Source organism: Serratia sp. BW106, from assembly GCF_002607755.1.
Classification (GTDB): domain Bacteria; phylum Pseudomonadota; class Gammaproteobacteria; order Enterobacterales; family Enterobacteriaceae; genus Serratia; species Serratia proteamaculans.
Genome location: NZ_MCGS01000011.1, coordinates 1 through 230,686, shown reverse-complemented (window position 1 = coordinate 230,686; position 230,686 = coordinate 1). Strand labels below are relative to the sequence as shown.

At 56.5% G+C, this 230,686-nt stretch carries 200 protein-coding genes, 3 tRNA genes, 2 pseudogenes, 1 riboswitch and 1 other annotated feature (1 of these 207 cut by a window edge); of the genes and pseudogenes, 129 read left to right on the top strand and 76 right to left on the bottom strand.

Translation table 11 applies throughout. The features are described 5' to 3' along the window. The 4 genes in view from BEI65_RS10105 to BEI65_RS10090 are tightly spaced (at most 48 nt apart) and all read left to right on the top strand, a layout consistent with a single transcriptional unit that may run on beyond the window. Nucleotides 1-572 carry the 3' portion of an energy transducer TonB gene (locus tag BEI65_RS10105; RefSeq protein ID WP_099063202.1) on the top strand. It extends 175 nt beyond the left edge of the window, so 572 of the gene's 747 nt are visible here — the last part of the coding sequence; its start codon lies off the left edge, out of view; the stop codon is at nucleotides 570-572. Nucleotides 573-611: 39 nt separating this feature from the next. Further along, nucleotides 612-2,855, top strand: a complete 2,244-nt coding sequence (locus tag BEI65_RS10100) for a TonB-dependent receptor (protein ID WP_099063201.1) — start codon at nucleotides 612-614, stop codon at nucleotides 2,853-2,855. Nucleotides 2,856-2,903: 48 nt separating this feature from the next. Beyond that, nucleotides 2,904-3,554: a MotA/TolQ/ExbB proton channel family protein gene (locus BEI65_RS10095; RefSeq protein WP_099063249.1), complete on the top strand. Its 651-nt coding sequence runs from the start codon at nucleotides 2,904-2,906 to the stop codon at nucleotides 3,552-3,554. Beyond that, nucleotides 3,547-4,797, top strand: a complete 1,251-nt coding sequence (locus BEI65_RS10090) for a phospholipase D-like domain-containing protein (protein WP_099063200.1) — start codon at nucleotides 3,547-3,549, stop codon at nucleotides 4,795-4,797. Before BEI65_RS10095 ends, BEI65_RS10090 begins: the two co-directional genes overlap by 8 nt. 29 nt (nucleotides 4,798-4,826) lie before the next feature. Here BEI65_RS10090 and BEI65_RS10085 read toward each other — a convergent pair whose 3' ends face one another. From BEI65_RS10085 to BEI65_RS10070, 4 genes are read right to left on the bottom strand one after another with little or no spacing between them, the layout of a single operon-like run. Next, entirely contained in the window at nucleotides 4,827-5,936 is a 1,110-nt protein-coding gene (locus BEI65_RS10085) for a P1 family peptidase (protein ID WP_099063199.1), read from the bottom strand. 2 nt (nucleotides 5,937-5,938) lie between these two features. Further along, the gene (locus BEI65_RS10080; protein ID WP_099063198.1) at nucleotides 5,939-7,303 is read right to left on the bottom strand and encodes an APC family permease; all 1,365 of its coding nucleotides are present in this window, start codon (nucleotides 7,301-7,303) and stop codon (nucleotides 5,939-5,941) included. 3 nt (nucleotides 7,304-7,306) lie between these two features. Next, a complete protein-coding gene (locus BEI65_RS10075; RefSeq protein ID WP_099063197.1) occupies nucleotides 7,307-8,815 on the bottom strand; it encodes a CoA-acylating methylmalonate-semialdehyde dehydrogenase in 1,509 nt (502 codons plus the stop codon). Between the two features lie 14 nt (nucleotides 8,816-8,829). Further along, nucleotides 8,830-10,170, bottom strand: a complete 1,341-nt coding sequence (locus BEI65_RS10070) for an aspartate aminotransferase family protein (RefSeq protein WP_099063196.1) — start codon at nucleotides 10,168-10,170, stop codon at nucleotides 8,830-8,832. Between the two features lie 260 nt (nucleotides 10,171-10,430). Here BEI65_RS10070 and BEI65_RS10060 point away from each other — a divergent pair, with 260 nt between their 5' ends. Further along, nucleotides 10,431-11,360 carry a LysR family transcriptional regulator gene (locus BEI65_RS10060; RefSeq protein ID WP_099063195.1) on the top strand — a complete coding sequence of 310 codons (930 nt, stop codon included), beginning with the start codon at nucleotides 10,431-10,433 and terminating at the stop codon, nucleotides 11,358-11,360. Between the two features lie 134 nt (nucleotides 11,361-11,494). Here BEI65_RS10060 and BEI65_RS10055 read toward each other — a convergent pair whose 3' ends face one another. Then, complete coding sequence (locus BEI65_RS10055; protein WP_099063194.1) at nucleotides 11,495-12,622, bottom strand: iron-containing alcohol dehydrogenase; 1,128 nt, start codon at nucleotides 12,620-12,622, stop codon at nucleotides 11,495-11,497. Nucleotides 12,623-12,887: 265 nt separating this feature from the next. On the opposite strand from BEI65_RS10055, the gene BEI65_RS10050 reads away from it, so the two are divergent. From BEI65_RS10050 to BEI65_RS10040, 3 genes are all read left to right on the top strand, one after another. After that, nucleotides 12,888-13,646: a response regulator transcription factor gene (locus BEI65_RS10050; RefSeq protein WP_099063193.1), complete on the top strand. Its 759-nt coding sequence runs from the start codon at nucleotides 12,888-12,890 to the stop codon at nucleotides 13,644-13,646. 101 nt (nucleotides 13,647-13,747) lie between these two features. After that, nucleotides 13,748-15,049 carry an FAD-binding oxidoreductase gene (locus BEI65_RS10045; RefSeq protein WP_099063192.1) on the top strand — a complete coding sequence of 434 codons (1,302 nt, stop codon included), beginning with the start codon at nucleotides 13,748-13,750 and terminating at the stop codon, nucleotides 15,047-15,049. Nucleotides 15,050-15,070: 21 nt separating this feature from the next. Beyond that, nucleotides 15,071-15,436 carry a cupin domain-containing protein gene (locus BEI65_RS10040; RefSeq protein ID WP_099063191.1) on the top strand — a complete coding sequence of 122 codons (366 nt, stop codon included), beginning with the start codon at nucleotides 15,071-15,073 and terminating at the stop codon, nucleotides 15,434-15,436. A gap of 41 nt (nucleotides 15,437-15,477) precedes the next feature. Here BEI65_RS10040 and BEI65_RS10035 read toward each other — a convergent pair whose 3' ends face one another. The 4 genes from BEI65_RS10035 to BEI65_RS10020 all read right to left on the bottom strand — a co-directional run bounded on the left by BEI65_RS10035 (nucleotide 15,478) and on the right by BEI65_RS10020 (nucleotide 19,470). Next, nucleotides 15,478-16,284 carry an alpha/beta hydrolase gene (locus tag BEI65_RS10035; protein ID WP_099063190.1) on the bottom strand — a complete coding sequence of 269 codons (807 nt, stop codon included), beginning with the start codon at nucleotides 16,282-16,284 and terminating at the stop codon, nucleotides 15,478-15,480. Nucleotides 16,285-16,380: 96 nt separating this feature from the next. Next, the gene (locus tag BEI65_RS10030; protein ID WP_099063189.1) at nucleotides 16,381-17,493 is read right to left on the bottom strand and encodes a class II histone deacetylase; all 1,113 of its coding nucleotides are present in this window, start codon (nucleotides 17,491-17,493) and stop codon (nucleotides 16,381-16,383) included. Between the two features lie 13 nt (nucleotides 17,494-17,506). Then, complete coding sequence (locus tag BEI65_RS10025; protein ID WP_099063248.1) at nucleotides 17,507-18,679, bottom strand: MFS transporter; 1,173 nt, start codon at nucleotides 18,677-18,679, stop codon at nucleotides 17,507-17,509. Between the two features lie 140 nt (nucleotides 18,680-18,819). Further along, entirely contained in the window at nucleotides 18,820-19,470 is a 651-nt protein-coding gene (locus BEI65_RS10020) for a LuxR C-terminal-related transcriptional regulator (RefSeq protein WP_099063188.1), read from the bottom strand. A 735-nt stretch (nucleotides 19,471-20,205) separates the two neighbouring features. On the opposite strand from BEI65_RS10020, the pseudogene BEI65_RS10015 reads away from it, so the two are divergent. The 5 genes and pseudogenes from BEI65_RS10015 (at nucleotide 20,206) to BEI65_RS09995 (ending at nucleotide 24,631) form a co-directional block, all read left to right on the top strand. Beyond that, a pseudogene (locus BEI65_RS10015) lies at nucleotides 20,206-21,699 on the top strand (APC family permease). Further along, on the top strand, nucleotides 21,674-22,261 hold the full coding sequence (locus tag BEI65_RS10010; RefSeq protein ID WP_099063187.1) for a DUF3156 family protein: 588 nt from the start codon (nucleotides 21,674-21,676) through the stop codon (nucleotides 22,259-22,261). The pseudogene BEI65_RS10015 and the gene BEI65_RS10010 overlap by 26 nt, the downstream one beginning before the upstream one ends. Next, nucleotides 22,254-23,036: an SDR family NAD(P)-dependent oxidoreductase gene (locus BEI65_RS10005; protein WP_099063186.1), complete on the top strand. Its 783-nt coding sequence runs from the start codon at nucleotides 22,254-22,256 to the stop codon at nucleotides 23,034-23,036. Before BEI65_RS10010 ends, BEI65_RS10005 begins: the two co-directional genes overlap by 8 nt. A gap of 10 nt (nucleotides 23,037-23,046) precedes the next feature. Continuing rightward, nucleotides 23,047-23,844, top strand: a complete 798-nt coding sequence (locus BEI65_RS10000; protein WP_099063185.1) for a molybdenum cofactor biosynthesis F family protein — start codon at nucleotides 23,047-23,049, stop codon at nucleotides 23,842-23,844. A 4-nt stretch (nucleotides 23,845-23,848) separates the two neighbouring features. Next, nucleotides 23,849-24,631 (top strand): SDR family oxidoreductase, encoded by a 783-nt coding sequence (locus tag BEI65_RS09995; protein ID WP_099063184.1) that lies wholly within the window; start codon nucleotides 23,849-23,851, stop codon nucleotides 24,629-24,631. Between the two features lie 49 nt (nucleotides 24,632-24,680). Here BEI65_RS09995 and hpaR read toward each other — a convergent pair whose 3' ends face one another. Further along, entirely contained in the window at nucleotides 24,681-25,136 is a 456-nt protein-coding gene (gene hpaR / locus BEI65_RS09990) for a homoprotocatechuate degradation operon regulator HpaR (RefSeq protein ID WP_099063183.1), read from the bottom strand. 324 nt (nucleotides 25,137-25,460) lie between these two features. Here hpaR and BEI65_RS09985 point away from each other — a divergent pair, with 324 nt between their 5' ends. The 11 genes from BEI65_RS09985 to hpaC all read left to right on the top strand — a co-directional run bounded on the left by BEI65_RS09985 (nucleotide 25,461) and on the right by hpaC (nucleotide 36,007). Further along, nucleotides 25,461-26,093 (top strand): fumarylacetoacetate hydrolase family protein, encoded by a 633-nt coding sequence (locus BEI65_RS09985; RefSeq protein WP_099063182.1) that lies wholly within the window; start codon nucleotides 25,461-25,463, stop codon nucleotides 26,091-26,093. Then, entirely contained in the window at nucleotides 26,090-26,854 is a 765-nt protein-coding gene (locus BEI65_RS09980) for a fumarylacetoacetate hydrolase family protein (protein WP_099063181.1), read from the top strand. Before BEI65_RS09985 ends, BEI65_RS09980 begins: the two co-directional genes overlap by 4 nt. Then, the gene (gene hpaE / locus BEI65_RS09975) at nucleotides 26,851-28,305 is read left to right on the top strand and encodes a 5-carboxymethyl-2-hydroxymuconate semialdehyde dehydrogenase (RefSeq protein WP_099063180.1); all 1,455 of its coding nucleotides are present in this window, start codon (nucleotides 26,851-26,853) and stop codon (nucleotides 28,303-28,305) included. The genes BEI65_RS09980 and hpaE overlap by 4 nt, the downstream gene beginning before the upstream one ends. Nucleotides 28,306-28,472: 167 nt before the next feature. Continuing rightward, complete coding sequence (hpaD, locus tag BEI65_RS09970) at nucleotides 28,473-29,330, top strand: 3,4-dihydroxyphenylacetate 2,3-dioxygenase (protein WP_099063179.1); 858 nt, start codon at nucleotides 28,473-28,475, stop codon at nucleotides 29,328-29,330. A gap of 9 nt (nucleotides 29,331-29,339) precedes the next feature. After that, on the top strand, nucleotides 29,340-29,726 hold the full coding sequence (locus BEI65_RS09965; RefSeq protein ID WP_099063178.1) for a 5-carboxymethyl-2-hydroxymuconate Delta-isomerase: 387 nt from the start codon (nucleotides 29,340-29,342) through the stop codon (nucleotides 29,724-29,726). 10 nt (nucleotides 29,727-29,736) lie between these two features. After that, nucleotides 29,737-30,540, top strand: a complete 804-nt coding sequence (hpaH, locus tag BEI65_RS09960) for a 2-oxo-hept-4-ene-1,7-dioate hydratase (protein WP_085119594.1) — start codon at nucleotides 29,737-29,739, stop codon at nucleotides 30,538-30,540. A 40-nt stretch (nucleotides 30,541-30,580) separates the two neighbouring features. Further along, nucleotides 30,581-31,375, top strand: coding sequence for a 4-hydroxy-2-oxoheptanedioate aldolase (gene hpaI, locus BEI65_RS09955; RefSeq protein ID WP_099063177.1), 795 nt, complete (start codon nucleotides 30,581-30,583; stop codon nucleotides 31,373-31,375). A 30-nt stretch (nucleotides 31,376-31,405) separates the two neighbouring features. Continuing rightward, nucleotides 31,406-32,776, top strand: coding sequence for a 4-hydroxyphenylacetate permease (hpaX, locus tag BEI65_RS09950; protein ID WP_099063176.1), 1,371 nt, complete (start codon nucleotides 31,406-31,408; stop codon nucleotides 32,774-32,776). A gap of 59 nt (nucleotides 32,777-32,835) precedes the next feature. Continuing rightward, the gene (gene hpaA, locus BEI65_RS09945; RefSeq protein WP_099063175.1) at nucleotides 32,836-33,732 is read left to right on the top strand and encodes a 4-hydroxyphenylacetate catabolism regulatory protein HpaA; all 897 of its coding nucleotides are present in this window, start codon (nucleotides 32,836-32,838) and stop codon (nucleotides 33,730-33,732) included. Between the two features lie 179 nt (nucleotides 33,733-33,911). After that, nucleotides 33,912-35,474: a 4-hydroxyphenylacetate 3-monooxygenase, oxygenase component gene (gene hpaB, locus BEI65_RS09940; protein WP_085119598.1), complete on the top strand. Its 1,563-nt coding sequence runs from the start codon at nucleotides 33,912-33,914 to the stop codon at nucleotides 35,472-35,474. Nucleotides 35,475-35,491: 17 nt separating this feature from the next. Next, a complete protein-coding gene (gene hpaC, locus BEI65_RS09935; RefSeq protein ID WP_085119599.1) occupies nucleotides 35,492-36,007 on the top strand; it encodes a 4-hydroxyphenylacetate 3-monooxygenase, reductase component in 516 nt (171 codons plus the stop codon). 38 nt (nucleotides 36,008-36,045) lie between these two features. On the opposite strand, the gene ampH is transcribed toward hpaC, so the two are convergent. After that, the gene (gene ampH, locus BEI65_RS09930) at nucleotides 36,046-37,188 is read right to left on the bottom strand and encodes a D-alanyl-D-alanine-carboxypeptidase/endopeptidase AmpH (protein WP_099063174.1); all 1,143 of its coding nucleotides are present in this window, start codon (nucleotides 37,186-37,188) and stop codon (nucleotides 36,046-36,048) included. Between the two features lie 161 nt (nucleotides 37,189-37,349). Next, nucleotides 37,350-38,108, bottom strand: coding sequence for a FadR/GntR family transcriptional regulator (locus tag BEI65_RS09925; protein ID WP_099063173.1), 759 nt, complete (start codon nucleotides 38,106-38,108; stop codon nucleotides 37,350-37,352). A 235-nt stretch (nucleotides 38,109-38,343) separates the two neighbouring features. On the opposite strand from BEI65_RS09925, the gene BEI65_RS09920 reads away from it, so the two are divergent. From BEI65_RS09920 to fucP, 7 genes are read left to right on the top strand one after another with little or no spacing between them, the layout of a single operon-like run. Further along, nucleotides 38,344-39,084, top strand: a complete 741-nt coding sequence (locus tag BEI65_RS09920; protein WP_099063172.1) for an SDR family oxidoreductase — start codon at nucleotides 38,344-38,346, stop codon at nucleotides 39,082-39,084. A gap of 54 nt (nucleotides 39,085-39,138) precedes the next feature. Continuing rightward, nucleotides 39,139-39,984 (top strand): fumarylacetoacetate hydrolase family protein, encoded by an 846-nt coding sequence (locus tag BEI65_RS09915; RefSeq protein ID WP_099063171.1) that lies wholly within the window; start codon nucleotides 39,139-39,141, stop codon nucleotides 39,982-39,984. Nucleotides 39,985-39,998: 14 nt separating this feature from the next. After that, on the top strand, nucleotides 39,999-41,276 hold the full coding sequence (locus BEI65_RS09910) for an L-fuconate dehydratase (RefSeq protein ID WP_099063170.1): 1,278 nt from the start codon (nucleotides 39,999-40,001) through the stop codon (nucleotides 41,274-41,276). 14 nt (nucleotides 41,277-41,290) lie between these two features. Next, entirely contained in the window at nucleotides 41,291-42,154 is an 864-nt protein-coding gene (locus BEI65_RS09905; protein WP_099063247.1) for an amidohydrolase, read from the top strand. Beyond that, nucleotides 42,132-42,908 (top strand): SDR family oxidoreductase, encoded by a 777-nt coding sequence (locus BEI65_RS09900; RefSeq protein WP_099063169.1) that lies wholly within the window; start codon nucleotides 42,132-42,134, stop codon nucleotides 42,906-42,908. Before BEI65_RS09905 ends, BEI65_RS09900 begins: the two co-directional genes overlap by 23 nt. Beyond that, a complete protein-coding gene (locus BEI65_RS09895) occupies nucleotides 42,905-43,264 on the top strand; it encodes an L-rhamnose mutarotase (RefSeq protein ID WP_099063168.1) in 360 nt (119 codons plus the stop codon). The genes BEI65_RS09900 and BEI65_RS09895 overlap by 4 nt, the downstream gene beginning before the upstream one ends. Nucleotides 43,265-43,297: 33 nt before the next feature. Then, nucleotides 43,298-44,527 (top strand): L-fucose:H+ symporter permease, encoded by a 1,230-nt coding sequence (gene fucP / locus BEI65_RS09890; protein ID WP_099063167.1) that lies wholly within the window; start codon nucleotides 43,298-43,300, stop codon nucleotides 44,525-44,527. Nucleotides 44,528-44,544: 17 nt separating this feature from the next. Here the strand turns inward: fucP and BEI65_RS09885 are convergent, their stop codons facing one another. Then, nucleotides 44,545-45,618, bottom strand: coding sequence for a diguanylate cyclase (locus BEI65_RS09885; protein ID WP_099063166.1), 1,074 nt, complete (start codon nucleotides 45,616-45,618; stop codon nucleotides 44,545-44,547). 263 nt (nucleotides 45,619-45,881) lie between these two features. On the opposite strand from BEI65_RS09885, the gene BEI65_RS09880 reads away from it, so the two are divergent. After that, entirely contained in the window at nucleotides 45,882-46,166 is a 285-nt protein-coding gene (locus BEI65_RS09880) for a DUF1435 domain-containing protein (RefSeq protein ID WP_037424165.1), read from the top strand. Between the two features lie 83 nt (nucleotides 46,167-46,249). Here BEI65_RS09880 and BEI65_RS09875 read toward each other — a convergent pair. The 4 genes from BEI65_RS09875 to BEI65_RS09860 all read right to left on the bottom strand — a co-directional run bounded on the left by BEI65_RS09875 (nucleotide 46,250) and on the right by BEI65_RS09860 (nucleotide 47,605). Then, a tRNA-Leu gene (locus tag BEI65_RS09875) sits at nucleotides 46,250-46,336 on the bottom strand. Nucleotides 46,337-46,379: 43 nt separating this feature from the next. Beyond that, nucleotides 46,380-46,466 (bottom strand) — tRNA-Leu (locus BEI65_RS09870). 34 nt (nucleotides 46,467-46,500) lie between these two features. Continuing rightward, nucleotides 46,501-46,587: transfer RNA gene (locus BEI65_RS09865), tRNA-Leu, on the bottom strand. 73 nt (nucleotides 46,588-46,660) lie between these two features. After that, entirely contained in the window at nucleotides 46,661-47,605 is a 945-nt protein-coding gene (locus BEI65_RS09860; RefSeq protein WP_099063165.1) for a LysR family transcriptional regulator, read from the bottom strand. A 130-nt stretch (nucleotides 47,606-47,735) separates the two neighbouring features. On the opposite strand from BEI65_RS09860, the gene BEI65_RS09855 reads away from it, so the two are divergent. Beyond that, nucleotides 47,736-48,728, top strand: a complete 993-nt coding sequence (locus BEI65_RS09855) for an aldo/keto reductase (protein ID WP_099063164.1) — start codon at nucleotides 47,736-47,738, stop codon at nucleotides 48,726-48,728. A 62-nt stretch (nucleotides 48,729-48,790) separates the two neighbouring features. Here the strand turns inward: BEI65_RS09855 and rsmC are convergent, their stop codons facing one another. Further along, nucleotides 48,791-49,834 carry a 16S rRNA (guanine(1207)-N(2))-methyltransferase RsmC gene (gene rsmC, locus BEI65_RS09850; RefSeq protein ID WP_099063163.1) on the bottom strand — a complete coding sequence of 348 codons (1,044 nt, stop codon included), beginning with the start codon at nucleotides 49,832-49,834 and terminating at the stop codon, nucleotides 48,791-48,793. Between the two features lie 156 nt (nucleotides 49,835-49,990). Here rsmC and BEI65_RS09845 point away from each other — a divergent pair, with 156 nt between their 5' ends. The 15 genes from BEI65_RS09845 (at nucleotide 49,991) to deoD (ending at nucleotide 64,219) form a co-directional block, all read left to right on the top strand. Continuing rightward, nucleotides 49,991-50,428: a DNA polymerase III subunit psi gene (locus tag BEI65_RS09845; protein ID WP_085119608.1), complete on the top strand. Its 438-nt coding sequence runs from the start codon at nucleotides 49,991-49,993 to the stop codon at nucleotides 50,426-50,428. Then, on the top strand, nucleotides 50,373-50,816 hold the full coding sequence (gene rimI / locus BEI65_RS09840) for a ribosomal protein S18-alanine N-acetyltransferase (RefSeq protein ID WP_099063162.1): 444 nt from the start codon (nucleotides 50,373-50,375) through the stop codon (nucleotides 50,814-50,816). Before BEI65_RS09845 ends, rimI begins: the two co-directional genes overlap by 56 nt. A gap of 160 nt (nucleotides 50,817-50,976) precedes the next feature. Continuing rightward, on the top strand, nucleotides 50,977-51,282 hold the full coding sequence (locus tag BEI65_RS09835) for a helix-turn-helix domain-containing protein (RefSeq protein ID WP_099063161.1): 306 nt from the start codon (nucleotides 50,977-50,979) through the stop codon (nucleotides 51,280-51,282). A gap of 3 nt (nucleotides 51,283-51,285) precedes the next feature. Then, nucleotides 51,286-52,551, top strand: a complete 1,266-nt coding sequence (locus BEI65_RS09830) for a type II toxin-antitoxin system HipA family toxin (protein ID WP_099063160.1) — start codon at nucleotides 51,286-51,288, stop codon at nucleotides 52,549-52,551. Nucleotides 52,552-52,708: 157 nt separating this feature from the next. Beyond that, the gene (gene prfC, locus BEI65_RS09825; RefSeq protein ID WP_099063159.1) at nucleotides 52,709-54,298 is read left to right on the top strand and encodes a peptide chain release factor 3; all 1,590 of its coding nucleotides are present in this window, start codon (nucleotides 52,709-52,711) and stop codon (nucleotides 54,296-54,298) included. A 529-nt stretch (nucleotides 54,299-54,827) separates the two neighbouring features. Next, nucleotides 54,828-55,442 carry a molecular chaperone OsmY gene (osmY, locus tag BEI65_RS09820; protein WP_099063158.1) on the top strand — a complete coding sequence of 205 codons (615 nt, stop codon included), beginning with the start codon at nucleotides 54,828-54,830 and terminating at the stop codon, nucleotides 55,440-55,442. A 157-nt stretch (nucleotides 55,443-55,599) separates the two neighbouring features. Next, the gene (locus tag BEI65_RS09815) at nucleotides 55,600-55,761 is read left to right on the top strand and encodes a DUF1328 domain-containing protein (RefSeq protein WP_004955572.1); all 162 of its coding nucleotides are present in this window, start codon (nucleotides 55,600-55,602) and stop codon (nucleotides 55,759-55,761) included. Nucleotides 55,762-55,819: 58 nt separating this feature from the next. After that, entirely contained in the window at nucleotides 55,820-56,005 is a 186-nt protein-coding gene (locus BEI65_RS09810; RefSeq protein WP_099063157.1) for a stress-response protein, read from the top strand. A 10-nt stretch (nucleotides 56,006-56,015) separates the two neighbouring features. Next, a complete protein-coding gene (locus BEI65_RS09805) occupies nucleotides 56,016-57,137 on the top strand; it encodes a patatin family protein (protein ID WP_099063156.1) in 1,122 nt (373 codons plus the stop codon). After that, a complete protein-coding gene (locus tag BEI65_RS09800) occupies nucleotides 57,134-57,916 on the top strand; it encodes a TatD family hydrolase (protein WP_198404425.1) in 783 nt (260 codons plus the stop codon). Before BEI65_RS09805 ends, BEI65_RS09800 begins: the two co-directional genes overlap by 4 nt. A gap of 190 nt (nucleotides 57,917-58,106) precedes the next feature. Next, a complete protein-coding gene (locus BEI65_RS09795) occupies nucleotides 58,107-59,384 on the top strand; it encodes a NupC/NupG family nucleoside CNT transporter (RefSeq protein WP_099063154.1) in 1,278 nt (425 codons plus the stop codon). Between the two features lie 373 nt (nucleotides 59,385-59,757). Further along, complete coding sequence (deoC, locus tag BEI65_RS09790) at nucleotides 59,758-60,537, top strand: deoxyribose-phosphate aldolase (RefSeq protein WP_099063153.1); 780 nt, start codon at nucleotides 59,758-59,760, stop codon at nucleotides 60,535-60,537. A 69-nt stretch (nucleotides 60,538-60,606) separates the two neighbouring features. Further along, nucleotides 60,607-61,929, top strand: coding sequence for a thymidine phosphorylase (gene deoA, locus BEI65_RS09785; protein WP_099063152.1), 1,323 nt, complete (start codon nucleotides 60,607-60,609; stop codon nucleotides 61,927-61,929). 159 nt (nucleotides 61,930-62,088) lie between these two features. Beyond that, nucleotides 62,089-63,312, top strand: a complete 1,224-nt coding sequence (gene deoB / locus BEI65_RS09780) for a phosphopentomutase (RefSeq protein ID WP_099063151.1) — start codon at nucleotides 62,089-62,091, stop codon at nucleotides 63,310-63,312. A 175-nt stretch (nucleotides 63,313-63,487) separates the two neighbouring features. Continuing rightward, on the top strand, nucleotides 63,488-64,219 hold the full coding sequence (gene deoD, locus BEI65_RS09775) for a purine-nucleoside phosphorylase (RefSeq protein WP_012005116.1): 732 nt from the start codon (nucleotides 63,488-63,490) through the stop codon (nucleotides 64,217-64,219). A 151-nt stretch (nucleotides 64,220-64,370) separates the two neighbouring features. Here deoD and BEI65_RS09770 read toward each other — a convergent pair whose 3' ends face one another. Continuing rightward, on the bottom strand, nucleotides 64,371-65,063 hold the full coding sequence (locus tag BEI65_RS09770; protein ID WP_099063150.1) for a YtjB family periplasmic protein: 693 nt from the start codon (nucleotides 65,061-65,063) through the stop codon (nucleotides 64,371-64,373). 104 nt (nucleotides 65,064-65,167) lie between these two features. Between BEI65_RS09770 and serB the strand changes: the two genes are divergently transcribed. From serB to nadR, 3 genes are all read left to right on the top strand, one after another. Then, nucleotides 65,168-66,145 carry a phosphoserine phosphatase gene (serB, locus tag BEI65_RS09765; RefSeq protein WP_085120140.1) on the top strand — a complete coding sequence of 326 codons (978 nt, stop codon included), beginning with the start codon at nucleotides 65,168-65,170 and terminating at the stop codon, nucleotides 66,143-66,145. A gap of 145 nt (nucleotides 66,146-66,290) precedes the next feature. Beyond that, complete coding sequence (gene radA / locus BEI65_RS09760; protein ID WP_012005120.1) at nucleotides 66,291-67,676, top strand: DNA repair protein RadA; 1,386 nt, start codon at nucleotides 66,291-66,293, stop codon at nucleotides 67,674-67,676. 56 nt (nucleotides 67,677-67,732) lie between these two features. Next, nucleotides 67,733-68,992 carry a multifunctional transcriptional regulator/nicotinamide-nucleotide adenylyltransferase/ribosylnicotinamide kinase NadR gene (gene nadR / locus BEI65_RS09755; RefSeq protein ID WP_085120142.1) on the top strand — a complete coding sequence of 420 codons (1,260 nt, stop codon included), beginning with the start codon at nucleotides 67,733-67,735 and terminating at the stop codon, nucleotides 68,990-68,992. A 39-nt stretch (nucleotides 68,993-69,031) separates the two neighbouring features. Here nadR and BEI65_RS09750 read toward each other — a convergent pair whose 3' ends face one another. Continuing rightward, nucleotides 69,032-70,033 (bottom strand): zinc-binding alcohol dehydrogenase family protein, encoded by a 1,002-nt coding sequence (locus BEI65_RS09750; RefSeq protein ID WP_099063149.1) that lies wholly within the window; start codon nucleotides 70,031-70,033, stop codon nucleotides 69,032-69,034. Nucleotides 70,034-70,131: 98 nt separating this feature from the next. Between BEI65_RS09750 and BEI65_RS09745 the strand changes: the two genes are divergently transcribed. Continuing rightward, a complete protein-coding gene (locus tag BEI65_RS09745; protein WP_099063148.1) occupies nucleotides 70,132-71,043 on the top strand; it encodes a LysR family transcriptional regulator in 912 nt (303 codons plus the stop codon). Between the two features lie 29 nt (nucleotides 71,044-71,072). On the opposite strand, the gene ettA is transcribed toward BEI65_RS09745, so the two are convergent. The 4 genes from ettA to BEI65_RS09725 all read right to left on the bottom strand — a co-directional run bounded on the left by ettA (nucleotide 71,073) and on the right by BEI65_RS09725 (nucleotide 75,396). Then, nucleotides 71,073-72,740, bottom strand: coding sequence for an energy-dependent translational throttle protein EttA (ettA, locus tag BEI65_RS09740; RefSeq protein ID WP_099063147.1), 1,668 nt, complete (start codon nucleotides 72,738-72,740; stop codon nucleotides 71,073-71,075). A 264-nt stretch (nucleotides 72,741-73,004) separates the two neighbouring features. Beyond that, complete coding sequence (locus BEI65_RS09735; RefSeq protein ID WP_099063146.1) at nucleotides 73,005-73,502, bottom strand: OmpA family protein; 498 nt, start codon at nucleotides 73,500-73,502, stop codon at nucleotides 73,005-73,007. Nucleotides 73,503-73,537: 35 nt separating this feature from the next. Next, nucleotides 73,538-74,785, bottom strand: coding sequence for a diguanylate cyclase domain-containing protein (locus BEI65_RS09730; protein ID WP_099063145.1), 1,248 nt, complete (start codon nucleotides 74,783-74,785; stop codon nucleotides 73,538-73,540). Then, a complete protein-coding gene (locus BEI65_RS09725) occupies nucleotides 74,782-75,396 on the bottom strand; it encodes a YfiR family protein (protein ID WP_099063144.1) in 615 nt (204 codons plus the stop codon). The genes BEI65_RS09730 and BEI65_RS09725 overlap by 4 nt, the downstream gene beginning before the upstream one ends. 743 nt (nucleotides 75,397-76,139) lie before the next feature. Between BEI65_RS09725 and sltY the strand changes: the two genes are divergently transcribed. Together sltY and trpR are read left to right on the top strand one after the other, a co-directional pair. Beyond that, nucleotides 76,140-78,068, top strand: coding sequence for a murein transglycosylase (gene sltY, locus BEI65_RS09720; RefSeq protein ID WP_099063143.1), 1,929 nt, complete (start codon nucleotides 76,140-76,142; stop codon nucleotides 78,066-78,068). Between the two features lie 55 nt (nucleotides 78,069-78,123). After that, nucleotides 78,124-78,453, top strand: coding sequence for a trp operon repressor (gene trpR, locus BEI65_RS09715; protein ID WP_012005129.1), 330 nt, complete (start codon nucleotides 78,124-78,126; stop codon nucleotides 78,451-78,453). 18 nt (nucleotides 78,454-78,471) lie between these two features. Here the strand turns inward: trpR and yjjX are convergent, their stop codons facing one another. Continuing rightward, nucleotides 78,472-79,011: an inosine/xanthosine triphosphatase gene (gene yjjX / locus BEI65_RS09710; protein WP_099063142.1), complete on the bottom strand. Its 540-nt coding sequence runs from the start codon at nucleotides 79,009-79,011 to the stop codon at nucleotides 78,472-78,474. A gap of 111 nt (nucleotides 79,012-79,122) precedes the next feature. On the opposite strand from yjjX, the gene gpmB reads away from it, so the two are divergent. Next, on the top strand, nucleotides 79,123-79,770 hold the full coding sequence (gpmB, locus tag BEI65_RS09705; RefSeq protein WP_099063141.1) for a 2,3-diphosphoglycerate-dependent phosphoglycerate mutase GpmB: 648 nt from the start codon (nucleotides 79,123-79,125) through the stop codon (nucleotides 79,768-79,770). Here gpmB and robA read toward each other — a convergent pair. Beyond that, nucleotides 79,767-80,636, bottom strand: coding sequence for an MDR efflux pump AcrAB transcriptional activator RobA (robA, locus tag BEI65_RS09700; protein WP_099063140.1), 870 nt, complete (start codon nucleotides 80,634-80,636; stop codon nucleotides 79,767-79,769). The two genes, gpmB and robA, sit on opposite strands and share 4 nt — an antisense overlap. 342 nt (nucleotides 80,637-80,978) lie before the next feature. Between robA and creA the strand changes: the two genes are divergently transcribed. Then, on the top strand, nucleotides 80,979-81,458 hold the full coding sequence (gene creA, locus BEI65_RS09695; RefSeq protein ID WP_099063139.1) for a protein CreA: 480 nt from the start codon (nucleotides 80,979-80,981) through the stop codon (nucleotides 81,456-81,458). Between the two features lie 44 nt (nucleotides 81,459-81,502). Here creA and arcA read toward each other — a convergent pair whose 3' ends face one another. Further along, the gene (gene arcA / locus BEI65_RS09690; protein ID WP_064798650.1) at nucleotides 81,503-82,219 is read right to left on the bottom strand and encodes a two-component system response regulator ArcA; all 717 of its coding nucleotides are present in this window, start codon (nucleotides 82,217-82,219) and stop codon (nucleotides 81,503-81,505) included. A gap of 633 nt (nucleotides 82,220-82,852) precedes the next feature. Between arcA and BEI65_RS09685 the strand changes: the two genes are divergently transcribed. The 5 genes from BEI65_RS09685 (at nucleotide 82,853) to thrC (ending at nucleotide 88,586) form a co-directional block, all read left to right on the top strand. Continuing rightward, on the top strand, nucleotides 82,853-83,539 hold the full coding sequence (locus BEI65_RS09685; RefSeq protein WP_099063138.1) for a tRNA/rRNA methyltransferase: 687 nt from the start codon (nucleotides 82,853-82,855) through the stop codon (nucleotides 83,537-83,539). Nucleotides 83,540-83,733: 194 nt separating this feature from the next. Then, complete coding sequence (gene thrL / locus BEI65_RS09680) at nucleotides 83,734-83,820, top strand: thr operon leader peptide (RefSeq protein WP_071592991.1); 87 nt, start codon at nucleotides 83,734-83,736, stop codon at nucleotides 83,818-83,820. Beyond that, nucleotides 83,759-83,877: a sequence feature (Thr leader region), on the top strand. It overlaps the preceding gene by 62 nt. A gap of 25 nt (nucleotides 83,878-83,902) precedes the next feature. Beyond that, nucleotides 83,903-86,362 (top strand): bifunctional aspartate kinase/homoserine dehydrogenase I, encoded by a 2,460-nt coding sequence (gene thrA, locus BEI65_RS09675; protein ID WP_099063137.1) that lies wholly within the window; start codon nucleotides 83,903-83,905, stop codon nucleotides 86,360-86,362. Between the two features lies 1 nt (nucleotide 86,363). After that, nucleotides 86,364-87,293 (top strand): homoserine kinase, encoded by a 930-nt coding sequence (gene thrB, locus BEI65_RS09670; protein ID WP_099063136.1) that lies wholly within the window; start codon nucleotides 86,364-86,366, stop codon nucleotides 87,291-87,293. 3 nt (nucleotides 87,294-87,296) lie between these two features. After that, a complete protein-coding gene (thrC, locus tag BEI65_RS09665) occupies nucleotides 87,297-88,586 on the top strand; it encodes a threonine synthase (RefSeq protein WP_099063135.1) in 1,290 nt (429 codons plus the stop codon). A gap of 72 nt (nucleotides 88,587-88,658) precedes the next feature. Here thrC and yaaA read toward each other — a convergent pair whose 3' ends face one another. Both yaaA and BEI65_RS09655 read right to left on the bottom strand, forming a co-directional pair. Then, nucleotides 88,659-89,432, bottom strand: a complete 774-nt coding sequence (gene yaaA / locus BEI65_RS09660; protein ID WP_099063134.1) for a peroxide stress protein YaaA — start codon at nucleotides 89,430-89,432, stop codon at nucleotides 88,659-88,661. 104 nt (nucleotides 89,433-89,536) lie between these two features. Further along, nucleotides 89,537-90,961: a sodium:alanine symporter family protein gene (locus BEI65_RS09655; protein WP_099063133.1), complete on the bottom strand. Its 1,425-nt coding sequence runs from the start codon at nucleotides 90,959-90,961 to the stop codon at nucleotides 89,537-89,539. Nucleotides 90,962-91,342: 381 nt separating this feature from the next. Between BEI65_RS09655 and tal the strand changes: the two genes are divergently transcribed. The 3 genes from tal to BEI65_RS09640 all read left to right on the top strand — a co-directional run bounded on the left by tal (nucleotide 91,343) and on the right by BEI65_RS09640 (nucleotide 94,599). Beyond that, a complete protein-coding gene (gene tal, locus BEI65_RS09650; RefSeq protein WP_085120165.1) occupies nucleotides 91,343-92,296 on the top strand; it encodes a transaldolase in 954 nt (317 codons plus the stop codon). A gap of 150 nt (nucleotides 92,297-92,446) precedes the next feature. Next, a complete protein-coding gene (gene mog / locus BEI65_RS09645; RefSeq protein WP_085120166.1) occupies nucleotides 92,447-93,034 on the top strand; it encodes a molybdopterin adenylyltransferase in 588 nt (195 codons plus the stop codon). A 257-nt stretch (nucleotides 93,035-93,291) separates the two neighbouring features. Further along, nucleotides 93,292-94,599, top strand: coding sequence for an MFS transporter (locus tag BEI65_RS09640; protein ID WP_099063132.1), 1,308 nt, complete (start codon nucleotides 93,292-93,294; stop codon nucleotides 94,597-94,599). A gap of 47 nt (nucleotides 94,600-94,646) precedes the next feature. On the opposite strand, the gene satP is transcribed toward BEI65_RS09640, so the two are convergent. Then, a complete protein-coding gene (satP, locus tag BEI65_RS09635; RefSeq protein ID WP_099063246.1) occupies nucleotides 94,647-95,246 on the bottom strand; it encodes an acetate uptake transporter in 600 nt (199 codons plus the stop codon). A gap of 324 nt (nucleotides 95,247-95,570) precedes the next feature. On the opposite strand from satP, the gene dnaK reads away from it, so the two are divergent. The 4 genes from dnaK to nhaR all read left to right on the top strand — a co-directional run bounded on the left by dnaK (nucleotide 95,571) and on the right by nhaR (nucleotide 101,218). Beyond that, nucleotides 95,571-97,484 (top strand): molecular chaperone DnaK, encoded by a 1,914-nt coding sequence (gene dnaK / locus BEI65_RS09630; RefSeq protein WP_085120168.1) that lies wholly within the window; start codon nucleotides 95,571-95,573, stop codon nucleotides 97,482-97,484. Nucleotides 97,485-97,590: 106 nt separating this feature from the next. Then, nucleotides 97,591-98,721 (top strand): molecular chaperone DnaJ, encoded by a 1,131-nt coding sequence (gene dnaJ / locus BEI65_RS09625; RefSeq protein WP_099063131.1) that lies wholly within the window; start codon nucleotides 97,591-97,593, stop codon nucleotides 98,719-98,721. 237 nt (nucleotides 98,722-98,958) lie between these two features. Continuing rightward, nucleotides 98,959-100,125, top strand: a complete 1,167-nt coding sequence (nhaA, locus tag BEI65_RS09620; protein ID WP_099063130.1) for a Na+/H+ antiporter NhaA — start codon at nucleotides 98,959-98,961, stop codon at nucleotides 100,123-100,125. 193 nt (nucleotides 100,126-100,318) lie between these two features. Then, complete coding sequence (nhaR, locus tag BEI65_RS09615; protein WP_004950031.1) at nucleotides 100,319-101,218, top strand: transcriptional activator NhaR; 900 nt, start codon at nucleotides 100,319-100,321, stop codon at nucleotides 101,216-101,218. A gap of 67 nt (nucleotides 101,219-101,285) precedes the next feature. On the opposite strand, the gene rpsT is transcribed toward nhaR, so the two are convergent. Then, nucleotides 101,286-101,549 (bottom strand): 30S ribosomal protein S20, encoded by a 264-nt coding sequence (gene rpsT / locus BEI65_RS09610; RefSeq protein WP_099063129.1) that lies wholly within the window; start codon nucleotides 101,547-101,549, stop codon nucleotides 101,286-101,288. A gap of 390 nt (nucleotides 101,550-101,939) precedes the next feature. On the opposite strand from rpsT, the gene ribF reads away from it, so the two are divergent. From ribF to ispH, 5 genes are read left to right on the top strand one after another with little or no spacing between them, the layout of a single operon-like run. Continuing rightward, nucleotides 101,940-102,878: a bifunctional riboflavin kinase/FAD synthetase gene (gene ribF, locus BEI65_RS09605; protein WP_099063128.1), complete on the top strand. Its 939-nt coding sequence runs from the start codon at nucleotides 101,940-101,942 to the stop codon at nucleotides 102,876-102,878. 32 nt (nucleotides 102,879-102,910) lie between these two features. After that, complete coding sequence (gene ileS, locus BEI65_RS09600) at nucleotides 102,911-105,727, top strand: isoleucine--tRNA ligase (protein WP_099063127.1); 2,817 nt, start codon at nucleotides 102,911-102,913, stop codon at nucleotides 105,725-105,727. Further along, nucleotides 105,727-106,236: a signal peptidase II gene (gene lspA / locus BEI65_RS09595; protein WP_099063126.1), complete on the top strand. Its 510-nt coding sequence runs from the start codon at nucleotides 105,727-105,729 to the stop codon at nucleotides 106,234-106,236. The genes ileS and lspA overlap by 1 nt, the downstream gene beginning before the upstream one ends. Before the next feature lies 1 nt (nucleotide 106,237). Next, nucleotides 106,238-106,708 carry an FKBP-type peptidyl-prolyl cis-trans isomerase gene (gene fkpB / locus BEI65_RS09590; RefSeq protein WP_085120175.1) on the top strand — a complete coding sequence of 157 codons (471 nt, stop codon included), beginning with the start codon at nucleotides 106,238-106,240 and terminating at the stop codon, nucleotides 106,706-106,708. Continuing rightward, nucleotides 106,689-107,642: a 4-hydroxy-3-methylbut-2-enyl diphosphate reductase gene (ispH, locus tag BEI65_RS09585; protein ID WP_099063125.1), complete on the top strand. Its 954-nt coding sequence runs from the start codon at nucleotides 106,689-106,691 to the stop codon at nucleotides 107,640-107,642. Before fkpB ends, ispH begins: the two co-directional genes overlap by 20 nt. Before the next feature lie 304 nt (nucleotides 107,643-107,946). On the opposite strand, the gene BEI65_RS09580 is transcribed toward ispH, so the two are convergent. Then, nucleotides 107,947-108,849, bottom strand: a complete 903-nt coding sequence (locus tag BEI65_RS09580; protein WP_255408996.1) for a LysR family transcriptional regulator — start codon at nucleotides 108,847-108,849, stop codon at nucleotides 107,947-107,949. 212 nt (nucleotides 108,850-109,061) lie between these two features. On the opposite strand from BEI65_RS09580, the gene pvcA reads away from it, so the two are divergent. The 3 genes from pvcA (at nucleotide 109,062) to BEI65_RS09565 (ending at nucleotide 112,259) form a co-directional block, all read left to right on the top strand. Then, nucleotides 109,062-110,027, top strand: coding sequence for an L-tyrosine isonitrile synthase (gene pvcA / locus BEI65_RS09575; RefSeq protein ID WP_099063123.1), 966 nt, complete (start codon nucleotides 109,062-109,064; stop codon nucleotides 110,025-110,027). Nucleotides 110,028-110,117: 90 nt separating this feature from the next. Then, nucleotides 110,118-110,981 carry a TauD/TfdA family dioxygenase gene (locus BEI65_RS09570; RefSeq protein ID WP_099063122.1) on the top strand — a complete coding sequence of 288 codons (864 nt, stop codon included), beginning with the start codon at nucleotides 110,118-110,120 and terminating at the stop codon, nucleotides 110,979-110,981. A 21-nt stretch (nucleotides 110,982-111,002) separates the two neighbouring features. Next, nucleotides 111,003-112,259: a glycosyltransferase gene (locus tag BEI65_RS09565; RefSeq protein ID WP_099063245.1), complete on the top strand. Its 1,257-nt coding sequence runs from the start codon at nucleotides 111,003-111,005 to the stop codon at nucleotides 112,257-112,259. 53 nt (nucleotides 112,260-112,312) lie between these two features. Here BEI65_RS09565 and BEI65_RS09560 read toward each other — a convergent pair whose 3' ends face one another. The 6 genes from BEI65_RS09560 to BEI65_RS09535 all read right to left on the bottom strand — a co-directional run bounded on the left by BEI65_RS09560 (nucleotide 112,313) and on the right by BEI65_RS09535 (nucleotide 119,522). Continuing rightward, nucleotides 112,313-113,095, bottom strand: a complete 783-nt coding sequence (locus BEI65_RS09560; protein ID WP_099063121.1) for an SDR family NAD(P)-dependent oxidoreductase — start codon at nucleotides 113,093-113,095, stop codon at nucleotides 112,313-112,315. Between the two features lie 25 nt (nucleotides 113,096-113,120). Beyond that, nucleotides 113,121-114,023: a dihydrodipicolinate synthase family protein gene (locus BEI65_RS09555; RefSeq protein ID WP_099063120.1), complete on the bottom strand. Its 903-nt coding sequence runs from the start codon at nucleotides 114,021-114,023 to the stop codon at nucleotides 113,121-113,123. Next, nucleotides 114,023-115,735 carry a dihydroxy-acid dehydratase gene (ilvD, locus tag BEI65_RS09550; protein ID WP_099063119.1) on the bottom strand — a complete coding sequence of 571 codons (1,713 nt, stop codon included), beginning with the start codon at nucleotides 115,733-115,735 and terminating at the stop codon, nucleotides 114,023-114,025. Before ilvD ends, BEI65_RS09555 begins: the two co-directional genes overlap by 1 nt. Before the next feature lie 2 nt (nucleotides 115,736-115,737). Beyond that, the gene (locus BEI65_RS09545; protein WP_099063118.1) at nucleotides 115,738-117,126 is read right to left on the bottom strand and encodes an MFS transporter; all 1,389 of its coding nucleotides are present in this window, start codon (nucleotides 117,124-117,126) and stop codon (nucleotides 115,738-115,740) included. A gap of 28 nt (nucleotides 117,127-117,154) precedes the next feature. Further along, on the bottom strand, nucleotides 117,155-118,585 hold the full coding sequence (locus BEI65_RS09540) for a sugar porter family MFS transporter (protein WP_099063117.1): 1,431 nt from the start codon (nucleotides 118,583-118,585) through the stop codon (nucleotides 117,155-117,157). Between the two features lie 205 nt (nucleotides 118,586-118,790). Beyond that, the gene (locus tag BEI65_RS09535; RefSeq protein ID WP_099063116.1) at nucleotides 118,791-119,522 is read right to left on the bottom strand and encodes a FadR/GntR family transcriptional regulator; all 732 of its coding nucleotides are present in this window, start codon (nucleotides 119,520-119,522) and stop codon (nucleotides 118,791-118,793) included. A 321-nt stretch (nucleotides 119,523-119,843) separates the two neighbouring features. Here BEI65_RS09535 and dapB point away from each other — a divergent pair, with 321 nt between their 5' ends. The 5 genes from dapB to kefC all read left to right on the top strand — a co-directional run bounded on the left by dapB (nucleotide 119,844) and on the right by kefC (nucleotide 128,107). After that, nucleotides 119,844-120,665 carry a 4-hydroxy-tetrahydrodipicolinate reductase gene (gene dapB / locus BEI65_RS09530; protein WP_099063115.1) on the top strand — a complete coding sequence of 274 codons (822 nt, stop codon included), beginning with the start codon at nucleotides 119,844-119,846 and terminating at the stop codon, nucleotides 120,663-120,665. Nucleotides 120,666-121,134: 469 nt separating this feature from the next. After that, nucleotides 121,135-122,283, top strand: coding sequence for a glutamine-hydrolyzing carbamoyl-phosphate synthase small subunit (carA, locus tag BEI65_RS09525; RefSeq protein ID WP_099063244.1), 1,149 nt, complete (start codon nucleotides 121,135-121,137; stop codon nucleotides 122,281-122,283). A 15-nt stretch (nucleotides 122,284-122,298) separates the two neighbouring features. Beyond that, a complete protein-coding gene (gene carB, locus BEI65_RS09520; RefSeq protein ID WP_099063114.1) occupies nucleotides 122,299-125,523 on the top strand; it encodes a carbamoyl-phosphate synthase large subunit in 3,225 nt (1,074 codons plus the stop codon). A 180-nt stretch (nucleotides 125,524-125,703) separates the two neighbouring features. Further along, nucleotides 125,704-126,261 carry a glutathione-regulated potassium-efflux system oxidoreductase KefF gene (gene kefF / locus BEI65_RS09515; protein WP_099063113.1) on the top strand — a complete coding sequence of 186 codons (558 nt, stop codon included), beginning with the start codon at nucleotides 125,704-125,706 and terminating at the stop codon, nucleotides 126,259-126,261. Continuing rightward, nucleotides 126,254-128,107: a glutathione-regulated potassium-efflux system protein KefC gene (gene kefC, locus BEI65_RS09510; RefSeq protein WP_099063112.1), complete on the top strand. Its 1,854-nt coding sequence runs from the start codon at nucleotides 126,254-126,256 to the stop codon at nucleotides 128,105-128,107. Before kefF ends, kefC begins: the two co-directional genes overlap by 8 nt. A gap of 43 nt (nucleotides 128,108-128,150) precedes the next feature. Here kefC and BEI65_RS09505 read toward each other — a convergent pair whose 3' ends face one another. Beyond that, nucleotides 128,151-128,765, bottom strand: a complete 615-nt coding sequence (locus tag BEI65_RS09505; protein WP_099063111.1) for a LysE family translocator — start codon at nucleotides 128,763-128,765, stop codon at nucleotides 128,151-128,153. A gap of 129 nt (nucleotides 128,766-128,894) precedes the next feature. On the opposite strand from BEI65_RS09505, the gene BEI65_RS09500 reads away from it, so the two are divergent. The 4 genes from BEI65_RS09500 (at nucleotide 128,895) to BEI65_RS09485 (ending at nucleotide 132,863) form a co-directional block, all read left to right on the top strand. Continuing rightward, on the top strand, nucleotides 128,895-129,695 hold the full coding sequence (locus BEI65_RS09500; RefSeq protein WP_099063110.1) for a threonine/serine exporter ThrE family protein: 801 nt from the start codon (nucleotides 128,895-128,897) through the stop codon (nucleotides 129,693-129,695). Continuing rightward, entirely contained in the window at nucleotides 129,692-130,156 is a 465-nt protein-coding gene (locus tag BEI65_RS09495) for a threonine/serine exporter (protein WP_165366336.1), read from the top strand. The genes BEI65_RS09500 and BEI65_RS09495 overlap by 4 nt, the downstream gene beginning before the upstream one ends. A 141-nt stretch (nucleotides 130,157-130,297) precedes the next feature. Further along, entirely contained in the window at nucleotides 130,298-130,780 is a 483-nt protein-coding gene (gene folA / locus BEI65_RS09490; protein WP_099063108.1) for a type 3 dihydrofolate reductase, read from the top strand. Between the two features lie 193 nt (nucleotides 130,781-130,973). Then, nucleotides 130,974-132,863 carry a PhoX family phosphatase gene (locus BEI65_RS09485; protein ID WP_099063107.1) on the top strand — a complete coding sequence of 630 codons (1,890 nt, stop codon included), beginning with the start codon at nucleotides 130,974-130,976 and terminating at the stop codon, nucleotides 132,861-132,863. A gap of 39 nt (nucleotides 132,864-132,902) precedes the next feature. Here the strand turns inward: BEI65_RS09485 and apaH are convergent, their stop codons facing one another. The 6 genes from apaH to lptD all read right to left on the bottom strand — a co-directional run bounded on the left by apaH (nucleotide 132,903) and on the right by lptD (nucleotide 139,664). Continuing rightward, the gene (gene apaH, locus BEI65_RS09480) at nucleotides 132,903-133,754 is read right to left on the bottom strand and encodes a bis(5'-nucleosyl)-tetraphosphatase (symmetrical) ApaH (RefSeq protein WP_099063106.1); all 852 of its coding nucleotides are present in this window, start codon (nucleotides 133,752-133,754) and stop codon (nucleotides 132,903-132,905) included. Nucleotides 133,755-133,756: 2 nt separating this feature from the next. Next, nucleotides 133,757-134,134: a Co2+/Mg2+ efflux protein ApaG gene (apaG, locus tag BEI65_RS09475; protein ID WP_012005174.1), complete on the bottom strand. Its 378-nt coding sequence runs from the start codon at nucleotides 134,132-134,134 to the stop codon at nucleotides 133,757-133,759. 12 nt (nucleotides 134,135-134,146) lie between these two features. Next, complete coding sequence (gene rsmA, locus BEI65_RS09470; protein ID WP_085120197.1) at nucleotides 134,147-134,965, bottom strand: 16S rRNA (adenine(1518)-N(6)/adenine(1519)-N(6))-dimethyltransferase RsmA; 819 nt, start codon at nucleotides 134,963-134,965, stop codon at nucleotides 134,147-134,149. Continuing rightward, nucleotides 134,958-135,950, bottom strand: a complete 993-nt coding sequence (gene pdxA / locus BEI65_RS09465) for a 4-hydroxythreonine-4-phosphate dehydrogenase PdxA (RefSeq protein WP_099063105.1) — start codon at nucleotides 135,948-135,950, stop codon at nucleotides 134,958-134,960. Before pdxA ends, rsmA begins: the two co-directional genes overlap by 8 nt. Then, nucleotides 135,937-137,235 (bottom strand): peptidylprolyl isomerase SurA, encoded by a 1,299-nt coding sequence (gene surA / locus BEI65_RS09460; protein ID WP_099063104.1) that lies wholly within the window; start codon nucleotides 137,233-137,235, stop codon nucleotides 135,937-135,939. Before surA ends, pdxA begins: the two co-directional genes overlap by 14 nt. A 65-nt stretch (nucleotides 137,236-137,300) precedes the next feature. After that, nucleotides 137,301-139,664, bottom strand: coding sequence for an LPS assembly protein LptD (lptD, locus tag BEI65_RS09455; RefSeq protein WP_099063103.1), 2,364 nt, complete (start codon nucleotides 139,662-139,664; stop codon nucleotides 137,301-137,303). A 228-nt stretch (nucleotides 139,665-139,892) separates the two neighbouring features. On the opposite strand from lptD, the gene djlA reads away from it, so the two are divergent. Next, entirely contained in the window at nucleotides 139,893-140,714 is an 822-nt protein-coding gene (gene djlA, locus BEI65_RS09450; protein WP_085120201.1) for a co-chaperone DjlA, read from the top strand. Nucleotides 140,715-140,774: 60 nt separating this feature from the next. Here the strand turns inward: djlA and rluA are convergent, their stop codons facing one another. The 3 genes from rluA to BEI65_RS09435 form a co-directional block, all read right to left on the bottom strand. After that, nucleotides 140,775-141,425 (bottom strand): bifunctional tRNA pseudouridine(32) synthase/23S rRNA pseudouridine(746) synthase RluA, encoded by a 651-nt coding sequence (gene rluA / locus BEI65_RS09445; RefSeq protein WP_099063102.1) that lies wholly within the window; start codon nucleotides 141,423-141,425, stop codon nucleotides 140,775-140,777. 57 nt (nucleotides 141,426-141,482) lie between these two features. Then, nucleotides 141,483-144,389: an RNA polymerase-associated protein RapA gene (rapA, locus tag BEI65_RS09440; protein WP_099063101.1), complete on the bottom strand. Its 2,907-nt coding sequence runs from the start codon at nucleotides 144,387-144,389 to the stop codon at nucleotides 141,483-141,485. A gap of 265 nt (nucleotides 144,390-144,654) precedes the next feature. Further along, a complete protein-coding gene (locus BEI65_RS09435; RefSeq protein ID WP_198404424.1) occupies nucleotides 144,655-147,018 on the bottom strand; it encodes a DNA polymerase II in 2,364 nt (787 codons plus the stop codon). 184 nt (nucleotides 147,019-147,202) lie between these two features. Here BEI65_RS09435 and BEI65_RS09430 point away from each other — a divergent pair, with 184 nt between their 5' ends. Next, nucleotides 147,203-147,973 carry a DedA family protein gene (locus tag BEI65_RS09430; RefSeq protein ID WP_099063099.1) on the top strand — a complete coding sequence of 257 codons (771 nt, stop codon included), beginning with the start codon at nucleotides 147,203-147,205 and terminating at the stop codon, nucleotides 147,971-147,973. Nucleotides 147,974-148,208: 235 nt separating this feature from the next. On the opposite strand, the gene ilvN (BEI65_RS09425) is transcribed toward BEI65_RS09430, so the two are convergent. The 7 genes from ilvN (BEI65_RS09425) to sgrR all read right to left on the bottom strand — a co-directional run bounded on the left by ilvN (BEI65_RS09425) (nucleotide 148,209) and on the right by sgrR (nucleotide 155,640). Further along, on the bottom strand, nucleotides 148,209-148,502 hold the full coding sequence (gene ilvN, locus BEI65_RS09425; protein ID WP_099063098.1) for an acetolactate synthase small subunit: 294 nt from the start codon (nucleotides 148,500-148,502) through the stop codon (nucleotides 148,209-148,211). 3 nt (nucleotides 148,503-148,505) lie between these two features. Next, on the bottom strand, nucleotides 148,506-150,200 hold the full coding sequence (gene ilvB, locus BEI65_RS09420) for an acetolactate synthase large subunit (protein ID WP_099063097.1): 1,695 nt from the start codon (nucleotides 150,198-150,200) through the stop codon (nucleotides 148,506-148,508). 110 nt (nucleotides 150,201-150,310) lie between these two features. After that, nucleotides 150,311-150,427, bottom strand: coding sequence for an ilvB operon leader peptide IvbL (gene ivbL / locus BEI65_RS26775; protein WP_208295193.1), 117 nt, complete (start codon nucleotides 150,425-150,427; stop codon nucleotides 150,311-150,313). An 88-nt stretch (nucleotides 150,428-150,515) separates the two neighbouring features. After that, a complete protein-coding gene (gene thiQ, locus BEI65_RS09415; RefSeq protein WP_099063096.1) occupies nucleotides 150,516-151,220 on the bottom strand; it encodes a thiamine ABC transporter ATP-binding protein ThiQ in 705 nt (234 codons plus the stop codon). Next, nucleotides 151,207-152,814: a thiamine/thiamine pyrophosphate ABC transporter permease ThiP gene (gene thiP / locus BEI65_RS09410; RefSeq protein WP_099063095.1), complete on the bottom strand. Its 1,608-nt coding sequence runs from the start codon at nucleotides 152,812-152,814 to the stop codon at nucleotides 151,207-151,209. The genes thiQ and thiP overlap by 14 nt, the downstream gene beginning before the upstream one ends. After that, nucleotides 152,790-153,776: a thiamine ABC transporter substrate binding subunit gene (thiB, locus tag BEI65_RS09405; protein WP_099063094.1), complete on the bottom strand. Its 987-nt coding sequence runs from the start codon at nucleotides 153,774-153,776 to the stop codon at nucleotides 152,790-152,792. Before thiB ends, thiP begins: the two co-directional genes overlap by 25 nt. Before the next feature lie 58 nt (nucleotides 153,777-153,834). Next, nucleotides 153,835-153,941, bottom strand: a riboswitch (TPP riboswitch). Nucleotides 153,942-153,978: 37 nt separating this feature from the next. Continuing rightward, nucleotides 153,979-155,640 (bottom strand): HTH-type transcriptional regulator SgrR, encoded by a 1,662-nt coding sequence (gene sgrR, locus BEI65_RS09400; RefSeq protein WP_099063093.1) that lies wholly within the window; start codon nucleotides 155,638-155,640, stop codon nucleotides 153,979-153,981. A gap of 90 nt (nucleotides 155,641-155,730) precedes the next feature. Between sgrR and sgrT the strand changes: the two genes are divergently transcribed. From sgrT to BEI65_RS09385, 3 genes are all read left to right on the top strand, one after another. Further along, the gene (gene sgrT / locus BEI65_RS09395) at nucleotides 155,731-155,904 is read left to right on the top strand and encodes a glucose uptake inhibitor SgrT (protein WP_099063092.1); all 174 of its coding nucleotides are present in this window, start codon (nucleotides 155,731-155,733) and stop codon (nucleotides 155,902-155,904) included. A 156-nt stretch (nucleotides 155,905-156,060) separates the two neighbouring features. Next, the gene (locus tag BEI65_RS09390; protein ID WP_099063091.1) at nucleotides 156,061-157,266 is read left to right on the top strand and encodes a sugar efflux transporter; all 1,206 of its coding nucleotides are present in this window, start codon (nucleotides 156,061-156,063) and stop codon (nucleotides 157,264-157,266) included. Between the two features lie 141 nt (nucleotides 157,267-157,407). Then, nucleotides 157,408-158,880 (top strand): DASS family sodium-coupled anion symporter, encoded by a 1,473-nt coding sequence (locus BEI65_RS09385; protein WP_099063090.1) that lies wholly within the window; start codon nucleotides 157,408-157,410, stop codon nucleotides 158,878-158,880. A gap of 134 nt (nucleotides 158,881-159,014) precedes the next feature. Here BEI65_RS09385 and leuD read toward each other — a convergent pair whose 3' ends face one another. From leuD to leuA, 4 genes are read right to left on the bottom strand one after another with little or no spacing between them, the layout of a single operon-like run. Continuing rightward, the gene (gene leuD, locus BEI65_RS09380; RefSeq protein WP_099063089.1) at nucleotides 159,015-159,617 is read right to left on the bottom strand and encodes a 3-isopropylmalate dehydratase small subunit; all 603 of its coding nucleotides are present in this window, start codon (nucleotides 159,615-159,617) and stop codon (nucleotides 159,015-159,017) included. A gap of 11 nt (nucleotides 159,618-159,628) precedes the next feature. After that, entirely contained in the window at nucleotides 159,629-161,029 is a 1,401-nt protein-coding gene (gene leuC / locus BEI65_RS09375; RefSeq protein ID WP_099063088.1) for a 3-isopropylmalate dehydratase large subunit, read from the bottom strand. A gap of 1 nt (nucleotide 161,030) precedes the next feature. Then, complete coding sequence (gene leuB, locus BEI65_RS09370; protein WP_099063087.1) at nucleotides 161,031-162,122, bottom strand: 3-isopropylmalate dehydrogenase; 1,092 nt, start codon at nucleotides 162,120-162,122, stop codon at nucleotides 161,031-161,033. 2 nt (nucleotides 162,123-162,124) lie between these two features. After that, a complete protein-coding gene (gene leuA / locus BEI65_RS09365) occupies nucleotides 162,125-163,699 on the bottom strand; it encodes a 2-isopropylmalate synthase (protein WP_017891594.1) in 1,575 nt (524 codons plus the stop codon). 891 nt (nucleotides 163,700-164,590) lie between these two features. Between leuA and leuO the strand changes: the two genes are divergently transcribed. The 5 genes from leuO to cra all read left to right on the top strand — a co-directional run bounded on the left by leuO (nucleotide 164,591) and on the right by cra (nucleotide 171,560). Then, nucleotides 164,591-165,538 carry a transcriptional regulator LeuO gene (gene leuO / locus BEI65_RS09360; protein ID WP_099063086.1) on the top strand — a complete coding sequence of 316 codons (948 nt, stop codon included), beginning with the start codon at nucleotides 164,591-164,593 and terminating at the stop codon, nucleotides 165,536-165,538. 463 nt (nucleotides 165,539-166,001) lie between these two features. Next, the gene (locus BEI65_RS09355) at nucleotides 166,002-167,810 is read left to right on the top strand and encodes a long-chain fatty acid--CoA ligase (RefSeq protein WP_099063085.1); all 1,809 of its coding nucleotides are present in this window, start codon (nucleotides 166,002-166,004) and stop codon (nucleotides 167,808-167,810) included. Nucleotides 167,811-168,126: 316 nt separating this feature from the next. After that, nucleotides 168,127-169,845 carry an acetolactate synthase 3 large subunit gene (ilvI, locus tag BEI65_RS09350; RefSeq protein ID WP_099063084.1) on the top strand — a complete coding sequence of 573 codons (1,719 nt, stop codon included), beginning with the start codon at nucleotides 168,127-168,129 and terminating at the stop codon, nucleotides 169,843-169,845. A gap of 2 nt (nucleotides 169,846-169,847) precedes the next feature. After that, a complete protein-coding gene (ilvN, locus tag BEI65_RS09345; protein WP_004932806.1) occupies nucleotides 169,848-170,339 on the top strand; it encodes an acetolactate synthase small subunit in 492 nt (163 codons plus the stop codon). A 216-nt stretch (nucleotides 170,340-170,555) separates the two neighbouring features. Continuing rightward, nucleotides 170,556-171,560 (top strand): catabolite repressor/activator, encoded by a 1,005-nt coding sequence (gene cra, locus BEI65_RS09340; protein ID WP_085120221.1) that lies wholly within the window; start codon nucleotides 170,556-170,558, stop codon nucleotides 171,558-171,560. A gap of 40 nt (nucleotides 171,561-171,600) precedes the next feature. On the opposite strand, the gene BEI65_RS09335 is transcribed toward cra, so the two are convergent. Further along, nucleotides 171,601-172,041: an L-alanine exporter AlaE gene (locus BEI65_RS09335; RefSeq protein ID WP_085120222.1), complete on the bottom strand. Its 441-nt coding sequence runs from the start codon at nucleotides 172,039-172,041 to the stop codon at nucleotides 171,601-171,603. Between the two features lie 871 nt (nucleotides 172,042-172,912). Here BEI65_RS09335 and mraZ point away from each other — a divergent pair. From mraZ to lpxC, 16 genes are all read left to right on the top strand, one after another. Then, nucleotides 172,913-173,371 carry a division/cell wall cluster transcriptional repressor MraZ gene (gene mraZ, locus BEI65_RS09330; RefSeq protein WP_085120223.1) on the top strand — a complete coding sequence of 153 codons (459 nt, stop codon included), beginning with the start codon at nucleotides 172,913-172,915 and terminating at the stop codon, nucleotides 173,369-173,371. A gap of 2 nt (nucleotides 173,372-173,373) precedes the next feature. Continuing rightward, nucleotides 173,374-174,315: a 16S rRNA (cytosine(1402)-N(4))-methyltransferase RsmH gene (gene rsmH, locus BEI65_RS09325; protein WP_085120224.1), complete on the top strand. Its 942-nt coding sequence runs from the start codon at nucleotides 173,374-173,376 to the stop codon at nucleotides 174,313-174,315. Continuing rightward, entirely contained in the window at nucleotides 174,312-174,632 is a 321-nt protein-coding gene (gene ftsL, locus BEI65_RS09320) for a cell division protein FtsL (protein ID WP_012005204.1), read from the top strand. Before rsmH ends, ftsL begins: the two co-directional genes overlap by 4 nt. Before the next feature lie 42 nt (nucleotides 174,633-174,674). Beyond that, nucleotides 174,675-176,438, top strand: a complete 1,764-nt coding sequence (locus BEI65_RS09315; protein WP_099063083.1) for a peptidoglycan glycosyltransferase FtsI — start codon at nucleotides 174,675-174,677, stop codon at nucleotides 176,436-176,438. Beyond that, nucleotides 176,425-177,912 (top strand): UDP-N-acetylmuramoyl-L-alanyl-D-glutamate--2,6-diaminopimelate ligase, encoded by a 1,488-nt coding sequence (gene murE, locus BEI65_RS09310; protein WP_099063082.1) that lies wholly within the window; start codon nucleotides 176,425-176,427, stop codon nucleotides 177,910-177,912. Before BEI65_RS09315 ends, murE begins: the two co-directional genes overlap by 14 nt. After that, complete coding sequence (murF, locus tag BEI65_RS09305; protein WP_099063081.1) at nucleotides 177,909-179,270, top strand: UDP-N-acetylmuramoyl-tripeptide--D-alanyl-D-alanine ligase; 1,362 nt, start codon at nucleotides 177,909-177,911, stop codon at nucleotides 179,268-179,270. The genes murE and murF overlap by 4 nt, the downstream gene beginning before the upstream one ends. Continuing rightward, entirely contained in the window at nucleotides 179,264-180,346 is a 1,083-nt protein-coding gene (gene mraY / locus BEI65_RS09300) for a phospho-N-acetylmuramoyl-pentapeptide-transferase (protein ID WP_012005208.1), read from the top strand. The genes murF and mraY overlap by 7 nt, the downstream gene beginning before the upstream one ends. A gap of 2 nt (nucleotides 180,347-180,348) precedes the next feature. Next, a complete protein-coding gene (gene murD / locus BEI65_RS09295) occupies nucleotides 180,349-181,668 on the top strand; it encodes a UDP-N-acetylmuramoyl-L-alanine--D-glutamate ligase (RefSeq protein WP_099063080.1) in 1,320 nt (439 codons plus the stop codon). Next, nucleotides 181,665-182,867, top strand: coding sequence for a cell division protein FtsW (gene ftsW, locus BEI65_RS09290; protein WP_085120229.1), 1,203 nt, complete (start codon nucleotides 181,665-181,667; stop codon nucleotides 182,865-182,867). The genes murD and ftsW overlap by 4 nt, the downstream gene beginning before the upstream one ends. 3 nt (nucleotides 182,868-182,870) lie before the next feature. Continuing rightward, nucleotides 182,871-183,935: an undecaprenyldiphospho-muramoylpentapeptide beta-N-acetylglucosaminyltransferase gene (gene murG / locus BEI65_RS09285; protein ID WP_099063079.1), complete on the top strand. Its 1,065-nt coding sequence runs from the start codon at nucleotides 182,871-182,873 to the stop codon at nucleotides 183,933-183,935. 83 nt (nucleotides 183,936-184,018) lie between these two features. Then, entirely contained in the window at nucleotides 184,019-185,497 is a 1,479-nt protein-coding gene (gene murC / locus BEI65_RS09280) for a UDP-N-acetylmuramate--L-alanine ligase (protein WP_085120231.1), read from the top strand. Then, on the top strand, nucleotides 185,487-186,407 hold the full coding sequence (locus BEI65_RS09275) for a D-alanine--D-alanine ligase (RefSeq protein ID WP_085120232.1): 921 nt from the start codon (nucleotides 185,487-185,489) through the stop codon (nucleotides 186,405-186,407). The genes murC and BEI65_RS09275 overlap by 11 nt, the downstream gene beginning before the upstream one ends. A 1-nt stretch (nucleotide 186,408) precedes the next feature. Then, on the top strand, nucleotides 186,409-187,260 hold the full coding sequence (ftsQ, locus tag BEI65_RS09270) for a cell division protein FtsQ (RefSeq protein WP_099063078.1): 852 nt from the start codon (nucleotides 186,409-186,411) through the stop codon (nucleotides 187,258-187,260). After that, a complete protein-coding gene (ftsA, locus tag BEI65_RS09265) occupies nucleotides 187,257-188,513 on the top strand; it encodes a cell division protein FtsA (protein WP_004950148.1) in 1,257 nt (418 codons plus the stop codon). The genes ftsQ and ftsA overlap by 4 nt, the downstream gene beginning before the upstream one ends. A gap of 74 nt (nucleotides 188,514-188,587) precedes the next feature. Next, nucleotides 188,588-189,742, top strand: a complete 1,155-nt coding sequence (ftsZ, locus tag BEI65_RS09260) for a cell division protein FtsZ (RefSeq protein WP_004950150.1) — start codon at nucleotides 188,588-188,590, stop codon at nucleotides 189,740-189,742. Nucleotides 189,743-189,845: 103 nt separating this feature from the next. Further along, nucleotides 189,846-190,763: a UDP-3-O-acyl-N-acetylglucosamine deacetylase gene (gene lpxC, locus BEI65_RS09255; protein WP_017891607.1), complete on the top strand. Its 918-nt coding sequence runs from the start codon at nucleotides 189,846-189,848 to the stop codon at nucleotides 190,761-190,763. A gap of 14 nt (nucleotides 190,764-190,777) precedes the next feature. Here the strand turns inward: lpxC and BEI65_RS09250 are convergent, their stop codons facing one another. Next, complete coding sequence (locus BEI65_RS09250; RefSeq protein ID WP_099063077.1) at nucleotides 190,778-191,302, bottom strand: DUF721 domain-containing protein; 525 nt, start codon at nucleotides 191,300-191,302, stop codon at nucleotides 190,778-190,780. 26 nt (nucleotides 191,303-191,328) lie between these two features. Here BEI65_RS09250 and secM point away from each other — a divergent pair, with 26 nt between their 5' ends. The 3 genes from secM (at nucleotide 191,329) to mutT (ending at nucleotide 195,167) form a co-directional block, all read left to right on the top strand. After that, on the top strand, nucleotides 191,329-191,862 hold the full coding sequence (secM, locus tag BEI65_RS09245) for a secA translation cis-regulator SecM (RefSeq protein WP_099063076.1): 534 nt from the start codon (nucleotides 191,329-191,331) through the stop codon (nucleotides 191,860-191,862). Between the two features lie 88 nt (nucleotides 191,863-191,950). Beyond that, the gene (gene secA, locus BEI65_RS09240; protein WP_099063075.1) at nucleotides 191,951-194,662 is read left to right on the top strand and encodes a preprotein translocase subunit SecA; all 2,712 of its coding nucleotides are present in this window, start codon (nucleotides 191,951-191,953) and stop codon (nucleotides 194,660-194,662) included. Between the two features lie 100 nt (nucleotides 194,663-194,762). Then, complete coding sequence (mutT, locus tag BEI65_RS09235) at nucleotides 194,763-195,167, top strand: 8-oxo-dGTP diphosphatase MutT (RefSeq protein WP_085120238.1); 405 nt, start codon at nucleotides 194,763-194,765, stop codon at nucleotides 195,165-195,167. A 43-nt stretch (nucleotides 195,168-195,210) separates the two neighbouring features. On the opposite strand, the gene yacG is transcribed toward mutT, so the two are convergent. Genes yacG through coaE form a run of 3 tightly spaced genes read right to left on the bottom strand, consistent with a single transcriptional unit; the run spans nucleotide 195,211 to nucleotide 196,825 of the window. Continuing rightward, nucleotides 195,211-195,402: a DNA gyrase inhibitor YacG gene (gene yacG / locus BEI65_RS09230; RefSeq protein WP_099063074.1), complete on the bottom strand. Its 192-nt coding sequence runs from the start codon at nucleotides 195,400-195,402 to the stop codon at nucleotides 195,211-195,213. A 50-nt stretch (nucleotides 195,403-195,452) separates the two neighbouring features. After that, nucleotides 195,453-196,205 (bottom strand): cell division protein ZapD, encoded by a 753-nt coding sequence (gene zapD, locus BEI65_RS09225; protein ID WP_085120239.1) that lies wholly within the window; start codon nucleotides 196,203-196,205, stop codon nucleotides 195,453-195,455. Between the two features lie 5 nt (nucleotides 196,206-196,210). Then, nucleotides 196,211-196,825 (bottom strand): dephospho-CoA kinase, encoded by a 615-nt coding sequence (gene coaE, locus BEI65_RS09220; protein WP_099063073.1) that lies wholly within the window; start codon nucleotides 196,823-196,825, stop codon nucleotides 196,211-196,213. Between the two features lie 444 nt (nucleotides 196,826-197,269). Here coaE and BEI65_RS09215 point away from each other — a divergent pair, with 444 nt between their 5' ends. After that, on the top strand, nucleotides 197,270-198,313 hold the full coding sequence (locus BEI65_RS09215; RefSeq protein ID WP_099063072.1) for a GMP reductase: 1,044 nt from the start codon (nucleotides 197,270-197,272) through the stop codon (nucleotides 198,311-198,313). 57 nt (nucleotides 198,314-198,370) lie between these two features. Here the strand turns inward: BEI65_RS09215 and hofC are convergent, their stop codons facing one another. The 4 genes from hofC to nadC all read right to left on the bottom strand — a co-directional run bounded on the left by hofC (nucleotide 198,371) and on the right by nadC (nucleotide 202,548). Then, a complete protein-coding gene (hofC, locus tag BEI65_RS09210) occupies nucleotides 198,371-199,570 on the bottom strand; it encodes a protein transport protein HofC (protein WP_099063071.1) in 1,200 nt (399 codons plus the stop codon). Next, nucleotides 199,567-201,012 (bottom strand): type II secretion system protein GspE, encoded by a 1,446-nt coding sequence (gene gspE, locus BEI65_RS09205; protein ID WP_099063070.1) that lies wholly within the window; start codon nucleotides 201,010-201,012, stop codon nucleotides 199,567-199,569. Before gspE ends, hofC begins: the two co-directional genes overlap by 4 nt. Then, complete coding sequence (gene ppdD / locus BEI65_RS09200) at nucleotides 201,009-201,458, bottom strand: prepilin peptidase-dependent pilin (RefSeq protein WP_099063069.1); 450 nt, start codon at nucleotides 201,456-201,458, stop codon at nucleotides 201,009-201,011. Before ppdD ends, gspE begins: the two co-directional genes overlap by 4 nt. A 199-nt stretch (nucleotides 201,459-201,657) precedes the next feature. Further along, entirely contained in the window at nucleotides 201,658-202,548 is an 891-nt protein-coding gene (gene nadC / locus BEI65_RS09195; RefSeq protein WP_099063068.1) for a carboxylating nicotinate-nucleotide diphosphorylase, read from the bottom strand. A 75-nt stretch (nucleotides 202,549-202,623) separates the two neighbouring features. On the opposite strand from nadC, the pseudogene BEI65_RS27135 reads away from it, so the two are divergent. Then, a pseudogene (locus BEI65_RS27135) lies at nucleotides 202,624-202,819 on the top strand (1,6-anhydro-N-acetylmuramyl-L-alanine amidase AmpD); the annotation flags it as partial. Then, nucleotides 202,819-203,673 carry a beta-lactamase regulator AmpE gene (gene ampE, locus BEI65_RS09185; protein ID WP_085120245.1) on the top strand — a complete coding sequence of 285 codons (855 nt, stop codon included), beginning with the start codon at nucleotides 202,819-202,821 and terminating at the stop codon, nucleotides 203,671-203,673. The pseudogene BEI65_RS27135 and the gene ampE, both read left to right, overlap by 1 nt. 60 nt (nucleotides 203,674-203,733) lie before the next feature. On the opposite strand, the gene hemL is transcribed toward ampE, so the two are convergent. After that, nucleotides 203,734-205,023: a glutamate-1-semialdehyde 2,1-aminomutase gene (gene hemL / locus BEI65_RS09180; RefSeq protein WP_099063067.1), complete on the bottom strand. Its 1,290-nt coding sequence runs from the start codon at nucleotides 205,021-205,023 to the stop codon at nucleotides 203,734-203,736. Nucleotides 205,024-205,202: 179 nt separating this feature from the next. Here hemL and clcA point away from each other — a divergent pair, with 179 nt between their 5' ends. Continuing rightward, nucleotides 205,203-206,642, top strand: a complete 1,440-nt coding sequence (gene clcA, locus BEI65_RS09175) for a H(+)/Cl(-) exchange transporter ClcA (protein WP_099063066.1) — start codon at nucleotides 205,203-205,205, stop codon at nucleotides 206,640-206,642. Between the two features lie 89 nt (nucleotides 206,643-206,731). Further along, nucleotides 206,732-207,076, top strand: coding sequence for an iron-sulfur cluster insertion protein ErpA (erpA, locus tag BEI65_RS09170; protein ID WP_062791309.1), 345 nt, complete (start codon nucleotides 206,732-206,734; stop codon nucleotides 207,074-207,076). Between the two features lie 98 nt (nucleotides 207,077-207,174). Here the strand turns inward: erpA and BEI65_RS09165 are convergent, their stop codons facing one another. Genes BEI65_RS09165 through mtnN form a run of 3 tightly spaced genes read right to left on the bottom strand, consistent with a single transcriptional unit; the run spans nucleotide 207,175 to nucleotide 209,298 of the window. Then, nucleotides 207,175-207,789 carry a TRIC cation channel family protein gene (locus BEI65_RS09165; RefSeq protein ID WP_099063065.1) on the bottom strand — a complete coding sequence of 205 codons (615 nt, stop codon included), beginning with the start codon at nucleotides 207,787-207,789 and terminating at the stop codon, nucleotides 207,175-207,177. Next, nucleotides 207,789-208,550, bottom strand: coding sequence for a vitamin B12 ABC transporter substrate-binding protein BtuF (gene btuF, locus BEI65_RS09160; protein WP_369804756.1), 762 nt, complete (start codon nucleotides 208,548-208,550; stop codon nucleotides 207,789-207,791). The genes BEI65_RS09165 and btuF overlap by 1 nt, the downstream gene beginning before the upstream one ends. 46 nt (nucleotides 208,551-208,596) lie before the next feature. After that, nucleotides 208,597-209,298 (bottom strand): 5'-methylthioadenosine/S-adenosylhomocysteine nucleosidase, encoded by a 702-nt coding sequence (mtnN, locus tag BEI65_RS09155; RefSeq protein ID WP_099063063.1) that lies wholly within the window; start codon nucleotides 209,296-209,298, stop codon nucleotides 208,597-208,599. Between the two features lie 128 nt (nucleotides 209,299-209,426). Between mtnN and dgt the strand changes: the two genes are divergently transcribed. Both dgt and degP read left to right on the top strand, forming a co-directional pair. Next, complete coding sequence (gene dgt / locus BEI65_RS09150) at nucleotides 209,427-210,944, top strand: dGTPase (RefSeq protein WP_099063062.1); 1,518 nt, start codon at nucleotides 209,427-209,429, stop codon at nucleotides 210,942-210,944. A gap of 191 nt (nucleotides 210,945-211,135) precedes the next feature. Next, the gene (gene degP, locus BEI65_RS09145; protein WP_099063061.1) at nucleotides 211,136-212,566 is read left to right on the top strand and encodes a serine endoprotease DegP; all 1,431 of its coding nucleotides are present in this window, start codon (nucleotides 211,136-211,138) and stop codon (nucleotides 212,564-212,566) included. A 59-nt stretch (nucleotides 212,567-212,625) separates the two neighbouring features. Here the strand turns inward: degP and barA are convergent, their stop codons facing one another. After that, entirely contained in the window at nucleotides 212,626-215,346 is a 2,721-nt protein-coding gene (gene barA, locus BEI65_RS09140) for a two-component sensor histidine kinase BarA (RefSeq protein ID WP_099063060.1), read from the bottom strand. 116 nt (nucleotides 215,347-215,462) lie between these two features. On the opposite strand from barA, the gene BEI65_RS09135 reads away from it, so the two are divergent. From BEI65_RS09135 to BEI65_RS09100, 8 genes are all read left to right on the top strand, one after another. Continuing rightward, nucleotides 215,463-215,810 (top strand): hypothetical protein, encoded by a 348-nt coding sequence (locus BEI65_RS09135; RefSeq protein ID WP_369804755.1) that lies wholly within the window; start codon nucleotides 215,463-215,465, stop codon nucleotides 215,808-215,810. A gap of 60 nt (nucleotides 215,811-215,870) precedes the next feature. Next, nucleotides 215,871-218,102 carry a GTP diphosphokinase gene (gene relA, locus BEI65_RS09130; RefSeq protein WP_099063059.1) on the top strand — a complete coding sequence of 744 codons (2,232 nt, stop codon included), beginning with the start codon at nucleotides 215,871-215,873 and terminating at the stop codon, nucleotides 218,100-218,102. Nucleotides 218,103-218,159: 57 nt separating this feature from the next. Next, nucleotides 218,160-218,954 (top strand): nucleoside triphosphate pyrophosphohydrolase, encoded by a 795-nt coding sequence (gene mazG / locus BEI65_RS09125; RefSeq protein WP_085120255.1) that lies wholly within the window; start codon nucleotides 218,160-218,162, stop codon nucleotides 218,952-218,954. 367 nt (nucleotides 218,955-219,321) lie between these two features. Further along, on the top strand, nucleotides 219,322-220,959 hold the full coding sequence (pyrG, locus tag BEI65_RS09120) for a glutamine hydrolyzing CTP synthase (RefSeq protein WP_099063058.1): 1,638 nt from the start codon (nucleotides 219,322-219,324) through the stop codon (nucleotides 220,957-220,959). An 81-nt stretch (nucleotides 220,960-221,040) separates the two neighbouring features. Then, on the top strand, nucleotides 221,041-222,336 hold the full coding sequence (gene eno / locus BEI65_RS09115; protein WP_099063057.1) for a phosphopyruvate hydratase: 1,296 nt from the start codon (nucleotides 221,041-221,043) through the stop codon (nucleotides 222,334-222,336). Between the two features lie 312 nt (nucleotides 222,337-222,648). After that, on the top strand, nucleotides 222,649-223,839 hold the full coding sequence (locus BEI65_RS09110; RefSeq protein ID WP_099063056.1) for an FAD/NAD(P)-binding oxidoreductase: 1,191 nt from the start codon (nucleotides 222,649-222,651) through the stop codon (nucleotides 223,837-223,839). Between the two features lie 10 nt (nucleotides 223,840-223,849). Continuing rightward, nucleotides 223,850-224,221, top strand: coding sequence for a hypothetical protein (locus tag BEI65_RS09105; RefSeq protein WP_085120259.1), 372 nt, complete (start codon nucleotides 223,850-223,852; stop codon nucleotides 224,219-224,221). Nucleotides 224,222-224,267: 46 nt separating this feature from the next. Next, entirely contained in the window at nucleotides 224,268-225,458 is a 1,191-nt protein-coding gene (locus BEI65_RS09100; RefSeq protein WP_099063055.1) for a methionine gamma-lyase, read from the top strand. 129 nt (nucleotides 225,459-225,587) lie between these two features. Here the strand turns inward: BEI65_RS09100 and BEI65_RS09095 are convergent, their stop codons facing one another. From BEI65_RS09095 to hutU, 3 genes are all read right to left on the bottom strand, one after another. After that, the gene (locus BEI65_RS09095; protein ID WP_099063054.1) at nucleotides 225,588-226,979 is read right to left on the bottom strand and encodes an amino acid permease; all 1,392 of its coding nucleotides are present in this window, start codon (nucleotides 226,977-226,979) and stop codon (nucleotides 225,588-225,590) included. A gap of 101 nt (nucleotides 226,980-227,080) precedes the next feature. Continuing rightward, nucleotides 227,081-228,616, bottom strand: coding sequence for a histidine ammonia-lyase (hutH, locus tag BEI65_RS09090; RefSeq protein ID WP_099063053.1), 1,536 nt, complete (start codon nucleotides 228,614-228,616; stop codon nucleotides 227,081-227,083). Continuing rightward, nucleotides 228,613-230,304: a urocanate hydratase gene (gene hutU / locus BEI65_RS09085; protein ID WP_099063052.1), complete on the bottom strand. Its 1,692-nt coding sequence runs from the start codon at nucleotides 230,302-230,304 to the stop codon at nucleotides 228,613-228,615. The genes hutH and hutU overlap by 4 nt, the downstream gene beginning before the upstream one ends. Between the last annotated feature and the right edge of the window lie 382 nt (nucleotides 230,305-230,686).

The window sequence follows — 230,686 nt, the reverse complement described above, 5'->3', positions numbered from 1 at the left end:
CGGTGGAAACCCCGCCACAACCCGAACCCCCGCCGCCGGAGCCGGAAGCTATTCCTGAGCCGGTCGTACCGGCCCCAGAGCCGATTATCGAAGCCAAGCCGGTGCCCAAACCGCAGCCGAAACCCAAGCCCAAACCGGTGAAAGAGAAAGCCAGGCCGGTGGAAAAGGCCAAACCTGTCGCGGCCACTGCAGCGCCCAGGGCATTGGTCAGCAAGCCGGCGGTACAACCTACTCCGGCAGCCCCGGTGGCGCCGAAAGTGAATACGCAGGCGATCGAAAACGGGTATCTGCAGGCGTTACGCCACGAACTGGAACAGCGTAAGCGCTACCCCAGTGGTCGGCAGGCATCGCTTGAACGGCCCCAGGGCAACGTCGAAGTCTGGCTGGAGGTCGATCGCAGTGGTCGGGTGCTCTCGTCCGGCATCGCCAATAAGGCCACCAGCATGCTGCTTAACCGCGCGGCGCTGAGCAGTCTGCAAAGCATCAGCCAGGTGAAGCCGTTCCCAAGCGAGGCTTTCAACGGGCAAACAACAAAACGATTTTCAGCCACGTTCAATTATCAGGCTCCTTGATGCCTGGCATTACAGTTTGATTTTTATGGGATGGAAACAATGAAATCTTTCAATCGATCTGGGATTTACCTGGCAGTGATGTCGGCGATATTGCCGGGTACGGCGCTGGCGGCGGACTCGACCGACGTCGGCACCATCAATGTCAAAGGGCAATCGCTCGGCGGCGGCATGATGGTGCAGGATGACAGCGCCAAGTCGCGCTCTACCATCACCAAAGAGGCGATGGATAAAATGCCAGCGGCGGCCAATGCCATCGACAAACTGAAATACACTCCGGGCCTGAACGTCAACAGTAACGACGCCAGCGGCCTGAGCGGCGTTGATTACACCATGCGCGGCATGAACTCCGATCAAATCGGTCTGTCGATGGACGGTATCCCGATCAACGACTCCGGCAACTATGCGGTGTACCCGAACCTGCTGGGCGATTCGGAGAACCTGGAAGAGATATTCGTTACCCAGGGTTCCTCTGAGGTGGATGGCCCGCATATCGGTTCCAGCGGCGGCAACATCGGGATGGTGACGCGCCGTCCCGCAAAAGATTTCGGCGGCTTCGTCAAACAGACGCTGGGCAGCAACAACCTGAGCAAAACCTTTGCGCGTCTGGAGACCGGTGAGTACAACGGTTTCAGCAACTGGATCTCCTACTCACACACCGAGGCGAAAAAGTGGCGCGGGGAAGGGCGTGAGTACTCCAACAAGTTCGAAATGAACTCGTTGTATGAGGACGGTAACGGCAACAGCAGCAACCTGATCATGAAGTACAACCAACAGAATAACGTCAACTACAACACCCTGAGCAAGGCGCAGTTTGAAAATGATGGCCGCTATGCCAACGACTACTCTGCTACGCCGGAATACAACAGCAAGGGCCAGTTGAACAAGTATTACAAACTTAACCGTAACCCGTTTGACACCTTCACCCTGTCGTTCACCCAGAAGCTGCAACTGCGCGACAACCTGGCGTTGACCCTGCAGCCGTATTACTACTGGGGTAACGGTGGCAGCTATACGGGGCAAACGGCTTCGGTGTTGTCCAATACTTCGGATAAGGCCGGTCAGTACGATCTCAGTAATTTGAAGTCCAATACCTATTACCGCCCATCCTGGACCCAGACCTGGCGGCCGGGTATCACCACCAAGCTGAAGTGGGATATCAACGATCAGCACAGCCTGGATATTGGTTATTGGTATGAACGCGCGCGTCAGTCGCAGACCCAGCCGTTTATCGGCATCAAGGACGACGGTAACCCTGAACAACTCTCGGGCAAACCGGGCGGTTCCGATCAGGTGAAGGACGCCAATGGCAACACCGTGCAGGGGCGTAATCAGTACACCATCACCCCGGCGCAAAAAGTGTGGCTGCAGGATACCTGGTTTGCCACGCCGGACTGGACCTTCGTCGGCGGATTGGCCTATCAGTACGTTGAACGAAAAGGGGATAACAAGGGCAGCCTGTATAACGTGCCGGAAAAGCGTGATGCCAAATACCATGAATTCCTGCCGAACTTCAGCGCCAGCTACAAGCTGAACCCGGAAAACCAGGTGTTCTACAACCTGACGCGTAACATGCGTACCCCGCCAAACTACGTGCTGTACAACGTGGGCGACTCGATCAGCACCAAACCGGAGCTGAGCTGGAACCATGAACTGGGCTGGCGTTTCCAGCAGGAAGACATGCTGATGAGCGCCACGCTGTTCTACATGCGCTACAGCGATCGTCAAATCTCCACCACCAACCCGGCCGGTGACTACGAGATGATGAACATCGGCAACGTCGAGAACAAAGGGCTGGAGCTGGAGTGGAGCGGTCAGTTGCCGCATAACTTCAACTACTACACCTCGTATACCTACACCCAATCCAAACAGAAGAGCGACATTGTCAGCAATGGCCTGCCGTTACCGAGTAGCGGTAAAGAGGTGCCGAACGTCCCGAAAAACCTGCTCAACATGACGCTGGGTTATGACGACAGCCGTTACTACGGCAGCGTCAGCGGTAAATACGTCAGTTCGTTCTACGGTGACCTGACCAACGACGAGAAGATCGGCGGCCGCACGGTGGTCGATCTGGCGGCGGGGGTGTATTTGCCGGTGGACAAGAAGATCGTCAAGAGTGCGGCATTGCGCTTTGGCATCAGCAATCTGTTCGACAAGGAGTACCTGACTTCGGTGCGTACCACCACCTTCAACGCAGTGCCTTATGACGGTGTGAAGGCCAGTACGCCGTACTACAACGTCGGGGAAGAACGTACCTTCAGCGTGTCGCTGGAAGCCACCTTTTAACTATTTATACCCTGCGGCCTGAAAGCCGCAGGGTTGGAGGACTGAATGATGAATGCCAATCTGTTGCACGACATTATTTTCTACGTGATGTACGCCGCGCTGGCGATAGCGCTGGTGATTATTATCGAACGCGCGCTGTATTTCGCTTATACCCAACGTCAGGCTCGCAAACTGGAGCAGGCGCTGACGCTGGACGTGCGTCGTACCGCCGATCTGCCGGATGAGCTGACCCAGCGCAACAGCCTGCCGCTGGCGGTGATCTCACCGGTGTTGGAGCAAAAACACCGCGCCGGTAACCGCGAAGCGATCGGCGATCTGATCGACGCCCAGTACCTGCTGAGCAAACCGCTGATGGCGCGTGGCCTGTGGCTGCTGGAAACCATCGTTACCGCTGCACCACTGTTGGGGCTGCTGGGTACGGTGATGGGGATTATCGAAACCTTTAAGGCGCTGGCCGCTTCCGGGGTCTCCGAGCCGAGCCTGGTCTCTGCCGGCATGGGTACCGCGTTGTACGCTACCGGGCTGGGTATCGCCATTGCATTGCTGTGTCTGGTGGGCAACAACTATCTGCAAAGCCGCATGGAGCGGATTAACGAACTGCTGAAGGTGCTGCTGATCCGTGCCGGTGCGCCAGCCAGCCGTCCGGAAAACGGCAACCGCGAGCAATGGGTTGACAGTGAGGCGCCGCGCTATGCCTAATGGCCGTCAACCACGGCGGCCGCTGGGCCGCCTTTACACTGCATTATGGGGTAGCTGTCTGTTGATGTTGAGCCAGAGTGCGACGGCGCGTTTTGATATTCCCGGCTATGAATTGGTGTATACCGCGCCGGTGGAAACCGCATTGCAGGCGGATGACCTGCGCAACACCGCCGAAGTGTGGCAGCAAATGTTTGATGCGGCGAAAACCCGCATCGATCTGGGCCAGTTCTACGTGGCGAACCAACAGGGTTCGCTGCTGGACGGCGTGCTGCAACACCTGAAGGCGGCGGGCGAGCGCGGGGTGAAAATCCGTTTTCTGATGGAAGAGAAGGGCATCCGCATCTCTACCCCTGAGACGCTGGAACAGCTAAAAGCGATCCCCAATCTGGAACTGCGCATTATTCCTTACCAGCGGCTGAGCGGCGGGATTTTGCATGCCAAATATCTGCTGGTGGACGGTGAGCAAGCGTTTGTCGGCAGCCAGAACTTTGACTGGCGTGCGTTGGCGCATATCCATGAAACCGGGCTGCGCATCAGCGATGCCGGGGTGGTCGGGCAGATCCAGGCGATCTTCGAGCAGGACTGGCAAGCGCAGGCGTTGCTGGTGGCGGATAAGCCGGTGCCGCAGCTGCCTTATCAGCCAAAGGCCGAAACGCCGCAGGGTAATTATTTGGTCGCCAGTCCACGCGCCTATAATCCGGCGGGGGTGATTGACTCGCAGGTGGAGTTGCCGCGCCTGTTGGCAACCGCCAAACAACGCGTGCGGGTGCAGGTGATGGACTACGCGCCGTTGTCTTATGGCCCGGAACACAGCCGACCTTACTACGCGGTGATCGACAACGCCCTGCGCAGCGCCGCCGCACGCGGCGTGAAGATCGAGCTGATGGTGGCCAACTGGAACACCAAAAAGCCGGATATCGCCTGGCTGAAAAGCCTGGCGGTGGTGCCGAACGTGCAGATAAAAATCGTCACTGTCCCTCCGGCCAGCAGCGGTTTTATCCCGTTCGCCCGGGTGATCCACAGCAAAATGATGACCATCGACGGCGAAACGGCGTGGATTGGCACCAGCAACTGGACCGGCGGTTATCTGGATAACTCGCGCAATCTGGAACTGGTACTGCACAGCCCGGCGATGAGCCAGCGGGTGGATAAGCTCTACAGCCAGCTGTGGGACAGCGTGTATGCCGAACCGATCAAGCTGGATTACGACTACCCGGCACCCAAACCGGGCGGCGAATCCTGATTAACTCGGGGCGCGAGATGCCCCGACCCTTAAGCTCGCCAGCCGGCTTGTTCCAGCGCGGTCAGCAACTGATCCGCGCTTAACCCTTCTGCCAGATGGCCGTTGCCGGAAACGGTATTGGCCGCCAGCAGGGCATTGATAATCGCCTCTTCCACCGCCTCGGCCGCCGCCGCAAACAGCTCGGAGATGTAGTCGTTATTCACCATCTGTAACGGGGTGGTGAAGGCCCCTTTGTTGGCGTAATCGGCAGGCGGCAGCCCGTCGTTGCCGGTGGCGAAGGCGATAAAAATATCGCCACTCGAGTCTTCGGTGCCGCCGCCGGTGCGCGCGATACCGATGCTGGCGCGTTGGGCCAGGCGGGTACATTGGTGCGGCAATAGCGGTGCGTCGGTGGCCAGAGTGACGACAATCGACCCCATGCCCGGATGCGGCAGTTGCGGGGTGAATGGCGAATGAATATGCCCCAAATGACGGCCCACCGGGTAGCCACCGACCAGCAGCGAGGCACGTTTGCCGTGGTTGGCCTGCACGATGGCGCCGACCGTCCAACCGCCGCGATCGGCTGGCAGGCGGCGGGAAGCGGTGCCGCTGCCCCCCTTGAATTCATGGCAGATCATGCCGCTGCCCCCGCCGACCGCGCCTTCCTGTGGCAAGCCGTTATGCGCCGCCTGCAACGCCTGTCGTACATGCTCTGGCTTGACGTGAAAGCCGTTGATATCGTTGAGCAGGCCGTCGAAGGTTTCCATCACCACCGGCATGTTCCAATACAGCGCCTTATCGTCGGCGGGCAGCGCTTCGCGTTCCAGGGCGATCAAAGCGTCGCGCACCACGCCGACGCTGTGGGTGTTGGTAAAGGCAATGGGGCTGGTGAGCAGGCCGGCTTCGCGGATCCACTCCAACCCGGTGGCGTCGCCGTTGCCGTTAAGCACGTGCACCCCGGCAAAACAGGGAGACTGCCGGGCCTGACCGGCACGCGGTTCGATCACCGTGACGCCGGTACGTACGCTGCGGCCATCGGCCAGATCGGCATGGATACTGGCATGACCCACCCGGACGCCGGGCACGTCGGTGATGGCGTTCAGCGGGCCGGCAATGCCGTGGCCGATTTTAATGCCCAAATCCTGAGCGCGCTGCGACATGGTTATTCTCCTTCAATTGAGGGTTCAACGAGCGGGATGGCCTGCCGGTTGCGCAGGTAGCTCAGCACCAGACCAAAACAGAAGATGCCGGCAATGATAATAAAGTCTTTCAGGCTGCTGGCGATCAAAATTGTCCACAACACGTACAGACAGCCGATCAGTGCGATCGCCACCGGCAACGGCCACAATGGCATCAGATACGGGTGGTGGAAGTGCACACGGCGGCGACTGATCAACGCGGCGATGGCCATGATGATGTACACCAGTAACAGCAGGATCACGGTAAAAGAGGTCAGGTCGCCAAGGTTGGAACAGAAGGCCAGCAGCGCCGAAGGAATGCCGAACAGCAGGGTGGCGATCCACGGCGTGCCGAAGCGCGGGTGGATTTTTTTCAGCGCGCGGTTCACCTGTGGCAGCCAGAAACCGTCACGTCCGCTGGAGAACATCATCCGGCTGAACTGCGCCACGATGGCGATAATGGCGTTGAATACCGACAGGTAAATCGCACCGCTGACCACCCGTGCCAGCGTCGGCCCGCCCAGTTGGCTGACCACGTAACCGACCGGGTCGGCCTGTTTGGCCATTTCAACCAAAGATGGCGCACCAATCAGCAGCGCGGTGAAGGGCAACAGCTCGACCAGCACCACAATCACCAGCGTCAGCATGATGGCGGTGGCCATGGGTTTACCCTGCTCACGCATGTCTTCCGCCATATACACCGCCGCGCCGTAGCCGTTATAGGAAAACAGCGCCACGCCGACCATGGCAACAATCAAAGGGACGGAAACCGGGGCCAGCAGCCCTTCGGGGTTGAGCATCATCGGTGAGGTGAGTATCTCCACGCTCTGGTGCGGGTTGCTGAACCCCAGCCAGGCGATGAGGCCCAACACCGCGACCTCGACCACCAAGAAGGTGCCGGTCAACAGCGCGTTAGCCTTGATGTTGAAGATTGCGCAGGCACCGCCGATCAAAATGGTGACCATACCGGCGGTGGAGGCGTCGAAGTGAGTGCCCAGCGCAGTATTTAAGTAGGGCACCGCACCGGTGGCTAATACTGCCGGCACAAACAGCGCGGCGCTGAGGATAAACAGGTAGGTCTGCAACCCGCATAGGGTGCCGAACAGCCGTTTGATAATACTGTATTCACCCCCGGCGCTGGGGTGCGCGGCCCCCAATTCGGCGTAGCATAAAGCGATGGTGGCGGCGATAAAGGCGGCGATCAGAAACGAGATAAAGGCGCCACTGCCGGCGCTGGCGATGGCCAGCGGGGCAATGACGAAGATCGAACTGGCCGGCGTGACGCCGGAGGCGGTAATCATCACCACGTCGAGGACGCTGAGATTGCCTTTGAATTTGTGTTCTGTCATGGCTTAACCCTGCCCGGATGGGAAACTGAAGCTGGCATATTGGGCATCGCTGGATGAGGGCCAGCGCTGGGTGATGGTTTTACGTTTGGTGTAAAACCGGACGGCATCCGGGCCGTAGGCGTGCAGATCGCCAAACAGCGAGCGCTTCCAGCCGCCAAAGGAGTGGTAGGCCACCGGGACCGGCAGGGCGACGTTAATCCCCACCATGCCGACCTGAATATGGCTGGAAAAGTAGCGTGCCGCCTCGCCGTCGCGGGTGAACAGGCAGGTGCCGTTGCCGTATTCATGGGCATCAATCATCGCCATCGCGTCTTTCAACGAGCCGACCCGCACCACACCCAACACCGGGCCGAAGATCTCCTCCTGATAAATCCGCATGCCGGGTTGTACGTGGTCAAACAGCGTCGGGCCGATGAAGTACCCCTGGCTGATTTGCCCGTTGTCATCCCGTACCGCCAACTCACGGCCGTCGACCACCAGGCTGGCACCTTCGTCAACGCCCTGATCGATATAACCTTTCACCTTCTGATAATGATCGTGAGTGACCAGCGGCCCCATGTCGTTGCGGTTGTCGCTACCGGCACCCACCCGCATATTGGCCATTTGCTGCCGCAGCCCGGCGATCAGCGCGTCGGCGGTGTCATCACCCACGGCCACCACCAGCGGGATTGCCATACAGCGCTGTCCGCAGGAACCGAAGGCGGCGCCCATCAGCGCGCTGACGCTACCGGCGATGTCGGCGTCCGGCAGCACCACCGCATGGTTTTTGGCCCCGCCCAAGGCCTGCACCCGTTTGTTTTGGCCGCAGCCGGTGTGATAGATATGCTCTGCCACCGGCGTTGAGCCGACAAAGCTCACGGCTTTAACGCGTGGGTCGTGCAACAGGGTTTCTACCGCCTCGCGGTCACCGTTAACCAGGTTCAGCACCCCGGGTGGCAGCCCGGCCTCTGACGCCAGTTGAGCAATGTACAGCGTGGAGGAGGGGACGCGTTCGGAGGGTTTCAGCACAAAGGTATTGCCGCAAACCACTGCCATCGGCCACATCCACAGCGGCACCATCGCCGGGAAGTTAAACGGCGTGATGCCTGCCACCACCCCCAGCGGCTGGAACTCACTCCAGCTGTCGATACCCGGCCCGGCATCCTTGCTGTGCTCGCCTTTCAGCAGCTCCGGCGCATAGCTGGCGTACTCAATATTCTCGATGCCGCGCTGCAATTCGCCCATGGCATCGCTGAGCACCTTGCCGTGTTCGGCGGTAATCAACTGACAGATGTGATCAGCGTGCTGCTCCAGCAGGGCTTTAAGACGAATCATGATCCTGGCCCGCTTCAGCGGCGGGGTATCGCGCCAGGCCGGATAGGCCCGTTCGGCAGCGTCGATGGCGCTTGCCACCGTGGCAGGGTCGGCCAGCAACACCTGCTGTTGCGACAACCCGGTCGCCGGATCGAATACCGGCTGGCTGCGGCTGCCGCCGGTGGCGGACTGACCGTTGATCCAATGTGCAATGGGCATGGTATTCGCTCCTGTTATTCGGTTGCGTTGATGGCGTCGCCCAGGGCGTTGATTAACGAATCGATCTGCGCCTCGCTGCTGATAAACGGCGGGGCCAGTTGCAGGGTGTCGCCGCCGTAGCGGACATAAAATCCTTTTTCCCAGCAGCGCATCGCCACCTCATACGGCCTGCGCGCCGCTTCCCCCGGTCGCGCCGCCAGCGTGATACCGGCCGCCAGACCAAAGTTGCGAATGTCGGTCACGTGACGGCAGCCCTGCAAACCGTGCACCGCCTGCTCGAAATAGGGGGCCAGTGCCTGCACCCGTTCGATTATCTGCTCGCGCTCAATGATATCCAGCGTTGCCAGCCCGACCGCACAACTGACCGGGTGGGCAGAATAGGTGTAGCCGTGCGGGAATTCGAGCAAATAATCCGGTTCATCGGTGGCCATAAAGGCCTGGTAAATCTCTGGCCGCACCACCACCGCACCCATGGGTTGTGCGCCGTTAGTGACCTGTTTGGCGATATTCATGATGTCGGGCGTGACGCCAAAGGCTTCGGCACCGGTCAGGGCACCGCAGCGGCCGAAGGCGGTGATCACTTCATCAAAAATCAGCAGGATATTGTGTTGAGTGCAGATCTCGCGGATGCGTTGCAGATAGCCGACCGGCGGTACGATCACTCCGGCGGAACCGGAGAAGGGTTCGATAATCACGGCGGCAATGGTCGAGGCATCACGCAGGGTGATGATCCGGTTCAGCTCCTCCGCCAGTTCCGCACCCTGTTCCGGCATACCGCGTGAGAAGGCGTTACCCGCCAGCAAGGTATGGGGCAGATGGTCAGCTTCGGCACTGGTGCCAAAGGCTTTCCGGTTTCCGGCGATGCCACCCACTGCAATGCCGCCAAAGTTAACCCCGTGGTAGCCCTTTTCGCGCCCGATAAAGCAGGTTTTGCCCGCCTGGCCTTTGGCTCGCCAGTAGGCACGCGCCATTTTTAATGAGGTGTCCGCTGCTTCGGAGCCGGAGCCGGTGAAAAATACATAGTCCAACCCGGCCGGGGTCATGGCCTTAATTTTATTCGCCAGCTCAAAAGACAATGCATGGCCAAACTGAAACGCCGGGGAATAATCCAATTGAGAAAGTTGCCGATAAGCCGCTTCCGCTATTTCCGTGCGGCCATGGCCCAAGCCGCAGCACCATAACCCGGATAAACCGTCAAAAATTTTGCGTCCATCCTGGCTGGTATAATAAACGCCTTCAGCGTGGCTTATCATTCTCGGGTTGGCTTTAAAATTACGATTACCGGTAAACGGCATCCAATGGGCTTCTAACCATTCACGTTCGGGTTTATTTTCAGGGTGATTTAATTCAGCCATTTTTCCCTCCGGGGGGGAGAATAGGTACGGTTAATTAAATATACCCGTCATCTTTTAAGTTACAGCGTTGTTATCTGCACTAGCTCACCCCAGTTACTTACTTGAGTAAGCGCCTGGGGATGAGCGAGCTGGTCGCCTAGCCGTAACTTAAAAGCTATAGGGTATAAATAAACGTGTTAATGAATTGTTGCCTGAAATTGACTATGTGCCGCTTCTTCACTAATGTGAATAATCAAATATCGAAACTTACTTAAGGTTTTATGCAAGTAAAAAAGCGCGCAATTTTGGGACAGTTGTCGGATATGGACCTTCGGTTACTGCGGGTATTTAAGGCGGTGGTCGACTGCGGCGGCATGAGCGCGGCCGAGCTGGAGCTGAATATCAGCCTGTCGACCATCAGTAAACATATCAAGGATCTGGAGCAACGCTTGGGGCTGACGCTTTGCCACCGCGGGCGTGAGGGGTTTGCGGTCACTGACGAAGGGCTGTTGATTTACCAGGAAACCACCAAGCTGCTGGCGGCCACCGAGGCATTTCGCCGTGGAGTAGATGACGTGCACCAGCGCCTGGGCGGGCAACTGCACGTGGCGATATTTGACCATACCGTCAGCAACCCACAGGCACACATCGGCCGGGCGATTGCTTTATTTAGTGAGCAGGCACCGGAGGTGTCTTTGCAAATGTATGTGGAGCCAATAAATACCATTGAACGTGGCGTTATTGACGGCCAATTTCAGATTGGTATTATTCCCATGCACCGCAGTGCGGAAAGTTTATCTTATAGTTCATTATTTAATGAGAGGATGTTCTTATATTGCGGCGCGCAACATGAATTATTTTCCGCTAATCACGACGAGCTGAATTGGGATCTCCTGCACAATTATGCTTTTGCTGGATTAGGCTATCACTCGCCGAATATGGAGCTGAGTTTACAGCAGCATTTGCAGCGCAAGGCGACGGGTTTTGCTCAGGAGTCTATCGCCACCTTAATCCTCTCCGGCAAGTACGTGGGTTTTCTTCCCGACCACTATGCGGCGTTTTTTGTCGCACAGAATATGATGCGGGCGATCAAGCCGGCGCTGTTCCGCTATCACTGCGAGTATTCCAGCGTACTGCGGCGCTCACCCAGCCCACAGCGGGTGGTGAAGCTGTTCCACGAATGCCTGCTGACGACTCATGGAACAGCGTGATGTTTACTGGTCTTTTTTCTTGCCAAAAATCTTGATCAGTACGCCGACCAGGATACCAATGGCGATGCCGGTAAAAATCCAACTGACGATACCCATTTCCCATCTCCCGCTATTACTTTGAGCGAATTATATAATCATTCGACGCGGAAAGCGCCTTCGATCATTAGCTGCCGTTGCGGCGCGCTGTAGTCGATAAATGAGTTCTTGCTGTTGGATTTTGCCAGCGTCACCGCCAATTCGTCGGCAGAAATCGGCAGGTCGTCCTGCCAGAAGGTGGCGATGGCATGGCGGGTAATAAAGTCGATCAGATAGCGCTCCGGGCTGTCCTGTTGCTCGGGGAACAGACGCGCGGCGAGTTCGGCCATCAGCGCCCGTTGCTGCGGTTGTTCGCTTTGTGCCAGCATTTCGAGGAACGGCAACAGCAGGCGGCCGCAAACCTGGCCGTGGTGATAGTCACGCAATGCGCCAATCTCACCGGCAATGCCGTGGATCACCCCCAGTCCAGCAGCGCTCAGCGTCAGCCCGCCAAGGTACGAGGCCTGCATAATATTCTCGCGGGCCTGGGCGCTGCGGTTGAGCGTCGGCCAGGCGAGCAGGAAGTGGCGGATACCGGTCAGCGACATCTCGCGGGTCATGGCGTTGGCGGTTTTGGACAAATAGGCTTCGAACAGGTGAGTAAAGGCGTCGATGGCGCAATAGGCCAGTACCTTGTCCGGCGCGCCTTCCAGCAGTTGAGGATCCAGAATGGCGGTATGCGGCACAAAGTTGTTATGGCGCAGCGAGGCTTTCACCTTACTGAAGTGGGTGTCGGTGATCACCGCGTTCTGGGTCACTTCGCTGCCGGTACCGGCGGTGGTCGGAATGGCGATCAGCGGCAGGGTGGCACCGCTGATTTTCGTATCACCGACCTTTTCCATATAGCGCAGGGTCGGCAGCGGATGCTCCACCAGGGCGGCAAACGCTTTGGCGGCATCCAGCACGCTGCCACCGCCGATGGCCACCACCCGCTGGGCTTTACCGCGCCAGCGTGCCACCCAGGCGTCGATCTCCTGCGGCGAAGCCTCGTGGCTGACGATCTCCGTGCCGATCAGCAGCGGTGTCAGCGCGTCGGCCAGAGAGGAATATACCGCACCATTGAGGAATGAGCGGCAGCTAAACAACAGCGTCGGCTGTGGTTCGGCGGTCAGTAGCGGGATCAGTTGGCTGATACTGCCGTGGCCGAACCAGGTATGGCGGTTGGCGATCGTCAGGCTGGGGGTCATGGTCTCTCCTTGGCGCGCGAAAACCACAGCATAAGCCAGCCTCTGCGGCTGAACCACTGCTTTTCGCTGCCTTAAAAGCATCCGTTAATATATTAACCCAGCATCTCTGAGCCTGACGGCGATAATCGGGCGAAGGTGTGATTTGTTTAACATGTAAACAATTGTGCTGTTGCATTTGGCGCTATTGAGTGTTTTCTATAACAAGCAGGCCAGGGCACAGCCGGAATAAGGTGATTGTTAATTTATTAATGATGGCGAGGCGGAGATGAATATTCAGGTCGAAAGATTATCAGCGGTGATCGACACAGTGGCGACCCCGCGTTTCTATCCCAGCCTGCTGGCCTGGCTGGAAGGTTACTTCGCCTTTGATAACGCCATTGTTTATGCCTTCGACCGTGGTCAGCCACCACGCTGCCTGATCAAAACCGAGAAAGAAAACAGTGACGCGGTAAATCAGCTATACCAGCAGGGCGCTTATCTGCAGGATCCGTTTTATCAGGCGCTGAACGGCGGTGGGGGTAGCGAGGTCTTGACCCTGCGTCAACTGGCCCCCAGCGGCTTTTATCACACTGAGTATTATCGTAATTTTTATCGCATGACCGGCTGGCATGACGAAGCCGGTGTGCTGCTGCCGCTGACGCCGGAACGTGGGTTGGGGGTGTTTTTTGGCTCGGCGCGCCAGTCGGTGGGGGTGCGTTCCTCGCAGCTGGCAGACCTGCGAGACGCGCTGACGCTGCTGAAAAGCGTCGCTCGCCTGCATGGCGAAGTGAGGGTTGCGCCCGCCACGCCAGACCGGGTAACGGACAGTGCCGTGCAGGCGCGTTATTTGCTGACTCCTCGGGAGCGAGAGATTGTGGATCTGATCCTCGACGGCTGCGGTTCGCAACAGATCGCCGACCGGCTGTTTATCAGCCTGGGTACGGTGAAAAACCACCGCAAAAACATCTACAGCAAGCTGGATATCGGCTCACAGGCCGAATTGTTCAGCCTGCTGCTGGCCACGCCGCTGCGTCGCAGCGCCTGAGTGTTAATTATTTGTTGCGAATGTCCCTAAGGGGACATGGTGGGCGTCGGGCCGCTTGCCGATAATCCGCTGACAGAGCCAGGGTCATCGGGAGTGCGGCAGTGAATAATAATATCGAATCCTTAACCTATTACGCGGCAACCAAAAAGTACGATCTGCGCTTCCCGACGCTGGAAGAGGATCTGGATGTTGACGTGGTGATCATTGGTGGCGGCTTCTCCGGCATCAACACCGCGCTGGAGCTGGCGGAGCAGGGCATCACCAATATCGCCATTCTGGAAGGCCGTCATTTGGGTTACGGCGGTACCGGGCGTAACGGCGGGCAGGTGATGGCCGGGATCGGTCACGATCTGGAAAAGATCAAACGTCACGTTGGCCCGGCCGGGCTGGAAACCATCTTTAAAATCAGCAATCTCGGCGCCGGGATCATTCGCGAACGCATCAAAAAATACCAAATCGATGCCGATTTCTGCTTTGGCTATGGCTACCTGGGCAGCAACGCGCGGCAGGAGAAAACCCTGCGCAGCTGGCTGAAGGAGTTCAAGACGGTCTCGCCGGACGAAGAGATCGAACTCTATACCGGATCCGAGGTGAAGCAGGTGGTGGGATCGGACGCCTACACCTGTGCATTGAAACACATGGGCGGCGGCCACGTGCATTCGCTCAACCTGTTGCTGGGCGAGGCCCAGGCGCTGAGCGGCTACGGCGTGAAGATCTTCGAAAACAGCAGCGTACTCGACGTGGAGTATGGCCCGCGCATAAAGGTGCGTACTGCCATGGGGTCGGTACGTGCCAACAAAATGCTGTGGGCATGCAACGGTTTTCTCAACGGCATGGAGCCGTTCATCTACAACAAAACCATCAATACCTACGCTTTCCAGCTGGCGACCGAACCGCTGTCTGACGAACTGATCCGCCAGATCAGCCCGATCCGCGGTGCCTACAGCGACATCCGCCCGGTGATCGACTATTACCGGGTGACCAACGAAAACCGCCTGCTGTTCGGCAGCGCCACCCGCTTGATCGAATACATTCCGGCAGATCTCAAAGCCTGGAACCGTCATCTGATGTTGAAGGTGTTTCCGTACCTGCATAACGTCAAGATCGACCTGGCCTGGGGCGGACCGCTGTGCTGCAGCGCCAACCTGTTCCCGCAGATTGGTACCTTGCCGCAGCACGATAATGTGTTCTACGTGCAGGGCTATTCCGGCTTTGGCGTAACCCCGAGCCATATCGTTTGCAAGGTGCTGGCGGAGGGCATGAGTGAAGGATCCGATCGTTACAGCCTGATGAGTTCGATCCCGCACGTCAATATCTTCGGCAAGGACAAACTGCGGCGGGTGATGACCACCGCCGGCAAGGTGTGGCACCAGACATCCGGCTACTGGAAAGGCCGCCGCTAATTCTTATCACAGGAGAGAAAAATGAAACCATTACTGCTTAAACAACCGCTGCCTGAACTGCTGGAGATTGGCAGCGTCAGTAATCTGGGCGCCAGAGTGATCGCCGGTGAGCCAACCGTCGGCGTGGCGGGCATTTTCGGTGAGCCGACCGACAACCTGAGCTGCGGCATCTTTAGCTGTACCCGTGGCACCTTTGTGATGGAGTATCCGTTTGCCGAACACGCCACGGTGTGGGAAGGCACGGCAACGCTGACCGATGAGAACACCGGTCAATCCGTGCAGTATCAGGCCGGGGATTCTTGGTTTGTCGAGAAAGGCACGCCGGTGCGCTGGGAGATCACCTCCGATCGCTTTGTGAAACACTATCTGGCGATTGTCGAAGGTTGATCTCGGCGCCAGCCCCTCTCCAGCGGGAGAGGGGCAATCCGCTATCCCAGCACCCGCTTAATAAAATCGCCGATCCGCCGCAATATCTGATCCTTGTTGGTTTCGTTAAAACTTTCATGCCGTCCGCCGGGGTTAATCATGACCTCAAAATCACTGCCCTTCAGCAGGTTAATGGTGGTTTGCGATTGCGCCATCAGCACCAGCCGGTCGTCGTCACCGTGTATCCACAGCGTGGGCAGTGCGCCGAAGCCCGGCCCGTCGTTGATTTTGGCCAGCATCTGCTGCATGGCGTGCAACGTCGGGCGTTTGAAGGGCCCATGCCACACCAGCGGATCGGCCTGATAAGCCACGCCGACTGCCGGATCGCGCGACAGGGTGGCGGTATCGAGCGGCTCATCAGGGATCTTCGGCAGGCCAAGCAGATCGGAGATCTGGGTTCTTTCGCCGATCAACGGGCCGGAGAGCACCAGCGCGCGCACGTCATCGCCATAACGCTGAACGTAACGGGTGGCGATCATACCGCCCATCGAATGGCCGATGACCACCAGCGGGATACCAGGGTGCAATGCCTTAAAATGCTCGACTACGCAGTGAATGTCGTCGACCACGGCATCATAATCCTCAATCAATACGCGTTCACCCTGTGACAACCCATGGCCGAGATGGTCAGGGCCGAACACCCGCGCACCCTGTGCTTCTAACGTTCGCGCCACGTACTGATAGCGACCGAGATGCTCGCCATAACCGTGCACCAGCAGTGCCAGAAAGCGTGGCCGCTCATGGCCCCAATCGTGGACCGCAATGTCGCCCTGACTGCCTTTGATAAAGCTGATTTTCTGTTCAGACATATTATTTTTCTCATCGGTAGGGATTTAGAAAGTCCTATTCAGCGTAGCGGCAAAGCGGGGAATGGGTAGGGGCGCGGAGTGCGCGCCCCGAGGTGATTAGCGAATGAACTGTTGCGCCAGCGTATCGATGGCCTGGCGTTGGAACTGGTTGAAGGCCTCGCGCGGCTGCTGCTGCTGGATGAATTCCAGCAGCGGATCCTGGACTTCGGTGCGGATGCCACTGAGTTGTTCCATCACCGCCAGGCCGCAGAACGGCACGTAGGATTCGGCATAACCGCCCTCATGCACCATCACCAATTTTCCTCCACACAGACGATCGGCCGCGTCCTGCACCAAAGCCGTCATGTTGCGGAAACTGTCGCTGTGCAACTGCATGCGTGCCAGCGGATCCAGGGCATTGGCGTCGTAGCCGCAGGCGACTATGATCAACTCCGGCTGGAATTGCTCCAGTGCCGGAATGACGATTTGCTGCATGGCATACAGATAACCGTCGTCACCGGCCCCGGCCAGCAGCGGAATATTGATGTTATAGCCTTCGCCCGGCCCGGCCCCGCAGTCTTGTTCACCGGAGTACCCGGCGGGGAAGCAGCCGTCCTGATGCAACGACAGCGTCAACACGTCGTCACGCTGCCAGTAGATATGCTGGGTACCATTGCCGTGATGCACGTCCCAGTCGAGTACCGCCACTTTGCCCAAACCGTATTTTTGTTTAGCGCGCTCGATGGCGATCGGGATATTGGCCAGAAAACAAAAGCCCATCGACTGGTCCGGCAGGCAGTGGTGACCCGGCGGGCGTGACAGCGCATAGGCGTTATCCAGCTCACCCAGCAGCACGGCCTCGACCGCCGCACAGGCCAACCCGGCGGACAGTTTGGCAATCTCATAGCTGCCCGGTCCCAGCGGGGCTTCTTCCCCCAGCATGCCGCCACCGTTGTCGCTCAGCTGTTTGAAACGTTGTAAATAATCGGCCGGGTGAATGCGCAGCAGGTCTTCATCCGTCGCCAGTTCGGCGCTCAGCAGTGTGAGCTGACGCGACAGGCCGGACACATCCATCAGGTTCTTCATCCGCCGTTTGGTTTCCGGCGACTCGGCATGGCCGGCCCCCGAAGGCGGTTGCACCCAGCCGCCAACCGGCAGCGTGGTGGCGTGCAGGCCGGTGCTGTGCCAGAAACAGCGTTCATCAAACAAGAAACCGGTTTTTCTTTTCACCTTTTTACTCCTGTTAAACGGCGCGGCGAGCGCGCGGTGAAGCCAACAAAATCAACAGTAACGACAGCAGTGAGCAACCCAACGCGCCAAGCAGCAGCGCGTCAAAGCCGCCTGAAGATTCAATCAGGTAACCGGCCAGCGTTGGGCCAATCGCCATACCGCCGCCAATCACCAGATTGATGTTGTTCATCAGCTTGCCGTTGTTATCCAGTCCGGCGACGCGGGCCAAAATAAACGGCAGCACAAAGGTCCAGGTAAATTTGAATAACACCGCCGCCAGCGCGAAACGCAGCAACAGGGGCTCGCGGATCAGCAGCGCGATACCGGCGAGCAGCAAACCGTAACCCAGCCAAATCAGCCGGTTGCCGCCACGACCGGCACTGATCAAAGCGGCAGCGCCGGCACCGACGATGCCAAACAGCGTGGCGGTGGCCAGTACCTGACCGCTGTGTACCGGCGAGAGACCGGCCGCGGCGGCGATGCTGCCGATAAAAGTCCAGACTGCGCTCAGGCTGATGTAAAAGGTCAGTACCGCCAGTACGGCGATGATTTTGCGCAGCCGGGGAGCGACGGCGGAATGAGCGGCGGATTGCACCGGGTGAAACCCGCTGGGGAAGGAGCCGATCAGCGGCAGGCAGCACAGCATGATAGCCGCCAGGATCAGATAGACCGCCATCAACCCAAAATGGGCGAACAGCGGCGGCAGCACCAGCAGCCCGACCGCGCCCAACACCAGTTGGCCGAGAACCCACAGGGCGTAAACCCGGCTGGGGTTGGCGGTGCCCGCCGCGCAGGTGATACACAGGATCATCAAGGTGCCGCCCGCCAGCGAGGCGACAAAACGCAGCCCCAGCAGCAGGCTGAAATCGCTGACCCACGCCGAGGCCAGGTTACCGGCGATAAACACGGCCGCTGCCAGTGCTGCCACCCGGCGCCAGTTAACGCGGCTAATCCACCACCAGGCGGGCAGCGTGGCCAGGCTCATTGCCCCCAGCTCGGTAGAAAACAGATGGCCGATTTGCGCCGGAGTCAGCAGCCATTGGCTGGCCAACTGCGCGGCTATGGCCGGTGCGGTCATCAGGATGCCCGGCGCAATGGCGGCAAAGAGAATAATGGCAGTCAACAGCCGTGGCGGGCAGGGAAGCGCCGTCCCGACGGTGGGCACAGAAACAGAATCACTGGACATAATAATGATCTCCACGGGGTAAGCCTGAGTCAGATATACCCGCGATGCCATGTTTTAGGCAGGCGGAAACCGCGCCATTGATGACGAATAATTAACGCGTTTAATTTATCGGTCATAAGCCATTGCTATGGCTTAATTTATCATCCGTGTGCAATAAAGCTGTTGGCGACCAATTCGGTGCGATTTACGACTTCGGTTTTGGCAAATATATTGCGCATGTGGGTTTTTACCGTCGAAAGGGAAATACCCAACTTCAGCGCGATGCGTTTATTACTGGCTCCTTCGCGCACCATATTAACGATCTCCTGCTCCTTGGCCGTCAGCAATTGGGCTTCACCACCGGGCAGCAGATCGCGGGTCGCCAGCTCGATCAGTGGCATCACCGCCCGCAGGCGACCGCGCTCCAGCTCGGTAAACGGCGTATCGCGAATCAATGACACCCCGGCGACAATGCGTTTACGCTGGCGGATAAATATCTCCGTCATATCGCGCATGTGATTGGGCAGCATAAAGTCATGATAATAGTGCCGGTTATTAGCGATCGCCGCCGGGTTCATGCCGACCATATTAATATCCTGCTGGTGGAAGTTGGCCGGTTTAAGCGGATCAATCTGCTGGAAATGATTCAAATACTGCTGATGGGTGTTATCGGAAATACCATGCAAAATATAATGGTCTGGCCGCAGGTCCGGATTAACCAAATAAAATACCCCAGCGGACACCGGGATAAGATGAGCAATGGTGTTCAGACAGCTCGTGATAAAGGCATCGGATGGTGCGGTGGTGTGCATGATTCATTTCCTCCCTTTACCCGTCGTCTTTCAAGCCGCAGCGTTGTTACCTGCACTTGGTTACCGTAGGGGGCGAATATATTCGCCCCGATTAAAGCGGGCGCGGCATGCAGCGCCCCTACCTGACCTGAGGATGAGCGAGCTGGCCGCCTAGCTGCAACTTGAAATCCATAGGGTATCTTTTTCAGGTACCGGAATGGGAGTCGCCGCTGTTTATAATATGAACGATACAAGCATAGCGGTAGCAATTTTGCAACACAATTAAAACATATTAACAACGTGAGCCGGATTGCAATAAAATACATAAATAACAAGGCGGCGATTGGGAGGTGATGGCTCCAGTGGCCTTTTGCTGTTCTTATTTTGTTAATATATTAACGAATTAATTGTACCCTTCCTGCTGAATTTACAGTGATTTCCCTTTTACCGTGGTGCACCTGCCGCGGATCACCCTTTTGTAACCCCGCAGGGCCGCCATCGACAGCTCGTTCTTAAGAACGATAGACAAACACCGCAGCGCTTGATCCTCTCTGGAAATCCTTTCACCCCGGCTAAAACCATAACGGCTGACCGGACTAAAAAGGTAAGACGAAAAAGCTATGGCTCGGCCTCGTTCTTAAGGACGATAGTCAGCATTTTCTTTTCCTCTCTATAGTGATATTGCCGCCACTGGCGACGCCAAACCTGCAAATGCAACATCAGGGCAAAACGATAAAACTATAAGAGGAAATAACCATGAACCTGTCGTCGCGGCTTCACGCCCATCTTGAGCGGGGCAAGGTCGGATTCCCCACCACGCTGGCCAGCTCGGTTGGGGTGATTATGGCCAGCCCGGTGATCCTCACCGTCACCAGCGGTTTTGGCATCGGCGGCGACACCTTCGCGCTGGCGATGCTGATCGCCTTTATCATGATGCAGGCGCAGCTCACGACCTTCTCGGAAGCGGCGGCGATCCTGCCGACCTCCGGCTCGGTCTATGACTACATCGCCTGCGGCATGGGGCGCTTTTTTGCCATTACCGGCGCGCTGTCGGCCTACCTGATTGTGCATATCTTTGCCGGTACCGCCGAAACCATACTCTCCGGCATCATGGCGCTGGTGAATTTCGAGCACCTCAACACCCTGATGGAAACCCACAATGCCTCCTGGATGGTCGGGGTTGGGCTGGTGATCGTGTTTGGCATACTCAACGCTTTTGGCATTGAGGCGTTCGGTAAAGCGGAGATTGTGCTGACCTTCGCCATGTGGAGCACGTTGGTGATCTTCGGCATTGCCGGGTTGCTTTCACCGCATGCCGTGCCGCTGGAAGGCTGGTTCGGTAGCACCCTGAGCCTGAACGATCCGTTCGCGGTGTTCAGCCTGATCGGCATGGCGATGTTTATGTTCGTCGGCTGCGAACTGGTCACGCCGATGGCGCCGGAGATCAAACGTTCCGCCAGCGTCATCCCGCGAGCCATGTCACTGGGGCTGTGCGGCGTGGCGGTGTGCATGGCCTTATACGGCGCGGCGCTCAGCCACCAGGTGGAAAACGTGCTGGTGGATGCCGCCAACGGCGTTCATCTGCTGGACACGCCGATGGCCATTCCGGCCTTTGCCGGCCAGGTGATGGGCGAGTTCGGCAAATATTGGTTGGGCATCGGGTTGCTGTTGGCCGGGGCGGCGACCATCAACACGCTGATGGCCGCGGTGCCACGTATTCTTTATGGCATGGCGCTGGACGGCGCGCTGCCACGCATCTTCGCTTATCTGCACCCGCGTTTTAAAACCCCGGTGGTGGGGATTTTGGTGGCGGTACTGATCCCCTGTGTGCACGCGTTTGCCATCCAGGGCAATCTCGACCGCATCATTCCGCTGGTGCTGGCGGCGGTGTGCGCCTAGGGCGTTGCCTACCTGCTGGTGACCTGCTCGGTGGTGATCCTGCGTGTTCGCCGCCCGGATCTGCCGCGTGCTTACAAGTCGCCGTGGTTCCCGCTGCCGCAAATCGTCTCCAGCGTTGGCATCGTGCTGGCGATTATCTATATCACTCCGCCGGGCATGAACCCGCGCGCGGTGTATATCCCTTTCAGCATCATGATTGGCCTGACAGCGGCTTACGCGCTGTTCTGGACCCTGTGCGTGCAGAAGGTCAACCCGTTCAAACCGGTGCCGGTCGAGCAGGTGCTGGAAACCACCTTTGCCAAAGCAGAAGGCGAGGAGGCGCAGTTTGATCGGCTTACTTCCCTCACTTAACCGTTTCTGGCAGCGCGCACCGGCGGGTTATCAGCCGGGCGTCACCCTCAGCCGCCTGGCGAACAACCTGCAACCCTACGCCTGCGAGCGTCTGGCGCCGTGCCTGCTGCGGCTGACGTTAGCGCAAGGGCCGGTGATCGACATCAGTGAACAGGCCAGTGCGTTGTTTATGGCACATATCGTCAGCCACCGCTTTCAACTGCAGGGGAACTGCACGCTGAAAGAGCCGCTGACGCTATGCATCACCGCCGGGGGATGGCTGCGGCGCAATGGGGTGGTGTATCGCGCCGCCCGCAATGATGCTGCGGCGCAGCGGGTGATTTCTGCCTTTCAGCGCTATCCACAAGTTGGCCAAACGCTGGCACAGCTGGATTTCCGCCGCATTCAACTGACGCTGGTTGCCGGACACTGGCGACTGGAGATCGAACATTTTGCCGCTTCGGAAGTGGTCAGCCGTTTGCCTGCCGGTCGTCGCTATCTGCGGCTGGAGCCGGAGCAACGGCGATTGCTGCTCAGCAGCCTGCTGATGATCGGCCAATTGATGGAGAGAATCGATGAATAGAGTGGTAGTGATTACCGGCGGTGGCACCGGCGTGGGCGCCGCCTGTGCCCGGTTGCTGGCGGCCCAGGGCGATCGGGTATTTATCATCGGTCGTCGTCCTGAACCGCTGACCGCACTGGCGGATGAGATCGGCGCGCAGGCGTTGGTCGGCGATGCCGCCAGCGGAGAAAGCTGGAACACCCAATTGTTGCCAGCCATTTTGCAACAGGCCGGGCGTATCGACTGCCTGATCGGTAGTGCCGGCGGTATGGGATTCAAACGCATTACCGACATGACCGACCAACAATGGCAGCAGGCGATGGACAGCAATCTCAACAGCGCATTTGCCAGCGCTCGCGCCTGTTTGCCGGAGCTGATGAAAACCGGCGGTAACCTGCTGTTTGTCGCTTCTATCGCCTCGTTGGCCGCCGGGCCGGAGGTATGTGGTTACGTCACCGCCAAGCATGCGTTGATCGGGCTGATGCGTTCCATCGCTCGTGATTACGGTCCGCAGGGGGTGCGCGCCAACGCGGTGTGCCCTGGCTGGGTCACCACGCCGATGGCGGATGAAGAGATGCAGTTGCTGATGGACGCCCATCAGATTTCGCTGGCGCAGGCTTATCAGATGGTCTGCCGCGACGTGCCGTTGCGTCGTCCGGCCAGCGCTGAAGAAATCGCCGGCATCTGCCGTTTTCTCTGTTCGGCAGAGGCATCGATCATTACCGGCGCGGCGCTGGTGGCCGACGGCGGTTCAACCATCGTCGACGTGCCGACATTGGCTTTCACTTCCGTTTAAGGAGCATCAAATGAGTTCAGAAGCGGTATTTATTCAGGTGGGCGCGCTGGCGGAAGGCTTTGCCCCGCACAGCAATACGCTGGAACAACAACACGGCCTTAGCGGCAGTACGCTGGCATTGCGCTTTGCCGACGGGGAAACGCTGAGCTGTCATTTCGTCGATCAGCAGACGCTGAGCTGGGGTGAGTACCGGGGCATTGCTTATCGTGCCACCAGCATTCGCCCCGGCATTCTGTTTATCGATTTTCTCGATCCTGCGCAGGACAACGCCAGTATTACGCTGGTGTGCGATCGTAATCAGGGCAATTTCACCGCAGTCTACGGCCAGTTGCCGGATGAGCAGCAGACACGACTGGATGCCTTCAGCCGGGTTGAGCAGGGGTTGCCGCTGACGGCGGTCAAGGCGGAGTTCCACTTTGGCACGCTGGATGATGCCACCGTTGCGCCGCCACAGTTCACCGATGAGTTAATCGGCATGCGCAATATGTACACCTACAGCCCGACTGAACGCTATGAGCACATTTACCTGAACGACAATTTCTATGCCTGGCAGTGCCTGGACGGGGTGGAGAAAGGGCTGGCGGATGTCGATCGCTGCCACTACGTGAAGGTGGCCGAGCAGCTCTACCTGTTCGTCTGGCGTGAGAAGATTGTGCCGACGCTGGGCGTGGTGATGATCGATCTGCAGGGCATGCGCACCGACGGCAAGATCCTCGGTTATCAGGGCAGTGACTTCAATGCGCTGAGCAATTTTGCCGTGGGTGCCCACGCCCAGGTGCTGAATACCACGCGTCATCCACGGGGATAGGCCGATGAAGACACCTTATGCGGCCGATGCCTTTAGCGGCCAGGTGGTGCTGGTGACCGGCGGCGCACAGGGCATCGGGCTGGCGATTGTCAGCGCCTTTGCCCGGCTGGGGGCCACGGTGGTACTGGCGGATCTGCAACTGCAGAAGGCGCAGGATGAGGCGGAAATACTGCAACAACAAGGTTGGCGAGTGCAGGCAATGGTCTGTGATCTGGCCGATCCGGGGCAGATTGCTGAACGGGTGGCAGAGGTAGGCCAGCGGTATCAGCGGCTGGACGTGGTCGTCCACAACGCGGCCTACTTCCCGCTGACTCCCTTCGCCGAGATTGACGCGGTGCTGTTGCAACGCACGCTGAGCGTCAATCTGATGGCACCGTTTTTTCTGGCACAGGCGGCGTTGCCGTGGATGCAGCGTCAGGGCGGTGGCAGCATTCTGGTGACCTCGTCGGTCACCGGGCCGCGGGTGGCTTATCCGGGGCTGGCACACTATGCCGCCTCGAAAGCCGGGGTGAACGGCTTTATTCGCGCGGCGGCGCTGGAGTTGGCGGGGGCGGGGATACGGGTCAACGGCGTGGAGCCGGGGATGATCCGCACACCGGCGATGGCCAATCTGGGGGGCGCTGCGGTCAATCAGGCGATTGCCGCAGCGGTACCGCTCGGGCGGCTGGGAGAGCCGGAAGACATTGCGGCGGCGATGGTATTTCTCGCCTCACCGGCGGCGGCCTATATCACCGGCCAAACGCTGGTGGTGGACGGCGGCGCATTACTCCCCGAGGCTCATCCGTAGGGGACGAACAGGTTCGTCCCGATTTATACGGGTGCAGCGTGCAGCGCCCCTACGGCTTTTTTGTCGGATGGGCGGTCACGTTGGCGGGCAGTTTGTCGCCAAGCCGGATCAGTTCGTCCAGCAGCGTCATCAGTTGTTCCATCTTCTGCTGCGAAAACGCGGCTTCAATCTCACCGTAGCCCTGTTCCACCTGATGCCGCGCCACCTCATACAGCTCCTGGCCTTGCTGGGTCAGCGAAACGTACAGCTTGCGCTGATCGTTAACCGGCTTCAGGCGGAAAATCAGTTTATCGCGCTCCATGCGCGACAAAATGCCGGTCAGGCTGGGGCGCAGAATGCAGGTTTCCGCCGCCAATTCGTGGAACTCAATTGAACGGCTGTTGGCCAGTACGCGAATGATGCGCCATTGCTGTTCCGTCAGGTTATGACTTTTCAGAAACGGGCGGAAAAACCCCATGGCGGTTTCACGCGCCTGCAGCAGGGCAATGGTTAAAGATTCATGCATAGATTTGGCCTTAGCTATCAAGGTGTTCGTTATTCCGGTGCCGAACGCAGGGATGCAATGGACGGCCTGGATTTATTAATAACTTAATAGTAGCCAAGTTTACCCCGACGGATAAAGCGAAAATGTAGCTACGGGTGGAAAAATCGCCTGAAATTGATTAATGCGTTGAATAATCACGCTAATGTTCGCGACTTGTGAATATTTTGTTATCACGATCACAAATCAACCCACCCGCGTTGCGTAAAAGCTGAACAGCGTATAAAAATAATCATTAACATATTAATGAATGCCGGTTGTCATGTTCTGTCATTGAAAGGAGTTTGCATGAAAGGCACTGTATTTTCCGTCGCGTTGAATCACCGCAGCCAGATGGATGCCTGGGATCAGGCGTTCCATCAGCCACCTTATAAAACCCCACCCAAGACCCCGGTGTGGTTTATCAAACCGCGTAATACCTACCTCGCCAACGGCGGGGCGATCCCGTTTCCTGCCGGTGAGCAAGTGCAGAGCGGCGCGACACTGGCGGTGGTGATTGGTAATACCGCGCGCAAGGTGCCGGCCGAACGGGTGGCCGACTATCTGGCCGGTTATGCGCTGGCCAATGACATCAGCCTGCCGGAAAGCAGCTTTTATCGCCCGGCGATCAAAGCAAAATGCCGCGACGGCTTCTGCCCGCTGGGGGATCTCGGCCAGTTGGCGACCACTGGCAAACTGGAAATCATCACCGAAATCAACGGCGTGGAACAAGATCGCTGGTCAACGGCCGATCTGCTGCGTTCGGTGCCGGAACTGATTGCCGCCATCAGCGACTTTATTACCCTGCAGCCGGGTGACGCGGTGCTGATCGGCACGCCGCACCAGCGGGTGGAGATTAAACCCGGGGACGAAGTTACGGTGCGTGCCGCCGGTCTGCCGACCCTGACCAACCGCGTGACGCAGGCAGGAGAAGCATCATGAAACACGCCCGTATTCGCCATCATGGCCAAATTGTTAACGTCAACGTCGACGATCAACTGCGTGTCACTCTGCCGGACGGCAGCGTTGTCGATGAGTTGGACGTCGAGTGGTTGCCACCGGCGCAAGGCACGGTGTTTGCCCTGGGCCTGAATTATGCCGACCACGCCAGCGAGCTGGAATTCAAGGCACCGGAAGAACCGCTGGTGTTCCTGAAGGCACCGAACACCCTGACCGGGCATCGCCAGGTGTCGGTACGCCCGGCCGACGTTGAGTATATGCACTACGAAGCCGAGCTGGTGGCGGTGATCGGCAAAACCGCGCGCAATGTCAGCCGCGAAAACGCCATGGACTATGTGGCGGGTTACACCCTGTGTAACGACTACGCCATCCGCGACTATCTGGAAAATTACTATCGCCCGAATCTGCGGGTGAAAAGCCGCGACACCCTGACGCCAATCGGCCCGTACATTGTCGATCGCGATGATATTGCCGACCCGCACCGTTTGGCACTCAGCACTTACGTCAACGGTGAACTGCGTCAGCGCGGCAGCACTGGCGACATGATTTTTGATATCCCCTATTTGATCAGCTACCTGAGCGAATTTATGACGCTGCAACCGGGTGACATGATCGCCACCGGTACCCCGAAAGGCTTGGCAGACGTGCAGCCGGGTGACGAAGTGGTGGTGGAGATCGAGGGCATCGGCCGTCTGGTTAACCACATCATCAGTGAAAAAGATTACGAGGAAAGCCTGCGATGAAAACCATCAACCATTGGATTAACGGTAAAAACGTAGCCAGCAAAGAGTACTTCACTACCACCAACCCGGCCAACGGCGAGGTGCTGGCGGAAGTGGCGTCCGGCGGACAGCTGGAGATCGACCAGGCGGTGGCCGCCGCCAAGGCCGCCTTCCCGAAATGGGCCAATACGCCAATGAAAGAGCGTGCGCGCCTGATGCGTCGCCTGGGTGAACTGATCGACGAGAACGTACCGCAGATCGCCGAGATGGAAACGGCCGACACCGGTCTGCCGATCCACCAAACCAAAAACGTGCTGATCCCACGCGCCTCGCACAACTTTGAGTTCTTCGCCGAGATCTGCCAGCAGATGAACGGCCGCACCTACCCGGTGGACGACAAGATGCTCAACTACACGCTGATCCAGCCGGTCGGGGTCTGTGCGCTGGTGTCGCCGTGGAACGTGCCTTTCATGACCGCCACCTGGAAAACCGCGCCCTGCCTGGCATTGGGCAACACCGCGGTGCTGAAAATGTCCGAGCTGTCACCGCTGACCGCCGATCGTCTGGGCGAACTGGCGCTGGAAGCCGGTATTCCGGCCGGGGTGCTCAACGTGGTGCAGGGTTACGGCTCTACCGCCGGGGATGCGCTGGTGCGCCATAAAGACGTGCGCGCCGTGTCCTTTACCGGCGGCACCGCCACCGGTCGCCGGATTATTGAAAGCGCCGGGCTGAAGAAGTTTTCCATGGAGCTGGGCGGTAAATCGCCGGTGCTGATTTTTGAGGATGCCGACATTGAACGTGCGCTGGACGCCGCGCTGTTCACCATTTTCTCGATCAACGGTGAACGCTGCACCGCCGGTTCTCGCATCTTTATTCAGGAGAGCATCTACCCGGAATTCGTCAAACGCTTCGCCGAGCGCGCCAACCGCCTGCGAGTGGGAGATCCGCAAGATCCCAACACCCAGGTCGGAGCGTTGATCAGCCCGCAGCACTGGGAAAAAGTTTCCGGCTATATCCGCCTTGGCATCGAAGAAGGGGCAACTCTGCTGGCCGGCGGCCCGGATAAACCGGCCGGTCTGAGCCACGGCAACTTCCTGCGCCCAACGGTGCTGGCGGATGTCGACAACCGGATGCGTATCGCGCAGGAGGAGATTTTCGGACCGGTGGCCTGCCTGCTGCCGTTCAAATCAGAAGAAGACGGCCTGCGCATGGCCAACGACGTGGAATACGGCCTGGCGTCGTATATCTGGACGCAGGATGTGAGCAAGGTGCTGCGTCTGGCCCGCAATATTGAAGCGGGCATGGTTTTCGTTAACACCCAAAACGTACGCGATCTGCGCCAGCCGTTTGGCGGCGTGAAATCCTCCGGCACCGGCCGTGAAGGCGGGGAATACAGTTTCGAAGTGTTTGCCGAGATGAAGAACGTGTGTATTTCCATGGGTGATCACCCGATCCCACGCTGGGGCGTCTAAATCAGCTCCATGTTTTAAAACTAAAACAGGCTATACCCAACAGCTTTCGGATTGGGGCTAGGCGGCAAGTACGGACATCCCCAGGAGCTTACTTAGGTAAGTGACTGGGGTGACCGTAGGCAGCCAACAACGCAGCAATTCGAAAGATGAAGGGGATAGGAGGTTGTATGGGTAAGTTAGCTTTGGCCGCCAAAATTACGCATGTTCCATCGATGTATCTGTCGGAAATGCCAGGAAAAAACCACGGTTGCCGTCAGTCGGCGATCGACGGTCATAAAGAGATCAGCGCGCGCTGCCGCGAAATGGGCGTCGACACTATTATCGTGTTCGACACCCACTGGCTGGTGAACAGCGCCTATCACATCAACTGCAGCCCACATTTCGAAGGGCTGTATACCAGTAACGAACTGCCGCACTTCATCCGCGACATGACCTACGAATACGAAGGCAACCCGGCGCTGGGGCAGTTGATCGCCGCGGAAGCCTGCAAACTCGGGGTGCGTGCCAAGGCGCACGAGATCCCAAGTCTGAAGCTGGAATACGGCACGCTGGTGCCGATGCGCTACATGAACAGCGACAAACATTTCAAGGTGATTTCGATTTCGGCGTTTTGCACCGTACATGACTTTGCCGACAGCCGTCGGCTGGGTGAGGCGATCAAAACCGCGATTGAGAAATACGACGGCACGGTGGCGGTATTGGCCAGCGGTTCGCTTTCACATCGCTTTATCGACGACCAGCGTGCCGAAGAAGGCATGAACAGCTATACCCGCCAGTTTGACCAGCAGATGGACGAACGGGTGGTCAAGCTGTGGGAGGAAGGGCGCTTCCGCGAGTTTTGCGAAATGCTGCCGGAGTACGCCGACTACTGCTACGGCGAAGGCAACATGCATGACACCGTGATGCTGCTCGGCCTGCTGGGGTGGGACAAATATGACGGCAAGGTGGAGTTCATTACCCCGCTGTTCGCCAGTTCCGGCACCGGGCAGGTTAACGCCGTGTTCCCGCTGCCGGCCGAAGCCTGAGGAGCCGCCATGCCCCATTTTTACGCTGAATGTACCGACAACATCCGCCGTGAGGCGGATTTACCCGCGCTGTTCGCCAAGGTCAATCAGGCGCTGGCGGACACCGGGATTTTCCCACTGGCCGGGGTGCGCAGCCGTGCTATCTGGCTGGATACCTGGCAGATGGCCGACGGCCAGCGGGATTATGCTTTCGTGCATATGACGCTGAAGATTGGCCACGGCCGCAGCCTGGAAAGCCGTGAACAGGTGGGGGCGATGCTGTTCACGCTGATCACCGAGCACTTCGCCGAGCTGATGGCTAACCGCTTTCTGGCGCTGTCGTTCGCCATGGAAGAGCTGGATCCGGTGCTGAACTACAAGCAAAACAATGTCCACGCGCTATTCCGTAAAGAGTAAGGGGCCGTCAATGTTGGATAAAGAGCTGGTTAGCCGTGCCGTGCAACGTTTGCATCAGGCGGAGCAGAACCGTGAGCAGATCCGCGCGCTGTCGCTGGATCATCCCGAGATCTCCATCGAAGACGCCTACGCCATTCAGCGGCAGTGGGTGGCGCTGAAAATCGCCGAAGGCCGCACCTTGAAGGGCCATAAAATCGGCCTGACGTCGCGCGCCATGCAGGTCAGTTCGCAGATCACTGAACCGGATTTCGGTGCGTTGCTGGATGACATGTTTTTCAACGACGGCAGCGATATTCCGATCGATCGCTTTATCGTGCCGCGCGTTGAGGTCGAGCTGGCGTTTGTGCTGGCCAAGCCATTGCGTGGGCCGAACTGCACGCTGTTTGACGTCTACAACGCCACCGATTACATCATTCCGGCGCTGGAGATCATCGATGCACGTAGCCATAACGTCGACCCTGAAACTCAGCGCCCGCGCAAAGTGTTCGACACCATTTCCGATAACGCCGCTAACGCCGGTGTGGTGATGGGCGGCCGGCCAATCAAACCGGACGCGTTGGATCTGCGTTGGATCAGTGCGCTGCTGTACCGCAACGGGGTGATCGAAGAGTCCGGCGTCGCAGCGGCGGTGTTGAACCATCCGGCCAACGGCGTGGCCTGGCTGGCCAACAAGCTGTTCCCGTATGACGTGGAACTGGAAGCCGGACAGGTGATCCTCGGCGGCTCCTTTACCCGGCCGGTAGCGGCACGACGCGGCGATACCTTCCATGCCGATTACGGCCCGATGGGCTGCATTAGCTGCCGGTTTGTTTGATTTCCCCCCTCAGGGAGGGGAAAACACCATGGAGAACACAATGTTAACCAACGTTTTTAAGCAGGCGCTGCAGGAAAAACGTCCGCAGATTGGCCTGTGGCTGGGGTTGTGCAGCAGCTACAGCGCCGAACTGCTGGCCGGTTCCGGTTTTGACTGGTTGTTGATCGACGGCGAACACGCGCCCAACAACGTGCAAACGGTGCTGGGGCAGTTACAGGCGATTGCGCCTTACCCGAGCCAGCCAGTGGTGCGCCCGGCATGGAATGACGCGGTGCTGATCAAGCAACTGCTGGACGTCGGCGTGCAGACGCTGCTGATCCCGATGATCCAAAATGCCGAGCAGGCGCGTGATGCGGTGCGTGCTACCCGTTATCCGCCGCACGGCATACGCGGTGTTGGCAGCGCGCTGGCGCGTGCCTCACGCTGGAACCGGGTGCCGGATTATCTGCAACAGGCCGACGCGCAGATGTGCGTGTTGGTGCAAATCGAAACCCGTGAGGCAGTTAAAAACCTGGACGAGATCCTGCAGGTGGAGGGGGTTGATGGGGTGTTTATCGGCCCGGCGGATCTGAGTGCCGACATGGGATACGCCGGCAATCCACAGCAACCGGAGGTGCAACGCACCATCGACGATGCGATTGCGCGCATCAGCGCTGCCGGCAAGGCACCGGGCATTCTGACCGCTAACCCGGAGCTGGCGCAGCATTACCTGGCGTCCGGCGCGCTGTTTGTCGCGGTCGGGGTAGATACCACCCTGCTGGCGCGGGCGGCAGAATCCCTGGCCGGTCGCTTTAAGCAGCAACAGCCTCCCGTGCAATCACCGGGCGTTTATTAGGTTGCAGGACGCAATCTTACTGGAGACACCATGAGCAACGTCGATTCGCTGCCGCCGGTTAACCCGGCGCAGCAACATAAAGCGTTAACCGCCACCGAGCAATCGGTGATTAAAAAGTTATTTCGGCGACTGATTATTTTCCTGTTTGTGCTGTTTGTTTTCTCTTTCCTCGACCGCATCAATATCGGTTTCGCCGGGTTAACCATGGGCAAGGATCTCGGCCTCAGCTCGACCATGTTCGGTCTGGCGGCGACCCTGTTCTACGTCACCTATGTGATCTTCGGTATCCCGAGCAATATCATGCTGGGGATCGTCGGGGCACGGCGTTGGATCGCCACCATTATGGTGCTGTGGGGCATCGCCTCGACCTGCACTCTGTTCGCCACCGGGCCGACCAGCCTGTATGTGCTGCGGATGATCGTCGGCATTACCGAAGCCGGTTTTCTGCCGGGTATTCTGGTGTATCTCACCTACTGGTTCCCGGCGTTTTACCGCGCTCGCGCCAATGCGTTGTTTATGATCGCCATGCCGGTGACCATGGCGATTGGTTCACTGGTGTCCGGCTATATTCTGGCGCTGGACGGGCTGATGAACCTCAAGGGCTGGCAATGGCTGTTCCTGGTGGAGGGCATTCCTTCGGTGCTGTTGGGCGTGGTGGTGTGGTTCTACCTGGACGATACTCCGGCCAAGGCCAAATGGCTGACTGACGAAGAAAAAACCAGTCTGAAAGCCATGATGGACGCCGACAAGTTGCAACTGGTGCAGCCCAATGGGCCGGGTAGCCATCGGGCTATGCAGCAGCGCAATCTGTGGCGGGAAATCTTCACCCCGATTGTGCTGATGTACACGTTGGCCTATTTCTGCCTGACCAACACCCTGAGCGCCATCAACATCTGGACGCCGCAGATCCTGCAGAGCTTTAACCAAGGCAGCAGCAACATCGTGATCGGCATTTTGGCGGCGATCCCGCAGATCTGCACCATCGCCGGGATGATTTGGTGGAGTAAAAGATCGGATCGACTACAGGAGCGCAAGCACCATACCGCGTTGCCGTACCTGTTTGCCGCCGCGGGTTGGTTGCTGGCTTCTGCCACCGATCACAGCATGATCCAACTGCTGGGGATCGTCATGGCTTCTGTCGGCTCGTTCACGGCTATGGCGATCTTCTGGACTACGCCGGATCAGTCGATCAGCCTGGAGGCGCGGGCGATCGGGATCGCGGTGATCAACGCCACCGGCAACATAGGATCGGCGGTCAGCCCGCTATTGATCGGCTGGTTTAAGGATCTGACCGGTAGCTTTAACTCCGGGCTGTACTTTGTTTCGGCACTGCTGATCATCGGCGCGTTGATCGTCTGGCGTATCCCGATGCAAAGTTCACGTCCACGGGCCACGCCTTAGTGAGGACAGTTTGCGGGCGCGGTATGCGGCGCCCCTTACCGGGGGAATGAGGTCATTACATGCAGAAAAGTACCGGTTTTATCGCCAACATCGATATCTGCAAAGAGTACGATGCGCGTTACGCCACGGATGAAGTGCATTATGAAACCTTTGCCGGGCTGGCGGCCTTTTTTGGCCGCGATATGCAGGTGCACTGGCACGACCGCTTCTTCCAGGTGCATTTTCTGGAGACCGGCAAGATTGAGCTGCAGTTGGACGATCAGCACTATTCGGTGCAGGCACCGCTGTTTATCCTGACACCGCCCTCGGTGCCGCATGCCTTCTTCACCGAGCCGGACAGCGACGGTCACGTGCTGACGGTGCGTCAGGAGTTGATCTGGCCCCTGCTGGAGCGGCTGTATCCCGGCAGCAATCTGGCAATGGATATGCCGGGTATTTGTCTGTCGATGGCCGACGCGCCGCAGGAACTGACGGCGCTCAGCCATTATTGGGCGTTGATACGGCGTGAGTTCGGCCAGCGCTTGGCCGGCCGCGAACAGACGCTGGCGTTGCTGGCACAGGCGGTGTTGACCCTGCTGTTGCGCAATGCATCGCTGGAGGATTCCGCCACCAGTGGGGTGCGCGGCGAGCTGAAATTGTTCCAGCGTTTCAACCGGATGGTGGACGAACGATTCCGCGATCACCTGCCGGTACCGGACTATGCCCAGGCGCTGGGCGTCACCGAATCCAGACTCAACGACCTGTGTCGGCGTTTCGCCAATCAGCCGCCCAAACGACTGATATTCGATCGCCTGCTGCGTGAGGCTAAACGCATGCTGCTGTTCAGCGCCTGCACGGTGCATGAAACCGCTTATAGCCTGGGTTTTAAGGATCCGGCCTATTTCGCCCGCTTTTTCAATCGGCTGGAAGGCTGTTCCCCCTCGACCTACCGCGCTGCACAACATTCCCTTTCGTAAGCTGGATCACAGTTTGCCGCTAAAGCGGCAAACCTGCCTGAAAAGTACCGGCGATTGCCGCAAAAGTCTCTTCTCGAAACCGGCGTTGGGGGCTTCAATTAAGCAACCAAAAGAAAACATTATTTTAACAAGTGGCCGAACCCACGGCCCCTAAAATACCGATTACGAGGAAGACTAAAATGAAACCTGAAGACTTTCGTGCTGACAACAAACGCCCGTTCACCGGTGACGAATACCTGAAGAGCTTGCAGGACGGCCGTGAAATTTATATCTATGGCGAGCGGGTGAAAGACGTGACTACCCATCCGGCATTCCGTAATGCCGCGGCCTCGGTCGGTCAACTGTACGACTCACTGCATGACCCGGTTAGCCAGGACCGCCTGTGCTGGGGTACCGATACTGGCAACGGCGGCTACACCCACAAATTCTTCCGCTACGCACGCAGCCCGGAAGAGCTGCGTCAACAGCGTGACGCCATCGCCGACTGGTCGCGTCAGAGCTACGGCTGGATGGGGCGCACCCCGGACTACAAAGCGGCCTTCGGCTCCGCGCTGGGCGCTAATCCCGAGTTTTACGGCCAGTTCGCCGACAACGCCCGCCACTGGTACAAACGCATTCAGGAAACCGGGCTGTACTTTAACCACGCTATCGTCAACCCGCCGATTGACCGCCACAAGCCGGTCAACGAAGTGAAAGACGTGTTTATTCAGGTGGAGAAAGAGACCGACGCCGGCATTATCGTCAGCGGTGCCAAGGTGGTAGCGACCAACTCGGCGCTGACCCACTACAACTTTATCGGCTTCGGTTCGGCCCAGGTGATGGGTGATAACCCGGATTTTGCGCTGATGTTTGTCGCACCCATGGATGCCGAAGGGGTGAAACTGATCTCCCGAGCCTCCTATGAACTGGTGGCCGGTGCCACCGGATCGCCGTTCGATTACCCGCTCTCGAGCCGTTTTGATGAGAACGATGCGATCCTGATTATGGATCATGTGTTGATCCCGTGGGAAAACGTGCTGATCTACCGCGATTTCGACCGTTGTCGTCGCTGGAGCACCGAAGGGGGATTTGCTCGCCTGTTCCCGTTACAAGCCTGTGTTCGCCTGGCGGTGAAGATGGACTTTATCACTGCGCTGCTGCAAAAGAGCCTGTCCTGTACCGGGGTGCTGGAGTTCCGTGGCGTGCAGGCCGATCTGGGCGAAGTGGTAGCCTGGCGCAATCTGTTCTGGTCGCTGACCGATGCGATGTGTGCCGAAGCCACCAAGTGGGAAAATGGCGCTTATCTGCCGGATTCCGCTGCACTACAGACTTACCGCGTGATGGCACCAATGGCCTACGCCAAGGTGAAGAACATCATCGAAAAGAACGTCACCAGCGGCCTGATTTACCTGCCGTCCAGCGTGCGTGACATGAATAACCCGGAGATCGACAAGTACCTGTCCCGCTATGTGCGCGGATCCGACGGTATGGATCACGTCGAGCGCATCAAGATCCTCAAGCTGATGTGGGATGCGATCGGCAGTGAGTTCGGTGGTCGTCACGAACTGTATGAGATCAACTATGCCGGCAGCCAGGATGAGATCCGCCTGCAGTGCCTGCGTCAGGCGCAGGGATCCGGCACCATGGGCAAGATGATGGAGATGGTCGACAAATGCCTGTCCGACTACGACCAGCACGGCTGGAAAGTGCCGCATCTGCATAACAATGACGACATTAATCAGTTGGATAGACTGCTTAAGTGATCCGCAAGGAGGTTTGTATGTCTCAGGAAAATGAACACCGTCTGCTGTTTCGCGACGCCATGGCCAGCCTGTCCGCAGCGGTGAATATCGTCACAACCGACGGCCCGGCGGGGCGCTGTGGTATCACTGCCACCGCGGTTTGCTCAGTGACCGATACACCACCGACGCTGCTGGTGTGCATAAACCGGAACAGCGCGATGAACCCGGTATTTCAGGCCAATCAGCGGCTGTGCGTCAACGTGTTGAACCATGAGCAGGAGCTGATGGCACGCCACTTTGCCGGTATGACCGAGGTCAGCATGGAAGAACGTTTTCGTCTGGATGACTGGCAGAGCGGCACGCTGGGGCAGCCGGTGCTGCGTAACACGCTGGCCAGCCTGGAAGGGGAGATCGAGCAGATCCAGAGCATCGGCACCCATCAGGTGTATCTGGTGCAGATCCGCCAGATCGTGGTAAGCGCGGCCGGCAACGGGCTGATCTACTTCAAGCGCAACTTCCATCCGGTGATGCACGAAAGACTGGCTCTGGCCTGACATTCATGGGGCGCAGCTCACTGCTGCGCCCCATGGCGTTAACTTTTATTCGCCGCCAAATCACTTACCAGCCGGTTCACCGGATCGCTCATGTTGGTGAACTTGCTCAGTTCTGAGCGGGTCACCACCACAAATACCCCGACGTTTTTCTGCGGGATCATCGCCATATAGGTAATAAAGCCGCCACCCCCGCCGGTTTTCTGAATAATCCCCGGTAACTCACCGTTCGGTGCCATATACACCCAGCCCAGTCCCAGCGCACTGGCTTCACCCGGTACGTCCATGCCTTTTAGCGACACCAGATCGTTACGCTGGAAATACATGGTCTGTTCGCTGGCGGCGGTCGATTTACGGGAGCCGGAAACATTGGAGGTCAGGAACTGCTGCATCCAGCGCTGCATGTCGCGCGGCGTGGAGTAAACGCCGCCGCTGCCGGCCGCGGCAGTGGTATCACGGCAGGCGCTGGGGCCGGCCGAGGCTACCATCAGGCGTGAACACTGTTCGGCGCTTGGGCTCAGGGTGGTATCGACCATGCCGAGCGGCGCGGTGATCTTTTCTTTCAGCAGGGCGCTGTAGGGTTTGCCCGCCGCGCGGGATAACGCGTCGGCCAGCAGGTCATACGCCAGGTTGGAATAAGAGGCACGTACGCCCGGTGGCACCGCGACGTTGGCATGTTCCAGCCACTGCCAGCGCTGTGCCTTGGTCGGCCAGGTAAAGACCGGTGTTTTCGGCGGCTTCTTGCCCGGTTGTTCACGCGGCAGTGCGCTGGTGTGGGTTGCCAGATTCAGTAACGTGATCGGTTGGCGAGTGTTATAAGCCGGGACGTAAGCGCCCTGTGGGGCGTATTTGCGCAGCGGATCGTTGAGCTTGACCCGGCCTTCTGCCGCCATCTTGACCATCACTTCGCTGGTCATCAGCTTGGTGATGGAGGCGATGCGGATCAGGGAATCCGGGCGTGGGCGCAGGTTATTACCGGGTTTGGTGTCGCCAAAACTGCGGTTAACCACCTGATTACCGTCGATCACCACCAGTGCCATCCCGGTGGCACCGCTGTTGTAGAAAATATGTTCGGCATACTGGTCGACAATTTGCGAGGCCAGTTGCGGTGCGGCGGCCTGTGCGGCCAGCGGGGCGGCACACAGGCTCAGCGCCAGCAATGAAGCGGAGAAAGAGTTCTTCAACGGTTGTTATCCATTTTAAAAGGCAACAGGAAAAAGGCCTGAACCGGGATATGAGCCGGTTTCGTCTGTTGTCAGTGTAATGTGCCTCGGCCCTGGCTGCATGTGGAAAAAAGAGCGGTTTGATAAATAATTTTCTGCCGCCCTGATGATGCCGAATCGACTTACTGTGCGCGGGTGAAAATGGCGATCACCTGATCCAGATGGGCCTTCATCGCCTTGCGCGCACCGCGCACGTCACGCGCTTCGATCGCCGCTAAAATGGCCTGATGTTCCTGCTCGGAACGGTGTGACATATCGTCCGGCGTATAGTTGCGCTGCAGTACGCGGAACATGCTGCCATAGCGGTGGCCGAGCAGGTGGCCGATGATAAATGCGTAGGCCGGGTTGCCGCTGGCCTGGGCGATGCGGATATGGAACAACCGGTCACCGGGGTGGGTGGCCGATCCTTCACGGTTATCACGGCAGTTTTGTTCGTAGGCGGCACGGATGCCTGCCAGCTCCTGGTCAGTAGCATGGCGGGCGGCCAGCGCGGCGGTTTCCGGTTCGATCAATAAACGGGTTTGCAGCAGTGAGAAGGGCGGCAGCTCGGCATTAAAATCCAGCTCGATATTCAGTTCATCGTCGATTTCTGCCCACTGACCGCGTCCGGCCTGTGCCATCACCGGTTCCTGCGAAATCATTACCGGCGTCTGTGCCCGGACGATCACCCCATTGCCGACTTTGACATCCACTAGACCAATCACTTCGAGTGCGATCAGCGCCTCACGCACGGAGGCCCGGCTGACCTGTAACTGCTGGGCCAGATCCCGCTCAGACGGCAGGCGGCTGCCTGGTGGAAATTCATTATTATCGATGAGCCGTTTCAATTGGTCGGCTATCTGTCTGTAAATACGAGGGTTTTCCAGTCGGGTGATCGGCATTTTTTACCTTAGGCTATTCGAAGTTAAGTGATGCTGCGCACAAATATTGCTCAAGCCGCTTGAGTAATCGTTATTCAAGTGTAAAAAATTGGTTAATCAAAATGCTGTTTTAAGTGTGTCTCATAACATTCTCACCAAACCATAACGCGTAAAGCGTCTTTTGTCATGTTAAAGGTCCGACCTTTAAACGCCTTTAATGGCCTGACCATTAGGCCTTTAGGCCAAGGGAGCGAAAATGAATTTAACTGGAAAACGCGTGCTGATTACCGCCGCTGGACAGGGGATTGGTTTCAGCACTGCCAGGCTGTTTGCCGATGCGGGCGCCGAGGTGATCGCCACCGATATCAACACCGAACAACTGCAGGGGCTGCCCGGTATTCGACCGATGACGCTGAACGTGACCGATACTGCGGCGATCGCCGCGGCGGCGGAAACCCTGGGGCCGATCGACGTGCTGTTCAACTGCGCCGGCGTGGTACACAGCGGCTCGATCCTCGAGTGCAGCGAAGAGCAGTGGGCGTTTGCGCTCGATCTTAATGTGACGGCGATGTTCCACATGATCCGTGCCTTCTTGCCCGGCATGCTGGTGCGCAAAAATGGTTCGATTATCAACATGTCGTCGGTCGCTTCCAGCGTGAAAGGGGTGCCGAACCGCTTCGCTTACAGCGCCAGCAAGGCGGCGGTGATTGGCCTGACGCGTTCAGTGGCGGCGGATTACGTCACTCAGGGCATCCGGTGTAACGCCATTTGTCCCGGCACGGTGGAATCACCGTCGCTGCGCCAGCGTATTGCCGAACAGGCGCGTGAGCAGGGTCGCAGCGAAGAAGAGGTGTATCAGGCGTTTGTGGCCCGCCAGCCGATTGGCCGCATCGGTACCACCGGTGAGATTGCCCAGTTGGCGCTGTATCTGGCGTCCGACGCCAGTTCCTATACCACAGGTACGGTGCAGATTATTGACGGCGGCTGGAGCAACTGAGGCCCGGAACTTCAGGCGATGACGCCCGACACATTTTTCTACAGTGAGGACAGGATGAAACTTTTACGCTATGGCGCACCGGGGCAGGAACGTCCGGGAATATTAGACAGTCAGGGGCAGATCCGTGACCTTTCACAGCATATCGCCGATCTGAGCGGTGAGGCACTGTTGCCTGCCGCTTTGGACAAATTGCGCGCGCTGGACATCAACCAACTGCCGACGGTGGCTGGACAGCCGCGTTTGGGGCCATGCGTGGGCCACATCGGAAAATTTATCTGCATTGGTCTGAATTATGCCGATCATGCGGCGGAAACCGGCGCGGCAATCCCTTCTGAGCCGGTGGTGTTCAGCAAGTGGACCAGCGCGGTGGTGGGGCCTGACGATCAGGTGCAAATCCCGCGTGACTCGCTCAAGACCGACTGGGAGGTGGAGCTGGGTGTGATCATTGGTCAGGGCGGACGCTATATCAGCGAGCAGGACGCGATGCAGCACGTTGCCGGCTACTGCGTGATTAACGACGTCTCGGAGCGTGAATTCCAAATCGAACGCGGCGGCACCTGGGACAAGGGCAAGGGGTGCGACACCTTTGGCCCCACCGGGCCCTGGTTGGTGACCGCCGATGAAATTGCCGATCCCCATAGCCTGAATCTGTGGCTGGAGGTGGACGGCAAGCGCTATCAGGACGGCAACACCAGCACCATGATTTTCCGTATTCCTCAAATCATCAGCTATCTGAGCCGCTTTATGAGCCTGCAGCCGGGCGATGTGATCTCTACCGGCACGCCACCGGGTGTCGGCATGGGACAGAAGCCAACGCCTCTCTACCTGAAAGCCGGGCAGACGATGCGTCTGGGGATTGAAGGTTTGGGTGAACAGCGTCAAACAACCGTACAAGCCTGATGGGGAGCACTGCCATGACGAAGATTACCGCACTGCGGGTTGAAGATATCCGCTTCCCCACCTCGCTGGCGCTGGACGGATCCGACGCGATGAATCCGGATCCGGATTACTCCGCTGCCTACGTGATCCTGGAGACCGATCGCGACGATCTGAGTGGTCACGGGCTGACCTTTACCATTGGCCGCGGCAATGAGATCTGCTGCGCGGCGATCCGCGCGCTGGAGCATCAGATCGTCGGGGTGTCGCTGGAAGAGATCGCCGCCGATATGGGCGCTTTCTGGCGGCGCTTTACCAGTGACAGCCAGTTGCGCTGGATCGGCCCGGACAAGGGAGCGATCCACCTGGCGACCGGGGCGGTGATCAACGCGGTTTGGGATCTGTGGGCCAAAGCTGAGGGCAAGCCGGTGTGGCGACTGGTGGCCGAGATGACCCCCGAGGAACTGGTGCGTTGCATTGATTTTCGCTACATCACCGACTGCATTACCCCGCAGGAAGCGCTCACCCTGCTCAGACAACGGGCGCAGGGCAAGGAACAGCGCCTGGAGCGGCTGCTGCAGGAGGGTTACCCCTGCTACACCACCTCCGCCGGCTGGTTGGGCTATCCGGACGACAAGCTGCGCCGGCTGTGTCAGGAAGCGGTCGATGCCGGTTTCTCTTACCTGAAGCTGAAGGTCGGGCGCGATCTGGAAGATGATATCCGTCGGGTGCGCATTGCCCGCGAGGTGATCGGCCCCGATCGTCAACTGATGATCGACGCCAACCAAGTGTGGGAAGTCAACGACGCCATTCCCTGGGTAAAGCATCTGGCATTCGCCAAACCCTGGTTTATCGAAGAACCGACCAGCCCGGATGACGTGGAAGGGCACCGCCGCATCCGCGAGGGGGTGCATCCGGTCAAGGTGGCCACCGGTGAGATGTGCCAAAACCGCATCATGTTCAAGCAGTTCATCATGCGCGAGGCGATTGACGTGGTGCAGATCGATGCCTGCCGTCTTGGTGGCGTCAACGAGGTGCTGGCGGTGATGCTGATGGCGGCCAAATACCAGCTGCCGGTATGCCCGCATGCCGGGGGCGTGGGACTGTGCGAATACGTTCAGCATCTGTCGATGATCGACTACCTGTGCATTGCCGGCACCCACGACGGCCGGGTGATCGAATACGTCGATCATCTGCATGAACATTTTGTCCACCCTTGTGAGGTCAAGGGAGCGGCCTACATGCCGCCGCTCAATCCTGGCTATTCGATTGAGATGCATGCGGCGTCGCTCGAACAATACCGGTTCCGCGATTGAACGGGCAACAGGCCATGCTGCGCATCGATGCTCATCAGCATTACTGGCATTTCCATCCGCAACGTTATCCGTGGATCAACGAGCAGATGGCGGTGTTGCGACAGGATTTTGGCCCGAAACAGCTTGAACCCCTGCTGCAACAGCACGGTTTTGACGGTGCGCTGGTGGTGCAGGCCCGCCAGTGTGAGCAGGAAACCCAGACGTTGCTGGCGCAGGCGCAGCAAAGCCAAGGCGTATGCGGCGTCGTGGGCTGGCTGGACATCACCGCTCCCCGGTTGTCGCAACAGCTGGAGCAACTGCAGCAACAACCTTTGCTGCGCGGCCTGCGTCATCTGGTGCAGGACGAACCGCAGCCGGAAGCCTGGCTGACACGGCCGGAAGTGCGGCGTGGTATGCAGGCTGTGCAGCGACAGGGGTACGTTTACGACATTTTGGTCACTCACCGCCATTTGTCGGCGGCGGCGCAGTTTGCCGCCGAACATGACGATTATTGGCTGGTGCTGGACCATTTCGGCAAACCGGATATCGCCCGGGGTGCAGAACACTGGGCGCAGCAAATCAAAGCGCTGGCAGCCTTGCCGCACGTGGTCTGCAAGCTGTCCGGGTTAATCACCGAAGCCCCCGACGGGCATTGGCAAGCCTCGCAGTTACTGCCGTTTTTTGAGGCGGCGCTGGAGGCGTTCGGTCCGCAGCGACTGATGTTCGGATCCGACTGGCCGGTGTGCCTGCTGGCCGGTGATTACGGCCAGGTTTATCAACTGAGTGAGCAGGCCATCGCCACGCTGAGTCCTTCGCAGCAGGCGGAGATTTGGGGTGGTACGGCCTGCCGAATTTATGGGTTAACGGAGTCTGGTTATGGATCTGTATCTGAAAGATAAGGTGGTGATGGTGACCGGTGGCGGCTCCGGCATCGGTGCGGCTGTCTCCCAACTGCTGGCGGAAGAGGGGGCGATCCCGGTGATTGTCACTAATGCCGTGCCGGAAGCTGAGTTTTTGGCACAGCTGCGCCGGTTGCAGCCGCAAAGCACGGTGATCATCACCGATTTGTGTGAAGAGCAGGACTGCCGGCGGGCGGTGGCACAAACACAAGAAACCTTCGGCCGTATCGATGCCTTGGTGAATAACGCCGGGGTTAACGACGGCGTGGGGCTGGAAGCCGGACGCGAAGCCTTTGTCGGATCGCTGGAGAAAAACCTGATTCATTACTACCTGATGGCGCACCTGTGCCAGTCGGCGTTGCAAATCAGTAAGGGGGCCATCGTCAATATTGCCTCCAAGACCGCACTCAGCGGGCAGGGCGGCACCAGTGGCTATACCGCCGCCAAGGGCGCGGTGCTGGCTTTGACGCGTGAGTGGGCGGTATCGCTGCGCCATCAAGGCGTGCGGGTAAATGCGGTGGTGCCGGCAGAAGTGATCACGCCGCAGTACCAGCGCTGGATCAATACCTTCGAGCAGCCGGAGCAGCAGCTTGAGAAAATTACCGCGCGCATTCCTTTCGAACAGCGGATGACCACGCCGCAGGAAATCGCCAACACCGTGGTGTTTCTGATCTCATCGCGTTCGTCACACACCACCGGGCAATGGGTGTCGGTGGACGGTGGCTATCTGCATCTCGACCGGGCGATCACATGAGTGGCGCGGCGGAAACGGGGCAGCGCTTTTGTCAGGCGCTCGATCTGATCGACTCACCGACATTGATCGAGGAATACCTGGTTCACCATCAGCGTATCTGGCCGGAGATTGCCGCCCACCTGCGTGAGCACGGCATTCAGGATATGGAGATTTACCGGCTGGGTACCCGGCTGTTCATGATCGTTGAAGTCAGTAGCGGGTTCGATGCCGAGCGGTTTAACGCCGCCGGTTTGAGCAATCCCCACGTGCAGCGCTGGGAAGCCCTGATGTGGCACTACCAGGTGGCCACCCCCTGGACGCCGCAAGGCGAAAAATGGGTGGAGATGGAGCGGATATTCTCTTTGCAAAAACAATAACACTGACATCGTTACCCTACCGAGGATATATCAATGCTTGCTGAAAAAACTGCTGCCCCCCCTCAGGTGGGCGCCAAGGCGACGGCCAATCTGCGCTGGGCTTTTATTCTGGTCACCAGCCTGTTCTTTATGTGGGGGCTGTCGTATGGCCTGTTGGACGTATTAAATAAACACTTTCAGGAAACCCTGCACGTTACCAAAGCGCAATCGGGATTATTACAGGCGGCGTATTTCGGTGCCTACTTCCTGGTGGCGCTGCCCGCCGGCTATTTTATGGACAAGAAAGGCTACAAGGCCGGCATTCTGATCGGGCTGTGCCTGTATGCGCTGGGGGCATTGCTGTTTGTACCGGCGGCCTCCGCCAACAGTTTTGGCATGTTCCTGTTCGCGCTGTTTGTGATTGCCTGCGGGCTGGGTTGCCTGGAAACCGCAGCCAACCCTTATGCCACGGTATTGGGAGACGCACAGGGGGCCGAACGGCGGCTGAACCTGTCCCAGTCGTTTAATGGGTTAGGGCAGTTTATCGGCCCGATGATCGGCGGTACGCTGTTTTTCTCTGCCACCCAAGGGGCGAGCAGCGGTGACCAGAGTGCGGTGAAGATGGCCTATGTGGCGATCGCCGTGCTGGTACTGCTGATTGCCTTTTTATTCAGCCGCACCCGCTTGCCGGACATCCGCGAGGAAGAGCAACCGGAGCACGGTGAAATCGCCCAGGGGCTTTGGCAGCACAAGCACTTTGTTGGCGGGGTGGTTACCCAGTTCTTCTACGTGGCGGCACAGGTTGGGGTCGGTGCGTTCTTTATTAACTACGCCACCGAACACTGGAGCGATGTTTCCAACCAAAGCGCGTCCTATTTGCTCTCCATCGCCATGATTTGCTTTATGGTGGGGCGCTTCTTCAGCACCTGGCTGATGGGCAGGGTCAAGCCGGCCACGCTGCTGATGATTTACTCGCTGGTTAACATTGTGCTGTGCGGTGTGGTCATGCTCAGTATGGATGGGATCTCGGTGGTGGCGCTGATCGCCGTATTCTTCTTTATGTCGATCATGTTCCCGACCATTTTCGCCCTCGGGGTGAAAAACATGGGTAAACACACCAAGCGCGCCAGTTCCTTTATGATCATGGCGATCGTTGGCGGTGCCATCATGCCTTACTTTATGGGGGCACTGGCGGATCGCTACAGCACCGCGTTGTCGTATTTCCTGCCGCTACTGTGCTTCGCCGTGGTGTTTGTTTACGGTCTGCAGCAGCGCCGTCGCTAAGCTCACCGCCCGCCGGCTTAGAGAGCGGCGGGCTGAATGGTGGGTGCCAGCTGAATATTATTGCGCCCGTTGTTTTTCGCCTGATATAACGCGGCGTCGGCCGCCCGGATCGCCGAGGCGACATCCAGCTTGTTCAGCGCGGAAATCCCTGCACTGAGCGTCACCGTGGTGGTTTCAAACTGATTAAAGCGATGGGGGATTTTTAATTCCTGCACCCGCTGCCGCACCCTTTCAGCCACCTGGGTGGCGTAATCCTCACTCACATTGGTCAGCAGCACCAGAAACTCTTCCCCGCCGTAGCGCACCACGATATCGCGCGAACGCACCGAATCGCGGATAGCGATGGCCACCTGCACCAGCGCCTGGTCACCCATGGTGTGACCATAGTTATCGTTATAAGCCTTGAAGTGATCGATATCGAGCAACACCACGAAATGACAGTCCGATGGAGGCGTCGGCAACATATTGATTTTATTCTCCAGACCCCGGCGGTTATAAAGCCCGGTTAAGGGATCGATCATGCTTAAATTGCTGAATCTGTCCCGTTCGTTATACAGATTCGCCACCAGCGTTTGAGTAAAGAGTTCGCTGCGTTTGAGCATCAGGTGATGGATGGAGAATGCGATAATCGGTAATACCGTAGTGAATACGATGCGCATGGTATTGTGCATACCGTCCAGTAATAGAATGACTAATGCTGATGGAACGGCATGCAGGCAAAAGGCGATAAAGTTATCGGTCAGGGCAATGGCACTGATAAAGAACATACTGAACAGACTAATTAATAGAAAACTTTGATTATTCGGCGCACAGTGCTGACTTTTAAGATAAATATGCGCCGCCCACAGCAGGCCGAGCACGCAGGAAAATAGATTCAGTTTTTTGACGTATAACCGCGGAGACCGCAGGGTAAATAACAGTGCCGCCAGACAAAATAGCGGTATACCTATTAAAGGTAGGGTAAAAGCGGGTTTGTTTTGAAATGGGACTAATAAAGTAAATACGGAAGAGGCAGCGTTCATCAATAAAAATAAAAATAATGATAAGCGGTGTTTGCTGTTCAGCAGTTCCTGATAAGAACGCGCGTTCATACGGGGTTCACTCTTTACAATATCGATCTGTCGAAAAATTAAGGTTGCGAAAAATTCTGTCGGTGTGAATTAAACACCCGCATTGTATGGTTGTAGATTGTGATTATTAACATGCGAATAAGACTAAGAATTTTCTTATGGCAAACTATCATTTTTCAACCGCTGTGTCATCCGGGTTTGGTTGTTGCGGCGAAAATGATGCGCAGTGAAAAAAAGTGGTATATGATATTGGTTCTCATTATCACTTGAAGGGTAGGGTTATCATGATTGCAGCCATGATTACCGCGTGTGGGTTGTGGGGCGTCAGTTGGTGCCTCGGCAACCGTTTGGCCAGCGCCTGGGGCGTATTACTGCCATGCGCCTTGATGCCGTTACTGGCATTGATCAACCTGGATATGATGCAACTGCGCACGCTGATTGTGATCGCTATGCTGGCCACATTGGTGATGCTGTTCAACAGTCGTTGGCGTCACTACCTGTTGTTGCCTTCCTGCATGGCACTGGCTGGCGGATTGGCGGCGATCGGTCTGAACTTCAATCTGGGCTGAAAACGCAAATCCACGCTTTCGCGTGTTCTTCATCGTTTCGATTGGGGATTTCTTTGGGGATATTACCGGAGAGAGTTATCGATTGGTGCGAAGAGAGGGACTTGAACCCTCACGTCCGTAAGAACACTAACACCTGAAGCTAGCGCGTCTACCAATTCCGCCACCTTCGCACAGCCGATATCTTTACTTTGCTTTCGATTTATATCACCAGCTTGGTGCGAAGAGAGGGACTTGAACCCTCACGTCCGTAAGAACACTAACACCTGAAGCTAGCGCGTCTACCAATTCCGCCACCTTCGCATTGATGCTGTGCAATATAAATCATGTGGTTATTTGGTGCGAAGAGAGGGACTTGAACCCTCACGTCCGTAAGGACACTAACACCTGAAGCTAGCGCGTCTACCAATTCCGCCACCTTCGCATTCCAAGAAACATTACCGGAGTAACGTTACCACGGAGGCGAATTCTAGAGATTTTGGCGGGGACGTCAATAGTTATTTCCCCTGTTTGCGGGCGTTTGCTGGAAAAACGTCCGTTTTAGGTGATTGGTACTGCTCAAACAGCCAAATCAGCCAGTCAATCAATACCCTGACCCGGGGCGCAAGGAACCGGCCGGGGGGATACATGATGTAAATGGGCATTGGCGGCGGCGGGGTGTCTGCCAGCACTTCGACTAATTCCCCTTTCTGCAGCCAGGGCGCCAGCGAGTAGTGCGCCGCCTGTATCAGCCCCATACCGGCGCGACAGCCACTGGTATAGGCATCAGCCCCGCTGACGCTCAACCTGGCGGGTAAATCGCGCAACTCCACTTTGCCGTTGCGGCAAAACTCCAGCGGGTAATTGCGATTACTGGTGAGGGAAAAATAGCCCACCGCCTGATGCTGCTGCAATTGGTCAATCGACTGGGGGACGCCAAACGTGGCCAGATAGCCGGGAGAAGCGCAGGTCAACTGTGGCAGCATGGCGATGCGCCGCGCCACCAGGCTGTCATCTTCGGTTTCCCAGGCGCGCAGCACGCAATCCACTCCCTCACGCAGCAAATCCACGTGGGTATCGTTGGCGCCCAATGCCAGAGTCAGATCCGGATAGCGCTGGTAAAAGTCATCCAGGGCGGGGATCACGATTTCACGCGCCAGCGAATGGGGCATATCAATGCGCACCTTGCCGGAGGGCTGCAGTTTATGGTGGCTGAACAGAGTGTCCGCCTCTTCCAGCGCACCCAGCAACTGCACGCAGCGCTGATAATACAGAGTGCCTTCGCTGGTCACCTGGACCTGGCGGGTGGTGCGGATCAGCAGGCGGACGCCGAGACGCTGCTCGAGCCGCTTGAGCGCATTGCTGACTGTGGCACGTGGCAGTTGCAAGCGTTCGGCTGCCCGGCTGAAGCTGCCCAGTTCGACAATGCGGGTGAAAATGCGCATGGCCTGGATCTGATCCATCTTGCTGCTCCCTATTGTTAGCGATTTATGAACAGTGATGAGCAATCTGCATTATTTATCTTTTCAGGGTAAACAACCAGACTCTGTTGCACCAGCACTCCGCTGAGACCAACCGCATGAGGGCAACACAATGCAACAACGTCAATTAGGTCCCAATGGCCCGATCGTTTCCGCCCTGGGTCTGGGCTGCATGGGGATGAGTGATTTTTATTCGACGGCGCAGGATGAACAAGAGGCCATCGCCACCCTGCATCGGGCGCTGGAACTGGGGGTGACCCTGCTGGACACCGCCGACATGTACGGGCCGCACACCAATGAACAGTTGATTGGCAAAGCGATCAAGGGCAAACGGCAGCAGGTCTTCCTGGCCACCAAATTTGGCATCCTGCGCGATCCGACCGATCCCAGCGCCCGGGGCGTCAGCAGTCGGCCGGAGTATATCCGTCGTTCGGTGGAGGGCAGCCTGCAGCGGCTCGGGGTCGAGGTGATCGATCTTTATTACCAGCATCGGGTGGATCCTGAGGTGCCGATCGAAGAGGTGGTTGGCACCATGGCGGATCTAATCAGCGAAGGTAAAATCCGCTACATCGGGTTGAGTGAGGCTTCGGTCGCTACGCTGGAGCGTGCGCATAAGGTACATCCGATAACCGCTTTGCAGACCGAGTATTCATTGTGGACGCGTGATGCCGAGCAAGGGGTATTGGCGGCCTGTGAGCGGCTGGGCATTGGCTTTGTTCCTTACAGTCCACTGGGCAGAGGTTTCCTGACCGGGGCGATCCAGCGGCCGGAAGATTTGGACGCCGACGACTTCCGCCGCAGCAATCCGCGCTTCCAAGGGGAAAACTTTGCCCGCAATCTGGCGCTGGTGGAGAAAGTGACCGAACTGGCCAAACAGAAAGGTGTGGCGCCGTCACAGCTGGCGTTGGCCTGGGTATTGGCGCAGGGCGAGCATATCGTGCCGATCCCGGGTACCAAGCGCCGTCGTTATCTGGAAGAGAACATTGCGGCGGCCGAATTGACGCTGAACAAGGCGGAGCTGGCGGCGATTGAGGCGGTGTTCCCGTTGCAGGCGGCGGCAGGCGCACGCTACGGCGCAGAGTCGATGACCTATATCAACGGTTAAAAAAAAGGCGCGGCGTGTGAACGCTGCGCCCGGATACCCGATACTCGCGTGTCGGGGGGAACTTATTTCTTCTTTTTGCCATCGCGTGGCGCACGGGCAACGGTTGACTGGTACACCTTGAAGCGGCCGTTTTGTGCCAGCACTTCATGGCTGCCGAAGGTGGCATCCAGAATGTCCGGGTACGGCAGGAAGGCGTTAGCCACGATGCGCAGACGACCGCCGATAGGCAGGTGTTTTAACGCACCGCGGATCAGGGTTTCCGCTGCGGTCAGGCTGGTTTGCAGCCCATCATGGAACGGTGGGTTGGAGATGATCAGATCGAAACGGCCGGTAATGTCGGAATAGACGTTACTGACGATCACTTCACCTTCAATGCCGTTGGCGGCCAGCGTCGCGCGGCTGGATTCAATGGCTGCGGCGTTGACGTCGCTGAGGGTCAGCTTCATTTTTGGTGACATTTTGGACAGCACCGAGGCCATTACGCCGGCACCACAACCCACGTCCAGCACTTTGCCTTTCATGTGTTTATCCAGGGTCGACAGCAGCAGTGAGCTGCCAACATCCAGCCCGTCGCGGCTGAACACGCCCGGCAGGGTTTTCACTTCCAGATCGTGCAACTGATAGCTTTCCCACCAGTCTTCCAGGTTGAATTCGGTCTGGGTATCCAGACGACCGTGATACAGGCCACAGCGGCGGGCGCTGTCGATTTTAACCAGCGTGGCGTAGTCTTCCACCATCTGATCTGCGCTGCGCACGCCGCTGCGGTTCTCACCGACCACGAACACGTCAGTGCCTACCGGCAGCAATGCCAGAATGTTGCACAGCTGGAATTGCGCTTCCTGTTTGCTCTTCGGCCAGTAGTAGATCAGCGTATCGCACTCGGCGACGAACGCGGCATCTACGGTCAGGCCGTACTGCACGTTGTCACCCATCGCCCGGTTCAGTAACTGCCAGTGATGGTATTGCTGGGTATGGACACGCACATCCGCGGCCTCAAATTGGGCCGGCAGGGCGTCCTGCAGGTCACCGGCGAACAGAACGCGGCGTTCGATAAACTCATCACTGTGGCGCAGCATGACTTCACTGGCGGGGGTTAATGCAGACATCAGGTTTTGGCTCCTAGAAATTAGACCGGGGATTATAGAGCTTTGTGGCGATATGTTCGACGGGTTTGTTGGCGCAGGCCGCGCGGGTTTGTTAGCATAGCGCGGCGCATGGCAGGCATGGCGCACCACAACGGGTAGATCCTGACAGGAATCGGCATGGCATCAAAACGCGACTGGCTGTTACAACAACTGGGTATTACGCAGTGGACATTGCGCCGCCCGGGCGTGTTGCAGGGCGAAGTGGCGGTCAGTCTGCCACCCGAGGTGCGTTTGCTGATCGTGGCGCAGGCGTTGCCTGAACCTAACGATCCACTGTTTTGCGACGTGCTGCGCAGCCTGGGGCTGACCCCGGCACAAACCTATGCCCTGACGCCGGACCAGGTGGCGATGTTGCCTGAGGATACCGAATGCAACAGTTGGCGGTTGGGCGTTGCGGAGCCGCTTGCGGTGGCCGGCGCGCAGCTACACAGCCCGGCACTGGCCGAGCTTTCTCTCGATGCGAGTGCCAAACGCGCACTCTGGCAGCAGATTTGTCATCATGAACACTATTTCTACCCTGACCGCGGCCGACCTGGCCACAGCCTTCAAGATTGAGCAAGCCAGCCATGCCTTTCCCTGGACGCAAGCCACCCTTACCAGTAATCAGGGCGATCGCTACCTTAACCTGAAACTGGAAGCCGACGGGCAGATGGCGGGTTTTGCCATCACCCAAATCGTGCTGGATGAAGCCACGCTGTTCAACATCGCCATTCATCCCGACTGGCAACGGCGAGGGTTCGGCCGTCAATTGCTGGAAGCGCTGATTGCACAACTGGAACCCCGTGGCGTGTTTACGCTGTGGCTGGAAGTGCGTGCCTCCAACCGTGCCGCCATCGCGCTGTACGAAGATCTCGGCTTTAATGAAGTGACCATCCGTCGTAACTACTACCCTGCTGCCCATGGGCGTGAAGACGCGATAGTCATGGCGCTGCCGCTGGCTTGAACCCAAGGAAAACAACTCTTTTATTGTTTCTACGTTAATTTACAACAAAAGGGTTGTTTTTATATGTATATACAACAAATTGATTGTTTTTATGCTGATTAACAACTAATTTATTGTTTATCGATGTGATGACAATCAATAGGTTGTTTTGAGGTGACTGATGCGTAAATCATCAGAAATATCAAAGTTTTTGAAAGAAAAACGCGCCGAACTGGGCTGGAATCAAAAAGATTTTTTGATGAAGATTGGCATGACCCAGCAGCAATATCAGCGTATCGAATCCGGTAGTGATATGAGGATGAGTACGCTGCTACGCATACTGGCGGCGATGGATTTGGAATACCTTATCGTGCCGAAAAAAAATGTGCGTGACGTGGAGTTGTTACTACAAAAGGATGTGGACAAAGTTTCAGAAGCGGTTGGATTGCAGAGTTTCGACAAAAAACTGAAAGACCTCGAGGACTAGCTGATGGATGGACAACGGCAGGTTGAATCGGTACAGGCATTAGCATTGGTATTACACAATGTGCGTATTGGTGTGCTGGCGCATTATAGCGGTGACAAGAATATCCTGACGTTTGATCCGCAATATCTTGCTATGCCAGAGTCCACTCGCCCGGTGTTCACCCTAAGGCAGCGGGCGCACCCGGGGTATCTGGATCAGGTTTTGATGTCATCACAGCGCCTTCCCCCCGTGTTATCCAATTTGCTGCCTGAAGGGGCGTTACGTAGCTGGTTAGCTCAAGCTTTGAAAGCGCATGCTTCTGAAGAGTTTCCTTTGATGGCATGGACAGGGGCCAACCTGCCGGGTGCACTTGAGGCTCGGGCGCTTGCGGCGAGTGAGATCCCTGCTTGGGCGTTAACGTCGCGTGGTAAACTGGAGGCCGTGCAAATCGAGGTGGGGCTGGATGCTCAAAAATTTTCTCTGGCAGGTGTGCAGATGAAGTTTTCCTCTTTACGTCAGGACGGCCGTTTCAATATTTCCTCTCAGGTGGGTTCTGATAGTTGGATTATCAAAACGCCTTCAACAGTTCATCGCAGCGTGCCTGAAAATGAGTATACGGCTATGCGATTAGCGCAGGCCATCGGTGTGGAAATCCCTGATATTGAGTTAGTTGCGTTGGATCAGTTAGATAATTTACCTGATATGCGCCTGGCAGATGAGGCTTATGCTTACGCCATCCGGCGTTTTGATCGTAGCGAACGCGGGCGAGTACACACGGAAGATTTTGCCCAAGTGTTTGAACTCTATGCGCATGATAAATATCGTGGCAAAAACTATGAGCAAATAGCGGCTTATCTTTATGACTGGGGCAGTGAACCCCTGGTTGATGTGCAACAGATGGCTCGCCGCTTATTGGCCAATATTCTGCTGGCCAATGGCGATGCCCATGTCAAAAACTGGTCAATGATTTATCCCAATCAAACCGAAGTTCGGCTCTCTCCCGCTTATGACATTGTAACCACCTTGGCTTATATTTCGCATGAATCAGAAGTAGCGCTTAATATGGCGCGGGAAAAGCGTTGGTCGATGATTTCAATGCAAACCTTCGAACATTGGGCAGAGCGCGTCGGCATTCCTTGGCCGGCTATACGGGTGCATTTACTGGATGCCATCGACAAGGCACGCACCTTATGGCCGCAGTTATTGGAAAACTTACCGATGGTGGAAGAGCATAAAACGGTATTGCGTCAGCATTGGGCGGCGTTGTCCCCAGATTTCCGACTGCATTGACGGTTTAATCTTGCTTCGCAAGATCCATTGATTGTCACCGGTGGGTAAATCAGCGAAAATGCCCGGCTATTATCTTTTATTTACCGCTTTGCCTGGCGCCGTGCGCGGCGCGTTCTGATGCTTTCGCAGGGCGGACTAACTGTAGAATCTGAAAAACATGTCTCCTAGTGAATTTGCCCGCGAAGTCTCGAAAAGAAGAACTTTCGCCATCATCTCGCACCCCGATGCCGGTAAAACGACCATTACCGAAAAGGTGCTGTTATTCGGACAGGCTATCCAGACCGCTGGTACGGTAAAGGGCCGTGGCTCAAACCAGCATGCCAAATCCGACTGGATGGAGATGGAAAAGCAGCGTGGGATCTCGATCACCACCTCGGTGATGCAGTTCCCGTATCGCGAATGTCTGGTTAACCTGCTGGACACCCCGGGACACGAAGACTTCTCCGAAGATACTTACCGTACCCTGACCGCGGTTGACTGCTGTTTGATGGTGATCGACGCCGCGAAAGGGGTTGAGGATCGTACCCGCAAGCTGATGGAAGTAACCCGTCTGCGCGATACGCCGATCCTGACCTTTATGAACAAACTGGACCGCGATATTCGCGATCCGATGGAAGTGATGGATGAAGTTGAGCGTGAGCTGAAAATCGCCTGCTCACCGATCACCTGGCCTATCGGCTGCGGCAAGCTGTTTAAAGGGGTTTATCATCTGTACAAGGATGAAACCTACCTTTATCAGACCGGTAAAGGCCACACCATTCAGGAAGTGCGTATTGTCAAAGGGTTGGACAACCCGGAGCTGGACGTCGCCGTGGGTGAAGATCTGGCTGCGCAGCTGCGTGAAGAGCTGGAGCTGGTGCAGGGTGCCTCTCATGAGTTCGATCATGAAGCTTTCCTGAGCGGTGATTTGACGCCGGTATTCTTCGGTACCGCTTTGGGTAACTTCGGTGTGGACCATATGCTCGACGGCCTGGTGGCCTGGGCACCGGCACCGATGCCGCGTAAAAGCAGCACCCGTGAAGTGGTGGCGGCGGAAGAGAAGTTCACCGGCTTTGTGTTCAAGATCCAGGCCAACATGGATCCTAAACACCGTGACCGCGTGGCCTTTATGCGTGTGGTCTCCGGCCGCTATGAGAAAGGCATGAAGCTGCGCCAGGTTCGCACCGGCAAAGACGTGGTGATCTCCGACGCCCTGACCTTTATGGCGGGTGACCGTTCGCACGTGGAAGAAGCTTACCCGGGCGATATTATTGGTCTGCACAACCACGGCACCATTCAGATCGGCGATACCTTCACCCAGGGTGAAGACATGAAGTTCACCGGTATTCCGAACTTCGCGCCGGAGCTGTTCCGTCGTATTCGCCTGCGCGATCCGCTGAAGCAAAAACAGCTGCTGAAAGGCCTGGTGCAACTGTCCGAAGAAGGGGCGGTGCAGGTATTCCGTCCGATCGCCAGCAACGATTTGATCGTCGGCGCGGTCGGTGTGCTGCAGTTCGAAGTGGTGGTTGCGCGTCTGAAAAGCGAATACAACGTGGAAGCCTTGTACGAGTCGGTCAACGTTTCGACTGCCCGTTGGGTTGAATGCAGCGACGTGAAGAAGTTTGAAGAGTTCAAGCGCAAGTGTGAGCTTAACCTGGCGTTGGACGGCGGTGACAACCTGTCTTACATCGCGCCAACCATGGTTAACCTGAACATCACCCAGGAACGCTACCCTGAAGTGGTGTTCCGCAAAACACGCGAGCACTAACAGAACAGCAGGGCGCCTTAGGGTGCCCTGCGGTCATATTGTTTCCCCCATTCTGCTAATTAATAAGTCTCCTTCATCTTTTCAGCCCCTCTGCATCCGCCAGGATTTGCTCAGCTATACCTGCGTTTTCTGCCACATGGTCTATATTTAACAGGGCATAACCGATCCGGTAAGCGTAATTCACTGCATTTTGTCATAACGGTAGCGAGTTATTCGGCACTGTTGCCAATCAGAGACAGTGTGATGCCATGTAAATCAATAACATAGCGATAACATTGATTTTACTGATTGGTATTGTCGTCAATAGGCGACAGTTTTTAGCATGAAAAGTAAGCTGTTTTTGTTTTGTTGTTGATTTTAAAGGGTGTTTTAAAATTGGCACAGCCGTTGCAATACTCCTGCTGTGACAACAATCGTTTAACGTGACTGTTTGAACGTATAGAAATCGTGAAGTATTACTGAGTGGGCCGCGTTATGGCGGCTGAAGGATCCGCAGTCATTTTGGATCCACAACCAAAGGAAGAGATCGATGAAAAATACTAAATTTGCACAATCACTGATGGCTGTTGTTTTGGGTTCCGTTCTGGTTAGTGGCAGCGCGCTGGCTGAAGAGACTATGCTCAATAAAGCGTCAAGTGCCGCTGATAGCGCGGGTGCCAAAATCGATAGCTCCATGAAAAAAGTTGACGGCTACATGGATGACAGCGCAACAACGGCTAAAGTTAAAAGTGCGCTGGTCGATGACAAAACCATCTCCAGCACCGATATCTCGGTGAAAACCGAAAAAGGCACCGTTACCCTGAGTGGTTTTGTCGGTAGCCAGGCGCAGGCCGAGCACGCGGTTGAAGTGGCCGGCAAAGTAGAAGGCGTCAAATCTGTCAGCGACAAGCTGCATGTGAAAGACGAAAGCAAACAGTCAGTGAAGGCTTATGCCGGTGATACCGCAACCACCAGCGAGCTGAAAGCCAAACTGCTGGCCGATGACATCGTGCCTTCACGCAACGTGAAAGTAGAAACCACCGACGGTGTGGTACAGCTTTCCGGTGAAGTGAAAACTCAGGCACAGGCAGAGCGTGCAGAGAGCATCGCCAAGGCTATCGATGGCGTGAAAAGCGTCAAGAACGACCTGGTCGTTAAGCCATAAATTTTTTAGTACGCGTGACAACAAGCACCAAATCCCGGGTTAGCAGAAAGGTTAACCCGGGATGCACCATCAAAAAAAGAAACTGACCTGCAATCTTGCAGCGCCCGAGAAGGGCACGGATTGCGATGCGTTTTTTCACTATGGTAAGGAGAAGCTTATGTTTCGTTGGGGCATTATCTTTTTAGTCATCGCATTGATTGCTGCGGCGTTAGGTTTTGGGACGCTGGCGGGTACCGCCGCCTGGGCAGCAAAAATCGTCTTCGTCGTGGGTATCATTCTGTTCCTGGTCAGCCTGTTTACCGGCCGCCGACGCCCTTAGCTTTTCTCTCAAAGTGTAACAAAGCTTAATTCCTTTTCTCTTAGCAGGGAGGTCAGTCATGAATAGCGACATCATCTTCGGACGCTGGAAACAGCTGAAGGGCCGGGTGTGTCAGGCATTGGCGGAGTGGTCCGACAGCGACTGCATCTGGCTGATGGGAAGTAATGACTGCCTCTCTGGTGTACTGCAAGAGGATTACGGAAGAGAGCAAGACAAGGTATCCTCGGGTAAAACGTCTCACTGAGGATGCAGGGTTGGGATACAGAATACCCATCACGCTCGGCAATATCGAACCGCTGGCGTATAAACCTTATCGGCCCGGTAAAATGGCGCTGGTATGTGAAGGGGGCGGGCAGCGCGGCATTTTTACCGCCGGCGTGCTGGACGAGTTTCAGCGTGCCCGCTTTAACCCTTTTGATCTGATGATCGGCACTTCTGCCGGCGCACAGAACCTCTCGGCTTTTATTTGTGGCCAGATGGGCTACGCGCGGCGGGTGATCACCCGTTACACCACCTCCGCTGAATTCTTTAACCCGTTGCGCTTTGTGCGCGGTGGGCATCTGATTGATCTCGACTGGCTGCTTGATACCACTTCGCAACAGGTTCCGTTGGCGATGGATGTGGCGGAAAAACAGCTGATTGATGGGCGTGAATTCCTGATGTGTGCCTGCCGCAGTGATGACTTCGAACCGACCTACCTGCCAGCGCAACGTGCAAGCTGGTTGCCGGCTCTCAAGGCTTCCAGTGCCATCCCCGGTTTTTACCGTATGGGCGTAGAACTGGACGGTGTCAGTTATCAGGATGGCGGCATCAGCGATGCGATCCCGGTTGAAGAGGCCTATCGCCGTGGCGCGGACACCATAGTGGTGATCCGTACCGTGCCGTCGCAGATGTACTACACGCCGCAGTGGATGAAGCGTATGGAGCACTGGCTGAGTGAAAGCAGCCTGCAGCAGATGGTACGCATCCTGCAACACCATGAGCAAAGCTATCACCGCATTCAGCAGTTTATTGAGAAACCGCCCGGCAAGCTGCGCATCTTCGAGATTTTCCCACCGAAGCCGTTAGCCAGTAATGCTTTGGGGAGTCGCGTCACGTCGCTCAATCAGGACTATCACCTGGGCCGTAAGTGTGGGCGTTACTTCCTGGCGACCGTCGGCCACTGGCTGGTAGAGCAGGACAAACTGGACGGCATGAAGGTGAAGAAGGCGCTATCACGGCGTTTGATCCAGCCGGAAAACGTCATCATGCCTTCACCGATCATTACCGATATCAGTCACCCGCGCGATCTTGCCACCCAGACGGAAGCCAAACTGGCTGCGATGGAGATTATCTTGCCGGGTGATATACCGCCGGGTGAGGGTGGCCTGCTGTGATGCACGATTTCACCGACACCCACTGCCATTTTGATTTCCCACCGTTTAGCGGACATGAGAGCGAAAGTCTGGCGTTGGCCGAACAGGCGGGTGTGCGACGGATTATCGTGCCGACGGTGACCGCCGATCGCTTTGTGCGGGTGTTGAAGCTGGCGCGCGAATATCCGCCACTGTTTGCCGCTCTGGGGCTGCACCCGCTGTATATTGCCGGGCACCATGAACCTGAGCTGGAGCAGTTGGCGGCGTTTCTTGCCAGCCGACCGCCGAAGCTGGTGGCGGTCGGGGAGATCGGCCTTGATCTGTATATGGAAAACCCGCAGTTTGAGCGGCAGCAGCGGGTGTTAAACGCCCAGTTGAAGCTGGCCAAGCAATACGACCTGCCGGTGATTTTGCATTCCCGCCGCAGCCACGATCAGTTGGCGGCGATGCTGCGTCGTGCCGAGGTGCCGCGCCGTGGCGTGGTGCACGGCTTTGCCGGTAGCCTTTCCCAGGCGCAGGCGTTTATTCGCCTGGGGTATTACATCGGTGTCGGTGGCACCATCAGCTATGAGCGGGCGCAGAAAACCCGTAATGTGATGGCCCAGTTACCACTGACTTCGTTGCTGCTGGAAACCGATGCGCCTGACATGCCGCTGGCAGGTTATCAGGGGCAAGCCAACCGCCCCGAGCGTGCCGTTGAAGTGTTCCATACGCTGTGCCAACTGCGCTCTGAATCCCCGGATGATATTGCCGCCCATCTGCAACACAACACTCACGCCTTGTTTACCCTCGAAGGTTAAATGTCGCAATAAGTGTGACTTGCGTCACGTTATAAGATTTTCATTTGCTTCCTGTTGTATATATTTGTGACATAAATCGGTGCGGGTGCTGCCCCGCTCCGTATAATCGCACTCCGAAATCACTCATAAGCAACCCTCGCGGCACAACCGGATAGGGCTGCATTTCTTTTTCGCAACAGGGATACTTTGCATGCAACTCATCATGAGCCTGGTCGGCATGGCGGCGCTGATCGCCATTGCCGTGCTGCTTTCCAGCAACCGCCGTGCGATCAGGTTTCGCACCGTTGGCTGGGCATTCGTTCTTCAGGTAGCCATCGGCGCGCTGGTGCTGTATGTCCCGGTTGGCCGCAGCATTCTCGGTGGCATGTCGGCCGGTGTGGCGAACGTGATCGCCTACGGTAATCAGGGGATTTCATTTATCTTCGGCGGTCTGGTATCCGACAAGATGTTTGAAGTTTTCGGCGGCGGCGGCTTCGTTTTTGCGCTGCGCGTCCTGCCGGTGATCGTGTTCTTCTCCTCATTGATTGCCGTGCTTTATTACCTCGGCATCATGCAACTGGTGATCCGCGTGCTGGGCGGCGGTGTGCAAAAGCTGTTGGGCACCTCGCGTACTGAATCCCTGTCGGCTACCGCCAATATCTTCGTGGGCCAGACCGAAGCCCCACTGGTGGTGCGTCCGTATATCGCTACCATGACCCAGTCTGAACTGTTCACCGTTATGTGTGGCGGCCTGGCCTCGGTGGCCGGTTCGGTGCTGGCGGGCTATGCCCAGATGGGCGTACCGCTGGAATACCTGATTGCCGCTTCATTCATGGCTGCGCCGGGTGGCTTGCTGTTTGCCAAGCTGATGGTGCCGGAAACTGAAAAAACCCACGATAAAGACGATGCGACGAAGCTGATCGCGGAAGAAGATCGCCCGGCTAACGTGATCGATGCGGCGGCTTCAGGCGCGGCTTCCGGTATGCAGTTGGCGTTGAACGTGGGCGCGATGTTGCTGGCGTTTATCGCATTGATCGCCCTGTTGAACGGTATCCTCGGGGGTATCGGCGGCTGGTTCGACTTCCCGCAACTGTCACTGGAATTGATACTCGGCTGGGTATTCTCACCGATAGCCTTCCTGATCGGGGTGCCTTGGCATGAAGCGATGACCGCCGGTTCGTTTATCGGCCAGAAAATTATCGTGAATGAATTTGTTGCCTACATGAACTTCGGTGCCTATCTGCGTCCGGATGACGTGGTTGCGGCAGACGGGTTGCAGGTGTTGTCGGCGCATACCAAGGCGATCATCTCCTTTGCCCTGTGCGGCTTTGCCAACCTGTCATCGGTGGCGATCCTGCTCGGCGGCCTGGGCAGCATGGCACCGAACCGTCGTCACGACATCGCACGCTTCGGTCTGAAAGCCGTAGCGGCGGGCACGCTCTCCAACCTGATGAGCGCGACCATCGCCGGGTTCTTCCTGGCGCTGTAAGCCTGAGGCTGTCCTGTAGAGGGCAACAGGCTCTATTGCAGGACACCGCCTATACTTCTAACACGGGCACAGAATGCTGTGCCCGCTGTCTTTGCCCGTTTCTTTAGCGAATTTGTGAACGATATCGCGTTATTTTGTGATGCTCTTCACATATAATTCCGGTCTGTTACAGTGTTATTTCATATAGTGTGACTGCGAGTGCGAATTGCCTCAGGCGATCGTGTTCAAATAGCTATTACTGACCCTGCGCAAGGCGCAGCGTCATGTGCGGTGAGAAGGATCTCAGTTGCCGATGAGGGAACCCGTTCCCCAGCGCTATCTTCAAGGAACCAAGTCCGCTCGCCAACACCCAGGTACTCAGTTGGAGAGTTTTATGACCGAATTAACCGCAGCAGCGCAACGTGCGCTGACCCTAATGGATTTAACCACGCTGAACGATGATGACACCGATGAGAAAGTGATCGCGCTGTGTCGTCAGGCGAACAGCCCGGCCGGCCATACCGCGGCCATCTGCATTTATCCGCGCTTTATCCCGGCGGCGCGCAAGGCCCTGCGTGAGCAGGGGACGCCAGACATCCGCATTGCGACCGTCACCAACTTCCCGCATGGCAACGATGATATTGAGATTGCGCTGGCGGAAACGCGTGCAGCTATCGCTTACGGTGCCGATGAAGTGGACGTGGTATTCCCTTACCGCGCGCTGATCGCCGGTAATGAGCAGGTCGGTTTTGAACTGGTAAAACAGTGCAAGCAGGCCTGCCTGGCCGCCAACGTGCTGCTGAAAGTGATCATCGAAAGCGGTGAGCTGAAGCAGGCCAATCTGATCCGCAAGGCGTCGGAAATTGCCATCAAGGCCGGCGCGGACTTTATCAAGACCTCAACCGGTAAAGTGCCGGTCAACGCGACGCTGGAAAGCGCCGAGCTGATGATGTCGGTGATCCGCGATCTGGGCGTCGCCAAAACGGTGGGCTTTAAGCCGGCCGGCGGTGTGCGTACGGCAGAAGATGCACTGCATTACCTGCAACTTGCCGATCGTATTCTGGGTGAGGGCTGGGCCGATGCACGTCATTTCCGCTTCGGGGCTTCCAGTCTGTTAGCCAGCCTGTTGGCGACGCTGGGCCACAGTGCCGAGACGTCCGGCAACGGTTACTGATCTATTCCGTCGGTAAGGCGCGAAATGGTGCCTGCCCGTACTCTACATTAGCTAAAACAGGGGGACGCCTTGTTCCTGGCACAAGAAATTATTCGTAAAAAACGTGACGGTCAGCCGTTGAGCGAAGCGGAAATCCGCTTTTTCATCAATGGGATCCGTGACAATGTGGTTTCCGAAGGTCAGATCGCGGCATTAGCGATGACCATTTATTTCCACGATATGACCATGCCGGAGCGCGTGGCGCTCACCATGGCGATGCGTGATTCCGGTACCGTGCTGGACTGGAAAAGCCTGTCACTGAACGGACCGCTGGTCGACAAACATTCTACCGGCGGCGTGGGCGATGTGACTTCGCTGATGCTCGGCCCGATGGTGGCGGCTTGCGGTGGCTATGTGCCGATGATTTCCGGCCGTGGCCTGGGGCATACCGGCGGTACGCTGGACAAGCTGGAGGCGATCCCGGGCTTTAATATTTTCCCGGACGACAATGCCTTCCGTAAGATTATTCAGGACGTGGGCGTGGCGATTATCGGCCAGACCAGTTCGCTGGCCCCGGCTGACAAGCGTTTCTACGCTACCCGCGATATCACCGCCACCGTGGATTCTATCCCGCTGATCACCGCCTCTATTCTGGCGAAGAAGCTGGCAGAAGGGCTGGATGCCTTGGTGATGGACGTTAAAGTCGGTTCCGGTGCCTTTATGCCAACCTACGCGTTGTCGGCCGATCTGGCGCAGGCGATTGTTGGTGTGGCGAACGGCGCAGGCTGCAAAACCACCGCGCTGCTGACGGACATGAACCAGGTGCTGGCTTCCAGCGCCGGTAACGCGGTCGAAGTTCGCGAAGCGGTACGTTTCCTGACTGGCGAATACCGTAACCCGCGCCTGCTGGAAGTAACGATGGCACTGTGCGTGGAAATGCTGCTTTCCGGCGGCCTGGCGAAAGATGACGCCGATGCGCGTGCCAAACTGCAGGCGGTGCTGGACAATGGTAAAGCGGCGGAAGTGTTTGGTCGCATGGTGGCGGCGCAACAGGGCCCGACCGATTTCGTCGAGCGCTATGACAGCTACCTGCCTGCCGCAACCCTGAGCAAACCGGTTTACGCCGAAAAACAGGGTATCATCAGCGCCATGGATACCCGTGCGCTGGGCATGGCGGTGGTATCGCTGGGCGGTGGTCGTCGTCGCGCGACCGATAATATCGATTACAGCGTCGGCCTGACCGGCATGGCGCGCCTGGGTGACAAAGTGGATACCCAGCAACCGCTGGCGGTGATCCACGCCAACGACGAAGAAAGCTGGCAGCAGGCGGCCGAAGCGGTACGCAGTGCAATGGTGCTGAGTGACAAAGCGCCGGAAGTGACGCCAGTGGTCTATAAGCGCATCACAGAATAGGCTGTGTCCTTACAACATTGATATACCCTATGAATTTCAAGTTGCAGCTAGGCGGCTAGCGTGTAAATCCCAGGAGCTTACTTAAGTAAGTGACTGGGGTTTACACGTGAAGCTAACAACGCTGCGGCTTGAAAGGCGACGGGTATACAGGAGATAAGCATGAAACGTACATTCATTATGGTATTAGACTCATTCGGTATTGGCGCAAGCGAAGATGCCGAAAAATTTGGCGATCAGGGTTCCGATACGCTGGGGCACATTGCCGAGGTTTGCGCGCGCGGTGAAGCCAACGTTGGCCGTCAGGGCCCGTTGACTCTGCCTAACCTGAGCCGTCTGGGCCTGGGCAAAGCGGCGGAAGAGTCCACCGGTACCTTCCCGCAAGGGCTGGATCGCGATGCGGACATCATTGGTGCCTATGCTCACGCCAGCGAACTTTCTTCCGGTAAAGATACGCCGTCAGGCCACTGGGAAATTGCCGGTGTGCCGGTCCTGTTCGACTGGGGCTACTTCAGCGACGAACATAACAGCTTCCCGCAGGAACTGCTGGACAAACTGGTTGAGCGCGCCAACCTGCCGGGTTACCTCGGCAACTGCCACTCTTCCGGGACGGTGATCCTCGACCAGTTGGGCGAAGAGCACATGAAAACCGGCAAACCGATTTTCTATACCTCTGCCGACTCGGTATTCCAGATCGCCTGTCACGAAGAGACCTTCGGCCTGGAACGCCTGTATGAGCTGTGTGAAATCGCCCGCGAAGAGTTGACCGAAGGCGGTTATAACATTGGTCGCGTGATCGCGCGTCCATTCCTGGGCGACAAGCCGGGCAACTTCCAGCGTACCGGCAACCGTCACGACCTGGCTGTAGAGCCACCGGCGCCAACCGTGCTGAAAAAGCTGGTGGACGAGAAGGGCGGTGAAGTGGTGTCGATCGGTAAAATCGCCGACATCTACGCCAACGTGGGTATCACCAAAAAGGTCAAGGCTACCGGTATCGACGCGCTCTTCGACGCCACCCTGATCGAAATGGAAAAAGCCGGCGACAACACTATTGTGTTCACCAACTTCGTTGATTTTGACTCCTCTTACGGTCACCGCCGTGACGTGGCAGGCTATGCTGCCGCACTGGAGCTGTTCGACCGCCGCCTGCCGGAACTGCTGAAACTGGTTAAAGATGAAGACATCATTATCTTCACCGCTGACCACGGCTGTGACCCAACCTGGCCGGGTACCGACCACACCCGCGAACACATCCCGGTATTGGTTTACGGCCCGAAAGTGAAACCGGGCTCGCTGGGCCATCGTGAAACTTTCGCCGACATCGGCCAGACGATCGCCAGTTACTTTGGTGTGTCGCCGATGGATTACGGCAAATCGATGTTCTAAGCCCCGTCTTTCAAGCTGCAGCGTTGTTAGCTTCGCGAGCAAACCCCAGTCACTTACTCAAGTAAGCTCCTGGGGATTCACTCGCTAGCTGCCTAGCTGCAACTCGAAATCCAATGGCTTAGATGTTTGGCGTTTTTATTAAATACTTAAATACGATTTCTAAAGGAAGACAATTATGGCTACGCCGCATATTAATGCTGAAATGGGTGATTTCGCTGACGTAGTACTGATGCCGGGCGATCCGCTGCGTGCAAAATACATCGCGGAAACTTTCCTGGAAGGCGCGGTGGAAGTGAACAACGTGCGTGGCATGCTGGGCTTCACCGGGACTTACAAAGGCCGCAAAATCTCCGTAATGGGCCACGGTATGGGTATCCCGTCCTGCTCCATTTATGCGCGTGAACTGATTGCCGAATTCGGCGTGAAGAAAATCATCCGCGTGGGCTCCTGTGGCGCGGTGCGTGACGATGTCAAACTGCGTGACGTGGTGATCGGTATGGGTGCTTGCACCGATTCCAAAGTGAACCGCATGCGTTTCAAGGACCATGACTATGCGGCTATCGCCGACTTTGACATGGTGCGTAACGCGGTAGACGCAGCGGCAGCGCAGGGTATCCCGGCGCGTGTAGGCAACATCTTCTCCGCTGACCTGTTCTACACGCCAGATCCAGACATGTTCCAGGTAATGAAGAAGTACGGCATTCTGGGTGTGGAAATGGAAGCGGCCGGTATCTACGGCGTGGCGGCAGAGCTGTACGAAGAGTTTGGCTGTAAGGCACTGACCATTTGTACCGTTTCTGACCACATTCTGCGTCACGAAGCGACCACCGCAGCAGAGCGTCAAACCACCTTTAACGAAATGATCGTTATCGCGCTGGAATCCGTGCTGTTGGGCGACAAAGAGTAATATCCAGCGGGCGCAGCAGCTTGCTGCGCCCCTGTACCTATCTATTCACTAATCTATTCATTTCAGCAAAATAAAAGCCAGTTTTTATTTTTGATTCAGCCAGTTGAATGATATTCAATCTATTCAATATTCATTCATCAGCATGTGATCATCAGATTTTCTTCTCTTCTTCTTTGTTCTCTTGCGGTCGATCGTCATCATCGTCATTTTCTACCGTGTTACCTTCTTCCAATGGCGTATTGGCGGTCAGCAGATACGGTGATTGTTGCCAGCGGCTGCGGCGGTGTTGCAGTAGCGTGCGCGCCAGAATAATACCTATGGCCAGAGCCAGCAGGATCATCAGGCGCAGCAGGTTGGTGGTGTTGTCCACCTGTTTGGATTCGGTCGCCAGCACGTGGGTGTCCAGCGTGATGCGGATAAAGCCGATTGGGCCGTCTTTGCCCTGAATGGACTCGACCAGCTGATGATTGAAGTAGCTGCCTGCGCGTTTACCGTCGAGCGACAAACGATCGCGTATACTTATCTGTTCACCGGCATGGGAAACTAACGTGCCGTCAAGCTGATAGACGCTGGCGTCCAGAATGCGACTGCCCGCGGTGAGCTGTTTGAGGATGGCGTCGATGCGCTGGTTATCGACGTCGCTGTCGTCGTCCATTAGCGGTGCCAGGCTGGAGGCCACCTGTTTGGTCAGCGTTTGCGCCAGTTCTTCCACCTGTTCGGATCGCGCCAGTTGATGACTCAGGCTAAAATAGGACGCACCCTGCATCAGCAGCACCAGCAAAGCCAGGCAAATCAGGATAATAGCGGTGCGGTGCAGGCGAAATTTCAGTTTAGCGCGAGCCATGCAGGTTCCTTGGGCATCTTCGAGACTTTATGTTGCCAGAAGCAATGGCGATAGGATAGCTTGATGCGTCGTTTTATCATGCAGTGTTTTTTCAGGAGTTAAGGATGTCGAATAGTCTGACCTATTGCGATCTCCCGGCAGAGATCTCTCAATGGCCGGGTCTTCCCCTTTCGCTGAGCGGTGACGAAGTGATGCCGCTGGATTATCGGGCGGGTCATACCGGTTGGCTATTATATGGCAGAGAACTGAACAAAACGCGCATTACCGATTTCCAGCGCAAGCTGGGTGCGGCGATGGTGATTGTTACTGCCTGGTGCGTCGAAGATTATCAGGTGGTGCGTCTGGCAGGCACCCTGACGGCGCGTGCCAAGCTGTTGGCGGCAGAGGGCGGGCTGGATGTAGCACCGCTCGGCAAGATCCCCCATCTGCGCACCCCCGGGCTGCTGGTGATGGATATGGACTCTACCGCGATTGAGATTGAATGCATCGACGAGATCGCCAAACTGGCGGGCGTCGGTGAACAGGTGTCTGAAGTCACTGAACGTGCGATGCGCGGCGAACTGGACTTTACCGCCAGCCTGCGCCAGCGCGTCGGCACGCTGAAAGGTGCCGATGCCAATATCCTCAAGCAGGTGCGCGATGAGTTGCCGCTGATGCCTGGGTTGATCAACCTGGTGCGCAAGCTGCAGGCGATGGACTGGCACGTGGCGATCGCGTCCGGCGGTTTCACCTATTATGCCGAGTACCTGCGTGACAAATTGAAGCTGGTGGCGGTGGCGGCCAACGAACTGGAAATCCGCGACGGCAAACTGACCGGTGAAGTGCTGGGGTCAATAGTCGACGCACAGTTCAAGGCCGATACGCTGGTTGCTCTGGCGGAAAAGCTGGGTATTCCGCCGCAGCAAACCGTGGCCATCGGCGACGGTGCCAACGATTTGAAAATGATGCAGGTTGCCGGGTTGGGCATTGCCTATCACGCCAAACCGAAAGTCTATGAGAAGGCGCAGGTGTCGATTCGTCATGCTGACCTGATTGGCGTGCTGTGTGTACTGACCGGCAGCCTGAAACACGAAGTTCGCTAAACCCTTCATACTTGAAGCTGTCTCTGTGTTGGCTGCATTTGCTCACCCCAGTCACTTACCTAAGTAAGCTCCTGGGGACTCACAAACTTGCCGCCTTGATGCAGCTCCAATTATTTAGGGTATAAACAAAAGATTGAGGTAATACGTGGCAAAAGCAGCAAAACGGGCGTTTGTATGTAATGAGTGCGGGGCCGATTATCCGCGCTGGCAGGGGCAGTGCAGCGCTTGCCACGCCTGGAACAGCATTACAGAAGTGCGCCTGGCTGCGGTGTCTTCCTCCTCTCGCAATGAGCGTCTTAGCGGCTACGCCGGTGATGCCGGTATCAGCAAGGTGCAAAAGCTGTCGGACATCAGTCTGGACGAGCTGCCGCGTTTCTCCACCGGTTTCCTTGAGTTTGACCGGGTGCTGGGCGGTGGGGTGGTGCCGGGCAGTGCGATCCTGATCGGTGGTAACCCTGGCGCCGGCAAGAGTACGCTGTTGCTGCAGGTGCTGTGCAAGCTGTCCGAGCAGATGAAAACCCTGTACGTCACCGGTGAGGAATCACTGCAACAGGTGGCGATGCGCGCCCACCGCCTCGGTTTGCCAACCGGTGGCCTGAATATGCTGTCGGAAACCAGTATCGAGCAGATCTGCCTGATTGCCGAGCAGGAGCAGCCGAAACTGATGGTGATCGACTCCATCCAGGTGATGCACATGGCGGATATTCAGTCTTCGCCGGGCAGCGTGGCGCAGGTGCGTGAAACCGCCGCCTATCTGACACGCTTCGCCAAGACGCGCGGCGTAGCGATTGTGATGGTGGGACACGTCACCAAAGACGGCTCGCTGGCCGGGCCGAAAGTTTTGGAACACTGTATCGACTGCTCGGTGCTGCTGGACGGCGACGCCGATTCGCGTTTTCGTACCCTGCGCAGCCACAAAAACCGCTTTGGTGCGGTGAATGAATTGGGCGTTTTCGCCATGACTGAGCAGGGCCTGCGCGAGGTCAGCAACCCGTCGGCCATCTTCCTCAGCCGTGGCGATGAAGTGACCTCCGGCAGTTCGGTGATGGTGGTCTGGGAAGGCACGCGGCCGTTGCTGGTGGAGATCCAGGCGCTGGTGGATCATTCGATGATGTCCAACCCGCGCCGGGTGGCCGTTGGCCTGGAACAAAACCGGTTGGCGATCCTGCTGGCGGTGCTGCACCGTCACGGCGGGCTGCAGATGTCCGATCAGGACGTGTTCGTCAACGTGGTTGGCGGGGTGAAAGTCAGTGAAACCAGCGCCGATCTGGCACTATTGATGTCACTGGTGTCCAGCCTGCGCGATCGCCCGCTGCCAAACGATTTGGTGGTGTTTGGCGAAGTGGGGCTGGCGGGGGAGATCCGCCCGGTGCCCAGCGGTCAGGAGCGTATTTCCGAAGCGGCGAAACACGGTTTCAAGCGAGCCATCGTGCCGCATGCCAACGTACCGAAAAAACCACCGGCCAATATGCAGGTGTTCGGTGTGAAGAAATTGGCAGACGCGCTGGATGTCCTGGAGCAGTTTTATTAATTGCCATGCGGTGTGCAGATTATGCTATTTTGTTTAGCATATTAAACGGAGGGGCTATGCGGCAATTCGATTACCTGAAGGCGTCAATTAAGCAGAAGAGCTGCACTCTGCAGCAGGTGGCGGATGCCAGTGGCATGACCAAAGGCTACCTCAGCCAGCTGCTAAACGACAAAATCAAAAGTCCGAGCGCCCAGAAACTGGAGGCGCTGCACCGCTATCTTGGCCTGGAATTTCCACGGCGTGAGAAAAAGGTCGGCGTGGTGTTTGGTAAATTTTACCCCCTGCACACCGGCCACATCTATCTGATCCAGCGCGCCTGTAGCCAGGTGGATGAGCTGCACGTGATCCTGTGTTACGACGAACCGCGTGACAGAGAGCTGTTCGAGAACAGTTCGATGTCGCAACAGCCGACGGTCAGCGATCGTCTGCGCTGGCTGCTGCAAACCTTCAAATACCAGAAAAACATCCATATTCATTCGTTCGACGAGCAGGGCATTGAACCCTATCCGCACGGTTGGAACGTCTGGAGCGATGGGGTGAAGGCCTTCCTGGAACAGAAAGCCATAGTGCCGAGTTTCATCTATTCCAGCGAAGCGCAGGACGCCCCGCGTTACCGTGAACATCTGGCGATTGAAACCGTCCTGATCGATCCCGAACGTTCATTTATGAATATTAGCGGCCGCCAGATCCGTCAGGATCCGTTCCGCTATTGGGATTATATTCCGACCGAAGTGAAGCCGTTCTTTGTGCGTACCGTGGCGATCCTCGGCGGGGAGTCGAGCGGTAAATCGACCCTGGTGAACAAGCTGGCAAACATCTTTAACACCACCAGTGCCTGGGAGTATGGCCGCGACTATGTGTTCTCGCACCTCGGCGGGGATGAGATGGCGCTCCAGTATTCCGACTACGACAAAATCGCCCTCGGGCAGGCGCAGTACGTCGACTTTGCGGTGAAGTACGCCAACAAAGTGGCATTTATCGACACCGACTTTGTCACCACTCAGGCGTTTTGCAAAAAGTACGAAGGGCGCGAACACCCCTTTGTGCAGGCGCTGATCGACGAGTATCGGTTTGATCTGGTGATCCTGCTGGAAAATAACACCCCCTGGGTGGCGGATGGCCTGCGCAGTCTGGGGAATCCCAAGGATCGCAAGGTGTTCCAGCATTTGTTGGAAGAGATGCTGCGTGCCAATAACATCGAGTACGTACACGTGGAGTCCAGCGACTACGACGAACGCTTCCTGCGCTGCGTCGAGCTGGTCAAGCAGTTGCTGGCAGCTGATGCCAGTCGGCTGGTCGGTGTTGCAGCGGTATAAGCCATTGGGGCGCAGTTCAGTGCTGCGCCCCAACTGTCATCAGTAAACAATCACCAGTTTGCCCTGCATATGCCCGTCGAGCAGTTTTTTATGCGCGGCGGTCAGGGTCTCTACCGTCAGCCCTTGCAAGGTTTCGCTCAGGGTGGTGCTCAGTTTTCCTTCATCCAGTAGTTGCGCCACTTGCTTGAGGATCTCACCCTGTTGGGCGATGTCCGGCGTGGTGAACATGCTGCGAGTAAACATCAATTCCCAGTGCAGCGCGGCACTTTTCAACTTCAATGCATTTTGGTCCAACGGCTGGGCGTTTTCTACGATGGTGCAGATATGGCCCATTGGCGCGATCAGATCGGAAATGGCTTGCCAGTGACCGTCGGTATCGTTCAGGCAAAGAATATAATCCACGCTCTCAATACCCTGCTGCGCCAGATTAGCTTTCAAATCGTGGTAGTCGACCACCAGATCGGCACCGCGCTCCCGACACCAGGCCGCTGATTCGGGGCGTGATGCAGTCGCAATTACCTTTACCTGGCTGCGCTGGGCAGCAAATGGGATTGCCAACGAACCTACGCCACCGGCACCGCCGATAATCAACAGGGTTTTGCCAGGCGCAGCGTCCTGAATTTTCAGGTGTTCGAACAGCGCTTCCCAGGCGGTCAGGGCGGTCAATGGCATCGCCGCGGACTCGGCCCAGTTCAGGCTGCGTGGCTTATGGGCGGTAATGCGCGAATCAATCAACTGATGGGTGGTGTTGCTGCCTGGGCGGGTGATGTCACCGGCATACCAGACTTCATCGCCGGGCTTGAAACCGCTGACGCTGCTGCCCACTTCTACCACTACGCCGCTGGCATCCCAACCGAGAATACGTGGCTGCTGCAGGCCGCTTTTTTGCAGACCGGCGTGAACCTTGGTGTCCACCGGGTTGACCGACACCGCTTTGACTTCCACCAGTAAATCGTACTGGCCTGGGGTGGTTTTTTCCGGGCTGATTTCAATGAAACCGGCGGGGTTTTTCGGGTCTACGGCAATGGCTTTAATCGGCATGACTTTGCTCCTTTCGAATGTATAGCCCCAGTGTAGACCTGTTGGAGGGGAGTGATAAGATGGACAATAACTAACTAAGTGTTCGTTTGAGGTGAACAATGAGGTTTAAGCAGCTACAGGATATGGCGTTGTTTGCGCTGGTGGCCGAGTGTGGCAGTTTTACCGCCGCCGCCAAACGTGCCGCTTTGCCGAAGTCCAGCGTTAGCCAACGCATCAGCCAGTTGGAACAGACGCTGGGCCTGCGGTTGCTGAACCGTACTACCCGTCAGCTCAATCTGACCTTTGCCGGCGAGCGTTATCTGGAGCACTGCCAGGAGATGCTGTCCGCCGCCGAACGGGCCGATCTGGCGCTGCAACGGCTGCGTGATAACCCCAGCGGGCGGTTGCGCATCTCGACGCCTGCCGGACTGGGGGCGACGTTGCTGGCGCGGCTGGCGGCGGATTTCCAGCGCCAATACCCGGACGTCTCACTGGAGGTGTCGGTGTCTGATGCGATGGTGGACATGGTGCAGGAAGGGTTCGATGCGGCGTTGCGCACCGGCAAGCCACAGGACTCTTCACTGATTGGCCGTCGCTTGGGGCATGCGCCGCGTTATTTGCTGGCTTCACCGGCTTATTTGGCAGAGTCCCCACCGATTGTCGATCCGCAGCAGTTGCAGCAGCACCGTTGTATTGCACACCGCTCCTGGCCGGTCTGGAGCCTGCGCAGGGGTGACGACTATTTTCGTTGGCAACTGCCGATGCGGCATATCACCGATAATCTGTTGTACGCGCGTGAATGTGCGATTGCCGGTGCGGGCATTACCTTGCTGCCGGCTTTTCTCAGCCGTGAGGTGGTGGCACAGAGGCAATTGGTTGAGGTGTTGCCGGACTGGCAGGCGGAAGGCAATGAACTGTATTTGGTCTATCCGAGCCGCAAGTTGAATTCACCGGCGCTGGCCTGTTTTATCGATGTGGTATTGCAGCACCCGGTATTTGACGACTATGCCCGCGAGCTGGCGCGGGAATAAAAAAGGCGCCGCATGCGGCGCCTTTCGGGTTACTTGGTGATTCTCTTGTACTTGATACGGTGTGGCTCAAGCGCTTCGGCACCCAGCGTCCGTTTCTTGTACTCTTCGTATTCGGTGAAGTTACCTTCGAAGAACTCCACTTTGCCTTCATCCTGGTAATCCAGAATGTGGGTGGCGATGCGGTCAAGGAACCAACGATCGTGCGAGATAACCATCGCGCAGCCAGGGAACTCCAGCAGGGCGTTTTCCAGCGCGCGCAGGGTTTCAATATCCAGGTCGTTGGTCGGTTCATCGAGCAGCAGTACGTTGCCGCCAACCTGCAGCAGCTTGGCCAGATGCAGACGACCACGTTCACCCCCGGACAACTCGCCGACGCGTTTGCCCTGATCGACACCCTTGAAGTTAAAGCGGCCGACGTAGGCGCGGCTTGGCATTTCGGTGTTGCCGACACGCATGATGTCCTGACCGCCTGAGACTTCTTCCCACACGGTTTTGGAGTTATCCATGCTGTCGCGGAACTGATCGACCGAGGCCAGCTTGACGGTGTCACCCAGCACGATGCTGCCGGAATCAGGCTGTTCCTGACCGGACATCATGCGGAACAGCGTGGATTTACCCGCGCCGTTCGGGCCGATAATGCCGACAATCGCGCCTTTCGGTACCGCAAAGGTGAGATCGTCAATCAGTAAACGGTCGCCGTAGGACTTGCGCAGGTTACTGATTTCTAGAACCTTATCACCCAGGCGTGCGCCAGGTGGGATAAAGAGTTCGTTGGTCTCGTTACGCTTCTGGTAATCAGTGCTGTTCAGCTCTTCAAAGCGGGCCAAACGGGCCTTGCCTTTAGACTGACGGCCTTTAGCGCCCTGGCGAACCCACTCCAGCTCTTTCTCGATGGATTTGCGACGTGCGGCTTCGGAAGAGGCTTCCTGCGCCAGACGAGCGTCTTTCTGCTCCAGCCAGGAAGAGTAGTTACCTTCCCATGGAATGCCTTCGCCACGGTCCAGCTCCAGGATCCAGCCGGCCACGTTGTCGAGGAAGTAACGGTCGTGGGTAATGGCCACCACGGTGCCTTCGAAGTCGTGCAGGAAGCGTTCCAGCCAGGCCACGGATTCAGCATCCAGGTGGTTGGTCGGTTCGTCGAGCAGCAGCATGTCCGGCTTTTCCAGCAGCAGGCGGCATAGCGCTACGCGGCGACGCTCACCACCGGAGAGGTTGGCGATTTTCGCGTCCCATTCCGGCAGGCGCAACGCATCGGCGGCACGCTCAAGCTGGGTGTTCAGGTTGTGACCATCGTGGGCCTGAATGATCTCTTCCAGGCGGCCCTGTTCAGCGGCCAGCTTGTCGAAGTCGGCGCCTTCTTCAGCGTACAGCGCGTACACCTCATCAAGACGTTTCAGCGCGCCGACCACTTCCGCCAGCGCTTCTTCGACTGACTCACGAACGCTGTGTTCCAGGTTCAACTGCGGTTCCTGTGGCAGGTAACCGATTTTAATCCCTTGCTGCGGGCGGGCTTCACCTTCGATATCGGTATCGATGCCGGCCATGATGCGCAACAGAGTGGATTTACCTGAGCCGTTCAGACCCAGCACGCCAATTTTGGCGCCCGGGAAGAAGCTCAGCGAGATGTTTTTCAGGATGTGACGCTTCGGCGGAACCACTTTGCCGACGCGATGCATGGTATAGACGTATTGAGCCACGGTGCCTCTGCCTCTCTATATCAGTTTTTATAGGATGTCTGGCTGCGGAGTGTAGCCCGTTTCGAAAGCGGATCCCAGACATCACACAGCGATCGCTAAGTATAACCCTATAGCTTTCAAGTTGCAGCTAGGCGGCCAGCTCGCTCATCCCCAGGCGCTTACTTGAGTAAGTAACTGGGGTGAGCTAGTGCAGGTAACAACGCTGCGGCTTGAAAGATGACGGGTATAACCCTTTATGCGCCCGTGATGGCGCATATTGGTCGCTTAAGGGGTGACAACAATAGCGACGCGGCGGTTTTCCGCACGGCCGCTGGAGGTGCGGTTATCGGCCACCGGATCGCGTTTACCCATGCCGCGGGTTTCGATGTTGGAACGAGGAATGCCGACGCTGGCCAGCAGATCGGCCACCGCATTGGCGCGGCGCAGCGAAAGCTGATCGTTATAGCTGTCTTCACCGTAATTATCCGTATGACCGTCCAGACGGAATTGGGTGATGCCGACGCTCATCAGCGCGCGACCCATTTTTTGTACCGTATCGGTGCTTTCCGGGTTCAGTTTGCCGACGTTATTGCCAAACAGCACCTTGTCGGACAGGCCAAATTCCCAGCCGTTGTCCGTCAGCTTGAACCCTTGTGACTGCAACAGGGCAATCTGCTCAGGCGTCAGGCCCTGCGGTTTGCTCTGGCAGCCGGCGAGCGCCAGCAGGGCGATAAACATCATCGCCAGCAGTGAGAAACGGTTTTTTAGTGTTTGCTGTATCATAATCAAATCCCTAGTTTTATTTTTTAGCCGGGGCTTTATTTCTGTATTGCCAGCCGCCAGCCTCCGTTATAACGATGCTTTGCCTGGTACATTGCATCGTCAGCTTCGTGCAAGAGCCCTTGAGGCGTTACCGCATGCTCAGGGTAAAGGGCAATACCGATACTCAGAGAGGAAATCACCGCCTCGTCGTTCGGCAAAATGACCGGTTGGGTCATGCAGTCGATAATGTTATCGGCAATCTGCAGGACATCTTCCGTAGTGTGGACCGGAGCCAATAATACGGCGAACTCATCACCTCCTAAACGTGCCACCAGGTCGCTTTCACGCAGCTGTGCGCGAATGCGCCCGGCAATGGTGGTCAGCACCATGTCGCCTGCGGCGTGACCGTAGCTGTCATTGACCTCCTTGAAGCGGTCACCGTCGATAAACAGCACCGCCAGCTTTTCGGTCGGTTTAATGTCCCCCAACGCACGGCTCAGTCGCCCTTCAAAGAAGGCGCGGTTCGGCAAGCCGGTCAGGCTGTCGTGCGTTGCCCGGTGAGTCAGTGAATCATTTTCCTGTTTCAGGTGTGCCTGCCAGGCTTCCAGCTCATCGAGCAGGCCATTAAAGTCGACGCTCAGCTCATGCAGTTCGGCAATCGGCGCTGATGGCACCCGCAGGCCAAAGGCGCGATCGCGGCGTACCGCATGTGCGACATTGGCGATGTCATCCAGCGAACGGACAATCCCCAGCAGCATGCGGCGGGAAAGCACCAGCGCACACAGGGTACTGAGCACCAGACAGGCGATCATGCCGACCATACCGCGCAACAGAAAACGCAACAGGCTGCCGCCGTGGCCGAGCAGCCATACTTTGCCGACCTCTTTGCCTTCGTGAGTAATCGGCAGGATCACCGGCTCGGGCAGCGCCCAGTGGGCCACGATTTCTTCCATACCGTGCAGCGGGCCATCTTTGGGATGACGCCAACTGGCGAGCACTTTGCCGCTGTTGTTCAGAATTCTTGCCTCTGATACTTCTTCTTTGGAGGCGATTAATACCAGTGCCTCACGTGCGGCAGTGCGGTCTTCAAATACCACGGCAGCTTCGACGGTGTAGCTGATGGAGCGCGCAATCAGATGCAGGTTATGGTCGGCATAGGCGCGCAGCGCAAACAACGCGACCAGCGTCAGGAAAATTCCGGCGGTGCCGACGGCAATCAGCGCCAGTCCAAGGTGCACCCGTTGCAGCACCCGCCCCAGCGTAGGTCGCGACTGACCCGATCGGTTCTTGCGCAACCACTTCATAGTGGGGGGACCTGTTTGCGTGCCAGTTGCAGCACGTTGGGGTGAACGCGCACGCCGCTGCGTGCCAGTGCGTCAAGGTTCACTTTAAAGCTGGCCGTGTCACCTTCGAACTGCAGGCAAAACGCGTTGCCGGCGGAGCATTCATCATCATTCTCGCTGATGCTGAGAATGGAGTGGCCGTTAATGCGTTGCATAAAATTCTGTTTCTGGCCGGCATTGATATTGCCCAAATAAATCACGTCACAGCCGGTGCTCAGCAACGGGCTGTCGAAAGCGATACGCTCGGCTTTTATTGGCCTGGGGGCGCTCAGCAAGATGGGATCGAACAGGCCTTCGGCATATTGTGTCGGCGCAGTCACGCAAAGTCGGATGGGGTTGGGTTCACTGGGCCAGCGGGCATAGCTGATAATGCCGACTACCACGGTAGTGACGGCGTGGGTGCGACTTTTATGTGGGTCGCCAGTCTCGGGACGTGCCAAACCGGGAAATGCCAACAGGGCGAGCAGAACCAGCGACAACAGACGGCTGCAGTCCAGACGTGCGCAAATGAAGCTCCTGAGGGAGCTTTTTGCGCAGGTCGCTAACAACGCGGCATACTTTGCCATCTTCATCTGCCATTCCTGCCCACGTCCGCAGTGCTGTTGCGGCAACATAACAATGAGAAGCCTGACCCGGTTGAAGGGATAATTGTCTTGCTGAAAACTGTCAATCGCACTGCCTGGTGAACACTATCTAACCCATAATTGGCGCGGATTGTATTATAAGATATCCCTGTTGCGCGCTTTATGTGCCGTTTTCTCGGAATTATCCTAGCTTTTTTTAATAGTATAAAAACGTCCCTCAGGGTTTGCCAGGCGTTTTCTGCAAAGTTAGTGCGGCAGGCCTGGATTCCGGCGGTTTGCGCAACGTTTCTGCTTATCGTTTTGATGGCGAAATCCTGCGACGGCTAATAATTTCAAATGGCTTCATTTTATATTGGCAGCGGGGATTAATAATTGAGGATCCGGCCGGTTAGTGTTAACGCCGGAGTGAAATGATTAATACGGCAAAATTGTCGCCAGCTTTAATTAATTTGTCAGCGAGGGTAAACCTTTTTTACCTGAGGCCCATCGTGACGATAAACTTCTTCTACAGTAGTGAATGGATAAGCGATCCCGCTGTCTATGGTAGATGGCTGAGCGGGTTGCTCAGCGCCCCCTCTTTTGTTCTGGCGTGCCGGATAGTCGTTATCCCACGACAGGGCGTGAAATACTCGGAGAGCCGGGTTTACCGATCCGTTGGCTGCTGGCGTAGCGCGGCAACGGGGTGAACCGGCTCTGGCAACACCATCAGCATTAGCGAGGAAAGAGTCAGTATGGTCAAGGTAGACAAGTGGCGGTTTTTAGCTGTGGGCCTGTGCCTGACGGCATTTTCAAGCGCCGCATTGGCGGACTCGCTGGACGCTCAGCGTCAGCGTTACCTGCAGATTAAGCAGGCGTGGGACAGTAAACAGATGGACGTGGTGGCGCAACTGATGCCGACGCTGCGTGATTACCCGCTTTACCCTTATCTGGAATACCGTGAGCTGACGCAAGATCTCAGCCAGGCCGGATTCTCTGAGGTAAATGACTTTATCAAGCAGCATACGACGCTGCCGCCGGCCAAGTCACTGGCTCCGCGTTTTGTGAATGAACTGGCGCGACGTGAAGACTGGCGTACCCTGTTGACCTTCAGCCCGCAGCCGCCGAAACCTATCGCGGCACGCTGTAATTATTACTATGCCAAATGGGCCACCGGCGATAAGCCTGCGGCCTGGAGCGGCGTCGACGACATCTGGATGAGCGGTAAATCGTTGCCGGGGGCCTGTGACAAGTTGTTCAACGTGTGGCAGGGGGCTGGTAAACAAACGCCATCGGCTATTTTGGAACGCATGAAACTGGCGTTGAAAGAGGGTAACAGTGGCCTGGTGAACAGCCTCTACCGTCAGTTGCCGTCAGATTATCAGACCATGGGCGATGCCCTGGTGCGCCTGCAAAACGATCCTGCGACGGTCGAGTCCTTTGCCCGCAGCGTGGGCCCGACTGACTTTACCCGTGCGGCAACCGGCATCGCTTTCGAGCGTCTGGCGCGTCAGGATGCGGAAAATGCCCGCGCGATGATCCCAACTCTTGCCCGCCTGCAGAAAATGAGCGACAGCGAACGGCTGGGGCTGGAAGAGGCAGTGGCATGGCGTCTGATGGGCAGCGACGCGACCTTTGAACAGACCCAGTGGCGCGACAAGGTGATCTTGCGTAGTCAGTCACCGGCACTGCTGGAGCGTCGCGTGCGTATGGCGCTGGGCGCCAGCGATCGTCAGGGGGTGGCAACCTGGCTGGCGCGTCTGCCTACGGAATCACGTAATAAAGATGAATGGCGCTACTGGCGTGCGAGCATTTTACTGGATGAAGGCAAACGTAGCGAAGGGGAAGAGATCCTGCGTCGGCTGATGAGCGAACGTGGCTTCTATCCGATGGTAGCGGCGCAGAAACTGAATACGCCTTATCCGGTGATGGTGGCAGTGGCGGCGAAGCCCCGCGCTTCGCTGGTGGACGGACCGGAAATCGCCAGGGTGCGCGAACTGATGTACTGGAACATGGATAATCTGGCGCGCAGTGAATGGACTTCGTTCGTGGCCAGCCGCAGCCGTCCGGAACAGGAAGCGCTGGCGCGTTACGCTTTTGAGCAAAAATGGGCCGATCTCAGCGTGCAGGCGACCATCGTCGGCAAAATGTGGGATCACCTTGAAGAACGCTTCCCGGTGGCCTGGCCGCAAGAATTCCGTGCCGCGACCGATGATAAGGGGATAACGCCAAGCTATGCCATGGCCATTGCCCGTCAGGAGAGCGCCTGGAACCCGAAAGCGCAGTCACCGGTCGGGGCCAGCGGCCTGATGCAGGTGATGCCACGTACCGCGCAGCATACCGTGCAGATGTACAATATTCCCGGTTACTCAAGCCCAAGCCAACTGCTTGATCCGCGCGTCAATATTACCATCGGTACCAGCTATCTGGAGTACGTATACCAGCAGTTTGGTCGCAACCGTATCCTGTCATCGGCGGCTTACAATGCCGGTCCATCGCGGGTGAATACCTGGCTGGGTAACAGTGAAGGGCGGGTTGACGCGGTGGCGTTTGTCGAAAGCATTCCGTTCTCGGAAACCCGTTCCTACGTGAAGAACGTGTTGGCTTACGACGCATTTTATCGCTATCTCATGCACCGGCCGGCCAAAGTGCTGACCGATGCCGAGTGGCAGAGGCGTTATTGATTTTGACGTCGCTATGGTATGCTGCTGTACTAGTTAAATAGTATGGTGGCTTGCCATGACGCAATTATCGCTTAACGACCCGGCTCTTTCAGAACAAGGTAATGAGGATTGGCTGCGCTTTGTTGCGCTGCTGCAGAATTCGTTTGCCCAGGATTTGCACCAACCACTGATGCAACTGCTGTTGACGCCGGACGAACGCACGGCTTTAGGTACGCGGGTACGGATTATTCAGGAGCTGATGCGCGGTGAAATGAGCCAGCGTGAGCTGAAAAACGAACTGGGGGCGGGAATTGCCACCATCACTCGCGGTTCGAACAGCCTGAAGGCGGCGACGCCAGCGCTGAAACAGTGGCTGGAACAGCAGTTGCTGGGCGATGCACAGTAGCGCCGCGCCCGGCAAAGGTTATTTCTGTGCTGCGTTGTTATGGTTCTGGTAGATCGGGTTGTGGAAAGGCACCAGCGCCAACAGCAGAGCCTGATGGTAAACGCTGGTGCGGCTCAATCGCCCATCGGTAAAGATACCGATAGCGCCACCCTGGCGTTTCACTTCGGCATTGCCGGTGATGATCGCCATCTCACTCCCCAATTCGCGGCCGGCGCGAATTCCCTGTAAAATTGTCTCCGGTAGCATCAGACTGGCTGAGCGCGATTCGCCACGGGTATGCGGGTTTTCCACCGTCATCCAGGCGAAAGTCATATTCTCTTCGATTCCTGCTTCTATGCCGACCCAAAAGTCGGCCTCCGGGCGTACCTGCCGTGCTTCCATTACGCGCTGACGTGCGCCGGTGCGGGTTTCGTGATTACCTATGGGTTGCAGTGAGACACCGCTGGCGACGTCGACCGATTCAATACGGCATTGGCCCGTGCCAAAGGTGTCATCAAAGGCCAATTGAATAGCCTTGATCTTTGCTGGGTTGGTAGTTGCAGCGACAACATGATACATAACGGGTTTGGCATCCTTAAGCTAAGAGCCTATTCACTACGTCAGACGCTTGCGCAAGCGGCATCTGACGACGATAAACTCAGGTTTCACGCAGTATAACGGAAAAGCAAAATGTTACAGGTATACCTCGTTCGCCACGGCGAAACGGAATGGAATGCGGCTCGCCGTATCCAGGGACAGTCCGACAGCCCGTTGACCGCTAACGGTGAACATCAGGCTCGTCTGGTTGCCCAGCGCGTCAGCAAACAAGGCATCACGCACGTGATTACCAGCGATCTGGGGCGTACCCGACGCACCGCGCAAATCATCGCAGAGGCTTGCGGCTGCGAGGTGATAACCGATCCACGTTTGCGTGAGTTGCATATGGGGGTGCTGGAAGAACGCCTGATCGACAGCCTGACGCCACAGGAAGAACAGTGGCGTAAGCAGATGGTCGATGGTACTGCCGACGGCCGGATCCCTCAAGGTGAATCCATGAGTGAGCTGGGTGACCGGATGCGCGAGGCACTGGAAAGCTGCCTGATGTTGCCTGAGGGCAGCAAACCGTTGATTGTCAGCCACGGTATCGCTTTGGGCTGTTTAATCAGTACCGTGCTCGGGTTACCGGCCTACGCCGAGCGCCGCCTGCGTTTACGCAACTGTTCATTGTCGCGAGTCGATCATCAGCAGAGTCCCTGGTTGGCTTCTGGCTGGATCGTCGAAACGGCGGGCGATGTCACGCATCTGGACACGCCCGCGCTGGACGAACTGCAGCGTTAACGGCGGATCGGGATCAAATAATCGCAGTTGATCTCGGTCGGCGGTTGGGGTGGCCGACGGTCACCCTTGGGATAAAAGCGCTCAATATCGTGCCCTTTACGGCGCGTGAGTTTGAGCGCCGGCAGGCAGGTGCCATACACGGTCAGAATGAAGTCTTGCAGGCCAGAGGTCGGGCCTTCATAGCTGAACATCGCGTACTCGCCACCTTGCAGCACCAGTGGCTGTCCGGCCACGATCTTTGCCGGCACGTGATGTGGCTCCAGCGCTGTGGTGTATAGCACTTCCTGTTCGTCGTCTTTTTCCTGACTCGGGCGTGAATGGTGCAGCCCGTACAGTACCGGCGGTAGCGTTTCAGCTTCGCCCAAATACTGGCGCCAGAATTGTGAACGCAATTCGGTACGACAGTGAGAGATTTGCTCCAGCGTACAGGAATAGCTTTGCGTCAGGCCAATCAACTGCTGTTCCGGCAAGGTAACAAATTCTGGCTGCGGCAGAGTAAAGGCACCCAGGCGGATCGGCGGACAGATGCCGAATGCGCTCCAGTCTTCGGCTCGGCGGTACAGCGCTGGCGTTTGGGCAAACTGTTTCTTAAATGCGCGTGTAAATGTCTGCTGCGAGTCGAAGCGATACTGTAAGGCGATATCCAAAATTGGTCGGCTGGTTAAACGCAGCGCCACCGCAGCCTTGGATAATCTCCTTGCCCGGATATAAGCGCCGATGGCGTTACCGGTAATATCTTTAAACATCCGTTGTAAATGCCATTTAGAGTAACCCGCTTTGGCCGCCACGTTGTCCAATGACAGGGGCTGGTCCAAATGGCTTTCCAGCCAGATAAGCAGATCACGAATAATACCGGCTTGATCCATAGATCTTCCTCGTAGAGCTTTAGGGTAGGGACCCGAACTGTTTATTCATTACGCTGGTGCTTGCGCTATCAGACCAATCCATGAGCCATTTTGCGTAGCACTCTTTGCCTCTTGCAGCGCGTTGCGCAAGGGTTGGACAGGGGCACACCTAAACGGGCGCAAAGATATAACGACGCCGCATAATAGCAATTTTTTTCCTCCGAGACTCTCAAAGATTTTTTTCACGCTCTGTGCTAAAAAGATCGGTGCGGACTGGAAAGATCCCTATTCTGTGACCTAAAACATAAACAATATTGATTGCCTGCGTCTATTTTCAGGATTCAGGCTATTGGAGTTAAGTGAATGAAAAAAGGATGGATATTTTTGTTTGGTTTAGTTTGCGCAACGGTAAATAGTGCGCAGGCAGAACAGGTTGGATCGGTCGATACGGTATTCAAACTCTTTGGTCCGGACCATAAAATTGTGGTGGAAGCCTTCGATGATCCTGATGTTAAAAATGTAACTTGTTATATCAGCCGGGCAAAAACCGGTGGCATCAAAGGTGGGCTGGGATTAGCGGAAGATACCGCGGATGCCGCCATTTCTTGCCAGCAGGTCGGGCCGATTGCGCTGAACGATAAAATCAAAAATGGTAAGGCGGAAGGGACCGTGGTGTTCCAGAAACGAACGTCGCTGGTGTTCAAGAAACTGCAGGTGGTGCGTTTCTACGATGCAACTCGCAATGCGTTGATTTATCTGAGCTATTCAGATCGTGTGGTGGATGGTTCACCGAAGAATGCGCTGAGCGCCGTGCCGATCATCCCTTGGGGTGAGGCAAAATAAGATTTGGGGTTCGACGGAACCCCAAATATTTTAACGCGGGAAACTTACTCTTCCAGATCACCGCAGAAACGGTAACCTTCACCGTGAATGGTGGCGATGATTTCTGGCGTGTCCGGTGTCGATTCGAAGTGCTTGCGGATGCGACGGATGGTCACGTCCACGGTGCGGTCATGTGGCTTCAGCTCGCGGCCAGTCATCTTCTTCAGCAGATCGCCACGGGATTGGATCTTGCCCGGATTTTCGCAGAAGTGCAGCATGGCGCGGAATTCACTGCGTGGCAGTTTATACTGCTCACCCGCTGGGCTGATCAGTGAGCGGCTGTTGATGTCCAGCTCCCAACCATTGAATTTGTAGCTTTCAACCAGACGACGTTCTTCGCCGACGCTGCCCAGGTTCATGGTGCGTGACAGCAGATTGCGTGCGCGAATGGTCAGTTCACGCGGATTGAATGGCTTGGTGATGTAATCATCAGCGCCGATTTCCAATCCGAGGATCTTATCAACTTCGTTATCACGGCCGGTCAGGAACATCAGCGCAACGCTGGCCTGTTCGCGCAATTCACGCGCCAACAGCAGGCCATTTTTGCCTGGCAGATTGATGTCCATGATAACCAGATTGATATCATTTTCAGACAGGATGTTGTGCATTTCTGCACCATCATTGGCTTCATGAACAACGTAGCCTTCCGCCTCGAAAATGCTCTTCAGGGTGTTACGAGTGACTAGCTCGTCTTCGACAATCAGAATGTGCGGGGTCTGCATATATGCTACCTAAAATTGCCAACAAAATAGAAAATAGGAAGTACAGAAGTCTTTGTTTTCATAGCGGAGGGCAGAGATTAGCGCTCACGTTCCCTGCTACCCAATGACTAAAGTACGTAAACTCGTTCTTGATGCACTTTCCATCCCATGTCAACAAGATCGCTAGCTTGGTTGGGGCGCTATTCCTTACATCCCCAAAGGTGCCAAAACGGTGCATATCCTAACCGTATTAACAGCAATATAACAGTGCACACCGAATTCATCACCCAACAAAACTAAGGTTTGTTGACATATATCAAATTCAATTGTAGCACGTTAACAGTTTTGTGAAAAACACTTACAGAAATGCCAGCTTAAGTCACAGAACTCTAAATTCTGTGTTCGATTCAGCATTGTGGCACCTAATGAGGTAGAATTATTGGCTTATTGATAAATGGCTTCTTTTAACGCTTTGATTAATAAGCGTAGTAAAACATAAGTAGCAATAATATGTATTACGCGCAATTTATCAGGTCAATAACCCATTTAACTCCGTCTATCGTGCTCTCCGGGATTATTGTTGCACAGATGTAAATATAAGCAGACTATCCCAAACAGTCAAAAATACGCGATCCCTCATTCAGTGGAGTATTGATGCAGCTTCATATTGTTTTAGTGGCTCCGGCGCGGCCGGAAAACGTCGGCGCTGCGGCGCGGGCAATGAAAACCATGGGTTTCACTTCGTTGCGCATTGTCGACAGCGAAGCGCACCTGCAACCGGCGGCTCGCTGGGTTGCTCATGGGGCGGGGGATATCCTCGACGGCGTGCAAACTTTTGCCACTCTTGAGCAGGCGCTGGCGGACGTGGATTTCACCGTTGCCACCACTGCCCGCAGCCGCGCACGTTTCCATTATTACTGTACGCCGCAGCAACTGCTGGGTCAGTTGAATGAGCGCAGCCAATGGGTAGGTCAGGCGGCGTTGGTGTTTGGCCGTGAAGATTCAGGCCTGACCAATGAAGAGCTGGAACTGGCGGATCTGTTGACCGGCGTGCCGATGCAGGCGGATTACCCTTCGTTGAATCTCGGCCAGGCAGTGATGGTGTATTGCTATCAATTGTCGGAGCTGATGAATGTTAGCGCACCGCAGGAGCCGGCGGCCAATGAGGGCCAGCTCAAGGCGTTGCGTCAGCGAGCCGAGGGATTATTGACGGCACTGGAGGTCAGTGACGATCAAAAATTACGCGATTGGTTGCATCAGCGGCTTGGCGCGTTACAGCAGCGCGATACCGCGATGTTGCATACTTTGCTGCATGACATCGAAAAAAAACTGACAAAGTGATACCCGCAAACTGGGCTAGTTAGGCAGTGTGATCCACTATCAAACTGTTACCTGTCTGTCTTTTTATTCTGTCATTTGGCTTTTTGACTATCGCATTGCCCAGTTGCGCTGCTGGGTGATAAACAAGCAAAAACAAGAAATAATTTGACTTGGGATAGTGATTGCTTTAACCAATAGAGGGGACAGAGTAATTAATGAGACAGACAGACAAAATGCGAAATATCAGCCTGAACACAACAATTATTACCACCACCGATACCACAGGTAACGGGGCGGGCTGACGCGTACAGGAAACAAAAGAAAAAAGCCCGCACCTAACCAGTGCGGGCTTTTTTTTCGGCTTAAATTCGGGAGAGATAAGAAATGCGAGTGCTGAAATTTGGCGGAACCTCGGTAGCGAATGCAGAACGTTTTCTGCGCGTTGCCGACATCATGGAAAGTAACGCACGTCAGGGACAGGTGGCCACGGTCTTGTCCGCTCCGGCTAAAATCACCAACCATTTGGTGGCGATGATTGAAAAAACGGTAGCGGGGCAGGACATTCTGCCAAATATGAGCGATGCAGAACGCATCTTTGCCGACCTGCTGAGCGGCCTGACGCAGGCGCTGCCAGGCTTTGAGTACGATCGCCTCAAAACCCTGGTCGACCAAGAGTTTTCACAACTCAAGCAGGTATTGCACGGCGTTGCGCTGCTGGGGCAATGCCCGGACAGTGTGAATGCGGCCATCATCTGCCGCGGTGAGAAGCTCTCGATTGCCATCATGGAAGGGGTGTTTCGTGCCAAGGGTTTCCCGGTTACGGTGATCAACCCGGTGGAGAAGCTGCTGGCACAGGGGCACTATCTGGAGTCCACGGTAGATATCGCCGAATCCACACTGCGTATCGCCGCTGCGGCAATCCCGGCGGATAACATCGTGCTGATGGCCGGTTTCACCGCCGGTAATGACAAAGGGGAACTGGTGGTGCTGGGCCGTAACGGCTCTGACTACTCTGCGGCGGTACTGGCAGCCTGCTTGCGCGCCGACTGTTGTGAAATCTGGACCGACGTTGACGGTGTTTATACCTGCGATCCACGCACTGTCCCGGACGCCCGGTTGCTGAAATCGATGTCGTACCAGGAAGCTATGGAGCTTTCCTATTTCGGCGCCAGCGTGCTTCACCCCCGCACTATCGCTCCCATCGCCCAGTTCCAAATCCCTTGCCTGATCAAAAATACCGCCAATCCGCAGGCCCCGGGCACGCTGATCGGCGGCGAAAATTTGGATACCGAAACTCCGGTGAAGGGCATCACCAACCTGAATAACATGGCGATGATCAACGTATCCGGACCGGGAATGAAGGGCATGGTCGGCATGGCTGCGCGAGTGTTCGCCGTGATGTCGCGTGCCGGTATCTCGGTGGTACTGATCACTCAGTCTTCCTCTGAATACAGCATCAGCTTCTGCGTACCGCAGAGTGAGCTGCAACGTGCGCGTAAAGCGCTGGAGGACGAGTTCTATCTTGAATTGAAAGACGGCCTGCTGGAGCCGCTGGACGTGATGGAACAGTTGGCGATCATCTCGGTCGTTGGCGATGGCATGCGCACCCTGCGCGGCATTTCGGCCAGCTTCTTCTCCGCACTGGCGCGCGCCAATATCAACATTGTCGCTATTGCCCAGGGGTCTTCCGAGCGTTCCATCTCTGTAGTGGTCAGCAATGACTCCGCCACTACCGGCGTTCGCGTCTGTCACCAGATGCTGTTTAACACCGATCAGGTGATTGAAGTGTTTGTCATCGGCGTCGGCGGCGTGGGTGGCGCGTTGATCGAACAGATCTACCGTCAGCAGCCGTGGCTGAAACAAAAACATATCGATCTGCGGGTGTGCGGTATCGCCAATTCACGCGCCATGCTGACCAACGTACACGGCATCGCACTGGAAAGCTGGCGGGATGAGCTGGCCGGTGCGCAGGAGCCGTTCAACCTCGGTCGCCTGATCCGCCTGGTGAAGGAGTACCACCTGCTGAATCCGGTGATTGTCGACTGTACCTCCAGCCAGGCGGTGGCCGATCAATACGCCGATTTCCTGGCCGATGGTTTCCACGTGGTGACACCGAACAAAAAAGCCAATACCTCATCGATGAACTATTACCAACAGCTGCGCACCGCCGCTGCCGGTTCACGTCGCAAGTTCCTGTACGACACTAACGTCGGTGCGGGCTTGCCGGTGATCGAGAACCTGCAAAACCTGTTGAACGCCGGTGATGAACTGACGCGCTTCTCCGGTATCCTGTCCGGTTCGCTGTCATTTATTTTCGGCAAGCTGGACGAAGGTATGTCGTTGTCGGCCGCGACTCTGGAGGCTAAAGCCAAAGGGTATACCGAGCCGGATCCACGTGACGATCTTTCCGGTATGGACGTTGCCCGCAAGCTGTTGATCCTGGCCCGTGAGGCGGGTTACAAACTGGAATTGGCGGATATTGAGGTTGAGTCGGTGCTGCCGCCTTCCTTTGATGCCACCGGTGACGTGGAAACCTTTATGGCGCGCCTGCCGGAGCTCGACAAAGAGTATGCCCGCAACGTGGCCAACGCCGCCGAGCAAGGCAAGGTATTGCGCTATGTCGGGGTGATCGAAAATGGCCGCTGCCAGGTACGTATAGATGCGGTAGACGGTAACGATCCGTTGTATAAAGTGAAGAACGGCGAGAACGCTTTGGCTTTCTACAGCCGCTACTATCAGCCATTGCCTCTGGTGCTGCGCGGCTACGGCGCCGGTAACGATGTGACCGCAGCGGGGGTGTTTGCCGACCTGTTGCGCACACTGTCATGGAAGTTGGGAGTTTAATATGGTTAAGGTGTATGCGCCGGCCTCAATTGGTAACGTCAGCGTCGGTTTCGACGTTCTGGGTGCAGCAGTGTCGCCGATCGACGGGACCTTACTGGGCGACTGCGTCAGTGTAGAGGCCGCCGAAACGTTCAGTCTGCAGAATGCCGGGCGCTTCGTCAGCAAACTGCCGGATGACCCGAAAGAGAATATTGTCTACCAGTGCTGGGAGCGTTTCTGCCAGGAAATCGGTCAGCAGATCCCGGTGGCGATGCGGCTCGAGAAAAACATGCCAATCGGTTCAGGGCTGGGTTCCAGCGCCTGTTCGGTGGTCGCCGGGTTGATGGCGATGAATGAGTTCTGCAACCGCCCGCTGGACAAAATGACGCTGTTGGGCCTGATGGGCGAGTTGGAAGGCCGCATTTCCGGCAGCGTGCATTACGATAACGTGGCGCCTTGCTATCTCGGCGGCCTGCAACTGATGCTGGAAGAAGAAGGCTTCATCAGCCAGGAAGTGCCATGCTTTAAAGACTGGCTGTGGGTGATGGCTTACCCGGGCATCAAGGTATCCACCGCCGAAGCGCGTGCGATTCTGCCCGCGCAGTATCGTCGTCAGGACTGTATCAGCCACGGTCGCTATCTGGCGGGCTTTATCCACGCCTGCCATACCCAACAGCCGCAGCTGGCCGCCAAACTGATGCAGGACGTGATTGCCGAGCCCTACCGCACCCGCCTGTTGCCGGGCTTTGCCGACGCACGCAAGGCTGCCCAGGATATCGGTGCGCTGGCTTGTGGTATTTCCGGTTCCGGCCCGACGCTGTTCGCCGTCTGTGATGACGGCGCGACCGCACAACGTATGGCCGACTGGCTGACTAATCACTATCTGCAAAACGACGAAGGTTTTGTTCATATTTGCCGCCTGGATACCGCAGGCGCACGACTACTGGGATAACGCATGAAACTGTACAACCTTAAGGATCATAACGAGCAGGTCAGCTTTACACAGGCGATCAAACAGGGCCTGGGCAAGCAGCAAGGGCTGTTTTTCCCGCTGGATTTGCCTGAGTTTGAGCTGACTGAAATCGACCATCTGCTGGAACAGGATTTTGTCACTCGCAGTAGCCGCATCCTGTCGGCGTTTATTGGTGATGAAGTCTCTGAGGAGGCATTGCGTAAGCGTGTTGCGGCAGCCTTTGAGTTCCCGGCACCGGTAGCGCAAGTGGAAGATGACATTGCCTGCCTGGAACTGTTCCACGGTCCAACGCTGGCGTTCAAAGACTTCGGTGGCCGCTTTATGGCGCAAATGCTGGCAGAAGTAGCGGGCGATGAGCCGGTGACTATCCTGACCGCGACCTCCGGGGATACCGGTGCGGCAGTGGCCCATGCTTTCTACGGCCTGAAGAATGTGCGTGTGGTGATCCTGTATCCACAGGGCAAAATCAGCCCGCTGCAGGAAAAGCTGTTTTGCACCCTGGGTGGCAACATCCACACCGTGGCGATCGACGGTGACTTTGACGCCTGCCAGGCGTTGGTGAAACAGGCATTTGACGATCAGGAGCTGAAAGAAGCGCTGCACCTGAACTCGGCCAACTCGATCAACATCAGCCGTCTGCTGGCGCAAATTTGCTACTACTTTGAAGCGGTGGCGCAACTGCCGCAGGAAGCCCGTAATCAACTGGTGATCTCGGTACCCAGCGGCAACTTCGGCGATCTGACCGCCGGTCTGCTGGCCAAATCATTGGGCCTGCCGGTGAAGCGTTTTATCGCCGCGACCAATGCCAACGACACCGTGCCGCGCTTCCTGACTAACGGTCAGTGGCAGCCGCATGCCACGGTAGCTACGTTGTCCAATGCCATGGATGTTAGTCAGCCGAACAACTGGCCGCGGGTCGAGGAGCTGTTCCGTCGTAAGATCTGGCAGTTGAAAGAGCTGGGTCATGCCACGGTCAGTGACGAAACCACCAAGGACAGCATGCGTGAGCTGGCGAAGCTGGGTTACCTCTCCGAACCGCACGCGGCAATCGCTTATCGCGCGCTGCGTGACCAGTTGCAGGAAGGGGAGTTTGGTTTGTTCCTCGGCACGGCACATCCGGCCAAGTTCAAAGAGAGCGTTGAGGAGATCCTTGGTCAGGAACTGCCGCTGCCGAAGGCATTGGCGCTGCGTGCCGATTTGCCGCTGCTGTCCCACAGCCTGCCGGCCGGTTTTGGCGAACTGCGTAAGTTCCTGATGGCTCTGCCTGCCTGACTTGGGTGGGGCTCTGCCCTGATATAAAAGCGAAAAGCCGTCATTGCGACGGCTTTTTTATGGGCGGGTGTTTCACTGCTCGGGGCGTTTGAACACCAATTCGTTGCCTTTGGAATTAGCCGGGTCGAAAGCGTAGCCTTCCAGGTTAAAATCAAGCAGTTGTTCGCGCTGGGTCAGGCGATTCTTGATGATAAAACGGCTCATCAGTCCGCGCGCTTTCTTGGCGTAGAAGCTGATCACTTTGTATTTGCCGTTCTTCTCGTCGAGGAACACCGGTTTAATCAGCGTGCCATGCAGTTTGGCCGGCTTCACCGATTTGAAGTATTCGTCGGAAGCCAGGTTGACCACCACGTCGTCCCCCTGTTGTACCAGCGCCTCGTTGAGCTTCTTGGTGATCTGCTCGTCCCAGAAACTGTACAAATCCTTGCCCTTGGCATTCTCCAGCTTGATACCCATCTCCAGACGGTAAGGCATCATCAGATCAAGCGGACGCAGCACGCCGTACAGTCCGGACAGCATGCGCAGATGCTGTTGGGCGAAATCAAAGTCATCTTCGCTGAAATCCTGCGCGTGCAGGCCGGTATAAACGTCGCCTTTAAACGCCAACAGTGCCTGGCGGGCATTGTCCGGGGTGAATTTCGGTTTCCAGTCGCCAAAGCGCGCGGCGTTCAGGCCAGCCAGTTTATCGCTGATGCCCATCAGGCTGGCGATTTGCACCGGCGTCAGGTCGCGGCAGATTTTGATCAACTGCTTCGATTTGTCCAGTAGCTCCGGCTGGGTGAAGCGTTCGGTTGCCAGCGGGCTTTCGTAATCAAGAGTTTTTGCAGGTGAAATAATAACGAGCATGGCCAGATCCTGTTTATCCAAGAGCGGATACTGTAGCAAAAAGCGCGGGAAAAAGGGTCAATGGGTCTGATAGGCAGGGCGCGTGCCAGCCGCGCCCGCAAAAGTTAATTTTTGTCCCACACGCCCGGTTCAAGCTGGGATTTCAACTCGGGGAAGCGGTTGGCGTCGAAAGTGGGCAGTCTTCCCAGCGTTCTCTGACGATGATAATCGTTAGCCAACTTTAGCGCCACGCGTGACAACAGCAGGATCGCCGTCAGGTTGGTGATGGCCATCAAAGCCATTGAGGTATCGGCCATTTTCCACACCACCGGCAGTTCGGCCAGTGCACCAAACATCACCATACCCAGTGCGGCGCAACGGAAAATCAGCAGGCCGACCGGGTGGTTGCGCTCCAGGAACAGCAGATTGCTCTCGGCATAGGCATAGTTGGCGATAATCGAGGTAAAGGCGAAGAAGAAAATGGCGATAGCGACAAACGGCGAGCCCCAACTGCCGACGGCGGTGGACAGTGCACGCTGGGTCATATCGATACCGCTGATGTTGGCCACCGGTTGATCCAATACGCCGGAAGAAAGAATGATCGCAGCGGTTGCACTGCAAATCACGATGGTATCGATAAATACCCCGAGCATCTGCACATAGCCCTGCGAGGCCGGATGCGGTGGGTAAGGTGAGGCGGAAGCCGCCGCATTAGGTGCCGAGCCCATACCTGCCTCGTTGGAAAACAGGCCACGCTGAACACCCTGGGTCATCGCTTGTGAAATACCGTAACCGACGGCACCGGCTGCCGCTTCCTGCAGCCCGAAGGCGCTTTTGACCACCAGCGAGAGGATCGCCGGCATATGCTCAATGTTATGGCCAATCACCCAGAGGGCCAGCAGTAAATAAACTGCGGCCATCACGGGCACCACCAGTTCTGCCACGCGGGCCACGGAGCGAATGCCGCCGAAGATCACAATACCGCTCAGGACCACCAGACCGAGACCGACATACAGTGGTTTCGCGTGGAAGGCGACGGCGGAGGCCTGGGCGATGGAGTTGGCCTGAACGGCGTTGAACACCAGGCCGAAGGCGATGATCAGGAAGATGGAGAACATCACGCCCATCCAGCGCATGCCCAACCCTTTCTCCATATAGTAAGCCGGGCCGCCACGGTAGTTACCTTGTTGGTCTTTGGTTTTATAGAGCTGCGCCAGGGTACTTTCAACAAAGGAGGTGGCCATGCCGATAAACGCCACTACCCACATCCAGAAGATGGCACCCGGGCCACCGGCGGTAAGGGCAATTGCCACGCCGGTCAGGTTGCCGGTGCCGACCCGTGCGGCCAGCGTGGTACACAAAGCTTGAAAGGAGGAGATCCCCGCGCTGTCGCTCTTGTTACTGTGCTTAAGCACCGAGAACATATGGCTGAAATGGCGGACCTGGATAAAACGGGTGCGCAGGGTGAAATAAATGCCGGTACCGAGCAGCAAATAAATCAGTACTGAACCCCACAAAATATTATTAATAAAATTCATCAGGTCCGTCACGGATCCCTCCTTGTTGAAATTTGTTGCGCACCGCGCCGCATCCACCGCGGGTGAAAATAGATTGATTGAATTTTTACAAGAGCTTAGCTGAAATTCGCCCGGTTCAAAGCAATTGAGATTTTTCTCAGATTCTGAGGCTCATTGCATTAATTTTCGCGAATTTAACATAATTTATTCAATCGATAGCACGTTATTGCCTTTTCATCCGCTCGGGAATGACGAAAGATACCAGCGTAAACGGTTGCTCGCTCAAGGATAAAACCAGCGCCGCCGGGCCGCGATTTTCCAGCCTTGCACCGGGCCTTGCGCATGTTATTATCAGGGCAGGGCATGGTTGAACGATGCCAAAAGTTCATGCACAAACGATGAGATAATGCCAACATGACCGATAAATTAACTTCCCTGCGCCAACTGACCACCGTGGTTGCAGATACGGGCGATATCGCGGCTATGAAGCTGTATCAACCGCAAGATGCTACGACCAACCCTTCGCTGATCCTCAATGCAGCCCAAATTCCTGAATACCGCAAACTGATTGACGAAGCCATTGCCTGGGCGCGCGAGCAGAGCAGCGATCGCGAACAGCAGATCGCCGATGCCGCCGACAAGCTGGCCGTTAACATTGGTCTGGAAATCCTGAAGCTGGTTCCGGGCCGTATCTCCACCGAAGTGGACGCACGCCTGTCCTACGACACCGTGGCCAGCGTTGCCAAGGCCAAGCGCCTGATCAAACTGTACAACGATGCCGGCATCAGCAACGATCGCATTCTGATCAAACTGGCTTCTACCTGGCAGGGTATCCGCGCTGCGGAGCAGCTGGAAAAAGAAGGTATCAACTGTAACCTGACGCTGCTGTTCTCCTTCGCTCAGGCTCGTGCCTGTGCCGAAGCCGGCGTATTCCTGATTTCTCCGTTTGTTGGCCGTATCCTCGACTGGTACAAAGCCAATGGCGACAAGAAAGAGTTCGCGCCAAACGAAGACCCGGGTGTGGTTTCCGTTACCGAAATCTATCAGTATTACAAACAGCACGGTTTCAAAACCGTGGTGATGGGCGCCAGCTTCCGTAACGTCGGCGAAATCATCGAGCTGGCCGGTTGTGACCGTCTGACCATCGCCCCTGCGCTGCTGAAAGAGCTGGCAGAGAGCGAAGGGACCCTGGAGCGCAAACTGGCCTACACCGGCGAAGTGCAAGCGCGTCCTGCAGCCTTGACTGAACCTGAGTTCTACTGGCAGCACAACCAGGATCCAATGGCCGTTGAGAAACTGACCGACGGTATCCGCAAGTTTGCCGTAGACCAGGGCAAGCTGGAAAAAATGATCGCCGATCTGCTGTAATTGCGGCAATCAGTGCAGAAAAAGGTGGCTTAGGCCGCCTTTTTTTATGCCCGCAGATCCCGGCGGCAGGCAGACACTTTATACTCTCAAGATTCAAAATAGGGCGGGAAGCGAACCCGTCCGAACCCCATCAGGCTGTAGAGGTTACGCATGGACATATTACGTATTGGTTTGGTTTCTGTTTCTGACCGCGCTTCCGGCGGCGTTTATCAGGACAAAGGTATCCCGGCGCTGGAAGAGTGGCTGAGCGGCGCGCTGACCACCCCGTTCAAACTGGAAACCCGCCTGATCCCCGATGAGCAGACGTTGATCGAACAAACCCTGTGTGAACTGGTGGATGAAATGGGCTGCCATCTGGTGCTGACCACCGGGGGAACCGGCCCGGCGCGCCGCGACGTGACCCCTGACGCCACGCTGGCGATCGCCGATCGCGTGATGCCTGGCTTCGGCGAGCAAATGCGTCAGATCAGCCTACACTATGTGCCAACGGCAATTCTTTCACGTCAGGTAGGGGCAGTCCGCAAGCAGGCGTTGATCATCAACCTGCCGGGGCAACCCAAGTCGATCAAGGAGACGCTGGAAGGGGTTAAGGACGAGCAGGGCAAGGTGGTGGTGCATGGCATCTTTGCCAGCGTGCCGTACTGCATTCAGTTGCTTGAGGGGCCGTATGTGGAAACCGAGGCCGCAGTGGTAGCAGCATTTCGCCCGAAGAATGCGCGTCGCGAGATAAACCTCTAAATTTCAGCCTTTTGTGAGATAAGCGCTAGCCGATCTGGTGTGAAAATAATTTGCCGTTATAGTAAGGATTCGTTTACAGAAAGCCGATGGCTCAGACTGCTGACAAAGCCCATTATTAGGGAGAGCGTGCCGAAGGGGTCGTAGCGGCTTGCCCGCCGGAGCGCCCCTCGGTGCGCTAGGCCCGNNTTCAAAGACAACTTTGTCATCTAACTTCAGCCGATGGCTTTTATTTTCACAGTTTCCTCCGACGGTACCCTATGCCTCACGATAATAATCGCCGGTTAAACCGGCAAGACTACAAAACTCTGACGTTAGCTGCCCTGGGTGGTGCACTGGAGTTCTATGATTTCATCATTTTTGTCTTCTTTGCGGCGGTGATGGGCGAGCTGTTCTTCCCGGCGGATATGCCGGAATGGCTACGTCAGGTGCAAACCTTCGGCATTTTTGCCGCCGGTTATCTGGCTCGACCGCTGGGCGGCATCGTGATGGCGCACTTCGGCGATCTGGTCGGTCGCAAGAAAATGTTCAGCCTGAGTATTTTACTGATGGCGCTGCCGACGCTGGCGATGGGTCTGTTACCGACCTATGCCAGCATCGGCATTGCTGCACCGCTGTTGCTGTTGCTGATGCGGGTGCTGCAAGGGGCGGCGATCGGCGGTGAAGTGCCAGGGGCCTGGGTATTTGTTGCTGAACACGTGCCGCGCCGCCGCATCGGTTTTGCCTGCGGCACGCTGACTGCCGGCCTGACCGTCGGCATCCTGTTGGGCTCGCTGGTGGCGACCGTGATCAACACCACGCTCAGCCAACAGACCATTATTGACGGGGGCTGGCGTATTCCGTTCCTGCTTGGCGGCATTTTCGGTCTGGTGGCGATGTACCTGCGTCGCTGGCTACAGGAAACGCCAATCTTCATCGAAATGCAGGCGCGTAAAGCCCTGGCTGAGGAGTTGCCGCTGAAATCGGTGGTGCTCAATCATCGCAAGGAAGTGGTGGTGTCGATGCTGCTCACCTGGCTACTGTCCGCCGGTATCGTGGTGGTGATCCTGATGACCCCGACCTATCTGCAAAAACAGTTTGGTATCGCCCCGGCGCTGTCGCTGCAGGCTAATAGCATTGCTACCATCATGCTGATTGCCGGTTGCATCATCGCCGGGTTGTCGGCGGATCGTTTTGGTGCCAGCAAAACCTTTATCGTCGGTAGCCTGCTGCTGGCCGGTTGCAGTTGGTTATTTTATCGGACGGTGGGCGAACACCCGGAAATGTTGTTCGCCTGCTATGCGCTGGTGGGCTTCAGCGTAGGCATCGTGGGTGCGGTACCCTACGTGATGGTACGGGCTTTTCCAGCGGAAGTTCGGTTTACCGGGATTTCGTTCTCATATAATGTTGCATACGCTATTTTTGGTGGTTTAACCCCAATATTTGTGACGTTGATCATGAAGTTAACCCCGTTAGCGCCCGCTTACTATGTGTTGGCGCTGTCAGGTATCGGACTGCTGCTGGGAATTTACCTGCATCGCGATCTGAACAGCGAAACCAAGGCGCAGCGAGCCGGTTCCTACAGCTAAAAAAAAGCCCTGCAATCGCAGGGCTTCTTGTTTCAGGCTAACGGCAATTATGCCACGGCCCGAATAGGTTCAACATTGTTGACCTTTGGCTCGCCAATCGGCAGCACCGTGCGGCCAAACTGCTCGTTGAGCACTTCCGCCATGGCCAAATAAATGGCGCTGGCTCCGCAGATAATGCCTTCGTAACCGGCAAAGTTCAGCAGCGCATGGTTGCCGGTGATGTTGCCGATGGCCAGCAGGGCGAACAGCAGCGTCAGGCTGCCGAACACGAACTGCAGCATGCGGTTGGCGCGCAAGGTGCCGAAGAACATAAACAGCGTGAAGACACCCCACAGTGCCAGGTAGATGCCCAGTACGCCGGCATCGGTCGGTTCAGCCAACCCCAGGCGTGGCAGCAGCAGCAGCCCGACCAGGCTCAGCCAGAAGCTGCCGTAAGAGATAAAGGCCGTCATGCCGAAGGTGTTGCCTTTCTTGTATTCCAGCAGGCCAGCCATAATCTGGGCCAGTCCACCGAAGAAAATCCCCATGCTGATGATGGCGGAGTTCAATGGGAAAAAGCCCGCGTTGTGCAGGTTCAGCAAGACGGTGGTCATCCCGAAGCCCATCAGGCCGAGAGGGCCGGGATTTGCCAACTTGTTGGTGTGCATATGTCCTCTGCGATAACAGAATTTTAACGAAAATGGATAGGTAAATTCATAAATGGTCTGAATGGCCGAAAAAACCCTAACTTCCATCAGAGCGCGCGGCATCATAATGATCCCCAGAACAGGAAACAATGATCTGAGTGACGATAAAAACGAATTTTTTTTTGCCCTGCCCCTTGATGCTGGATGGTATGGCCCCATCTTATTTGCAACCGCAGTTGCTGACCGCGGCTAAGACTGAAATGTCGGGCAGTTGAAAAACAAAAAATTGCCCACATATAGGTTAGCAACCTGACCGAATATGAATTTATTAGTGGAGACGTTTAGATGGGCAAAATTATTGGTATCGACCTGGGTACTACCAACTCTTGTGTAGCAATTATGGATGGTGGTAAAGCGCGCGTGCTGGAGAACAGCGAAGGCGACCGTACTACACCTTCGATCATCGCATATACCCAGGATGGTGAAATTCTGGTTGGCCAGCCTGCTAAGCGTCAGGCTGTGACTAACCCACAAAACACCCTGTTTGCGATCAAGCGCCTGATTGGCCGTCGCTTCCAGGATGAAGAAGCACAGCGTGATAAAGACATCATGCCGTACAAAATTGTGGCTGCTGATAACGGCGACGCATGGGTCGAAGTGAAAGGCCAGCGTGTAGCACCTCCGCAGATCTCTGCTGAAGTGTTGAAGAAAATGAAGAAAACGGCTGAAGATTACCTGGGCGAACCGGTAACTGAAGCGGTTATCACCGTACCTGCTTACTTCAACGATGCTCAGCGTCAGGCGACCAAAGACGCCGGCCGTATCGCAGGTCTGGAAGTAAAACGTATCATCAACGAACCGACTGCTGCAGCCCTGGCTTACGGCCTGGACAAAGAAGTCGGTAACCGTACCATCGCGGTTTATGACCTGGGTGGCGGTACTTTCGATATCTCTATTATCGAAATCGACGAAGTTGACGGCGAAAAAACCTTCGAAGTTCTGGCAACCAACGGTGATACCCACCTGGGTGGTGAAGACTTCGACAGCCGCCTGATCAACTACCTGGTGGACGAATTCAAGAAAGAACAAGGTTTCGATCTGCGCAAAGATCCGTTGGCGATGCAGCGTCTGAAAGAAGCCGCTGAGAAAGCGAAGATTGAACTGTCTTCCGCTCAGCAGACCGACGTTAACCTGCCTTACATCACTGCAGATGCGAGCGGTCCAAAACACATGAACATCAAAGTGACCCGTGCAAAACTCGAGTCGCTGGTAGAAGATCTGGTTGCGCGTTCTATCGAGCCGCTGAAAGTGGCTCTGACAGACGCAGGACTGTCGGTTTCCGACATTCAGGACGTGATCCTGGTGGGCGGCCAGACCCGTATGCCAATGGTTCAGAAGAAAGTTGCTGACTTCTTCGGTAAAGAACCGCGTAAAGACGTTAACCCGGACGAAGCCGTTGCGGTGGGTGCTGCGGTACAGGGCGGCGTGTTGGCCGGTGATGTGAAGGACGTTCTGCTGCTGGACGTTACCCCGCTGTCGCTGGGTATCGAAACCATGGGCAGCGTGATGACTCCGCTGATCACTAAAAACACCACTATCCCGACCAAGCACAGCCAGGTGTTCTCTACCGCTGAAGACAACCAGTCTGCGGTAACCATCCACGTGCTGCAGGGTGAGCGTAAACGCGCTAACGATAACAAGTCACTGGGCCAGTTCAACCTGGACGGCATCCAGGCTGCTGCACGCGGTATGGCGCAAATCGAAGTGACCTTCGACATCGACGCCGACGGTATTCTGCACGTGTCTGCCAAAGACAAGAATACTGGCCGTGAGCAGAAAATCACCATCAAGGCTTCTTCTGGTCTGAACGAAGAAGAAATCCAGAAAATGGTGCGTGATGCTGAACTGAACGCCGAAGCGGACCGTAAGTTCGAAGAGCTGGTGCAGACCCGTAACCAGGCTGACCACCTGATCCACGGCACCCGTAAGCAGTTGGAAGAAGCGGGCGACAAACTGCCGGCAGAAGACAAAACGGCTATCGAAGCGGCGCTGAAAGATCTGGAAGTGGCGGTTAAAGGCGAAGATAAAGCCGAGATCGAAGCGAAGACCCAGGCTCTGGTGCAGGTTTCCGGCAAGCTGCTGGAAATGGCTCAGGCGCAGCAGGCTCAGCAAGGTGCTGATGCCGGTGCTGACAACGCGGCGCAGAAAGACGACGACGTGGTTGACGCTGAGTTCGAAGAAGTTAAAGACAAAAAATAATCGCCCTTAAGCGGGCACGGAACGGCCGAGAGGCCGTTACCGCAAACCAGCACGGGCGTCGAGGCAACTCTACGCCCGTGCACGCATGTTAAGGGTTACAGAAATAATGGCGAAGAAAGACTATTACGAGATTCTCGGCGTCTCCAAGACGGCGGAAGAACGTGAGATCAAAAAGGCGTATAAACGCCTGGCGATGAAATACCATCCTGACCGCAATCAGGAGCAAGACGCCGAAGCCAAGTTTAAAGAGATCAAGGAAGCGTACGAAATCCTGACCGACAGTCAAAAGCGTGCGGCCTACGATCAATACGGCCATGCAGCCTTTGAACAGGGCGGTATGGGCGGCGGCGGCGGGTTTGGTGGCGGCGGTGCTGAGTTCAGCGATATCTTTGGCGACGTATTTGGCGACATCTTCGGTGGTGGCCGCCGTCAGCGCGCCAGCCGCGGTTCCGATCTGCGCTACAACATGGAGCTCTCCCTCGAGGAAGCGGTTCGTGGCGTGACCAAAGAGATCCGCATCCCGACGCTGGAAGAGTGTGACGTTTGCCACGGCAGCGGCGCGAAGCCGGGCAGCTCGCCGGTGACCTGTCCAACCTGTCACGGGCAGGGCCAGGTGCAGATGCGCCAGGGCTTCTTTACCGTGCAGCAGGCTTGTCCGCACTGTCATGGTCGCGGTCAGATTATCAAAGACCCTTGCAATAGCTGCCACGGCCACGGCCGGGTAGAGAAAGCCAAAACGCTGTCGGTGAAAATCCCGGCCGGCGTTGATACCGGTGACCGCATCCGTCTGGCGGGTGAGGGTGAAGCGGGTGAGCACGGCGCGCCAGCAGGCGATCTGTACGTTCAGGTTCAGGTGAAAGCGCACCCGATCTTCGAGCGTGAAGGCAATAACCTGTACTGTGAAGTGCCGATTAACTTCGCGATGGCGGCATTGGGCGGCGAGATTGAAGTCCCGACGCTGGATGGCCGCGTGAAGCTGAAAGTACCGGCAGAGACGCAGACGGGTAAACTGTTCCGCATGCGCGGCAAGGGTGTTAAATCGGTACGTGGTGGCAGCCAGGGTGACCTGCTGTGCCGTGTGGTGGTCGAAACCCCGGTTAACCTGAACGACAAGCAGAAGCAATTGCTGAAGGAACTGGAGGAGAGCCTGGGTGGCCCTTCTGGTGACAAAAACAGCCCGCGTTCGAAGAGCTTCTTCGACGGGGTAAAAAAGTTTTTTGATGACCTGACGCGTTAAGCTGCTGTTTCCGTTAGCGTACTGCATAACCCCGGCGTCAAAACCGGGGTTTTTTATTGGATCTGATTCGTCTAATAACCCTAATAAAAGCGTGACATATATCTCTTATTGATCGGTTTTTACGATGTTTTAAGCATTTATAAACGTATTTTATCGAAGTGATTCGCCGTCTATACTCATTCCATTACTTTGTCTGCAGGGCCGTCTGTGCCTTGCGCTGCTCTGGAGAGACGTATTGTGACCAACATCATTCGTCAATTTTTACGTCAGGAAGCCGCGGGCGGCATTATCCTGATCGTAGCCGCGATTATCGCGCTGATCATGGCCAATACCCCAGCCCAGGGGATTTATCACGCCTTCCTCAATTTACCGGTGATGGTAAAGGTGTCCTCACTGGAGATTGCCAAGCCGTTGCTGTTGTGGATTAACGATGGCCTGATGGCGATCTTTTTCCTGGTGGTCGGGCTGGAGGTCAAGCGTGAGTTGATGCAGGGGTCATTGGCCGGGCGTGACAAGGCGGTGTTCCCGGCGATTGCCGCATTGGGCGGCATGCTGGCACCGGCGTTGATTTATCTGATGTTCAACGGGGCGGACGAGGTAACCCGTCAGGGATGGGCGATCCCGGCTGCGACCGATATTGCCTTTGCCCTCGGGGTGATGGCGCTGCTGGGTAACCGCGTGCCAACCAGCCTGAAGGTGTTCCTGTTGGCGCTGGCGATCATCGACGACCTGGGTGTGATCGTGATTATCGCACTGTTCTATACCCACGAAGTCTCGATGGCGGCGTTGGGCGTGGCGGCGGCATCTATCGCCGTGCTGGCGTTTATGAACTGGCGCGGCGTGGGCAAAACCTCGCTTTATATGATTGTCGGCCTGGTATTGTGGGTGGCTATCCTCAAGTCCGGGGTACATGCGACGCTGGCTGGGGTCATCATCGGCTTTATGATCCCGCTAAACGTGAAGAAGGGGCCATCACCGTCAGAAACACTGGAGCATGAGCTGCATCCGTGGGTGGCGTTCCTGATACTGCCGCTGTTTGCTTTTGCCAACGCTGGGGTTTCATTACAGGGCGTGTCAGTGAGCGGGCTGACCTCACTGTTACCGGTGGGCATCGCAGCGGGCCTGTTTATCGGTAAGCCGTTGGGTATCTTCACTTTCAGCCTGTTGGCGGTGAAACTGGGTATTGCCAAGCTGCCTGAAGGAATTGGTTTCAAACAGGTGTTTGCCGTTTCCGTGCTCTGTGGTATTGGTTTTACCATGTCGATCTTCATCGCTTCGCTGGCCTTTGGCGATGCGGATGTTGTACTAAGCACCTATTCGCGGCTGGGCATCCTGATTGGATCAACCACGGCGGCGGTGGTCGGGTACGGTCTGTTGCGTATGTCGTTACCGCGTGTCAGATAACCCTTTTAGGGGATCCCCTGTTCGTGGGGACACTCTACAATAGCTGGTCGGAGCTGTGCAGGATAAAATATGCACAGCTTCGGCCGTTCTGTTTGGGACGAATGCAGCAACAGGTTGTCTGAAACAGGGAAAGGACATTAGTCGCTCGTCACGGCCGATCGCCGCCATGACGAAATGTTAAGGAGAGCACCTCGTGAGGATGTCGCATATCAACTTTAATCACCTTTACTACTTCTGGCAGGTCTGCAAGGAAGGTTCGGTGGTCGGCGCCGCCGAAGCCTTATTTCTGACACCGCAGACCATCACCGGCCAGATCAAAGCGCTGGAAGAACGTTTGGACGGCAAGCTGTTCAAGCGTCAGGGGCGTGGGCTGGTGCCATCCGAATTGGGGCAACTGGTTTTCCGCTATGCCGACAAGATGTTTATGCTCAGCCAGGAAATGCTGGATATCGTTAATTACCGCAAGGAATCTAACCTGTTGTTCGACGTCGGGGTTGCGGATGCGCTGTCCAAACGTTTGGTGAGCCAGGTGCTGGAGACGGCGGTAGTGGTGGATAATGAGCAAATTCACCTGCGTTGTTTCGAGTCGACGCACGAGATGCTGCTGGAACAGCTCAGCCAGCATAAGCTCGACATGATCCTGTCAGACTGCCCGGTGGACTCCAGCCAGCAGGAAGGGTTGTTCTCGCTCAAGCTGGGTGAATGCGGCATCAGCTTCTTTTGCCGCCAGCCGGCGCCGGATCTGCCGTTCCCCGCCTGCCTGGAACAGCGAAAATTGCTGATCCCCGGTCGGCGTTCGATGCTGGGCCGTAAATTACTGAACTGGTTTAACACCCAGGGCATTCAGGTCGAGATCCTGGGCGAGTTTGATGATGCGGCCCTGATGAAGACCTTTGGCATGTACCACAACGCGATCTTCGTTGCACCGACGCTGTATGCGCAGGATACCTATAACGATGATGACGTGGTGGAGATTGGGCGTATTGATAGCGTGCAGGAAGAGTACTACATCATCTTTGCCGAGCGCATGATCCAGCATCCGGCGGTACAGCGGGTGTGTAATAAGGACTTCTCTGCGCTGTTTGCTTACTAGAGCGGGTATTGCAGACGTAAAAAAACCGGCCTAAGCCGGTTTTTTTATCAAGCTGACAACGTAATGCTTATTGCATTGCGTTGATACGCGCAGTCAGATTTGACTTATGGCGTGCAGCTTTGTTTTTGTGGATCAGGCCTTTAGCTGCCTTGCGGTCCACGACTGGTTGCATCACGAGGAATGCATTTTTTGCAGCTTCTTTGTCGCCAGTTGCGATAGCAACTTCTACTTTCTTGATGTAGGTACGCATCATTGAGCGGCCGCTAGCGTTGTGCTTACGACGTTTCTCAGACTGTACGGCGCGTTTCTTAGCTGATTTGATATTAGCCAAGGTCCAACTCCCAAATATATTCTATTGAGGACAATTCGAAGGCCGAGGAATATCCCCTTTTAGTCTTCGTTTGTCAACGGATTTGTGCAAATAAGCGCCGTTTGTACTGGCGGCACTTGCTACGTTGTGATGGGGCAGGATTTTACCAGCTTCGGTCATGGGAATACAGTGTTTCGCGAGAAAATTCGCCAATGAGTTGCCGTATTGGCCGCAAGCTGTTGGCCGCGGTCGATAATCAGCTTTGTGTCGCCGGATAAACTGCGGTTAGGGCGTTTCACCTGCAGATTATCTCCGGTATGGTATGTCTATTACATAAAGGCACCAATCGCGGGTTAACCTTAACCGCTGTACAAGGTATAATCCGGCGATTTCCACTGTTTTGAGCCAGCTATGGAGCTAATTCGCGGCATTCACAATATCCGGGCACGCCACCATGGTTGCGTGCTCACCATCGGCAACTTTGACGGCGTACACCGCGGTCACCAAGCGTTGCTGGAGCAGCTGAAACAAGAGGGGCACCGCCTCGGGCTGCCAGTGATGGTCATGATCTTTGAGCCGCAGCCGCTGGAAATGTTTGCAGCGGACAAGGCACCGGCCCGTCTCACGCGTTTGCGTGACAAGGCCAAATACCTGGCGCAGGCGGGTGTTGACTACCTGTTGTGCGTCAAGTTCGACCCGCGTTTCGCTGCCAACACGGCGCAGGCTTTCGTTGCCGAACTGTTGGTCGAGAAACTGGGGGTGAAATTCCTGATGGTCGGGGATGATTTTCGCTTTGGCGCTACCCGCCAGGGCGATTTTCCGCTATTGCAAAAAGCCGGTAAAGAATACGGTTTTGAAGTGATCAGCACGCCGACCTTCCGCGAGGGCGATCAACGTATCAGCAGCACGGCGATTCGCAATGCGCTGCGCGATGACGACCTGGCACTGGCCGAAACGCTGCTGGGCCACCCGTACAGTATTTCTGGTCGGGTGGTGCACGGCGATGAACTGGGCCGTACCATCGGTTTTCCCACCGCCAACCTGCCGCTGAAACGCCTGGTTGCCCCGGTGAAAGGGGTCTATGCGGTAGAAGTTTATGGCCTGGGGCCTGAACCGCTCCCCGGCGTGGCCAATATTGGTACACGCCCAACCGTTGCCGGCGTGCGACAGCAGCTGGAAGTCCATCTGCTGGATGTCACAATGGATCTTTACGGGCGCCATATTGACGTGGTGCTCCGCGCGAAATTGCGCAATGAACAGCGTTTTGCTTCGCTCGATGCGCTGAAGCAGCAAATCGCCAATGATGTGGTGACGGCCCGGAAGTTCTTCGGGCTACAGACACCGGTTTAATCTCTATAGCCGAAAACGGAACCGAGAATCTAATGAGTGACTACAAGAATACCCTGAACTTGCCGGAAACAGGGTTCCCGATGCGTGGCGATCTGGCCAAGCGTGAACCTGGCATGCTGCAACGTTGGTATGAACAGGATCTGTACGGGATTATTCGTACTGCCAAAAAGGGCAAAAAATCCTTCATTCTGCATGACGGCCCTCCGTATGCGAATGGCAGCATTCACATTGGTCACTCGGTTAACAAGATTCTCAAAGACATTATTATCAAGTCGAAAGGGATGTCCGGTTTCGACTCGCCTTACATTCCGGGTTGGGACTGCCACGGCCTGCCGATCGAACTGAAGGTCGAGCAACTGTACGGCAAGCCGGGTGAAAAACTCACCGCGGCAGAATTCCGTATCAAGTGCCGTGAGTACGCCGCAGAACAGGTTGAAGGTCAGAAGAAAGACTTCATCCGTCTGGGCGTGCTGGGTGACTGGGATCACCCGTACCTGACCATGGACTTCAAAACCGAAGCCAATATCATCCGCGCGCTGGGTAAAATCATCAGCAATGGCCACCTGTTGAAAGGTGCCAAGCCGGTGCACTGGTGTACCGATTGCCGCTCTTCACTGGCGGAAGCGGAAGTTGAGTATTACGACAAAACTTCGCCGTCTATCGATGTGGCTTTCCACGCGGTTGACGCAGCTGCCGTGGCGGCCAAGTTTGATGTGGCCAGCTTTAACGGTCCGGTTTCTTTGGTTATCTGGACCACCACCCCGTGGACGCTGCCGGCTAACCGCGCCATCTCGCTGCACCCTGAATTTGCGTATCAGTTGGTTCAGGTTGAAGGCCAATGCCTGATCCTGGCGGCCGAACTGGTGGAAAGCGTGATGAAGCGCGCCGGCATTACCCATTGGGAAGTGTTGGGCGGCTGCAAAGGTGCCGATCTGGAACTGATGCGTTTCGAACACCCGTTCATGGGCTTCGACGTGCCGGCGATCATGGGTGAGCACGTGACGCTGGATGCCGGTACCGGTGCGGTACACACCGCAGGCGGTCACGGTCCGGATGACTTTGTCATCAGCCAGAAATACGGTTTGGAAATCGCCAACCCAGTGGGGCCGAACGGCTGCTACCTGACCGGCACCCATCCGCTGCTGGATGGCAAGTTTGTTTTCAAGGCCAACGATCTGATCGTTGAGCTGCTGCGTGAGAAAGGCGCACTGCTGCACGTGGAAAAACTGGTTCACAGCTACCCATGCTGCTGGCGCCACAAAACGCCGATCATCTTCCGCGCTACGCCTCAGTGGTTCATCAGCATGGATCAAAAAGGCCTGCGCAAGCAGTCGCTGGAAGAGATCAAAGGCGTGCAGTGGATCCCTGAATGGGGCCAGGCACGTATCGAAACCATGGTCGCCAACCGTCCGGACTGGTGTATTTCGCGTCAGCGTACCTGGGGCGTGCCGATGTCACTGTTCGTGCACAAAGACACTGAGCAACTGCACCCACGCAGCGTCGAGCTGATGGAAGAAGTGGCCAAGCGCGTTGAGCAGGACGGTATTCAGGCCTGGTGGGATCTGGACGCGGCCGATATTCTCGGTGCGGATGCTGCCGACTACGTGAAAGTGCCAGACACCCTGGACGTATGGTTCGACTCCGGTTCGACCCACTCTTCCGTGGTCGACGTGCGCCCTGAGTTCAATGGTCATGGCGCCGACATGTATCTGGAAGGCTCTGACCAACACCGCGGCTGGTTTATGTCATCACTGATGATCTCCACCGCGATGAAAGGCAAGGCGCCGTATAAAGAAGTTCTGACCCATGGTTTCACCGTGGACGGTCAGGGCCGCAAGATGTCCAAGTCGATCGGCAACACCATCAGTCCACAAGACGTGATGAACAAGCTGGGCGGCGACATCCTGCGTCTGTGGGTAGCCTCTACCGACTACACCGGCGAGATCGCGGTGTCGGACGAGATCCTGAAACGCTCTGCCGATTCTTATCGTCGCATCCGTAACACCGCGCGCTTCCTGCTGGCCAACCTGAACGGGTTTGAGCCGAGCACCGACTGCGTGGCACCGGAAGAGATGGTCGTACTGGATCGCTGGGCTGTGGGCCGTGCACTGGCGGCGCAGCAGGATATCGAACAGGCTTACGCCAACTATGATTTCCATGAAGTGGTACAGCGCCTGATGCAGTTCTGTTCGGTCGAGATGGGCTCCTTCTATCTGGATATCATCAAGGACCGTCAGTACACCGCGAAGAGCGACAGCGTCGCCCGCCGCAGCTGCCAGACTGCCTTGTTCCATATCGCAGAAGCGCTGGTGCGCTGGATGGCACCTATCATGTCGTTCACTGCCGATGAAATCTGGGCTTTCCTGCCGGGCAAACGCGCGCAGTACGTGTTCACTGAAGAGTGGTACGACGGCCTGTTCGGTCTGGCGGAAGGCGAAGGCATGAACGATAGCTTCTGGGCCGAGCTGCTGAAAGTGCGCGGCGAAGTAAACAAGGTACTGGAGCAGGCGCGTGCCGACAAACGCCTCGGTGGTTCGCTGGAAGCCGCGGTAACGCTGTATGCCGATAGCGAACTGGCTGAGCGTCTCAACAGCTTGCAGGATGAGCTGCGCTTTGTGCTGCTGACTTCGGCGGCGCGCGTTGCACCTCTGGCCGATGCGCCGGCGGATGCCCAAGCGTCAGAACAGGTGAAAGGTCTGAAAATCGCCTTCAGCACCGCAGAAGGTGAGAAGTGCCCGCGCTGCTGGCATTACACCACCGATATCGGCCTGGTGGCGGAACATGCAGATCTCTGCGGCCGCTGTGTGATCAACGTAGCCGGTGACGGCGAAAAGCGTAAGTTTGCCTAATGAGTAAACCTATTTGTTCGACCGGCTTGCGCTGGCTGTGGTTGGTAGTGGTGGTGCTGGTGCTGGATTTTGCCAGCAAACAGTGGATCCTCGGTAACTTCGTGCTGGGCCAGTCCCAGCCGCTGATCCCGTCGTTCAATCTGTTCTATGCGCGCAACTACGGTGCCGCGTTCAGCTTCCTGGCCGATCACGGCGGCTGGCAGCGCTGGTTCTTCGCCGGTATCGCCGTCGCTATCGTGGCGGTGCTGCTGGTGATGATGTACCGCAGTTCGGCGCAGCAAAAGCTGAACAATATCGCCTATGCCTTTATTATTGGCGGTGCGCTCGGCAACCTGTTCGATCGTTTGTGGCACGGCTTCGTGGTCGATTTTATCGACTTCTACGTGGGCGGCTGGCACTACCCGACCTTTAACCTGGCGGATAGCTTTATCTGCGTGGGGGCGGCGATGATCGTACTGGAAGGCTTTTTATCGCCGGCGAACAAAAGTGCAAAGAGCAAAGGTGAGTAATATGACGGCTCAGATTAAGGGCGATAGTGAAGTGCTGGTTCACTTCACGTTGAAACTGGAAGACGGTTCAACCGCAGAATCCACTCGCAGCAACGGTAAACCGGCGCTGTTCCGTCTGGGTGACGGCAGCCTGTCCGAGCCGCTGGAAGCACAGTTGCTTGGTCTGAGTGCGGGCGACAAGTGCGCGTTTACCCTGCAACCGGAAGCGGCGTTCGGCGAAGAGAACCCGGACCTGGTCCAGTTCTTCTCACGCCGTGACTTCGCGGAAACCGGGGTACCGGACGCGGGCACCATCATGCTGTTTACCGCCGTCAACGGCAGCGAAATGCCGGGTGTGGTGCGTGAAGTGGCGGAAGATTCGATTACCGTTGATTTCAACCATCCGCTGGCGGGCCATCCGGTGACCTTCGATATTGAAGTGCTGGAGATTGACCCGCAGCAGGAGGAGACGCATGCAAATATTGCTGGCTAACCCACGTGGCTTTTGCGCCGGGGTTGATCGTGCGATCAGTATCGTTGAACGCGCGCTGGAAATTTACGGCGCGCCTATCTACGTGCGTCACGAAGTGGTGCATAACCGCTACGTGGTGGACAGCCTGCGTGAGCGTGGGGCGGTATTTATCGAGGAAATTACCGAAGTGCCGGACGGGTCGATTCTGATCTTCTCGGCGCACGGGGTTTCCCAGGCCGTTCGGGCCGAAGCCAAAGCGCGTGATTTGACCATGCTGTTTGACGCCACCTGCCCGCTGGTCACCAAGGTGCATATGGAGGTGGCGCGAGCCAGCCGCCGTGGCACCGAAGCGATCCTGATCGGCCATGCGGGCCACCCGGAAGTGGAAGGCACCATGGGCCAGTACAGCAACCCGAAGGGCGGCATGTATCTGGTGGAGTCACCGGACGACGTGGGTAAGCTACAGGTGAAAGATGAAAGCAACCTGTGCTTTATGACACAAACCACGCTGTCGGTGGACGACACTTCTGACGTGATTGATGCCCTGCGCAAGCGCTTCCCGAGCATTATCGGGCCGCGTAAGGACGACATCTGTTACGCCACCACCAACCGTCAGGAAGCGGTGCGTAACCTGGCCGGGGATGCAGATGTGGTTCTGGTGGTGGGGTCGAAGAATTCCTCTAACTCCAACCGTCTGGCGGAGCTGGCTCAACGCGTGGGTAAGCCGGCGTACCTGATCGACTCTGCGGCTGACATTCAGGAAGCCTGGCTGAAGGATGCTAGTAATATCGGGGTTACCGCCGGGGCATCGGCACCAGACGTATTGGTGCAGGACGTGATCAGTCGCCTGAAAGCGCTGGGCGGTGTCAATGTGCAGGAAGTCAGTGGCCGTGAAGAGAACATCGTGTTCGAAGTGCCGAAAGAGCTGCGGGTTGATATCAAACAGGTCGATTAAGCATCGGGCATAAATAAAATAACGGGGAGCTTTGGCTTCCCGTTTTTTTTTGGGATCGGTATCAGACAGTGAAAGTATTAAAAAGGCGTGGGAGAGAGAACTGATTCAAATTTTCTGTTACTTAAAGTCAAATTCGTTCTGACAATTTGAATTAATGACGGAGTAAATGCTTATATAGACAACGAGGAAGTTATTAAGGTTAATATCATTAGGCTGCGATCTAAATAAACTTTGGTGCTGGTCAGCAATCGGCTGAAAAGTTAAATAACTAAATAAAGTGTCGTTACAGATGTTTCTTATTTTATTAAGTCCGTAACTGGCCTACGGAATTCTGCTCTTTTTTCTGTAAATGGATTTTCATATGCTCGAGTAAACGGCGAACCTTTAATGGCTGGCTGTCCCGCCGCGGCATAATCGCGTAGCAATTAATATCCGGTAATCGCCAACCCGGTAACACCTCGACCAGGTCGCCCCGGCACAATTCATTTTCAACGTTAACGAAGAAATTACGGATGATCCCCTTGCCGGCCAGCGCCAATTCTTTCATCGCCATACCGTTATTGGTAAATAAACGTCCGGTCATGCGCAACCGATGCTCGTCGCCGTTAGGGTGGAGCAGGCGAACAAACTGCGGGTTTCCCAACGGGGTAAAAGTGACCCATTGATGGTGTGTTAATGCCTGTGGGGTATCCGGTATGCCATGGCCGGCAAGATAGGCCGGTGAGGCGCACAACACTTCACGAAAGCGCGCCAGACGGGTAGAGACGTAGCTGGAATCTGCCATTACGCCACCGCGGATCGCCAAATCGATACGCTGTCCTATCAGGTCGATCTTTTCATCATGAATTTCCAGCCTCAGCGTGATGCGTGGGTGTTCATCAAGGAAGCTCTGTAGCGCCGGCACCAGATAATGGGTGGCGAATTCCGTCGAGGTGGCGACGCGCAACTCACCGGCCAGTTCACCGCGTAGCGCGGCAATACGCTGTTGACCCCGCTCGGCAGCATGGATCATCAGAACACAGTCCTCATAAAAACACAGCCCGGCTTCGGTCAGGCTCAGTGAGCGAGTAGAACGCAGAAGTAATTGAATGCCCAGCTCGTTTTCCAGCTGGCGGATATGCTGGCTGACGGCGGAGGTCGTAATGCCTAATTCTTTGGCTGCCATGCTGAATGCGCCGCAATCGACAACTTTAGAAAAAATGGCCATGCGTTTTAGAATATTACTCATAGTTTGTTAAGTTCAACTTAACCAAGATTGTTAATTATACGGGCTAATAATATAGCATTAACTCTTCTATATTGCCTGAAGCAGATAAATCGCGAGGCGAGGCTTATTTCCCACGCGATACCTCTCTTTTTGATAAGTCTTATTGCATTTGCGAATAAGTTGCCTGCGCCACATCTGAACAGGAGTTAATTGTGGATAGTGCCCGTACTGAACAAATATCGTTAAAAATCCTTCATGAGCTATTGCAATATCGGCGCCGATTCCCGGGATTGGAAGCCTCAAATGCTGAAGAAGAACAGGCCGTTTCACAGGTGCAATTACCGCGTATCCGGGCATTCATTGAAAATGAGCAGCGCATTGAATTTGTCCTGCCCGCCTTCCCGACAAAATCACCCAATACGAATAAGGTGATTGGTTCGGTACCCGATATGGCAGAGCGACTGTCGTTGATATTTCTTAATTCTCTCTGCCAACGTATTCAGCTTTATTACCCGCCGGGTGCCCATATCGTCATCTGCTCGGATGGCCATGTCTTCGGTGATTTGATCCGTGTCAGCGACGAGGCTATCAACCACTATCAGCATGAAATCGAAAACCTGTTGCATGAGGTTGGGGCGACGCACCTGAGCGTGTTCAACCTGGGGGACGTGGAAGGGCTGGCCGAGCATACCGGCGACTATGACCTGCTGCGGCAGTTGTTGGTCGACGGTTATGCCGAGCCGGAGGCGACAATCAAACAGCAACTGATGCAGGACGAGCAGGGGCTACAGTTGTATCGCGCCATCACCCGGTTCCTGTATGAAGACAGCCAACTGCCGGGCTACAGCGGCTCCAACGCCGCATTGCAAAAAGACGCCAAACAGCGCGCCTGTGGTGTGATCCAGCGCAGCTGGGCCTGGGGTAACCTGCTGGCCCAGCATTTCCCGCTGGCGATACGTCTGTCGATCCACCCGCAGCCCGCCGACAGCCTGAAAATGGGCATTCATATGATGCCAACCAAAGACGACTGGCTAACGCCGTGGCATGGCGTAGCGGCCAACGTCAACGGACAGTTTGTGCTGATGAAACGCAAAGACGCTCAGCAGTTGGCGGGCGAACTGGTGGCGATCCGCGGCACGCCCAGCCATTACCTGATCGAACAGCCACAGATGGCCTGATGCATCACCTTACGCCCGTCACTTTGGTGGGCGTCTTTTAACGGCCCGGTTGCCGTGTGAGCAGAAAATTCGATTCAAGGAGAGTGACCTATGGACCACCAAACACTGAACTGCCGTATTGAACTGAATACTCCTTTTGGCGCGGTACTGACCCCGCAATATCCTGGGCAACCGATCAGCGAACTGCCGGTAGCGACGCTGCGGGCGTTGGCTCAACAGCATCACCTGCTGGTGCTGCGTGGCTTCGACTCTGGCTTTACCGATCCTCAGGTGCTGACGGGCTATGCCGAAGGCTGGGGCGAGATCATGATGTGGCCATTTGGTGCAGTATTGGATGTGAAAGAACATCCGGATGCCAAGGACCATATTTTCGACAGCAGCTATGTGCCGTTGCACTGGGACGGCATGTACAAACCGACCATCCCGGAATTCCAGCTATTCCACTGTGTGGCCGCGCCTTCGCAGGATGAGGGCGGGCGTACCACCTTTGTCGATACCACGCGCCTGCTGGCCAATGCCGATGAGGCGTTGTTGGCCCAGTGGCTGAAGGTGTCGATTTCTTATCGCATTAAGCAGGTCGTGCACTACGGCGGTGAGGTTTGTTCGCCGCTGGTGGTGACGCATCCGAGCGGCCGTGGGCAGATCATGCGCTACAACGAACCGCCGACCGAAGGCAAAAAGTTCCTTAACCAGCACGCGCTGGAATATCACGGTGTGCCGCAAGACAAGCAAGAGGCATTCCACCAGACCCTGCAACAGCATCTCTACGATCCGCGCCATTACTACGCCCACCAGTGGCAGCAGGGCGACGTAGTGGTAGCGGACAACTTCTCGCTGCTGCACGGGCGTGAGGGCTTCACTGCACGCTCTGCTCGCCATTTGCAGCGGGTCCATATTCAGAGCAACCCGGTGTGCGCCAATCTGGCGTTGAAGCCGGCAAACACAGAGGCTTAAGCCGTTATGGCACGTATTCTGATGGCCGCGGTGGCCACGCCCGGCCACGTTTATCCGATGCTGAGCATTGCCCGGCACCTGATTGCGCAAGGGCACCAGGTTCGGGTGATGACCGGTGCGCTGTTTCGCCAACGTGCTGAGGCCGTCGGCGCGCAATTCATTGCTTTTGATCAGCGGGTCGATTTTGACTACCGCTATCTTGAGCAGCACTTTCCAGAGCGGGCTGCGCTGCCGCCGGGCAATGCACAGATGGCGCTGGCGCTGAAAGACTTCTTCGCTGCCCCGATCCCCTTGCTGGATCAGCAGTTGCGAAGCGTGATGGCCGCCGAGAGCACCGACCTGCTGATCGTGGAGAACTGTTTCTACGGAGTATTACCGCTGTTGCAGAGCCGGGATCGCCCGCCGGTGATCGGTATTGGCGTGACGCCGTTATCGTTCTCCTCTACGGATTCGATCTTCTATGGGCCGCGGATCCCTCCGGCATTATTGCCTTCTGAGCTGCGGCGCGAGCAGTTGGTGGATGAAGGCACCCGCGCGTTAATCGAGGAGGTACAACAGAGTTTTGATGCTGCGATGGCACAATCCGGCGGTCAGCCACTGCAACAGCCGTTTACCGATGCGTTAATTGGCGGCTGCGATCGCTTTTTGCAACTGGCAACCCCGGCACTGGAGTATCTGCGTGAAGATTTGCCGGCCAGCGTGCGCTTTATTGGTCCGCTGCGCAGCACGGCCGCGGTGGTTGAAACTGCCGATGAGTGGGATGAAGTCGACCGGCGGCCGCTGGTGATTGTCACGCAGGGTACGCTGGCGAATGTCGATCTGCATCAGCTGATTGTCCCGACGCTGAAGGCGCTGGCTGAATTGCCGGTTCGGGTGTTAGCGACCACGGGGGGCCGCCCGATTGACGAGTTGTTGGCGCTGTTGCCCGCTAATGCCAGGGGGCAGGAGTTCATCTCTTTCGAGCACTGGCTGCCGCAGGCCGCGCTGTTGATCACCAACGGCGGTTACGGTTCAATCAACTACGCTCTGGATCAGGGGGTGCCATTGATTGTCGCCGGTACCGGTGAAGATAAACTCGAGGCCGCCACGCGGGTGGTGGCTGCGGGATGCGGAATTAACCTGCATACCAGCAACCCGGATCAGGCGCAGTTGCGGCAAGCTGTGCAGCAAATTTTGACGCAGCCGATGTATCGGCAGCGTGCTGCGCTGGTCCAGGCCGATTACGCTCGCCATGATGCACTGACGGCAATCGCCGACGAGGTGGCGGTGTTAACCTAGCCGGTTGAATGGTCTGTCAAACGGGGGGCTTCGGCTCCCCGTTTTTCTTTCAGTTAGTCGGGGTCTTCATCCTGCATGATGGCACTGCGTCCTCCGTCCATCACAATCGTGGTGCCTGCGATAAATCCCGCTTGTTCACTGGCGAGAAACAAACACAAATCACCGACTTCTTCAGGTGCTCCGAGGCGGCCGACCGGGTGCTTGTTAACGGTTCTTTCCCGTGCCAGTTTGGCATCTGGGTGGCTATCGAACCAGGTTTGGTTGCCTTCAGTATCGATAAAACCAGGAGCAATCCCCAGAGTGCGGATCGCCGGGCCCCACTCGATAGTCAGGCTTTGTACCAGGGAGAGTAGTGCCCGCTTGCTGATGTTATACGGCGCACAGCCCGGCAGGGTGGAAAATGCGTGGTTGGAGGTGATCACCAGGATCACGCCACGGCTTTGGGTCAGGGCCGCACGGGCACATTTGGCCAGATACCAATGCGAGCGCAGATTGAGATTGAAGTTATGCGTCCAGTCTTCTTCTTCGCAATCAATGCCTTTGAAAACGTTTTTACCGGCGTTGGAAACCACAATATCGATACGATGGAACCGTTGCTCAGCATTGGCGACAAAACGTTTTATCTCGGTGGTCTGCGTGACATCCACCGAGTCGTAGAAAAAATGTTGCGGGTACTCGCGCCGCAATTGCTGGGCATGGGGGGCTTTCTCCAGGGCAGGTTCGGCGCAACCCATAACGCTATCGCCGTTAGCGAGAAAGGCCTTGGTAATAGCCAGACCTATGCCCTGGCTGGCACCGGTGACGATCACCACTCGTCCGGATTTGTCGATAAGCATATAAACCTCGGCAAGGGCTGTTTTGCTACAGAGAAAACTGGCCTAAAAACCGGTCGATCATCCGGTGATCGTCTGCGGTGAGTTGCCAGCCGGGGTGACGGCAGTAATCGGTGGCAATGATATTGCGCCGCTGCAGAATCGTCTTCTCAACCTGAATAATGTATTCGCAGTGGCTCATCCAGCGCTGAATGTAAGGCAAGAGTGCCTGATGCAGCCTCTGCGCCTGTTCAGCTTCACCGACTTGCCAGTGGTGATAAATGCGCAGGTAAACCTCACTGAATGAACAGCCGGGCATCACGCCTTTGCCCCCCGCCGCCAGCATTGGCAACATATAAAGTCCGGCATAGCCGTTTAACACGCTGGCTTGCGGCGCCAGTTGCAGAAATTCTTTGGTGTAATCCACCGGCGGATTGCACTCTATCTTAAACACCGCATGGGGGTAGCGTGCTGCCACGTCAGCCAATTGTTGAGGCGTGATCGGCAATCCGGTTTCACCCGGCGCGTATTGCACCATCACCGGGATGTCCACGGCATCCAGTACGGCAAAAATGTGCTGTTGGATCTCCTGTGGACTGGGCTGCAGGAAAAATGGCGGCAGCAGCATCAACGCATCCGCGCCCAGTTGTTGATAATGGCGGGCGCGCTTAACGGCGACTTCGCTGCTGTGATCGGTGACCGAGATAGCACGGTACAGCGGGGCGCCTGCCAGCGTGGTGATAAAGATTTCTGCCAGGCGGCCGCGCTCGTGGTCGTCCAATTTGGGAAATTCACTGGCGATACCAAACAGCGTCGTTCCCTGAATGCCGGTTGCGGCCAAATGTTCCAGCAATCGCACAAAGCTTTTTTCATCGATCTCGCCGTCAGGACTGAACGGCATAGCGACAATAGGGTTGACCCCGCAAATATCAGCGGCTTGATAACGGCTCATTATTCTTCCTCCCGGTCAGCCAGCACGGCACCCTGTGCGGCCGGCATTGCCCAGCGACGATAAAGTCGCAGGAAACCTCGCGGTACTTCTTTATCCAGCGGCTGCCAGGTTTTACGTCGCTGGATCAGTTCGGTCTCGCTGACGTGTAGCGTCAGGGTACGCGCCGGGATATCTATCGAAATTTCATCGCCATCCTGCACCAATGCCAGTTCGCCGCCGTCCACTGCCTCAGGCGAGATATGGCCGACAAACAGCCCGCGGTTGGAACCGGAGAAACGGCCGTCGGTGATCAGGGCGCAGCTGTCGGCCAACCCCATCCCCTCCAGCGATTTCATCGGCTTATACATTTCCGGCATGCCTGGGCCGCCTTTGGGCCCTTCATAACGCAACACCAGTGCGCTACCCGGCTTAATTTGACCGGACATAATCGCCTCGACAGACTCCTGTTCGCTGTTGAACACCACAGCGGGACCACGGAAACGCATCAAATTTTCCGGCACGGCCGCAGGCTTCACGACGCAGCCGAGCGGCGACAAATTACCGTGCAGCACGGCGACACCGGCTTCATTACGCACCGGAATGGCGAGGGTGTGGATGACCTCCGGACGTCGGCTTGGCGGGGTCTTCGCCAGCAGTTCAGCTTTGGTTTTGCCGGTAACGGTTAAGGCGTTAAGATCGAGCAGTTGGGCAATCTCAACTTCGACCGCCGGTACGCCGCCTGCCTCCCAGAAGTCAATCATGTCATGTTCACTGGCCGGGTAGAGTGAGGCGACCAGTGGCACCTGATGGCTCAGTTCATCAAAGGCGGACAGCGGCAGATGCCCCAATTCCGCTTCGTAGTGAATGGCTTGCAGATGCAGAATGGCATTGGTGGAACCGCCGGTGGCCAGTAGATAAACCATCGCATTGCGGATCGACGCCGCGGTGATGATCTGTCGCGCGTTGATGCCATTGAGCACCAGCGCCACCGCCTGACGGCCGGTTTCGATAGCGCACTCGCGCCGTGCGGCTGAAACCGCCGGTAGCGTACTGCTGCCCGGCAGGCTCATGCCGAGCACCTCGCCGATACAGCACATGGTGTTGGCGGTGCCGTACATGGTGCAGGAGCCCGGTCCGGGTTCAGCGATATTTTCGATGTAAGCGAATTCGGCCTCATCGATTTCACCGCGTTTTTTCCAGCCGATGGCTTCGGTGACGATGTTGCCGTCCCAGTGTTTGCCCTTATATTCTGCCGGGTACATCGGGCCACCGTTGACCATGATCGCCGGAACGTCCAGCCGTGCAGCCGCCATCAGCATGGCGGGCACAATCTTGTCGCAAGAGCCGAGTAGCACCATGCCATCGAAGCGATGGGCGCGCATCATCACTTCAATTGAGGCCGTGATCACTTCACGAGCGGCCAGGATATAGCGCATGCCAAGATGCCCTTCGGCAATACCGTCGCAGGGGGCGATAGTGCCGAACACCATGCCGACACCGCCGGCTTCTTCAATGCCCTGCAATACCTTGGCCGTCAGTTCATTCAGGTTGACGTGGCCGGCGGTGGCATTGGTATAACTGTTGACCACGGCGATCACCGGGCGTCGCAGTTGTTCGTCGCTGTGGCCCATCGATTTATACAGCGCACGTTTCAGCGCACCGTCGTCACCCTCGAGGATTGGGTTAAAATGCGAGCCGCAACTGCCGCCGCCACAGGTTCCACATCCGCTCATAATCAAAATCTCTCAGTGATATTTAAAGGGCCGTCGGTATCAGGCTGAGTCGCCTGATGCGGTTTTATCTTTGGGTTTATCAATCTGGCCGGAAGCATGAAGATCAACGGGGCGCAGAGCAGCAGGAAGCCCGCCAAAATATACAGTCCACTGTCAGTCTGGCCGGTTTGGTCTTTCAGCCAGCCGAGCACCGTGGGGCCGAAGAACCCCGCGAGATTGCCGACTGAATTCACCAGTGCGATACCGGCCGCCGCCGCAGTGCCGGAAAGCAATGCGCCCGGCAAGCTGATATAGGTGGGGATCAGCGCCAGGGTGCCGGACATGGCAACGCAGATCCACGTCATCATCCAGAAGGTCGAGCCGCTGCAGTAAGCGCTGAGTGTCAGCCCGATACAGCCAATCACCGCCGGAATGGCAATATGCCAACGGCGCTCCTGTTTCAGATCGGAATGACGGCTGTTCCATATCATAAACAACGCGCCAAATACGTAGGGCAAGGCCGCCAGCAGGCCGATTTGGAAGTCGTCGCTGATACCTGAGGTTTTGATGATGGAAGGCAACCAAAAGCTGATGCCGTAATAGCCGACGTTGAAGCTGAAGAAAATCAGTGCCAGCAGCCAGACATAGCGGTTAGCCAGCATCTCTTTCAGGCTGTGGGCCGCTTTGCCGTTGGCAGCCCGGTCACGATTGGCGCGATCTTTGGCCAGATCGGCCTGTACGAGGTTTTTCTCTTCGGCGGTTAGCCACTTGGCTTCGGCCACGTTGTTATCCAGATAACGCAGTACCACAAAGGCCAGAACCAAAGATGGGACCGCTTCAATCAAGAACAGCCACTGCCAGTTATGCAACCCCCCCACATCTTCAAACAGCTTGAGGATCAGGCCTGAAAGCGGGCTGCCGATGATCACCGACAGCGGGGTGACCAGAATAAACAGCCCCAGCGTGCGGGCGGAGCGCCATGAAGGAAACCACAGGGTTAAATAGAATACGATGCCGGGGAAGAAACCGGCTTCGGCCACGCCGAGCAGAAAGCGCAATACATAAAAGCTGGTGGGGGTGGTGACGAACATCATGGCGGCTGACAATAGTGCCCAGGTTGCCATGATGCGGGCTATCCAGAATCGCGGCCCAAAACGTTGCATAAGCAGGTTGCTGGGCAACTCAAAAATAAAATAACCAATGAAGAAGATACCGGCACCCAGGCCATAAACAGTATCGCTGAAATTCAGGGCATCCTGCATGTGCAGCTTGGCGAACCCGACGTTAACGCGGTCCAGGTAAGCGAAGAAATAACACAGGATCAAAAAAGGGATCAGGCGGCGTGTGATCTTACCGTAGACCTGTGTTTCAGCGGCTTGCTTCACCGTCTGGTTTTCCGTCGTCAACTTCATGAGCGGTTCCTCAGATTTATTAGTCGGGTTATACCGGCGTATTCAAGGAGCGAACATCAGCCTTCGGCTGCGGTGATTTGCCGATGTGGCGCAGGGCAACACCGTTCATCAGGTTTTTTTCGATGTGTTCAAGCGAGATATTCTTGGTTTCTGGCACCAGCCATAACGTCAGCAAGATACAGAACAGGTTGAGCCCAGCGTAAAGCCAGAAAGTACCGGCACTGCCGACGGTGTCGATCAGCGTCAGGAAGGTAGCGCCGATGATCATATTGGCCATCCAGTTGGCCATGGTGGAGCAGGTAACGCCAAAATCGCGTCCGGCCAGCGGCTGGATCTCGGAGCACAATACCCAAATCAAGGGGCCTGCACTCATGGCAAAGCCGGTGATGAAAATCAGCAGCACCATAACCGCTGCGTATTGTTCTGCTGGATTGCTGATGCCGGTGTGGAACATATAACCCAGGGTGCCCATGCAAATGGCCATCACACCGAAACCCAGCTTGAGCATTGGCTTGCGTCCCCAACGATCGACCAGCGCGATAGCGATAAAGGTGGCCAGCACGTTGGTCAACCCGGCGATCACGGTGCACCACATTTGTTCGCTGGTGGTGGAGAAGCCGGCGATTTCAAAGATCTTCGGTGCGTAGTACATGATTATCGTCATGCCGGTGAACTGCTGCATAAATTGCAGCAAGATGCCAAGACAGGTGGAACGGCGGAAGTTGGCATTGTGGCGAAACAGTTGCCAGCCGCGTTGCTTCATTTGCAGACTTTCACGGATTTGGTCCAGCTCCACGCGGGCTTCATCATCCGAGTTACGTAGCAGCATGAGTACCTTTGAGGCCAGCTCGCTGCGGCCTTTCATGGCTAACCAGCGCGGACTTTCCGGCAGCGTCACCACGCCAATAAACAGGATGATGGCGGGAAATGTGATAATACCCAACATCCAGCGCCAGTGACCTCCGGCGCTGAAGGCGGTGTCAGACAGGAAGGCCGCCAGAATGCCGATAGTAATCATCAATTGATAAAGCGAGATCATGCTGCCGCGAATACGCTCCGGGGCGATTTCCGACAGGTACAGTGGTGCAGTGAACGACGCTACGCCGACGGCTAAACCCAGAATAAAGCGCGAAATAACCAACACTTCGAGATTAAGGGCAATGGCGCAACCGACAGAGCCGACGACAAACAACACGGCGCTCAACAACAGGCTTTTTTTACGGCCAAGGCGGGAAGACATCGGCCCGCTGCCCAGTGCCCCGAGTGCGGCACCGAGCATCATAATGCTGACCACGATTTCCTGCTGTTGGCTGGACAGGCTGAATTCGTGGGCCAGGAACGGCAACGCACCGGCGATTACCCCCATATCCAGGCCAAACAGCAGCCCTGCTAAGGCGGCGAGAAAGCAAACCTGCAGGGTTTGTCGGTTAGCTTTGGCGGGAACAGCGATTTTTTCCATAACAACACCCTTTTATTCAATGCGTTATTTTTTTATGCGGAAAGCGCTGGCACCGAACTGTCGGTGAAGCCCGCCCCAGACGTAAGCCGTTCAGTTATTATTCATTCAGGTAATACAAAAATGATGATCTTGTAATACAAGAATGCTAGAGCCAAAAGCACTCTGGAACTGTGAGATTGATCGAAATTACAGCAAAGGAGGGTTTTTAGAGGATATGGGCGAACATTTCCGGTTGTTGATGCCAGTTATTCTTTTTGGCCGCGTTGAGCAGAATCACCCGCATACGCTGGCGCGCATTTTCCACCTGCTTGAAGCGAATCGCCTCCAGCAGTTGCTGATGTTCTTCTACGGCATTTTTGGCCAGACGGACGTCCTCTTCCAGCGTTTGCTGGAAAGAGAGGGCCATGGCGGCGGAAAGTGCGCTGCCTAATGAATGCAAAAAGGGGTTATGGCTGGCGCTCAACAAGGCCAGGTGGAACGCCATATCGCCCTGTTCGAAGAGTTCGCGGCTGGCTTGTTGTTGCCCTTGTGCCATCAGTTTGCAGGCATCTTCAAGTGCGGCCAAATCATGTCCGGTTGCGTTAACGGCCGCCAGTGCGGCGATATTAGGCTCAAAGATAAGGCGAGTGACCATCAATTGCTCAACCAACAACGGGTCGAGGCTGCCTTCTGCCAGCCAGGCCAGAACATCGGTATCCAGAAAACTCCATTGCTCGCGCGCATTGACCGTGCTGCGTTTCTTCGCCTGGATGGAAATCAGCCCTTTTGCCGCCAGCACTTGCAAGGCATTGCGCACCGAGGTGCGTGAAACCTCATATTGCAGCGCCAGTTCATTTTCCCCCGGCAGTGACAGCCCGGGCGGCAGATCGCCCTTGATGATACGGCGGGCCAGATCTTGCGTCAGGGTTTCCGATAGGGTGGTGGGTGCGGTTTTCATCCGTGGCTCTCAGGCAATAAAGCGGCAGTTACTGCATATACTAAGCTAAGCGACAGGTTGGTGGTACCTATGCCGATTTTAGTGAAGCGAATAAGCGGTTTTTCATGCAGATTATGCCGGTTAAAACTGCATGATTATGTAAATCAAACCGTCGACACTTTTTAGGTTAAATGTTAACCCATTGACAGCATTGCTGATGAAATGCGTGGGATATCATAATTTTCTAATTATGAAATGAATCCTCTGGCGGTGATAAGGTGGGGCAGTTACCCTGAACCGATAGCCTAATGGGATAGGCGTCAAATCAACAAGAGAGCAAGCATGACTGATTCACAAATCCGCATTGCGGTTGCGGGTTCCGGCGGCCGTATGGGCCGTCAATTGATCCAGGCGGTACAGCAGGCACCGGGTGTGGTGCTGGGAGCCGCGATTTCACGGCCAGGCTCAAGCCTGATTGGTACCGATGCCGGTGAACTGGCGGGCGTTGGCACGCTGGGCGTGACCGTTAGCGACAGTCTGGAAAAGGTGGTTGGCGATTTCGATATTCTGATCGACTTCACCCGTCCGGAAAGCACCCTGGGCTACCTGGCTTTCTGCGTCGAGCATAAAAAAGCCATGGTGATTGGCACTACCGGCTTTGATGATGCCGGCAAAGAGGCCATCCGTGCCGCCGGGCAGCAGATTGGTATCGTCTTCGCCGCCAACTTCAGCGTCGGCGTCAATCTGGTGCTGAAACTGTTGGAAAAAGCCGCTCAGGTGATGGGCGACTATACCGATATCGAGATTATTGAAGCGCATCACCGCCATAAAGTGGATGCCCCTTCGGGCACGGCGTTGGCGATGGGCGAGGCGATTGCCGGTGCACTGGGACGCGATCTTAAAGAGTGTGCGGTGTATGCGCGCGAAGGTTATACCGGTGAGCGCGATCCGAAGAGTATTGGCTTTGCCACTATTCGTGCCGGCGATATCGTCGGGGAGCACACCGCCATGTTTGCCGACATCGGCGAGCGGGTAGAGATTACCCATAAAGCCTCCAGCCGCATGACTTTCGCCAGTGGAGCGGTGCGCGCGGCATCATGGCTGTATAAGCGTGATAAAGGGCTGTTTGATATGCGGGATGTGCTCAATCTTGACCAGTTATAATTGATTTATATACCATCGTGATGTGGTTGTATTGATCATAATACTATGATTAACGGACAATAATTTTATTGTCCTTTTTTTAACGATTAAAATGATGGTGATGCATTGATTTAATGGTGTAATGCTTGTTTTTATGTGTTTAATTTGATTTTTTTGCCGTTAATCTCAAGCAATGATGTTTTTAGCCCGGGATTTTGCCTTTATCATTGCGCTTTTTTGTCATTCCTCCCCGCAACCGTTTACCAACCCGAGTTTAGCGGTGTTTTTGTGGCTGCTAACCCTATTAAACGTTGAGAAGTGCAAAAATAAGAGAAAAAATGGCGCTTTGGGTAGACAAGCGGAGCTCTCATCATTAAAATGCGCCCAATTTGCCAAAAATTGACCTTGAAGGCGGTTTTTGCATTGATTTAGATCGCGATATCTGAATTAATATGCAAATATTGTGATTGATTATTCCTTGGAGGGTGTTTTGATTAAGTCAGCGCTATTGGTTCTCGAAGACGGAACCCAATTCCACGGTCGGGCCATCGGGGCAGAGGGTACGGCAGTGGGGGAAGTGGTCTTCAATACGTCGATGACCGGTTATCAAGAAATCCTCACTGATCCTTCCTACTCCCGCCAGATCGTTACTCTTACTTATCCTCATATCGGCAATGTCGGCACCAATGCTGCTGACGAAGAATCCTCCGCTGTACACGCCCAAGGCCTCGTCATTCGCGACCTCCCACTGATTGCCAGCAACTACCGCAACGAAGAAGGCCTGTCTGACTACCTGAAGCGTCACAACATCGTGGCGATTGCCGATATAGATACCCGCAAGCTGACCCGTCTGCTGCGTGAAAAGGGTGCACAGAACGGCTGCATCATCGCCGCTGACACACCGGATGCTGCCCTGGCCTTGGCGAAGGCCAAAGGTTTCCCGGGCCTGAAAGGCATGGACCTGGCGAAAGAAGTGACCACTCAGGAAGCTTACAGCTGGCAGCAAGGTAGCTGGACGCTTGAAGGCGAACTGCCGGAAGCCAAAGCGGCCTCCGAGCTGCCGTTCCACGTGGTGGCCTACGACTTTGGCGCCAAGCGCAACATCCTGCGCATGCTGGTGGATCGCGGCTGCCGCCTGACGGTAGTGCCGGCGCAGACCCCGGCAGATGAAGTATTGAAGATGAGTCCGGACGGCATTTTCCTGTCCAACGGCCCGGGTGACCCGGAGCCTTGTGATTACGCCATTACCGCCATCAAACAGTTCCTGGAAACCGACATTCCGGTATTTGGCATCTGCCTCGGCCACCAGTTGCTGGCACTGGCCAGCGGCGCGAAAACCGTGAAGATGAAGCTCGGCCACCACGGCGGTAACCACCCGGTAAAAGACCTGGATAAAGACTGCGTCATGATCACCGCGCAGAACCACGGTTTTGCCGTGGATGAAAACAACCTGCCGGCAGAACTGCGCGTAACGCACAAATCCTTGTTTGACCACACGGTGCAGGGCATTCACCGCACCGACAAGGCTGCGTTCAGCTTCCAGGGGCACCCTGAAGCCAGCCCGGGCCCACACGATGCCGCGCCGTTGTTCGATCACTTTATCGAACTGATCGAGACTTACCGTTCTAACGCCAAATAATCAGGAGCAGTAAAAATGCCAAAACGTACAGACATAAAAAGCATCCTGATCCTCGGCGCTGGCCCGATTGTTATCGGCCAGGCGTGTGAGTTCGACTACTCGGGTGCTCAGGCGTGTAAAGCGCTGCGCGAAGAGGGTTACCGCGTTATTTTGGTGAACTCCAACCCGGCCACCATCATGACTGACCCGGAAATGGCGGATGCGACCTACATCGAGCCGATTCACTGGAAAGTGGTGCGCAAAATCATCGAAAAAGAGCGTCCGGATGCCGTGCTGCCGACCATGGGCGGCCAGACCGCACTGAACTGTGCGCTGGAACTGGAACGTCAGGGCGTGCTGGCCGAGTTTGGCGTGACCATGATTGGCGCTACCGCTGACGCGATCGATAAAGCTGAAGACCGTCGCCGTTTCGACGTGGCGATGAAGAAAATCGGTCTGGACACCGCACGCTCCGGCATTGCGCACAATATGGAAGAAGCGCTGGCGGTTGCCGCTGACGTCGGCTTCCCGTGCATCATCCGTCCTTCCTTTACCATGGGCGGCAGCGGCGGCGGTATCGCCTATAACCGCGAAGAGTTCGAAGAGATCTGCGAACGCGGCCTGGATTTGTCACCAACCAAAGAGCTGTTGATTGACGAGTCGCTGATCGGCTGGAAAGAGTACGAGATGGAGGTGGTGCGCGATAAGAATGATAATTGCATCATCGTCTGCTCGATCGAAAACTTCGACGCCATGGGTATCCATACCGGTGACTCGATCACCGTAGCGCCGGCGCAGACGCTGACCGACAAAGAATACCAAATCATGCGTAACGCCTCGATGGCGGTGCTGCGTGAAATCGGCGTGGAAACCGGTGGCTCCAACGTGCAGTTCTCGGTTAACCCGAAAACCGGCCGTCTGATCGTCATCGAAATGAACCCGCGTGTATCCCGCTCTTCGGCGCTGGCGTCGAAAGCCACCGGCTTCCCGATTGCCAAAATTGCCGCCAAGCTGGCGGTGGGTTACACCCTCGACGAACTGATGAACGACATCACCGGTGGCCGCACGCCAGCCTCGTTCGAACCGTCCATCGACTACGTCGTGACCAAAATTCCTCGCTTCAACTTCGAGAAATTTGCCGGTGCCAACGACCGTCTGACCACCCAAATGAAATCCGTCGGCGAAGTGATGGCGATTGGCCGCACTCAGCAAGAGTCACTGCAGAAAGCGCTGCGTGGCCTGGAAGTGGGTGCTACCGGCTTTGACCCGAAAGTGAGCCTGGACGACCCGGAAGCGCTGACCAAAATCCGTCGTGAGCTGAAAGATGCCGGTTCTGACCGCATCTGGTACATCGCTGACGCCTTCCGTGCCGGTCTGTCGGTTGACGGTGTCTTCAATCTGACCAATGTGGACCGCTGGTTCCTGGTGCAAATTGAAGAGCTGGTGCGCCTGGAAGAGCAGGTTGCCGAAACCGGCATCAACGGTTTGACGTCGGAATTCCTGCGTACCCTGAAGCGTAAAGGCTTCGCCGATGCGCGCCTGGCTATCCTGGCCGGCGTTGCAGAGAGCGAAATCCGCAAACTGCGCCACGGTTATGGTCTGCACCCGGTTTATAAGCGTGTGGATACCTGCGCGGCAGAATTCGCCACCGACACCGCTTATATGTACTCCACTTATGAAGAAGAGTGCGAGTCCAATCCGACCAATGACCGTCCGAAAATCATGGTGCTGGGCGGCGGTCCGAACCGTATCGGCCAGGGCATTGAGTTCGACTACTGCTGCGTACACGCCTCGCTGGCGCTGCGCGAAGACGGTTACGAAACCATTATGGTCAACTGTAACCCGGAAACCGTGTCTACCGACTACGACACTTCCGACCGTCTGTACTTCGAGCCGGTGACGCTGGAAGACGTGCTGGAAATCGTGCGTATCGAGAAGCCGAAAGGCGTGATCGTCCAGTACGGCGGTCAGACCCCGCTGAAGCTGGCGCGTGAGCTGGAAGCCGCGGGCGTGCCGATCATCGGCACCAGCCCTGATGCGATTGACCGCGCCGAAGACCGTGAGCGTTTCCAACAGGCGGTGCACCGTCTGGGCCTGAAACAGCCGGCCAACGCCACCGTTTCCACCATCGAACAGGCCGTAGAGAAAGCGGCCGGCCTCGGCTACCCACTGGTGGTACGTCCTTCCTACGTGCTGGGCGGCCGCGCGATGGAAATCGTTTATGACGATATCGACCTGCGCCGTTACTTCCAGAATGCAGTCAGCGTTTCCAACGACGCGCCAGTGCTGCTGGATCGCTTCCTGGATGATGCGGTAGAAGTCGACGTCGATGCCATTTGCGACGGCGAGCGGGTGCTGATTGGCGGCATCATGGAACACATCGAACAGGCGGGCGTGCACTCCGGTGACTCCGCTTGCTCACTGCCGGCCTACACCCTGAGCAAGGAAATTCAGGATGTGATGCGCCAGCAGGTTGAGAAACTGGCGTTCGAGCTGCAGGTTCGCGGCCTGATGAACGTGCAGTTTGCGGTGAAGAACAACGAAGTCTACCTGATTGAAGTCAACCCACGTGCTGCGCGTACCGTACCTTTCGTCTCCAAGGCGACCGGCGTCCAGTTGGCCAAGGTAGCGGCACGCGTGATGGCGGGCAAAACGCTGGCCGAGCAGGGCGTAACGGAAGAAGTTATTCCGCCTTACTACTCGGTGAAAGAAGTGGTGCTGCCGTTTAACAAGTTCCCAGGTGTCGACCCGATTTTAGGGCCGGAAATGCGCTCTACCGGGGAAGTGATGGGCGTAGGCCGCACCTTCGCGGAAGCCTTCTCCAAGGCGATGCTCGGCAGCCAGTCAGGCATGAAGAAACAGGGTCGTGCGCTGCTGTCGGTGCGTGAAGGCGATAAAGCCCGTGTGGTGGATCTGGCGGCAAGCCTGCTGAAACAGGGCTTTGAGCTGGATGCCACCCACGGTACCGCCGTGGTGCTGGGCGAGGCAGGGATTAACCCACGCCTGGTCAACAAGGTGCATGAAGGTCGTCCGCACATTCAGGACCGTATCAAGAATGGCGAGTACACCTACATCGTTAACACCACGGCTGGCCGCCAGGCGATTGAGGATTCCAAGTTGATTCGCCGCAGTGCGCTGCAGTACAAGGTGCATTACGACACCACCCTGAACGGCGGCTTTGCCACCGCGATGGCGCTGAAGGCCGATCCGACCGAACAGGTGACCTCGGTGCAGGAGATGCACGCCCGCATCGGTAAGTAATCTCTCTATGCCGTAACATCAGGGCGCTGCAGTTGAATGCAGTGCCCTTTTTTTATCTCCATCAGCCAATTTGTTGTCTCGCGTTAAAAATTTCCGCTATCAATCATTCAGCAAACTGTCACTCTGTGTGATTGGTATATGCTTGATATATTGGCAAGGAACGAAGGAACGACGACAACCATGATCCTGATAATTTACGCCCATCCTTATCCCCGGCATTCTCATGCCAACCATCGGCTGCTACAGGCGGTGAAGGACCTTCCCGAGGTGGAAGTCCGTTCGCTGTACGAGCTGTATCCCGATTTCAATATTGATATCAACGCCGAGCAGCAAGCGCTGGAGCGTGCCGATCTGGTGGTGTTGCAGCATCCGATGCAGTGGTATAGCCAACCGCCGTTGCTGAAACTGTGGATCGACAAAGTGCTGGAGCACGGTTGGGCCTATGGCCATGAAGGCGAGGCGTTGGTAGGTAAAGATGTCCTGTGGGCGGTGACCAGTGGGGGGGATGAGCACCATTTCGAACTGGGCGATTACCCCAATTTTGCCGCACTGGGGCAGCCGCTGCAGGCCACGGCGCTGTATTGCGGTATGAACTGGCAGCCCTACTTTGCCGTGCACAATACCTTTACCTGCAATGAACCGGCGCTGATTGCCGCCGGAGAGGCCTACCGCCAGCGGCTGGTGGCGTATCTGATGGAACACAGTGAACCGGCGGATCAGGGAGTCGAGCATGGATAATCACCATATGATGATTGAGGGGCTGATCTATCTGGGATCGGCCGCGTTGTTCGTGCCGATAGCGGTGCGATTGGGGCTGGGCTCGGTACTGGGCTACCTGATCGCCGGCTGTATTATTGGCCCCTGGGGGCTGAAACTGGTCTCTGACGCGGAGTCGATCCTCACCTTTGCCGAGATCGGCGTGGTGCTGATGCTGTTTATCATCGGCCTGGAGCTGGATCCGAAACGACTGTGGACGTTGCGCGCCTCGGTATTTGGCGGCGGCATTATCCAGATGGCGGCTTGCGGGCTGGCGCTGAGTGCCTTTTGCTATTTCCTCGGGCTGGACTGGAAGGTGGCGCTGCTGATCGGCCTGACGCTGGCTCTATCCTCCACCGCCATTGCCATGCAGGCGATGAGTGAACGTAACCTGACGCCGTCGCCGATTGGCCGTAGCGCATTTGCTGCATTGCTGTTCCAGGATATCGCGGCGATCCCGCTGGTGGCGATGATCCCCTTGCTGGCCAGCAGCGGTGCCGTCACTACCCTGGCGACCTTTGCCCTGTCGGCGGCCAAGGTGGTGGGTGCGCTGGTGGTGGTGGTACTGCTCGGTCGTTATGTGACCCGGCCGTTGCTGCACTTTGTCGCCCGCTCCGGCATGCGCGAAGTCTTTAGTGCCGTGGCGCTGTTTCTGGTATTTGGTTTTGGCATTCTGCTGGAAATGGCCGGGCTGTCGATGGCGATGGGGGCCTTCCTTGCCGGGGTGATGCTGGCGAGTTCCGAATACCGTCATGCGTTGGAAAGCGATATTCAGCCGTTCAAGGGCCTGCTGCTCGGGCTGTTCTTTATCGGTGTTGGCATGTCGATCGACTTCGGCACCCTGTTCCACCATCCGTTGTTGATTGCCTCGCTGCTGTTGGGCTTTATGTTGATCAAGGCGGCGCTGCTGTGGGTGATTGGGCCCTGGCTTGGCGTACCGAAGCGTCAGCGCGGCATGTTTGCCATTTTGTTAGGGCAGGGCAGTGAGTTTGCCTTCGTGATTTTCGGGGCCGCACAGTTGGCCGGGGTGTTGCCGCCGGAATGGGCTAAATCGCTGACGCTGGCGGTAGCCTTATCAATGGCGGTGACGCCGTTGCTGTTGGTGGTAGCGGCTCGCATTGAGAAAAACGCGCCGAAGGACGAGCGTCCGGCGGATGAAATTGATGATGAAAACGCCAGCGTAATCATTGCCGGGTTTGGGCGTTTTGGTCAGATTGCCGGCCGTTTGCTGCTGGCTAACGGCGTGCATACCGTGGTGTTGGATCACGACCCGGATCATATTGAAACGCTGCGCAAGTTCGACACTAAGGTGTTTTATGGTGATGCCACGCGCGCCGATCTGCTGGAGGCCGCGGGTGCCGAGTACGCCAAGGTGCTGATTAACGCCATCGACGACGTGGAGGCCAATTTACAATTGACCGAGTTGGCCAAGCGGCACTTCCCACACCTGAAGGTGGTGGCGCGCGCACGCGATGTTGACCACTGGTATCAGTTGCGTCAGTTAGGGGTGGAAAGCCCGGAGCGTGAAACCTTTGAAAGCTCATTGCGCATTGGCCGCGAAACGCTGGAACTGTTGGGGCTGGATGCTTACGAGGCACGTGAAAAAGCGGATACCTTCCGACGCTACAACCTGAAAATGCTCGAGGAAACGCTGGAGAATTATCAGGATACCGAATTCCGTCTTGCCGGTCTGCAACGGGCCAAAGAGATGCTCAGTGCGGCTATCGAGCAGGATCAGAATCGGTTGGCGAGGGTACAGCAGAGTGGCTGGCGCGGTAGTATCGATGGCAAAGCACCGGAGGATGAGGTGGTAGAAGCCAAGGGGTAAACCCGGTGGGCGCAGCGTCAGGCTGCGCCCCACAAGAGATGGGTTAGCTCAGCGCTACCTTGATACCCAGGGCAATCAGCATGCCGCCCAGCAATTTATCCACTACCTTCTGGGTTTTCTCCAGCCCGCGACGCACCGGTCCGCTTTGGATCAGGAACACCAGCACCGGCCACCACAGGGCGGACAGGCCAAGGATAATCCCCGCATACCACAGTTTTTCACCCAGCCCGGAGTTGATCTGCAATACCTGAGTAAACACCGCCAGGAAGAACAGTGTGGCTTTCGGGTTGAGCAGATTACACAGATAGCCCTGCACAAAGGCACTCTTCAGACTCACCTGTTGCTGCGGCAGATTGCTGACGTTCATCTTGCTGCCACTGCGTGACAGCAATGCCTGAATACCTACCCAGATCAGATAGACCGCCCCGGCGTACTTCAGCACGTTGAACAGCCATGGTGTGGTGGTGATCACCACTGCCAGTCCGGCCACGCAGTAAGACATATGGGTCGCGACGCCGCAGATCACACCGAAGGCGGTCATCATGGCGGCCAGGCGCGGGTAGCGGGCAGCATTCTTGATCACCAGAAAAAAATCCGGGCCGGGCGACAGCATCCCCAGGGCGGCAATACCAGCAACGAACAGCGAAGTTTCAAGCATGATTTGACTCTCTGCACAAAAGGCCTAATTGCGCTGATAATAACGCCGCTTCCCCTGATGCGCATCAACCAAATGAGGTAATGTTTAACCCTATGATGGATCCTCAGTCTGAACAAACCCCGGGGCCCTATGCAGCAACTGACAACCACCGACCTACCGCCACCGCAGCGGCAACAGCGTGAAATCACCCGTCTGTGCATTCAATGTGCTTTGCTGTTGTTACAGCACGGCGCCGAAAGCATGGTGGTGGAGCAATTATCCACCCGGCTGGGGCTGGCGTTGGGCATGGACAGCGTGGAAAGTTCGATCTCGGCCAATGCGGTGGTGCTGACCACCCTCAGTAACGGTGAATGCCTGACCACCACGCGCAAGAACGTCGATCGCGGCATCAATATGCAGATGGTGACCGAGGTGCAGCACATCGTTATTTTGGCGGAGCACCGGCTGGCGGATGCGCATGATGTGGCCCGGCGCTTCGAGAAAATTCGTCCGCTGCGCTATCCGCGTTGGTTGGTGGTGCTAATGGTAGCGCTGTCCTGCGGTTGCTTCAGCATGCTGAACGGCGGCGATCAGAAAGCCTTTGCCGTGACCTTTATCGCCAGCGGCCTGGCCATGTCGGTGCGCCAAATGCTGACCGCCCGCCACATGAATCCACTGATCAACTTTTGCCTGACGGCATTTGTCGCCACCTCGGTTTCCGGCCTGTTGCTGCGGCTGCCGGTGTTCAGCCAAACCTCTACGGTGGCGATGGCCGCCAGCGTACTGTTGCTGGTGCCGGGGTTTCCGCTGATTAACGCGGTGGCCGACATGTTCAAAGGCCATATCAATACCGGGCTGGCGCGCTGGGCGATGGCCAGTTTGCTGACGCTGGCCACCTGCATTGGCGTGGTGATGGCGATGTCGTTGTGGGATCTGCGGGGGTGGTCATGAACCTGCTTTGGGCTTTGCTGCAGGACATGCTGCTGGCGGCGGTACCGGCGCTGGGCTTCGCCATGGTCTTCAACGTACCGGTGCGCGCACTGCGTTATTGTGCACTGTTGGGGGCGGTGGGTCATGGTTCGCGGATGCTGATGATGCACGCAGGCATGAACATCGAATGGGCCACGTTCTTGGCGGCGATTTTGATCGGCATGATCGGCATTTACTGGTCGCGCTGGCTGCTGGCGCACCCGAAGGTGTTTACCGTGGCGGCGGTGATCCCGATGTTCCCGGGTATCTCGGCCTATACCGCGATGATCTCGGTGGTGGAAATCTCGCATTTGGGGTACAGCGAGGCGCTGATGGCCACCCTGATGAGCAATTTCCTCAAGGCCTGTTTTATCGTTGGTGCGTTATCGATTGGGCTGTCACTGCCCGGGCTGTGGCTGTACCGTAAACGCCCCGGCGTCTGAGAATCAAGGGGTGGAAAAACGGGTATTAGATATTCTAATAAGAGCTATCTTATATATTCATATTGCTTGATTAGCCTATCGACGGCAGTTGGGGCTTTACGTATAGTGTGAGCAATTTTGCTGCCTACACAGGGTTTAACAATGATTATCAGCCTGATCGCTGCCTTGGCGGCGGATCGCGTTATTGGCATGGAAAACGCCATGCCGTGGCACCTGCCGGCGGACTTAGCGTGGTTTAAACGTAACACGCTGAATAAACCGGTTATTATGGGCCGTAAAACTTTCGAATCCATTGGTCGCCCATTACCGGGCCGTCATAACATCGTTTTAAGCAGCCGTCCCGGCACGGATACCGGGGTGACCTGGGCCACGTCGATTGACGAAGCGCTGGCCGCTGCCGGTGATGTGGAAGAAGTGATGGTGATAGGTGGCGGGCGTATTTACAGCCAGTTCCTGGCTCGCGCCAACCGCATGTACCTGACGCATATCGATGCCGAAGTCGGTGGCGATGCTCACTTCCCGGACTATGAGCCGGACGAATGGGAAACCTCGTTCAGTGAGTTCCACGATGCTGACGAACTGAATTCTCACAGCTATTGCTTCGAGATTTTAGAACACCGCTGATTGCCGGGTGTGAGTCCGACCTTCCTGAGGGCGCAAGAGATTGCGTCCTTTGTCGTTTCTGCGGCAAAATTTCCGCCGACTTTTGATTGTAACATTTTCGTCACACTTCCTGATTAGTATGAAGCCCAACTCTGAGCGCCCGGCAACTCTGGTGAATCTCGATCGCGGCGCCATTTAAAAAGGAAGCAAAGCAATGACGAGCAAAATTGAGCAATTAGACGCCGACCGCCTGACCGATCCCACCCGTCGTAAACTGCTGCTGGGCAGCGCCGGTGCCGTTGGCCTGGCCGGCTTCCTCGGCGGTGGCATCTGGACCGTTTCCGCCCAGGCGCTGGCCGAAGACTTACCGCCGAACAAGCTGCTGGGTTTCAAAGGCATTGCGGCCTCAACCGCCGATGAGGTGGTGATTGCGCCAGGCTACCGCGCCGAGGTGTTGATTTCCTGGGGGGAGCCGCTGGTGGAGGGGGCTGCCGCTTTTGACCCACAGGGCAACAATAGCGCCGCCGATCAGGAAAAGCAGTTCGGTGACAACAACGATGGCATGAGCTTCTTCCCGATTGATGACAATCACGGCGTGATGGCCATCAACAATGAATACGTTAACGAGCAGTATCTGTTTGCCCACGGTGGCAGCAAAGCCACCAGTCTGGAAGACGTGCGTAAATCTCAGGCCGCGCACGGGGTTTCCATCGTGGCGGTACGCCGCACCGGTGACAGCCAGCGCTGGGAAGTGGAGCGCCCGTCGCGCTATAACCGCCGCATTACGGCCAACACCGAGATGCAGTTCAGCGGCCCGGCTGCCGGTCATGCATTGCTGCAAACTGCGGCCGATCCTACTGGCCGCAAGGTTCTGGGCACCTTCGGAAACTGCGCTAACGGTAAAACCCCCTGGGGCACTTACCTGACCTGCGAAGAGAATTACGATACCTATTTCGGCACCCATCAGGCCGACTATAAGACCACGGCGGATCAAAAGCGCTACACGCTGAAAGTCAGCGAGCCGGAACGCAACTGGCCGGATTACGACGAACGTTTTGACGTGGCGAAGAACCCGAATGAGTTCAACCGTCACGGCTGGATCGTCGAAATCGACCCGATGAATCCAACCTCGACGCCAATCAAACATACGGCACTGGGCCGCTTCAAACATGAAAATGCCGCCGTGACCGTCGCCAAGGACGGTCGCCTGGTGGTTTACATGGGTGACGATGAGCGCGGTGAGCACATCTACAAGTACGTTTCCAAAGGCGTGGTGGACGTGGCTAATCCGGCCAACAATCGCAGCCTGCTGGACGAAGGCACGCTGTACGTGGCGCAGTTTGACGGTGATGCCGCCGGTACGCCACTGAAAGGGACCGGGCGCTGGATTGCGCTGGAGTTCGGTAAAAATGGCCTGACGCCGGAAAACGGCTTCCGTGATGAGGCTGAGGTGCTGATCTTCGCTCGCAAGGCCGCGGCACAGGTGGGTGCCACCAAGATGGACCGTCCGGAATGGATCGCGGTCAACCCGCATGATGGCCGCGCCTACTGCACATTGACCAACAACAGCAAACGTGGCGAAGAAGGCATGCCATTGAACGCGGCGAACCCACGCCCGAACAATGTCTATGGCCAGATTATTCGTTGGGATGAGGGCGGTGATGCGACGGCAGCGTCATTCTCCTGGGATATTTATGCCCTGTGCGGCAACCCGATTGCGCACCCGGAAGGGGTCAATCGCGGCACGCCAAATATCACGGCTGACAATACTTTTAACAGCCCTGACGGCTTGGGCTTTGATAAGGCCGGTCGCCTGTGGATCCTCACCGACGGCAAATACAGTAACAAGGGCGACTATGAAGGACAGGGGAACAACCAGATGCTGGTGGGCGATCCGCAGAGCGGGGAGATCCGCCGCTTTATGGTCGGGCCAAAATCCTGTGAACTGACCGGTATTACGTTCACCCCGGATTACAAGACCATGTTCGTCAACGTCCAGCACCCGGGCGAAGAGGGCGATTCTCATTTTCCGAACAACAGTCCACGTCCACGCTCGTCAGTATTGATGATTACGCGTGAAGACGGTGGGGTGATTGGCGCTTAAGACGAAAACAGTGGGGCGGCGTTGACCGCCCCGACTTGATTATGACGCGACCTGTTGGTGCACGCCATCCAGCAGATCGCGGCGGTGGGCCGGTTGGGTAAAGTACTGCTGGTCTTCCCAGCGCAACATGGTCAGATCGCCTCCCCAGCAACAGCCGGTATCGAGGCCAATAATGCCTGCCGGTGTGCCTTTGCCTTCCAGTGATGCCCAATGACCAAAGATAATGGTGTAATCGGCATCGACCAATCGTGGCAATTCAAACCAGGGTTTCAGCGGCGCAGGCGCGGTGCCTGGTGCATCTTTGCAAATCATGTCGAGCTGGCCGTTCGGGAAGCAGTAACGCATGCGCGTCAGGGCATTGGTGCTGAAACGCAGGCGTGCCAGGCCACTCAGTTCCGGACTCCAGTTGTTCGGCATATCGCCGTACATGGCGTCGAGGAACAGCGGGTAGCTGTCGCTGCTCAGTACCGCTTCCACTTCGCGGGCGCAGAGCTGTGCGGTTTCAATATCCCACTGCGGCGTAATGCCGGCATGTGCCATCACCAGTTTAAGTTGTTCATCTACCTGCAGTACCGGTTGGCGGCGCAGCCAGTTGATCAATTCATCGGCGTCCGGGGCCTCCAGCAGCGGGGTGATGCGGTCTTTGGGCTTGTTGCGGCTGATACCGGCGTAGACCGCCAGCAGATGCAGGTCGTGGTTGCCCAGCACCATACGTACCGCCGGACCCAATGAACGTACGTAGCGCAAGACGTCCAGCGAGCCGGGGCCGCGGGCGACCAGATCGCCGGTCAGCCACAGCTGGTCATGCTGAGGATCGAAAGCCACCTGGGCCAATAGCGATTTCAGTTCATCGAAACAGCCATGAACGTCGCCGATAAGGTATGTCGACATAATTAGTGGATCAGCGTTGGAATAGCTAAGCGGAACACCGGAATAGCGGTCTGGAATGGCTGACCCTGATGATCAACCATTTCGTAATGGCCTTCCATGGTACCCAGCGGCGTTTCAAGGATCGCACCGCTGGTATATTGGAATTCGCCGCCGGGCGGGATGAGTGGCTGTTCGCCGACGACACCTTCGCCCTGAACTTCAGTCTGACGGCCATTACTGTTGGTGATCAGCCAGTAACGGCCCAGCAGTTGCACATTGAAACGCCCCAGGTTGCGGATGGTGATGGTATAAGCGAAGACGTAACGTTCTTCCTCAGGTATCGACTGTGATTCCACATAGACACTTTGTACCTGAATACATACGCGGGGTGAATCAATCATGACCACTACTCCTTATTGCTGCGGCGTGGGATTGGCTGAAAGCCAGTTGGCCAGCTTACAGTATTGCGCCACAGAAATATTCTCTGCTCTCAGTATCGGATCGATACCCAACTCCGTCAGTTGCTCCGGGGTGAACAGGTCGCCCAGGCTGTTACGGACGGTCTTCCGGCGTTGGTTGAACGCCTGAGTGGTAATACGGCTCAGCATGCGCACGTCGCCCACCGGGTTCGGGTTCACCAGGTGTGGCACCAGACGCACCACGGCGGAATCCACTTTCGGCGCCGGGGTGAAGGAGGTCGGTGGCACTTCCAGCACCGGGATTACGTTGCAGTAGTACTGCGCCATCACGGTCAAACGCCCGTAGGCCTTGCTGTTCGGGCCGGCAACCAGGCGGTTAACCACTTCTTTCTGCAACATAAAGTGCATGTCGCGAATGGCCTGAGTATAGCTGAAAAGGTGGAACATCAGCGGCGTCGAAATGTTATACGGCAGGTTACCAAACACGCGCAGCGGTTGGCCAGCCTGCTCGGCCATTTCGGCAAAGTTCACCGTCATGGCATCTTGCTGGTGAATGGTCAGTTTGTCTTTCAGCTGCGGGTGGTTCGCCAGGCGGGCCGCCAAATCGCGGTCCAGCTCAATCACCGTCATGCGATCCATACGTGCGCCGACCGGCTCGGTCAGTGCGCCCAGGCCGGGGCCGATTTCAACTACCGCTTCGCCCGGCATCGGGTGAATGGCGGAGACAATGCTATCGATGACAAACTGATCGGTTAAAAAGTTCTGTCCAAAGCGTTTGCGGGCAAAGTGCCCTTGGTGGACTTTATTATTCATTACAATTAATTATCATTTTAATGGCGAGATTCAAGGCCGTTTTAAAACTGCCTGCATCGGCGGTGCCGGTGCCGGCCAGTTCCAAAGCGGTACCGTGGTCGACCGAGGTACGGATAAAAGGCAAACCGAGGGTAATATTTACCGCCCGGCCGAACCCTTGGTATTTTAGCACCGGTAGACCCTGATCGTGATACATCGCCAGCACCGCATCGGCATGTTGCAGATACTTGGGCTGGAACAGGGTGTCCGCCGGCAGTGGGCCGATCAGATGAATACCTTCAGCACGCAGCGCGTCGAGCGCCGGGATGATGGTATCTATCTCTTCATGCCCCATATGGCCACCTTCCCCGGCATGCGGGTTCAGGCCACAGACATAGATCTGCGGTTGAGCGAGGCCAAATTTGGTTTTCAGGTCATGGTCGAGAATGCGGATGACTTCATGCAGGCTTTGCTGGGTGATAGCGCCAGGCACCGCCAGTAAAGGCAGGTGGGTGGTCGCCAGCGCCACGCGCAGCTCTTCAGTCGCCAACATCATCACCACGCGATCGCAACCGCTGCGATCGGCAAAGAATTCGGTATGGCCAATGAACGGCACGCCGGCGTCGTTGATCACCGCCTTGTTCACCGGGCCGGTGATCAGCGCGGCGAATTCACCGTTCAGACAGCCGTCACAGGCGCGCGCCAGAGTTTCCACCACGTAGGCGCTGTTGCCCACGTTCAACTCGCCTGCCACCACCGGATGAGCAGTAGCGACCGGCAACACCGTCAGCGTACCGGCGCGCTGTGGCTGAGCAGGCTGCTGTGGCTGATAGGTGCGCAGTTGCAACGGCAGGTTTAACTGTCGGGCGCGTTCAAGCAACAAGGCCGGATCCGCGCACACCACCAGTTCAACAGGCCAATCCTGTTGCGCCAGCGCTGCCACTAAATCCGGCCCAACCCCGGCAGGCTCGCCGGGGGTGATTACGATGCGATTATTGTTGTGCATTACCGTCAAGGATCTTCACGTAAGCCTGAGCACGTTGTTCCTGCATCCAGGTTTGCGCTTCTTCAGCAAACTTGCGGTTGAACAGCATGCGGTAAGCGCGATCTTTCTGCGCTGCATCGGTTTTGTCGACCTGACGCGTATCCAGCAACTGAATCAGGTGCCAGCCGAAGGAAGAATGCACCGGTTGGCTGACTTCGCCTTTGCTCAGCTTCATCAACGCGTCGCGGAAGGCCGGATCGTAGATGTCTGGAGAAGCCCAGCCCAGATCGCCGCCCTGCAGTGCAGAACCCGGATCCTGAGAAAGCTGTTTGGCTTCGTCAGCAAACTTGGCGCGGCCGCTCTTGATTTCTTCGGCTACCGCTTGCAGCTTGGCGCGTGCTTGATCGTCGGTCAGCACCACAGAAGGTTTCAGCAGAATGTGACGAGCATGAACCTCGGTAACGGACACCGACTGGCTGGAGCCACGGATGTCATTCACTTTCAGGATGTGGAAGCCTACGCCGGAACGGATCGGCCCAACCACGTCGCCTTTTTTGGCGTTAACCAGTCTTTCGGCGAACAGGGTAGGGATTTCCTGCAGCTTGCCCCAGCCCATGTTGCCGCCTTTCAGCGCCTGGGAGTCAGCAGAGTAGGAGATCGCCAGCTTGCCGAAGTCGGCACCGCCGTTGATTTCGCCCATCAGTTTTTTAGCCAGGGCTTCCGCGTCGTCCACCTGTGCCTGCGACGGGTTTTCCGGCAGTGGGATCAGGATGTGGCTGATGTTCATTTCGGTATCGCTACCGTTCTGAGCGCCGACCTGAGTGGCCAGGGAGTCAACTTCCTGAGGCAGGATAGTGACGCGGCGGCGCACTTCATTGTTACGCACTTCCGTAATCAGCATTTCCTTGCGGATCTGCGAACGATAGGTGTTGTAGTTCAGGCCTTCATACGCCAGACGGCTGCGCATCTGATCGATGCTCATTTTGTTCTGTGCGGCGATGTTGCCGATGGCTTTGTCCAGATCGGCGTCAGAAACGTTGATGCCCATTTTCTTGGCCATCTGCAGCTGGATGTTATCCATAATCAGACGTTCAAGGATCTGGTGACGAAGCGTTTTGTCATCCGGCAATTGTTGGCCGGCCTGCTGCGCATTGAGCTTCACCGACTGCAACAGGGTGTTTACGTCGCTCTCAAGGACCACGCCGTTATCCACGACGGCGGCGACTTTATCCACTTCTTGGGGTGCTGCGAACGCGGTATTGGCACAAACCACCAATCCGAGAATAAGCGTTCTCCAGTTCTTCATACATTTCCCATTATGTAATCCGCAAATGCGGGTTAAAGTTCTCGTTTTCAAAGTGTTACAAAGCATCAAAATGCACGCTGGTAAGGCAGAATGCCGGAACGCAGCATTTCCGCGGAGCCCAGACTGTGATCGCTGCTCAGGCCACGCAGTTCGACGTTGAACGAAACTTTGTTGTCATAAACACTGGTATTGTTGCTGCCATTCCAGTCGGTGATCTTACGCTCATAGCCCAAGGTCACTGCCCAGCAGCACGTGTTGTACTTCACGCCGAGCAACTGATCGGCGGACTGTTTGGCACGGGTGTCGTAGTAATAAGCACCTACGACGGCCCAACGATCGGCGATTGGCCAACTGCCGGTGACACCCACCTGCGAAATACCGTCCTGATAGGCCGGAACCTGCGTGGTGTTCAGTGCCGTCTCAATATACTCCGGCGTGGCGTAACGGTAGTTCAACTGCAATACACGTTCAGAATCCTGACGGTATTCCAGTACGCCGTTGCCCAGCGAGACGCTATTCAGGCGCGTATCATACTGCAGGCCGCCGCGCAGGCCCCAACGATCGTCGATCTTCCAATAGGTGTCGCCGGCCCAGGCCAGGCTGCCGGTGTCATCATTGTTATCGTAACCTGTGGTTTGGTCACCGGTACGTGAACGGCTGAAGTAGTAGATTTGACCCACGGAAGCATTAAAACGTTCAACCAGCGCGTCATCATAAATTCGCGTGGTCAAACCGGTAGACACGCGGTTCTGTGAAGCGATGCGATCCAGGCCGCTGTAGGTACGGTCACGGAACAGGCCGGAGTAGTCGGTTTGCAGCAGTGTGGTGTCGTAGGTGTAGATATTGCTCTGATCGCGATACGGCACATACAGGTACTGCATGCGCGGCTCAAGGGTCTGGGTATAGCCTTCCGACCAATCCATTGGGCGATCGAACACCATTTTGCCGTCGACCTTGAACTGCGGCAAGACGCGGTTAACCGAGTCTTCAAGACCTGGCGCGTTGTTGCCGGTACGGGTCTTGTAGTTGGCGGCGAAACCGTCAGGAATATCCTGCTGATAGTGGGTCGCCAGCAGTTTGGCTTCGGTGTTCAGACTGCCCCAGCCGTTGGTCAGCGGCAGGCTCAGCGTCGGTTCCATATGCAGACGAGTGGCGTCCGGACTGTAAGGGTTGACGCTGATAAACTTGGCCGCCTGGCCGTAGATGCGGAAATCAAACGGGCCGAGATCGTCTTTATAGTAGTTCAGGTCCAGCTGTGGCTGAACTTTGTACGAGTCTGACCGGCTGCGATCGGTATCGTCGTAGATCTGGAACTGTTTGGAACTTAAGGTGGCGTCCCAGTTATCAATGGCATAGCCGAGGCTGAATTTCTGCGTGGCATAACCGTCGGTGGTGGAACCGTAGGTTGAGTCCAGATCGGTAAAGTATTTGGAATCACTGACCTTGGTGTAGTCGACGTTGAAGCGCCACACCTGGTCCATCACGCCATTGTGGTTCCAGTAGAATAACCAGCGTTTGCTGTCGTCAGGGTTATTCTTGCTGTATTCCTTGTCGTCCGGCAACCAGTCGAATTCCATCAGACCCAGGCCAGGCTGCACCAGATAGCGGAATTCGTTCTGCAACTGCAGGCCGCGTCGGGACATGTAGTGCGGCGTGATGGTGGCGTCGAAGTTCGGCGCAATGTTCCAGTAATACGGCAGCATAAATTCAAAGCCATTGCTGCTGCCATATTTTGCATTCGGGATCAGGAAACCGGAGCGACGTTTATCACCGACCGGCAATTGCAGGTACGGGCTGTAAAACACCGGCACACCGCCAATCTTAAAGCGGGCGTTCCAGATTTCCGCTACCTGTTCTTCACGGTCGTGGATCACTTCGGAACCGACCACGCTCCAGCTGTCGTCACCCGGCAAACAGGAGGTAAAGGTGCCGTTTTCCAGAATGGTGTAACGGTTGGCGCCGCGCATCTTCATCTTGTCGGCGTCGCCACGCCCCTGACGGCCTACCATTTGGTAGTCACCCTCATAGACGTCGGTATCTTTGTTGTTCAGGTTTGACCAAGCCTTCGGACCTTTCAGCTTGATCTGATTGTCGCTGTAGTGCACATCACCGGTAGCGGTCACGGTGCGCACCGGATCGGTCTGCCCCGGATTTTGCGTCTGGGTCAGTTCCACCTGCTTGGCGGTCAGAGTGCTGTTGCCTTGTTCAATATTTACGTTACCGGTGAACAGCGCGCTTTTCGGATAATCCGTGCGAGAGTCATCAGCGTTGATAGTGACAGGCAGGCTGTTGGGGTCGCCACTGACCAGCGGTTTGTCATAAACAGGAACGCCAAGCATACATTGCTCGGCCAGATCAGCCAGGGCATGCTGGCTGTAGAGTGCCGTCCAAATCAGTGTGGCCAGCAGTGTTGGGAAACTTTTTTTCATACGCGGTTTTGGTGTTCCGTCATCAGAGGCGTCATGTCCGGCAAACGGTCAGAGACTATATTACTCATCTGCGTTGCGCTAGTGTTAAATCCGGCCGTTTACTTGCGTCGTCGATAGGCGCAAAGATAAATGACAGGTATGATAATCCAAATCCTGAGAAAAATCGCCTTAACCCTCACCTAAGACGGGAGGGAGCAGTCGGCTTTCGGCATGATAATTGAGGAGTATATGCAGTATTGGGGAAAACTGCTCGGGGTCATCGTGGCCATTTGGGCTGGCGCGGGATTCTGGGGTGTAGTTTTGGGGCTGATTGTCGGTCATATGATCGACACTGCGCGCAGCAATAAGCGCAGCCGGGGCTTTTTCGCCGGCCAGCAAACGCGGCAAACGCTGTTTTTCCGCACCACTTTTCAGGTGATGGGTCACCTGACCAAATCAAAAGGACGCGTTACCGAGGCGGATATTCAGATCGCCAGCCTGTTTATGGATCGTTTGCAACTGCACGGGGAAGCCCGTACGGCAGCGCAGCAGGCTTTTCGTGAAGGTAAACAGAGCCAGTTTCCGCTGAGAGAAACGCTGCAGCAGTTCCGCAGCATTTGTTTCGGCCGTTTTGACCTGATTCGGATGTTTCTGGAAATTCAAATCCAGGCGGCATTTGCCGATGGCTCGCTGCACCCGAACGAGCGTCAGGTGCTGTATGTGATTGCTGAAGAGCTTGGCATTTCGCGTGCGCAGTTCGATCAGTTCCTCAGCATGATGGAAGGCGGGCGTCAGTTTGGCGGTGGTCAGCAGGGCGGTTATTCGCACGGCGGCTACCAGCAGGCGCAACGTGGGCCTACGCTGGAGGATGCCTGCAAAGTGCTGGGTGTCAGCAGCAGCGACGATGCCACCACCATCAAGCGTGCTTATCGCAAGCTGATGAGCGAGCACCATCCGGATAAGCTGGTGGCGAAAGGTTTGCCGCCGCAAATGATGGAAATGGCCAAGCAGAAAGCGCAGGAAATTCAGGCAGCGTACGACCTGATCAAGCGTGAGAAAGGTTTCAAATAATAGCGGGCTCTGAATGCCTGACAGGGGCCCAGCATGCTGGGCCCGTCTTTATAATGCCACTCAGAAATCCGGTTCGACGCGAAAGTGCATTGGCGTCTGGAATGCCGGGTGGGTAATTCGCAGTTCCTGTGCATGCAGCTGTAATCTGGGCGCCATGGCTTTGGCTTCTGGAGGGGCATAGAAACCGTCGCCGAGGATCGGGTGGCCCAACGCCAGCATATGCACGCGTAACTGATGTGAGCGGCCGGTAATCGGCATGAGTTTTACCCGCGTGCTGCCATCGGCATCGCGTGACAGCACCAGATATTCGGTTTGCGCCGCTTTGCCGGTCTCGAAACACACTTTCTGCAACGGCCGGTTCGGCCAGTCACAAATCAGTGGCAAATCTACCAAACCTTCGTCCTGCTCCAGATGGCCCCATACGCGGGCGATATAAGACTTCTTCGGCTCACGCTCGCGGAACTGGCGCTTAAGCTCGCGCTCGGCAGGCTTGTTCAGCGCCACTACAATCACGCCGCTGGTTGCCATATCCAGGCGATGTACCGATTCTGCCGCCGGAAAGTCCGCCTGAATGCGTGTCATCAGGCTGTCTTTGTTTTCCGGCGCACGGCCAGGTACCGACAGCAGGCCGCTCGGTTTGTTGACCACGATAATGTGCTCATCCTGATACAGAATATGCATCGGGCCCTGCGGGGGATTGTAAGGTTCCATCTTGTTGACTCCGCTGAAAGTGACGGTACGGGGAACCGCAGTTCCCCGTCGCACAAATTACTGGTGAGTCACGACCACCAGACGGATCGCATCCAGACGCCATCCCGCTTCATTCAGGTTAACCAGCACCTGCTTGCGGTTGAACTCCAGCGTTTCGACTTCGTCATCACGGATGTTCGGGTTGACTGCCTTCAGGGCTTCCAGACGCGCCAATTCGGTGCTCAGCTTGTCATCCGCTTCCTGTTTAGCCAGTTCAATCAGCGCACGGGCCTGCTCTTCAACCAGGCTTTCCGCCTGTTGCAGCATGGCATGCACATCCTGCTGCACCGCGTTGACCAGCTTGCTGGAGGTGTGGCGATTAACCGCGTTCAACTGGCGGTTGAAGCTTTCGAATTCAACCTGTGCCGCCAGATTGGTGCCTTTGCGGTCCATCAGCATGCGGATTGGTGTCGGGGGCAGGAAGCGGGTCAGTTGCAGGTGCTTCGGCGCCTGTGCCTCAACCACGTACACCAGTTCGACCAGCAGGGTACCGACCGGCAGCGCCTTGTTTTTCAACAGGGAGACCGCACAGCTGCCGGTATCGCCGGACAGGATCAGATCCAGACCGTTGCGGATAATCGGGTGCTCCCAACTGACGAACTGCGCATCTTCACGCGACAGGGCCTGTTCGCGATCGAAGGTGACGGTGCAGCCGTCCTGCGGCAGGCCCGGGAAGTCCGGCACCAGCATATGGTCGGACGGCGTAAGGACAATCAGGTTGTCGCTGCGATCGTCCTGGTTGATACCGACGATATCGAACAGGTTAAGCGCAAAGCCCACCAGATTGACGTCGTTGTCCTGATTGGCGATGGCTTCTGCCAGTGCTTGCGCTTTCTCACCGCCGTTGGAGTGCATTTCCAGCAGGCGGTCACGGCCCTGCTCCAGTTGCACTTTCAGGTGGTCGTGCTGCTGACGGCAGGCATGAATGAATTCATCCAGCCCTTCCTGCTCGGTCGGCGACGCCAGGAAACCGATCAGTTGCTCGTAGCCGCTGTCATAAATGGTGCGGCCGGTCGGGCAGGTATGCTCGAAGGCATCCAGCCCTTCGTGGAACCAACGGCCCAGTACCGCCTGAGCGGTGTTTTCCAGGTAAGGCACCATGATTTGAATGTCATGCATCTGGCCGATACGGTCCAGACGGCCGATACGCTGTTCCAGCAGATCCGGGTTGAACGGCAGATCGAACATCACCAGGTGGCTGGCGAACTGGAAGTTACGGCCTTCAGAACCGATTTCCGAGCACAGCAACACCTGAGCGCCGTCTTCTTCTGAGGCGAAGTAGGCGGCGGCACGGTCGCGTTCGATAATTGACAAGCCTTCGTGGAATACGGCAGCGCGGATCGCTTCACGTTCACGCAGCACCTGCTCCAGTTGCAGCGCGGTGGCGGCGTGGGCGCAGATCACCAGTACTTTCTCGTGACGGTTGGCCACCAGGTAATTCAGCAGCCACTCAACGCGTGGATCGAAGTTCCACCAGGTGGCGTTTTCGCCCTCGAACTCCTGATAAATTTGCTCCGGGTACAGCATGTCGCGCGCGCGGGCATCGACGGTTTTCTTCGCGCCCATGATGCCGGACACTTTAATCGCGGTCTGATACTGGCTCGGCAGCGGCAGCTTGATCTGGTGCAGGTTACGGTGTGGGAAGCCTTTGACGCCGTTACGGGTGTTACGGAACAGCACGCGGCTGGTGCCGTGGCGGTCCATCAGCATGGTGACCAGTTCCTGACGCGCCTGCTCACTGTTGTCGCTGTCGCTGTTGGCCGCTTTCAGCAGCGGTTCGATGTCCTGCTCGTCAATCAGTTCACCCAACAGGTTCAGCTTGTCATCGGTCAGACGTTCGCCGCTCAGCAGCAGGGTGACGGCGTCGGCCACCGGGCGATATTTCTGCTGTTCGGCGACAAAGTCGTGATAGTCGTGGAAACGGTTCGGATCCAGCAGACGCAGACGGGCGAAGTGGCTCTGCTGGCCAAGCTGTTCCGGGGTTGCGGTCAGCAGCAACACGCCGGGAATGTGCTCAGCCAGTTGCTCAATCACCTGATACTCGCGACTTGGCGCGTCTTCGCTCCAGGCCAGGTGGTGAGCTTCATCGACCACCAGCAGGTCCCACTGGGCGTCGGCCAGCTCTTCCAGACGCTGCTTGTTGCGGCGCACGAAGTCCAGCGAGCAGATCACCAGTTGTTCGGTTTCAAACGGGTTGCTGCTGTCGAGTTTGGCCTCTGAGTAACGGCTGTCGTCGAACAGTGAGAAATACAGGTTGAAGCGGCGCATCATTTCGACCAGCCACTGGTGCTGCAGGGTTTCCGGCACCACGATCAGTACGCGCTCGGCGCGGCCTGCCAGCAATTGCTGGTGAATGATCATCCCGGCTTCGATGGTTTTACCCAGGCCGACTTCATCCGCCAACAGCACGCGCGGTGCGTGACGCTGACCGACTTCATAGGCGATATGCAACTGGTGCGGGATCAGGCTGGCGCGCATGCCGCGCAGGCCGGCAAACGGCAGACGATACTGCTCGCTCTGGTATTTACGCGCACGGAAGCGCAGGGCGAAGCGGTCCATACGGTCGATCTGGCCGGCAAACAGACGGTCCTGCGGCTTGCTGAAGGTCAGCTTGCTGTCCAGCAGCACTTCGCGCATTGCCACACCGCTCTCCTGGGTATCCAGGCGGGTGCCGATATAGGTCAGCAGGCCGTTATCCTCTTTGACCTCTTCCACCTGCAGCTCCCAGCCTTCGTGGTTGCTGATGGTGTCGCCCGGGTTGAACATCACGCGGGTGATTGGCGAGTCATTTCTGGCATAGAGGCGGTTTTCGCCGGTTGCGGGGAAAAGCAGGGTAATCATGCGCGTATCCAGCGCCACGACGGTACCCAGTCCTAATTCGCTTTCCGTGTCGCTGATCCAGCGTTGACCAAGTGTAAAAGGCATATATTGTCGGCTCGATTCTTTAAGTAAGTCTTGTTACCGGGCGAGAAGGCCGCGGCACCCGTATCAAACGTCTGCTAATCCCGATTTATTTTAATATGGCGGGCAATAGCTATTCATCCCATGCATACATCATCGATGGCATGGGTGGAGTGTGGTCCAGAATTTGGGAAGGGCGCTATGGTAATGGAAGGCGGCGCGTTCGTCACCTGCAAAACCCGATGATTTTTCTTAACCCTTCGCCAACGCCCGCAGGGCGGGCGGGATGTTAAAACAGGCCCATCTGTCCGGTCACCAGAGTGGTAAAATCGTCATGTAAAAATGGCAGTATGGCGTCAGCCACCGGTTCCAACTGGCGCTCGAGATAATGGGGGTAATCAATTGCCGACTGCTGGGTTTCCAGCGGCTCTGGCCCGGCCATGGTCATCACATAGCTGATCCAGCCGCCGTTCTGGTATTGCAGCGGTCGCCCCTGCTGACGATTATAGTCGTCAGCGATGCGGGCTGCGCGAACATGTGGCGGGACGTTACGTTGATATTCGTCCAGCTTTCTGCGCAGCCGCTTGCGGTAGACCAGCCGATCGTCGAAGTCGCCGTTAAGCGTTTGGCTAACGTATTCACGCACAAAATCCTGATACGGCTGCCGCTTGAAAATACGTTGGTAAAGCAGCTGTTGGAACTGCTGTGCCAGCGGTGTCCAGTCGGTACGCACCGTTTCCAGCCCTTTGTACACCATCTCTTCGCTGCCGTCCGGTTTGGCGATCAGCCCGGCATAGCGTTTTTTACTGCCCTGTTCGGCACCGCGAATGGTGGGCATCAGGAAGCGCGAATAATGGGTTTCGAACTCCAGCTCCAGCGCATTTTCCAGCCCGTACTGTTGCTGTAAATGTTGTTGCCACCATTGGTTCACCTGTTGCACCAGGGTCCGGCCTATTTGCGCCGCCTGTTGCTCGTCATGCGGCTGCTTGAGCCACACGAAGGTGGAATCGGTATCCCCGTAGATCACCTGATAACCCTGAGCCTCGATCAGCTCGCGCGTCTGGCGCATGATCTCATGGCCACGCAGGGTGATCGACGAGGCCAACCGCGGATCGAAAAAGCGGCAGCCGCTCGATCCCAGTACGCCGTACAGCGCGTTCATAATGATCTTTAATGCCTGGGACAAGGCTTTGTTCTGTTGACGCTTGGCTGCCTCACGCCCCTGCCAGATCTGTTCGACGATCGCCGGTAGACAGTGTTTGCTGCGCGAGAAGCGTGCATGGCGGAAACCGGGTACCGAATCGGCATCGCCGGGGTGCTGCATGCCTTCCACCAACCCGACGGGGTCGATCAGGAAGGTGCGGATGATCGACGGGTACAGGCTCTTGTAATCCAGCACCAGCACCGAGTCATACAGGCCGGGCTGTGAATCCATCACAAAGCCACCAGGGCTGTGTTCTTCCGGTTGCTCGCCGAGGTTGGGGGCAACAAAGCCCAGCCGGTGCATGCGCGGCATATACAGATTGCTGAACGCGGCCACCGAACCGCCGCTGCGGTCGGCGGCCAGTCCGGTCACCGTGGCGCGCTCCAGCAGGAAGGTCAGCAGATCGGTCTTGGCGAAGACTCGCGTCACCAGTTCGCAGTCCTTCAGGTTGTAGCGTGCCAGCGCCGGTTTGTCTTCGGCAAAGCGCCGGTCGATTTCCGCCATTCGCTGGTAAGGATTGTCGATCGACTTGCCTTCTCCCAGCAGTGTCTGCGACACATGCTCGAGGCTGAAGGAAGGGAAGTTCCAGGTGGCGGACTTCAGTGCCTCGATGCCGTCAATAATCAGCCGCCCGGCGGCGGAGGCAAAAAAATGATTCTGCTTGAAACCGTGTTCACGCCACTCCAGCAGGTTGCCGCCACGACCAAATCGTAACGGGATTTGGTAACGCTCTGCGTGTTTTTGCAGGACCCGTAAATCGAACTGCACCAGATTCCAGCCAATGATGGCGTCGGGATCGTGTTGTTCCAGCCACTGATTCAGCCTTTCCAACATTTGTGGGCGGCTGACACAGTACTCCAGGTCAAAATCCAGCGCCTCATTGCCACCGTTAGCCGGCCCGAGCATGTACACCTGACGCTGACCGCAGCCTTCCAGCGCGATCGAGTAGAGCTCGCCATGGGCGGTGGTTTCAATGTCCAGCGAGACCAGTTTCAACGTGGGGCGATATTCCGGGGCCGGCTTCATCTGGCCGTTGATCAGCGGGCCATTGCCGTTGGCCTGGCCGCTGAACCACACCGGTGCGGTGATAAAGCGTTCCATCAGGTAGCGTTCCGGCGGACGGATATCGGCCTCGTAGAGATTGACGCCGCCGTCTTTCAGCAGCCTTTCCAGTTTGATCAACTGACGGTGCTGACGGCAATAGAGCCCCAATACCGGGCGATGATGAAAATCGGTCAATGGCAGCGGTTTTAGCTCCCATTGGCGTTCTTCACGCAGCAATTGCTCAGCGCGTTGGCGCTGTTCGGCTGGGATAAAGGCGACTGAGGTCTGCGGCGACAGGCGAAGTTGCTGCGGGCCGTGATCGGTCGCCAACCAAAACTCCACCTCGGTGCCGGCGGGCGTATCACGCCAGTGGCGGGTGAGCAAGAAACCCTGTTGGAGTGACATCACGCTGTTCCTGACAAGCTAAGCTAAAGGGGGGAATAGATAAGTTATAGTATGGGTTTTTATACAGTAATTGTCCATTACCGCACAGTTCTGCCAAAAACGCATACAATTCACCGGTTGACTCGTTTCCGGCGGCACCTGACAATCCCACGCCCACGCGCTTTGGATAACCAACAGAGGTTTAATGGAAGCCTATTTACAGCATTTGATCACCCAGTCTTTGGCTTTCACTCTGATGGTCGTCATGTTTGTCGCGTTTTTGGAGTCGCTGGCGCTGGTCGGGCTGCTGTTGCCCGGTACGGTGATGATGGCCAGCATCGGTGCGCTGATCGGCAGTGGTCAGGTGGACTTCTATTATGCCTGGGCTGCCGGGATCGTCGGTTGCCTGCTGGGGGACTGGATCTCTTATTTTATCGGCCGCGCCTTCAAAGGGCCGTTGCACCGCTGGTCATTCCTGAAAAAGAACAAGGCGATGCTCGACAAGACCGAACATGCGCTGCATCAACACAGTATGGCGACCGTTCTGATTGGCCGCTTTGTCGGCCCGACCCGCCCGCTGGTACCGATGGTGGCGGGGATGCTGGACTTACCGCCGTACAAATTCGCACTGCCAAACATTATCGGCTGTATCACCTGGCCGCCGGTCTACTTCTTCCCGGGGATTCTGGCCGGGGTGGCGATCGACATTCCCGCCAGCGCCAACAGCGCTTTATTCAAATGGCTGCTGTTTGCGGTGGTGGTGTTGATCTGGCTGGCCGCCTGGCTGAGCTGGCGCTGGTGGCGTGAAGGCAAGCGCAGCGCCGATCGACTAAGCAACTGGCTGTCACCGGTACGGCTGCGGATGGCCTGCGTACTGAGCTGGATCCTCGCGCTCACCACCTTTTATTATCTGCACCAGCAGCCGTTGATGCCGGTTTACCGGCATTTGCTGTGGAAGGTGCTGGCCGGGCAGTAACCAGGGGGTTATTCGCCTCAGATTGTGACAAAGCCCGTTATTAGGGAGAGCGTGCCGAAGGGGTCGTAGCGGCTTGTCCGCCGACCAATTTTCCGGGAGCAAATTGGAACGACTTCCAGTCGGCCCGTAGGGTGGGACACATGGACGTGTCCCATAATGGCCCTCGGTGCGCTAGGCCCGGGNNTTCAAAGACAACTTTGTCATCAAACTCGGGGGCGTAATGCCCCTCGGTGCATTACTGGAAGAAAGCCTCTAACTGTTCGAACACCCGCACGTCTTCGCTGTGGCGTTTTACCTGCAGCACATCTTCGAGTTTTTCCACCTGGCTGATCATCTGCATCAGCCGCTGGTCGTCCGCCACCAATAGCCAGATACGGCTCTGCTTGCCGTCTTTCAGCGGCAGACACAGAATGCCCTCTACGTTGAAGGCGCGGCGGGCAAACAGGCCGCACACGTGCGACATCACGCCGGGATGGTTACGTACCGTCAGCTCCAGGATCACCTGTGGGTTATTGTGTTGTTCTGACATGGCTTATTCTCCAATCATGTCGATGTTGGCGGCACCCGGCGGCACCATCGGGAAGACTTTTTCATTGATATCAATCAGCGCGTGGATCAGGCAAGGGCCGGGCCGTTGGATCGCCTCGGCCAGCGCGGCCTGCGGATCTTCTGCGGCGTTCAAATCGCAGGTATCCAGCCCGAAACCGGCGGCAATCTTGATAAAGTCGGTACGCTTGGGATAGGCGGCGGCAAAAATGCGCTGCTGGTAGAACAACGTTTGCTGCTGATGCACCAGCCCCAGCGCCTGGTTGTTCATCAGGATAATTTTCACGTCCAGATCCTGCTCGACGGCGGTGGCCATTTCCTGAATGTTCATCATCAGGCTGCCGTCACCGGAGAAGCACAATACCTTGCGCTGCGGTTCGGCCAGGGCTGCGCCGATCGCTGCCGGCAAGCCGAAGCCCATGGTGCCCAGGCCGCCGGAGGTCAGCCACTGGCGTGGACGGCTCAACGGATAGGCCTGCGCCACCCACATCTGATGCTGGCCTACATCGGTGGTGATGATGGCGCTTTCGTCCACGCAGCGCGCAGTGGCCAGCACCAGCCCGTAGTGACTCAGCGGATCTTCGGCGTTCGGCATGCTGAACGGGAACTCGCGCTTCAGGCCGTTGACGGTGTCCAGCCATTCGCTGCGCGGCTGCGCCTCAATCTGTGGCAGCAGCTGTTGCAGCACCTGGCCGACGTCGGCATGAATGGCAATGTTGGCCTGTTTCACCTTGCCCAGTTCGGCACGGTCGATATCCACGTGAATGATGCTGGCGTTCGGGCAGAACAGTTCGGTTTTGCCAATTGCCCGATCGTCAAAGCGTGCGCCCAGAACGATCAGCAGGTCGGCCTCTTGCAGAATGAAGTTGGTACTGCGCGCCGCGTGCATCCCCAGCATGCCCAGCGACAGCGGGTGCTGTACCGGCATGGCACCCAACGCCATCAGCGTCATGGTGGTCGGCAGGTTGGCGCGTTCCGCCAACTCAATCGCCTGTTGGTGAGCATTGGCGCAGATGATGCCCCCGCCCAGGTACAGCACCGGGCGCTTGGCCTGGTTGATCATCGCTGCGGCCTGCGCTACGGCAGTGGCCTCGAAGGCCGGTGCGGCGTCGGGAACGGCGATCGGCGGCAGTTCATCCCAATCGATCACCGCGGTTTGTACGTCCTTCGGTACGTCGATCCACACCGGGCCAGGACGGCCGGATTCGGCGATACGGAATGCGTCGCAGATCACCTGTGGCAGTTCACGGATATCGCGCACCAAATGGTTGTGCTTGGTGATAGGGATCGAGATGCCGTAGGTGTCTACTTCCTGAAAGGCATCGGTGCCGATCATCGAAGAGGGCACCTGGCCGGTGATGCACACCAGCGGAATGGAATCGAGCTTGGCGTCGGCGATGGCGGTCACCAGGTTGGTGGCGCCCGGCCCGCTGGAGGCGATGCACACCGCAGCTTTACCATTGGCGCGTGCCATGCCTTGCGCCATAAAGCCCGCGCCCTGTTCGTGGCGTGCCAGTACGTGATGAATGCGGGTGCTTTGGCTCAGTGCGTCATACAGCGGCAGCGCCGCGCCACCGGGAATGCCGGCGACGGTGGTGATGCCCTGACGTTCCAGCAGATGAACGATCAACTGTGCGCCGGTGAAGCGGTTGCCTTGCTGTGGCGTGCCCGAAATTGCCATGTTCCTATCCTTTCTCAAGGCCGGTTCGCTTTTCTGGGCAGGGGGCTGAAACTAAAAACCCCGCCCGGTTGCGCCGGCGGGGTTTGGGAATCGATGCGTTGATTCGGACCCTACGGCGCATTGCCGACGACCACCACCACACGCACGACGACCATCACCGCGGCTGGTAGCGCGGTAACTAGTAGGGTCGAAGTCAGCGAGGATGCGATCACAGGGAACCTTATCATCAGTAAAAAAAGTCAGGATTTTATAAAACCACAGGCGAAAAATTCGCACAACAGGTTTATTTGCGCAGCATAAAAAACGCGCGGCAGATCACGGTTTGTGTGAAATGCCCAACACCCGGGCTTCCGGCGCACTGCCGTCCAGCAATGCCTGGGTTGGACCGTCGTAATAAATGCGTCCATCGACTACCAACAGGGTACGTGGCGCGATGCGCGCGGCGTCATCCAGGTTGTGGGACACCATCAGCAGCGTCAGGTTGCGCTGGTCACACACCTCCCGCAGCAGGTGCAGCATCTCATTGCGTAACGCCGGATCGAGCGCCGAAAAGGGTTCGTCGAGCAGCAAGATGGGGCGTTGGCGGATCAGACAGCGCGCCAGGGCGGTACGCTGACGTTGGCCGCCGGAAAGCTGGGACGGCAGACGTGGCAGATGCTCTTCCAGCCCCACTTGCCGGGCAATCTGTGCCAACTGCTGCTTTTGCTGCTCATTCAGCCGCAGCCCCGGATCCAGCCCCAATCCAATGTTCTGCGTTACCGTCAGGTGGGCAAACAGGTTGTTTTCCTGAAACAGCATCGAGACCGGGCGTTTGGCCGGTGGCGTGGCGGTGTGAACGCTGCCGTTCAGCAGCAGCTTGCCGCTGGCGGCCGGCAGGAACCCGGCGATCAGGCTGAGCAGGGTGCTTTTGCCTGCCCCACTGGGGCCAAGCACCGCGACACGTTCGCCTGGCTCAATGCGCAGGTCAAAGCGCATCGGCAGGTGCTCATACAGGTAGGTCAGTTTTTCAAGCTCTATCATGGCGGCCCGGTAAGCGTTCGATCAGGGTAAACAGCAGGAAACACAACAGTAGCAACAACAGTGCGGTGACCGCGCCGTCATTACTGCGATAGGCGCCAATCTGCTGATACAGGTAGTAAGGCAGAGTGCGGAAGTGCTCGTTGCCAAACAGGGCCACCACGCCGAAATCGCCGATCGACAGCACGCAGGCAAAGGCCAGCGCCTGGGCCAGCGGGCGGCGCAACGCTTTCAGCTCGATAAGCCGCAGCCGCTGCCAGCCGTGGATATCCAGCGACAGACACAGTGGGTTGTAGAGTTCGGCCAGGTCGCGCATCGGGTTTTCCAGCACTTTCAGCGCGTAGGGCACCGCCATCAGTGCATTGGTGAGGATCACCAGTGCGTACGGCGACTGTGGCAGCCCGACGGTATCGCTCAGCAGCAGGAAGAAGCCGGTCGCCAACACGATGCCCGGCATCGCCAGGATCACCATGCCGCTCAGTTCCAGTGCATGGCCCCAGCGCAGGCGCTGTTGCAGTTTCAGCTCACGGCTGCTCCACAGCAGCATCATGGTCAGCACCACGCACAGTGCGCCGGCACCGAGAGCAATACGCAACGAGGTAAACAACGCCTGCCACAGCACCTGCTGTTGCAGCACGCTGACCAGAGTTTGGTTGGCACCGTCAGCAATCACCGCCAACAGCGGGGGTAACAGCAGTAGCAGGGCGGCGACGATCAGCAAAAAGTCGCTGACCCGGCGCCCCAGGCTGTCTTCCGGGTTACGCCAGACGTGGGCCTGGGTGTTGCCGACCGGCAAGGCCTGGCTCAAACGCTGGCTGAGTACCACCAGCCCCAGGCAGCAGGCCAGTTGGATCAGCGCCAACAGCGCGGCGCGGCTGAGATCGTAGTCATAGCTGAGCGCCTGGTAGATCGCCAGTTCGATGGTGGTGGCCTGTGGCCCGCCACCCAGTGACAATACGGTGGCGAAGCTGGCAAAGCACAGCATAAAGATCAGCGCCCCGCTCGGCAGGATCTGGCGGCGTAGTGCCGGCCACTCGACAAAACGAAACTGTTGCCAGCCGCTCATGCCGAGTTGTGCTGCCAGTTGGCGCTGTTCGACCGGAATATTTTCCAGCGCCTGCAACAGCAGGCGGGTCGCCAGTGGCAGGTTGAAGAACATGTGGGCCAACAGGATGCCCTGCAGGCCATAAGGCGAGAAGCTGTAATTAATGCCCAACCAACCGCACAGCGCGGCCAGCCAGCCCTGTCGACCATAAACGCTGAGCAGGCCGAACACCGCCACCAACACCGGCAACACCAGCGTCATGGCGCACAGCCGCAGCAGTAATTGGCGTCCGGGGAAACGGCGGCGGTACAGCGCGCGCGCCAACAAAATGGCGGGCAGCACCGAGATCAGCGCGGACAGCAACGCCTGCCAGAAGGTGAAACGCACCACATGCCACAGATAGCTGTCCTGCCATAGACCTTGCCAGTCGCTTTCCGGCGCGTGCCGCCACAGCGAACCCATCGCCAGTGCGGCGATGGTCAGGATCAGACCGGCAGCCAGCAGCCCCGGCCATAGCCAGCGTGGGATCAGTGGCTGACGGCGGTTTGCCATGCCCGGATCCAGTTGCCGCGTTGTTTGGCCACTTCTTCAGCGCTGTATTGCAGCGCGGTCTGCGGGACGGTCATTTGCTCAAACCCGGTCGGCAGCTGGGTTTTGATCACCGGGTACATCCAGTTGCCGGTGGGAATACTGTTCTGGAACGCCGGGGTCACCATAAATTGCATAAAGCGTTCTGCCAGCTCGGGTTGTTTGCTGGCCTTGAGTTTGCCCGCCACTTCGACCTGCAGATAATGGCCTTCGCTGAAGTTAGCGGCGGCGTAGCTGTCTTTTTTCTCTTCGATCAGATGGTAGGCCGGGGAGGTGGTGTAGCTGAGCACCAGGTCACCTTCGCCTTTCAGGAACAGGCCGTAGGCTTCACTCCAGCCCTTGGTCACGGTGACGGTTTTCTTCGCCAGCTTTTGCCAGGCTTCGGGGGCCTTGTCGCCATAAACTTTCTGCATCCACAGCAGCAGGCCGAGGCCGGGGGTGCTGGTGCGCGGATCTTCGTAAATCACCTTCCAGTTCTGGTCACTGTCGACCAGCTCCTGCAGGCTTTTTGGCGGGTTCTTCAGCTTTTCTTTGTTGTAAACGAAGGCAAAGTAGCCGTAGTCATAAGGCACAAAGGTTTTATCCTGCCAGCCGCCGGGGACGCTCAACTTCGCGCTGTCGACGTCGCTTGGCGCGAATAAACCGGTTTGTTGCGCAGCCTGCAGCAGGTTGTTGTCCAGCCCCAGCACGACGTCGGCGGCGCTGTTTTTCCCTTCCATGCGCAGGCGGTTAAGCAGCGAAACGCCGTCTTCCAGCGCGACGAACTTCAGCTCACAGTCACACTGGGCCTCAAAGGCTTTTTTGACCGCCGGACCCGGGCCCCAGTCGGCAGCGAACGAATCATAGGTGTAGACCGTCAGCGTGGGTTTGGCGAACACCGGTGCGGCGCACAACAACAGTAATAAGGGCAGGCTTTTCTTGACCACTTTGCACTCCTGAAAATTTAGGGGGGCAAGGGTATCTGAGGGGGCGATCGGCTGCTGCCGGTTCGCTGGGCTCAAATCCCTCCGCCGGTATTGACCGGATCAGGTTCGACGGGTTTGTTCTCAGCAAATTCGGCACGCCGCCGTTTTGCACCCCGTTGAGACGGCGCCATTGTAAAGACTAACGGGCGCCGGTGAAAGGCGCTTATGCTTCCGGCGGCGCAAACCAGGCGGATTTAAAATCAAACCAGCCGAGGGTGTTCATCCGCACGCCGCGCATGCTGCGTTGGCCGTGCAGTTGCAACCAGTGGTGGAACAGCGGGTGTAACTGATGATTACTGACCAGGCGTTGGCCAAAATCGGCCAACGGTAAGGCATTGGCACGCCACAGCGCGGCGTCCTCAGCGAGATCTTCATTCATGCAGTGCTGCATCAACGGCAGTTCATACAGAGTGGCGAACAGCGAGAACTCCAGCGGCAGATAGAAGTTGGCGCTGCCGAGCCACAAATCGCTGATGGCTTCGCCTTTATGCCAGGTGTCGTAATCCACAACCTGGATCTTCAGCTTGATGCCCTGCTGCGCCAACAGGGGTTCGATCGCCTGTTGAATGGCGTGGAATTCCGAATGCTCGCTGTAGTAGGTCAGCGTCAGTTCGGTCAGCCCGGCCGGTTTGGGCTGCTGCGCCAGAGCCCGATTATGGTGCCAGCGCGGCAGAAGGCCGTAGGCCGGTGACCAATAGCGTTGATAGACCGGGCCGGCATTGCTCAGCAGCGAAATGGGGTTGATCAACTCGCATAGCCAGCTGCGAATAGCCGGATCGGCCGCCAGCGGCGAACGCTGGTCGAACAGCAGGAAATAGCAGCCTTCTTCCAACCGGCTTTCCAGCTCATTTTTGCCGGTATCGTCTGCCTGCAGTTGGACGCCGGAATGCACCAGTTCCTCAGTCACTTCCGGCAGTACCCAAATATTCACCTCATCAATCAGCGCGCGGTAGCCAAAATAATCGTCAAAGGCGTGAATTTTCATCTGGCTGCGGTGGTTGCGCACCACGCTATACGGCCCGGTCCCCACCGGGTGGCGTGAGAATTCCGGCAGGCTCTGCCATTCACGCGGCAGGATCATCGCGGGCACGCTGCCCAGCAGCCACGGCAGCCAGTAATCGGGGCTGTGCAGATGGACGTCGATCACATAAGGCGTCGGTGAAGTCACTCGTTCAATATGGGAAAACAACGGCTGTGGCATCAAGCGGGTAAGCGAACTGATGACATCCTCCATTTCCAGCTCGCGGCCATGGTGAAAATGAATCGCCGGGCGCAGATAAAAACGCCAGTGCTGTGGAGTTAATGGCTGCCAGTGATGCGAAAGGTCAGACTCCAGTTCCCCGTTTTCCTCATTTATCCGCGTCAGGCCGCTGAAAATTTGCCGTGCCAGATGGGTTTCCGAACGCCGCAGCGCCGAACCGGGCAACAGGTTGTACAACTGGCGATAGTAGAGCACCCGCAGAATGTGTTTCCCCTGACGAAAGCTGCGCCCCAGTTGGGATAGCAGCATCTGCCGCACCACGTTTTTATCGCCGACCAGTTGCACCAGTTGATCGATGCGGTCCTGCTCCAGCAATTCCTCCGCCCGCTGCTGTTGCAACGCCAGACCGGTGTAATGAAAGGTGAGCCGTGAACGCTTGCCGCGCCCCGACTCTGCCTGCCAGGTTAGCCAGCCCTGCTGCTGCATGGCGCCCAGTAACGAACGTACGTGGCGGCGCGAGCAGCTGAGCACTTCGGCCAGCTCTTGCAGGGTCGTTTCTGTCGGCTCGCCGTGGCAACGCTGCCACAGGCGAATGAACTGCTGTTGCAATCTGGAGGTGGACATAAAAGAGGAACGCTCCGGCATCAACCCATCAATTTATCTTTCCCTATATTACGCCGATAATTTTCCTCAATGAAAGGGGGAGGGCGACGGATGAAAGTTTTCTTGTCAAAACAGTTCTATCAGCGGTATTTCACAGCGGTGCGCCGCCAACGGGCCGACTGGTTGGGGCTGGTGCCTGAACAGGCGCGGCTGGAGATACTGGCGCATGTAACCCAATGGGATATCCATAGCATGACAGATAAGCAATACCGCGAGCACCTGTGAGGCTCGGGTAGAAAAAGTTTCTGAGTAATGGTGTTGTTCACCAGCCAGTGGGGTCATACCCACTGGTTTTTTTATTATGGGTCGCGGTGATGTTCTTGCAATTTTGCCACCGTAGCCTAAGGTTCTGTCTTCCGCTTTAGGGTCAGGAACAAAGATATGAAACGCCAGCGCTGGCTGCCACGCCGCTTTAATCCGATCTTTGCCGCATTCCTGCTGATTGCTTTTCTTTCCGGCATTGCCGGCGCGCTCTTGGCGCCGACGCTGAGCCTGTTCCTGACCACCGAGGTCAAGGTGCGGCCGCTGTGGGTCGGCCTGTTTTATACCGTTAACGCCATTGTCGGCATTGCGGTCAGTTTCCTGTTGGCCAAGCGTTCGGATACGCGCGGAGATCGGCGCAAGTTGATTCTGTTGTGTTGCCTGATGGCGGTTGGCAACTGTCTGCTGTTTGCCTTTAACCGTGACTACCTGACATTGATCACCGCCGGGGTCTTGCTGTCGGCGATTGCCAATACCGCGATGCCGCAGATCTTCGCGCTGGCGCGGGAATATGCCGACAGTTCGGCGCGTGAAGTGGTGATGTTCAGCTCGGTGATGCGTGCGCAACTGTCGCTGGCCTGGGTGATTGGTCCGCCGCTGTCGTTCACACTGGCGCTGAACTATGGATTTACCGTGATGTTCATGATTGCCGCGGCGACCTTCGCGATCTGTGCATTGCTGGTGTGGTTTACCCTGCCTTCGGTGCCCCGTGCGGCTCCGGTCGAGCCGGAGAATGTACTGGCGGCGACCCCTTCGGCTCCTATCGCCCCTGTCAGCGTCTGGCGCAACCGCGATGTACGGCGCTTGTTTATTGCCTCGATGCTGATGTGGACCTGCAACACCCTGTATATCATCGACATGCCGCTGTATATCACCGCCGATCTGGGCCTGCCGGAGGATCTGGCGGGGCTGCTGATGGGGACCGCCGCCGGGCTGGAGATCCCGGCAATGTTGCTGGCCGGTTATTACGTCAAACGGTTCGGTAAGCGCAACATGATGCTGTTCGCCGTGGCGGCCGGCATTCTGTTTTATGCCGGATTGGTGGTGTTTAAATTTAAGCTGGCACTGATGGTGCTACAGCTGTTCAACGCCATATTTATCGGCATCATCGCCGGTATCGGTATGCTCTATTTCCAGGACCTGATGCCAGGCCGACCGGGCGCGGCAACCACGCTGTTTACCAACAGTATTTCCACCGGGGTGATCCTGGCCGGGGTACTGCAGGGGGCGCTGGTGGAAAACCTGGGGCACTATGCGGTTTACTGGTTGGCGACCCTTCTGGCGGTGGCGGCGTTGTGGATGAGTGCCCGCGTGCGGGAAGTGTGAGCTTAAACGTCACCAACCTTGACGCATGTCATTGAGAACATGACGCCATCCCCCCAAGCTGAACGGACCCGGAACGCGATGAGCGCGTTCCCGCCCATCTTGCTGCTGAGATGCCGATCCGTTTAGAAAAGTGGGTATGTTATGGATAAACTAACGCCGCTCAAGCCCGTCCCTTCTCTGTGTGCCGTCGTTGCCGCCTTGCTTATCTGGTTTGTGATCCCCGTGCCTGAAGGGGTGGAACCCAATGCCTGGCATTTGCTCGCGCTGTTTATCGGCACCATCATCGCCATCATTGGCAAAGCTATGCCCATCGGCGCCGTTTCGGTGGTGGCGATTGCGCTGGTGGCCGTCACGGGCGTCACCAATCCCGGTAAACCCGGTGCTGCGCTGAATGATGCGCTCAGCGGATTTTCCAACCAGTTGATCTGGCTGATCGGCTTTTCGATCATGATCTCCCTTAGTCTGAACAAAACCGGGCTGGGGGCGCGTATCGGCTATTACTTTATCTCGCTGTTCGGTAAGAAGACGCTGGGCATCGCCTATGCGCTAACGCTGGCGGAAACCACTCTGGCACCGGTGACCCCAAGCAACACCGCCCGTGGTGGCGGGATTATCCATCCAATCATGAAGTCGATCGCCGACAGCTTTGGCTCCAAACCCGAGTTGAACACCTCCGGCAAGATTGGCCGTTATCTGTCGCTGGTAAATTACAATATCAACCCGATCACTTCGGCGATGTTTATCACCGCGACCGCACCTAACCCGTTGATCGTCAGCCTGATCGCCAAGGGCACGCATGGCAACTTCGAGCTGTCCTGGTCCATGTGGGCGGTGGCCGCGCTGGTGCCGGGGTTGTGCTCGCTGATCGTCATGCCGTTGGTGATTTATCTGCTCTATCCGCCGGAGGTGAAAAGCACCCCGGATGCCCCGCGTTTCGCACGCGACAAGCTGCAAGCGCTGGGACCGGTGACGCTGCCGGAGAAAATCACGCTGGCGGTGTTTGCCTTGCTGCTGGTGCTGTGGGCCGGTATTCCGGCGATGATCTTCGGCCCGGCGCTGGCGGTCAACCCGACCACCGCCGCGATGATTGGCCTGGCGGTGCTGCTGGCGACTGGCGTGTTGAGTTGGGAAGATGTGCTCAGGCACAAGGGGGCCTGGGACACGGTGGTGTGGTTCTCCGCACTGGTGATGATGGCCAGCTTCCTCGGCAAGTTGGGGTTAATCAGTTGGTTGTCGCAAACCGTGGGCAACGGTATTGATCATATGGGGATGAGTTGGGTTGGCGGCACGGTATTGCTGACCATTATCTATCTGTATTCGCATTACTTCTTCGCCAGCACCACCGCGCACGTTACCGCCATGTTTGCCGCCTTCTTTGCCGCCGGCATTGCGCTCGGCGCACCGCCCGCGTTGCTGGGCTTGATTCTGGCCTTCTCTTCTTCACTGATGATGTCGCTGACCCACTATGGTACCGGCACGGCACCGATTGTCTTCGGCTCCGGCTATGCGACGCTGGGTGAGTGGTGGAAAACCGGTTTGGTGATGAGCATAGTTAACTTGCTGATTTGGATGTTGATTGGTGGGGCGTGGTGGAAATGGCTCGGTTATTGGTAATACCCGTCATACTTGAAACTGCCGCTGTGTTAGCTGCGTAAGTGCACCCCTGTCACTTAGTTCACTAAGCTCCAGGGGATTTACTGACTTGCCGCCTTGCCGCAGTTCCAATTATTTAGGGTATTTGCCGATGATCAGTTCAGGAAGGCCGGCTGCTGCGCTTCGTAGCGGGAAATATCCACTTCGTGTTGCAGCGTCAGACCGATGCTGTCCAACCCGTTAATCATGCAGTGGCGGCGGAAGCTGTCGATCTCGAACGGATAGCTTTTGTCACCGGCTTTCACCGTCTGGTTTTCCAGATCAACTTCAAATTCAATGCCTTCGTTGGCCGCGACCAGTTGGAACAGCGTTTCCACGTCCTGCTCACTCAGCTTAACCGGCAGCAACTGGTTGTTGAGCGAGTTGCCGTAGAAGATATCGGCGAAGCTGGGGGCAATCACCACTCTAAAGCCGTAGTCGGTCAGCGCCCAGGGGGCATGCTCACGCGATGAGCCGCAACCGAAGTTTTCACGCGCCAGCAAAATGCTGGCGCCTTTGTAACGCGGTTGGTTCAGTACAAACTCCGGATTTGGCTGCTGGCCGGCATCGTCCAGAAAACGCCAGTCGTTAAACAGGTGCTGGCCAAAGCCGGTGCGCGTTACCTTCTGTAAAAACTGTTTTGGAATAATGGCATCGGTATCGACGTTAGCCGCATCCAAAGGCACCACTAAACCGGTATGTTGAGTAAATTTAGCCACGGTTGCGTCCCTTAGTGAATATCACGGATATCGGCGAAATGGCCGGCAATAGCGGCCGCAGCGGCCATTGCCGGGCTGACCAGGTGAGTACGTCCACCGCGGCCCTGGCGCCCTTCGAAGTTACGGTTGCTGGTGGATGCGCAGCGTTCGCCCGGGTTCAGGCGGTCGTTGTTCATCGCCAGGCACATCGAGCAGCCCGGCAGACGCCATTCAAAACCGGCATCGATAAAGATTTTATCCAGACCTTCGGCTTCCGCCTGCGCTTTCACCGGGCCAGAGCCTGGTACCACGATGGCCTGAACACCGCTGGCAACCTTGCGGCCTTTGGCGATGGCCGCTGCTGCGCGCAGGTCTTCAATACGTGAGTTGGTGCAGGAACCGATAAATACCTTGTCGATCGGCACGTCTGTCAGCTTGATACCCGGTTTCAGATCCATATAAGCCAGGGCTTTTTCGGCCGAGGCGCGCTCACCCGGATCGCTGAACGATTCTGGCGCGGGGATGGTCTGGTTGACGGCGATAACCTGACCCGGGTTGGTGCCCCAGGTCACCTGTGGCGCGATGTCTTCAGCGCGCAGGGTAACAATGGTGTCGAATTTGGCATCGTCGTCGGATTTCAGCGTGCGCCAGTAGGCAACGGCCTGTTCCCAGTTATCGCCGGTTGGTGCAAACTGACGGCCCTTCAGGTAATCAAAGGTGGTGTCGTCCGGCGCAACCAGCCCGGCTTTGGCACCCATTTCGATCGCCATGTTGCACAGCGTCATGCGGCCTTCCATGCTCAGCGCCTGAATGGCTGTGCCACAGAATTCCACCACGTGGCCGGTACCGCCGGCACTGCCGGTTTTACCAATCACTGCCAGTACGATGTCTTTAGCGGTGATGCCAACGGCGGCATCGCCGGTCACTTCAATTTTCATGGTCTTGGCGCGGCCCTGTTTCAGGGTCTGGGTCGCCAGCACGTGCTCCACTTCAGAGGTGCCGATACCAAACGCCAGTGAACCGAAAGCGCCGTGAGTCGCGGTGTGTGAGTCACCACAGACGATGGTCATGCCCGGCAGCGTCATGCCCTGCTCAGGGCCGATCACGTGTACGATGCCCTGATACGGGTGGTTCAGGTCATACAGCAACACGCCAAACTCTTCGCAGTTCTTGATCAGCTCTTGCATCTGAATGCGCGCCATCTCGCCACTGGCGTTGATGTCTTTGGTTTGGGTGGACACGTTGTGGTCCATGGTGGCAAAAGTCTTGCCCGGCTGGCGCACTTTACGGCCCATGGCGCGCAGGCCGTCGAACGCCTGCGGGGAAGTCACTTCGTGCACCAGGTGGCGATCGATATACAACAGCGGGGTTTCTTCCGGCGCCGAGTAGACCACGTGGGCATCGTATAATTTCTGATATAACGTTTTAGACATGTTATGCCCCCTGAGCAACAAAGCGGGCGATGATGTCACCCATTTCATCGGTGCTGATGGCTGGACCAACACCGGCCAGATCGGCGGTGCGGTAACCCTGTTCCAGCGCCTGATTGATGGCGCGTTCAACGGCATCGGCCGCTTCGCTGGCACCCAGGCTGTAACGCAGCAGCAGGGTGGCTGACAGGATCTGGGCGATCGGGTTGGCAATGCCTTTACCCGCGATATCCGGCGCTGAACCACCGGCCGGCTCGTACAGACCAAAGCCCTGTTCGTTCAGGCTGGCGGAAGGCAGCATGCCCATCGAACCGGTGATCATCGCACATTCGTCGGACAGAATGTCACCGAACAGGTTGGAGCACAGCAACACGTCGAACTGCGACGGGTCTTTGATCAACTGCATGGTGGCGTTGTCGATGTACATATGCGACAGCGACACATCCGGGTAATCCTTGGCGACCTGATTGACCACTTCGCGCCACAGAATGGAGCTCTGCAATACGTTGGCCTTATCAATCGAGGTCACTTTGTTGCGACGCTTGCGGGCGGACTCGAAGGCGATGCGGGTAATGCGTTCGATCTCGAAGCGGTGATAAACCTCGGTATCGAAGGCGCGTTCTTGCATGCCCTGGCCTTCGCGGCCTTTTGGCTGGCCAAAGTAGATGCCGCCGGTCAGTTCACGCACGCACAGAATATCGAAACCGCGGGCGGCGATGTCGGCACGCAATGGACAGAACTCTTCCAGCCCCTGGTACAAACGAGCAGGGCGCAGGTTGCTGAACAGTTTGAAGTGCTTACGCAACGGCAGCAAAGCGCCACGTTCAGGCTGCTCTGCCGGCGGCAGGTGTTCCCACTTCGGGCCACCGACTGAACCGAACAGGATGGCGTCGGCTTGCTCACAACCGGCGAGGGTGGCCTGTGGCAGCGGGCTACCATGGCGATCGATGGCGATGCCACCGACGTCGTATTCGGCTTCGGTGATACGGATGTCAAAGCGCTGACGCACTGCGTTCAACACTTTACGTGCTTGGGCCATTACTTCCGGGCCGATTCCGTCTCCGGGCAAGACGGCAATGTGGTAAGTCTTCGTCATGTTCACACCGTTTCCTGATTATTTTGATGTTTGCTTTGCTGCAGACGCTGTTTTTCTTTTTCTACCTGCTGGGAGCGCCAAATATTATTTAATACGTGAACCATCGCCTTGGCGGAGGATTCCACGATGTCGGTCGCCAGACCCACGCCGTGGAAGCGGCGGCCGTTGTAGGACACCACGATATCAACCTGGCCCAGGGCGTCGCGGCCCTGGCCTTTGGCGGTTAACTGGTATTTCACCAGTTCAATGGGATAACCGGTAATGCGATTGATGGCCTGATAGACCGCGTCAACCGGCCCGTTACCGGTGGCCGCTTCGGCTTTCTCTTCTTCGCCGCAGATCAATTTCACCGATGCGGTGGCCATGATGCTGCTGCCTGACTGCACGCTGAAGTAGTCCAGGCTGAAATGCTCGGGCTCTTCCTGCTGCTTATTAATGAAGGCCAGGGCTTCCAGATCGTAATCGAACACCTGACCTTTCTTATCGGCCAGCTTCAGGAAGGCGGCGTACAGATTGTCCAGGTTGTAGTCCTGTTCTTTGTAGCCCATCTCTTCCATGCGGTGTTTCACCGCCGCGCGGCCGGAACGGGAAGTCAGGTTCAACTGCACATCTTTCAGACCTATGGTCTGCGGGGACATGATTTCGTAGTTTTCACGATTTTTCAGCACGCCGTCCTGATGAATGCCAGAGGAGTGGGCGAAGGCATTGGAACCGACGATCGCCTTGTTGGCAGGGATCGGCATATTACACAGTTGGCTGACAATTTGGCTGGTGCGGAAAATTTCCTGATGATTGATGTTGGTGTGCACGTTCATGATGTCCTGGCGCACTTTGATCGCCATGATCACTTCTTCCAGCGAGGTGTTGCCTGCGCGCTCACCAATGCCGTTCAAGGTGCCTTCTACCTGGCGTGCGCCGGCTTGCACTGCGGCGATAGAGTTGCCGACCGCCATCCCCAGATCGTCGTGGCAGTGCACAGAGATAATGGCCTTGTCGATATTCGGTACGCGGTCATACAGGGTGGTGATAATGCCGCCAAACTGATTCGGCGTGGTGTAGCCCACGGTGTCTGGAATATTGATGGTGGTGGCACCGGCGTTGATGGCGGCTTCTACCACACGACACAGGTTATCGATCGGCGTACGGCCTGCATCTTCACAGGAGAACTCTACGTCGTCAGTGTAGTTACGGGCACGCTTCACCGAGCGGATTGCCATCTCCAGCACTTCGTCGAACGAGCGCTTCAGCTTGGATTCAATATGCAGGGTGGAGGTAGCCAGGAACACGTGAATACGGAAGGCTTCGGCCACGCGCAACGCTTCGGCTGCGACGTCGATGTCTTTATCCACGCAACGGGCCAGGCCACATACACGACTGTTTTTAATCTGGCGGGCAATGGTTTGTACGGATTCGAAATCGCCCGGTGAGGATACCGGGAAGCCGACTTCCATGACGTCGACACCCATTCTCTCCAGCGCCATCGCTATCTGAATCTTCTCTTTCACGCTCAGGCTGGCTTGCAGCGCTTGTTCGCCATCACGCAGCGTTGTATCGAAAATAATGACTTGTTGGCTCATCAGGGCGTTCCTTATCGTGTTTATTTCACGCTAAGCGGGTAAAAAAAAACCCGCGCAGTAGCGCGGGTTTGTTATGAGGGTGGGCTAAATCAGCTCTGAACTGCGTCCACCGGCATACCGCGCAAACAAGATGCGTTAAGTAGTAGGCCTAGTAGACGGTAAGTACGGTTCATGGCGGTTCAGCTTCTCTAAAATAGTTTCGTTGCCTAATTTGATACGTTATTGGCTTGGTCATGTCAACACCTGATTGAAAATGAGGGTACTCACTGACCTCCTGATTAACGTTCCGCGGCGAACAGAAGATAGTTCGGTAAAAAATGACATTGTCAGATAAAAGGCAATGAAGGATTTGCGGGCCTGTTAGCATAAATGAAATGAATATATATCGTCGCAATTGCTTCTGATGTTCATTAGGTTAAAATTAAAGATGCAAAACGACAGAAGGCATGCTAGCCAAAAGAAAAATAGGGGTGGTTATATTTTTTCCATCAATATGTTTGTGGTTTGTTATGTTTTTTATGAATTATTCATAGAGTTAATGGCTATCAGTAATTAATGAGGGGGTTTTATTAAAGGAAGTGGTTATTAACCGTATTTTTATCGGAGTAAGTAAGGGTGAGGAACAGAAGTTAAATGAAGGTGCAAAGAGAGGTTTGTGAAGTTAACCGATTTAAATGGTGTGTGTGATCTCTTCCCGCGAGAAAAATGGATGTGATGTGCGGCAGGTATTAACTTTTAACCATGTTTGTATATAGGACGTTGCTTGAGCTCGGTTTAAATGAACGGAGCGAGAGATAACTAATTCTGCTTTGTGCGATTAGAACAGCGATGAATTATCACTCGTTAATTGTACTTTGGGGATTATCTACACAGGACTTAGTGGAGTGGAATATGTCGGAATATAATTCAGAAGTTATCACTGAGAAAGAAACCAGCGATTTGCATTTACGCAGTGTCGATCTGAATTTGCTAACGGTGTTTGATGCCGTTATGCAGATGCAGAATATTACCCGGGCCGCGAGCTTTTTGGGGATGTCGCAACCGGCAGTGAGCAACGCCGTTGCGCGCTTGAAACTGATGTTCAATGACGAGTTGTTTGTGCGCTGTGGGCGCGGGATCCAGCCTACTGTAAGGGCCAGGCAGCTTTTTGGGCCGGTGAGGCAAGCATTGCAGTTGGTGCAAAATGAGCTGCCTGGCGCGGAGTTTGAACCCTTTACCAGTGAGCGAGTCTTCTCCATCGCCATTTGCAGCCCACTTGATTTGCGCTTGGGATCCGCGCTAATCAACCACCTGAAGGAAATAGCGCCTCAGACCCATTTAAAAATAAAATCATATATAACGAGTAGTATTGATAGCCAATTGCGCTACCAAGAGGTTGAGTTCGTTATTGGCTATGCCTGTTTTGAATCGGCAGAGTTTAAAAGTGTGAGGCTTTTTGAGGATGAACTGGTGCTGGTTCTTGCCAAGAAACATCCGAGAATTGAAAAAGCCATCACGCCGGAACAAATTCTTGGGGAGCAGCATGCGGTGGTTTCGCTGGATATTTTTAACTCCTTCAGTAAGCCTTACTATATAGAGGAGGCGATGCAGCGCGTCGTGGCTCAGCAATGTACCGATTTATACAGTGTGCTGAATATGGTATCCAATACTGACATGATTGCCATAGTTCCTGCCTGGCTGGCTCAGCAGCAGGCTGAAGCATTACAGCTGCGTTTTATTCCTTTCCCCTGCAGTGAGAATAAGGTGACCTGTTATCTATCCTGGCATGAGTCGGCAGAAAGAGATAAGGGACATCTATGGATGAAAGGTATGCTTGGCCAGTCTGATATGTCTGAGTAAATCAGCCGATTATTACCCCCGAGGTGGTAGTTTCCCGTTGGGGGAATAATTTTTCCCATTCGTTGGTTAGGAATTACCTTGGGTTTATGTAAGATATATCTTGGCTTAAGTGTTCTGAATTAACCGCTTCCGCATGACCTCGGTAGTTTCATTGAAAATTATTATAATGAAATTATATTCTGAAATATTAATTACAGTTGGTGTTTTTATCTGTTTTCTTCGGTGCCTGTCGAACCCGCGTTTTGTGACCTGGATAAAACCTTTTCATCACCCTTCTGTCCAATGAGAGGTTGCGGTGAAATTAACCTGGGTTTTAGCTCACACTTCTACGCTGAAATCTCTTTTCCCGTTGCCAGAGAGTAGGTAGACTGCGCGAAAAAAAGTAAACACGTGTAAGCTGAGATGCAGAGCAAGATGGCCTGCTCAACGCTAACTGTTTGATTCATTTCAGGCTCAGGGCGCTATGATCAATAATCTGCTGCAATACCATTTGACTCACCGTATACAGCACCAAATTTCCCAGCGTGCCGATCGCACAGCTTTTCGCCAATGGTCTCCTGCTGGAGAGACCCAATTGACCTGGCAGCAGGTCGATACGCATATCAACCACATTGCCAGTGCGCTGTTGGCGTTGGGCACCGAGGTGCAGGAGCGTATCGCGATCTTTGCCAATAACAGCATGGCCTGGTCGCTGGCGGATTTGGCAATCCTGCGGTTACGTGGGGTCAGCGTGCCGCTGTATGCCACCAATACACCGGCCCAGGCGGCTTTTATCATTAATGACGCCGATATCCGCATTCTGTTCGTTGGCGAACAGGCTCAGCTGGATGCTGCCATCGCATTACGCGGTGTCTGTCCGCAATTGAACCACATTATTGTGTTTGATGACGGCGTTGATCTGCGCGGTTGTGAGATTGCTCAGCACCTGAGCGCCTTTGAGCATGAAGCCGATCCGGCGGCGTTTGAATCGCAGCTGCAGCAACGCATTGCCGATTGCGATCTGCGGGATCTGTTCACACTGATCTACACCTCCGGTACCACCGGCGAACCTAAAGGGGTGATGCTGGATTACCGCAACCTGGCGGCACAGCTGTATCTGCACGATGAGCGACTGACGGTAACGGAAGAAGATGTCTCTCTCAGTTTCCTGCCGATGTCGCATGTGTTTGAACGCGCCTGGAGTTTCTTCATCATGCACTCCGGTGCGCAAAACGTGTTTTTGCCCAATACCGACTGGGTGCGTGAGGCCATGACGGCGGTACGCCCGACGCTGATGTGCGCGGTGCCGCGGTTCTACGAAAAAATCTTCAGTGCAGTGCACGAGAAAGTTGCCCGTGCCCCCTGGCTGCGCCGTGCACTGTTCCACTGGGCAATTGTCTGCGGTGAGCGTAAGTTCCTGCAAGAACGCGCCGGTAAGCCTCTGGGCAAGTTGTTTGATCTTTCCCACCGTTGGGCCGATAAGCTGGTGTTGAGTAAACTGCGCGGCATTCTCGGCGGGCGGGTGCGGTTCTTGCCGGCTGCCGGTGCCAAACTGGACGACAATGTGATCCTGTTTTTCCAGGCGATGGGCATCAACATCAAATATGGTTATGGCATGACCGAGACCTGCGCCACCGTTTCCTGCTGGGAAGAGGGCAATTTCCGCTTTGGCTCGATTGGCAAACCCCTGCCGGGGGTTGAGGTGCGTATTGGTGAGGAGAATGAAATCCAGGTGCGTGGCCCGGTGGTGATGCGCGGTTATTTCAATAAGCCGCTGGAAACCGCCGCCTCCTTTACCGAAGATGGCTGGTTGAAGACCGGCGATGCCGGTGCCATTGACGAAGGCGGCAACCTGTTTATCACCGAGCGCCTCAAGGATCTGATGAAAACCTCCGGCGGCAAGTACATTGCTCCGCAGATGCTCGAAGGCACGCTGGCGCAGGATCGCTTTATCGAACAGGTGGCGATCATTGCCGACGCACGTAAATTTGTCTCCGCCTTGATTGTGCCCAGCTTTGAGTCGCTGGAAGAGTATGCCAAGTCCATCAACCTGAAATACCAGGATCGGCTTGAACTGCTGCGCAACAGCCATATTCTGGAAATGTTCGACAGCCGCCTGCGTGAGATGCAAAAAGAGTTGGCGCGTTTCGAACAGGTGAAAAAGTTTACCCTGTTGCCGGCGGCCTTTTCGATGGAGTTGGGGGAACTGACACCGACGTTGAAGCTGCGTCGTAAAGTGATTTTGCAGCGCTATCAGAGTGAAATTGATTCAATGTACCAGGAGAAGGCTTAACCACGCCTTAGTGCAGGTTTCCCGGTTAAAAAAACGGCATCCTTCTTGCCTGATATAGTTCTGTAATTCCTCGCCTGACTGAAACAATGCCTAGCCCGATTTGCCAGCGGCTAGTGCATTGTTTCTGTAAACCCCCGATCCCCAGCTCGTTGCCAGTAACCCTTTTGTTGTTGTGCCATTTTGCCGTTTGCCTGCCTTATATTCTGACGTTATGTTAATGGGTTATAGTCAATCCATAAAAAGTTTGGGGTATTGCCCCACAACAGGCGCCACGTTCCGGCGCCAGATAAGAATAAGTTAGCCTGGAGGCAAACCCATGGAGATGTTGTCAGGAGCCGAGATGGTCGTCCGATCGTTGATCGATCAGGGCGTTAAGCATGTATTCGGTTATCCGGGCGGGGCGGTACTCGATATCTACGATGCCCTGCATACGGTCGGAGGAATCGATCACATATTGGTACGCCATGAGCAAGGTGCCGTGCATATGGCCGATGGCTATGCGCGTGCGACTGGTGAAGTGGGGGTGGTGCTGGTGACCTCAGGTCCCGGAGCGACCAATGCGATCACCGGCATTGCGACCGCCTATATGGATTCCATCCCAATGGTAGTGCTGTCCGGTCAGGTTCCCAGCTCGCTGATTGGCTATGATGCCTTCCAGGAGTGCGACATGGTGGGGATTTCTCGCCCGGTAGTGAAGCACAGCTTCCTGGTCAAACGCACCGAAGATATTCCCGGCATCCTGAAGAAGGCTTTTTACCTGGCTTCTACCGGTCGCCCTGGTCCGGTGGTGATCGACCTGCCGAAAGACATCGTGGGTCCGGCGGTGAGAATGCCTTACGCCTATCCGCAGGAAGTGAGCATGCGTTCCTATAACCCGACGGTGCAAGGGCATCGCGGGCAGATTAAGCGTGCGTTACACACCGTGCTGTCGGCTAAAAAACCCGTGATGTACGTTGGCGGCGGGGCGATCAACTCGGCCTGTGAGGCAGAGCTGCTGGAATTGGCGGAGAAGCTGAATCTGCCGGTGACCTGCACCCTGATGGGGTTGGGCGCCTTTCCCGGTACGCATCGCCAGAGCGTCGGCATGCTCGGCATGCACGGCACTTATGAAGCCAACAAAACCATGCACAACTCTGACGTGATTTTTGCCGTCGGCGTGCGTTTCGACGATCGTACCACCAACAACCTGGCCAAATACTGCCCGGACGCTACCGTACTGCATATCGACATTGACCCTACCTCAATTTCCAAGACGGTAGACGCCGATATTCCAATTGTTGGCGATGCCAAACAGGTGCTTACGCAGATGCTGGAGCTTCTGGCACAGGAAGACAAGGCGCAGGACCACGATGCGTTGCGTGACTGGTGGCAATCCATTGAGCAGTGGCGCGCGCGCGATTGCCTGAGCTACGACAAAAACAGCGGCACCATTAAGCCACAGGCAGTGATCGAAACCCTGCACCGGCTGACCAAGGGTGACGCTTATGTCACTTCCGATGTCGGCCAGCACCAGATGTTCGCCGCGCTCTATTATCCCTTCGACAAGCCACGCCGTTGGATTAACTCCGGCGGGCTGGGCACCATGGGCTTTGGTCTGCCGGCGGCGCTGGGCGTGAAGTTGGCGCTGCCTGATGAAACCGTGGTGTGTGTCACCGGGGACGGCAGTATCCAGATGAACATTCAGGAGCTGTCCACCGCGCTGCAGTACAACCTGCCGGTGATCGTGGTGAACCTGAACAACCGCTATCTGGGGATGGTGAAGCAGTGGCAGGACATGATTTATTCCGGCCGCCACTCCCAGTCTTATATGGATTCCCTGCCGGACTTCGTCAAACTGGCGGAGGCTTATGGCCACGTAGGCATCGCCATTCGCACCCCGGATGAGCTGGAAAGCAAACTGGCACAGGCGCTGGCCGAGAAGGAGCGTCTGGTATTTGTCGACGTCACCGTCGATGAGACCGAACATGTTTACCCGATGCAGATCCGGGGTGGAAGCATGGACGAAATGTGGTTAAGCAAAACGGAGAGGACCTGATCATGCGCCGTATTTTATCTGTATTGCTGGAAAATGAATCCGGTGCGTTATCGCGTGTGGTGGGCTTGTTCTCTCAGCGCGGTTACAACATTGAAAGCCTGACGGTAGCACCGACCGACGATCCCACTCTGTCACGAATGACGATTCAAACCGTTGGCGATGAGAAAGTGCTGGAGCAGATCGAAAAGCAGCTGCATAAGTTGGTGGACGTGCTGCGCGTCAGCGAACTGGTGCAGGGCGCGCACGTTGAGCGTGAAATCATGCTGGTGAAGCTGCAGGCCAGCGGTTATGGCCGCGAAGAGGTGAAACGCTGCGCCGACATTTTCCGTGGTCAGATTGTCGACGTCACGGCCACGCTGTACACCGTTCAACTGGCGGGTACCAGCGACAAGCTGGATGCGTTCCTGAGTGCGGTGCGTGAAGTGGCCGAAATTGTCGAGGTGGCGCGTTCCGGTGTGGTCGGTGTGTCGCGCGGCGATAAAATCATGCGCTGAGGCGTGATACTGGCATAATCTAGGGGCGTAGCCAGGCTGCGCCCTTTGTTTTTCGGTGTTTTTTGCCCGTTTGCTGGCACCTTTCGGCAAAAGCGGTTGCTAGGCAGTGTTTTCTGCTGTTAGATCGCAGAGGCTGGATTGAATAACCGCACAGGATGCGATGGTTAATCCGGGCATGGTTTTCACTTCTATTTTCAGCGTCATTAAGGGGTTAACGTGAAACTGGATGAAATCGCGCGTCTCGCAGGCGTTTCGCGCACTACGGCCAGTTATGTCATCAACGGCAAGGCGAAGCAGTATCGTGTCAGCGATAAAACCGTCGAAAAAGTGATGGCCGTGGTCAGGGAGCACAACTATCATCCGAATGCCGTCGCGGCAGGGCTGCGCGCCGGGCGGACTCGTTCAATCGGTCTGGTGATACCGGATCTGGAAAACACCAGCTACACCCGCATTGCCAACTATCTGGAACGTCAGGCTCGCCAACGCGGCTACCAGTTGTTGATTGCCTGTTCGGAAGATCAGCCGGATAACGAAATGCGTTGCATTGAGCACCTGTTGCAACGCCAGGTCGACGCGCTGATCGTTTCCACCGCCTTACCGCCGGAGCACCCGTTCTATCAGCGTTGGGCCAACGATCCACTGCCGATTATCGCTCTGGACCGGGCACTGGATCGCGAGCATTTCATCAGCGTGGTGGGGGCCGATCAAGAGGACTCATTCGCGCTGGCGCAGGAGCTTCGTACCTTCCCAGCTGAATCGGTGCTGTATCTGGGGGCCTTGCCGGAGCTTTCCGTCAGCTTCCTGCGTGAGCAGGGGTTCCGTGAGGCATGGCAGGATGACGAGCGGCATGTCGATTATCTGTATGCCAACAGTTATGAGCGTGAGGCTGCCGGCGTGTTGTTTGCCGAATGGTTGAAAACCCACCCGATGCCGCAGGCGCTGTTCACCACCTCATTCTCTTTGCTGCAAGGGGTGATGGATGTGACGCTGAAGCAACGTGGCCGCTTGCCGACCGATCTGGCGATCGCCACCTTCGGCGATCACGAGCTGTTGGACTTCCTCGAGTGTCCGGTCCTGGCGGTTGCCCAGCGTCACCGTGACGTGGCCGAGCGCGTGCTGGAACTGGTGCTGGCCAGCCTGGATGAACCGCGTAAACCCAAACCGGGTCTGACGCGCATCCGGCGCAATCTGTTCCGTCGCGGCAGTCTTAGCAGGAAATAATCCTCAACAGGAGCGCGCCGTTGCGCTCCTGCTTCATGCTTCACACGTAGCCTGCCACTCTGAACAATCTTCTGCAGTATTCGAGAAAGTAACCGTACACCACGCCCATTGCCATCGACACCACTGCGTTACTGGTCACCGCCGTCATGATTTGTTGCCCATCGGCACCGACGCTCCACAGGATGGCGGCATAGACGGGGGACTGGAAACTGACATAGGCCAACAGGTCGGCCAGGTTGCGCAGTAAAAAGGGTTGGCGGTGAAAGCGCCTGGCGACACGGATAAACAGATCGCGATAGCGGCCATAGGGCCAGGCGATCAGGATGTTCACCGGGATCGACAGCAAACGGGACGAGAGTGATTGTTGAAAGCTCATGCCGGACACCAGGATTTCTATCGCCATGCCGGCGATGAAGCAGTACACCACCAGTGCAAAGGTATCGGCAGCGGCGCTGCGCCAATGAGGGACAGGCGAAAGCATGATGCAATCTCCGTGGTTATTGGTTAATATTCTGTTAAATCATTAATTGTTGGTTGTTAAATCTGGTTTTTTATTCTTTTTGTAGTTTACACTTCCGCTATGAATTCACTAAGTAGCTAAATATTTTTATTTTAAGGTGTTGCGTGGTTTTTGTGCTGAGCTCAGGCAGAGGAATATGGCGCGAAGGGATTAAAAATGGATGAATTGCAACTATTCAATAAAAAACAATGAGTTGCATTATTTGTTGCGGCGAACTGCTTTTTCACAGTAAAAATTGTGGGAATAAATGATGTAAGGAAATGAAACCATAATTGTAAACAGGTATTTTGAGAATAATCTTACTAAATTGATTTAAATCGAAATTAGCTCCCCTCGTAATATCCGAGTCATTTATTTTTTCAGCGAACTTATCACTGAGGCTTTAATTGAAGTAAAATAGCGGCCGGTGTGGGGCGTAATAACCGTTGAGCGTTATTAACTCAATGGCTTAAGCCCTATTTCGGCGGTAAGGCAAGTTTGCGCCGGGCCTTGTCCGGTGCGGGTCCCAACGGGTTACAGGGATGTGATTGCCGAGCTAAAAAATGAGACATCGATTGCAGAAGGAAGTATTGAGTTAATTAATCGCCAATTTGTCAGGTTTTTAATCACGTTCTTTCCGCTTAGAAATTTCTCCCCGTTTATCATGATGTTAATTTTTAATCATCTAATAAATAGCGTTCCTTTCGCGAGCCAGCTCCCAAAATGACCGAAGAAATATTGCCAAAGCGCTGGCGCTCTGGCTTGACAAGGTTTTCATACCCTCCGTAAACTCCATTATGTGGGAATTTGTGGGGTAAAGTGGTGAAAATGGTCGTGGAGGGGTAGCTCAGGCATGTTCCGTGGAGCAACGATGGTTAATCTCGACAGCAAAGGGCGGCTTGCCGTACCCACCCGTTACCGGGATTTGCTGAACGAGCAATCGCTAGGCCAAATGGTTTGCACCATTGACCTCCATCAGCCCTGCCTACTGCTTTACCCACTGCCCGAATGGGAAATTATCGAGCAAAAGTTATCCCGTCTGTCGAGTATGAATCCCGCCGAGCGCCGCGTTCAGCGCTTGCTGTTGGGACATGCCAGTGAGTGTCAGATGGATAGCGCCGGTCGGTTGCTGTTAGCGACAACGCTACGCCAACACGCCGGGCTCACCAAAGAAGTGATGCTGGTCGGGCAGTTCAACAAGTTTGAACTGTGGGATGAACAGACCTGGTATCAACAAGTCAAGGATGATATTGACGCAGAACAGTCGACTCAGGAACCGTTGTCTGAGCGGCTACAGGACTTGTCGCTATAAGCATGTTGGAAAATTATAAACACACCACCGTACTGTTGGATGAGGCGGTAAAAGGTCTCAATATTCGCAGTAACGGCATATATATCGACGGTACTTTTGGCCGCGGTGGCCATTCGCGTCTGATTCTGTCCCAGTTGGGGCCGGAAGGGCGTTTGCTGGCAATTGACCGCGACCCACAGGCGATTGCAGCCGCCAAGTCTATTGAAGATCCTCGTTTTAGCATCGTACACGGCCCATTTTCAGATTTGTCACACTATGTGCGGGAACGCGAATTAGTGGGGCAGATAGATGGCATTTTACTCGATCTGGGCGTTTCTTCGCCGCAGTTGGATGATGCAGAACGCGGCTTCTCCTTCATGCGTGACGGACCACTGGATATGCGTATGGACTCCTCAAGCGGTCAGTCAGCCTCCGAGTGGCTGATGAAAGCGGAAGCCGACGACATTGCCTGGGTGTTGAAAACCTTTGGCGAGGAGCGTTTCGCCAAGCGTATCGCTCGCGCCATCGTGGAAAGAAATCTGGTCGATCCGATGACTCGCACCAAACAGCTGGCCGATTTGATCGCCAACGCCAGCCCGTTCCGGGATAAACACAAACACCCGGCAACCCGTAGTTTCCAGGCGATCCGCATCTACATCAACAGTGAGTTGGAAGAGATCGAACGTGCGCTGGACGGCGCGCTGGAAGTGCTGGCCCCGCAGGGTCGCCTGTCGGTGATCAGCTTCCACTCGCTGGAAGACCGTATCGTTAAACGCTTTATGCGCCACCACAGCCGCGGTGCTCAGGTACCGGCCGGTATTCCGCTGACCGAAGCGCAATTGCGCAGCATGGGCGGACGCACGCTGAAAGCGCTGGGCAAGATGATGCCTGGAGATGCCGAAGTGGCGGAAAATCCACGTGCGCGTAGTTCGGTGTTGCGTATTGCCGAGAGGATGCCCGCGTGATTGGTAATGAGCGTCATGGCTTAGTCGGGGTGATTGGCGGCGATCTGCTGCGTAACGCCAAGATCCCGTTGATTTTGCTGATTGCCTCGCTGGTGTCTGCGGTTTTTGTGGTGACTACCGCGCATCGTACCCGTTTGCTGACCGCCGAGCGCGAGCAGCTTGTTTTAGAGCGAGATGCTCTGGACATTGAGTGGCGCAACCTGATTCTGGAAGAGAATGCTCTTGGGGATCACAGTCGGGTAGAGCGCATCGCTACTGAAAAACTGCAGATGCAACATGTTGATCCATCGCAGGAAAATATCATCGTTAAACAATGAATGGTTTAACTGAAATCACTACACGGAGTAGAAAGGGAACGCATGAAAGCAGCACGCCCCGGTAAGTTGAAACGCCAGGAAGATCAGGCCAGCTTTGTAAGCTGGCGTTTTGCGTTGCTGTGCGGCTGTATTTTGCTGGCGTTGGTGGGGTTGATGCTGCGGGTGGCTTATCTGCAGGTGATTAACCCGGACCGCCTGGTGAAAGAAGGCGACATGCGTTCACTGCGCGTGCAGGAAGTGCCAACCTCTCGCGGCATGATCAGCGATCGCTCAGGACGCCCGTTGGCGGTGAGCGTGCCGGTCAACGCCATTTGGGCTGACCCGAAAGAGCTGAATGAGCGTGGTGGCATAACGCTGGACAGCCGCTGGAAGGCACTGTCCGATGCGTTGAATATCCCGCTGGATCAGCTTTCTACCCGCATCAACGCCAACCCAAAAGGGCGCTTTGTCTACCTGGCGCGCCAGGTGAACCCGGCGATTGGCGATTACATCCACAAGCTGAAACTGCCGGGGATTTACCTGCGTCAGGAGTCTCGCCGTTACTATCCTTCCGGCCAGGTGACCTCGCATATCATCGGCGTGACCAACATTGATGGCCAGGGGATTGAAGGCGTCGAGAAGAGCTTTGATCGCTGGCTGACCGGGCAACCGGGCGAAAGAACCGTGCGTAAAGACCGCTATGGCCGGGTGATTGAGGATATCTCCTCGGTCGACAGCCAGGCGGCGCATAACCTGGTGCTGAGCGTCGACGAACGTCTGCAGGCGCTGGTTTATCGCGAGCTGAACAACGCCGTGGCGTTCAACAAGGCCGAATCCGGTACCGCAGTACTGGTGGACGTGAACACCGGCGAAGTATTGGCCATGGCCAACAGCCCGTCTTACAACCCGAACAATATGGCCGGTACGCCGAAAGAAACCATGCGTAACCGTGCTATCACCGATATTTTTGAACCCGGCTCCACCGTGAAACCTATGGTGGTCATGACGGCATTGCAGCACGGCATTGTGAAAGAAAACAGCGTGCTGAATACCGTCCCTTACCGTATCAACGGCAAGGAAATCAGGGACGTTGCGCGTTATGCGGAACTCTCCCTGACCGGGATCTTGCAGAAGTCGAGTAACGTCGGTGTTTCACGACTGGCGTTATCGATGCCGTCCTCAGCGTTAGTAGATACTTACTCTCGTTTTGGATTGGGAAAAGCGACCAATTTGGGGCTGGTCGGAGAAAGCAGTGGCATATACCCAAAAAAACAACGGTGGTCTGACATAGAGAGGGCCACCTTCTCTTTCGGCTATGGGCTAATGGTAACCCCGTTACAGTTAGCGCGAGTCTATGCAACGATCGGCAGTTTGGGCGTTTATCGTCCGCTGTCGATTACCAAGGTTGACCCACCGGTTGCCGGTGAGCGCGTGTTCCCTGAACCTCTGGTGCGCACTGTGGTGCACATGATGGAAAGCGTTGCCCTGCCGGGCGGCGGTGGGGTGAAAGCCGCGATCAAGGGCTACCGTATTGCCATCAAAACCGGTACCGCCAAAAAAGTGGGCCCGGACGGCAAATACGTCAACCGATACATCGCTTATACCGCCGGCGTTGCGCCGGCGAGTAATCCCCGATTTGCTCTGGTGGTGGTCATCAATGACCCGCAGGGTGGGAAATACTACGGTGGTGCGATCTCCGCACCGGTGTTTGGCGCCATCATGGGCGGCGTATTGCGCACCATGAACGTCGAGCCGGATGCGTTGCCTACCGGTGAGAAAAGCGATTTTGTAATTAACAGAAAAGAGGGTTCAGGTGGCCGATCGTAATTTGCGCGATTTACTCGCTCCGTGGGTGCCAACGGCGCCTGGGCGCGCGCTGCGGGAAATGACATTAGACAGCCGTATTGCGGCTGCCGGGGATCTGTTTGTCGCCGTTGTCGGCCATCAAACGGATGGACGCCGCTATATTCCGCAGGCCATTGCGCAGGGCGTTGCCGCCGTGATTGCCGAAGCTGAAGGTCAGGCTGAAGACGGTGCTATTACTGAAATGCACGGCGTGCCGGTGATTTATCTGAGCCAGCTCAATCAGCGTCTTTCCGCGTTGGCCGGTCGTTTTTACCATCAGCCGGCGGAGCGCCTGCGTCTGGTTGGCGTCACCGGGACTAACGGCAAAACCACGACCACTCAACTGCTGGCGCAGTGGGGCCAACTGCTGGGCGAAACCAGCGCCGTGATGGGCACCGTGGGCAACGGTCTGTTGGGCCAGGTATGCCCAACGGAGAATACCACCGGTTCTGCGGTGGATATTCAGCACGTGTTGAACGAATTGGTCGACAGCGGTGCGACCTTTGCCGCGATGGAAGTCTCTTCCCATGGGCTGGTGCAGCACCGCGTGGCGGCGTTGCCGTTTGCCGCCGCCGTGTTCACCAACCTGAGCCGGGATCACCTGGATTACCACGGTGATATGGCCAATTACGAAGCGGCCAAGTGGTCGCTGTTCGCCGGTCACGAAGTGGGCCAGGCGATTATCAATGCTGATGATGAAGTCGGTCAGCGTTGGTTGAGCAAATTGCCGGATGCCGTGGCCGTTACCATGCAGGATAACCTGCAACCGGGCTGCCATGGCCGCTGGCTGAAGACCACTGCGGTCAACTATCACGATAACGGTGCCACTATCCACTTCAGCTCAAGCTGGGGTGACGGTGAGATTGAAAGCCGCCTGATGGGGGCCTTCAACGTCAGCAATCTGCTGCTGGCACTGGCGACGCTGCTGTCGCTGGGGTATCCGCTGGACAAATTGGTCGCCACCGGCAATCAACTGCAGCCGGTCTGCGGCCGAATGGAAGTGTTCAACGCGCCGGGTAAACCGACGGTAGTGGTCGATTACGCCCACACCCCGGACGCGCTGGAAAAAGCCTTGGAAGCCGCTCGTCTGCACTGCCTGGGGCAGTTGTGGTGCGTGTTTGGCTGTGGCGGCGATCGTGACAAAGGCAAGCGTCCGTTGATGGGCGGTATCGCCGAACAGTTCGCCGATCGCGTGGTCGTGACCGATGATAACCCTCGTACCGAAGAGCCGCAGGCGATCATCGCAGATATCCTGACCGGCCTGCTGGACGCCGGACGTGCTCTGGTGATCCACGGTCGTGCGGAAGCGGTAACCAGCGCCATCATGCAAGCTAAAGAACAAGATGTGGTACTGGTGGCAGGTAAAGGCCACGAGGACTACCAACTGGTGGGGAATCGCCGCCTGGATTACTCCGATCGCACCACCGTAGCGCGTCTGCTGGGGGTAGTAGCATGATCCCTGTCTCCCTTCGGACACTGGCCGATGTATTGAGCGCTGAGTTGATCGGCGCCGATTGCCAAATCGTTGAGGTGACGACAGATACCCGTCAGGTAACCGCGGGTTGCCTGTTTGTGGCATTGAAAGGCGAGCGTTTCGACGCTCACGATTTTGCTGTTGATGCGGTAGCCGCTGGCGCTGGGGCGTTGCTGGTAAGTAAGCGCTTATTGGTGGAGGTTCCGCAACTGGTGGTGAAAGATACCCGCCTGGCTCTGGGACAGCTTGCTGCCTGGGTTCGTCAGCAGGTGCCGACTCGCGTAGTGGCGTTAACCGGTTCATCGGGCAAGACCTCGGTGAAAGAAATGACCGCGGCCATTCTGCGTGAATGCGGTGAAGTGCTGTATACCGCCGGTAACTTTAACAACGATATCGGCGTGCCGCTGACGTTGTTGCGTCTGCAGCCGCAGCACGACTTTGCCGTGATTGAGCTGGGCGCCAACCATATTGGTGAAATTGCTTACACCACGGCTTTAACCTGTCCGCAGACCGCACTGGTGAATAACCTGGCGGCCGCCCACCTGGAAGGCTTTGGCTCTTTGGCCGGTGTCGCTCAGGCGAAAGGCGAAATTTTTGCCGGTTTGCCGGCTGACGGCGTGGCAATCCTCAACGCCGACAATAACGACTGGCCGCACTGGCAGAGCATGCTGGACGGCAAAACCGTCTGGCGTTTCTCGCCGCAGGCGGCAGAAAACATCGATTTCTTCGCCAGCGATGTGCAGGTGAATGGCAAGGGCACGCAGTTTACGCTGCACAGCCCGTTCGGTACCGCGCCGATCGCGCTGCCGCTGCCGGGCCGTCATAACGTGGCCAATGCGTTGGCCGCTGCGGCGCTGGCAATGTCGGCCGGTGCCTCGCTCGAAGCCGTGCGTCAGGGATTGAAACAGTTACAGGCGGTACCGGGGCGTTTGTTCCCGATTGCGCTTTCTGACCACCAGCTGCTGCTGGATGACAGCTATAACGCCAACGTCGGTTCAATGACGGCTGCCGCACAGGTGCTGGCGGAAATGCCGGGCTACCGCGTGATGGTGGTGGGTGATATGGCAGAGTTAGGAGCAGAAGCCGAAGAATGTCACCGTCAGGTGGGCGAAGCCGCCCGGCTGGCAGGGGTGGATAAAGTGTTGGGCGTCGGCCCGTTAAGCCAGGTGCTGGTTGAAGCCTCGGGTCATGGCGAACATTTTCAGGATAAGGCAGCAGTGATCGCGCGCGTGGCGGAATTACTGTCAGAACATGCGGTAATTACCGTGTTAATCAAGGGTTCACGTAGTGCCGCAATGGAGCAGGTAGTACGCGCGTTACAGGAGAAAGCACCATGTTAGTTTGGCTGGCCGAACATTTGGTCAAATATTATTCCGGCTTCAACGTCTTTTCCTACCTGACGTTCCGAGCCATTGTCAGCCTGCTGACCGCGCTGTTCCTCTCCTTGTGGATGGGGCCGCGGGTGATTAAACGCCTGCAGGAGATGTCCTTCGGCCAGGTGGTGCGTAACGACGGTCCGGAGTCGCATTTCAGCAAGCGCGGCACGCCGACCATGGGCGGCATCATGATCCTGACCTCCATCACCGTTTCGGTATTGATGTGGGCCTATCCGTCGAATCCTTATGTGTGGTGCGTACTGTTCGTGCTGGTGGGTTACGGGATTGTTGGCTTCGTTGATGACTACCGCAAGGTGGTACGTAAAGACACCAAAGGGCTGATTGCCCGCTGGAAATACTTCTGGCAGTCGGTGATTGCGTTGGTGGTTGCCTTCGCCATGTATGCCGTAGGAAAAGACACGCCAGCCACCGAGCTGGTTGTGCCGTTCTTTAAGGACATCATGCCGCAGCTCGGCCTGTTATACGTGCTGCTGGCGTACTTTGTGATTGTGGGCACCAGCAACGCGGTCAACCTGACCGACGGGCTGGATGGCCTGGCGATTATGCCAACGGTGTTTGTGGCCGCGGGCTTTGCGCTGGTGGCCTGGGCGACCGGTAACATGAACTTCGCCAACTACCTGCACATTCCTTATCTGCGCCATGCCGGTGAGCTGGTGATCGTCTGTACCGCCATCGTCGGTGCCGGTCTGGGCTTCCTGTGGTTCAACACCTACCCGGCTCAGGTCTTCATGGGCGATGTTGGCTCCCTGGCACTGGGCGGCGCGTTGGGCACCATCGCGGTGCTGCTGCGCCAAGAGTTTTTACTGTTGATTATGGGCGGCGTGTTCGTGGTTGAAACGCTGTCGGTGATTTTGCAGGTGGGGTCGTTCAAGCTGCGCGGGCAACGTATCTTCCGCATGGCACCGATTCACCACCACTATGAATTGAAGGGCTGGCCAGAACCGCGTGTGATCGTGCGCTTCTGGATTATTTCGCTGATGCTGGTGCTGATTGGCCTGGCGACGCTGAAGGTGCGGTAATTATGACGGATTATCAGGGTAAAAAAGTGGTCATCATCGGGTTGGGCCTCACCGGCCTGTCCTGTGTTGATTTCTTTATGGCGCGCGGCGTGACGCCACGCGTTATGGATACCCGCATCTCACCGCCAGGGCTGGACAAGCTGCCTGAAAGCGTTGAGCGTCATTTGGGCGATTTGAATCTGGACTGGCTGTTGGCGGCAGATTTGATCGTCGCCAGCCCAGGCATGGCGTTGGCGACCCCGGCATTAAGCGCTGCTGCAGAGGCTGGCGTGGAGATCGTCGGTGACGTCGAGCTGTTCTGTCGCGAAGCCCAGGCACCGATCGTAGCCATCACTGGCTCTAACGGCAAAAGCACCGTCACCACTCTGGTGGGTGAGATGGCGAAAGCGGCCGGTTGGGCGGTGGGGGTTGGCGGCAATATCGGCCTGCCGGCGCTGAGCCTGTTGCGCCAGGAATGCCAGCTGTACGTGCTGGAGCTGTCAAGTTTCCAACTGGAAACCACCTTCAGCCTGCATGCGGCTGCGGCGACCATTTTGAATGTCACCGAAGATCACATGGACCGCTATCCGTTTGGCCTGCAGCAGTACCGTGCGGCCAAACTGCGCGTTTATGAAAATGCCAACCTGTGCGTGGTGAATGCGGATGATGCGCTGACCATGCCAGTACGCGGTGCAGACCAGCGCTGCATCAGCTTCGGTGCCGATGTGGGCGACTACCATCTGAACCGTCAACTGGGTGAAACCTGGCTGCGCGTGCGCGGCGAGAAAATCCTCAATACCCGTGAGATGAAGCTGACCGGCCGCCACAACTATACCAATGCGCTGGCGGCGTTGGCACTGGCCGATGCGGTGAATATCCCGCGTGCTTCCAGCCTGAAAGCGTTAACCACCTTTACCGGGTTGGCACACCGCTTCCAACTGGCCTGGGAACATAACGGCGTACGCTGGATTAACGATTCCAAAGCCACCAACGTCGGCAGCACCGAAGCGGCGTTGAATGGTCTGCAGGTTGACGGCACTCTGCACCTGCTGCTGGGCGGCGACGGCAAATCTGCCGACTTCTCCCCGCTGGGCCAGTATCTGCAAGGCGACAATGTCCGCCTTTACTGCTTCGGCCGTGATGGCGAACAGCTGGCGCAGCTGCGACCGGAGGTGGCTACGCTGACCGAGACAATGGAACAGGCGATGCAGGCGATAGCCGGTCAGGTGCAGTCCGGCGATATGGTGTTGCTGTCACCGGCATGCGCCAGCCTGGATCAGTTCCGTAATTTTGAAGTGCGCGGCGATGAGTTCGCCCGCCTGGCACAGGAGCTCGGTGGATGAGACTACGCTTGCCGAACTTCGGGCTGACCGAACTGTTTAAAAACTGGGTGGCGGGATCGCGGGATAACGATTCGGTCAATATGGTGCTGTACGACCGTACCCTGCTGTGGCTGACCTTTGGGTTGGCCATTGTCGGCTTTGTGATGGTGACTTCGGCGTCGATGCCGATCGGCCAGCGTTTGGCAGACGATCCTTTCCTGTTCGCCAAGCGTGACGCGCTGTACCTCGGGTTGGCATTTGGCCTGTCGATGGTGACGCTGCGTATTCCGATGGAAGTCTGGCAGCGCTACAGCAATGTCATGCTACTGATGTCGATTGTGATGCTGCTGATCGTGCTGGTGGTCGGTAGTTCGGTAAACGGGGCATCGCGCTGGATTGCATTGGGGCCATTGCGTATTCAGCCGGCGGAGCTGTCCAAGCTGTCGCTGTTCTGTTACCTGGCGAGCTATCTGGTGCGCAAGGTAGAAGAAGTGCGTACCAACTTCTGGGGCTTCTGTAAGCCGATGGGTGTGATGGTGGTGCTGGCGGTATTGCTGTTGGCACAACCGGACCTTGGTACCGTGGTAGTGCTGTTTATCACTACGCTGGCGATGCTGTTCCTGGCCGGCGCCAAAATGTGGCAGTTCCTGGCGATTATCGGCTCTGGTGGCTTCGCCGTGGTGCTGTTGATCATTGCCGAACCTTACCGTATGCGCCGCGTGACTTCGTTCTGGAATCCGTGGGCCGATCCGTTCGGCAGCGGCTACCAGTTGACCCAGTCGCTGATGGCCTTTGGGCGCGGTGAGTTCTGGGGACAGGGGTTAGGCAACTCGGTGCAGAAACTCGAGTATTTGCCGGAGGCGCACACCGACTTTATCTTCTCGATTTTAGGCGAAGAACTGGGCTATATCGGTGTGGTTTTCGCATTGTTAATGGTATTCTGCGTCGCTTTTCGTGCTATGTCGATTGGCCGCCGTGCGCTGGAGCTCGATCAACGCTTTTCCGGCTTTTTGGCCTGCTCAATTGGCGTCTGGTTTAGCTTCCAGGCGCTGGTTAACGTCGGTGCCGCCGCCGGTATGTTGCCGACCAAGGGCCTGACGCTGCCGCTGATAAGTTACGGCGGCTCGAGCCTGTTGATTATGTCGACGGCGATCGTGCTGTTATTGCGTATTGATTATGAAACGCGTCTGGCTAAAGCCCAGGCGTTTGTGAAGAGGTAAGGGATGAGCGGGAAACCTAAGCGTTTAATGGTGATGGCAGGCGGTACCGGCGGACATGTGTTCCCGGGACTGGCGGTCGCACATCATCTGATGGCGCAGGGCTGGCAGGTGCGCTGGCTTGGAACCGCAGACCGAATGGAAGCCGATCTGGTGCCCAAGCACGGGATCGAGATTGATTTCATCCGTATTTCCGGCCTGCGCGGCAAAGGGCTGAAGGCCCAGTTGAGCGCACCGCTGCGTATCTGGCACGCCGTTCGTCAGGCGAAGGCGATTATGCGCAGCTACCAGCCGGACGTGGTGTTGGGCATGGGCGGTTATGTTTCCGGCCCTGGCGGTTTGGCGGCATGGCTGTGCGGTATCCCGGTGGTATTGCACGAGCAGAACGGCATTGCCGGGTTGACCAACCGCTGGCTGGCGCGCATTGCCAAAACCGTGCTGCAAGCCTTCCCCGGTGCGTTCCCGAACGCGGAAGTGGTGGGCAACCCGGTGCGAACCGACGTACTGGCGCTACCGTTGCCGGCAGAGCGATTGATTGGCCGTGAAGGGCCGACCCGCGTGCTGGTTATTGGCGGAAGTCAGGGTGCCAGGGTGCTGAATCAGACAGTTCCTGAAGTCGCGGCGAAATTGGGCGATAAAATGACGCTCTGGCATCAGGTAGGTAAAGGCGCGCTGGAAAACGTGTTACGCGACTACGAGAGGGTAGGGCAGACACAGCACAAGGTGACCGAGTTTATTGATGACATGGCTGCCGCCTACGCTTGGGCTGATGTGGTGGTGTGCCGTTCCGGCGCGCTGACCGTCAGCGAGATTGCTGCTGCGGGCCTGCCGGCGATATTTGTGCCGTTCCAGCACAAAGACCGTCAGCAGTATTGGAATGCTCGTCCGCTGGAAGAAGCCGGCGCGGCGAAGATTATCGAACAGCCACAGTTTAACGCCGATGTCGTGGCAGAACTGCTGGCCAGTTGGGATCGCCCAACGCTGTTGGCGATGGCTGAAAAGGCACGTGCAGTCGCTATCCCGGATGCCACCGAACGCGTGGCGGCGGAGCTGGTGCGGGTTGCCAAATAATTTGCAGGGGTTCGGTACGCCGGACCTGAATTAAAGAATGTCATACAGGGGCCCGGCAAGCCGGACCCGGATTAGAGAGAGTGATGAATACACAACAACTGGCGAAACTACGTACTATCGTGCCCGAGATGCGACGCGTCCGGCACATTCACTTTGTCGGCATCGGTGGCGCCGGCATGGGTGGTATCGCCGAAGTGTTGGCTAATGAAGGTTATCAAATCAGCGGTTCCGATCTGGCACCGAACCCGGTAACCCAACAGTTGAGCGCGCTCGGGGCGACGATTTACTTCCATCACCGCCCGGAAAACGTGCTGGATGCCAGCGTAGTGGTGGTTTCTACCGCCATTTCCGCCGACAACCCGGAAATTGTCGCCGCCCGTGAGGCGCGTATCCCGGTGATCCGTCGCGCAGAGATGCTGGCTGAACTGATGCGCTTCCGCCACGGTATCGCCGTTGCCGGTACGCACGGCAAGACTACGACCACGGCGATGGTATCGAACATTTATGCCGAAGCCGGTCTGGATCCGACCTTTGTGAACGGCGGACTGGTGAAAGCGGCGGGTACCCATGCACGTTTGGGATCCAGCCGTTATCTGATTGCGGAAGCGGATGAGAGCGATGCGTCGTTCCTGCATTTGCAGCCGATGGTGGCGATTGTCACCAATATCGAAGCCGACCATATGGAGACTTACCAGGGCGACTTCGAGATTCTGAAGCAGACGTTTATTAACTTTTTGCACAACCTGCCGTTCTACGGCCGTGCGGTGATGTGTGTTGATGACCCGGTGGTGCGCGAATTGCTGCCACGCGTGGGCCGCCATATCACCACTTACGGTTTTAGCGATGATGCCGATGTTCGCATCGAGAACTACCGTCAAGTTGGGCCACAGGGCCACTTTACCCTGAGCCGTCAGGATAAGCCGTTGATGACGGTGACCCTGAACGCACCGGGCCGCCATAACGCGTTGAACGCCGCGGCGGCAGTGGCGGTAGCAACAGAAGAAGGCATTGACGACGCAGATATCCTGCGTGCGCTGGCGAATTTCCAGGGTACCGGTCGCCGCTTTGATTTCCTCGGCGAATTCCCGCTGGAGCCGGTAAACGGCAAAAGTGGTAGTGCGATGCTGGTGGATGATTATGGTCACCATCCGACCGAAGTTGACGCAACGCTGAAAGCCGCACGTGCCGGTTGGCCGGACAAACGTCTGGTGATGATTTTCCAGCCGCACCGTTACACACGTACTCGCGATCTGTACGACGATTTCGCCAATGTGCTGTCGCAGGTCGATGTGTTGCTGATGCTGGATGTGTATTCCGCGGGTGAGACGGCAATCCCGGGGGCGGACAGCCGCTCGCTGTGTCGGACCATTCGCAGCCGCGGCAAGCTGGATCCGATTCTGGTTTCCGATGCGGACACGGTGCCGGAAACCCTGGCGCAGTTGCTGCAAGCCGACGATTTGGTACTGGTGCAGGGCGCCGGTAACGTGGGTAAAGTTGCCCGCAAACTGGCTGAGCTGAAACTGCAGCCACAGAAAAAAGAGGAGGAACATCATGGCCGATAAAGTTGCCGTACTGCTGGGTGGCACCTCCGCTGAACGTGAAGTGTCATTGCAATCCGGCGCCGCCGTACTGGCCGGGCTGCGTGAAGCCGGTATCGATGCCCACGGCATTGATATCCGTGACTTCCCGGTAACCCAACTGAAAGAGCACGGGTTTACCAAGGTATTTATCGCGCTGCACGGTCGCGGTGGTGAAGACGGCACCCTGCAAGGGATGCTGGAGTTCCTCGAACTGCCTTATACCGGCAGCGGTGTGATGGCTTCGGCGCTGACCATGGACAAATGGCGTACCAAGATGGTGTGGCAGTCGATGGGCTTGCCGGTTGCGCCGTATGTAGCGCTGAACCGCAAGCAGTATGCCGGTGCAGAGAAAGCGACGCTGATTGCTCGCGTGGAGGCCCTGGGCCTGCCGCTGATCGTCAAGCCAAGCCGTGAAGGTTCCAGCGTCGGGATGAGCAAGGTCACCGAGCGTGATGCGCTTGAAGCGGCATTGGAAGAAGGTTTCCGCCATGACGACGACGTCCTGGTCGAGAAATGGCTGAGTGGCCCGGAATACACGGTGGCGATGCTGGGTGACCAGGTTCTGCCTTCGATCCGCATTCAGCCGGCCGGCGTGTTTTACGACTATCAGGCCAAGTACATTTCGGACGATACCCAATATTTCTGTCCGAGTGGCCTGGGTGCGGAACAGGAAGCCGAGATGGCTGCCCTGGCGTTACGCGCCTACCGTGGGCTGGACTGCAGCGGCTGGGGCCGTGTGGATGTAATGCAGGATAGCGATGGCAGCTTCTATCTGCTTGAGGTGAATACCTCGCCAGGCATGACCAGTCATAGCCTGGTGCCGATGGCAGCGCGCCAGTCTGGTTTAAGCTTCTCGCAGCTGGTAGCGAGAATTTTGGAGTTGGCCGACTGATATGTCGCAAGCTGCCCTGAATGCACGTGAACGCGAGGTGGATAACAACCCGCGCCGCAGCAATGGAACCCAGTTGGCGGGAATGGTTTTCCTGCTGATGGTGTTGGGAACGGTCCTGTGGAGTGGCTGGGCGGTAATTGGCTGGATGAAAGACGCCAGCCGCCTGCCGCTGTCACGACTGGTGGTGACCGGGGAACGTCACTACACCACCAACGACGATATTCGCCAGGCGATCCTGGCGTTGGGATCGCCGGGGACTTTCATGACGCAGGATGTGGACATCATCCAGCAACAGATTGAACGCCTGCCGTGGATCAAGCAGGCCAGCGTACGCAAGCAGTGGCCGGATGAGCTGAAAATCCACCTGGTGGAGTATGTCCCGGTAGCGCGCTGGAATGATTTGCACATGGTGGACGCCGAAGGCAAATCCTTCAGCGTGCCGGCAGAACGAATTGGCAAACAGAAATTGCCGTTGCTTTATGGCCCGGAAGGGAGCGAACAGGATGTTCTGGATGGATATCGGACCATGAGCAGCATGTTAGCGGCCAGCAAATATACGCTGAAAATGGCGGCCATGAGTGCCCGCCACTCCTGGCAGCTGGCTTTGGATAATGATGTTCGGCTGGAGCTGGGACGCGACGATCGCACCGGACGCCTGCAGCGCTTTATCGAGCTTTATCCGGTATTGCAGCAGCAGGGGCAGGCAGAAAGCAAGCGAGTCAGCTATGTCGACTTACGCTATGAGGCCGGTGCATCGGTAGGTTGGGCCCCAGTGTTAATCGACCCGCAGGCAGCAGGCGATCAGCAAAACAGTAATCAGCAACAGAATCAGGCACAGGCAAAACAACAATGATCAAGTCGACGGACAGAAAACTGGTAGTTGGACTGGAGATCGGTACTGCAAAAGTCTCCGCATTGGTAGGGGAAGTTCTGCCCGATGGCATGGTCAACATTATCGGGGTGGGCAGCTGCCCGTCTCGCGGCATGGATAAGGGTGGCGTTAACGACCTGGAGTCGGTAGTGAAGTGCGTACAGCGCGCTATCGATCAGGCCGAACTGATGGCTGATTGCCAGATTTCTTCGGTTTACCTCGCATTATCGGGGAAACACATCAGTTGCCAGAACGAAATAGGGATGGTTCCTATTTCCGAAGAGGAAGTGACACAGGAAGATGTGGAGAACGTGGTGCATACCGCTAAATCGGTACGCGTACGCGATGAACACCGCATCCTGCACGTCATCCCTCAGGAATACGCCATCGACTATCAGGAAGGCATCAAAAACCCGGTTGGGTTGTCCGGCGTGCGTATGCAAGCCAAGGTGCACCTGATTACCTGTCATAACGATATGGCGAAGAACATCGTTAAGGCAGTAGAACGTTGCGGTCTGAAAGTAGACCAACTTATTTTCGCCGGTCTGGCCGCCAGCTATGCGGTACTGACCGAAGATGAGCGCGAACTCGGCGTTTGTGTGGTGGATATCGGCGGGGGCACCATGGATATGGCGGTGTACACCGGCGGTGCGTTGCGCCACACCAAAGTGATCCCTTACGCCGGGAACGTGGTCACCAGCGATATCGCCTACGCCTTCGGCACACCGCCGACAGATGCGGAAGCGATCAAAGTTCGACACGGCTGTGCGCTTGGGTCGATTGTTAGCAAGGATGAAAGTGTAGAGGTGCCAAGCGTTGGGGGGCGTCCTCCTCGTAGTCTGCAAAGACAGACACTGGCTGAAGTTATTGAGCCACGCTACACCGAACTGTTGAATCTGGTTAACGATGAGATTTTGCAATTGCAGGAGCAACTGCGTCAGCAAGGGGTTAAGCATCATCTGGCAGCGGGTATTGTGCTGACCGGTGGCGCCGCCCAGATTGATGGCCTGGCAGCTTGTGCGCAACGGGTATTCCATACCCAGGTACGCATCGGCCAACCCTTGAACATCACGGGTCTGACGGATTATGCGCAGGAGCCTTACTACTCTACGGCGGTAGGTCTGCTGCACTATGGAAAAGAGTCTCACCTGAGTGGTGAGGCAGAAGTAGAAAAACGCGCCTCGGTGGGCAATTGGTTTAAACGTATCAATAGCTGGCTGAGAAAAGAGTTTTAATGTTTCAACAAAGAGATCATGCTGAGTAATCTTTTTATGATCTCGCAGCGACAGGCACAAAACGGAGAGAAACTATGTTTGAACCAATGGAACTAACCAATGACGCGGTGATTAAAGTCATCGGCGTCGGCGGTGGCGGTGGCAACGCCGTTGAACACATGGTGCGCGAGCGCATCGAAGGTGTTGAATTCTTCGCCGTTAATACAGACGCTCAGGCGCTTCGTAAAACGGCAGTTGGCCAAACCATCCAGATCGGTAGCGGTATTACCAAAGGTCTGGGTGCAGGCGCGAACCCTGAAGTGGGTCGCAATTCAGCGGAAGAAGACCGTGAAGCCCTGCGCGCCGCACTGGATGGTGCAGACATGGTCTTCATTGCAGCCGGCATGGGCGGCGGTACCGGTACCGGTGCAGCGCCAGTCGTCGCAGAAGTTGCTAAAGATCTGGGTATTCTGACAGTGGCCGTGGTTACCAAGCCTTTCAATTTTGAAGGCAAGAAACGCATGGCGTTCGCTGAGCAGGGTATTGCAGAATTGTCCAAACATGTGGACTCACTGATCACTATCCCGAACGACAAGTTGTTGAAAGTTCTGGGTCGCGGTATTTCTCTGCTGGACGCGTTCGGCGCGGCTAACGACGTGCTGAAAGGCGCGGTGCAGGGTATTGCCGAACTGATCACCCGTCCGGGCCTGATGAACGTCGACTTTGCCGACGTGCGCACCGTAATGTCCGAAATGGGCTACGCGATGATGGGTTCCGGCGTTGCCTGTGGTGAAGACCGTGCTGAAGAAGCAGCGGAAATGGCGATCTCCAGCCCACTGCTGGAAGACATCGACCTGTCCGGCGCTCGCGGCGTTCTGGTCAACATCACCGCCGGCTTCGACCTGCGCTTGGATGAGTTCGAAACCGTGGGTAACACCATTCGTGCTTTCGCTTCCGACAATGCGACCGTAGTTATCGGTACCTCGCTGGATCCGGAAATGAACGACGAACTGCGCGTGACCGTGGTTGCGACCGGTATCGGCATGGACAAACGTCCGGAAATCACTCTGGTGACCAACAAACAGGCCAGCCAGCCAGTGATGGATCATCGCTACCAGCAGCACGGCATGTCGCCGTTGCCGCAGGAAGTGAAACCTGCCGCCAAGGTAGTTAACGATCCGACTGCGCAGCCTAATAAAGAGCCCGACTATCTTGATATTCCTGCCTTCCTGCGCAAGCAGGCAGACTAAGAATATCCTGAGAATTTGGAATCTCCGCTCTTTGTGCTAAACTGTCCCGCCGACCTTGCTGTATGCTTGGTCGGTAGGATTGATAACATTGCGAGATAAAACGATGATCAAACAAAGGACATTAAAACGTATTGTTCAGGCGACTGGTGTCGGTTTGCATACCGGCAAGAAGGTCACGCTGACAATGCGCCCCGCGGCGGCTAATACCGGGGTCATCTATCGTCGCACTGACTTGAATCCCCCGGTTGATTTCCCGGCTGATGCAAAATCCGTGCGTGATACCATGCTCTGTACTTGCCTGGTGAATGAGCATGACGTGCGTATTTCTACCGTTGAGCATCTTAATGCCGCACTGGCTGGATTGGGCATCGACAACATCGTTATCGAAGTTGACGCCGCCGAAATCCCTATCATGGACGGCAGTGCCAGTCCGTTCGTCTTCCTGTTGCTGGATGCCGGCATTGAAGAACTGAACTCTGCGAAGAAATTCCTGCGTCTTAAAGACACCGTGCGTGTTGAAGATGGCGACAAGTGGGCCGAGCTGTCCCCGCATAACGGGTTCCGCCTGGACTTCACCATCGACTTCAACCACCCGGCAATCGATGCCAGTACGCAACGCTACCGCCTTGATTTCTCTGCCGACTCGTTCGTGCGTCAAATCAGCCGTGCGCGTACCTTCGGTTTTATGCGTGACATCGAGTATTTACAGTCACGTGGCCTGGCCCTGGGCGGCAGTTTTGACTGCGCCATCGTGGTAGATGATTACCGCGTGCTGAACGAAGACGGTCTGCGCTTTGAAGACGAATTCGTACGCCACAAAATGCTGGACGCCATCGGCGACCTGTTCATGTGCGGCCATAACATTATTGGCGCGTTTACCGCCTACAAATCTGGTCATGCGCTGAACAACAAACTGCTGCAAGCGGTTCTGGCGAAACAGGAAGCGTGGGAATTTGTCACCTTCCAGGACGAAGCCGAAATGCCACTGGCATTCAAAGCCCCGTCCACCGTATTGGCATAAGCTGATACTGCTGATTACTTATCGCGACTGGTAGCGTTGGCACCTTCTCCGGCCAACGATGCCAGTCGTTCCAATATCTTGCGCAGTTTTTCTGGGCTGCGACTCGCCAATCCCCTTAATTCCTCAGCACTTTCCTGACTCAGATGACGCATAGGCACCTTCGCCTGCGGATTTCCTGTGGTTTTTGCGGCGTTCTGCACAAGGTTGTTTCCTTTTGCCATCAAGGCAGGATTAATCCTGATGTCGATCGACGACAATGATGGTAGAATTTGCGCTCGTAGTGCAGATAATAAAGCCGGTTGTTCGTAGCGTAGACGCATCATCCAGCTGGCATTTGCCGTTTCTAGCACTAAAATACCCTGTCGGAAATTAGCGACGCGGCACCAGGGATGCAGTTGAACCGGCAATACGCCTTTCACTGCCCGGTTAAGCTTAAGCAGCGCCACTGCGCGTTGCTGGACGTTATACAGCGGGCCTTTGTCTTCTGTGTGAGCGTCGTCAAACAGGGAATCTAATAATTGTGGACGGCTATCGCGCATAATGGGCTCCGGCGGATAATAAACTCGTGATCGGTATTCTAAATCGTTGGCGACAATTTGGCAGACGTTATTTCTGGCCCCATCTCCTGTTAGGGATGGTCGCGGCCACGCTTGGCGTACCTACAAATCTGTCCGGCGCACCCGATCAAGCCGCTCTGCCGAGCACCTCGTCCAGCCTTAACCGGCAAAATTCCGCCAGCGGTGCCTTTAACAGTCTGGCATTGCTGCAGGAAGCGCATCGTCGCCCGAATTTCAGTGTCGATTATTGGCACCAGCATGCGCTTCGCACCGTCATTCGTCACCTTTCTTTTGCTCTCGCTCCGCAGGCAGTTTACGCGCGGATACAGGAACGCGAAGCGGAAGCGACCGAACCCCCATCACAGGTAGCGCAACTGGCGCTGCTTTCTACTCTCAACGCGCTGTTGACGCATGAGCCGAAGCCGCCGACCATCATTCGTGATACCCACCATGCCGTGCTGCCTGCCATTGCGCAGCATCAGACAGGGTTGTGGCTTGCACAGGTGCAGGGCATCCGTGCTGGACCCACAGTCTTAAGCTGATTTTTTGCCCGTCGGGCGACAAAAAACCTAAAAAATAACAGCAAATTGACGGCCTGTGTTGGCTGTCATGACAGAGATATCAAACATTATGTTAGTGAAATTATTGACCAAAGTTTTTGGTAGTCGTAACGATCGTACACTTCGCCGCATGCGTAAATCGGTTGAACAGATCGGTCTGATGGAACCGGACATGGAAAAACTGTCCGATGACGAGCTGAAAGCCAAGACCAACGAGTTCCGCGCACGCCTGGAAAAGGGCGAAGTGCTGGAAAACCTGCTGCCGGAAGCCTTCGCCGTAGTGCGTGAGGCGAGCAAGCGCGTATTCGGCATGCGTCACTTCGACGTGCAGTTGCTGGGTGGTATGGTACTGAACGATCGCTGTATCGCAGAGATGCGTACCGGTGAAGGTAAAACCCTGACCGCAACCCTGCCTGCCTACCTGAACGCCCTGAGCGGCCGTGGTGTGCACGTGGTAACAGTGAATGACTATTTGGCACAGCGTGACGCCGAAAACAACCGCCCACTGTTCGAGTTCCTCGGTCTGAGCATCGGTATTAACCTGCCAGGAATGCCTGCGCCAGCCAAGCGTGAGGCCTATGCCGCTGACATTACCTACGGTACCAACAACGAATACGGTTTCGACTACCTGCGCGACAACATGGCGTTCAGCCCGGAAGAGCGCGTTCAGCGTAAGCTGCACTATGCGTTGGTGGATGAGGTTGACTCCATCCTGATCGATGAAGCACGTACTCCGTTGATCATCTCCGGCCCGGCCGAAGACAGTTCCGAGATGTACATCAGGGTCAACAAGCTGATCCCTAAGCTGATCCGTCAGGAAAAAGAAGATTCCGATTCCTTCCAGGGCGAAGGCCACTTCTCGGTTGACGAGAAAGCGCGCCAGGTGCACCTGACCGAACGCGGTCTGATCCTGATCGAAGAAATGTTGATGGAAGCCGGCATCATGGATGAAGGCGAGTCACTGTACTCACCGACTAACATCATGTTGATGCACCATGTGACCGCCGCACTGCGTGCCCATGTGCTGTTTACCCGTGACGTTGACTACATCGTAAAAGACGGTGAAGTCATTATCGTTGACGAACACACCGGTCGTACCATGCAGGGCCGTCGCTGGTCTGATGGTCTGCATCAGGCAGTAGAAGCCAAAGAAGGCGTGGAGATCCAGAACGAGAACCAGACGCTGGCCTCCATCACCTTCCAGAACTACTTCCGTCTGTACGAGAAGCTGGCCGGGATGACCGGTACCGCCGACACCGAAGCCTTTGAATTCAGCTCTATCTACAAGCTGGATACCATCGTGGTGCCGACTAACCGTCCGATGATCCGTAAAGACATGCCGGATCTGGTCTATATGACCGAGCTGGAAAAGATTGGTGCAATCATTGAAGACATCCGTGAGCGTACCGTCAACGGGCAACCGGTGTTGGTGGGGACTATCTCGATTGAAAAATCCGAAGTGGTTTCTCGCGAGCTGACCAAAGCCGGTATCGAGCACAAGGTACTGAACGCCAAATTCCACGCCATGGAAGCGGACATCGTAGCTCAGGCCGGCCAAAGCCGTGCGGTCACTATCGCCACCAACATGGCGGGCCGTGGTACCGATATCGTGTTGGGCGGCAGCTGGCAGGCCGAAATTGAACAGTTGGAAGATCCGACTGAACAGCAAATTGCTGAAATTAAAGAAGCCTGGAAAATCCGCCATGATGAAGTATTGGCTGCGGGTGGCCTGCACATCATTGGTACCGAGCGCCATGAATCACGCCGTATCGATAACCAGCTACGCGGTCGTTCAGGTCGTCAGGGTGACGCTGGTTCATCCCGCTTCTACCTGTCGATGGAAGATGCCCTGATGCGTATTTTCGCCTCGGATCGCGTTTCCAGCATGATGCGTAAACTGGGTATGAAAGAGGGTGAGGCCATTGAGCACCCATGGGTCACCAAGGCGATTGCCAACGCACAGCGTAAAGTGGAAAGCCGCAACTTCGACATTCGTAAGCAATTGCTGGAGTACGATGACGTGGCCAACGATCAGCGCCGCGCTATCTACAGCCAGCGTAACGAACTGCTGGACGTGTCTGACGTTAGCGAAACCATTACCAGCATCCGTGAAGACGTGTTCAAGACCACCATCGACGGCTACATTCAGCCGCAGTCGCTGGAAGAAGAGTGGGACATTCAGGGGCTGACCGAGCGCCTGAAAAACGACTTCGATCTGGACATGCCAATAGCCGAATGGCTGGATAAAGAGCCTGAGCTGCACGAAGAAACGCTGCGTGAGCGTATTCTCGAAAAAGCGAAGGAAGAATACCTGCGCAAAGAAGAAGTGGTTGGCACCGAGATGATGCGCAACTTCGAGAAAGGCGTGATGCTGCAGACGCTGGATTCCCTGTGGAAAGAGCATTTGGCGGCGATGGACTACCTGCGCCAGGGTATCCATCTGCGTGGTTATGCGCAGAAGGATCCTAAGCAGGAGTACAAGCGCGAGTCCTTCAACATGTTCGCCACCATGCTGGAATCGTTGAAGCATGAAGTGATCAGCGTACTGAGCAAGGTACAGGTGCGGATGCCGGAAGAGGTTGAAGCGCTGGAGCAGCAGCGTCGTGAAGAAGCTGAGCGCCTGGCCAAACAGCAACAGCTGAGCCACTATGAAGAAAATGCGCTGGTCACCGAAGATCCGAATGCGCCGGCAACGGCGGAACGTAAAGTAGGGCGTAACGATCCATGCCCATGCGGTTCCGGTAAAAAATACAAACAGTGCCACGGTCGTCTGCAGAACTAAGACCGGCAGTGTTTAACCAATAAAACCCAGGGGTTCAGCATGCTGAGCCCCTGTTTTTTGGGGCGTTTACCGCGCCCGACAAATCTATCAGGAGGATGTGATGAAACATCTGAACATCGCCGTTGGCATCATTCGTAACGCCCAGCAGGAAATCTTTATTACCCGTCGCGCCGCCGATTCGCATATGGCCGGTTTTTGGGAGTTTCCAGGCGGTAAGATTGAGCAGGGGGAGACGCCGGAGCAGGCACTCAACCGTGAACTGCAGGAAGAAACCGGCATTGAAACCGAGCGTGCAGAGCTACTGGAAGTGCTTGAACACCGGTTTAGCGATCGTATCGTGACGCTGAATTTTTATCTGGTGGAAGGTTGGGCAGGCGAACCCTTTGGCCGTGAAGGCCAGCCTATGCGCTGGGTGAAGCAGGCTGATTTACGGGAGGAGGAATTCCCGGAGGCCAATGTCAGTATTATCAAACTGTTGGTGGCACAGGCGAACGCTGCACAGTAAAACGAGCGGCCTGGCAGACACCAGGCCGACAAAAGACGATCGATTAACGATCGTCCCCTTCACTCCATTCTTCGCTTTCCGACAGATCGCTGCTGCTGGGAATGCGCTTTTCTTCGTCGGCCCATTCGCCCAAATCAATTAACTGACAGCGCTTGCTGCAAAACGGGCGGAACGGGCTGACTTCACCCCAAACCACGCCTTTGCCACAGGTTGGGCATTTCACTACGGTCGTCATATCTGTTCCTTACTCCCTTCCAACGCGTGAAAGGTTTTTATGTCATTGGGTTAGCAACAGGCCAACTCAAAGGTTAATCGTTCCGGGACCACGCCAAGCTCACTGTCCAGCGGCAGGAAGCGGATCGCATAGCGCGTTTTATGGCCGGAAATCTGTGGGTAAAGCTGATGGGCCAGATTGATGCGCAAGCGCAACAGATCGGCGCCTTCCGCGTTATCCTGGAAGAAACCGTTCAAACTGATCTGATTGCGAAACGGGCCGGACTGACGGATCAGATCCAGCACCATGATCAGCGCCTGGTTCAGGGGCTCCAGCGTTTGCTGCCATTTGCTGACGTCGTCATCCCGCTCTTGCTGTGGAGCATGCATCCACATGTGCAGCGTCGGTAAATCAAAGCTGCAACATCCACCGGGGATGCTCAGGCGTTGACGCACCAGGCTAATCAGCCGGTCTTCACGCAGCGATTGACCGAGGCGGGGAGCAGACATCAGTGCCGCCGCGCGCTGTTTCAGCTGGTTGCGTAACTGATCCACCAGCGACATATCGACGCCCGGTACATCGGCCCATGCCAGCAGCTTTTGCTGCTGACGTTCCAGCTCTTTCAGTAACTCGGTACGCACTTCACCACGTTCCAGTACGTCGAGCAGATCGGCGACAGTGCGGAAGAAGGTTAGGGCGATAGCTGTTTCGCTCAATGCCCGCTGGCCATGCAACTGCTGCAGTAAAAACTCCATACGCAACCAGGTGCGCATTTTTTCATTCAACGGGTGTTCAAAAAGAACGCTTGGGGAAACATCACTCATTCAGTTTAATCCTGTCGGGTCGCTGATGCCGCCAGCTCAAGGTAACGGCGATGCAGTGCGGCAACCAATGGCTCTATCCCCTGAGCGGTGCCGCTATTATCAATTATGTCATCTGCAGCGGCCAAGCGCTGCTCGCGCGTGACCTGCGCGGACAGTATGTTCTGTGCCTGCTGACGACTGATACCGTCGCGGGCGATGGTTCTGGCCAACTGAGTCTCGCTGTCAACGTCGACCACCAGCACGCGATCGGCGCGTGCCTGCAGGTTGTTTTCCACCAACAGGGGAACCACCCAAAGTGCATAGGGGCTGGTGACTTGCGCCAGTTGGCGTTGGGTTTCCTGATGAATCAGCGGGTGCAGCAGTTGGTTCAGCCAGCGCTTTTCGTCAGGGTTACTGAAGATACGCTGGCGCAGTGCGGCACGGTTAAGTGTGCCGTCTGACTGCAACATTTCATTACCAAATCGTTCGACGATGGCAGCCAGCGCTGGAGCACCAGGTTCGACAACCTGTCGGGCGATGACGTCCGCGTCGACCACCATCACGCCGTGGCGGGCAAAGGCGTCTGCCACGGTTGACTTACCGCTGCCGATACCCCCTGTCAACGCAACAATGTAGGTCATGGTAGGGAATGCACCTGATGTTCATAAAAAAATAATAGACGAATCATAAAGCGATCGCGCAGAAGTGCAAGTCAGCAGGCGGCGCTTGTCTGGCAGCTTGCCCCGTACGGTGATAAAAAACGCAGCCGGAAAGGGAAAATGAGCGGGAGGTCACACTGCGTATTCGCAGGTAAATTTGTCGGATTGTAGCGTAAATAAAGGAGAATTCGCAGTCTTGTCCGGCGATTATTAGCGAGTATGATAACGACACTGGAACTGGCATTAATCTACCCGTCGCCTTTCAAGCCGCAGCGTTGTTGACTGCACTTGCTCACCCCAGTTACTTACTTAAGTAAGCTCCTGGGGATGAGCAAGCTGGCTGCCTAGCTGCAACTTGAAATTCATAGGGTATAGGTTCGAATACTATCCTGCGATCCGTCGCCATAAACCAGGAAATCATAAGTCATGCGTATTGAAGAAGATTTGAAGTTAGGCTTTAAAGATGTGCTGATTCGCCCTAAACGCTCCACGCTGAAAAGCCGTTCAGAAGTTGAACTGGAGCGTCAGTTTACCTTCAAACATTCTGGCTTGAACTGGTCCGGCGTGCCGATCATCGCCGCCAACATGGACTCGGTCGGCACCTTTAGCATGGCAGAGGCCCTGGCTTCCTTCGACGTACTCACCGCCGTCCACAAACACTACAGCGTTGAACAATGGGCCGCATTTGTGCAGCGCGTACCGGCATCGGTGCTGCGCCACGTGATGGTCTCAACCGGCACCTCCGAAGCTGATTTTGTGAAGATGCAGCAAATTCTGGCCTTGTCGCCGGGGCTGAAGTTTATCTGTATTGACGTCGCTAACGGTTACTCCGAGCATTTTGTCGCCTTCTTGCAGAAAGCGCGCGAGGCCTGCCCAAACCATGTGATTTGTGCCGGCAACGTGGTCACCGGCGAAATGGTGGAAGAGCTTATCCTGTCCGGTGCCGATATCGTCAAGGTGGGTATTGGTCCTGGTTCAGTTTGCACCACCCGTGTGAAAACTGGTGTGGGTTACCCGCAGCTGTCTGCGGTGATCGAGTGTGCCGATGCGGCACACGGCCTGGGCGGCCAGATCGTCAGCGACGGTGGCTGCTCTGTACCGGGCGACGTAGCGAAAGCCTTTGGTGGCGGCGCGGACTTCGTCATGCTGGGTGGCATGCTGGCGGGTCATGACGAGTGCGAAGGCACCGTAGTGGAAGAGAACGGTGAGAAATTCATGCTGTTTTACGGCATGAGCTCCGAGTCAGCGATGAAACGCCACGTCGGCGGTGTTGCTCAGTACCGTGCGGCCGAAGGTAAAACCGTCAAGCTGCCATTGCGTGGTGAGGTTGAGTTTACCGTCCGTGACATTCTCGGCGGCCTGCGCTCCGCTTGCACTTATGTCGGTGCAGAGCGTCTGAAAGAGCTGACTAAACGCACCACCTTCATCCGCGTAGCGGAGCAGGAAAACCGCGTGTTCGGCAGTAACTGATTTAGCCTGACCAAACCTTGAGTGGCGTTCGGTGCTGCACTCAAGGTTCTCCAGGCGTTATCCCAACACGTTCCCCAATTGAAATATCGGTAGGTACATGGCGATCACCAGCGTGCCGACGATCCCACCCACCACCAGCATCAATATCGGTTCCAGCGTTTGCGCCAGCGTATCGGCTAACTCAAAAGTTTGCTGCTCATGCCACAGCGCCAGTTTGCCTAACAGCGTATCTAACGAACCGGACTCTTCGCCCACCCGCACCAACTGCTGACACAAGGTGGGGAAAAGCGCCTGCTGCCCCAATGCGCTGTGGAAAGTCTGTCCTTGTGCAATCTGTTGCCGCACCCTCTCAATCGCCTGACGGTAAAATAAATTATCCACCGACAGCGCTGCGGCGTTCAGCCCTTCAATCAGCGTGAGCCCGGCCTGCTGAGTCATGGCCAAAATACGAAATATTTGGCTCAGGCAACCGCCTTTGATCAATTGCGCAACCAGCGGCAGGCGCAGCAATACGGCCTGTTCGCGTCTGCGCCAGTGTGGTTGCGGGTGCAGTTGGCGAAAATAGGCAAATAGCGTGCAGCCCAGTATCGCCGCCAGCCAGGGGCCGCCGTGGATCAACAGGGTGGAAAGGTCCAGCAACCCTTGGGTAAACCACGGCAGTGGGGCATCGAAAGACTGGTAGACGCCGGCAAATTCCGGCAGCACCATGACCAACATCAGAATACTCACCAACAGCGCCACTGCGCAGATAAACAAGGGATAACGCAGCGCTTTAACCACTTTCTTCTGCAATTTTTGCTGTGCTTCCTGTTGCTGGGCCAGTTGCAGGCAGCACTCATCCAGGTGGCCGGTCAGTTCTCCGATGGCGATCAACTGGCGGTAGATCAGCGGGAAGATGGCGTGTTGCCCGGCGATAACCTCGGAAAACGGCTGGCCTTGCCGTACCTGTTCGCCTAGCTCGCGCAGCAGGCAACGCCAGGCTGCGGACGGGTGTTCTGTCGCCAGCAGCTGCAACCCGCTGACCAGCGGCAACCCTGCCTGCAGCAGGGTGGCCAGTTGGCGGGTGAACTGGATCAAGGGCTCTCCGCGCCACTGGCTGGGGGCAATGCGTTTCCCGCTGTTAATTTGGCAGGGTTGCAGTCCTTGTTCGATCAGCCACTGACTAACCCTGTTTTTTTCGCTGCTCATCAGTTCGCCCTGACGCAGTTGGCCCTGCGGGTCAATCGCCTGCCAGAGGAAAAGGCGCAGCGCTTTCATACGGCCTCCTCACCGGCAATGTTGCCGACAATGCGGTACACCTCCTCCAGCGAGGTGACGCCTTGCGAAACCAGCGTTAACCCAGCCTGCAGCAGCGTGGTCTGCCCTTGCTGCCGGGCGATCTCGGCCAGTTGACCAGGAGCCGCTCCCTGCAACAGACCGGCCTGCACCTCCGGGGTGATGGTTAGCAATTCATACACCCCGGTGCGGCCGTAATAGCCGCTAAAACAGTGCTCGCAGCCGTCAGCTTGCCAGGGCAGCAGGGGCGTGGCCCAAATCGCCGCGGGGAAGCGTACCGGTTGGCTGTGCTGATAGCGACAGTGGCTGCAAAGTTTACGCACCAGCCGTTGGGCGATCACCAGCTTCAGGCAAGCGGCAATCAGATAGCCGGGAATGCCCATATGGGTCAGGCGTGTCAGGGTTTCGCTGGTGGAGTTGGTGTGCAAGGTGGATAACACCAGATGACCGGTTTGCGCGGCTTTCACCGCGATCTCTGCGGTTTCCCGATCGCGGATCTCACCGATCATGATCACGTCTGGATCCTGTCGCAGTAAGGCGCGTAAAACGCGGGAAAAATCCAGATCGGTTTTGGCATTAATTTGTGTCTGGTTAACGCCGAACAGGGGGATCTCGATCGGATCTTCGACGCTGCATAAATTACTTTGCGCGTCATTCAACTGGCGCAACCCACTGTACAGCGTGACGGTTTTACCGCTACCGGTCGGGCCGGTGACCAGCATCATACCCTGCGGGCAGGACAACGCGGCGGCGAACTGCGCCAGCGCTGTCGGATCCATTCCCAACCGATCCAGCGGCAGATCCTGGCGCTCGGTTTGCAGGATCCGTAGCACCACTTTTTCGCCGTGCAACGTGGGCAGGGTGGCGATGCGCATCGAGTAACTGGCGTTATCCAATTGCACACTGAGCTGGCCATCTTGCGGCAGGCGATGCTCGGCGATATCCAACTGCCCCATGATCTTCAGCCGGGCAGTGAGGCGGGCGGCGAGCGCAAAAGGCGGTGAGGTTATCGTCTGCAGTACCCCATCAATACGCAGCCGGATACGCAGAGCCTGTTGGTAGGGCTCGAAATGAATATCCGAGGCCCGCCGTTGAATGGCGATGCGCAGCGCCTGATTGATAAACTGGACTACGGGTGCGTCACTGTCATCGTTTAAGGAGGGCATGTCAGGCCCAACTTCTGGAACGTCTTGCGCAGGGCGATCGTCCTGTATTTGACGGTGGTTCAGTTCCAGCTCCAGCCGGGCTGCCGGCCACTGTTCCAAATGAATGCGCTTGCCGGTGGCGAAACGCAGTGCCGACAGCAACGCTTGTGGCGCCTCCTCCGTCAGGGCTACGCTCAGGCTGTGCTGGTCCTCGCTGAGAGCCAGCGCTTGATAGCGCCGGCACAGCGCATGGATTTCGTCGCTGATTGTCGTACTCATGGCGTTGGTGCCGTTGCGGTAGTGTCAAAACGGAAAACTTCCTGACAGGTTTCCTGCAGATTGGCGTTGGCGCTGGTGCATTGGCGTGTCCAACGCGTCAGCCCGCTGGTGTTTTGGGTAGGGGTCAGTGCGACCGTTAGCCCCTGCAGCGTTTGAGTACCGGTCAGCGAGATCACTCCCTGGTTGACCTGGACGGCACTGACATAACGTGAGGCGTCACCAGTCGGGATACCTTGGCTGCCGGCGTTACAACCGGTTGGTGCACCGCTGTCGAGCACGCACAGCTCAACGGCCAGCTTATACGGCGTCATGGTTTGCAGCATGTCGGTCATCGCTGCTTTTTGGATATAGCGCTGGTAGGCGGGAATGCCTATGGCGCTGAGGATCGCGATAATGGCGATCACCACCATCAGTTCGATCAAGGTAAAACCGCGCTGTGTTTCCATCTGTTATTGCCTCCATGTGAATGTGGAAGCAAAGGTAAGCGCACAGGGCGTGAGCTTCGAGCGGGTTATGGCGGTTTTGGGGCGCAGTTCCACAGCAATTTATTAGCATTGCAGAGGAAGGAGAAAAGATGGGGCGAGCTTCGCAATTCTGACGAGAAAATACCTCCCCGGCTGGCCAGGGAGGTCTGGATGGCGGAGATTATTTAAAGCGCATTGACAGATCGAGCGCGGTTACGTGCTTGGTCAGGGCGCCCACCGAGATGTAGTCCACGCCGGTTTCGGCGAAGGTACGCAGGGTTTCGCTGGTCACGTTACCTGAAACTTCCAGTTGAGCACGGCCCTGAGTTTGCGCCACGGCGGTACGCATCATCTCGACACTGAAGTTATCCAGCATGACGATGTCGGCACCGGCGTCCAGCGCCTGCTGCAGTTCATCCAGCGACTCGACTTCTACCTCGACCGGTACGTCGGCATGCAGCCAGAAAGCCTTCTCGACCGCCTTTTTAATCGAACCGGAGGCAATGATGTGGTTTTCCTTGATCAGGAAGGCATCGGAAAGCCCCAGGCGATGGTTACTGCCGCCGCCGCACAGTACGGCATATTTCAGCGCGGTACGCAGCCCCGGCAGGGTTTTGCGGGTATCCAGCAGGCGAGTTTGCGTGCCCTGTAACAGTGCCACATAGCGGCTGACTTCGGTCGCGACGCCGGAAAGCGTCTGTACAAAATTCAGCGCCGTGCGCTCACCGGTCAACAACACCCGCGCCGGACCGGTCAGTTTGCAGAGCGGTTGGTCGGGGATCAGGCTATCGCCGTCTGCCACCAGCCATTCGACCTTCACCTGGTTACCCAGTTGAATGAAGACTTCGTTCAGCCAGCGCTGGCCGCAAAATATGCCGGGCTCGCGGGTAATAATAGTGGCTTCGGCCTGGGTGTCGGCCGGTAATAATTGCGCGGTAATATCGCGTTCGGCATCGACTTCGCCCCCCAGGTCTTCACGCAGCGCCTGGGCAACGGCATAGGGGATATCGCTTTCAATTCGTTCAAGAAGCTCGGTGCGGCGACTGTCGGCACTGTAGCGGCGTGTCGGCATAGAAAACTCCGAAATGGACGGTAATATCGTAGGGGGAACATGCTACTCTGTTGCCGTGACAAGTACCACCGCAGCGCAGTGGTTGCACTGCTAATCAGGCATTAATCCGATGTCAGCGGCGCGGATTACCGGGCACAGTAATATCGCCACAGGCCGTAAAACCGATCCAGGCCCGATATTTGATCGGGATTTAAATCTGGCATCTCTGGAACAACCCGGCAAGCCCGATAACGCTATGCTTGGAACAATGGAAAGGGAGAGGAGTCGCTAATGACGCTGTTTACGCTGTTACTGGTTCTGGCGTGGGAACGTTTGTTCAAGCTGGGTGAGCATTGGCAGTTGGACCATCGCCTGGAGGTGGTGTTTCATCGGTTGCACCGCTTTTCGCTGGCGCAGACGTTGCTGATGACCCTGGCCTGGATGGTGGTGGTCGGCGGGATCCTGTGGCTGGCTCAAGGGCTGTTTTTCGGCGTAGTGACGCTGTTGCTGTGGATCGTTATTGATTTGCTGTGTGTGGGTGCAGGCATCAAGCGCAAACACTATCGCGCCTACCTGAAAGCGGCGCGCCAGGGGGATGTTCATGCCAGCGACCAAATGGCGGAGGAGCTGGCATTGATCCACGGTTTGCCGGTGGATTGCAGCGAAGAGCTGCGCCTGCGCGAACTGCAAAATGCGCTGCTGTGGATTAACTTCCGTTATTATCTGGCACCGCTGTTCTGGTTCGTGGTCTGTGGGCCTTACGGGCCGATCGCGCTGGCGGGCTACTCTTTCCTGCGTGCTTACCAGACCTGGCTGGCGCGCCACAATACCCCGCTGGAGCGTTCGCAGTCGGGTATCGATCATCTGTTGAACTGGCTGGACTGGATCCCGGTGCGGCTGGCAGGCGTGGCTTACGCTCTGTTTGGGCATGGTGAGAGAGCGCTGCCGGCGTGGTTTGCTTCGCTGGGCGATCTCCATTCTTCTCAGTATCAGGTGCTGACGCGGCTGGCGCAGTTCTCACTGGCACGCGATCCGCATATGGATCCGGTGCAGACGCCACGGGCTGCGGTAACCCTGGCACGTAAGGTGACCATGATTATCGTGGTGGTGGTGGCACTGCTGACGATTTACGGCACTTTGCTCTGACGGCAAAATTTGAAAATAAAAACGGGCGCTCAGCGCCCGTTTTTATTGGATGGCCGAAACTTACAGCTTGGCGAAGCAGCGGCGTGCGGCATCGACAGTGCGCTGAATGTCTTCCTTGCTGTGGGCAATGGACATAAAGCCGGCCTCGAAGGCCGAAGGCGCCAGATAAACCCCTTCCTCCAACATCAGATGGAAGAAGCGCTTAAAGCGTTCGACATCGCACTGCATCACGTCCTGGTAGCTGGTGACAGCAGGCGCATCGGTAAAGAACAGGCCGAACATGCCGCCAACGTGGTTCACCACCAGCGCGACATTTTCTTCTTTCGCCGCGTGTAGCAGGCCGGTTGCCAGCATATCGGTCAGTTCGGTCAGCGTCTGGTGGACACCGACCTGCGAAACCTCGGTCAGACAGGCAAAGCCGGCCGCCATGGCAATCGGGTTACCGGACAGCGTGCCCGCCTGATAGACCGGGCCAGTGGGGGCCAACGCCGCCATCACTTCACGACGGCCGCCGAACGCGCCAACAGGCATACCACCACCGATGATTTTACCCAGACAGGTGAGGTCAGGTTCCACATCGTAATAGGCCTGTGCCCCGGCCAGTGCCACACGGAAGCCGGTCATGACTTCGTCAATAATCAGCAGCGCGCCATACTTGTCGCACAGTGCGCGCAGGCCAGGCAGGAATTCTGGCAGAGGTGGCACGCAGTTCATGTTGCCCGCGACCGGTTCGACGATGATGCAGGCGATCTCGGAAGGGTACTGTTCAAATGCGGTGCGTACCGAATCGAGATCGTTAAAGGTGCAGGTCAGAGTATGTTTGGCGAAGTCGGCCGGCACGCCCGGTGAGTTTGGCTGGCCCAGGGTCAGCGCGCCGGAGCCGGCTTTTACCAGCAGACAGTCGGCATGACCATGGTAGCAGCCTTCAAACTTGATGATTTTATCGCGGTTGGTATAGCCACGCGCCAGACGAATGGCGCTCATGGTGGCTTCGGTACCCGAGTTTACCATCCGCACCATGTCCATGGTCGGCACCAGTTCGGTGACCAGCTCCGCCATTTTGACTTCCATTTCGGTGGGGGCGCCAAAGCTCAGACCGCGCTGCGCCGCTTCGATGACCGCGTTGCGGATCGCCGGGTGGTTGTGTCCCAGTACCATTGGGCCCCAGGAACCGACGTAGTCGATATAGGCTTTGCCGTCGACGTCGAACAGGTAAGCCCCGTCCGCCCGTTCGATAAACAGCGGCACACCGCCAACGCCGTTGAATGCACGCACCGGAGAGTTAACCCCGCCTGGGATTACCTGTTTTGCCTGGGCATACAGACTTTCGGACTTGCTGTGTAAGCTCATAAATCGGCTCCTGGATTCTGTTTTGAATGATTTGACCGCGCTATTCTAGTGAAGTGTTCGCCGATATGAAACGATCACAGTCAGATACCTATTTTGAGGGGCGGTCAGCCAGCAGGTAAGCTAGAATAATCGGCTGGCCTATTTGTATTACATTTAATTCCATTAATGAATAACCCATTATGACTGAATTACAGCAACAGCCGCCGCTAGCGCGTGCCCCACGCCTGAAACGCAGTGACGCGGTGCGTCAGCTTATGCGCCGTGATAAAACCCCGATAGCGATCCTGTTAATGGCGGCAGTGGTGGGAGCCCTGGCGGGCTTGCTCGGCGTGGCGTTCGATAAAGCGGTGGATTGGGTGCAGCAGCAGCGTTTGTCCGGGCTGGCCCAGGTCGCCGATTATTGGATCCTGGTTTGGCCGCTGGCCTTTATTATTTCCGCCCTGCTGGCGGTGCTGGGGTACTATCTGGTACATCGCTTTGCCCCGGAGGCGGGCGGTTCGGGTATCCCGGAGATCGAGGGGGCGTTGGAAGAGCTGCGTCCGGTGCGCTGGTGGCGCGTGATCCCGGTGAAGTTTATCGGCGGCATGGGCACGCTGGGGGCGGGCATGGTACTGGGCCGCGAAGGGCCGACGGTACAAATGGGCGGCAATGTTGGGCGCATGGTGCTGGATATCTTCCGCATGCGTGGCGCCGAAGCGCGTCATTCGCTATTGGCCACGGGGGCGGCGGCTGGGCTTTCTGCTGCCTTCAACGCACCGCTGGCGGGTATTCTGTTTATCATTGAAGAGATGCGTCCGCAGTTCCGCTATAACCTGATCTCGATTAAAGCGGTGTTTATCGGCGTTATCATGTCGAGCGTGGTATTCCAGCTGTTCAACGGTGAAGGTTCGGTGATTGCAGTGGGTAAGCTCTCCTCGGCACCGATTAACACCCTTTGGCTGTATCTGGTGCTCGGGGCGATCTTTGGTGCGGTGGGCGTCATGTTCAATGCGCTGATTTTCCGCACTCAGGACATGTTCGCTCGTCTGCACGGCGGCAAAATGCGCAAGGTTTTGCTGATGGGCGGCTTGCTTGGCGGCATCTGCGGCATTCTGGGGTTGATCCAGCCAGAAGCGGCAGGCGGGGGCTTTGGACTGATCCCGATCGCCGCGGCAGGTAATTACAGCGTCGGCATGCTGATGTTTATTTTTATCACCCGGGTGATCACCACACTGTTATGCTTCGGCTCCGGCGCACCGGGCGGGATTTTTGCCCCAATGCTGGCATTGGGCACGTTGTTTGGTACTGCCTTTGGCCTGGCCGGTGCCCATCTATTCCCGGCGTACGGCATTGAGGCCGGTACCTTTGCCATTGCCGGGATGGGCGCCCTGTTTGCCGCCACGGTACGTGCGCCCCTGACCGGGATCGTGCTGGTGCTGGAAATGACCGATAACTACCAGCTCATACTGCCAATGATCATTACCTGTCTTGGTGCTACGCTGGTAGCGCAGTTCCTCGGGGGTAAGCCGTTGTATTCCTCAATATTGGCCCGTACCTTACAGCGTCAGGAAGCGTTGCAGACGCGCGAAGCGGCAGATAAAACAGGTAAAGAAAATACAACAAATGCGGTGAATACTTGAACGGAACACTCAGGTATTGGATAATCATTAACATTAATCCGGCCGCCATTGTAGCGACCTGATGCAGAACAATGTTGGGAGTAAAGAGTATGAGTGATGAAACAGCACTGCCCCTGCAATTTACCGAGGCAGCAGCAAGCAAGGTTAAAGTCCTGATTTCTGATGAAGAAAATCCGAATCTGAAGTTGCGGGTTTACATTACCGGTGGCGGTTGCAGCGGATTCCAGTACGGCTTCACTTTTGACGACAAGGTCAACGATGGCGACATGACCATCGAGAAGCAGGGCGTTGCGCTGGTGGTTGACCCAATGAGCCTGCAATATCTGGTGGGCGGTTCGGTCGATTATACCGAAGGGCTGGAAGGCTCACGCTTCGTGGTGACCAACCCGAACGCCAAAACAACCTGCGGCTGCGGATCTTCGTTCAGCGTCTGATCCTGCCTGCAACAGTATAAAACCCGCCAACCTCACCGGTTTGCGGGTTTTTTTATTGCTACCATTCCCATTCTGCTGTCTGACCGCGGGCGGAGGGATTAGCGTTCGAGGATAAAAGCGGGAAGTTTCAGGTGCCAGCGAATGGCCGCCAGGCGGATCGCCAGCGTGATTCCCATGCCGAGCATCATCGCCTGCTGCAGCGGCATACCGAAGGTGGCATAGGCCGTAGCATGCACAATGCCGCCGATGATGCAGGCGGTGGCGTAAATTTCAGTTCGCAGGATCATCGGAATTTCCCGCGCCAGCACATCACGGATAATGCCACCGCCGACCCCGGTGATCACGCCCATGCAAATCGCCACCAGCGGACTGGCGTCGGCGGCAAAGGCTTTATTGACCCCGATACCGACGAACACGGCCAGGCCGACGGCATCGAGCACCGGCAGGATCCACTTGGGCAGACGGCGCGGCTGGCGTACCAGCAGCAGCGTCAGCACGCAGGTGATCATGGCGACTATCAGATCGGTCGGATCTTTCACCCAGAATACCGGCCCGTTGGCCAATGCCATGTCGCGGATGGTGCCGCCACCGACCGCCGTGACCACGCCCAGCACCAGTACGCCAAATGGATCCATCCGCAGCTTGCCCGCCAGCAAGACGCCGGAGATGGCGAAAACCGCAGTGCCGAGAATATCCAGCCAAAACACCAGCATTAACGGATCTCCGCCAGTTGGCTGCACAGTTGCTGCGCCGCCAGCATGATGCGAGGGCCGGCGCGGTTGAACCAGTCGCCATTCACCGCAAGCACCGGCACCTGTAATTGCGGTGCCCAGAAGGCTTTCACGCTGGCGATTTCTTTTTGGTCGCCGGTAATGACGATGGCCTGCGGTTGGCGGGCGAGTACCTGTTCGCGGCTGATTTGCGGCCACGGCATACGGCTGTCGGCAAAGATATTCTCTGCGCCACACAACGACAGCACCTGGCTTTGCAAGGTGGCGCCGGAGCTGGTGAACAGCGGCTGGGTACCGAATTGCAGCAGCACCCGTCGTGGCTGACTGTGTGGATATTTTGCTTTCAGCGCAGCAATTTGCTGACGGATCGCGCCTGCCGCCTGATGCGCTTGCTCAGGATGCGGGCTGTATTGGGCCAAGTCATCCAGCCGCTGGGCGATGTCATCAATGGTGGTGGCATCGGCATAAAAGATCGGGATACCAAAAGCGGCGAGCTGATCCAGCACTCGCTGCGGGTTACCGCCGCGCCAGGCCAGGATCAGATCCGGCTTCAGCGCCAGCACTCGCTCCAGATTGATCCCTTGCCAGGAGGCGACTTGTTCCAGCTTCCTGGCCTCTGGTGGGTAGTCGGAATAAGCACTGACTGCCAGCAGGGTCTCGCCCATGCCGGCAGCATAGGCAAGTTCAGTGGTGTTGGGAGCCAGGCTGATCACCCGTTGGGCGGCGCCGGCAGGCAGCGCCATCCATAAGGCCAGCAGCCACAGCAGGGCTGAAAAGCGTCGTGTCACATCAACCGCGCTTAGCCAGGGTTTGCAGCATGGCGTTGACCATCAGCGTAGATTGCTTGGCAGCCACGGTAAGGAACTCGTCAAAACTCATGTGCGATTCACTGTCGGCCACGTCAGAGATAGCGCGCACGACGACAAACGGCGTAGCGAACAGGTGGCAAACGTGCCCGACGGCCGCCGCTTCCATTTCTACCGCGGCCACGGTTGGGAAGGTGGCGCGGATGCGGGCCAGCGGCTCGGCGCCGTTAATGAAAGCATCGCCGCTGCAGATCAGGCCGCGTACGGCGTTCAGGTTCAGCTGTTTGATGCAGTCTTCCGCCAGCGCAATCAGCGCGTCGTCCGCCACAAACGCCGCCGGGCAGCCGGCCATCTGACCTGGCTCGTACCCAAAGGCGGTCACGTCGGCATCGTGGTAGCGCACTTCTTCGGACACCACGATATCGCCGACCTTCAGCGTGCTGGCCAGGCCACCGGCGGAACCGGTATTGATCACCAGATCCGGCTTGCAGTGTTCCAGCAGCAGGGTGGTGCCCATGGCCGCAGAAACCTTGCCGATGCCAGACTTCAACAGCGCCACGTCAACGCCGCCGATCTGGCCGGTATAGATTTCACAGCCCGCGCGTTGAAGGGTCTGACGGTTTTCGATTTGATCGCGCAGCAGGGTGACTTCCTGCTCCATTGCGCCGATGATGCCTACTTTCATAAATAACACTCACTGATTGGGTGTGGGAATTTCGCCATAGTCTATCATGGCTCTCATAGAGAGATAATCCGTTGCATATGCCGTCGGGAATTGTTATCACGGGGCAGGGTACAACGGCGGAGAAACAGATGTCCGGGATCGACTTTAAGCAGAAAATCAGCTTCCAACGGCCATTCAGCAAGCCAATTGAAGCCGAGGAAGAATACGATATTGTCCGGCAGTTCGAGAGCGATCGCGGGCGCATCGTCAATTCCGCCGCCATTCGCCGTCTGCAGCAAAAAACCCAGGTGTTTCCTCTCGAGCGTAACGCCGCGGTTCGCAGCCGCCTGACACACTCGATGGAGGTGCAGCAGGTCGGACGGCATATCGCCAAAGAGATCCTCAATCGTTTTAAACAGGACGGACGAATCGATGAGCTCGGCCTGACAAAACTACTGGATCCCTTTGAAAGCATTGTTGAAATGGCCTGTCTGATGCACGACATCGGCAACCCGCCCTTTGGTCACTTTGGCGAGTCCGCGATTAACAACTGGTTTTCCCAGCGGCTCGATCCCGCCAGCTGCGGCAGCGAGCCGGCCAGTAACGATCGTTGTCAGGTCAGTGCACTGCGTCTGCACGAAGGCGAGAGCGATCTTAACCGTCTGCGCAGCCGCATCCGTCAGGACCTCAGCCATTTCGAAGGCAATGCTCAGGCGATCCGGCTGGTGTACAGCCTGCTGAAACTTAACCTGACCTATGCGCAGGTGGGCTGTATCCTGAAATATACCCGCCCGGCCTATTGGGCCAGTGACATTCCCGTCAGCCATAACTACCTGATGAAAAAACCGGGCTTTTATCTGGCGGAAGAGGCGTTTGTCGATCGGCTGCGGCGCGAGCTGAATATGGGCGAGTTCGACCGCTTCCCATTGACCTATATAATGGAAGCCGCTGACGATATTTCCTACTGCGTGGCCGATCTGGAAGATGCGGTGGAAAAAAACATTTTCACCGTTGAGCAGCTTTACCAGCATTTAACCCAGGAATGGGGGGCAGTGTCGCCGGGCGATTTGTTTGATAAAACCGTGGCCAGCGCATTTCGCAAGATCGATCGCGGTGGCGCGCGACGCAGCAGCGAAGACCAGTTCTTCATGTATTTACGGGTTTTCACCGTGGCGCGGTTGGTCCCGCATGCGGCGCAGCGGTTTATTGATAACCTGGAGGCGGTTTATCAGGGGAACTTTAATCAGGCGCTGTTGGAGGATTCCAGCCCGGCTTACCAATTGCTGAAAATATTCAAAAATGTCGCGTTCAAACACGTGTTTAATCATCCGGAAGTCGAGCAGCTTGAACTGCAGGGGTACAGGGTGATCAGCGGCCTGCTGGATATTTACAGCCCGCTGTTGGCAATGCCGCTGGCGGATTTTACCCTGTTAGTGCAGGAAGACAGCCATCGTGCTTATCCAATCGAAACGCGTCTGTTTCATAAGCTTTCGACCAAACATCGGCTGGCTTACATAGAAGCGATTGAAGGCCTGCAACACCTGTCGTCCGAGCAGTTGGCGATCCGCGAGTATTATTTCCGTGCGCGTTTGCTGCAGGATTATATCAGCGGTATGACCGATCTTTATGCTTATGACGAATACCGGCGATTAATGGCTGCTGAATAATTCATTCAGCTAATAAATATTATTTTAAGCACTTTACTGGACGTCGCGTTATCTATTTCGAGTTTTGTAAAGACGGACAATATTTGTTTACTATTACCAATAACCTGCGCCGGAACTTAGGGGTATTAATACGTTCTGACTATGCACAAAGACCGTAATATTTTCTGAACGACTTTATAAGAGACACACAGATGAAAAAAACTGCATTAGTTCTGAGCGCATTGGCTTTCAGTATTGGTATGGCGATGGGTCCGATGACGGCCAGCGCCGCAGAAACCGCTTCTTCCAGCACTCAGCAATTGCCAAGCCTGGCACCGATGCTGGAAAAAGTGATGCCTTCCGTGGTGAGCATCAATGTTGAAGGCAGCACAACCGTCAACACGGCGAAGATGCCGCCGCAGTTCCAACAGTTCTTCGGTGAAGACTCACCGTTCTGCCAGGACGGTTCACCGTTCCAGGCATCGCCGATGTGTCAGGGCGGTGGGCAGGGTGCACCTGGCCAGGGGACTCAGCAGAAATTCCAGGCGCTGGGTGCCGGGGTGGTGATTGATGCCGCCAAAGGCTATGTGGTAACCAATAACCACGTGGTGGATAATGCCAACAAAATACAGGTCCAACTGAGCGATGGCCGTAAATTTGACGCCAAGGTGATCGGTAAGGACCCGCGTTCCGATATCGCATTGATTCAGCTGAAAGACTTTAAAAATCTGACGGCAATCAAGATGGCGGACTCTGAACAACTGCGTGTGGGTGATTACACCGTAGCGATCGGCAACCCGTATGGGCTGGGTGAAACCGCCACCTCCGGCATCGTTTCTGCGTTGGGTCGTAGCGGCTTGAATATCGAGAACTACGAGAACTTTATCCAGACCGATGCGGCAATTAACCGCGGTAACTCCGGCGGTGCGTTGGTTAACCTGAATGGCGAACTGATTGGCATTAACACCGCTATTTTGGCACCGGACGGCGGTAACATCGGTATTGGCTTTGCCATCCCGAGCAACATGGTGAAAAACCTGACGGCGCAAATGGTCGAATTCGGTCAGGTGAAACGCGGTGAATTGGGCATTATGGGCGCTGAGCTGAACTCTGAGCTGGCGAAAGCGATGAAAGTGGACGCGCAGCGCGGGGCATTTGTCAGCCAGGTAATGCCGAAATCTTCTGCCGCCAAGGCGGGCATCAAGGCCGGTGACGTGATTGTCACCATGAACGGTAAAGCCATCTCCAGCTTCGCGTCGTTCCGTGCGGAAATCGGTACTTTGCCGGTCGGCAGCAAAATGTCGCTGGGTATTATCCGCGACGGCAAACCGATTACCGTGGACGTCACGCTGGAGCAAAGCTCACAGACTCAGGTTGAATCCGGCAATATCTACACCGGTATCGAAGGCGCCGAACTGAGCAATGGCCAGACGGGCAGCCAGAAAGGCGTGAAGGTGGATAACGTTAAGGCCGGCAGCGCGGCTGCACGTATCGGCCTGAAAAAAGGCGACTTTATCCTGGGGGTTAACCAGCAGCCGATCCAGAATCTGGGCGAACTGCGTAAAATCCTCGACAGCAAGCCGTCGGTACTGGCGCTGAATATTCTGCGTGGCGACACCTCGCTGTATCTGCTGATGCAGTAATAGCTAACCAGTCCCAATCAGAGGCACGCTTCGGCGTGCTTTTTTTATTGCGTATGGCATCAGGCCAGGTGCGCGCGAGCCGCCTGGCTGACCAGTTCAATCTCATCCAACAGCTCCAGCCACTCCGGCTCCAGCTCATCATTACTGACGCCCTGACGCAGTTGCTGTTCAAGGTAGAAACACAGCTGTTTCAGGCGGGGTACGCCGCTGTAGCTGCAACTGCCGTGCAGTTTGTGGATCAAATCGAGAATGCCATCATCCGGCGTGCCGTCCAACATCGCTTGTACCCGTCCGCTGACCTGCGGCAGGAAATCGAGCAGCATCTGTAGCAGGTCATGCGCCAGATCGGGCTTGTTCGCGGCCTGACGCAGCGCCAGCGGCCAGTCGAGCGACAGCAGCGGCTGATTAAGCGGCGCTACCGGCTCCGGTTCGCCACTGTAATAACGCGCCAGTACCCGGGTCAGCATCGCTTCGTCAATCGGCTTGGCCAGATAGTCATCCATACCGGCCTGCAACAAATGTTCGCGCTCGCCACTGACCGCATGGGCGGTGACGGCGACGATCGGCGTCGAATTGTGGTGCGGTAGTTGGCGGATCAGCTCGCTGGTACGAATACCGTCAATATTGGGCATCTGGATATCCATCAGGATCAGATCCAGCACGTTGTCGCGCGCCAGTAGCAGCGCTTCTTCCCCACTTTCACACAGCAGGGTCTTTTCCACCTGTTCGGCCAGCAGAGTGCCAATCAGCTTCAGGTTGGCCGGGTTATCGTCGACCGCCATCACCGTCAACGGCAGGCGTTTATGTTCCGGCAGGGCGGTGAGGCGCAGCGGGGTTTCCATACGCAGCAGCGGGAACAGACGGTTGCTGGTGATCGGCTTGATCAGGCAGCCGGCCGCACCTTGCTGTTTAAGCTGTTCGGCATTGATCTGTGACTGAGAGGGCAGCGCCAGAATTACCCGGTCGGCGATCTTCAATGCCGCCAACAGCTTGCTTTCGTGCTGTGCCATATTCTCGCGGAACGGGATCGGCACTCCCACCAGCAGGAAGTCGTAATTTTTCTTCGGTAACTGGGCCAGTGTTGGCGAATGGGTGATCACCAAATGGGTGACGCTCAGCATATTCAGCGTCGCCTGCGCCGCCATCGGGTTGGCTTCGATATAACCCAGGGTCTTGCCTTGCAGATCCGGCAGGTTTGACGGCAGCGACAGCATGCCCTCATGCAGATCAAGAGTGATATGGAACCAGAAGGTCGAGCCGCGGTTCAACTGGCTGTGGAAGCAGATATCGCCCCCCATTTCCTTCACCAGCTTCTGGGTGATCACCAGCCCCAGGCCGGTACCGCCGTGGCGGCGTGAAATACTGGCATCCGCCTGACGAAACGCCTGGAACAGCTGCGACTGCTGCCGTTCGGAGATGCCAATACCGGTGTCATGGATCTGCACTTCCAGTTCCATCTGGCGATCCTGCTGGCCACGTAGCTCGACGCGGATATCGATGTTGCCGGTCTCGGTAAATTTGATCGCGTTGCCCAGCAGGTTGGTAATGATCTGCTGCAGTCGCAGCGAATCGCCAATCACCTGTTCCGGCACGTCGTTGTGCACATCCAGCGTCAGTTCCAGCCCTTTCTCATGGGCGCTGGGGGCCAGCAGCACTATCACTTCGTCCAGTGTTTCACGCAGCGAGAACGGGATATGCTCCAGCACCAGCTTGCCGGCCTCCAGCTTGGAGAAGTCCAGCACGTCGTTGATGATGGTCAGCAGGTTGTTGGCCGAGCGCTCGATGGTTTGCAGATAATCGGTCTGGGTGACGCTCATCTCGGTTTTCAGCATCTGGCGGGTAAAGCCGATCACGCCGTTGAGCGGGGTCCGCAGCTCGTGTGACATGTTCGCCAGGAATTCGGATTTGATACGCGCCGCTTCCTGAGCGCGTTTTTTTGCCAGGTCCAGCTCAACGTTCTGGATCTCCATCTGCTCCAGCGTTTCGCGCAGGTCGGAGGTGGCCTGATCGATATTCTGCTGCATCTCTTCATGGTAAGCGGTGAGCGACATCGCCATCGAGTTGATGCCGTTTTTCAGCATGTGCAGTTCGCCGAGCATAAAGCCTTCGACCCGACTGTCGAGCTGGCCACGGCGGATGCGGTCAACGGTGTTCACCATATTGCGGATCGGGCCGGTGACGTCACGCATCAGGCGGTAAGCAAACAGAATGGCGATACACATGCACAACAGCAGCAGCAGGGTGGAGACAAACACCTCTTTGTATTGCTGCAACCGGACCGACTGCAGATCCAGCTCGATCGCCACATAGCCCAGGCGGTTATCCTGCAGGGGATCGCTGCTGACGGCTTGGTCCGGATACTGGCTCTCCGCCAGGATCGGAGTGCGCAGGATCAGCGAGTCGCCACGCCGTGTCAGCATCAGATCGGTGGGGATAGGTACCCCTTTCGGCAACTGCAATTGGGTAAAGTTGTGATGATAATTGGAGGTGACAAACAGATTGTTCTGCGCGTCGAACACCGTAATGGATCGCACGATATCCGAATGACGACGGTGCAACAGGCTGACCAATTGCCTGACCGACTCACGGCTGCGGAACGTCATGCCGTACTCGCTGGCCACCGCCAGCGGTTCGATAATACTGGCACCGGCATCAACCAGCTGTTCCTGTAATTCATTGTAGCGGTGCACCACGAAGAAAGTGCTGAGCAACAGACCAATCAACAGCGTTGGGGCCAGAATCAGGATCATCATGCGCGCCCGCAGGCTGTATTTGGTCATGGGATTCCAATGTGGGAAAATTGCCGGACTGGCTCTACTTTAAATGAACCGGCACTCGATCGACAAACTATGGCGCACTTCTTTATTCGGCACCGGGCAGTGAGAGTCTCCAAAAACTGTGCGCTGAAACGCCGTATTATCAGAGCGACGGGCTACGCTTAGACTTTGGTTGGTGTGACTTTATTCAGATAAATAGCTTATTAAATCAGTTAATGGTGGGGCTTGCCCTTGAATGGCAGGCTATTCAACCCAATGTTCGGGTATTGGATCTGTTCTGCGGCCTGGGGCTTTTTACCCTGCCGTTGGCGCGACGCGCCGCTGCGGTGGCAGGCATAGAAGGTGTTGCCACACCGGGAGCGAATGGGCAATATAATGCACATAAGAATAGGCTGAGTCACGCCAGCTTCTTATCGTCTTGCGCGTGTGTGAATGTTGGAACGGTTTTCGCATACGGGGCATATTGAGTCAATGGCGCTGTTGATTAACGGTTTGCGCCAGAGGTCGCTGCAAAGTAGGGAGAGGTTATGGTTGCGGTAAGAAGTGCACATCTGAACACGGCTGGCGAATTTGCTCTCGACGAGTGGATTGCCAGCTTGGGGCTACCTAACCCGCAGTCATGTGAGCGATTAGCCGCAACCTGGCGCTACTGTGAGCAACAGACTCAGAATCACCCTAACGCCTCGCTATTGCTGTGGCGCGGGCTGGAAATGGTTGAAATCCTCTCGACCCTGAGCATGGACAACGACAGCATGCGCGCCGCGCTGCTGTTCCCGCTGGTGGATGCCGGTATTGTGGAGGAAGAAACCCTGACCGAAGCCTTCGGCAAGGGCATCACCTACCTGGTACACGGTGTCCGCGACATGGATGCCATCCGCCAACTGAAAGCCACCCAAAACGATTCGATGGCCTCCGAACAGGTCGACAACGTGCGCCGCATGCTGTTGGCGATGGTGGAAGATTTCCGCTGCGTGGTGATCAAGCTGGCGGAGCGTATCGCTCACCTGCGTGAAGTGAAAGATGCGCCGGAAGACGAACGCGTACTGGCGGCCAAAGAGTGTTCGAATATCTATGCACCGCTGGCCAACCGCCTCGGTATCGGGCAACTGAAATGGGAGCTGGAAGATTTCTGCTTCCGCTACCTGCACCCGGACGAATACAAGCGCATCGCCAAACTGCTGCATGAACGCCGCATCGATCGCGAGCAATTTATTGATGATTTCGTCGCTACACTGCGCGGTGCTATGGGCGACGAGGGCATCAAGGCGGATATTTACGGCCGCCCGAAACATATCTACAGCATCTGGCGCAAGATGCAGAAGAAAGCCCTGGCGTTTGACGAGCTGTTTGACGTGCGCGCGGTGCGCGTGGTGGTCGAGCGCTTGCAGGACTGCTATGCGGCGCTGGGGATTGTGCATACCCACTTCCGCCATCTGCCGGATGAGTTCGACGACTATGTCGCCAACCCGAAACCTAACGGTTACCAGTCGATCCACACCGTGGTGCTGGGGCCGCGCGGTAAAACGCTGGAGATCCAGATCCGTACCCGCCAGATGCACGAAGACGCCGAACTGGGCGTGGCTGCGCACTGGAAATACAAAGAGGGTGCGGTTGCGACAGTGCGTTCCGGCTATGAAGAACGCATCGCCTGGCTACGCAAACTGATCGCCTGGCAGGAAGAGATGGCGGACTCCGGCGAGATGCTCGACGAGGTTCGCAGCCAGGTATTCGACGATCGGGTTTATGTGTTTACCCCGAAAGGCGACGTGGTGGATCTGCCGGCCGGCTCTACGCCGCTCGACTTTGCCTACCATATTCACAGCGACGTCGGCCACCGCTGTATCGGCGCCAAAATTGGCGGCCGCATCGTACCCTTTACCTACCAGTTGCGGATGGGTGATCAGATTGAAATCATCACCCAGAAGCAGCCGAACCCGAGCCGTGACTGGCTGAACCCGAACCTGGGCTACGTCACCACCAGCCGCGGGCGCTCCAAGATCCACAACTGGTTCCGCAAGCAGGATCGTGACAAGAACATCCTGGCCGGTCGCCAAATGCTGGACAGCGAGCTGGAACACCTCGGCATCAGCCTGAAAGAGGCCGAGAAGCTGCTGATCCCGCGTTACAACATGAATTCGCTGGATGAAATCCTGGCGGCGATTGGCGGCGGGGATATTCGCCTGAATCAGATGGTGAACTTCCTGCAGGGCAAGTTCAACAAACCGAGCGCCGAAGAGCAGGATCGCGAAGCACTGCGCCAACTGGTTCAGCACAAGGCGCCGGCGGCAACTCGCAGCAAGGACAACGGCCGGGTGGTGGTGGAAGGGGTAGGCAATCTGATGCACCACATTGCCCGTTGCTGCCAGCCGATCCCGGGCGACGACATTGTCGGCTTTATCACCCAGGGACGCGGTATCTCGATCCACCGGGCTGACTGTGACCAACTGGTGGATCTGCAGTCGCACGCGCCGGAACGTATCGTTGACGCGGTGTGGGGCGAAAGCTACTCCAGCGGTTATTCGCTGGTGGTGCGCGTGATGGCCAACGATCGCAGCGGTCTGCTGCGCGACATCACCACCATTTTGGCCAACGAAAAGGTCAACGTGCTGGGCGTGGCCAGCCGGAGCGACACCAAAAAGCAGTTGGCGACCATCGATATGGACATTGAAATTTATAACCAGCAGGTGCTGGGCCGGGTATTGGCCAAGCTCAACCAACTGCCGGATGTGATAGACGCCAAACGACTGCACGGCAGCTAACCTTACATTTTTATCGGGGCCCATATATTGGGCCCCGCACCTTTCAGAGACTCTGTCATGACCCAATCTTCTCCGCTGCAACGCTTGCTGAACATCATGAAAACGCTGCGCGATCCGCAGGCCGGTTGCCCGTGGGATCGCAAGCAAACCTTCGCCACCATCGCGCCTTACACGCTGGAAGAAACCTACGAGGTGCTGGATGCCATTGAGCGCCAGGACTATGGCGATCTGCGTGATGAACTGGGTGATCTGCTGTTCCAGGTGGTGTTTTATGCCCAAATGGGCCAGGAGCAGGGGCTGTTTGACTTCGACGAGGTGTGCAATGCCATCAGCGACAAGCTGGAGCGCCGTCATCCGCATATCTTTGGTGAAGCCGATGCTGCGGACAGTGAAGTCGTTGCGGCGCGCTGGGAGCAACTGAAGGCCGGTGAACGCGCCGAGAAAGAGCTGCATTCGGCGCTGGATGATATTCCTCAGGCGTTGCCGGCACTGATGAAGGCGCACAAAATTCAGAAACGCTGCGCCTCGGTCGGTTTTGACTGGCACACCCTGGGACCGGTGCTGGACAAAGTGTACGAAGAGATCGACGAAGTGATGCATGAAGCGCGGCAGGCGGTGGTCGACGAGCAGAAGCTGGAAGAGGAAATCGGCGATCTGCTGTTCGCCACGGTGAATTTATCCCGTCATCTTGGTCACAAGGCAGAAAACGCGCTGCAGGCAGCCAATCGCAAGTTTGAGCGCCGTTTCCGTCAGGTGGAAGAGATCGTCAAACAGCGTGGGCTGCAAATGGGTGAAGCCACGCTGGAGCAGATGGAAGAGGCGTGGCAGCAGGTTAAACGTCAGGAAAACTAATCCGCTGCGGTGCTGTCCTATGAATGTCGCAATGTTGATCGGCGACAAGATTTACCCAAGCTGAAACGGTTAAGCTTTGGGGCATGGTTTGCTGAACCGCGACGTCCCGACAGTAAAACGCCAACAAACTGAAATCTAAGGTGTTTTATGGTTGCTAAAGGGCGGTAAATTGAGATTTTCCGTGCTAACTCATTGTTTTAAAAAGACCACCGAGGGTGTGCCGATAAGGTAAACCCGGATGAACTCCTGAGGGTGACAGAGATGATGGACAGTAAAACGATCGTTTGTAGGTCTGAAGAGGTTCGGGTATACTACTTTCCCGTCTTGGTTCTTCCATCGTCTTTAAACCTAAACTCTCAGGTTCAGCATGACAACTAATTATATTTTTGTGACCGGCGGGGTCGTATCCTCTCTGGGTAAAGGCATTGCCGCAGCCTCTCTGGCGGCTATTCTTGAAGCCCGTGGCCTCAACGTTACCATCATGAAACTGGACCCGTACATCAACGTGGATCCGGGCACCATGAGCCCGATTCAGCATGGGGAAGTTTTCGTCACCGAAGACGGCGCAGAAACCGATCTGGATTTGGGTCACTACGAGCGCTACATCCGTACCAAAATGTCGCGCCGCAATAACTTCACCACTGGCCGTATCTACTCCGACGTTCTGCGTAAAGAACGCCGTGGCGACTATCTGGGCGCAACCGTACAGGTTATCCCGCACATCACCAACGCGATCAAAGAGCGTATCCTCGAAGGTGGCGAAGGTCACGACGTGGTATTGGTGGAGATCGGCGGTACCGTGGGCGATATCGAATCGCTTCCGTTCCTGGAAGCCATTCGTCAGATGGCTGTGGAAGTGGGCCGTGAGCACACCCTGTACATGCATCTGACGCTGGTGCCGTACCTGGCCGCTGCCGGTGAAGTGAAAACCAAACCGACTCAGCATTCCGTAAAAGAGCTGCTTTCTATCGGTATTCAGCCTGATGTGCTGATTTGCCGTTCCGATCGCGCCGTTCCTGCTAACGAACGTGCGAAAATCGCACTTTTCTGTAACGTGCCGGAAAAAGCGGTTATCTCCCTAAAAGACGTTGATTCTATTTATAAAATCCCAGGCCTCTTGAAATCTCAGGGCCTTGATGATTATATTTGTAAACGATTCAGCCTCAACGCGCCGGAAGCCAACCTGGCCGAATGGGAGCAGGTGATTTACGAAGAAGCCAATCCGGGCGGCGAAGTGACTATTGGCATGGTCGGCAAATATGTCGAATTGCCGGATGCCTATAAGTCAGTGATTGAAGCCTTGAAACACGGCGGCCTGAAAAATCGTCTGACCGTGAACATCAAGCTGATCGACTCGCAGGATGTGGAAACCCGCGGCGTAGAAGTGCTGAAAGGTCTGGATGCGATCCTGATCCCAGGCGGCTTCGGCTACCGTGGTGTGGAAGGCAAGGTGATGACCGCGCGTTTTGCGCGTGAAAATAACATCCCTTATCTGGGCATCTGTCTGGGTATGCAGGTGGCACTGATGGAGTTCGCCCGCAACGTGGTGGGTATGGAGAACGCCAACTCTACCGAGTTTGTGCCAGACTGTAAGTACCCGGTGGTGGCGTTGATCACCGAATGGCGTGACGAAGACGGCAACGTCGAAGTGCGTACTGAAGAAAGCGATTTGGGTGGCACGATGCGTGTCGGTGGCCAGCAATGCCACCTGACCGACAATAGCCTGGTACGCCAGATGTACGGCGAACCGACCATTGTTGAACGTCATCGTCACCGCTATGAAGTTAACAACATGCTGTTGAAGCAGATCGAAGCCGCCGGGCTGCGTGTTGCCGGCCGTTCTGCAGACAACAAGCTGGTTGAGATTATCGAACTGCCGAATCATCCGTGGTTTGTAGCTTGTCAGTTCCACCCGGAATTTACTTCGACGCCGCGTGATGGTCATCCGTTGTTCGCCGGCTTTGTGAAGGCCGCTGGTGAGTATCAGAAGCGCCAGGTGAAATAAAATATTTGGTAGGCGGCGCGCGGTGAGAACCGCGCGCTGTTTGTCTGGAGTTTTAGTTTAACTTGTACTGAGGAAAACCTAATGTCCAAAATCGTTAAAGTCATCGGTCGTGAAATCATCGACTCCCGCGGTAACCCGACTGTTGAAGCCGAAGTGCATCTGGAAGGCGGTTTCGTAGGTCTGGCTGCTGCGCCGTCAGGTGCTTCTACCGGTTCCCGTGAAGCACTGGAACTGCGTGACGGTGACAAGTCTCGTTTCCTGGGTAAAGGCGTACTGAAAGCCGTTGCTGCAGTAAACGGCCCGATTGCTCAGGCAGTACTGGGTAAAGATGCGAAAGACCAGGCTAACATCGACAAGATCATGATCGACCTGGACGGCACCGAAAACAAATCCCAATTCGGCGCTAACGCCATTCTGGCGGTTTCCCTGGCTGCTGCCAAAGCGGCTGCGGCTTCCAAAGGTATGCCGCTGTATGAGCACATCGCTGAGCTGAACGGCACCCCAGGCAAATTCTCTATGCCACTGCCTATGATGAACATCATCAACGGTGGCGAGCACGCTGACAACAACGTCGATATTCAGGAATTTATGATTCAGCCGGTTGGCGCGAAATCCCTGAAAGAAGCCGTTCGCATCGGTTCTGAAGTATTCCATCACCTGGCGAAAGTGCTGAAGGCCAAAGGCCTGAACACGGCTGTCGGTGACGAAGGCGGCTACGCACCAAACCTGGGTTCCAACGCTGAAGCACTGGCTGTTATCGCTGAAGCGGTAAAAGCAGCAGGCTACGAGCTGGGCAAAGATGTGACCCTGGCTATGGACTGTGCGGCTTCCGAGTTCTACAAAGACGGTAAATACGTACTGGCCGGCGAAGGCAACAAAGCCTTCACTTCCGAAGAGTTCACTCACTTCCTGGAAGACCTGACCAAACAGTACCCAATCGTGTCTATCGAAGACGGTCTGGACGAATCTGACTGGGATGGTTTCGCATACCAGACCAAAGTGCTGGGCGACAAAATCCAGCTGGTGGGCGACGACCTGTTCGTAACCAACACCAAGATCCTGAAAGAAGGCATCGATAAAGGCATCGCTAACTCCATCCTGATCAAATTCAACCAGATCGGTTCTCTGACCGAAACCCTGGCTGCTATCAAGATGGCGAAAGACGCAGGCTACACCGCGGTGATCTCTCACCGTTCAGGTGAAACCGAAGACGCAACTATCGCCGATCTCGCGGTAGGGACTGCGGCTGGCCAGATCAAAACCGGTTCCATGAGCCGTTCTGACCGCGTTGCTAAATACAACCAACTGATCCGTATCGAAGAAGCGCTGGGTTCACGCGCACCGTTCAACGGCCTGAAAGAAGTTAAAGGTCAGTAATAACGGCTTGGTTCGTTGCTAAATAAAAACCCGCTGCGGCGGGTTTTTTTATAGGTGTTACCCAGCGATTTATAATTCCAGTAAGTTATAGTGTGTTATTTATTAGTATATTATTAATTGTTTATTAGGTGTTTTATAACTCTATAATTTAATTATAATAATAAAATTCCTATTTATAAATACCCTTTTTAATTGTTTTATACTTTTTAGTTACTAGACTGCCAGTAAGGCAGAACTCGGATAGCGGTAAATCTGCCTCAATTCGTTCCCCTATCAATTTGCCGACCCGCAGGCCGGCTGGGCGAGGGCTTGATGCGAAACAGGATTGTGATTGTCGGTGGTGGCACTGGCGGGACTATATTGGCTAATTTACTGGCCGCGAAATTACACCGGGAGATAGTGAATAATAAAGTTGAGTTATTAATGATATCGGACTCCCCGTTTCACTATTATAAACCGGCATTTATGTATGTGGCTTTTAACGCCTTCTTCAAGCAGGAATTAACCCGTTCTCAACAAAGCCTGTTACGCCCGGAAATAAAGTTTATTGTCGACAAGGCAGAGCGATTCGATTTATCTCAACGGGTGATCCATTGCCACAGCGGTAAACAGTACCCCTATGATTTTTTGGTGTTTGCCACTGGCTGTGTGCCCTGGCCGGATCGTATCGACGGGCTGGCGCAGGCGGGCGATCACTTCTACCAATATCAGGCTGCCCGACAGCTGGCGCAAAAGCTGGCGACGATTGAAAAAGGCCGAATCTTTATTACCGTCTCCTTCCCCGAAACGCCTAACGTGCCGCATCAGTGCGGTATTGCACCGATAGAAACCACGCTGATGCTCGATGATTACCTGCGTCGACGCGGGGTGCGTAAGGCGGTCGAAATTGTTTATACCTACCCCAGCGTCTCGCAGTTGCTGCGTAACTGTTTGTTTTTGCAACGTCCAACCGCCGAGGCCTTGCCCGGCATCTTCGCGGCGCGTGATATCCGTCATCAGCGTGGGTTTACTCTCAGCCGGGTGGACGCACAGCAGAAAATCGCTTACTCCGCCGAGGGTGAGGAACAGCCGTTCGATATCCTGATGGCTACGCCACCGATCCGCGCGGTTGAGGCGGTGCGCAATACCGGTCTGAGTGAGGGCAACACCGGTGAAGGCTGGCTGCCGACCGACCACCAGACGTTACAGGTTTATGGTCAGCAGGGGGTTTATGTCATCGGTGATACGGTGGATCTGCCGGTCAGCAAGGCCGGTGGCTCTTGCCACAATCAGGCACCGGTGATCGCCGACAATATCGTGGCTGAACTGCGACTGGGCCAGACCGTCAGCCACTACGATGGCAAAGTACAGGCGATCGCTCAAATGGGGCTGCAAGCCGGTATGCCGCTGGTCTATGACTATCGCCACGATGTGCTGCCGACACCGTCAACCAAAGTGGGCAGCATGCTGCGCAACGGCTTTAATCGCGGGCTCTATTGGGCAACGGTACGCGGGCTGATCTAACGGAGGGCCTATGAACGCATCTGAACAACAATCCCTGGCACCCTTGCTGGACAAGTTACAGCCACTGCTGGCCGGTGGGCGGCTCGATAACGTGGTCGATCTGCTGTCGCTGCTGTCGGATCTGGTGGATATCGCCGATAACGCGCTGGTGGAGAAATTGTCCGGCGTGTTTGAAGGCCTGGTGGCTGCGGGGTGGGAAGGGGGAATGGCATTAAAGATGGCGCATACCGAGCTGCAGTCGGATCCCTCACCCGCTAATTTTCGCTCGCTGTATGCCTTGTTGCGTCAGCCAGATACCTTGCTGGGCCTGATGCTGGTGCTACGTACCCTGCAAATCATCGGCCAGCGGGTGCGCAGCGGAGCACTGCCCCCAGAGGTTTAATCGGAATCATTGGAATTGCTTTCACTTACTCAGGAAAGGAGTTGTTATGTCTGCCATCCTCAGGCACGGCTTTGCCACGCGTGCGATCCACCACGGCTACGATCCCCAGCAATATCTGGGGGCGCTCTGCCCACCGGTGTTTATGAGTTCGACCTTTACCTTCCCGACGGCCGAATACGGCGGTGCCTGTTTTGCCGGCACTGAGCCAGGTTATTTTTATTCACGCATTGCCAACCCAACGGTCAACCTGCTGGAACAGCGAATTGCCGATCTGGAAGGTGGGGAGGCGGCGGTGGCTTTTGCCTCCGGCATGGGCGCGATTACCGCCTGCTGCTGGACGCTGCTCAGCCCGGGGGATGAGCTGATCGTCGATGAAACCATTTATGGCTGCACTTTCAGCTACTTCCATCATGGGCTGGCACGTTACGGTGTAAAAGTCACCCACGTTGACCTGACCCGGCCAGAGCGGTTGGCGGCGGCGATAGGGCCGCGTACCCGGCTGGTGTATTGCGAAACGCCGGCTAACCCGAATATGCGGCTGGTCGATATTGCTGCGGTCGCCGAGATTGCTCACCGTCAGGGGGCGTTGTTGCTGGTGGATAACACCTATTGCACGCCGTATCTGCAACGGCCGCTGGAGTTGGGGGCGGACATTGTGGTGCATTCCGCCACCAAATACATCGGGGGGCACGGTGACTTACTGGCCGGTCTGGCGGTGACACGTCAGGATCTGGCGCAGGACATCCGTTTGGTCGGGTTGAAAGACATGAACGGTGCGGTGCTGTCGGCACAGGATGCCGCGCTGTTGCTGCGTGGGCTGAAAACCTTGCCGCTGCGTATGGAGCGCCACTGCGATAACGCTCAGCGCCTGGCGGAAATGCTGGCGCAGCATTCGGCGGTGGAACGGGTTTATTATCCCGGTCTGGAGGATTTCCCGCAGTATGCATTGGCGCAGCGGCAAATGGCGCGGCCAGGCGGCATGCTGGCATTTGAACTGAAAGGCGGTATGGCCGCGGGGATCCGCTTCCTCAATGGGCTGGGTCTCATCTTGCGCGCGGTCAGCCTGGGGGATTGTGAATCTCTGGCCCAACACCCGGCCAGCATGACGCACTCGGCCTACAGCGCCGAGGAGCGGCAGCGTCACCATATCAGCGACGGTTTGGTGCGGCTGTCTGCCGGGCTGGAAGATCTGAGCGATCTGCAGGCGGATATCCGTCAGGCTCTGGCTCTGCGCTAACCTGGGTGCCCCCGCCCGGCGGGCAGGGACGGGGGTTACAGTAATGCCGGGGCAATCTCCGCCAGCGCCTGCTCATCCTGCAACAGCGCGGCGCTGCTGGCGATGTCCGGTGCCAGCAGGCTCATGAGGTTAATACTGGGGGGACGACGTGACGGGTGAACCCCTGCCTTTTTTACGTACCCACAACCAGTAAGCCAGGGTAAGGAAGGCCACCCACACCAGCCCAACGTACAGGGCGATGCGGCTGTCTTCGAAGTAACCGAGCAGGCCAATAACGAACAGCATAAATATCGTTGCCAACGCTGGAGCAACCGGCCACCACGGCACCGGGAAACTCAGTTTGCTGACCTCTTGCGGCGTCAGCGTGCGGCGCATGGCGATCTGCGACAGCAAGATCATCAGCCACACCCAGACGGTGGCGAAGGTGGCAATCGAGGCGATGATCATAAACACCTGTTTTGGCATCAGGTAGTTGAGCACCACGCCCAGCAGCAGGGCCACCGACATCACCAGCACCGTCATCCAGGGCACGCCGTTGTTGGTTAACCGGGTAAAGCTTTTTGGTGCCTGGCCATCCTGCGCCATGCCGTACATCATGCGGCCCGCACCGAAAATATCGCTGTTGATGGCAGAAATCGCGGCGGTGATCACCACCACGTTCAACACGTTGGCGGCGGAGCTGATCCCCAGATTGCTGAAGATCTCAACAAATGGGCTGCCGTTCTGACCGATGCTGTTCCACGGATAGATAGCCATCAGTACCAGCAGCGTCAGCACATAGAACAGCAGGATACGAATCGGAACCGCATTGATCGCCTTCGGCAGAACCTTCGCGGGGTCTTTTGCCTCGCTGGCGGTGATACCGATGATCTCAATGCCGCCAAAGGCGAACATCACGACCGCCAATGAAGCGACCACGCCGCTGAAGCCGTTAGGCATAAAACCGCCGTGTTCCCACAGGTTACTGATACCGGTGGCGTGCTGAGTCTGGCCGAAACCAAACAGCATCACTGCCGCACCGCCGATGATCATCGCCACAATGGCCGCAACCTTGATCAGCGACAGCCAGAACTCCATTTCACCGAACACTTTCACGCTGCACAGATTGAGCGCGCCGATAAACATAATAATGCTGAGTACCCACACCCATTGGGCGACGTCCGGGAACCACAGCCCCATATAGATGCCGAAGGCGGTCACGTCCGCCAGGGCGACAATCACCATTTCGAAGGTATAGGTCCAGCCGGTGAGGAAACCGGCCAGCGGGCCGAGATAGTGACTGGCGTAGTGGCCGAACGAACCGGAAACCGGCTGGTGTACCGCCATTTCACCCAGCGCGCGCATCACCATAAACACCGCCGCGCCGCCCACCATATAGGCCAGCAGCACCGCAGGACCGGCCAGTTGTATCGCCCCGGCGGAGCCATAAAACAGGCCGGTGCCGATAGCGGAGCCGAGCGCCATAAAGCGAATATGTCGCGCGTTTAATCCGCGTCTGAGTTGTGTTGTTTCGTTATGCATGTTGCTTCCCGTCGAGTTTTTACGGCAGAACAGGCACGCGCTATCCGCACCGGGCGGAACGCGCCCGGTGCGGATAGAACAAACTGCGTGGTAGGGTTTATTTATGCCTGGCTAGGCAGCAGTGCTGCAGGCATCAACGAGGTCAGATGACCGGCCGCCAACAGCAGGCTGGCGGCTTCAATGTCGGGGGCGAAGAAACGATCCTTGTCGTAGTAACTGACTTGCTCGCGTAGCACCCGACGGGCCTGTTCCAGACTTTCGGTGGTTTTCAGCCCTTTACGCAAATCCAGTCCCTGACAGGCAGCCAGCCATTCAACGGCCAGAATGCCGCGCACGTTATCGGCCATCTCCCACAGGCGGCGACCGGCGGCCGGTGCCATGGAAACATGGTCTTCCTGGTTGGCGGAGGTTGGGATGCTGTCGACGCTGGCCGGGTGCGCCAGTGCCTTGTTTTCGCTGGTCAACGCCGCGGCGGTAACCTGAGCAATCATAAAGCCGGAGTTCACCCCGCCGTTGTCCACCAGGAACGGTGGCAGTTGCGACATGTGCTTATCCATCATCAGCGAGATGCGACGTTCGGACAACGAACCGATTTCGGCAAACGCCAGCGCCAGATTGTCGGCAGCCATCGCGACCGGCTCGGCGTGGAAGTTACCGCCGGACAGCACGTCACCCTGTTCCGCGAACACCAGTGGGTTGTCGGAGACGGCGTTGGCTTCGATTTCCAGTACTTCGGCGGCCTGGCGGATTTGGGTCAGGCAGGCGCCCATCACCTGCGGTTGGCAGCGCAGGGAGTACGGATCCTGCACCTTGTCGCAGTTGCGGTGTGAATCGGACACTTCGCTGCGTTCACCCAGCAGGTGGCGGTAAGCGGCGGCGGCGTCAATCTGGCCGCGCTGGCCACGCACGGCATGAATACGCTCGTCGAACGGGCTGCGTGAGCCCAGAGCGGCTTCCACCGTCATGCTACCGGTGACCGTTGCTGCGGCGTACAGATCTTCTACATCAAACAGGCCACGCAGGGCGAAGGCGGCGGAAACCTGGGTGCCGTTCAGCAGCGCCAGGCCTTCTTTGGCCGCCAGCGTCAGCGGTTTCAGGCCCGCTTTGGCCAGTGCTTCGGTGGCGGGCAGCCATTCGCCCTGATAACGGGCCTTGCCTTCACCCAGCAGCACCAGACTCATGTGTGCCAGCGGTGCCAGGTCGCCGGAGGCGCCAACGGAGCCTTTCAGCGGGATATGCGGGTAAACTTCGGCGTTGACCAGCGCCATCAGCGCCTGGATCACTTCCAGACGGATGCCGGAGAAACCGCGCGACAGGCTGTTGATCTTTAACACCATAATCAGACGCACCAGGCTATCGTCGGTTGGCGCACCGACACCGGCAGCGTGGGACAGCACGATCGAACGCTGCAGATTTTCCAGATCTTCGCGGGCGATGCGGGTGGATGCCAACAGGCCGAAACCGGTGTTGATACCGTAAGTGGTGCGGTCTTCTTCAACGATACGCTCTACCAGGGCGACGCTCTGCTGGATGTCGGCGTAGGCATTGTCGTCCAGTGTCAGAGTGACCGGGTGTAGGTAAACTTCACGCAGTTGCGCCAGCGTCAGGTGGCCAGGGCGGATAGTCAGCGCTTTCATGCTTTATCTCCTTGAGTCGCAGCCACCATCGGCAGGTTCAACCCTTGCTCGCGGGCGCATTCAATGGCGATGTCGTAACCGGCATCGGCATGACGCATCACGCCGGTGGCCGGGTCATTATGCAATACGCGGGCGATGCGTTCTGCGGCTTCATCGGTGCCGTCACAAACGATAACCATCCCGGAATGCTGGGAGAAGCCCATGCCGACGCCACCACCGTGGTGCAGAGAAACCCAGGTCGCGCCACTGGCGGTATTGAGCAGGGCATTAAGCAGTGGCCAGTCGGAGACAGCGTCTGAACCGTCTTTCATCGATTCGGTTTCACGGTTCGGGCTGGCAACGGAGCCGGAGTCCAGATGGTCACGGCCGATCACGATTGGTGCGGACAGTTCGCCGCTGCGGACCATTTCGTTGAACGCCAGACCCAGCTTGGCGCGCTGGCCCAGACCGACCCAGCAGATACGTGCCGGCAGGCCCTGGAAGCTGATGCGCTCGCGCGCCATATCCAGCCAGCGGTGCAGATGCTCGTCATCCGGGATCAGCTCTTTAACCATGGCATCGGTTTTGTAGATGTCTTGCGGATCGCCGGACAGTGCAGCCCAGCGGAACGGACCAACACCGCGACAGAACAGCGGGCGGATGTAAGCCGGTACGAAGCCCGGGAAATCAAAGGCGTTGCTGACGCCCATTTCTTTCGCCATCTGACGAATGTTGTTGCCGTAGTCGAAGGTCGGTACGCCCATTTTCTGGAACGCCAGCATGGCTTCGACGTGTTCGGCCATCGACTGCTTGGCGGCGATCACCACCTGAGCCGGTTCGCTCAGCGCACGCTGACGGTATTCTTCCCAGCTCCAGCCTTTAGGCAGGTAGCCGTTCAGCGGATCGTGGGCGCTGGTCTGGTCGGTGACCATGTCCGGACGCACGCCGCGGCGTACCAGTTCCGGCAGAACATCTGCTGCGTTACCGCACAGGGCGATGGAGATGGCTTTGCCTTCGGCGGTGTATTTCTTGATGCGGGCCAGTGCGTCGTCCAGATCCACCGCTTGTTCATCGACATAGCGGGTTTTCAGACGGAAATCGATGCGGCTCTGCTGGCATTCGATGTTCAGCGAGCAAGCGCCTGCCAATGTCGCGGCCAGCGGCTGTGCGCCACCCATGCCACCCAGACCGGCGGTCAGCACCCAGCGGCCCTGCAGGCTGCCGTCATAATGCTGGCGACCCGCTTCCACGAAGGTCTCGTAGGTGCCCTGGACGATGCCCTGGCTGCCAATGTAGATCCAGCTGCCGGCGGTCATCTGGCCGTACATGGCCAGGCCTTTGGCGTCCAGTTCGTTAAAGTGTTCCCAGGTTGCCCAGTGAGGCACCAGGTTGGAGTTGGCAATCAGTACACGTGGCGCGTTGCTGTGGGTTTTGAATACCCCAACCGGTTTGCCGGACTGCACCAACAGCGTTTCGTCGTCTTCCAGGGTTTTCAGGGTGGCGACAATTTTGTCGTAGCAATCCCAGTCACGTGCAGCGCGGCCGATACCGCCGTACACCACCAGCTCGTGCGGGTTCTCCGCCACTTCAGGATCGAGGTTGTTCATCAGCATGCGCAACGGCGCTTCGGTCAGCCAGCTTTTTGCATTTAATTTTGTGCCGCGTGGCGCGCGTACTTCGACATTGCGAACTTTGTTATTTGCAGTCACAGCATTTTCCTCAAACAGTATTGGAGCAGATCCCATAACGCGGTGGGGTGAATCACCACGCCATAACAATGCGTAGGGTTTATTAACATATACTTGTATGTACAAGCATATGCAACACCGACCAGTGGATGCCAAAAATGGCATAAGAGAAAGTTATTGTTGTTGTTAATCAGGTTGATACGGATTTATTGGGCGTTGTACTCATTAGTCTGACAGGGGAGAACAGTGAGCTATTCAACAAAAATGAATTAAAAATGGGTCAATTTTGAGCGTCCAGTCACAATAATTTTACATACCTATTACAAGTTAGGCGCTGTGATAAAAAAGTCCTATCGCTGGAAGCAAAACGCCCGCCAGAGGGCGCAATGCCGATCAGTTAAGG

Coding starts and splice junctions, on each gene's coding strand:
- BEI65_RS10100 (WP_099063201.1), top strand. CDS start 612: ATGAAATCTTTCAATCGATCTGGGATTTACCTGGCAGTGATGTCGGCG.
- BEI65_RS10095 (WP_099063249.1), top strand. CDS start 2,904: ATGAATGCCAATCTGTTGCACGACATTATTTTCTACGTGATGTACGCC.
- BEI65_RS10090 (WP_099063200.1), top strand. CDS start 3,547: ATGCCTAATGGCCGTCAACCACGGCGGCCGCTGGGCCGCCTTTACACT.
- BEI65_RS10085 (WP_099063199.1), bottom strand. CDS start 5,936: ATGTCGCAGCGCGCTCAGGATTTGGGCATTAAAATCGGCCACGGCATT.
- BEI65_RS10080 (WP_099063198.1), bottom strand. CDS start 7,303: ATGACAGAACACAAATTCAAAGGCAATCTCAGCGTCCTCGACGTGGTG.
- BEI65_RS10075 (WP_099063197.1), bottom strand. CDS start 8,815: ATGCCCATTGCACATTGGATCAACGGTCAGTCCGCCACCGGCGGCAGC.
- BEI65_RS10070 (WP_099063196.1), bottom strand. CDS start 10,170: ATGGCTGAATTAAATCACCCTGAAAATAAACCCGAACGTGAATGGTTA.
- BEI65_RS10060 (WP_099063195.1), top strand. CDS start 10,431: ATGCAAGTAAAAAAGCGCGCAATTTTGGGACAGTTGTCGGATATGGAC.
- BEI65_RS10055 (WP_099063194.1), bottom strand. CDS start 12,622: ATGACCCCCAGCCTGACGATCGCCAACCGCCATACCTGGTTCGGCCAC.
- BEI65_RS10050 (WP_099063193.1), top strand. CDS start 12,888: ATGAATATTCAGGTCGAAAGATTATCAGCGGTGATCGACACAGTGGCG.
- BEI65_RS10040 (WP_099063191.1), top strand. CDS start 15,071: ATGAAACCATTACTGCTTAAACAACCGCTGCCTGAACTGCTGGAGATT.
- BEI65_RS10035 (WP_099063190.1), bottom strand. CDS start 16,284: ATGTCTGAACAGAAAATCAGCTTTATCAAAGGCAGTCAGGGCGACATT.
- BEI65_RS10025 (WP_099063248.1), bottom strand. CDS start 18,679: ATGTCCAGTGATTCTGTTTCTGTGCCCACCGTCGGGACGGCGCTTCCC.
- BEI65_RS10020 (WP_099063188.1), bottom strand. CDS start 19,470: ATGCACACCACCGCACCATCCGATGCCTTTATCACGAGCTGTCTGAAC.
- BEI65_RS10005 (WP_099063186.1), top strand. CDS start 22,254: ATGAATAGAGTGGTAGTGATTACCGGCGGTGGCACCGGCGTGGGCGCC.
- BEI65_RS10000 (WP_099063185.1), top strand. CDS start 23,047: ATGAGTTCAGAAGCGGTATTTATTCAGGTGGGCGCGCTGGCGGAAGGC.
- BEI65_RS09995 (WP_099063184.1), top strand. CDS start 23,849: ATGAAGACACCTTATGCGGCCGATGCCTTTAGCGGCCAGGTGGTGCTG.
- hpaR (WP_099063183.1), bottom strand. CDS start 25,136: ATGCATGAATCTTTAACCATTGCCCTGCTGCAGGCGCGTGAAACCGCC.
- BEI65_RS09985 (WP_099063182.1), top strand. CDS start 25,461: ATGAAAGGCACTGTATTTTCCGTCGCGTTGAATCACCGCAGCCAGATG.
- BEI65_RS09980 (WP_099063181.1), top strand. CDS start 26,090: ATGAAACACGCCCGTATTCGCCATCATGGCCAAATTGTTAACGTCAAC.
- hpaE (WP_099063180.1), top strand. CDS start 26,851: ATGAAAACCATCAACCATTGGATTAACGGTAAAAACGTAGCCAGCAAA.
- hpaD (WP_099063179.1), top strand. CDS start 28,473: ATGGGTAAGTTAGCTTTGGCCGCCAAAATTACGCATGTTCCATCGATG.
- BEI65_RS09965 (WP_099063178.1), top strand. CDS start 29,340: ATGCCCCATTTTTACGCTGAATGTACCGACAACATCCGCCGTGAGGCG.
- hpaH (WP_085119594.1), top strand. CDS start 29,737: ATGTTGGATAAAGAGCTGGTTAGCCGTGCCGTGCAACGTTTGCATCAG.
- hpaI (WP_099063177.1), top strand. CDS start 30,581: ATGTTAACCAACGTTTTTAAGCAGGCGCTGCAGGAAAAACGTCCGCAG.
- hpaX (WP_099063176.1), top strand. CDS start 31,406: ATGAGCAACGTCGATTCGCTGCCGCCGGTTAACCCGGCGCAGCAACAT.
- hpaA (WP_099063175.1), top strand. CDS start 32,836: ATGCAGAAAAGTACCGGTTTTATCGCCAACATCGATATCTGCAAAGAG.
- hpaB (WP_085119598.1), top strand. CDS start 33,912: ATGAAACCTGAAGACTTTCGTGCTGACAACAAACGCCCGTTCACCGGT.
- hpaC (WP_085119599.1), top strand. CDS start 35,492: ATGTCTCAGGAAAATGAACACCGTCTGCTGTTTCGCGACGCCATGGCC.
- BEI65_RS09925 (WP_099063173.1), bottom strand. CDS start 38,108: ATGCCGATCACCCGACTGGAAAACCCTCGTATTTACAGACAGATAGCC.
- BEI65_RS09920 (WP_099063172.1), top strand. CDS start 38,344: ATGAATTTAACTGGAAAACGCGTGCTGATTACCGCCGCTGGACAGGGG.
- BEI65_RS09915 (WP_099063171.1), top strand. CDS start 39,139: ATGAAACTTTTACGCTATGGCGCACCGGGGCAGGAACGTCCGGGAATA.
- BEI65_RS09910 (WP_099063170.1), top strand. CDS start 39,999: ATGACGAAGATTACCGCACTGCGGGTTGAAGATATCCGCTTCCCCACC.
- BEI65_RS09905 (WP_099063247.1), top strand. CDS start 41,291: ATGCTGCGCATCGATGCTCATCAGCATTACTGGCATTTCCATCCGCAA.
- BEI65_RS09900 (WP_099063169.1), top strand. CDS start 42,132: ATGGATCTGTATCTGAAAGATAAGGTGGTGATGGTGACCGGTGGCGGC.
- BEI65_RS09895 (WP_099063168.1), top strand. CDS start 42,905: ATGAGTGGCGCGGCGGAAACGGGGCAGCGCTTTTGTCAGGCGCTCGAT.
- fucP (WP_099063167.1), top strand. CDS start 43,298: ATGCTTGCTGAAAAAACTGCTGCCCCCCCTCAGGTGGGCGCCAAGGCG.
- BEI65_RS09885 (WP_099063166.1), bottom strand. CDS start 45,618: ATGAACGCGCGTTCTTATCAGGAACTGCTGAACAGCAAACACCGCTTA.
- BEI65_RS09880 (WP_037424165.1), top strand. CDS start 45,882: ATGATTGCAGCCATGATTACCGCGTGTGGGTTGTGGGGCGTCAGTTGG.
- BEI65_RS09860 (WP_099063165.1), bottom strand. CDS start 47,605: ATGGATCAGATCCAGGCCATGCGCATTTTCACCCGCATTGTCGAACTG.
- BEI65_RS09855 (WP_099063164.1), top strand. CDS start 47,736: ATGCAACAACGTCAATTAGGTCCCAATGGCCCGATCGTTTCCGCCCTG.
- rsmC (WP_099063163.1), bottom strand. CDS start 49,834: ATGTCTGCATTAACCCCCGCCAGTGAAGTCATGCTGCGCCACAGTGAT.
- BEI65_RS09845 (WP_085119608.1), top strand. CDS start 49,991: ATGGCATCAAAACGCGACTGGCTGTTACAACAACTGGGTATTACGCAG.
- rimI (WP_099063162.1), top strand. CDS start 50,373: ATGAACACTATTTCTACCCTGACCGCGGCCGACCTGGCCACAGCCTTC.
- BEI65_RS09835 (WP_099063161.1), top strand. CDS start 50,977: ATGCGTAAATCATCAGAAATATCAAAGTTTTTGAAAGAAAAACGCGCC.
- BEI65_RS09830 (WP_099063160.1), top strand. CDS start 51,286: ATGGATGGACAACGGCAGGTTGAATCGGTACAGGCATTAGCATTGGTA.
- prfC (WP_099063159.1), top strand. CDS start 52,709: ATGTCTCCTAGTGAATTTGCCCGCGAAGTCTCGAAAAGAAGAACTTTC.
- osmY (WP_099063158.1), top strand. CDS start 54,828: ATGAAAAATACTAAATTTGCACAATCACTGATGGCTGTTGTTTTGGGT.
- BEI65_RS09815 (WP_004955572.1), top strand. CDS start 55,600: ATGTTTCGTTGGGGCATTATCTTTTTAGTCATCGCATTGATTGCTGCG.
- BEI65_RS09810 (WP_099063157.1), top strand. CDS start 55,820: ATGAATAGCGACATCATCTTCGGACGCTGGAAACAGCTGAAGGGCCGG.
- BEI65_RS09795 (WP_099063154.1), top strand. CDS start 58,107: ATGCAACTCATCATGAGCCTGGTCGGCATGGCGGCGCTGATCGCCATT.
- deoC (WP_099063153.1), top strand. CDS start 59,758: ATGACCGAATTAACCGCAGCAGCGCAACGTGCGCTGACCCTAATGGAT.
- deoB (WP_099063151.1), top strand. CDS start 62,089: ATGAAACGTACATTCATTATGGTATTAGACTCATTCGGTATTGGCGCA.
- deoD (WP_012005116.1), top strand. CDS start 63,488: ATGGCTACGCCGCATATTAATGCTGAAATGGGTGATTTCGCTGACGTA.
- BEI65_RS09770 (WP_099063150.1), bottom strand. CDS start 65,063: ATGGCTCGCGCTAAACTGAAATTTCGCCTGCACCGCACCGCTATTATC.
- serB (WP_085120140.1), top strand. CDS start 65,168: ATGTCGAATAGTCTGACCTATTGCGATCTCCCGGCAGAGATCTCTCAA.
- nadR (WP_085120142.1), top strand. CDS start 67,733: ATGCGGCAATTCGATTACCTGAAGGCGTCAATTAAGCAGAAGAGCTGC.
- BEI65_RS09750 (WP_099063149.1), bottom strand. CDS start 70,033: ATGCCGATTAAAGCCATTGCCGTAGACCCGAAAAACCCCGCCGGTTTC.
- BEI65_RS09745 (WP_099063148.1), top strand. CDS start 70,132: ATGAGGTTTAAGCAGCTACAGGATATGGCGTTGTTTGCGCTGGTGGCC.
- BEI65_RS09735 (WP_099063146.1), bottom strand. CDS start 73,502: ATGATACAGCAAACACTAAAAAACCGTTTCTCACTGCTGGCGATGATG.
- BEI65_RS09730 (WP_099063145.1), bottom strand. CDS start 74,785: ATGAAGTGGTTGCGCAAGAACCGATCGGGTCAGTCGCGACCTACGCTG.
- BEI65_RS09725 (WP_099063144.1), bottom strand. CDS start 75,396: ATGAAGATGGCAAAGTATGCCGCGTTGTTAGCGACCTGCGCAAAAAGC.
- sltY (WP_099063143.1), top strand. CDS start 76,140: ATGGTCAAGGTAGACAAGTGGCGGTTTTTAGCTGTGGGCCTGTGCCTG.
- trpR (WP_012005129.1), top strand. CDS start 78,124: ATGACGCAATTATCGCTTAACGACCCGGCTCTTTCAGAACAAGGTAAT.
- yjjX (WP_099063142.1), bottom strand. CDS start 79,011: ATGTATCATGTTGTCGCTGCAACTACCAACCCAGCAAAGATCAAGGCT.
- gpmB (WP_099063141.1), top strand. CDS start 79,123: ATGTTACAGGTATACCTCGTTCGCCACGGCGAAACGGAATGGAATGCG.
- robA (WP_099063140.1), bottom strand. CDS start 80,636: ATGGATCAAGCCGGTATTATTCGTGATCTGCTTATCTGGCTGGAAAGC.
- creA (WP_099063139.1), top strand. CDS start 80,979: ATGAAAAAAGGATGGATATTTTTGTTTGGTTTAGTTTGCGCAACGGTA.
- arcA (WP_064798650.1), bottom strand. CDS start 82,219: ATGCAGACCCCGCACATTCTGATTGTCGAAGACGAGCTAGTCACTCGT.
- BEI65_RS09685 (WP_099063138.1), top strand. CDS start 82,853: ATGCAGCTTCATATTGTTTTAGTGGCTCCGGCGCGGCCGGAAAACGTC.
- thrL (WP_071592991.1), top strand. CDS start 83,734: ATGAGACAGACAGACAAAATGCGAAATATCAGCCTGAACACAACAATT.
- thrA (WP_099063137.1), top strand. CDS start 83,903: ATGCGAGTGCTGAAATTTGGCGGAACCTCGGTAGCGAATGCAGAACGT.
- thrB (WP_099063136.1), top strand. CDS start 86,364: ATGGTTAAGGTGTATGCGCCGGCCTCAATTGGTAACGTCAGCGTCGGT.
- thrC (WP_099063135.1), top strand. CDS start 87,297: ATGAAACTGTACAACCTTAAGGATCATAACGAGCAGGTCAGCTTTACA.
- yaaA (WP_099063134.1), bottom strand. CDS start 89,432: ATGCTCGTTATTATTTCACCTGCAAAAACTCTTGATTACGAAAGCCCG.
- tal (WP_085120165.1), top strand. CDS start 91,343: ATGACCGATAAATTAACTTCCCTGCGCCAACTGACCACCGTGGTTGCA.
- mog (WP_085120166.1), top strand. CDS start 92,447: ATGGACATATTACGTATTGGTTTGGTTTCTGTTTCTGACCGCGCTTCC.
- BEI65_RS09640 (WP_099063132.1), top strand. CDS start 93,292: ATGCCTCACGATAATAATCGCCGGTTAAACCGGCAAGACTACAAAACT.
- satP (WP_099063246.1), bottom strand. CDS start 95,246: ATGCACACCAACAAGTTGGCAAATCCCGGCCCTCTCGGCCTGATGGGC.
- dnaK (WP_085120168.1), top strand. CDS start 95,571: ATGGGCAAAATTATTGGTATCGACCTGGGTACTACCAACTCTTGTGTA.
- dnaJ (WP_099063131.1), top strand. CDS start 97,591: ATGGCGAAGAAAGACTATTACGAGATTCTCGGCGTCTCCAAGACGGCG.
- ribF (WP_099063128.1), top strand. CDS start 101,940: ATGGAGCTAATTCGCGGCATTCACAATATCCGGGCACGCCACCATGGT.
- ileS (WP_099063127.1), top strand. CDS start 102,911: ATGAGTGACTACAAGAATACCCTGAACTTGCCGGAAACAGGGTTCCCG.
- lspA (WP_099063126.1), top strand. CDS start 105,727: ATGAGTAAACCTATTTGTTCGACCGGCTTGCGCTGGCTGTGGTTGGTA.
- fkpB (WP_085120175.1), top strand. CDS start 106,238: ATGACGGCTCAGATTAAGGGCGATAGTGAAGTGCTGGTTCACTTCACG.
- ispH (WP_099063125.1), top strand. CDS start 106,689: ATGCAAATATTGCTGGCTAACCCACGTGGCTTTTGCGCCGGGGTTGAT.
- BEI65_RS09580 (WP_255408996.1), bottom strand. CDS start 108,849: ATGGCCATTTTTTCTAAAGTTGTCGATTGCGGCGCATTCAGCATGGCA.
- BEI65_RS09570 (WP_099063122.1), top strand. CDS start 110,118: ATGGACCACCAAACACTGAACTGCCGTATTGAACTGAATACTCCTTTT.
- BEI65_RS09565 (WP_099063245.1), top strand. CDS start 111,003: ATGGCCGCGGTGGCCACGCCCGGCCACGTTTATCCGATGCTGAGCATT.
- BEI65_RS09560 (WP_099063121.1), bottom strand. CDS start 113,095: ATGCTTATCGACAAATCCGGACGAGTGGTGATCGTCACCGGTGCCAGC.
- BEI65_RS09555 (WP_099063120.1), bottom strand. CDS start 114,023: ATGAGCCGTTATCAAGCCGCTGATATTTGCGGGGTCAACCCTATTGTC.
- ilvD (WP_099063119.1), bottom strand. CDS start 115,735: ATGAGCGGATGTGGAACCTGTGGCGGCGGCAGTTGCGGCTCGCATTTT.
- BEI65_RS09545 (WP_099063118.1), bottom strand. CDS start 117,126: ATGAAGTTGACGACGGAAAACCAGACGGTGAAGCAAGCCGCTGAAACA.
- BEI65_RS09540 (WP_099063117.1), bottom strand. CDS start 118,585: ATGGAAAAAATCGCTGTTCCCGCCAAAGCTAACCGACAAACCCTGCAG.
- BEI65_RS09535 (WP_099063116.1), bottom strand. CDS start 119,522: ATGAAAACCGCACCCACCACCCTATCGGAAACCCTGACGCAAGATCTG.
- dapB (WP_099063115.1), top strand. CDS start 119,844: ATGACTGATTCACAAATCCGCATTGCGGTTGCGGGTTCCGGCGGCCGT.
- carB (WP_099063114.1), top strand. CDS start 122,299: ATGCCAAAACGTACAGACATAAAAAGCATCCTGATCCTCGGCGCTGGC.
- kefF (WP_099063113.1), top strand. CDS start 125,704: ATGATCCTGATAATTTACGCCCATCCTTATCCCCGGCATTCTCATGCC.
- kefC (WP_099063112.1), top strand. CDS start 126,254: ATGGATAATCACCATATGATGATTGAGGGGCTGATCTATCTGGGATCG.
- BEI65_RS09505 (WP_099063111.1), bottom strand. CDS start 128,765: ATGCTTGAAACTTCGCTGTTCGTTGCTGGTATTGCCGCCCTGGGGATG.
- BEI65_RS09500 (WP_099063110.1), top strand. CDS start 128,895: ATGCAGCAACTGACAACCACCGACCTACCGCCACCGCAGCGGCAACAG.
- BEI65_RS09495 (WP_165366336.1), top strand. CDS start 129,692: ATGAACCTGCTTTGGGCTTTGCTGCAGGACATGCTGCTGGCGGCGGTA.
- folA (WP_099063108.1), top strand. CDS start 130,298: ATGATTATCAGCCTGATCGCTGCCTTGGCGGCGGATCGCGTTATTGGC.
- BEI65_RS09485 (WP_099063107.1), top strand. CDS start 130,974: ATGACGAGCAAAATTGAGCAATTAGACGCCGACCGCCTGACCGATCCC.
- apaH (WP_099063106.1), bottom strand. CDS start 133,754: ATGTCGACATACCTTATCGGCGACGTTCATGGCTGTTTCGATGAACTG.
- apaG (WP_012005174.1), bottom strand. CDS start 134,134: ATGATTGATTCACCCCGCGTATGTATTCAGGTACAAAGTGTCTATGTG.
- rsmA (WP_085120197.1), bottom strand. CDS start 134,965: ATGAATAATAAAGTCCACCAAGGGCACTTTGCCCGCAAACGCTTTGGA.
- pdxA (WP_099063105.1), bottom strand. CDS start 135,950: ATGCACAACAATAATCGCATCGTAATCACCCCCGGCGAGCCTGCCGGG.
- surA (WP_099063104.1), bottom strand. CDS start 137,235: ATGAAGAACTGGAGAACGCTTATTCTCGGATTGGTGGTTTGTGCCAAT.
- lptD (WP_099063103.1), bottom strand. CDS start 139,664: ATGAAAAAAAGTTTCCCAACACTGCTGGCCACACTGATTTGGACGGCA.
- djlA (WP_085120201.1), top strand. CDS start 139,893: ATGCAGTATTGGGGAAAACTGCTCGGGGTCATCGTGGCCATTTGGGCT.
- rluA (WP_099063102.1), bottom strand. CDS start 141,425: ATGGAACCTTACAATCCCCCGCAGGGCCCGATGCATATTCTGTATCAG.
- rapA (WP_099063101.1), bottom strand. CDS start 144,389: ATGCCTTTTACACTTGGTCAACGCTGGATCAGCGACACGGAAAGCGAA.
- BEI65_RS09435 (WP_198404424.1), bottom strand. CDS start 147,018: ATGTCACTCCAACAGGGTTTCTTGCTCACCCGCCACTGGCGTGATACG.
- BEI65_RS09430 (WP_099063099.1), top strand. CDS start 147,203: ATGGAAGCCTATTTACAGCATTTGATCACCCAGTCTTTGGCTTTCACT.
- ilvN (WP_099063098.1), bottom strand. CDS start 148,502: ATGTCAGAACAACACAATAACCCACAGGTGATCCTGGAGCTGACGGTA.
- ilvB (WP_099063097.1), bottom strand. CDS start 150,200: ATGGCAATTTCGGGCACGCCACAGCAAGGCAACCGCTTCACCGGCGCA.
- ivbL (WP_208295193.1), bottom strand. CDS start 150,427: ATGATAAGGTTCCCTGTGATCGCATCCTCGCTGACTTCGACCCTACTA.
- thiQ (WP_099063096.1), bottom strand. CDS start 151,220: ATGATAGAGCTTGAAAAACTGACCTACCTGTATGAGCACCTGCCGATG.
- thiP (WP_099063095.1), bottom strand. CDS start 152,814: ATGGCAAACCGCCGTCAGCCACTGATCCCACGCTGGCTATGGCCGGGG.
- sgrR (WP_099063093.1), bottom strand. CDS start 155,640: ATGTCCACCTCCAGATTGCAACAGCAGTTCATTCGCCTGTGGCAGCGT.
- sgrT (WP_099063092.1), top strand. CDS start 155,731: ATGAAAGTTTTCTTGTCAAAACAGTTCTATCAGCGGTATTTCACAGCG.
- BEI65_RS09390 (WP_099063091.1), top strand. CDS start 156,061: ATGAAACGCCAGCGCTGGCTGCCACGCCGCTTTAATCCGATCTTTGCC.
- BEI65_RS09385 (WP_099063090.1), top strand. CDS start 157,408: ATGGATAAACTAACGCCGCTCAAGCCCGTCCCTTCTCTGTGTGCCGTC.
- leuC (WP_099063088.1), bottom strand. CDS start 161,029: ATGTCTAAAACGTTATATCAGAAATTATACGATGCCCACGTGGTCTAC.
- leuB (WP_099063087.1), bottom strand. CDS start 162,122: ATGACGAAGACTTACCACATTGCCGTCTTGCCCGGAGACGGAATCGGC.
- leuA (WP_017891594.1), bottom strand. CDS start 163,699: ATGAGCCAACAAGTCATTATTTTCGATACAACGCTGCGTGATGGCGAA.
- leuO (WP_099063086.1), top strand. CDS start 164,591: ATGTCGGAATATAATTCAGAAGTTATCACTGAGAAAGAAACCAGCGAT.
- BEI65_RS09355 (WP_099063085.1), top strand. CDS start 166,002: ATGATCAATAATCTGCTGCAATACCATTTGACTCACCGTATACAGCAC.
- ilvI (WP_099063084.1), top strand. CDS start 168,127: ATGGAGATGTTGTCAGGAGCCGAGATGGTCGTCCGATCGTTGATCGAT.
- ilvN (WP_004932806.1), top strand. CDS start 169,848: ATGCGCCGTATTTTATCTGTATTGCTGGAAAATGAATCCGGTGCGTTA.
- BEI65_RS09335 (WP_085120222.1), bottom strand. CDS start 172,041: ATGCTTTCGCCTGTCCCTCATTGGCGCAGCGCCGCTGCCGATACCTTT.
- mraZ (WP_085120223.1), top strand. CDS start 172,913: ATGTTCCGTGGAGCAACGATGGTTAATCTCGACAGCAAAGGGCGGCTT.
- rsmH (WP_085120224.1), top strand. CDS start 173,374: ATGTTGGAAAATTATAAACACACCACCGTACTGTTGGATGAGGCGGTA.
- BEI65_RS09315 (WP_099063083.1), top strand. CDS start 174,675: ATGAAAGCAGCACGCCCCGGTAAGTTGAAACGCCAGGAAGATCAGGCC.
- murF (WP_099063081.1), top strand. CDS start 177,909: ATGATCCCTGTCTCCCTTCGGACACTGGCCGATGTATTGAGCGCTGAG.
- mraY (WP_012005208.1), top strand. CDS start 179,264: ATGTTAGTTTGGCTGGCCGAACATTTGGTCAAATATTATTCCGGCTTC.
- murD (WP_099063080.1), top strand. CDS start 180,349: ATGACGGATTATCAGGGTAAAAAAGTGGTCATCATCGGGTTGGGCCTC.
- ftsW (WP_085120229.1), top strand. CDS start 181,665: ATGAGACTACGCTTGCCGAACTTCGGGCTGACCGAACTGTTTAAAAAC.
- murG (WP_099063079.1), top strand. CDS start 182,871: ATGAGCGGGAAACCTAAGCGTTTAATGGTGATGGCAGGCGGTACCGGC.
- murC (WP_085120231.1), top strand. CDS start 184,019: ATGAATACACAACAACTGGCGAAACTACGTACTATCGTGCCCGAGATG.
- BEI65_RS09275 (WP_085120232.1), top strand. CDS start 185,487: ATGGCCGATAAAGTTGCCGTACTGCTGGGTGGCACCTCCGCTGAACGT.
- ftsQ (WP_099063078.1), top strand. CDS start 186,409: ATGTCGCAAGCTGCCCTGAATGCACGTGAACGCGAGGTGGATAACAAC.
- ftsA (WP_004950148.1), top strand. CDS start 187,257: ATGATCAAGTCGACGGACAGAAAACTGGTAGTTGGACTGGAGATCGGT.
- ftsZ (WP_004950150.1), top strand. CDS start 188,588: ATGTTTGAACCAATGGAACTAACCAATGACGCGGTGATTAAAGTCATC.
- lpxC (WP_017891607.1), top strand. CDS start 189,846: ATGATCAAACAAAGGACATTAAAACGTATTGTTCAGGCGACTGGTGTC.
- BEI65_RS09250 (WP_099063077.1), bottom strand. CDS start 191,302: ATGCGCGATAGCCGTCCACAATTATTAGATTCCCTGTTTGACGACGCT.
- secA (WP_099063075.1), top strand. CDS start 191,951: ATGTTAGTGAAATTATTGACCAAAGTTTTTGGTAGTCGTAACGATCGT.
- mutT (WP_085120238.1), top strand. CDS start 194,763: ATGAAACATCTGAACATCGCCGTTGGCATCATTCGTAACGCCCAGCAG.
- yacG (WP_099063074.1), bottom strand. CDS start 195,402: ATGACGACCGTAGTGAAATGCCCAACCTGTGGCAAAGGCGTGGTTTGG.
- zapD (WP_085120239.1), bottom strand. CDS start 196,205: ATGAGTGATGTTTCCCCAAGCGTTCTTTTTGAACACCCGTTGAATGAA.
- coaE (WP_099063073.1), bottom strand. CDS start 196,825: ATGACCTACATTGTTGCGTTGACAGGGGGTATCGGCAGCGGTAAGTCA.
- BEI65_RS09215 (WP_099063072.1), top strand. CDS start 197,270: ATGCGTATTGAAGAAGATTTGAAGTTAGGCTTTAAAGATGTGCTGATT.
- hofC (WP_099063071.1), bottom strand. CDS start 199,570: ATGAAAGCGCTGCGCCTTTTCCTCTGGCAGGCGATTGACCCGCAGGGC.
- gspE (WP_099063070.1), bottom strand. CDS start 201,012: ATGAGTACGACAATCAGCGACGAAATCCATGCGCTGTGCCGGCGCTAT.
- ppdD (WP_099063069.1), bottom strand. CDS start 201,458: ATGGAAACACAGCGCGGTTTTACCTTGATCGAACTGATGGTGGTGATC.
- nadC (WP_099063068.1), bottom strand. CDS start 202,548: ATGCCGACACGCCGCTACAGTGCCGACAGTCGCCGCACCGAGCTTCTT.
- ampE (WP_085120245.1), top strand. CDS start 202,819: ATGACGCTGTTTACGCTGTTACTGGTTCTGGCGTGGGAACGTTTGTTC.
- hemL (WP_099063067.1), bottom strand. CDS start 205,023: ATGAGCTTACACAGCAAGTCCGAAAGTCTGTATGCCCAGGCAAAACAG.
- clcA (WP_099063066.1), top strand. CDS start 205,203: ATGACTGAATTACAGCAACAGCCGCCGCTAGCGCGTGCCCCACGCCTG.
- erpA (WP_062791309.1), top strand. CDS start 206,732: ATGAGTGATGAAACAGCACTGCCCCTGCAATTTACCGAGGCAGCAGCA.
- BEI65_RS09165 (WP_099063065.1), bottom strand. CDS start 207,789: ATGCTGGTGTTTTGGCTGGATATTCTCGGCACTGCGGTTTTCGCCATC.
- btuF (WP_369804756.1), bottom strand. CDS start 208,550: ATGGCGCTGCCTGCCGGCGCCGCCCAACGGGTGATCAGCCTGGCTCCC.
- mtnN (WP_099063063.1), bottom strand. CDS start 209,298: ATGAAAGTAGGCATCATCGGCGCAATGGAGCAGGAAGTCACCCTGCTG.
- dgt (WP_099063062.1), top strand. CDS start 209,427: ATGTCCGGGATCGACTTTAAGCAGAAAATCAGCTTCCAACGGCCATTC.
- degP (WP_099063061.1), top strand. CDS start 211,136: ATGAAAAAAACTGCATTAGTTCTGAGCGCATTGGCTTTCAGTATTGGT.
- barA (WP_099063060.1), bottom strand. CDS start 215,346: ATGACCAAATACAGCCTGCGGGCGCGCATGATGATCCTGATTCTGGCC.
- relA (WP_099063059.1), top strand. CDS start 215,871: ATGGTTGCGGTAAGAAGTGCACATCTGAACACGGCTGGCGAATTTGCT.
- mazG (WP_085120255.1), top strand. CDS start 218,160: ATGACCCAATCTTCTCCGCTGCAACGCTTGCTGAACATCATGAAAACG.
- pyrG (WP_099063058.1), top strand. CDS start 219,322: ATGACAACTAATTATATTTTTGTGACCGGCGGGGTCGTATCCTCTCTG.
- eno (WP_099063057.1), top strand. CDS start 221,041: ATGTCCAAAATCGTTAAAGTCATCGGTCGTGAAATCATCGACTCCCGC.
- BEI65_RS09110 (WP_099063056.1), top strand. CDS start 222,649: ATGCGAAACAGGATTGTGATTGTCGGTGGTGGCACTGGCGGGACTATA.
- BEI65_RS09105 (WP_085120259.1), top strand. CDS start 223,850: ATGAACGCATCTGAACAACAATCCCTGGCACCCTTGCTGGACAAGTTA.
- BEI65_RS09100 (WP_099063055.1), top strand. CDS start 224,268: ATGTCTGCCATCCTCAGGCACGGCTTTGCCACGCGTGCGATCCACCAC.
- BEI65_RS09095 (WP_099063054.1), bottom strand. CDS start 226,979: ATGCATAACGAAACAACACAACTCAGACGCGGATTAAACGCGCGACAT.
- hutH (WP_099063053.1), bottom strand. CDS start 228,616: ATGAAAGCGCTGACTATCCGCCCTGGCCACCTGACGCTGGCGCAACTG.